214 protein-coding genes, 12 tRNA genes and 1 pseudogene (2 of these 227 cut by a window edge) are annotated in these 227768 nt (G+C 66.5%); 88 read left to right on the top strand and 139 right to left on the bottom strand.

The window, feature by feature from the left end; genetic code table 11:
- The 3 genes from QE389_RS02645 to QE389_RS02635 all read right to left on the bottom strand — a co-directional run.
- Window positions 1-120, bottom strand: the start of a protein-coding gene (locus QE389_RS02645) for a lipoprotein-releasing ABC transporter permease subunit (RefSeq protein WP_373458285.1). 1167 nt of this gene lie to the left of the window's left edge; the window shows 120 of its 1287 coding nt (coding positions 1-120); its start codon is at window positions 118-120; its stop codon lies beyond the left edge, outside the window.
- On the bottom strand, window positions 117-1433 hold the full coding sequence (proS, locus tag QE389_RS02640; protein ID WP_307364395.1) for a proline--tRNA ligase: 1317 nt from the start codon (window positions 1431-1433) through the stop codon (window positions 117-119). The genes QE389_RS02645 and proS overlap by 4 nt, the downstream gene beginning before the upstream one ends.
- 77 nt (window positions 1434-1510) lie before the next feature.
- Entirely contained in the window at window positions 1511-1777 is a 267-nt protein-coding gene (locus QE389_RS02635; protein WP_307364392.1) for a DUF1467 family protein, read from the bottom strand.
- Window positions 1778-1937: 160 nt separating this feature from the next.
- Here QE389_RS02635 and QE389_RS02630 point away from each other — a divergent pair, with 160 nt between their 5' ends.
- Window positions 1938-2207, top strand: a complete 270-nt coding sequence (locus tag QE389_RS02630) for an isomerase (protein ID WP_307364390.1) — start codon at window positions 1938-1940, stop codon at window positions 2205-2207.
- A 10-nt stretch (window positions 2208-2217) separates the two neighbouring features.
- On the opposite strand, the gene QE389_RS02625 is transcribed toward QE389_RS02630, so the two are convergent.
- The 22 genes and pseudogenes from QE389_RS02625 to QE389_RS02525 form a co-directional block, all read right to left on the bottom strand.
- Complete coding sequence (locus QE389_RS02625; protein WP_307364387.1) at window positions 2218-2556, bottom strand: DUF3088 family protein; 339 nt, start codon at window positions 2554-2556, stop codon at window positions 2218-2220.
- A gap of 9 nt (window positions 2557-2565) precedes the next feature.
- Window positions 2566-3519: a ribonuclease J gene (locus QE389_RS14615; RefSeq protein ID WP_373458330.1), complete on the bottom strand. Its 954-nt coding sequence runs from the start codon at window positions 3517-3519 to the stop codon at window positions 2566-2568.
- 322 nt (window positions 3520-3841) lie between these two features.
- Window positions 3842-4177: pseudogene (locus QE389_RS14610) on the bottom strand (MBL fold metallo-hydrolase); the annotation flags it as partial.
- 63 nt (window positions 4178-4240) lie between these two features.
- Window positions 4241-5020 (bottom strand): type III pantothenate kinase, encoded by a 780-nt coding sequence (locus QE389_RS02615; protein WP_307368872.1) that lies wholly within the window; start codon window positions 5018-5020, stop codon window positions 4241-4243.
- The gene (locus QE389_RS02610; RefSeq protein WP_307364385.1) at window positions 5017-5781 is read right to left on the bottom strand and encodes a biotin--[acetyl-CoA-carboxylase] ligase; all 765 of its coding nucleotides are present in this window, start codon (window positions 5779-5781) and stop codon (window positions 5017-5019) included. Before QE389_RS02610 ends, QE389_RS02615 begins: the two co-directional genes overlap by 4 nt.
- A 4-nt stretch (window positions 5782-5785) precedes the next feature.
- Window positions 5786-7228, bottom strand: a complete 1443-nt coding sequence (gene nuoN / locus QE389_RS02605) for an NADH-quinone oxidoreductase subunit NuoN (protein WP_307364384.1) — start codon at window positions 7226-7228, stop codon at window positions 5786-5788.
- 7 nt (window positions 7229-7235) lie between these two features.
- The gene (locus QE389_RS02600) at window positions 7236-8720 is read right to left on the bottom strand and encodes an NADH-quinone oxidoreductase subunit M (RefSeq protein WP_307364382.1); all 1485 of its coding nucleotides are present in this window, start codon (window positions 8718-8720) and stop codon (window positions 7236-7238) included.
- A 4-nt stretch (window positions 8721-8724) separates the two neighbouring features.
- Entirely contained in the window at window positions 8725-10830 is a 2106-nt protein-coding gene (gene nuoL, locus QE389_RS02595) for an NADH-quinone oxidoreductase subunit L (RefSeq protein WP_307364380.1), read from the bottom strand.
- A gap of 2 nt (window positions 10831-10832) precedes the next feature.
- Window positions 10833-11141 (bottom strand): NADH-quinone oxidoreductase subunit NuoK, encoded by a 309-nt coding sequence (nuoK, locus tag QE389_RS02590; protein ID WP_307364378.1) that lies wholly within the window; start codon window positions 11139-11141, stop codon window positions 10833-10835.
- The gene (locus tag QE389_RS02585; protein WP_307364376.1) at window positions 11141-11767 is read right to left on the bottom strand and encodes an NADH-quinone oxidoreductase subunit J; all 627 of its coding nucleotides are present in this window, start codon (window positions 11765-11767) and stop codon (window positions 11141-11143) included. Before QE389_RS02585 ends, nuoK begins: the two co-directional genes overlap by 1 nt.
- Window positions 11768-11838: 71 nt before the next feature.
- Window positions 11839-12330: an NADH-quinone oxidoreductase subunit NuoI gene (nuoI, locus tag QE389_RS02580; protein WP_307364374.1), complete on the bottom strand. Its 492-nt coding sequence runs from the start codon at window positions 12328-12330 to the stop codon at window positions 11839-11841.
- Window positions 12330-12533 carry a hypothetical protein gene (locus QE389_RS02575; RefSeq protein ID WP_307364372.1) on the bottom strand — a complete coding sequence of 68 codons (204 nt, stop codon included), beginning with the start codon at window positions 12531-12533 and terminating at the stop codon, window positions 12330-12332. The genes nuoI and QE389_RS02575 overlap by 1 nt, the downstream gene beginning before the upstream one ends.
- A complete protein-coding gene (gene nuoH / locus QE389_RS02570) occupies window positions 12533-13606 on the bottom strand; it encodes an NADH-quinone oxidoreductase subunit NuoH (RefSeq protein WP_307364370.1) in 1074 nt (357 codons plus the stop codon). Before nuoH ends, QE389_RS02575 begins: the two co-directional genes overlap by 1 nt.
- Window positions 13607-13609: 3 nt before the next feature.
- The gene (gene nuoG / locus QE389_RS02565; protein ID WP_307364368.1) at window positions 13610-15655 is read right to left on the bottom strand and encodes an NADH-quinone oxidoreductase subunit NuoG; all 2046 of its coding nucleotides are present in this window, start codon (window positions 15653-15655) and stop codon (window positions 13610-13612) included.
- Window positions 15655-16035 carry a hypothetical protein gene (locus tag QE389_RS02560; protein WP_307364366.1) on the bottom strand — a complete coding sequence of 127 codons (381 nt, stop codon included), beginning with the start codon at window positions 16033-16035 and terminating at the stop codon, window positions 15655-15657. Before QE389_RS02560 ends, nuoG begins: the two co-directional genes overlap by 1 nt.
- A 2-nt stretch (window positions 16036-16037) precedes the next feature.
- Window positions 16038-17351, bottom strand: a complete 1314-nt coding sequence (gene nuoF, locus QE389_RS02555; RefSeq protein ID WP_307364364.1) for an NADH-quinone oxidoreductase subunit NuoF — start codon at window positions 17349-17351, stop codon at window positions 16038-16040.
- A gap of 5 nt (window positions 17352-17356) precedes the next feature.
- Window positions 17357-17620 (bottom strand): hypothetical protein, encoded by a 264-nt coding sequence (locus QE389_RS02550; protein ID WP_307364362.1) that lies wholly within the window; start codon window positions 17618-17620, stop codon window positions 17357-17359.
- Window positions 17620-18297 (bottom strand): NADH-quinone oxidoreductase subunit NuoE, encoded by a 678-nt coding sequence (gene nuoE / locus QE389_RS02545; protein WP_307364360.1) that lies wholly within the window; start codon window positions 18295-18297, stop codon window positions 17620-17622. The genes QE389_RS02550 and nuoE overlap by 1 nt, the downstream gene beginning before the upstream one ends.
- A complete protein-coding gene (locus QE389_RS02540) occupies window positions 18294-19568 on the bottom strand; it encodes an NADH-quinone oxidoreductase subunit D (protein WP_307364358.1) in 1275 nt (424 codons plus the stop codon). The genes nuoE and QE389_RS02540 overlap by 4 nt, the downstream gene beginning before the upstream one ends.
- On the bottom strand, window positions 19568-20197 hold the full coding sequence (locus QE389_RS02535) for an NADH-quinone oxidoreductase subunit C (RefSeq protein WP_307364356.1): 630 nt from the start codon (window positions 20195-20197) through the stop codon (window positions 19568-19570). The genes QE389_RS02540 and QE389_RS02535 overlap by 1 nt, the downstream gene beginning before the upstream one ends.
- Window positions 20194-20817, bottom strand: a complete 624-nt coding sequence (locus QE389_RS02530) for an NADH-quinone oxidoreductase subunit B family protein (RefSeq protein WP_307364354.1) — start codon at window positions 20815-20817, stop codon at window positions 20194-20196. The genes QE389_RS02535 and QE389_RS02530 overlap by 4 nt, the downstream gene beginning before the upstream one ends.
- Window positions 20787-21164, bottom strand: a complete 378-nt coding sequence (locus QE389_RS02525; RefSeq protein WP_307364352.1) for an NADH-quinone oxidoreductase subunit A — start codon at window positions 21162-21164, stop codon at window positions 20787-20789. Before QE389_RS02525 ends, QE389_RS02530 begins: the two co-directional genes overlap by 31 nt.
- 204 nt (window positions 21165-21368) lie before the next feature.
- On the opposite strand from QE389_RS02525, the gene QE389_RS02520 reads away from it, so the two are divergent.
- From QE389_RS02520 to QE389_RS02510, 3 genes are all read left to right on the top strand, one after another.
- A complete protein-coding gene (locus QE389_RS02520) occupies window positions 21369-23000 on the top strand; it encodes an AbgT family transporter (RefSeq protein ID WP_307364350.1) in 1632 nt (543 codons plus the stop codon).
- Window positions 23001-23096: 96 nt separating this feature from the next.
- A tRNA-Asp gene (locus QE389_RS02515) sits at window positions 23097-23173 on the top strand.
- Between the two features lie 80 nt (window positions 23174-23253).
- Window positions 23254-23330: transfer RNA gene (locus QE389_RS02510), tRNA-Asp, on the top strand.
- Between the two features lie 64 nt (window positions 23331-23394).
- Here QE389_RS02510 and QE389_RS02505 read toward each other — a convergent pair.
- Window positions 23395-24645 (bottom strand): glycosyltransferase, encoded by a 1251-nt coding sequence (locus QE389_RS02505; protein ID WP_307364348.1) that lies wholly within the window; start codon window positions 24643-24645, stop codon window positions 23395-23397.
- Between the two features lie 321 nt (window positions 24646-24966).
- On the opposite strand from QE389_RS02505, the gene QE389_RS02500 reads away from it, so the two are divergent.
- Window positions 24967-28266 (top strand): autotransporter outer membrane beta-barrel domain-containing protein, encoded by a 3300-nt coding sequence (locus QE389_RS02500; RefSeq protein ID WP_307364347.1) that lies wholly within the window; start codon window positions 24967-24969, stop codon window positions 28264-28266.
- Between the two features lie 57 nt (window positions 28267-28323).
- On the opposite strand, the gene QE389_RS02495 is transcribed toward QE389_RS02500, so the two are convergent.
- The 4 genes from QE389_RS02495 to clpX form a co-directional block, all read right to left on the bottom strand.
- Window positions 28324-28399, bottom strand: a tRNA-Val gene (locus QE389_RS02495).
- Between the two features lie 31 nt (window positions 28400-28430).
- Window positions 28431-28706: an HU family DNA-binding protein gene (locus QE389_RS02490; RefSeq protein ID WP_307364345.1), complete on the bottom strand. Its 276-nt coding sequence runs from the start codon at window positions 28704-28706 to the stop codon at window positions 28431-28433.
- Window positions 28707-28807: 101 nt separating this feature from the next.
- The gene (gene lon / locus QE389_RS02485) at window positions 28808-31204 is read right to left on the bottom strand and encodes an endopeptidase La (protein ID WP_307364343.1); all 2397 of its coding nucleotides are present in this window, start codon (window positions 31202-31204) and stop codon (window positions 28808-28810) included.
- 252 nt (window positions 31205-31456) lie between these two features.
- On the bottom strand, window positions 31457-32725 hold the full coding sequence (clpX, locus tag QE389_RS02480) for an ATP-dependent Clp protease ATP-binding subunit ClpX (protein ID WP_307364341.1): 1269 nt from the start codon (window positions 32723-32725) through the stop codon (window positions 31457-31459).
- A gap of 203 nt (window positions 32726-32928) precedes the next feature.
- Between clpX and QE389_RS02475 the strand changes: the two genes are divergently transcribed.
- Complete coding sequence (locus QE389_RS02475) at window positions 32929-33567, top strand: HAD-IB family hydrolase (protein WP_307364340.1); 639 nt, start codon at window positions 32929-32931, stop codon at window positions 33565-33567.
- Between the two features lie 3 nt (window positions 33568-33570).
- Here the strand turns inward: QE389_RS02475 and QE389_RS02470 are convergent, their stop codons facing one another.
- The 4 genes from QE389_RS02470 to tig all read right to left on the bottom strand — a co-directional run bounded on the left by QE389_RS02470 (window position 33571) and on the right by tig (window position 37102).
- Window positions 33571-33891, bottom strand: coding sequence for a hypothetical protein (locus tag QE389_RS02470; protein ID WP_307364338.1), 321 nt, complete (start codon window positions 33889-33891; stop codon window positions 33571-33573).
- A 73-nt stretch (window positions 33892-33964) separates the two neighbouring features.
- Window positions 33965-34612, bottom strand: a complete 648-nt coding sequence (locus QE389_RS02465) for an ATP-dependent Clp protease proteolytic subunit (protein WP_307364336.1) — start codon at window positions 34610-34612, stop codon at window positions 33965-33967.
- 95 nt (window positions 34613-34707) lie between these two features.
- Window positions 34708-35646, bottom strand: a complete 939-nt coding sequence (locus tag QE389_RS02460) for a hypothetical protein (RefSeq protein ID WP_307364334.1) — start codon at window positions 35644-35646, stop codon at window positions 34708-34710.
- A 112-nt stretch (window positions 35647-35758) separates the two neighbouring features.
- Window positions 35759-37102 carry a trigger factor gene (tig, locus tag QE389_RS02455; protein ID WP_307364332.1) on the bottom strand — a complete coding sequence of 448 codons (1344 nt, stop codon included), beginning with the start codon at window positions 37100-37102 and terminating at the stop codon, window positions 35759-35761.
- A 178-nt stretch (window positions 37103-37280) separates the two neighbouring features.
- Between tig and QE389_RS02450 the strand changes: the two genes are divergently transcribed.
- The gene (locus tag QE389_RS02450; RefSeq protein ID WP_307368869.1) at window positions 37281-37982 is read left to right on the top strand and encodes an MBL fold metallo-hydrolase; all 702 of its coding nucleotides are present in this window, start codon (window positions 37281-37283) and stop codon (window positions 37980-37982) included.
- Between the two features lie 5 nt (window positions 37983-37987).
- Here QE389_RS02450 and QE389_RS02445 read toward each other — a convergent pair whose 3' ends face one another.
- Window positions 37988-38278, bottom strand: a complete 291-nt coding sequence (locus tag QE389_RS02445; RefSeq protein ID WP_307364330.1) for a hypothetical protein — start codon at window positions 38276-38278, stop codon at window positions 37988-37990.
- Window positions 38279-38389: 111 nt separating this feature from the next.
- Between QE389_RS02445 and QE389_RS02440 the strand changes: the two genes are divergently transcribed.
- Together QE389_RS02440 and QE389_RS02435 are read left to right on the top strand one after the other, a co-directional pair.
- Window positions 38390-38560 carry a hypothetical protein gene (locus QE389_RS02440; RefSeq protein WP_307364328.1) on the top strand — a complete coding sequence of 57 codons (171 nt, stop codon included), beginning with the start codon at window positions 38390-38392 and terminating at the stop codon, window positions 38558-38560.
- Window positions 38561-38679: 119 nt separating this feature from the next.
- The gene (locus QE389_RS02435) at window positions 38680-38904 is read left to right on the top strand and encodes a general stress protein (RefSeq protein ID WP_307364326.1); all 225 of its coding nucleotides are present in this window, start codon (window positions 38680-38682) and stop codon (window positions 38902-38904) included.
- A 99-nt stretch (window positions 38905-39003) separates the two neighbouring features.
- On the opposite strand, the gene egtB is transcribed toward QE389_RS02435, so the two are convergent.
- From egtB to QE389_RS02410, 5 genes are all read right to left on the bottom strand, one after another.
- Window positions 39004-41187, bottom strand: a complete 2184-nt coding sequence (gene egtB / locus QE389_RS02430; protein WP_307364323.1) for an ergothioneine biosynthesis protein EgtB — start codon at window positions 41185-41187, stop codon at window positions 39004-39006.
- 80 nt (window positions 41188-41267) lie between these two features.
- Window positions 41268-42479, bottom strand: a complete 1212-nt coding sequence (locus tag QE389_RS02425) for an acyl-CoA dehydrogenase family protein (RefSeq protein ID WP_307364321.1) — start codon at window positions 42477-42479, stop codon at window positions 41268-41270.
- 105 nt (window positions 42480-42584) lie between these two features.
- Entirely contained in the window at window positions 42585-42890 is a 306-nt protein-coding gene (locus tag QE389_RS02420; protein ID WP_307364319.1) for an SCP2 sterol-binding domain-containing protein, read from the bottom strand.
- A 261-nt stretch (window positions 42891-43151) separates the two neighbouring features.
- On the bottom strand, window positions 43152-43430 hold the full coding sequence (locus QE389_RS02415; protein WP_307364316.1) for a SemiSWEET family sugar transporter: 279 nt from the start codon (window positions 43428-43430) through the stop codon (window positions 43152-43154).
- A gap of 102 nt (window positions 43431-43532) precedes the next feature.
- A complete protein-coding gene (locus QE389_RS02410; protein ID WP_307364313.1) occupies window positions 43533-45785 on the bottom strand; it encodes a S9 family peptidase in 2253 nt (750 codons plus the stop codon).
- 106 nt (window positions 45786-45891) lie between these two features.
- Between QE389_RS02410 and QE389_RS02405 the strand changes: the two genes are divergently transcribed.
- Together QE389_RS02405 and QE389_RS02400 are read left to right on the top strand one after the other, a co-directional pair.
- Complete coding sequence (locus QE389_RS02405; RefSeq protein ID WP_307364311.1) at window positions 45892-46707, top strand: ferredoxin--NADP reductase; 816 nt, start codon at window positions 45892-45894, stop codon at window positions 46705-46707.
- 149 nt (window positions 46708-46856) lie between these two features.
- Complete coding sequence (locus QE389_RS02400) at window positions 46857-47201, top strand: chorismate mutase (protein WP_307364309.1); 345 nt, start codon at window positions 46857-46859, stop codon at window positions 47199-47201.
- 186 nt (window positions 47202-47387) lie between these two features.
- On the opposite strand, the gene QE389_RS02395 is transcribed toward QE389_RS02400, so the two are convergent.
- Both QE389_RS02395 and QE389_RS02390 read right to left on the bottom strand, forming a co-directional pair.
- Complete coding sequence (locus tag QE389_RS02395; protein WP_307364307.1) at window positions 47388-47741, bottom strand: Hpt domain-containing protein; 354 nt, start codon at window positions 47739-47741, stop codon at window positions 47388-47390.
- Window positions 47741-49153 (bottom strand): amino acid permease, encoded by a 1413-nt coding sequence (locus QE389_RS02390; protein ID WP_307364305.1) that lies wholly within the window; start codon window positions 49151-49153, stop codon window positions 47741-47743. The genes QE389_RS02395 and QE389_RS02390 overlap by 1 nt, the downstream gene beginning before the upstream one ends.
- A gap of 157 nt (window positions 49154-49310) precedes the next feature.
- Between QE389_RS02390 and QE389_RS02385 the strand changes: the two genes are divergently transcribed.
- The 7 genes from QE389_RS02385 (at window position 49311) to QE389_RS02355 (ending at window position 60926) form a co-directional block, all read left to right on the top strand.
- Window positions 49311-49386 (top strand) — tRNA-Lys (locus QE389_RS02385).
- 110 nt (window positions 49387-49496) lie between these two features.
- Window positions 49497-50726 (top strand): TetR/AcrR family transcriptional regulator, encoded by a 1230-nt coding sequence (locus QE389_RS02380; protein ID WP_307364303.1) that lies wholly within the window; start codon window positions 49497-49499, stop codon window positions 50724-50726.
- Between the two features lie 263 nt (window positions 50727-50989).
- Window positions 50990-53215, top strand: coding sequence for a TonB-dependent receptor (locus QE389_RS02375; protein WP_307364301.1), 2226 nt, complete (start codon window positions 50990-50992; stop codon window positions 53213-53215).
- Window positions 53216-53280: 65 nt separating this feature from the next.
- Window positions 53281-54573, top strand: a complete 1293-nt coding sequence (locus QE389_RS02370) for a serine/threonine protein phosphatase (protein WP_307364299.1) — start codon at window positions 53281-53283, stop codon at window positions 54571-54573.
- A 133-nt stretch (window positions 54574-54706) separates the two neighbouring features.
- Entirely contained in the window at window positions 54707-57226 is a 2520-nt protein-coding gene (locus QE389_RS02365) for a TonB-dependent receptor (RefSeq protein WP_307364297.1), read from the top strand.
- 10 nt (window positions 57227-57236) lie between these two features.
- Entirely contained in the window at window positions 57237-58925 is a 1689-nt protein-coding gene (locus tag QE389_RS02360) for an alkaline phosphatase (protein WP_307364293.1), read from the top strand.
- Between the two features lie 141 nt (window positions 58926-59066).
- Complete coding sequence (locus QE389_RS02355) at window positions 59067-60926, top strand: glycoside hydrolase family 9 protein (protein WP_307364291.1); 1860 nt, start codon at window positions 59067-59069, stop codon at window positions 60924-60926.
- Window positions 60927-60981: 55 nt separating this feature from the next.
- On the opposite strand, the gene QE389_RS02350 is transcribed toward QE389_RS02355, so the two are convergent.
- The 3 genes from QE389_RS02350 to QE389_RS02340 form a co-directional block, all read right to left on the bottom strand.
- Window positions 60982-62367: a cation:proton antiporter gene (locus QE389_RS02350; RefSeq protein ID WP_373458284.1), complete on the bottom strand. Its 1386-nt coding sequence runs from the start codon at window positions 62365-62367 to the stop codon at window positions 60982-60984.
- A 28-nt stretch (window positions 62368-62395) separates the two neighbouring features.
- On the bottom strand, window positions 62396-64924 hold the full coding sequence (locus tag QE389_RS02345) for an exo 1,3/1,4-beta-D-glucan glucohydrolase (protein WP_307364289.1): 2529 nt from the start codon (window positions 64922-64924) through the stop codon (window positions 62396-62398).
- A 103-nt stretch (window positions 64925-65027) separates the two neighbouring features.
- On the bottom strand, window positions 65028-66098 hold the full coding sequence (locus QE389_RS02340; protein WP_307364286.1) for a LacI family DNA-binding transcriptional regulator: 1071 nt from the start codon (window positions 66096-66098) through the stop codon (window positions 65028-65030).
- Between the two features lie 143 nt (window positions 66099-66241).
- On the opposite strand from QE389_RS02340, the gene QE389_RS02335 reads away from it, so the two are divergent.
- Entirely contained in the window at window positions 66242-67777 is a 1536-nt protein-coding gene (locus QE389_RS02335; RefSeq protein ID WP_307364283.1) for a tryptophan halogenase family protein, read from the top strand.
- Window positions 67774-69180: a tryptophan 7-halogenase gene (locus tag QE389_RS02330; protein WP_307364282.1), complete on the top strand. Its 1407-nt coding sequence runs from the start codon at window positions 67774-67776 to the stop codon at window positions 69178-69180. The genes QE389_RS02335 and QE389_RS02330 overlap by 4 nt, the downstream gene beginning before the upstream one ends.
- Before the next feature lie 64 nt (window positions 69181-69244).
- Here the strand turns inward: QE389_RS02330 and QE389_RS02325 are convergent, their stop codons facing one another.
- The 3 genes from QE389_RS02325 to QE389_RS02315 form a co-directional block, all read right to left on the bottom strand.
- Window positions 69245-72346, bottom strand: coding sequence for a TonB-dependent receptor (locus QE389_RS02325; protein WP_307364280.1), 3102 nt, complete (start codon window positions 72344-72346; stop codon window positions 69245-69247).
- 233 nt (window positions 72347-72579) lie between these two features.
- The gene (locus tag QE389_RS02320; RefSeq protein WP_307364277.1) at window positions 72580-74094 is read right to left on the bottom strand and encodes a tryptophan halogenase family protein; all 1515 of its coding nucleotides are present in this window, start codon (window positions 74092-74094) and stop codon (window positions 72580-72582) included.
- A 92-nt stretch (window positions 74095-74186) separates the two neighbouring features.
- Window positions 74187-77612 (bottom strand): polysaccharide deacetylase family protein, encoded by a 3426-nt coding sequence (locus QE389_RS02315; RefSeq protein ID WP_307364275.1) that lies wholly within the window; start codon window positions 77610-77612, stop codon window positions 74187-74189.
- A gap of 382 nt (window positions 77613-77994) precedes the next feature.
- Between QE389_RS02315 and QE389_RS02310 the strand changes: the two genes are divergently transcribed.
- A complete protein-coding gene (locus tag QE389_RS02310; RefSeq protein ID WP_307364273.1) occupies window positions 77995-78927 on the top strand; it encodes a hypothetical protein in 933 nt (310 codons plus the stop codon).
- A gap of 129 nt (window positions 78928-79056) precedes the next feature.
- Here QE389_RS02310 and hfaB (QE389_RS02305) read toward each other — a convergent pair whose 3' ends face one another.
- The 4 genes from hfaB (QE389_RS02305) to QE389_RS02290 all read right to left on the bottom strand — a co-directional run bounded on the left by hfaB (QE389_RS02305) (window position 79057) and on the right by QE389_RS02290 (window position 82184).
- Complete coding sequence (gene hfaB, locus QE389_RS02305; protein WP_307364271.1) at window positions 79057-80136, bottom strand: holdfast anchoring protein HfaB; 1080 nt, start codon at window positions 80134-80136, stop codon at window positions 79057-79059.
- On the bottom strand, window positions 80133-81035 hold the full coding sequence (hfaB, locus tag QE389_RS02300; RefSeq protein ID WP_307364269.1) for a holdfast anchoring protein HfaB: 903 nt from the start codon (window positions 81033-81035) through the stop codon (window positions 80133-80135). Before hfaB (QE389_RS02300) ends, hfaB (QE389_RS02305) begins: the two co-directional genes overlap by 4 nt.
- On the bottom strand, window positions 81032-81457 hold the full coding sequence (gene hfaA / locus QE389_RS02295) for a holdfast anchoring protein HfaA (protein WP_307364267.1): 426 nt from the start codon (window positions 81455-81457) through the stop codon (window positions 81032-81034). The genes hfaB (QE389_RS02300) and hfaA overlap by 4 nt, the downstream gene beginning before the upstream one ends.
- Window positions 81458-81563: 106 nt before the next feature.
- Entirely contained in the window at window positions 81564-82184 is a 621-nt protein-coding gene (locus tag QE389_RS02290; protein WP_307364264.1) for a hypothetical protein, read from the bottom strand.
- Between the two features lie 365 nt (window positions 82185-82549).
- On the opposite strand from QE389_RS02290, the gene QE389_RS02285 reads away from it, so the two are divergent.
- From QE389_RS02285 to QE389_RS02275, 3 genes are all read left to right on the top strand, one after another.
- The gene (locus tag QE389_RS02285; protein ID WP_307364261.1) at window positions 82550-84004 is read left to right on the top strand and encodes a deoxyribodipyrimidine photo-lyase; all 1455 of its coding nucleotides are present in this window, start codon (window positions 82550-82552) and stop codon (window positions 84002-84004) included.
- Between the two features lie 225 nt (window positions 84005-84229).
- Window positions 84230-85021, top strand: a complete 792-nt coding sequence (locus QE389_RS02280) for a transglutaminase family protein (RefSeq protein WP_307364259.1) — start codon at window positions 84230-84232, stop codon at window positions 85019-85021.
- 113 nt (window positions 85022-85134) lie between these two features.
- A complete protein-coding gene (locus tag QE389_RS02275) occupies window positions 85135-85860 on the top strand; it encodes a superoxide dismutase (protein WP_307364258.1) in 726 nt (241 codons plus the stop codon).
- Window positions 85861-86075: 215 nt separating this feature from the next.
- Here the strand turns inward: QE389_RS02275 and QE389_RS02270 are convergent.
- Window positions 86076-86167, bottom strand: a tRNA-Ser gene (locus QE389_RS02270).
- Window positions 86168-86310: 143 nt separating this feature from the next.
- On the opposite strand from QE389_RS02270, the gene QE389_RS02265 reads away from it, so the two are divergent.
- The 4 genes from QE389_RS02265 to QE389_RS02250 are packed head-to-tail and all read left to right on the top strand — an operon-like array spanning window position 86311 to window position 91131.
- Window positions 86311-87795: an exopolysaccharide biosynthesis polyprenyl glycosylphosphotransferase gene (locus tag QE389_RS02265; protein ID WP_307364256.1), complete on the top strand. Its 1485-nt coding sequence runs from the start codon at window positions 86311-86313 to the stop codon at window positions 87793-87795.
- A gap of 11 nt (window positions 87796-87806) precedes the next feature.
- Complete coding sequence (locus QE389_RS02260; RefSeq protein WP_373458329.1) at window positions 87807-89252, top strand: lipopolysaccharide biosynthesis protein; 1446 nt, start codon at window positions 87807-87809, stop codon at window positions 89250-89252.
- The gene (locus QE389_RS02255; protein ID WP_307364252.1) at window positions 89249-90181 is read left to right on the top strand and encodes a glycosyltransferase family 2 protein; all 933 of its coding nucleotides are present in this window, start codon (window positions 89249-89251) and stop codon (window positions 90179-90181) included. Before QE389_RS02260 ends, QE389_RS02255 begins: the two co-directional genes overlap by 4 nt.
- Before the next feature lie 2 nt (window positions 90182-90183).
- Entirely contained in the window at window positions 90184-91131 is a 948-nt protein-coding gene (locus tag QE389_RS02250) for a glycosyltransferase family 2 protein (RefSeq protein WP_307364250.1), read from the top strand.
- A gap of 48 nt (window positions 91132-91179) precedes the next feature.
- Here the strand turns inward: QE389_RS02250 and QE389_RS02245 are convergent, their stop codons facing one another.
- Window positions 91180-91881: a hfsB gene (locus tag QE389_RS02245; RefSeq protein WP_307364248.1), complete on the bottom strand. Its 702-nt coding sequence runs from the start codon at window positions 91879-91881 to the stop codon at window positions 91180-91182.
- 40 nt (window positions 91882-91921) lie between these two features.
- Window positions 91922-93361: a chain-length determining protein gene (locus QE389_RS02240; protein ID WP_307364247.1), complete on the bottom strand. Its 1440-nt coding sequence runs from the start codon at window positions 93359-93361 to the stop codon at window positions 91922-91924.
- A gap of 124 nt (window positions 93362-93485) precedes the next feature.
- Between QE389_RS02240 and QE389_RS02235 the strand changes: the two genes are divergently transcribed.
- A complete protein-coding gene (locus tag QE389_RS02235; protein ID WP_307364245.1) occupies window positions 93486-94253 on the top strand; it encodes a polysaccharide biosynthesis/export family protein in 768 nt (255 codons plus the stop codon).
- A 6-nt stretch (window positions 94254-94259) separates the two neighbouring features.
- On the opposite strand, the gene QE389_RS02230 is transcribed toward QE389_RS02235, so the two are convergent.
- Entirely contained in the window at window positions 94260-94559 is a 300-nt protein-coding gene (locus QE389_RS02230) for a sel1 repeat family protein (RefSeq protein WP_307364243.1), read from the bottom strand.
- A 316-nt stretch (window positions 94560-94875) separates the two neighbouring features.
- On the opposite strand from QE389_RS02230, the gene QE389_RS02225 reads away from it, so the two are divergent.
- Window positions 94876-95409: an RcnB family protein gene (locus QE389_RS02225; RefSeq protein WP_307364241.1), complete on the top strand. Its 534-nt coding sequence runs from the start codon at window positions 94876-94878 to the stop codon at window positions 95407-95409.
- A 145-nt stretch (window positions 95410-95554) separates the two neighbouring features.
- A complete protein-coding gene (locus QE389_RS02220; RefSeq protein WP_307364239.1) occupies window positions 95555-96532 on the top strand; it encodes an RcnB family protein in 978 nt (325 codons plus the stop codon).
- Window positions 96533-96664: 132 nt separating this feature from the next.
- On the opposite strand, the gene gatB is transcribed toward QE389_RS02220, so the two are convergent.
- Window positions 96665-98167 carry an Asp-tRNA(Asn)/Glu-tRNA(Gln) amidotransferase subunit GatB gene (gene gatB / locus QE389_RS02215; protein WP_307364237.1) on the bottom strand — a complete coding sequence of 501 codons (1503 nt, stop codon included), beginning with the start codon at window positions 98165-98167 and terminating at the stop codon, window positions 96665-96667.
- A 97-nt stretch (window positions 98168-98264) separates the two neighbouring features.
- On the opposite strand from gatB, the gene QE389_RS02210 reads away from it, so the two are divergent.
- Window positions 98265-98621, top strand: a complete 357-nt coding sequence (locus QE389_RS02210) for a hypothetical protein (protein ID WP_307364235.1) — start codon at window positions 98265-98267, stop codon at window positions 98619-98621.
- Window positions 98622-98680: 59 nt separating this feature from the next.
- Here QE389_RS02210 and adhP read toward each other — a convergent pair whose 3' ends face one another.
- The 5 genes from adhP to gatC form a co-directional block, all read right to left on the bottom strand.
- Complete coding sequence (gene adhP, locus QE389_RS02205) at window positions 98681-99712, bottom strand: alcohol dehydrogenase AdhP (protein ID WP_307364233.1); 1032 nt, start codon at window positions 99710-99712, stop codon at window positions 98681-98683.
- 150 nt (window positions 99713-99862) lie between these two features.
- Window positions 99863-101380, bottom strand: coding sequence for an aldehyde dehydrogenase family protein (locus QE389_RS02200; RefSeq protein WP_307364231.1), 1518 nt, complete (start codon window positions 101378-101380; stop codon window positions 99863-99865).
- Between the two features lie 136 nt (window positions 101381-101516).
- Window positions 101517-102500, bottom strand: a complete 984-nt coding sequence (locus QE389_RS02195; protein WP_307364228.1) for a GAF domain-containing protein — start codon at window positions 102498-102500, stop codon at window positions 101517-101519.
- 68 nt (window positions 102501-102568) lie between these two features.
- Entirely contained in the window at window positions 102569-104047 is a 1479-nt protein-coding gene (gene gatA, locus QE389_RS02190; RefSeq protein ID WP_307364225.1) for an Asp-tRNA(Asn)/Glu-tRNA(Gln) amidotransferase subunit GatA, read from the bottom strand.
- 2 nt (window positions 104048-104049) lie between these two features.
- Window positions 104050-104337 (bottom strand): Asp-tRNA(Asn)/Glu-tRNA(Gln) amidotransferase subunit GatC, encoded by a 288-nt coding sequence (gene gatC, locus QE389_RS02185; RefSeq protein ID WP_307364223.1) that lies wholly within the window; start codon window positions 104335-104337, stop codon window positions 104050-104052.
- Window positions 104338-104461: 124 nt separating this feature from the next.
- On the opposite strand from gatC, the gene ruvX reads away from it, so the two are divergent.
- The 4 genes from ruvX (at window position 104462) to pyrC (ending at window position 108234) form a co-directional block, all read left to right on the top strand.
- Complete coding sequence (ruvX, locus tag QE389_RS02180; protein WP_307364221.1) at window positions 104462-104935, top strand: Holliday junction resolvase RuvX; 474 nt, start codon at window positions 104462-104464, stop codon at window positions 104933-104935.
- A gap of 2 nt (window positions 104936-104937) precedes the next feature.
- Entirely contained in the window at window positions 104938-105861 is a 924-nt protein-coding gene (locus QE389_RS02175) for an AEC family transporter (protein ID WP_307364219.1), read from the top strand.
- A gap of 65 nt (window positions 105862-105926) precedes the next feature.
- The gene (locus QE389_RS02170; protein ID WP_307364217.1) at window positions 105927-106907 is read left to right on the top strand and encodes an aspartate carbamoyltransferase catalytic subunit; all 981 of its coding nucleotides are present in this window, start codon (window positions 105927-105929) and stop codon (window positions 106905-106907) included.
- Window positions 106908-106962: 55 nt separating this feature from the next.
- The gene (pyrC, locus tag QE389_RS02165; protein WP_307364215.1) at window positions 106963-108234 is read left to right on the top strand and encodes a dihydroorotase; all 1272 of its coding nucleotides are present in this window, start codon (window positions 106963-106965) and stop codon (window positions 108232-108234) included.
- Window positions 108235-108243: 9 nt separating this feature from the next.
- Here pyrC and ubiM read toward each other — a convergent pair whose 3' ends face one another.
- Entirely contained in the window at window positions 108244-109425 is a 1182-nt protein-coding gene (gene ubiM / locus QE389_RS02160; RefSeq protein WP_307364212.1) for a 5-demethoxyubiquinol-8 5-hydroxylase UbiM, read from the bottom strand.
- 49 nt (window positions 109426-109474) lie between these two features.
- Window positions 109475-110419, bottom strand: a complete 945-nt coding sequence (locus tag QE389_RS02155; RefSeq protein WP_307364210.1) for a glycerophosphodiester phosphodiesterase family protein — start codon at window positions 110417-110419, stop codon at window positions 109475-109477.
- Window positions 110420-110547: 128 nt separating this feature from the next.
- On the opposite strand from QE389_RS02155, the gene plsY reads away from it, so the two are divergent.
- On the top strand, window positions 110548-111186 hold the full coding sequence (plsY, locus tag QE389_RS02150) for a glycerol-3-phosphate 1-O-acyltransferase PlsY (RefSeq protein WP_307364208.1): 639 nt from the start codon (window positions 110548-110550) through the stop codon (window positions 111184-111186).
- A complete protein-coding gene (gene dprA / locus QE389_RS02145; protein ID WP_307364206.1) occupies window positions 111183-112259 on the top strand; it encodes a DNA-processing protein DprA in 1077 nt (358 codons plus the stop codon). Before plsY ends, dprA begins: the two co-directional genes overlap by 4 nt.
- Here dprA and QE389_RS02140 read toward each other — a convergent pair.
- Window positions 112256-112381, bottom strand: a complete 126-nt coding sequence (locus QE389_RS02140; protein ID WP_307364204.1) for a hypothetical protein — start codon at window positions 112379-112381, stop codon at window positions 112256-112258. The two genes, dprA and QE389_RS02140, sit on opposite strands and share 4 nt — an antisense overlap.
- 223 nt (window positions 112382-112604) lie before the next feature.
- Here QE389_RS02140 and topA point away from each other — a divergent pair, with 223 nt between their 5' ends.
- Entirely contained in the window at window positions 112605-115217 is a 2613-nt protein-coding gene (topA, locus tag QE389_RS02135) for a type I DNA topoisomerase (RefSeq protein ID WP_307364202.1), read from the top strand.
- 9 nt (window positions 115218-115226) lie between these two features.
- Here topA and QE389_RS02130 read toward each other — a convergent pair whose 3' ends face one another.
- Together QE389_RS02130 and QE389_RS02125 are read right to left on the bottom strand one after the other, a co-directional pair.
- Window positions 115227-116126: an enoyl-CoA hydratase-related protein gene (locus tag QE389_RS02130; protein WP_307364200.1), complete on the bottom strand. Its 900-nt coding sequence runs from the start codon at window positions 116124-116126 to the stop codon at window positions 115227-115229.
- Window positions 116127-116176: 50 nt separating this feature from the next.
- The gene (locus QE389_RS02125) at window positions 116177-117769 is read right to left on the bottom strand and encodes a carboxyl transferase domain-containing protein (protein WP_307364198.1); all 1593 of its coding nucleotides are present in this window, start codon (window positions 117767-117769) and stop codon (window positions 116177-116179) included.
- Window positions 117770-118103: 334 nt separating this feature from the next.
- On the opposite strand from QE389_RS02125, the gene mgtE (QE389_RS02120) reads away from it, so the two are divergent.
- The 9 genes from mgtE (QE389_RS02120) (at window position 118104) to alr (ending at window position 129719) form a co-directional block, all read left to right on the top strand.
- The gene (gene mgtE, locus QE389_RS02120; protein ID WP_307364195.1) at window positions 118104-119471 is read left to right on the top strand and encodes a magnesium transporter; all 1368 of its coding nucleotides are present in this window, start codon (window positions 118104-118106) and stop codon (window positions 119469-119471) included.
- 191 nt (window positions 119472-119662) lie between these two features.
- The gene (rpsF, locus tag QE389_RS02115) at window positions 119663-120049 is read left to right on the top strand and encodes a 30S ribosomal protein S6 (protein ID WP_307368861.1); all 387 of its coding nucleotides are present in this window, start codon (window positions 119663-119665) and stop codon (window positions 120047-120049) included.
- A gap of 12 nt (window positions 120050-120061) precedes the next feature.
- Window positions 120062-120340 (top strand): 30S ribosomal protein S18, encoded by a 279-nt coding sequence (gene rpsR / locus QE389_RS02110; protein ID WP_054766014.1) that lies wholly within the window; start codon window positions 120062-120064, stop codon window positions 120338-120340.
- Between the two features lies 1 nt (window position 120341).
- The gene (gene rplI / locus QE389_RS02105; protein WP_307364193.1) at window positions 120342-120926 is read left to right on the top strand and encodes a 50S ribosomal protein L9; all 585 of its coding nucleotides are present in this window, start codon (window positions 120342-120344) and stop codon (window positions 120924-120926) included.
- 392 nt (window positions 120927-121318) lie between these two features.
- Window positions 121319-123754 (top strand): TonB-dependent siderophore receptor, encoded by a 2436-nt coding sequence (locus tag QE389_RS02100; protein WP_307364191.1) that lies wholly within the window; start codon window positions 121319-121321, stop codon window positions 123752-123754.
- A gap of 307 nt (window positions 123755-124061) precedes the next feature.
- Window positions 124062-126518 carry a TonB-dependent siderophore receptor gene (locus QE389_RS02095; protein ID WP_307364189.1) on the top strand — a complete coding sequence of 819 codons (2457 nt, stop codon included), beginning with the start codon at window positions 124062-124064 and terminating at the stop codon, window positions 126516-126518.
- Window positions 126519-126672: 154 nt separating this feature from the next.
- The gene (locus QE389_RS02090; protein WP_307364188.1) at window positions 126673-127041 is read left to right on the top strand and encodes a hypothetical protein; all 369 of its coding nucleotides are present in this window, start codon (window positions 126673-126675) and stop codon (window positions 127039-127041) included.
- 108 nt (window positions 127042-127149) lie between these two features.
- Window positions 127150-128640 (top strand): replicative DNA helicase, encoded by a 1491-nt coding sequence (locus QE389_RS02085; RefSeq protein ID WP_307364186.1) that lies wholly within the window; start codon window positions 127150-127152, stop codon window positions 128638-128640.
- Between the two features lie 41 nt (window positions 128641-128681).
- Window positions 128682-129719, top strand: coding sequence for an alanine racemase (gene alr, locus QE389_RS02080; protein ID WP_307364184.1), 1038 nt, complete (start codon window positions 128682-128684; stop codon window positions 129717-129719).
- Here the strand turns inward: alr and QE389_RS02075 are convergent.
- Window positions 129713-130345, bottom strand: coding sequence for a Yip1 family protein (locus tag QE389_RS02075; RefSeq protein ID WP_307364182.1), 633 nt, complete (start codon window positions 130343-130345; stop codon window positions 129713-129715). The two genes, alr and QE389_RS02075, sit on opposite strands and share 7 nt — an antisense overlap.
- Window positions 130346-130555: 210 nt before the next feature.
- Here QE389_RS02075 and radA point away from each other — a divergent pair, with 210 nt between their 5' ends.
- The 6 genes from radA to QE389_RS02045 all read left to right on the top strand — a co-directional run bounded on the left by radA (window position 130556) and on the right by QE389_RS02045 (window position 136620).
- Complete coding sequence (gene radA, locus QE389_RS02070) at window positions 130556-131926, top strand: DNA repair protein RadA (RefSeq protein WP_307364180.1); 1371 nt, start codon at window positions 130556-130558, stop codon at window positions 131924-131926.
- A gap of 169 nt (window positions 131927-132095) precedes the next feature.
- The gene (locus QE389_RS02065; protein WP_307364178.1) at window positions 132096-132689 is read left to right on the top strand and encodes a CvpA family protein; all 594 of its coding nucleotides are present in this window, start codon (window positions 132096-132098) and stop codon (window positions 132687-132689) included.
- A gap of 26 nt (window positions 132690-132715) precedes the next feature.
- Window positions 132716-134221 carry an amidophosphoribosyltransferase gene (gene purF, locus QE389_RS02060; protein ID WP_307364176.1) on the top strand — a complete coding sequence of 502 codons (1506 nt, stop codon included), beginning with the start codon at window positions 132716-132718 and terminating at the stop codon, window positions 134219-134221.
- Window positions 134222-134281: 60 nt separating this feature from the next.
- Complete coding sequence (locus QE389_RS02055; protein ID WP_307364174.1) at window positions 134282-135034, top strand: SDR family NAD(P)-dependent oxidoreductase; 753 nt, start codon at window positions 134282-134284, stop codon at window positions 135032-135034.
- A 75-nt stretch (window positions 135035-135109) separates the two neighbouring features.
- Window positions 135110-135784, top strand: coding sequence for a hypothetical protein (locus tag QE389_RS02050; protein WP_307364172.1), 675 nt, complete (start codon window positions 135110-135112; stop codon window positions 135782-135784).
- On the top strand, window positions 135781-136620 hold the full coding sequence (locus tag QE389_RS02045) for a LytTR family DNA-binding domain-containing protein (RefSeq protein ID WP_307364170.1): 840 nt from the start codon (window positions 135781-135783) through the stop codon (window positions 136618-136620). Before QE389_RS02050 ends, QE389_RS02045 begins: the two co-directional genes overlap by 4 nt.
- 70 nt (window positions 136621-136690) lie before the next feature.
- Here QE389_RS02045 and QE389_RS02040 read toward each other — a convergent pair whose 3' ends face one another.
- From QE389_RS02040 to QE389_RS02010, 7 genes are all read right to left on the bottom strand, one after another.
- Window positions 136691-137170, bottom strand: coding sequence for an NUDIX hydrolase (locus QE389_RS02040; RefSeq protein ID WP_307364168.1), 480 nt, complete (start codon window positions 137168-137170; stop codon window positions 136691-136693).
- Between the two features lie 18 nt (window positions 137171-137188).
- A complete protein-coding gene (gene der, locus QE389_RS02035; RefSeq protein ID WP_307364166.1) occupies window positions 137189-138817 on the bottom strand; it encodes a ribosome biogenesis GTPase Der in 1629 nt (542 codons plus the stop codon).
- Window positions 138818-138848: 31 nt separating this feature from the next.
- Window positions 138849-140225 (bottom strand): PQQ-binding-like beta-propeller repeat protein, encoded by a 1377-nt coding sequence (locus tag QE389_RS02030; RefSeq protein WP_307364163.1) that lies wholly within the window; start codon window positions 140223-140225, stop codon window positions 138849-138851.
- Between the two features lie 23 nt (window positions 140226-140248).
- Window positions 140249-141004 carry a tetratricopeptide repeat protein gene (locus QE389_RS02025; RefSeq protein ID WP_307364161.1) on the bottom strand — a complete coding sequence of 252 codons (756 nt, stop codon included), beginning with the start codon at window positions 141002-141004 and terminating at the stop codon, window positions 140249-140251.
- A 202-nt stretch (window positions 141005-141206) separates the two neighbouring features.
- Window positions 141207-141608, bottom strand: coding sequence for a hypothetical protein (locus QE389_RS02020; protein WP_307364159.1), 402 nt, complete (start codon window positions 141606-141608; stop codon window positions 141207-141209).
- A complete protein-coding gene (locus QE389_RS02015; RefSeq protein WP_307364157.1) occupies window positions 141598-142152 on the bottom strand; it encodes an RNA polymerase sigma factor in 555 nt (184 codons plus the stop codon). Before QE389_RS02015 ends, QE389_RS02020 begins: the two co-directional genes overlap by 11 nt.
- A gap of 22 nt (window positions 142153-142174) precedes the next feature.
- Window positions 142175-142573, bottom strand: a complete 399-nt coding sequence (locus QE389_RS02010) for a DUF6249 domain-containing protein (RefSeq protein WP_292088563.1) — start codon at window positions 142571-142573, stop codon at window positions 142175-142177.
- A gap of 179 nt (window positions 142574-142752) precedes the next feature.
- Between QE389_RS02010 and QE389_RS02005 the strand changes: the two genes are divergently transcribed.
- Complete coding sequence (locus QE389_RS02005) at window positions 142753-142992, top strand: hypothetical protein (RefSeq protein ID WP_292088567.1); 240 nt, start codon at window positions 142753-142755, stop codon at window positions 142990-142992.
- Between the two features lie 10 nt (window positions 142993-143002).
- Complete coding sequence (locus tag QE389_RS02000) at window positions 143003-143812, top strand: endonuclease/exonuclease/phosphatase family protein (protein WP_307364154.1); 810 nt, start codon at window positions 143003-143005, stop codon at window positions 143810-143812.
- On the opposite strand, the gene QE389_RS01995 is transcribed toward QE389_RS02000, so the two are convergent.
- Together QE389_RS01995 and QE389_RS01990 are read right to left on the bottom strand one after the other, a co-directional pair.
- Window positions 143805-144152, bottom strand: coding sequence for an ArsC family reductase (locus tag QE389_RS01995; RefSeq protein WP_307368859.1), 348 nt, complete (start codon window positions 144150-144152; stop codon window positions 143805-143807). The genes QE389_RS02000 and QE389_RS01995 overlap by 8 nt on opposite strands.
- A gap of 14 nt (window positions 144153-144166) precedes the next feature.
- On the bottom strand, window positions 144167-146794 hold the full coding sequence (locus QE389_RS01990; RefSeq protein WP_307364152.1) for a TonB-dependent receptor domain-containing protein: 2628 nt from the start codon (window positions 146792-146794) through the stop codon (window positions 144167-144169).
- A gap of 181 nt (window positions 146795-146975) precedes the next feature.
- Here QE389_RS01990 and QE389_RS01985 point away from each other — a divergent pair, with 181 nt between their 5' ends.
- A complete protein-coding gene (locus tag QE389_RS01985) occupies window positions 146976-148064 on the top strand; it encodes an ABC transporter ATP-binding protein (RefSeq protein WP_307364150.1) in 1089 nt (362 codons plus the stop codon).
- Here QE389_RS01985 and QE389_RS01980 read toward each other — a convergent pair.
- The 12 genes from QE389_RS01980 to QE389_RS01925 all read right to left on the bottom strand — a co-directional run bounded on the left by QE389_RS01980 (window position 148061) and on the right by QE389_RS01925 (window position 156375).
- The gene (locus QE389_RS01980) at window positions 148061-148426 is read right to left on the bottom strand and encodes a TfoX/Sxy family protein (protein WP_307364148.1); all 366 of its coding nucleotides are present in this window, start codon (window positions 148424-148426) and stop codon (window positions 148061-148063) included. The two genes, QE389_RS01985 and QE389_RS01980, sit on opposite strands and share 4 nt — an antisense overlap.
- A gap of 1 nt (window position 148427) precedes the next feature.
- Complete coding sequence (locus QE389_RS01975) at window positions 148428-148817, bottom strand: iron-sulfur cluster assembly accessory protein (RefSeq protein WP_307364146.1); 390 nt, start codon at window positions 148815-148817, stop codon at window positions 148428-148430.
- A 16-nt stretch (window positions 148818-148833) separates the two neighbouring features.
- Window positions 148834-149223: an SUF system Fe-S cluster assembly protein gene (locus QE389_RS01970; RefSeq protein WP_307364144.1), complete on the bottom strand. Its 390-nt coding sequence runs from the start codon at window positions 149221-149223 to the stop codon at window positions 148834-148836.
- Between the two features lie 6 nt (window positions 149224-149229).
- A complete protein-coding gene (locus QE389_RS01965; protein ID WP_307364142.1) occupies window positions 149230-150468 on the bottom strand; it encodes an aminotransferase class V-fold PLP-dependent enzyme in 1239 nt (412 codons plus the stop codon).
- Complete coding sequence (gene sufD / locus QE389_RS01960; RefSeq protein ID WP_307364140.1) at window positions 150447-151469, bottom strand: Fe-S cluster assembly protein SufD; 1023 nt, start codon at window positions 151467-151469, stop codon at window positions 150447-150449. Before sufD ends, QE389_RS01965 begins: the two co-directional genes overlap by 22 nt.
- Entirely contained in the window at window positions 151466-152215 is a 750-nt protein-coding gene (gene sufC, locus QE389_RS01955) for a Fe-S cluster assembly ATPase SufC (RefSeq protein ID WP_307364138.1), read from the bottom strand. The genes sufD and sufC overlap by 4 nt, the downstream gene beginning before the upstream one ends.
- 6 nt (window positions 152216-152221) lie before the next feature.
- Window positions 152222-152524: a type II toxin-antitoxin system RelE/ParE family toxin gene (locus QE389_RS01950; protein ID WP_307364136.1), complete on the bottom strand. Its 303-nt coding sequence runs from the start codon at window positions 152522-152524 to the stop codon at window positions 152222-152224.
- The gene (locus QE389_RS01945; protein WP_307364134.1) at window positions 152521-152781 is read right to left on the bottom strand and encodes a hypothetical protein; all 261 of its coding nucleotides are present in this window, start codon (window positions 152779-152781) and stop codon (window positions 152521-152523) included. The genes QE389_RS01950 and QE389_RS01945 overlap by 4 nt, the downstream gene beginning before the upstream one ends.
- A 156-nt stretch (window positions 152782-152937) precedes the next feature.
- Entirely contained in the window at window positions 152938-153291 is a 354-nt protein-coding gene (locus QE389_RS01940; protein WP_307364133.1) for a hypothetical protein, read from the bottom strand.
- Window positions 153291-154757: a Fe-S cluster assembly protein SufB gene (sufB, locus tag QE389_RS01935; RefSeq protein ID WP_307364131.1), complete on the bottom strand. Its 1467-nt coding sequence runs from the start codon at window positions 154755-154757 to the stop codon at window positions 153291-153293. The genes QE389_RS01940 and sufB overlap by 1 nt, the downstream gene beginning before the upstream one ends.
- Window positions 154757-155896 carry a cysteine desulfurase family protein gene (locus QE389_RS01930; RefSeq protein ID WP_307364129.1) on the bottom strand — a complete coding sequence of 380 codons (1140 nt, stop codon included), beginning with the start codon at window positions 155894-155896 and terminating at the stop codon, window positions 154757-154759. The genes sufB and QE389_RS01930 overlap by 1 nt, the downstream gene beginning before the upstream one ends.
- Window positions 155893-156375 (bottom strand): Rrf2 family transcriptional regulator, encoded by a 483-nt coding sequence (locus QE389_RS01925; RefSeq protein WP_307364127.1) that lies wholly within the window; start codon window positions 156373-156375, stop codon window positions 155893-155895. The genes QE389_RS01930 and QE389_RS01925 overlap by 4 nt, the downstream gene beginning before the upstream one ends.
- A gap of 158 nt (window positions 156376-156533) precedes the next feature.
- Here QE389_RS01925 and QE389_RS01920 point away from each other — a divergent pair, with 158 nt between their 5' ends.
- Window positions 156534-157184 carry an alpha/beta hydrolase gene (locus QE389_RS01920; protein ID WP_307364125.1) on the top strand — a complete coding sequence of 217 codons (651 nt, stop codon included), beginning with the start codon at window positions 156534-156536 and terminating at the stop codon, window positions 157182-157184.
- Window positions 157185-157247: 63 nt separating this feature from the next.
- On the opposite strand, the gene QE389_RS01915 is transcribed toward QE389_RS01920, so the two are convergent.
- The 7 genes from QE389_RS01915 to QE389_RS01885 form a co-directional block, all read right to left on the bottom strand.
- Window positions 157248-158210 carry a DMT family transporter gene (locus QE389_RS01915; RefSeq protein WP_307364123.1) on the bottom strand — a complete coding sequence of 321 codons (963 nt, stop codon included), beginning with the start codon at window positions 158208-158210 and terminating at the stop codon, window positions 157248-157250.
- Between the two features lie 69 nt (window positions 158211-158279).
- Window positions 158280-159866, bottom strand: a complete 1587-nt coding sequence (ahpF, locus tag QE389_RS01910) for an alkyl hydroperoxide reductase subunit F (protein WP_307364121.1) — start codon at window positions 159864-159866, stop codon at window positions 158280-158282.
- 128 nt (window positions 159867-159994) lie between these two features.
- Entirely contained in the window at window positions 159995-160558 is a 564-nt protein-coding gene (gene ahpC / locus QE389_RS01905; RefSeq protein WP_307364119.1) for an alkyl hydroperoxide reductase subunit C, read from the bottom strand.
- Between the two features lie 115 nt (window positions 160559-160673).
- Window positions 160674-161015, bottom strand: a complete 342-nt coding sequence (locus QE389_RS01900) for a hypothetical protein (RefSeq protein ID WP_307364117.1) — start codon at window positions 161013-161015, stop codon at window positions 160674-160676.
- A gap of 28 nt (window positions 161016-161043) precedes the next feature.
- Window positions 161044-162246, bottom strand: a complete 1203-nt coding sequence (locus tag QE389_RS01895) for a DUF1343 domain-containing protein (RefSeq protein ID WP_307364115.1) — start codon at window positions 162244-162246, stop codon at window positions 161044-161046.
- Window positions 162243-162749 (bottom strand): DOMON-like domain-containing protein, encoded by a 507-nt coding sequence (locus tag QE389_RS01890; RefSeq protein WP_307364113.1) that lies wholly within the window; start codon window positions 162747-162749, stop codon window positions 162243-162245. The genes QE389_RS01895 and QE389_RS01890 overlap by 4 nt, the downstream gene beginning before the upstream one ends.
- A gap of 30 nt (window positions 162750-162779) precedes the next feature.
- A complete protein-coding gene (locus QE389_RS01885; protein WP_307364111.1) occupies window positions 162780-163442 on the bottom strand; it encodes a DUF2306 domain-containing protein in 663 nt (220 codons plus the stop codon).
- Here QE389_RS01885 and QE389_RS01880 point away from each other — a divergent pair.
- The 4 genes from QE389_RS01880 to QE389_RS01865 all read left to right on the top strand — a co-directional run bounded on the left by QE389_RS01880 (window position 163441) and on the right by QE389_RS01865 (window position 167133).
- Window positions 163441-164322, top strand: coding sequence for a LytTR family DNA-binding domain-containing protein (locus QE389_RS01880; protein ID WP_307364109.1), 882 nt, complete (start codon window positions 163441-163443; stop codon window positions 164320-164322). The genes QE389_RS01885 and QE389_RS01880 overlap by 2 nt on opposite strands.
- 312 nt (window positions 164323-164634) lie before the next feature.
- The gene (tyrS, locus tag QE389_RS01875) at window positions 164635-165888 is read left to right on the top strand and encodes a tyrosine--tRNA ligase (RefSeq protein ID WP_307364107.1); all 1254 of its coding nucleotides are present in this window, start codon (window positions 164635-164637) and stop codon (window positions 165886-165888) included.
- A gap of 128 nt (window positions 165889-166016) precedes the next feature.
- Window positions 166017-166481, top strand: a complete 465-nt coding sequence (locus QE389_RS01870; RefSeq protein WP_307364105.1) for a peroxiredoxin — start codon at window positions 166017-166019, stop codon at window positions 166479-166481.
- A gap of 112 nt (window positions 166482-166593) precedes the next feature.
- Window positions 166594-167133 (top strand): polymer-forming cytoskeletal protein, encoded by a 540-nt coding sequence (locus tag QE389_RS01865; RefSeq protein ID WP_307364103.1) that lies wholly within the window; start codon window positions 166594-166596, stop codon window positions 167131-167133.
- A 91-nt stretch (window positions 167134-167224) separates the two neighbouring features.
- Here QE389_RS01865 and prfB read toward each other — a convergent pair.
- Window positions 167225-168347, bottom strand: a protein-coding gene (gene prfB, locus QE389_RS01860; RefSeq protein ID WP_307364101.1) for a peptide chain release factor 2 whose coding sequence is annotated in 2 segments (ribosomal slippage) — window positions 167225-168277 and window positions 168279-168347 — 1122 coding nt in all. Because the reading frame shifts where the segments join, the coding sequence is not laid out codon by codon here.
- A 120-nt stretch (window positions 168348-168467) separates the two neighbouring features.
- Window positions 168468-170879 carry a penicillin-binding protein 1A gene (locus QE389_RS01855; RefSeq protein ID WP_373458283.1) on the bottom strand — a complete coding sequence of 804 codons (2412 nt, stop codon included), beginning with the start codon at window positions 170877-170879 and terminating at the stop codon, window positions 168468-168470.
- Window positions 170880-171016: 137 nt separating this feature from the next.
- Between QE389_RS01855 and QE389_RS01850 the strand changes: the two genes are divergently transcribed.
- Together QE389_RS01850 and cobS are read left to right on the top strand one after the other, a co-directional pair.
- The gene (locus QE389_RS01850) at window positions 171017-171445 is read left to right on the top strand and encodes an organic hydroperoxide resistance protein (RefSeq protein WP_307364099.1); all 429 of its coding nucleotides are present in this window, start codon (window positions 171017-171019) and stop codon (window positions 171443-171445) included.
- A 59-nt stretch (window positions 171446-171504) separates the two neighbouring features.
- The gene (gene cobS / locus QE389_RS01845) at window positions 171505-172509 is read left to right on the top strand and encodes a cobaltochelatase subunit CobS (RefSeq protein WP_307364097.1); all 1005 of its coding nucleotides are present in this window, start codon (window positions 171505-171507) and stop codon (window positions 172507-172509) included.
- Between the two features lie 2 nt (window positions 172510-172511).
- Here the strand turns inward: cobS and QE389_RS01840 are convergent, their stop codons facing one another.
- The 8 genes from QE389_RS01840 to QE389_RS01805 all read right to left on the bottom strand — a co-directional run bounded on the left by QE389_RS01840 (window position 172512) and on the right by QE389_RS01805 (window position 178957).
- On the bottom strand, window positions 172512-173003 hold the full coding sequence (locus QE389_RS01840; RefSeq protein WP_307364094.1) for a hypothetical protein: 492 nt from the start codon (window positions 173001-173003) through the stop codon (window positions 172512-172514).
- A gap of 30 nt (window positions 173004-173033) precedes the next feature.
- Window positions 173034-173612: a DUF2239 family protein gene (locus tag QE389_RS01835; RefSeq protein ID WP_307364092.1), complete on the bottom strand. Its 579-nt coding sequence runs from the start codon at window positions 173610-173612 to the stop codon at window positions 173034-173036.
- A gap of 59 nt (window positions 173613-173671) precedes the next feature.
- A complete protein-coding gene (locus QE389_RS01830; protein WP_307364090.1) occupies window positions 173672-174091 on the bottom strand; it encodes a molecular chaperone DnaJ in 420 nt (139 codons plus the stop codon).
- A gap of 14 nt (window positions 174092-174105) precedes the next feature.
- Window positions 174106-174942: a division plane positioning ATPase MipZ gene (locus QE389_RS01825; RefSeq protein ID WP_307364088.1), complete on the bottom strand. Its 837-nt coding sequence runs from the start codon at window positions 174940-174942 to the stop codon at window positions 174106-174108.
- Window positions 174943-175058: 116 nt separating this feature from the next.
- The gene (locus QE389_RS01820; protein ID WP_307364085.1) at window positions 175059-175706 is read right to left on the bottom strand and encodes an SPOR domain-containing protein; all 648 of its coding nucleotides are present in this window, start codon (window positions 175704-175706) and stop codon (window positions 175059-175061) included.
- Between the two features lie 146 nt (window positions 175707-175852).
- On the bottom strand, window positions 175853-176611 hold the full coding sequence (locus QE389_RS01815) for a chorismate mutase (protein WP_307364082.1): 759 nt from the start codon (window positions 176609-176611) through the stop codon (window positions 175853-175855).
- A 280-nt stretch (window positions 176612-176891) separates the two neighbouring features.
- Entirely contained in the window at window positions 176892-177467 is a 576-nt protein-coding gene (locus QE389_RS01810; RefSeq protein WP_307364081.1) for a prephenate dehydratase domain-containing protein, read from the bottom strand.
- Between the two features lie 119 nt (window positions 177468-177586).
- Window positions 177587-178957 carry a class II 3-deoxy-7-phosphoheptulonate synthase gene (locus tag QE389_RS01805; RefSeq protein ID WP_307364079.1) on the bottom strand — a complete coding sequence of 457 codons (1371 nt, stop codon included), beginning with the start codon at window positions 178955-178957 and terminating at the stop codon, window positions 177587-177589.
- A gap of 399 nt (window positions 178958-179356) precedes the next feature.
- Here QE389_RS01805 and QE389_RS01800 point away from each other — a divergent pair, with 399 nt between their 5' ends.
- On the top strand, window positions 179357-180574 hold the full coding sequence (locus QE389_RS01800; RefSeq protein ID WP_307364077.1) for an LL-diaminopimelate aminotransferase: 1218 nt from the start codon (window positions 179357-179359) through the stop codon (window positions 180572-180574).
- 5 nt (window positions 180575-180579) lie between these two features.
- On the opposite strand, the gene QE389_RS01795 is transcribed toward QE389_RS01800, so the two are convergent.
- The 4 genes from QE389_RS01795 to QE389_RS01780 all read right to left on the bottom strand — a co-directional run bounded on the left by QE389_RS01795 (window position 180580) and on the right by QE389_RS01780 (window position 183078).
- Window positions 180580-180804, bottom strand: coding sequence for a hypothetical protein (locus QE389_RS01795; RefSeq protein WP_307364075.1), 225 nt, complete (start codon window positions 180802-180804; stop codon window positions 180580-180582).
- A 36-nt stretch (window positions 180805-180840) separates the two neighbouring features.
- Window positions 180841-180915: transfer RNA gene (locus tag QE389_RS01790), tRNA-Val, on the bottom strand.
- 56 nt (window positions 180916-180971) lie between these two features.
- Entirely contained in the window at window positions 180972-182261 is a 1290-nt protein-coding gene (locus QE389_RS01785; protein ID WP_307364073.1) for a dicarboxylate/amino acid:cation symporter, read from the bottom strand.
- 97 nt (window positions 182262-182358) lie between these two features.
- A complete protein-coding gene (locus QE389_RS01780; protein WP_373458282.1) occupies window positions 182359-183078 on the bottom strand; it encodes an HAD-IA family hydrolase in 720 nt (239 codons plus the stop codon).
- Window positions 183079-183136: 58 nt separating this feature from the next.
- On the opposite strand from QE389_RS01780, the gene glmU reads away from it, so the two are divergent.
- The 3 genes from glmU (at window position 183137) to QE389_RS01765 (ending at window position 185404) form a co-directional block, all read left to right on the top strand.
- Window positions 183137-184516 carry a bifunctional UDP-N-acetylglucosamine diphosphorylase/glucosamine-1-phosphate N-acetyltransferase GlmU gene (gene glmU / locus QE389_RS01775; RefSeq protein WP_307364069.1) on the top strand — a complete coding sequence of 460 codons (1380 nt, stop codon included), beginning with the start codon at window positions 183137-183139 and terminating at the stop codon, window positions 184514-184516.
- The gene (gene rpiA / locus QE389_RS01770; protein WP_307364067.1) at window positions 184513-185196 is read left to right on the top strand and encodes a ribose-5-phosphate isomerase RpiA; all 684 of its coding nucleotides are present in this window, start codon (window positions 184513-184515) and stop codon (window positions 185194-185196) included. Before glmU ends, rpiA begins: the two co-directional genes overlap by 4 nt.
- A 64-nt stretch (window positions 185197-185260) precedes the next feature.
- Entirely contained in the window at window positions 185261-185404 is a 144-nt protein-coding gene (locus QE389_RS01765) for a hypothetical protein (protein WP_307364064.1), read from the top strand.
- On the opposite strand, the gene QE389_RS01760 is transcribed toward QE389_RS01765, so the two are convergent.
- On the bottom strand, window positions 185405-185863 hold the full coding sequence (locus tag QE389_RS01760) for a hypothetical protein (RefSeq protein ID WP_307364063.1): 459 nt from the start codon (window positions 185861-185863) through the stop codon (window positions 185405-185407).
- Between the two features lie 29 nt (window positions 185864-185892).
- Complete coding sequence (locus QE389_RS01755; protein WP_307364061.1) at window positions 185893-186855, bottom strand: M28 family peptidase; 963 nt, start codon at window positions 186853-186855, stop codon at window positions 185893-185895.
- 89 nt (window positions 186856-186944) lie between these two features.
- Between QE389_RS01755 and ligA the strand changes: the two genes are divergently transcribed.
- The gene (ligA, locus tag QE389_RS01750) at window positions 186945-189278 is read left to right on the top strand and encodes an NAD-dependent DNA ligase LigA (protein ID WP_307364060.1); all 2334 of its coding nucleotides are present in this window, start codon (window positions 186945-186947) and stop codon (window positions 189276-189278) included.
- Between the two features lie 146 nt (window positions 189279-189424).
- Window positions 189425-189847 (top strand): DUF2147 domain-containing protein, encoded by a 423-nt coding sequence (locus tag QE389_RS01745; RefSeq protein ID WP_307364058.1) that lies wholly within the window; start codon window positions 189425-189427, stop codon window positions 189845-189847.
- Window positions 189848-189924: 77 nt separating this feature from the next.
- On the opposite strand, the gene QE389_RS01740 is transcribed toward QE389_RS01745, so the two are convergent.
- The 14 genes from QE389_RS01740 to QE389_RS01675 form a co-directional block, all read right to left on the bottom strand.
- Window positions 189925-190908, bottom strand: a complete 984-nt coding sequence (locus tag QE389_RS01740; RefSeq protein WP_307364056.1) for an aldo/keto reductase — start codon at window positions 190906-190908, stop codon at window positions 189925-189927.
- Window positions 190909-191008: 100 nt separating this feature from the next.
- A tRNA-His gene (locus tag QE389_RS01735) sits at window positions 191009-191085 on the bottom strand.
- Window positions 191086-191222: 137 nt separating this feature from the next.
- A complete protein-coding gene (locus QE389_RS01730; RefSeq protein ID WP_307364055.1) occupies window positions 191223-191936 on the bottom strand; it encodes an energy transducer TonB in 714 nt (237 codons plus the stop codon).
- A 14-nt stretch (window positions 191937-191950) separates the two neighbouring features.
- Window positions 191951-192385, bottom strand: a complete 435-nt coding sequence (locus QE389_RS01725) for a biopolymer transporter ExbD (protein ID WP_307364053.1) — start codon at window positions 192383-192385, stop codon at window positions 191951-191953.
- Between the two features lie 5 nt (window positions 192386-192390).
- On the bottom strand, window positions 192391-193248 hold the full coding sequence (locus QE389_RS01720; RefSeq protein WP_307368854.1) for a MotA/TolQ/ExbB proton channel family protein: 858 nt from the start codon (window positions 193246-193248) through the stop codon (window positions 192391-192393).
- Between the two features lie 517 nt (window positions 193249-193765).
- Window positions 193766-193841, bottom strand: a tRNA-Phe gene (locus QE389_RS01715).
- 63 nt (window positions 193842-193904) lie between these two features.
- Window positions 193905-194069 carry a DNA gyrase inhibitor YacG gene (locus QE389_RS01710; RefSeq protein WP_307364051.1) on the bottom strand — a complete coding sequence of 55 codons (165 nt, stop codon included), beginning with the start codon at window positions 194067-194069 and terminating at the stop codon, window positions 193905-193907.
- Window positions 194070-194072: 3 nt separating this feature from the next.
- Window positions 194073-195104: a ribonuclease E/G gene (locus tag QE389_RS01705; protein WP_307364050.1), complete on the bottom strand. Its 1032-nt coding sequence runs from the start codon at window positions 195102-195104 to the stop codon at window positions 194073-194075.
- Window positions 195101-195676 carry a nucleoside triphosphate pyrophosphatase gene (locus tag QE389_RS01700; RefSeq protein WP_307364048.1) on the bottom strand — a complete coding sequence of 192 codons (576 nt, stop codon included), beginning with the start codon at window positions 195674-195676 and terminating at the stop codon, window positions 195101-195103. The genes QE389_RS01705 and QE389_RS01700 overlap by 4 nt, the downstream gene beginning before the upstream one ends.
- Window positions 195677-195688: 12 nt before the next feature.
- On the bottom strand, window positions 195689-195907 hold the full coding sequence (gene infA, locus QE389_RS01695) for a translation initiation factor IF-1 (RefSeq protein ID WP_008261544.1): 219 nt from the start codon (window positions 195905-195907) through the stop codon (window positions 195689-195691).
- A gap of 103 nt (window positions 195908-196010) precedes the next feature.
- Window positions 196011-196478, bottom strand: a complete 468-nt coding sequence (locus QE389_RS01690) for a UPF0262 family protein (protein WP_307364047.1) — start codon at window positions 196476-196478, stop codon at window positions 196011-196013.
- Window positions 196475-196960, bottom strand: coding sequence for a DUF2948 family protein (locus QE389_RS01685; RefSeq protein WP_307364045.1), 486 nt, complete (start codon window positions 196958-196960; stop codon window positions 196475-196477). The genes QE389_RS01690 and QE389_RS01685 overlap by 4 nt, the downstream gene beginning before the upstream one ends.
- Entirely contained in the window at window positions 196950-198239 is a 1290-nt protein-coding gene (murA, locus tag QE389_RS01680) for a UDP-N-acetylglucosamine 1-carboxyvinyltransferase (RefSeq protein WP_307364043.1), read from the bottom strand. Before murA ends, QE389_RS01685 begins: the two co-directional genes overlap by 11 nt.
- Before the next feature lie 102 nt (window positions 198240-198341).
- The gene (locus QE389_RS01675) at window positions 198342-198530 is read right to left on the bottom strand and encodes a hypothetical protein (protein ID WP_307364041.1); all 189 of its coding nucleotides are present in this window, start codon (window positions 198528-198530) and stop codon (window positions 198342-198344) included.
- A 110-nt stretch (window positions 198531-198640) separates the two neighbouring features.
- Here QE389_RS01675 and QE389_RS01670 point away from each other — a divergent pair.
- Window positions 198641-198715, top strand: a tRNA-Thr gene (locus QE389_RS01670).
- 66 nt (window positions 198716-198781) lie between these two features.
- Here QE389_RS01670 and QE389_RS01665 read toward each other — a convergent pair.
- From QE389_RS01665 to lipB, 5 genes are all read right to left on the bottom strand, one after another.
- Entirely contained in the window at window positions 198782-198934 is a 153-nt protein-coding gene (locus QE389_RS01665; protein WP_307364039.1) for a hypothetical protein, read from the bottom strand.
- Window positions 198935-199015: 81 nt separating this feature from the next.
- Window positions 199016-199522: a hypothetical protein gene (locus QE389_RS01660; protein ID WP_307364037.1), complete on the bottom strand. Its 507-nt coding sequence runs from the start codon at window positions 199520-199522 to the stop codon at window positions 199016-199018.
- Between the two features lie 61 nt (window positions 199523-199583).
- Window positions 199584-200072, bottom strand: a complete 489-nt coding sequence (gene msrB / locus QE389_RS01655; protein ID WP_307364035.1) for a peptide-methionine (R)-S-oxide reductase MsrB — start codon at window positions 200070-200072, stop codon at window positions 199584-199586.
- Window positions 200073-200173: 101 nt separating this feature from the next.
- Window positions 200174-201658 (bottom strand): hypothetical protein, encoded by a 1485-nt coding sequence (locus QE389_RS01650; protein ID WP_307364033.1) that lies wholly within the window; start codon window positions 201656-201658, stop codon window positions 200174-200176.
- Window positions 201659-201767: 109 nt separating this feature from the next.
- Complete coding sequence (lipB, locus tag QE389_RS01645) at window positions 201768-202484, bottom strand: lipoyl(octanoyl) transferase LipB (protein ID WP_307364031.1); 717 nt, start codon at window positions 202482-202484, stop codon at window positions 201768-201770.
- 63 nt (window positions 202485-202547) lie between these two features.
- On the opposite strand from lipB, the gene QE389_RS01640 reads away from it, so the two are divergent.
- The 6 genes from QE389_RS01640 to QE389_RS01615 all read left to right on the top strand — a co-directional run bounded on the left by QE389_RS01640 (window position 202548) and on the right by QE389_RS01615 (window position 207666).
- Window positions 202548-202799, top strand: a complete 252-nt coding sequence (locus QE389_RS01640) for a FliM/FliN family flagellar motor switch protein (RefSeq protein WP_307364029.1) — start codon at window positions 202548-202550, stop codon at window positions 202797-202799.
- 171 nt (window positions 202800-202970) lie between these two features.
- A tRNA-Leu gene (locus QE389_RS01635) sits at window positions 202971-203055 on the top strand.
- A gap of 65 nt (window positions 203056-203120) precedes the next feature.
- A complete protein-coding gene (mgtE, locus tag QE389_RS01630; protein ID WP_307364027.1) occupies window positions 203121-204539 on the top strand; it encodes a magnesium transporter in 1419 nt (472 codons plus the stop codon).
- A 79-nt stretch (window positions 204540-204618) separates the two neighbouring features.
- Window positions 204619-205581, top strand: a complete 963-nt coding sequence (locus QE389_RS01625; RefSeq protein WP_307364024.1) for a lysozyme — start codon at window positions 204619-204621, stop codon at window positions 205579-205581.
- A 43-nt stretch (window positions 205582-205624) separates the two neighbouring features.
- Complete coding sequence (locus QE389_RS01620) at window positions 205625-206788, top strand: isovaleryl-CoA dehydrogenase (protein ID WP_307364022.1); 1164 nt, start codon at window positions 205625-205627, stop codon at window positions 206786-206788.
- Between the two features lie 113 nt (window positions 206789-206901).
- Window positions 206902-207666, top strand: coding sequence for an exopolysaccharide biosynthesis protein (locus tag QE389_RS01615; protein ID WP_307364020.1), 765 nt, complete (start codon window positions 206902-206904; stop codon window positions 207664-207666).
- Window positions 207667-207704: 38 nt separating this feature from the next.
- Here the strand turns inward: QE389_RS01615 and flaF are convergent, their stop codons facing one another.
- Together flaF and flbT are read right to left on the bottom strand one after the other, a co-directional pair.
- Window positions 207705-208067, bottom strand: a complete 363-nt coding sequence (gene flaF / locus QE389_RS01610; protein WP_307364018.1) for a flagellar biosynthesis regulator FlaF — start codon at window positions 208065-208067, stop codon at window positions 207705-207707.
- Window positions 208027-208449: a flagellar biosynthesis repressor FlbT gene (gene flbT / locus QE389_RS01605; RefSeq protein WP_307364016.1), complete on the bottom strand. Its 423-nt coding sequence runs from the start codon at window positions 208447-208449 to the stop codon at window positions 208027-208029. Before flbT ends, flaF begins: the two co-directional genes overlap by 41 nt.
- 159 nt (window positions 208450-208608) lie before the next feature.
- On the opposite strand from flbT, the gene QE389_RS01600 reads away from it, so the two are divergent.
- From QE389_RS01600 to QE389_RS01570, 7 genes are all read left to right on the top strand, one after another.
- The gene (locus QE389_RS01600) at window positions 208609-209061 is read left to right on the top strand and encodes a hypothetical protein (protein ID WP_307364015.1); all 453 of its coding nucleotides are present in this window, start codon (window positions 208609-208611) and stop codon (window positions 209059-209061) included.
- A gap of 33 nt (window positions 209062-209094) precedes the next feature.
- On the top strand, window positions 209095-209286 hold the full coding sequence (locus QE389_RS01595) for a hypothetical protein (protein ID WP_307364013.1): 192 nt from the start codon (window positions 209095-209097) through the stop codon (window positions 209284-209286).
- 105 nt (window positions 209287-209391) lie between these two features.
- A complete protein-coding gene (locus QE389_RS01590) occupies window positions 209392-210252 on the top strand; it encodes a MoxR family ATPase (protein WP_307364011.1) in 861 nt (286 codons plus the stop codon).
- An 80-nt stretch (window positions 210253-210332) separates the two neighbouring features.
- Window positions 210333-211142, top strand: a complete 810-nt coding sequence (locus QE389_RS01585; RefSeq protein WP_307364009.1) for a methyltransferase type 11 — start codon at window positions 210333-210335, stop codon at window positions 211140-211142.
- Between the two features lie 427 nt (window positions 211143-211569).
- Window positions 211570-212163, top strand: a complete 594-nt coding sequence (locus tag QE389_RS01580; protein ID WP_307368851.1) for an HD family hydrolase — start codon at window positions 211570-211572, stop codon at window positions 212161-212163.
- A gap of 2 nt (window positions 212164-212165) precedes the next feature.
- Window positions 212166-213110, top strand: coding sequence for an NAD regulator (locus QE389_RS01575; RefSeq protein ID WP_307364007.1), 945 nt, complete (start codon window positions 212166-212168; stop codon window positions 213108-213110).
- A gap of 87 nt (window positions 213111-213197) precedes the next feature.
- Window positions 213198-213287: transfer RNA gene (locus tag QE389_RS01570), tRNA-Ser, on the top strand.
- 63 nt (window positions 213288-213350) lie between these two features.
- On the opposite strand, the gene QE389_RS01565 is transcribed toward QE389_RS01570, so the two are convergent.
- Complete coding sequence (locus QE389_RS01565; RefSeq protein ID WP_307364004.1) at window positions 213351-214661, bottom strand: sorbosone dehydrogenase family protein; 1311 nt, start codon at window positions 214659-214661, stop codon at window positions 213351-213353.
- Window positions 214658-215083, bottom strand: a complete 426-nt coding sequence (locus QE389_RS01560; RefSeq protein WP_307364001.1) for a DUF2231 domain-containing protein — start codon at window positions 215081-215083, stop codon at window positions 214658-214660. The genes QE389_RS01565 and QE389_RS01560 overlap by 4 nt, the downstream gene beginning before the upstream one ends.
- A 322-nt stretch (window positions 215084-215405) precedes the next feature.
- On the opposite strand from QE389_RS01560, the gene QE389_RS01555 reads away from it, so the two are divergent.
- Both QE389_RS01555 and QE389_RS01550 read left to right on the top strand, forming a co-directional pair.
- Window positions 215406-215978, top strand: a complete 573-nt coding sequence (locus QE389_RS01555) for a manganese efflux pump MntP family protein (RefSeq protein WP_307363999.1) — start codon at window positions 215406-215408, stop codon at window positions 215976-215978.
- An 85-nt stretch (window positions 215979-216063) separates the two neighbouring features.
- A tRNA-Thr gene (locus QE389_RS01550) sits at window positions 216064-216139 on the top strand.
- A gap of 73 nt (window positions 216140-216212) precedes the next feature.
- On the opposite strand, the gene QE389_RS01545 is transcribed toward QE389_RS01550, so the two are convergent.
- The 3 genes from QE389_RS01545 to QE389_RS01535 form a co-directional block, all read right to left on the bottom strand.
- On the bottom strand, window positions 216213-217364 hold the full coding sequence (locus QE389_RS01545; RefSeq protein ID WP_307363997.1) for a hypothetical protein: 1152 nt from the start codon (window positions 217362-217364) through the stop codon (window positions 216213-216215).
- Window positions 217365-217575: 211 nt separating this feature from the next.
- Window positions 217576-220611 carry a TonB-dependent siderophore receptor gene (locus tag QE389_RS01540; protein ID WP_307363995.1) on the bottom strand — a complete coding sequence of 1012 codons (3036 nt, stop codon included), beginning with the start codon at window positions 220609-220611 and terminating at the stop codon, window positions 217576-217578.
- 58 nt (window positions 220612-220669) lie between these two features.
- Window positions 220670-222028, bottom strand: coding sequence for a dicarboxylate/amino acid:cation symporter (locus QE389_RS01535; RefSeq protein WP_307363993.1), 1359 nt, complete (start codon window positions 222026-222028; stop codon window positions 220670-220672).
- 291 nt (window positions 222029-222319) lie between these two features.
- Here QE389_RS01535 and QE389_RS01530 point away from each other — a divergent pair, with 291 nt between their 5' ends.
- On the top strand, window positions 222320-224104 hold the full coding sequence (locus QE389_RS01530; RefSeq protein WP_307363991.1) for an ATP-binding protein: 1785 nt from the start codon (window positions 222320-222322) through the stop codon (window positions 224102-224104).
- On the top strand, window positions 224104-225456 hold the full coding sequence (locus QE389_RS01525) for a sigma-54 dependent transcriptional regulator (protein ID WP_307363989.1): 1353 nt from the start codon (window positions 224104-224106) through the stop codon (window positions 225454-225456). Before QE389_RS01530 ends, QE389_RS01525 begins: the two co-directional genes overlap by 1 nt.
- Window positions 225457-225968: 512 nt before the next feature.
- Here QE389_RS01525 and QE389_RS01520 read toward each other — a convergent pair.
- Window positions 225969-227768, bottom strand: the 3' portion of a protein-coding gene (locus tag QE389_RS01520; protein WP_307363988.1) for a hypothetical protein. The gene runs 105 nt beyond the window's last position; the window shows 1800 of its 1905 coding nt (coding positions 106-1905); its start codon lies beyond the right edge, outside the window; the stop codon is at window positions 225969-225971.

Raw genomic sequence — 227768 nt, 5'->3', positions numbered from 1 at the left:
GAAGCTGATGATGGCGATCAGGGCGACCCCGCCCTCCTTGCGCTTGGCGCGCAGATAGCGAAGGGCCAGGCCGATCTCCCAAGAGGAGAAGGCGCGGGAAGAACGGACAGGCAGGCTCAAGCCGTCAACCTTTCAATCGCTTCGGCCAAGGCGACGGAGACCTTCTCGCCGGTGTCTCGGCGCTTCAACTCGACCACGCCCTCGGCCAAACCCTTGGGACCGATGGTCAGTTGCCACGGTACGCCGATCAAATCGGCGGTGGCGAACTTGCCGCCCGGCCGTTCGTCGGTGTCGTCGTAGAGAACGTCCTTGCCGAGCGTCTCCAACTGGGCGACCGCGTCTTCGCAGGCGGCCGAGACAGCCTCGTCATTGGCGCGCAGATTGATCACGACCACGTCGAACGGCGCGACCGCGTCGGGCCAGATGATGCCGCCGTCGTCGTGGCTGGCCTCGATGATGGCGCCCAGAAGGCGCGACACCCCGACGCCATAGCTGCCCATATGGACCTCGGCGTCCTGACCGTCAGGTCCGGCGACCTTGGCCTTCATCGGGGCCGAGTATTTCGTGCCAAAGTAGAAGATGTGGCCGACCTCGATGCCGCGCGCCGACAGTCGGTCGCCCTCGGCGGTGTCGGCCTCGAACCGGGCCGGGTCGTGCATCTCTTCGGTGGCGGCGTAGAGGGCGGTGCGCTCGTCGAACACGGCCTGGACGGCTTCGGGGCTGAAATCGTCGCCGGGCGCGGGCATCTCGACCAGCTTGCGGTCGCAGAAAACCTCGCTCTCGCCCGTCTCGGCCAGGACGATGAACTCGTGGCTCAGGTCGCCGCCTATGGGGCCGGTGTCGGCGCGCATCGGCACGGCCTTCAGGCCCAGGCGCGCGAAGGTGTTCAGATAGGCGGTGAACATCCTATTGTAGGCGACACGCGCCGCCGCCTCGTCCACGTCGAACGAATAGGCGTCCTTCATCAGGAACTCGCGGCCCCGCATCACGCCGAAGCGCGGGCGGCGCTCGTCGCGGAACTTCCACTGGATGTGAAACAGGTTCAGCGGCAGCGATTTGTAGGACTTCACATAGGCCCGGAAGATGTCGGTGATCATCTCCTCGTTGGTGGGGCCGTACAGCAGTTCGCGCTCATGCCGGTCGGTGATTCGCAGCATTTCGGGACCATAGGCATCGTAACGTCCGCTCTCGCGCCACAGGTCGGCCAGTTGCAGTGTCGGCATCAGCAGTTCGACTGCCCCCGCCCTCGCCTGCTCCTCGCGCACGATCTGCTCGATCTTGCGCAGCACTTTCAGACCCAGCGGCAGCCAGGCGTAGATGCCGGCGGCCTCCTGCTTGATCATGCCGGCGCGCAGCATCAGCTGGTGCGAAACGATCTGGGCGTCCGAAGGGGCTTCCTTCAGCGTGGGCAGGAAAAAGCGCGACAGGCGCATGGTCGGAAATCCTAGGCGTCGAAACAGACCTAGGCTTTAGCCGGTGCAGCGGGGCGAAAGCTAGGCCGCCGTCGCGTTTAGACCGCCGGCGCGCTGGAGAAGTCCGGCAGCGGCAGCCAGCCGGTGAAGATCAGTACCATCACGAACACCCAGACGACGGCCGACACCCAGGTCGTGGTCAGGAACTTCTTCTTCAGATTGGGCGTGCGCGGCGCGCCCCATTGCGTGCCATCGGTCGGCGGGTCCTTCGTCTCGCCGGCCATGCCCAGCGGCAGGACGGCGAACAGCACCGTCCACCAGACGATGATGTAGATGCCGACCATGGTGAAGACGCCGACAAGCATAAGGAACCTCCTGACCGGACTTTGGCGTCCGGCTGAAACGGGTCTAGAGGATCGGCCTTCCCACGACGAGTCCCCGCCATGCCGCAGATCACCCTGGAATACACCCGTCACCTGGCCCCTCGACTGGACGCCGGTCGCCCTGGACATCCACGCCGCCGCCGTGGAGATCGCCGACGCGGCCCTGTCGGCCTGCAAGACGAGGCTGATCGCGCTGGACCATGTCGTCATCGCCGACGGCGCACCCGAGACCGCCATGCTAGCCTGCCGCATCGGCCTGATGTCGGGCCGAACGTCGGAGCAGAAGAGCGCCCTCAGCGAGCGGGTGCTGGAGATATTGCACTGTGCCCTGCCGTCCCTGAACGGCAAGGTGGAAGTCTCCGCGGAGGTGTTCGAACTGAACGAGACCTATCGAAAAGCCACGATCGGCTGACGCTGCGTCTTCACGGGTGGGGCCGCCCCACCCCGTAACGCGCCGCCAGATAGGGGGCGATGGCGTAATCCTGCAGGAAACGCCGTCCCGTCGTTTCGCTGACCTGGGCCTCGGGCCAGTCCAGCTCACCGTCCAGGATCAGGACGGGACAGCTCTGATGCGCCACCCCGACCTCGGCGATCACGGCTGGGCGCGGTCGGGGGTGATCCAGATAGACCACTTCCAGCGCATCCCGTAGCCGGGGATAAAAGGCCAACACGCCCTCCACATAGGCGCCTGCCGGACAGAACCAGGGCCCGCCCTGATCGTCGCGCCAGTCGGGCTTCAGCAGGAACAGACGTTCGGCCATCCCCGTCTTCTACAGTCTCAACACGATGGTCTCGACGATGGGACGCCGATCCCAGATCTGCTGGCTGGCCTTCTTCAGTACGCGGGCCACCGCCTGTTCGATGACCATCTCGTCGTCCAGCGCCTCGCCCTTCAGGCTCTTGACCACCTGTTCGACCCGCTCGGCCAGATCGTCCAGGGCATCGCCCAGCGGCGTCTTCAGATCGCCGGGCAGGCCGACGCTGCGGATGTCGATGTCGCTGACGATCCGCCCCCGCTTGTCTAGGCAGAAGCTGACGATCAGCACCCCGTTGGTCGAGGCGTGGCGGCGTTCCTTCAGGGCCTCGCCCTGTTCCGTCACCAGCATGCCGCCGTCGACATAGAGACGGCCGTTCGGAACCTCGTCCACGATAGCCGCCGGCCCAGGCGCCAGGCGCACCATGTCGCCGTTGCGCGGCGTCACCGTTTCCGGAACGCCCATCTCCTGGGCCAGGTTGGCGTGTTCCAGCAGGAAGCGGCGCACCCCATGGGTCGGCACGGCGATCTGCGGCCGCGCCCATTCGTACATCTGCTTCAGTTCTTCGCGGCACGGGTGCCCCGAGACGTGGATGCCCGGATGGTCCTTCTCGGTGTAGAGGCGTACGCCCCGATCCGCCAATCGATCCTGCAGCCGGCCAATGGCCAGTTCGTTGCCCGGAATCTGGCGCGAGGAGAAGATGCAGTGATCGCCCAGGCCCAGCTTGACCGTCGGGTGCGTGCCATCCGCGACGCGCGACAGGGCCGCCCTCGCCTCGCCCTGGCTGCCGGTGCACAGATAAAGAATCTGGTCGGCGGGCCAGACGCGGGCCTCCTCGTCCGACAGGAAGGGTTTCACCCCCTGCAGCATGCCGACATGTTTGGCCGCCGCCGTGATCCGGTGCATCGACCGCCCGGCCAGAGCCACGCGACGCCCGCAGGCCTCGGCCGCGCGGATCACGCTGTCCATCCGTGCGACGTTGGAGGCGAAACATCCGACCGCCACACGTCCATTCAGGGTCGAAATCAGGTCGCTCAGCGCCACTGCCACGTCGCCCTCCGACCCGGCGACGCCCGGCACGAAGACATTGGTGGAATCGCACACCATCGCCAGCACGCCCTTGTCGCCCAAGGCGCGGATGGCGGGGGCGTCGGTTTGGCTGCCGATCACCGGCTGGTCGTCGATCTTCCAGTCGCCCGTATGGAACACCAGGCCCAGGGGCGTATCGATGGCCAGGCCGTTCGGCTCGGCGATCGAGTGGGTCATGGTGACGAAGGTCACGCCGAACGGCCCCAACTGGACTGATCCGCCCAGCGGCACCTCGATCAGTTCGACCTGGTCCAGCAGATTGCGCTCGCGCAGCTTGTCGCGGAATCAGATAGGCGGTGAAGGGCGTCGCATAGACCGGCGCCTTCAACTGCGGCCACAACCAACCCAGGGCGCCGATATGGTCCTCGTGCGCGTGGGTCAGGACGATGCCGCGAATGGTCTCGCCTTGCAGGAAGGCGGGATCGGGCACGATCACATCCACGCCTGGCGTGGACAGATCGCCAAAGGTCACGCCCACATCGACGACCAGCCATTCGCGGTTCGTCTCGGGCCCATAGCCATAGGCGTTCAGATTCATACCGACCTCGTCCGAGCCGCCCAGCGGCAGGAAAACGAGTTCGTCTTGGGTTTGCTTTTTCATTCAGTCCGTCAGATGAGCGTTGCGACGCCAAATTTCGAGGAGTCCGCGGATCGTCAGATCCGAATCGAAGTGGTCGATGCTGTCGGTGGCGCCTTCGAACAGGCTGGCCACGCCGCCGGTGCCGATGACGGTCATGGGGCCGCCCCACTCCGTCTTGATGCGTCCGACCAGACCTTCGATCAGCGAGACATAGCCCCAGAAGACCCCGGATTGCATGGCCTCAACCGTGCCCTTGCCGATGACCTTGTCGGGCCTTTGGATGGCGATGCGCGGCAGCTTGGCCGCCGCCTCGTGCAGCGCCTGCAGCGACAGATTGATGCCCGGCGCGATCAGCCCGCCCTCGAAGGCGCCGTCCTCGGCGACAATGTCGAAGGTGGTGGCCGTGCCGCTGTCGATCACGATCAGGTCGCCGGGATAGACTAGTTTGGCCCCGATGGCGTTGACCAGACGGTCCGCCCCCGCCTCGCTGGGCTTGGCGATCCGCACGTCGATGCCCAGATCGACGTTCTCGCCGATCACCAAGGGCTCAAGGTTCAGATAACGCCGCGCCAGATTGCGCAGGTTGAAGATCGACTGCGGCACCACGCTGGAGATGATGCAGCCCGTCAACTGCTCGAACCTCAGCCCCTTCATGGCCAGAAGCTGGTTCAGCCAGACGGCGTATTCGTCGGCGGTGCGGCTGGCCTCGGTCGCGGCGCGCCACTGGGCGATCCATTCCGCGCCGTCGTGAACCGCGAACAGCGTGTTCGTATTGCCCTGTTCGATGGCCAGCAGCATCAGGCGGTCTCGCCCTGCGGCGTCGCGCCGAAGAAGACGTCGCCGGCGGAAATCAGCCGCGCCGAGCCGTCGGCCAGACGCACACGAAGCGCGCCGTGGGCTTCCACACCCTCGGCCACGCCTTCGAGCGTCTCATGATCCAGCCGCACCGTGCAGGGGCCGCCCAAGCCTGTCAGGCGGCTGGTCCAGGCGTCCAGCACCGGCTCGAACCCCAGGGTCTGCCAACGGCCCCACCAGACGGCGAAGGTCTCAGCCAGGATTTCTGCCGCGGCCTCCACCGGGGGCGCGAACGCCAGATCGGCGCGCAGGCGGTCGGCGATGGCGCCCGAGACGGACTCCGTTCCCTCCGGCGCATGGGTCAGATTGACCCCGATCCCGACGGCCAGCCACAGCCCCCCGCCCGGATGCGGCCCGCTCTCAACCAGGATGCCCGACGCCTTGCGTCCGTCCAGAAGCACGTCGTTGGGCCATTTGATGGAAACCAAGGCCGGGGACACGAACACGTCCATCAGGTCCGCGACAGCAAGGGCGGCGATGAAGGTCGTCTGGGCGGCTTCGCGCGCTGTGCCCTGAACCCGGATCAGCAGGGTCGCGGCCAGGTTTCCTGGCTTATCGATCCAGGCCCTGCCCCGTCGTCCGCGCCCCGCCGTCTGACGACGGGCCACGATCCACCTCGGGCCCGGTTCGCCGGCCTCGGCCAGACGCCGCGCCTCCGACAGGGTGGAGTCGATCTCGTCGAGAATGACCAGGGGGGCGGGCGTCAACGCCCTATCCGTTCCCGAAGCCGGCGCTCGCGGCCTTGGTCAGCGGTTCCAGCCAGGTCAGACCCACAAGCACCAGCGGGAAGGCGAAGGCCGCGCACGCCCAGCCGATCCATTGCGCCTCGACCGGCGCCTTATCGGTCGCCGTCTCGTCCACGGGCGCATCGAACCACATCAGCTTGATGATCCGCAGATAGTAGAAGGCGGCCACGACCGAGGCGACCAGACCGGCGGCGGCGACCGGCCACAACCCGGCGTTGGCGGCGGCGCCGAACACATAGTATTTGCCCCAGAAGCCCGAGAACGGCGGCATCCCCAGGACCGACAGCGACAGGACGGTCAGGGCCACCGCCGTCAGCGGCTTGTCCTTCTTCAGCCCCGCCAGATCCTGGATGCGACGGATCGGACGACCCGAGCGCGACAGCGACAGCAGAATGGCGAAGAAGCCCAACTGGTCGATGACATAAAGCGTCATGAACATCAGCATGGCCTGCAGTCCCGCCGACGTGCCCGCCGCGATGCCCAGCAGCGCATAGCCGATGTTGGCGATGGACGAATAGGCCAGCAGGCGCTGGATGTCCTTCTGCGCCAGACCGCCGAAGGCGCCGACTACGAAGCTGATCAGGGAGATGGCGATCAGAACCTGCGACCACTGCGCGTGGGCGTCGCCGAAACCGGTTTCCAGCGTCCGCGCGATCAGGACCATGGCCGCCACCTTCGGGGCCGTGGCGAACAGGGCCACGACCGGGGTCGGCGCGCCCTCATAGACGTCGGGTGTCCACATGTGGAACGGCGCGGCCGAGACCTTGAACGCCAGGCCGCAGATCAGGAAGACCAGGCCAAACAGCAGGCCGGTCGACGGATGGTCGACGGCGAAGGCGGCGATGTCCTCGAACCGCATCGAACCGGCGAAGCCATAGATCAGGCTGGCGCCGTACAGCAGCAGACCCGACGACAGGGCGCCCAGGACGAAATACTTCAGGCCCGCTTCCGACGCCTTGACGTTGTCACGGTGGAAGGCGGCCAGCACATAGAGGGCCAGCGAATGCAGCTCGATGCCGACATACATTGAGATCAGGTCGCCCGAGGACGCCATCATCCCCATGCCGACCGAGGCCAGAACGATCAGGACCGGATATTCGGACTTGGCGATGCGGGTCCGTTTCATCCAGCCGTCGCCCAGGATGATGGCGACCGCCGCCGACAGATAGATCAGGCTCTTGGCGTAGATGGCCAGCGGATCGGCCACATAGGCGCCGTTGAAGGCGACGCCCCACGGGCCTGCGACGGCGATGACCGACGCGGCGATCAGCAGCAGCACTGACAGGACGGACACCAGCCGGGAGCTCTTGTCGCCGATGAAGGCGCCGACCATCAGCAGGACCAGGGCGCCGACCGCGAGGGTGACTTCCGAAGCGGCGAGATGCAGGGCGGAGGACAGATCAGGCATTATGGTCTCACCCGCCGATCGCGGCGCGATAGGTGCTGGTCAGGGCCTCGACGGCAGGCCCGGTGTAATCGAGGACGGAAGCCGGATGGACCCCCAGCCAGATGGCGCCGACGATCAGGGGCACGAACAGCAGCAGTTCGCGCTTGTCGATGTCGGTGATGGTCTCAAGCTTCGGATTGGTGATCTCGCCGAACATGACCGCGCGATAAAGGGTCAGCGCATAGACCGCCGAGAAGATCACGCCCGAGGCCGCGACCAGCGCCGCCCAGGTCGAGGCGTGATAGGCGCCCGTCATGGTCAGCACTTCGCCGATGAAACCCGAGGTTCCCGGCAGGCCGACGTTGGCCATGGTGAACATCAGGAAGATGGCCGCATACCAGGGCATCTTGGACGTCAGGCCACCGTAAAGCGCGATCTCGCGGGTGTGCATCCGATCATAGACCACGCCCACGCACAGGAACAGCGCGCCCGAGATCAAGCCGTGGCTGATCATCTGGAAGACCGCGCCCTGCAGGCCGATGTCGTTGCCGGAGAAGATGCCCAGGGTGACGAATCCCATGTGAGCGATCGACGAGTAGGCGATCAGCTTCTTCATGTCCGTCTGACGCCAGGCGACCAGCGACGTATAGACGATGGCGATCACCGACAGGGTGAAGACCAGCGGCCGGAACATCTCCGACGCCATCGGGAACATCGGGACGTTGAACAGGACGAAGCCGTAGCCGCCCAGCTTCAGCAGGATGCCGGCCAGGATGACCGACCCGGCCGTCGGCGCCTGAACGTGGGCGTCCGGCAGCCAGGTGTGGACCGGCCACATCGGCATCTTGACCGCGAACGAGGCGAAGAAGGCCAGCCACAGGATCGGCTGGACAGCCGGATCGAAGGCGAACCGCTTCAGCTCGGGAATGCTGGTGGTGCCCGCCGTATGCGCCATCCACAGCATGGCCAGCAGCATCAGCACCGAGCCCAGCAGGGTGTAGAGGAAGAATTTATAGGCCGCGTAGATCCGGTTCTGACCGCCCCAGATGCCGATGATGAGGAACATAGGCACCAGGGTGCCTTCGAAGAAGATATAGAACAGGAACAGGTCCAGCGCCGTGAACACGCCGATGACCAGAGTTTCCAGGATCAGGAAAGCGATCATATATTCGACGACGCGCTTATCGACCGACTTCCAGCTGGCCACGATGCAGATCGGCATCAGGAAGGCCGTCAACAGGACGAACAGGATCGAAATCCCGTCGACGCCCAGGTGATAGCTGGCGCCGGCGAACCAGGGCGCGAACTCGACGAACTGATAGCCGGTGTCGGCCGGGTTGAAACCGGCGACCAGCACGACCGACACCGCCAGAACGACCAGCGTCGTCATCAGGGCGATCCAGCGCGCGGCGGGCGCGGCGGCGTCCTGCGACTTGGACGACAGCCGGGCGACGAAGATCGCCAGGGCCCCGACCAGGGGCAGGAATGTAACGAGGCTCAGGATGTAGGGCACGGGCTCAGGCTCCCCACGCGAGGATGGCGAAGGTGAGCAGACCGGCCACCCCGAGCAGCATCACGAAGGCATAGTGATAGACATAGCCGGACTGGATCTTGCCCAGCCGCGCGGCGGATTTCAGAGACGCCCAGGCGGCGCCGTTCGGCCCCAGCCCGTCGATGATCTTCACGTCACAGATCTTCCAGAAGAAGTTCCCGATGGCGCGGAACCCGCGCACGAAGACGAAGTCGTACAGCTCGTCGAAATACCACTTGTTGTAGAGGAAGCGGTATATGACGCCGTTCCGCTCGGCCATGCGACGGCCCATGCCTTCGCGGGCGACATAGATCCAATAGGCGAAGGCCGTGCCGATCAGCGTCAGGATCAGCGGCGACCACTTCACCCAGGTCGGGACCGCGTGGCTTTCGTGCAGGACGTGGTTGTGTTCGCCGGTGAAGATGGCGCCGCGCCAGAATTCGCCCTCGTGGTGGCCGATGAAGTGCGGCGCGAAGACGAAGCCGGCGGCGACGGCGCCGACCGACAGCAGGATCAGCGGGATCAGCATGACCGGCGGGCTTTCATGCGGCTGCAGCGGGCCATGGTGGTCGTGAGCATGGTCGTCATGCGCGTGAGCATGGGCGACGGCGTGGCCATGATCGTCGGGCAGCGGCTCGGAATGCGTCTCAAGCTGAGCGTCCGTGGCGTGATCGTCGGCGTGATGCGCCCCCTCTTCCTTCCAAACGGGCTTGTTGTGGAAGGTCATGAAGACCAGGCGCCACGAATAGTAGGCCGTCAGACCGGCGGCGATGATGCCGACGAAGAAGGCGAATAGACCGATGGCCGAGTGACCCGAGGCCGCCGAAGCATAGGCGCTCTCGATGATCGAATCCTTGGAGTAGAAGCCTGCGAAGCCGCCGACGCCGGGAATGCCCAGGCCGGTGATGGCGATGGTGCCGATGGTCATCACCGCATAGGTGACCGGCAGCAGCTTCCACAGCCCGCCCATCTTCCGCATGTCCTGTTCGTGGTGCATCCCGTGGATCACCGAACCGGCGCCCAGGAACAGCAGGGCCTTGAAGAAGGCGTGGGTGAACAGGTGGAACATGGCGGCCTGATAGGCCCCGACGCCCGCCGCGAAGAACATGTAGCCCAGCTGCGAACAAGTCGAATAGGCGATGACCCGCTTGATGTCGTTCTGGGTCAGGCCAACCGTCGCGGCGAACAGGGCCGTGATCGCGCCGATGATGGCGATGATCTGCGACGCGCCAGGCGCATACTCATAGATCGGGCTCAGCAGACAGACCATATAGACGCCCGCCGTCACCATGGTCGCGGCATGGATCAGGGCCGACACCGGCGTCGGACCTTCCATCGCGTCCGGCAGCCAGGTGTGCAGGAAGAACTGGGCCGACTTGCCCATGGCGCCGATGAACAGCAGGAAGCCGGCCAGATCCAGCGCGGACCAGTGAACGCCCAGGAACTCCCAGGTCGTGCCGGCCTTGGTGGCGATCAGCGGAAACAGTTCGGCGAAGTTGATGGTGCCGTACATCCAGAAGATCGTCATGATCCCCAGGACGAAGCCGAAGTCGCCGACGCGGTTGACGACGAAGGCCTTAATGGCGGCGGCGCTGGCCGTCGGCTTCTTGAACCAGAAGCCGATCAGCAGATAGGACGCCAGCCCCACCCCTTCCCAGCCGAAGAAGATCTGCATGAAGTCGGCGGCCGTCACCAGCGCCAGCATCATGAAGGTGAACAGCGACAGATAGGCGAAGAAGCGCGGCCGGCTGTCGTCCTCGGCCATGTAGCCCCAGGAATACAGGTGGACCAGCGACGACACGCTGGTCACGACGATCAGCATGGTCGCCGACAGGGCGTCGATGCGGATCGACCAGGCCGACTGGAATTCGCCCACGTTGATGAAGGGCGCCAGATGGATCGTGAAGGGTTCCAGATGGCCCCAGGTCCACTGACCGAACACCGTCCAGGCGACGGCGCACGAGAAGAACAGCAGACCGGTGGTGACGGCCTGCGACGGGATGTTGCCGATCCGGCGTCCGAAGAAGCCGGCGATGGCCGCGCCCAGCAGCGGGGCGAAAATCCCGAGAATGACGAGGGTATGGAAGGTCACGCTCAGCCCTTCATCACGGAAGCGTCGTCGACCGCGATGTCCCCGCGGTTACGGAAGAAGGTCACAAGGATCGCCAAGCCGACGGCGGCCTCGGCCGCGGCGACCGTCAGGACGAACATGGCCATGATCTGCCCGCTAATGTCCTGCAGATAGGCGGAGAAGGCCACGAAGTTGATGTTCACGGCCAGCAGGATCAGTTCGATCGACATCAGGATGATGATGACGTTCTTGCGGTTCACGAAGATGCCGAACACCCCGATGGTGAACAGGATGGCGGCGACCGTCAGATAGTGGGTTAGACCGATGGACATCAGAGAAGCTCCTCGGGCGAGACGCCCTGCCCGGTTGGGACCGACCTGACCTCCATCGCCTTGGCGGCCGAACGGTTGACCTGGTCGGCGATGTTCTGGCGCTTGATGTGCGGCTTGTGGCGCAGCGTCAGGGTAATGGCGCCGATCATGGCGATCAGCAGCACGATCCCGGCCGCCTGGAAGAAGTAGATGTAGTCGGTGTACAGCACCCGGCCGATGGCCTCGACATTGGTCATGCCGGCATTGGGCGCCGCCAGGTCGGCGCCTTCGGCCGCCACGCCGCCGCGCACCACGGCGATGGAGACCATGATCATCTCGGCCAGCAGAACGGCGGCGATGATCGCCCCGATCGGCAGGTAGCGCGCATAACCTTCGCGCAGCTTCAGGAAATCGACGTCCAGCATCATGACGACGAACAGGAACAGCACCGCCACCGCGCCCACATAGACGACGACCAGCAGCATCGCCAAGAATTCAGCCCCCAACAGGACGAACAGGCCCGCCGCCGAAAAGAAGGTCAGGATCAGGAAGAGAACGCTGTGCACGGGGTTGCGCGCGGTCACGACCAGAAGGCCGGAAACCGTGGCGACGCCCGCCAGCAGGAAGAAGGCTATGCTTTGCAGCATGTCGGGACGAAGCCCCTTTCGTCTCGGCCGCGATCCCGTTTGGGAATCGCCGACCCGTTAGCGTGAGCGCCTTAGCGGTAAGGCGCGTCGAGTTCCAGATTCTTGGCGATCTCGCGTTCCCAGCGATCCCCGTTGTCCAGCAGTCGGGCCTTGTCGAACAGCAACTCCTCGCGCGTTTCGACGGCGAACTCAGAGTTCGGCCCTTCCACGATGGCGTCCACCGGGCAGGCCTCCTGGCACAGGCCGCAGTAGATGCATTTGACCATGTCGATGTCGTAGCGGGTCGTGCGGCGGCTGCCGTCAGCGCGCGGTTCGGCCTCGATGGTGATGGCCTGCGCCGGGCAGATGGCCTCGCACAGCTTGCAGGCGATGCAGCGTTCCTCGCCGTTCGGATAACGGCGCAGGGCGTGCTCGCCCCGGAAGCGCGGCGACTGCGGGTTCCGCTCGAACGGATAGTTCACGGTCGCCTTAGGGCGCGCCATGTATTTCAGGGTCAGGCCAATGGCGCCGATGGCGTCGAGCATCATCGCGCCCTTCGCGGCCTGGGCGATACGGGTGAACATCAGGGCTTATCCTTCGCGGCAGGCGTCGGTGCGGGCGTTTGGGCGGCCTGAGACGCGACGGTCTGACTGGCGCGCCAGTCGGCTTCGATGCGCGCCTGGCGACGCTCCCATTGATAGCTGGATTCCGGGATGCGGGTGTCGGGCGCGCAGGCCATGACGACCGGTGCGGCGACGATCAGAAGGGCCAGCGCGCGAACGCCCATCACGACCCCACCGCAAACACGCGCCAGGCCGATGTCACGACCACGGCGACCAGAGAGGCCGGCAGGAAGACCTTCCAGCCCAAACGCATCAGCTGGTCGTAGCGGTAACGCGGCACGAACGCCTTTACCAAGGCGAACGCCAGGAACCAGATCACTGTCTTGGTGACGAAGGTCAGCAGATAGATCGCATAGGCGACCCACGTCGGCAGGCTGTCCAGGAAGGACTGCGACAGGAAGCCTGGATTCCATCCTCCGAAGAACAGGATGCTGATGAACGCCGACATAAAGACGATGTTGACGTACTCGCCCATCATGAACAGCAGATAGGTCGTGGAGCTGTATTCGACCTGATAACCGGCCACCAGTTCCGACTCGGCCTCGGGCAGGTCGAAGGGCGGTCGGTTGGTCTCGGCCAGGGCCGAGATGAAGAAGACGATCATCATCGGGAACATGACGACGACCAGCGGCCAGGTGTCCTTGCCTCCGCCGAAGACGTACCAGTTCCAGGCATAGCCGCTCTGGCTGGACACGATCCCGGACAGGTTCATCGTCCCGGCCAGCAGGATCACATTGATGATGATCAGGCCCAGGGAGACTTCATAGGATACCATCTGCGCGGCCGACCGCAGCGAACCCAGGAACGGATACTTCGAGTTCGAAGCCCAGCCGCCCATGATGATGCCGTACACGCCCAGCGACGACACCGCGAAGATGTAAAGGATGCCGACGTTCAGGTCGGACACGACCCAGCCCGGCGCGAACGGAATCACGGCCCAGGCCATGAAGGCCAGGATCACGGTGATGATCGGCGCCAGCAGGAACACCGCCTTGTCCGCGCCTGAGGGGATGACCACCTCCTTCAGCACGAACTTCAGCATGTCCGCGAACGACTGCAGCAGGCCGAAGGGGCCCACGACGTTCGGTCCCTTTCGCATCTGGACCGAGGCCCAGACCTTGCGGTCGGCCAGCAGCAGGAAGGCCACGCCGACCAGCACGCCCACAGTGATCAGCAGGATCTGGCCGACCGTGATCAGCGTCCAGCCCAGCGGCGAGAAGTTTGCAGCAGCGTCCATGACTTACTCCGCCGCCATCGCGACCGGGGCGACCCGCAGGGCGGACAGCTCGGCCATGGTCGCGCTGGCGCGCGCGATCGGATTGGAAAGATAGGGGTCGGCCACGGCCGAAACGAAGGTCCGGTCGCCCAGATCGCCCTTGGCGCCCAGGCTGGCCACGTCGAACGCCGCCGGCGCGGGCAGATAGTCGACGCGCCCGAACGTCGGGTGATCGGCCATCAGCTTGGCGCGCAGCTGGTCCAGGGTGTCATAGGGCAGCGTCTGGTCGACACGGGCCGACAGGGCGCGGATGATGGCCCAGTCTTCCTTGGCCTCGCCCTTCGGGAAGACCACGCGCTCGGCCATCTGCACCCGGCCCTCGGTGTTGACGTAGAGGCCCGACTTCTCGGTATAGGCCGCGCCCGGCAGGATCACGTCGGCGCCGTGCGCGCCCCGGTCGCCGTGACTGCCCAGATAGACGCGGAAGGCGTTCGAGCCGGTCGGATCGACCTCGTCGGCTCCCAGCAGGAACAGCACGTCCAGCGCATCCGGCTTCAGCATCTCGGCGACCGTCAGGCCGCCTTCACCGGGCACGAAGCCCATATCCAGACCGCCCACGCGCGCCGCGGCGTGGTGCAGGACGTTGAAGCCATTCCAGCCTTCGACGACCACGCCGACCTTCTTGGCCAGGGCGCCCAGGGCGTTCAGGACGGCCGAACCGCCCTCCCCCGTCAGCGCGCCCGCGCCGACGATGATCGCCGGACGCTCGGCCTTGGTCAGGAAATCCATCGCCGACTTGGGCAGCTTGGCCAGGGTCTTCGATCCGGCGCCCAGATAGGCGTAGTCGAACGTCAACTCGGCCTGTTCGCCGATCAGGCCGATCTCCATCCCGCCCTTCAGCCAGGCCTTGCGCAGGCGGGCGTTCAGCAGCGGCGCCTCGGTGCGCGGATTGGCGCCGACGATCAGGACGGCGTCAGCTTTTTCAATGCTTTCCAGGCCGGAATTGAACAACCATCCCTCACGCGGGCCATAACCCACAGCGGCGCCGTCCTGGCGGCAGTCGGTGTTGTTCGAGCCCAGGGCGCGGAACAGGTCCAGCGTCGCCTTCATCGACTCCGCGTCCTGCAGGTCGCCGGCGATCACGCCGATGCGGTCGGCCGGCGCAGCCTTCAGCTTGGCGGCGACGGCGTCCAGCGCCTCATTCCACGACGCGGCGCGCAGCTTGCCGTTCTCGCGGACCCAAGGCCGGTCCAGGCGACGCGCGGTCAGGCCGTCGACGACGTAGCGGCTCTTGTCCGACAGCCACTCCTCGTTGATGCCCTCGTTGACGCGCGGCAGCACCCGCATGACCTCGGACCCGCGATAGTCGGCGCGGATGTTCGAGCCGAGGGCGTCCATCACATCGATGGTCTCGGTCTTCTTCAGTTCCCACGGGCGATAGTGGTACTGCCAAGGGCGGTGCGTCAGGGCGCCGACCGGGCACAGGTCGTTGACGTTGCCAGACAGTTCCGAGGCGACCGACTTCTCCAGATAGGTCGTGATCTCGGCGTCCTCGCCGCGCGAGATCATGCCGATGTCCGGCACCCCGGCGACTTCGGTGACGAACCGGACGCAGCGCGTGCATTGGATGCAGCGCGTCATGAAGGTCTTGATCGTCGGCCCCATGTACTTTTCTTCGACCGCGCGCTTATTCTCGGCATAGCGAGAGCCGTCGCGGCCATAGCCCATGGCCTGGTCCTGCAGGTCGCATTCCCCGCCCTGGTCGCAGATCGGGCAGTCCAGCGGGTGGTTGATGAGCAGGAATTCCATCACCCCTTCGCGTGCCTTCTTCACCATCGGCGTGTCGGTGAAGATTTCTTGGCCGTCGGCGGCCGGCAGGGCGCACGAGGCCTGCGGCTTCGGCGGTCCGGGCTTCACCTCGACCAGGCACATGCGGCAGTTGCCCGCGATGGACAGGCGCTCGTGATAGCAGAAGCGCGGGATTTCCTGCCCCGCGAGTTCGGCGACCTGGAGCACGGTCATGCCGGGCTCGAATTCGGTTTCTACGCCGTTGACCTTGGCGACGGGCATCAGCGGGCCTCTTGTTCGGCGGCCGGGGCCGCCATCTGGACATCGACGGACATCTTGCGGCCGTCGCGGAACAGTCCCACGCGGTCGCCGTCGGTCCGGCATTCAAAACTCAGCACCCCGCCGTCCACCGGCGCAGGCCACGACACCTGGCCCTTGCCGTCACCGGCGGGCCTGTAGCTGACCTCGCCGCTCGACTGACCGAACAGGGTCTCGACCTCTTGGCGGCACGCGGCCTCCAGATCGGCCGGGGCGGCGGCGACGGGCGCAACCGGCGCGGCGGCGGCCTTCGGGGCTTCCTTCGCCTGGGGCGCAGCCTTGTCCGCCTCGCCGCAGGCGGCGAGGACGGGCAGGATCAGCATCAGGATGGGAAGACGGCGCATCTCTACTCCGCCGCGATCGCATGGCCGGCGAAGTTCGCGCGGCGGCTGCGATAGTTGGCGATCCGCTCTTCGATCTCGTGACGGAAGTGACGGATCAGGCCCTGAACCGGCCAGGCGGCGGCGTCGCCCAGGGCGCAGATGGTGTGGCCCTCGACCTGGCCGGCGACGTCCAGCAGCAGGTCGATTTCCGACGGATCGGCCTCTCCCACCGCCATCCGCTCCAGCACACGCCACATCCAGCCAGTGCCTTCGCGGCAGGGGGTGCACTGGCCGCAGCTCTCGTGCTTGAAGAAGTAGCTGATGCGGGCGATCGCCTTCACGACGTCGGTGGACTGATCCATCACCGTCACGCCGGCGGTGCCCAGCGAGGAGCGAACTTCGCGCATGGAATCGAAGTCCATCAAGACGGTTTCGGCCTGTTCGCGCGTGATGATCGGACAGGAGGCGCCGCCGGGGATAATGGCCTTCAGGTTTTCCCAGCCGCCGCGAACGCCGCCGCCGTGATCCTCGATCAACTGGCGCAGCGGGATCGACATGGCCTCTTCGACGACGCAGGGCGTGTTCACATGGCCCGACAGGGACATCAGCTTGGTGCCGGTGTTGTTCGGACGGCCGAAGCCGGCGAACCAGTCGGCCCCGCGACGCAGGATGGTGCCGACGACCGCGATCGATTCGACATTGTTCACCGTGGTCGGGCAGCCGTACAGGCCCGCGCCGGCCGGGAACGGCGGCTTCAAGCGCGGCTGGCCCTTCTTGCCTTCAAGCGATTCCAGCAGGGCCGTCTCTTCGCCGCAGATATAGGCGCCGCCGCCGTGGTGGATATAGACGTCGAAATCCCAGCCGTGGACATTGTCCTTGCCGATCAGCCTGGCCTCATAGGCCTGTTTGACCGCCGCCTCCATGCGCTCGCGTTCCAGCACATATTCGCCGCGCAGATAGATGTAGCAGGCGTGGGCCTGCATGGCGAAGCTGGCGATCAGGCAGCCTTCGATCAGCAGATGCGGATCATGGCGCATGATCTCGCGATCCTTGCAGGTCGCGGGTTCGGATTCGTCGGCGTTGACGACCAAATAGTGAGGGCGATCCTTCACTTCCTTGGGCATGAACGACCACTTCAAACCGGTAGAGAAGCCGGCGCCGCCCCGGCCGCGCAGACCCGAGGCCTTGACGTTGTTGATGATCCAGTCGCGGCCAAGGTCCAGCATGTCCTTGGTGGCGTTCCACGCCCCGCGCGTCTTCGCCCCGTCCAGCGTCCAGTCGTGGAAGCCGTACAGGTTGGTGAAGATTCGGTCCTTGTCTTCGAGGATTCCGACCATGGCCCTCAGAGTCCTTCCGCCATGCGGCGCTTGTGGTGACGGGTGCGCATCCAGATGGCCGCCAGAACCATCACCCAGCCGGCCGCCAGCATGAAGTAGGAGGCGTTGACCGCCCAGGCGCCCAGCGCGCCCTGGCGCGTCATCAGGATGACGACGGCCGCCCCCACGACCAGGGCCAGGCCGCCCGCCCGCAGCGGACGCCCCACGGCGCGCAGCTCCTTGCGATAGGCGGTGCGCCCTTCGTCGGTGTTCAGGTCCGGAGCGGGCATCAGGCCGGGGCCTTTTCGGCCGGGGCCGGATCGCTGTTCGGCAGCTTCTTGATCGGCTGGGCCGCCGAGCCGTCATACAACTTCGGGTCCAGCAGGGTCTTGGCCCCGCCGACCGGCGCCGCATTGGTGCGACCGATGTAGGAGCCGCGCTCCGGCGTCTTGCCGGCGGCGAAGTCGTCGATGATCTGGCCGATCGTCTCGGGCGTCAGGTCTTCGAAATAATAGTCGTTGATCTGGGCCATCGGGGCGTTCGAACAGGCGCCCAGGCATTCGACTTCCTGCCAGGTGAAGCGGCCGTCGGCGGACAGATGATCCTTGGGACCGATCTTCTCCTTGCAGACGCGCATCAGCTCATTGGCGCCGCGCAGCATGCAGGGCGTGGTGCCGCACACCTGGATCAGCGCCGTCTTGCCGACCGGCTCCAGCATGAACATGGTGTAGAAGGTCGCGACCTCCAGCACCCGTATGAACGGCATGCCCAACAGTTCGCCGACGGCGCGGATGGCAGGCTCGGACACCCAGCCTTCCTGCTTCTGCACCAGCCACAAGACCGGGATCACCGCCGACTGCCGACGGGTCTCAGGATATTTCTTCAGCCACCATTCGGCCTTGGCCAGGGTGTCCTTCGAGAAGGCGAAAGAGGCAGGCTGGTCCTTGGCGAGACGACGAACGCTCATCGGTCCACTTCTCCGAAAACGATGTCGAGCGACCCCAGGATAGCGGACACGTCGGCCAGCTGGTGGCCGCGGTTCATCCAGTCCATCGCCTGCAGGTGACGGAAGCCCGGCGCCGAGATCTTCACGCGATAGGGTTTGTTGGTGCCGTCGGACACCAGGTAGATGCCGAACTCGCCCTTGGGCGCCTCGACGGCTGCATAGACCTCGCCCTCGGGAGTCTTGAAGCCTTCGGTGTACAGTTTGAAGTGATGGATCAGGGATTCCATCGACCGCTTCATCTCGCCGCGACGGGGCGGCACGATCTTGTTGTCCTCGATCATGACGGGCTCGCCGGGACAGTTGCGCAGCTTGTGGATGCACTGCTCCATGATCCGAACCGACTGCTTCATCTCCTCGACGCGGCACAGGTAGCGGTCCCAGCAGTCGCCGTTCTTGCCGACCGGCACGTCGAACTCCAGTTCGGCGTAGCATTCATACGGCTGGGCCTTGCGCAGGTCCCAGGCGATGTCCGATCCGCGCAGCATCACGCCTGAGAAGGCCCAGGCCAGGGCCTGCTCCTTGGACACCACGCCGATGTCGACGTTGCGCTGCTTGAAGATGCGGTTTTCCGTGACCAGGCTTTCGATGTCGGCCAGGGCCTTGGGGAAGTCTTCGCACCAGCGACCGATATCGTCGATCAGGTCCATCGGCAGGTCCTGGTGAACGCCGCCGGGACGGAAATAGTTGGCGTGCAGACGGGCGCCGCAGGCGCGCTCGTAGAACACCATCAGCTTTTCGCGCTCCTCGTGGCCCCACAGCGGCGGAGTCAGGGCGCCCACGTCCATGGCCTGCATGGTCGCGTTCAGCAGATGGTTGCCGATCCGGCCGATCTCGGAATACAGCACCCGGATCAGTTGGGCGCGGTACGGAACCTCGATGCCCAGTAGCCGCTCGATGGCCAGGCAGAAGGCGTGCTCCTGGTTCATCGGCGCGACATAGTCCAGCCGATCCAGATAGGGCACGTTCTGCAGATAGGTGCGTGCTTCCATCAGCTTTTCGGTGCCGCGGTGCAGCAGGCCGATGTGCGGATCGACGCGCTCGACGATCTCGCCGTCCAGCTCCAGCACCAGGCGCAGCACGCCGTGCGCGGCCGGGTGCTGCGGGCCGAAGTTGATGGTGAACTTGCGGTCATCCATCGACTTGGCGTGGTCGGTGCGGTGATCGACCGGCATGTCCTCGAACGGATCGACGGCGCCGTTCACGGTCGCGGGGGTGTGCGCTCCGTCAGCCATCAGCCCTTCACTCCAGCCTTTTCGTCGCCCGGCAGGACCGGCGCCGGATATTCGGCTCCTTCCCACGGCGACAGGAAGTCGAACGTCCGGAATTCCTGGGTCAGCTTGACCGGCTCATAGACGACGCGCTTCTGTTCTTCGTCGTAACGGACCTCGACATAGCCCGTCATGGGGAAGTCCTTGCGCAGCGGATGCCCCTCGAACCCATAGTCGGTCAGCAGGCGGCGCATGTCCGGATGGCCGGCGAAGACGACGCCGTACATGTCGTAGGCTTCGCGCTCGAACCAGCCCGCGGACGGATAGACGCCCGTGACCGTATCCACGGGCTGGACCTCGTCGGTCGAGACCTTGACCCGCACCCGCGCGTTCCGCGTCAACGACAGCAGGTGATAGACCACCTCGAACCGCTCGGCACGATCCGGATAGTCGGCGCCGCAGACGTCCAGCAGTTGCTGGAAGCCGAACTGATCCCGCAGGGTGGTCATCACTTCGACGATCCGCTCGCGCTGCGCCACCAGCGTCAGCTCGCCATAGGCGACCTGGGCCTCGACGCCCAGCACCGCGACCATCTCGGTCCCCAGCGGCGTCAGCGCCGCCTCGTACTGGGCCTGAACAGCAAGAGAGCTCATCGGTCGATGGTCCCCGTCCGGCGAATCTTCTTCTGCAACTGCAGCAGGCCGTAAAGCAGGGCCTCCGCCGTCGGCGGGCACCCCGGCACATAGACATCCACCGGCACGACCCGGTCGCAGCCGCGAACGACGCTGTAACTATAATGGTAGTACCCGCCGCCGTTGGCGCAGCTGCCCATGGACACGACGTAGCGCGGGTCGGGCATCTGGTCATAGACCTTGCGGATCGCCGGGGCCATCTTGTTGGTCAGGGTGCCGGCGACGATCATCAGGTCCGAATGGCGCGGGCTGCCACGCGGAGCCATACCGAACCGCTCCACATCGAAACGCGGCATCGACATCTGGATCATCTCGACGGCGCAGCAGGCCAGACCGAAGGTCATCCACATCAAGGAGCCGGTGCGGGCCCAGGTGATGACGTCGTCCAGCGACGCGGTCAGGAAGCCGCGCTCGCCCAGTTCGGTGTTCACCGCCTCGAAGAACTTGTCGTGGATCTTGGGGTCATACCCCTCCACGGTCGAGCGAGCGGCCGATCCGGCGGGCACAAGCGCGCCGGCCGATCCGATGGGCAGCGGCGACGAAGGCGCGATCACTCCCATTCCAGGGCTCCCTTCTTCCATTCGTAGATGAAGCCGATGGTCAGGACGCCCAGGAAAACCATCATCGACCAGAAGGCGAAGACCATGCCGCCGTGCGACAGGTCGAACATCGACACGGCCCACGGGAACAGGAAGGCGACTTCCAAGTCGAAGATGATGAACAGGATCGACACCAGATAGAAGCGGACGTCGAACTTCATGCGCGCGTCATCGAAGGCGTTGAACCCGCATTCATAGGCCGACAGCTTCTCGGCGTCGGGGCTCTTCGGCGCCAGCACGAGCGGCAGCACGATGAAGAGAACGCCGATGACGGCGGCGACGCCGGCGAAGATCAGCACCGGCAGATATTGGAGCAGGAATGCGTTCATTCGTGGAACCTCGTCCGCCGGGGAGAGGCGGATTCGGCGCTTCTTAGACCCATCGACGCCGGGGTTCAAACCCCTGCGGCCATTGGATTTTTGTTGCGAACGGATCGCAACTTTGCGCGCCATATGTCGCAGGCCGGGCGCTTGCGCGCAGCCGACGCCGAACGCCCTATTGCAGCCTCTATGCCGTAACCGAAAGTCATCTGCATGAGCGTCGCCAGCCGCGCCCTGAACGCCGTGGAAAGAGTCGGCAACCGCCTGCCCGACCCCGTCTTTCTGTTCCTCTGGTTGATCGGAGGTCTGATCGTCCTCAGCCTGATCGGGGCGGGGTTGGGCTGGTCGGCGGTCAATCCGGTGACGGGCGACCGGCTGGAGGCCCAAAGCCTGCTGTCCGGCGAAAACCTGGAGCGGCTGATCATCGGCATGCCGCGAACCCTGGCGGACTTTCCGCCCCTCGGCATCGTCATCACCATCATCTATGGCGCGGCGGTCGCTGAACGGGCCGGTTTGTTCTCCACAGCCATTCGCGGCGCTCTTTTGAATGCGCCGCGCGCCATCCTGACGCCGGTCGTGGTCATCACCGGCATGGTGTCCCACCATGCGTCGGACGCTTCCTACGTCGTGGTCATTCCTTTGGCGGCCGTGATCTTCGCGGCGGCCGGGCGACACCCCCTGGCCGGTCTGGCCGCAGGATTCGCCGCCGTATCGGGCGGTTATGCGGGCAATCTGTTCCCCGGCGCCAGCGATGCCCTGATCCTGGGGATCACCGAGCCGGCTGCCCATCTGATCGACCCGTCCTATTCGGTGAACATCGCGGGCAACTGGTTCTTCATCGTCGGGGTGGTGATCGTCTTCACCCCCATCGTGTGGTTCCTGACTGACCGGGTGATCGAGCCCCGCCTGGGCCCCTGGACGCCGATCGCTGGCGCGGCGCCGCCCAAGGCTTCGGAAAAGGAACCCCTGACCGCCGATGAAAAACGCGGCCTGGCCTTCGCCGGCTTGTCGCTTCTGGCGATGATCGCGCTCTGGACCCTCGTCACCTTCCTGCCCGGCTCTCCCTTTGTCGATCCGACGGCGGAGCCTGAGCAGAGGTTCAATCCGTTGTATCGGTCGCTCGTGGCCTTCTTCGCCGTCACCTTTTTCGTGACCGGCGCGGCCTATGGGGTGGGATCGCGGTCCGTTCGCTCGCACCGCGACCTGGTCGTCATGATGCGCGACGGCATCGCCCAGTTGGCGCCCTATATCGTTCTGGCCTTCTTCGCCGCCCATTTCGTGGCCATGTTCAACTGGTCGGGCCTTGGCCCCATTCTGGCGGTGAACGCTGCGGCGACCTTGAAGACACTGGCCCTGCCGGCCCCTCTGCTTCTGATCTGCGTCGTCTTCGTTTCCTGCTTCTTCGACCTGTTCATCGGCTCGGCCTCGGCCAAATGGTCGGCCCTGGCGCCCATCGTGGTGCCCATGTTCATGCTGCTGGGCATTTCGCCCGAGATGACGACCGCCGCCTACCGCATGGGCGATTCGGTGACGAACATCGCCACCCCGCTGATGAGCTACTTTCCTCTGATCCTGACCTTCGCCCAGCGATGGGATCCGCGATTCGGTCTGGGATCGCTGATGGCGACCATGCTGCCCTACGCGGGGTCTTTCCTGATCGCCGGCCTGGCGATGGTGGCGGCCTGGGTGGCGCTGGACCTGCCGCTGGGACCGGGCGTGGGCGTGCACTATGATCCGCCGCCCCCCGCCGTGGCGGCGCAGGAGCCTGTGAGCGGCGGCGTGGCCGGGCCACACAGCCCGCCCCAGGCGGCCGTTGTCGCCCCGCCCACAGCCCCGTCGCGTTGACGGCGACGTTTCTCGGAAAAGGTCGCTTGACGCGCTGTGTAAGCCCGCCTAAACGACGCCCCTCGCCGGGGCGCACAGCCGCTTCGGCCGGGAAACGCGGGTGTAGCTCAGTTGGTTAGAGTGCCGGCCTGTCACGCCGGAGGTCGCGGGTTCGAGCCCCGTCACTCGCGCCACTCTCTCTAGAAATAGACGGAGTGGCGCAACCGCCCTTCCCAGAGCTTTCGAGACAGCTCTAAAGTTTCGACCCAGGTACGCGGGTGTAGCTCAGTTGGTTAGAGTGCCGGCCTGTCACGCCGGAGGTCGCGGGTTCGAGCCCCGTCACTCGCGCCACTTCTTTCAGGCATTGCAATAAAGAAGTGGCGCGCCGTCCCGCCGGGCCGTTCGACAGCTGACTTCAGTGAACCGCGAAGGTCGGATTGACCTGGCGGAACGCCATCTCACCTGACAGGTCGCCGTACAGCCGGCATAGGTCCGAGAACACGCGGTTCCAGGCGAACTGGCTGACCGCCTTCTCGCGCGCGGCGCGCCCGATGGCCTCGATGTCGCGCTGGAACAGAGCCTCCACCGCTTGGGCGTAATCGTCGGCCTCGGCGCGCGCGGCCAGTTGCCCCACGCTGTCATCGACCGTCTCGGCCACGCCGCCGGCGTTGACGCCCACGACGGGGCGACCGCAGGCCATGGCTTCCAGCACGATCAGGCCGAACGGCTCCTTGTCGTTGGCGTGAACGAAGGCGTCGCAGCTGGCGACGATCTTGGCCACCGCCCTGGGGTCCTTCTCATAGGGCATGGAGATCACGCGATCCTCGGTCGGCATCCCGGCTCCTGCCCCGACCAGCACCAGATGATAGGGCGCGCCCAGCTTTTGCACCGCCTCGATCAGGACATCGACGTTCTTTTCTTTCGCCGGGCGTCCGGCGAAGCACAGCAGACGCGCATCGTCTTCCAATCCCAGTTCGTTCAGCAGCCATTTCCGGTCCCGGCGATCCGGGCGGAAGGTGTCGATCTCCACCCCCAGCGGACGGATGACGATATTGTCCACACCCGCCTCTTCCAGACGACGCGCGATGAACCGGCTGGGCGACACCACGCGGTCGAACTGGGAGAACAGACGGGCCCAGCGCTTCTCCACCGGCTTCTTGGCCCATTCACCTAGATGCAGCGCCGCCAACCCGGCCGGGTCGGAATGACAGAAGCCGACGACCGGACATCCCACCCGCTGCCCCGCCTCCAGCGCCCCCTGCCCAGGCGTATAGGGATCGCCCGCCTCGATGATCGAAGGCTTCATCGCCGCGACCCAGGCGCTCCAACGCTTGACCGAGGTGGGCCAGCGATAGCCGTCGCCGAATGGAAGCTTGGTCGCCCGCAACTGAACGATGCCGTCAGGGCGTGCCGTATGCCGGGCGCCGGGCACGATCAGCGAATGGCTGACCTCCGGCCGGTTCTCTTCGATCCAGGCCTTTTTCGACAGCAGATACCGTTTCACTCCGCCAGAACGCGGCGCGTAAAGCATGGTGGTGTCCACCAGCCTGGGCCGTTCATCCAGCGATGCCGCCTTCAGCGCCCGGAGCGTCTCCGCCACCTCGATATCCAGGCCAGGAATCAGCCGAAGTTCGCTTTCCTGGACGTCGAGGTCGTTCATGCTCATGCGGAAGGTCTCGCCTGGTCGGGGCTGACGAACGCCGGATGACGTCGTTTGGATGCGTCGCGCGAACGCGCCTGACCGTGGCCCGCCCCTAAACCCGACGACGGCAAAGCTCAATAGCGTCGCGCGAAATCCCTCCGTGGACGGCGTGACCGGCTGGAGCGCTCCTGTTTCCATCGAACGACGATCCTGACATGGCGACTGCCTGGCGCCCCTATGGCCTTGCATTCGCCTCAAATTCGATAAACTTGGGGAACGCTGGCGCGGACCCTGCTATGGGACCGCCGTACTGTGATCGCGTGGCCACCCAGGGGTTTCTTCCGAATGCGTAATCTGCTTGCGACCGCCGTAGCGATCGCCCCCATGCTGGTCGCCACCGGAGCCCAGGCCGAGATCGTGATCTCGAACGCCCGCACCACGCCGATCCAGACCTCCAACGCCACCGGAAGCGGCCCGGACAACATCCGCTTGGCCAGCGGCGGCAGCGTCGCCGTCACGTCCGGAACGGCGGTGACGGTGGATTCCAGCCATTCCATCGACCTGGATTCCGGCAGCTCGATCACGATGGACAAGTCTGCCGACGGCTCAACCGGCATCCTGGTCAACGGCGGCAACACCGGCTCGGTCACGGTCGGCGGCTCCATCAGCGTCACCGACCTGCAAGAGACCGCCGACGTCAAGGACACGGACGGCGACGGCGATCTTGACGGTCCCTTCGCCACAGGGACGAACCGTTACGGCGTCCGCCTGGTCGGCGGCGCGCCCTTCACGGGAAATGTGCTGGTCGAATCCAGTGGCGCGATCGCGGTCGAGGGCAACAATTCCTACGGCCTGTCTGTGGAGTCGGCGCTGAACGGCAAGCTGCAAAGCCTCGGGAGCGTCCGCGTCACGGGCGACAACAGCGCCGCCATCCGCACGACGGGCCCGATCTCAGGCAATGTCGATCTGGCCGGCACGATCTCGGCCCTGGGCGCAAATGCTACCGGCGTGTCCATAGCGGGCGATGTCGGTGGCGGACTGAAAATTCATTCCAACGTCGTTGCTACGGGCTATCGTTATACGACCCCGCCGCCGGTTCGGCCCTCCACCGGCACATACGACAATGCGAAGACCCTGTTCCTCGACGAACTGGACGCTGACGACCTGCTTCAGGGCGGCCCAGCCGTGCATGTCGCCGCTAATGTCGCCCGCGGCGTCGTTCTGGACACCGGACCCACCTATTCGGCGGCGGGAATCGACGGCGACGACAACAACAACGGCGTCAAGAACGGCGACGAGGACGACGACGGCGACGGCATCAAGAACCGCGACGACCCGGATCGCGACGGGGACGGCATTCCCGACGCCAGCGAGACGACGGCCTCCCTCACCTCCTTGGGCGGCGCCCCCGCCCTGCTGATCGGCTCGACGACCAAGAGTGTGACACTGGGCGCGGTCGGAACGGGCGACGCGGCCTACGGCCTCATCAATCGCGGCACGATCACGGGCTCCGGCCTGTACACCGGCGTGGAGTCGCGGGCGTTGCAGATCGGCGTGGCGGGCGGCCAGACAGTCAACATCGTCGGCGGCGTGCGGAATGAGGGGGGCGTCGCCTCCACAGCCCTTAACGCCAATGCGACGGCGGTATGGATCGGCTCGGGCGTCACCGCCACGGCCGTCGTCAACACCGGCAACATTCAGGCTGTCGCATCGGGCAGCACGACACAGGCCGCCACGGGCATCCAGATCGGCGCGGGCTCCAATGTCCAAAGCCTGACCAACACCGGCAATGTCGTGGCCTCCTTCGGCGGCAACCACGGTTCGGCCACCGCCATCCGGGACCAGTCGGGGACATTGACCCAGCTATCGAACGCCGGTTCGATCATCGGCTCGCTGACGCCCAGCAGTTCGGATACGACCCCGGTGGACGGCAAGGCCACGGCCATTGACCTGTCGGCCAACACCACAGGCGTCACCCTGCGCCAATACGGCATTGTCGCCCCTTCGGGCAGCACCGAGAAGGACACGGACGGCGACGGCGTGCCTGACGCCAAGGAACCCTCCATCGTCGGCTCGGTCCTGCTCGGGTCGGGCGCGGACACCTTGAACATCGAAAACGGCGTGGTCCTGGGCGACATCGACTTCGGCGCGGGCGCCGACCGGCTGAACATCAGCGGCGGCGCCTCAGTCACGGGCGCCATCCGGAATAGCGACGGCCTGCTGGACATCAATGTCGGCAAAGGCACTTTGAACGCCGCACAGACGACCAAGACCAATATCTCGAACCTGAACGTCGGCGCCGACGGCACGTTGATCGTCACCGTCGATCCGACCGCCAATACGGCGGGCGGCTTCAATGTCAGCGGAACCGCCAATATCGCCACAGGCGCCGAACTGGGCGTGCGCTTCTCCTCGCTGCTGCAGTCGCCGCAGCGCTTCAACGTCATCACCGCCGGGACGCTGACCGCCGGTCAGATCGATCAAAGCCTTCTTTCCGGCAACTCGCCCTACCTCTACGTCCTCCAGGCTGGCGTCGATCAGACCGCCAACACGGTCTATGTCGACGCCCGCCGCCGTACCGCCGACGAGGCGGGGCTGATCAAGGTGGAGGCCCAAGCCTATGACGCGATCTACAACGCCCTGGGCGCCAACGAGACCGTCAGAAACCTGTTCTTGAACCAGACCGGCCGCGACGGCTTCCTCGACGCCTACCAGCAGATGCTGCCGGACCATTCGGGCGGGCCGCTGATGTCGCTTTCGGCAGGCGTCGACGCCGTGACGCGCGCCCTGACGGGCCGTAACGCCGCCGCCGCACCGGGCGAAACCAGCGCCTGGGTGCAGGAGATCAACTTCTACGCCGACAAGGACAAGACCGATTCCTACGGCTTCCGCTCCGAAGGTTTCGGCCTGGCCGGTGGGGTCGAAAAGGGCACGGGTCTGGGTGCTGTCGGCGTTTCGGCCGCCTTCACCTCGTCCGAAATCAAGGACCCGGAGGCCGAGGCCGAAGAGGTCCTGTCCGCCAACCTCCTGGAACTGGGCCTCTACTGGCGCGCTCAGGGGCAGTACTGGACGACCTGGGCGCGCGCCGCCGGCGGCTACGCCAGCTTCAGCGCCGATCGGTCGCTGGTGGCCAGCGGCGTCTATCTCAACAACAAGTCCGACTGGCACGGCTGGACCGCCGCCGCTGCCGGGGGCGCGTCGTATGAGCGCAACTTCGGCCGCCTGAACGTCCGGCCAGAAGTCTACGCCGAATACTTCCGTCTGTCGGAAGGCGCGCGTTCTGAAAAGGGCGGCGGAAACGGCTTCGACCTCGACATCGACTCGCGCGACAGCCATATCTTCTCGGCGGTGGCCGCGATGAACGTCGGCTACGGTTTCGGCCGCAACGGCTGGCTGCGGCCCGAGGTGCGCATCGGCTATCGCCAGAACATCTCGGTCGACGCCGGCGAGACCATCGCCCGCTTCGCCAGCGGCGGTCCGGACTTCATCCTGTCGCCGGACGCCGTCGAGGGCGGCGGTCCGATCCTCGGCTTCCGCCTGAATTTCGGCAACGAATTGGGCATGCTGTCGCTGACCGGCGACGCCGAACTGCTGGAAGACTACGTTCGCTATTCGCTGCTGCTGCGGGCCAGCTTCCGCTTCTGATCGGCCTGAGCGCGGAAACAGACAAGGCCGCCGGATCGCTCCGGCGGCCTTTTGTCTTGGTAGGCGGCGACGGGTTCGAACCGCCGACCCTCTCGGTGTAAACGAGATGCTCTTCCAGCTGAGCTAGCCGCCCCAAGGCGAGCCGCGCTTATGCCCGCGCGGCGTCAGGCGTTCAAGGCGCTTTTCAAGCCTTCGCCGGGTCGAAAGCGCGCAGTGCGAGATGCTTGGCGGGCCACGGCCTCTCCCGTCTGGGGGTTGCGGGCGACCCCGGCTTTGCGATCCACCACGACGAAACTGCCGAAACCGATCAGTTTCACGTCCCGCCCCTGCGCCAGGGCTTCGGCCACGCCGTCGGTGAAGGCGTCCAGCGCCGCCTTCGCCTGGTCGCGGCTGATGTCGGCCTGCCGGGCCATGTGGCCGATGAGTTCTGTCCTGGTCATGGCGTCTCTCCCGTCAAACCACTTAAGGGCGAAAACGCGACAACGTCAAAAAAGACGCCGCCGGCGCAGAGCCGACGGCGTTTCTCTATCTGTCGCCTGTGTCAGTGGCTGACGGTCGCCGTCGCGCCGTCGACTGGCGGAACAGGCGTCGGCAGTGGCTCGGCCGCCTCATCCCATTCCACCGGGGTCAGGGTGCCGGTGAGGGACCATTTCAACGCCTCGTCCGCCGTGGAAATCGGCACGATCTCCAGCGCCGACTTCACATTGTCCGGCACCTCGGCCAGATCCTTCTCGTTCTCCTGCGGGATCAGCACCGTCTTGACGCCGGAACGCAGGGCCGCCAGCAGCTTCTCCTTCAGCCCACCGATGGCCGTGACGCGGCCGCGCAGGGTGATCTCGCCCGTCATTGCGATGTCCTTCCTGATCGGAACGCCCGTCAGGACCGAGACCATGGCCACCGTCATGGCGACACCGGCGGACGGACCGTCCTTGGGCGTAGCCCCGTCCGGCACGTGGACGTGGATGTCGGTCTTCTCGAACACCGGCGGCTTGACGCCGAAGGCCAGAGACCGTGCGCGGACGTAGGACGCCGCAGCCGAGATCGACTCCTTCATCACGTCCTTCAGATTGCCGGTCACGGTCATGCGGCCGCGGCCCGGCATCTTGATCGCTTCGATGGTCAAGATGTCGCCGCCGAACTCGGTCCAGGCCAGGCCGGTGACGATGCCGACCTGATCCTCCTCGTCCGTCTCGCCATAGCGGAACTTCTTGACGCCCGCATAGTCGGCCAGCTTGGCCGCATCGACAGTGATCGACTTGGCGCCCGTCTTGGCCATTTCGCGCACGGCCTTTCGCGCCAGACCGCCGAGAGCGCGCTCCAGCGAGCGGACCCCGGCCTCGCGGGTGTAGTAGCGGATCAGATCGCGGATCGTGTCGTCGGGCACGGTCAGTTCGCCGTCCTTCAGCCCATGGTCCTGAAGCTGCTTGGGCAAGACGTGGCGCTTGGCGATCTCGACCTTCTCGTCCTCGGTGTAGCCCGACACCCGAATGATCTCCATCCGGTCCATCAGCGGCTGCGGCATGTTCAGGCTGTTCGCTGTCGTCACGAACATCACCTGAGACAGGTCGTAGTCCACTTCCAGATAGTGGTCGCCGAAGGTCGAGTTCTGGGCCGGATCCAGCACCTCCAGCAGGGCCGAGGACGGATCGCCGCGCCAGTCGGCGCCCAGCTTGTCGATCTCGTCCAGCAGGACGAAGGCGTTGGTGGTCTTGGCCTTCTTCATCGACTGGATGATCTTGCCGGGCATGGAGCCGATATAGGTCCGGCGGTGGCCTCGGATCTCGGATTCGTCGCGCACCCCCCCCAGCGACATGCGGACGTACTCACGCCCCGTCGCCTTGGCGATGGACTTGGCCAGAGAGGTCTTGCCGACGCCAGGAGGGCCGACAAGGCACAGGATCGGCCCCTTCAGGCTGCCGGTGCGGGCCTGGACGGCCAGATACTCGATGATCCGTTCCTTGACCTTCTCCAGACCGAAATGATCCTCTTCCAGGATGTCCTCGGCCTTCTGCAGGTCGATCGGCTTCTGCTTGGCCTTGCCCCAAGGCACGGACAGCAGCCAGTCGAGATAGTTGCGCACCACGGTCGATTCCGCCGACATGGGCGACATGTTGCGCAACTTCTTGACCTCGGCCTCGGCCTTGATGCGCGCTTCCTTCGACAGGCGCGTCTTGCGGATGCGCTTTTCCAGATCCATGATCTCGTCGCGCGCGTCGTCGGTCTCGCCCAGCTCGCGCTGGATCGCCTTCATCTGCTCGTTCAGATAATATTCGCGCTGGGTCTTCTCCATCTGGCGCTTCACGCGCGAGCGGATTTTCTTCTCGACCTGAAGGACCGAGATTTCCCCTTCCATCAGCCCATAGACCTTCTCCAGCCGCTTGGGCACGTCGAAGGTTTCCAGAAGGCCCTGTTTGTCGGCGATCTTGACCGACAGATGGGCCGCGACCGAATCCGCCAGTTTGGAGGCGTCGGTGATCTGTGGGATCGAACTAAGGGCCTCGGGCGGGACCTTCTTGTTCAGCTTCACATAGTTTTCGAACTGCTCGACTACGGCCCGAAGCATGGCTTCAGCCTGGGAGGGCTCGCCCGCCTCGTCCTCGATCTCCACCGCCTCGGCCTCGAAATAGTCTTGACGGTCGGTGAAGCGCGCCAGGCGCGCGCGCGACTTGCCTTCGACCAGCACCTTCACCGTGCCGTCCGGCAATTTCAGCAGTTGCAGCACACTGGCCAGCACGCCGATGGGATAGATGGCGTCAGGCGACGGGTCGTCGTCGACGCTGTTCTTCTGGGTCGCCAGAAGAATCTGCTTCTCACCCTTCATGATTTCGTCGAGCGCCTTCACCGACTTCTCTCGGCCGACGAACAGCGGCACCACCATGTGCGGGAAGACGACGATGTCGCGCAGCGGCAGGACGGGCAGGGTCTTGGATTCAGTCATGATGCACATACTCCCGGGCCATTGCGTATCTCCGGCCCGCCGTCACGGTCGCCGGACAACAGGCCCGGCCAGCGCGTGACGACCCGTCGATTCCGACGGCGTTCGGACGAGTATGTGGTTTGAAAGACCCACGGTTCAAGCGTGGCGGTCGAACGGCCCACATCTGCGTAATGCCGGGGCGGCGCGAAGCCGCAAAAAACGAAAGGGCCGGACGGTCTTCCGCCCGGCCCTCCCTCAACAAGATCACAGCGTTCAGGCCGCGCCGTCGGCCTTCTTCTTGGAAGCTTCCGAATAGATCAGCAAAGGCTGGGCCTTACCGTCGATGACCTCGGCGTTGACCACCACCTCTTCGACGCCTTCGAAAGTCGGTAGTTCGAACATGGTCTCCAGCAAAATGCCCTCCAGAATCGAGCGCAGGCCGCGCGCGCCGGTCTTGCGCGTGATGGCCTTCTTGGCCACGGCGGTCAGGGCGTCGTCGGTGAAGGTCAGTTCGACATTTTCCATCTCGAACAGGCGCTTGTACTGTTTGACCAGGGCGTTCTTGGGCTCGGTCAGAATGGTGACGAGCGCCGCCTCATCAAGGTCCTCCAGCGTCGCCAGCACAGGCAAACGGCCGATGAACTCAGGGATCAGGCCGAACCGCATCAGGTCGTCCGGCTCGACGCCCTTCAGGATGTCGCCCGTGCGCCGCTCGTCGATCTCCTTGACCTTGGCGCCGAAGCCGATCGAGGCCCCCGCGCCGCGCGCCGAGATCACCTTCTCCAGTCCGGCGAAGGCGCCGCCGACGATGAACAGGATGTTGGCGGTGTCGACCTGCAGGAACTCCTGCTGCGGATGCTTGCGCCCGCCCTGCGGCGGCACGGAGGCGACGGTGCCTTCCATGATCTTCAGCAGGGCCTGCTGCACCCCCTCGCCTGACACGTCGCGCGTGATCGAGGGGTTGTCCGACTTGCGGCTGATCTTGTCGATTTCGTCGATATAGACGATGCCGCGCTGGGCCCGCTCGACGTTGTAATCCGACGCCTGAAGCAGCTTCAAAATGATGTTCTCGACATCCTCGCCCACATAACCGGCTTCGGTCAGGGTGGTGGCGTCGGCCATGGTGAAGGGCACGTCGATGATGCGCGCCAGCGTCTGGGCCAGCAGCGTCTTGCCCGAGCCGGTCGGCCCGATCAGCATGATGTTCGACTTGGCCAGTTCGACGTCGTTGTTCTTCGTCGCGTGGTTCAGACGCTTGTAGTGATTATGGACGGCGACCGAGAGCACCTTCTTGGCATGGGCCTGACCGATGACGTAGTCGTCCAGAACGTCGCGGATTTCCTTGGGCGTCGGCACGCCGTCGGACGTCTTCTTGAAGCCGATCTTGTGCTCTTCACGGATGATGTCCATGCACAGTTCGACGCATTCGTCGCAGATGAACACGGTCGGGCCCGCGATGAGTTTGCGCACCTCATGCTGGCTCTTTCCGCAGAACGAGCAGTAGAGAGTGCTTTTGGCGTCTGAGCCGGCGGCTTTGGTCATGGACCCTTATCTCACTCCCGCGAGGCGAACCGAAATGGGCCGCAACGCGCTTCCTTCACATTGATTCCACCACCGTGGACGCAAAGGTCTTCAAAAAATGACAATCACCCATCGCACGTTCCACGACAACCCCGAAGGCGATAGGGCATTGTCGCGGCGCGTGGATGGTTCAGCATCCCTGGGGATCACGGCGAATGTCTGACATGGGAAGTCTGCACGATCGGCGCCAGTCCCACGCCGAGGGCGGACCCATCGTCGCCTTCGATTTCGACGGCACACTGACGATTCGTGACAGTTTCACGGAGTTTCTGCGCTGGCGGGCTGGACCGGGTGTCTGGGCGCTTGGCCTAGTCAAGCTGGCGCCTGCGGTGGCGGCCTACGCGCGGGACCGCGACCGGGGCCGGATCAAGGAAGCGTCTGTGCGCGAATTTCTTGCCAGCATCGACCGCAAGACGCTGGAGGCGGATGCGGCGCGCTTCGCCGATCATATCTGGCCTCGTTTCATGCGGCCAGACGCGCTGGCGGTCTGGAACGATTGGGGCGCCCGCGGCGCGCACCGAGTGATCGTGACCGCCTCCCCCACCGTCACCGTGGCGCCGTTCGCCCGCCGACTGGGCGCTGAAGCCTTGCTGGGCACCGAGATGGCGTTCGACGATCAGGACCGCGTGACCGGCGCCTTCATTGGCGACAATTGCCGAGGCGAGGAAAAGGTTCGTCGCCTGAAGGCCGCCTATGGCCCGGACATGGTCCTGACCGCCGCCTATGGCGACACTTCGGGCGACGCCGAAATGCTGGCCATGGCCCAGGAACCGGGCTTTCGCGTCTTCCGGCAGAAGCCGTAAGGGTCAGCGCCCGTCCGCGTCCACATCGAACACGACGGGCTTGCCCCGTGACGCCGCGTCCCAGCCCGCCGCGATGGCGGCCGTCACCGCGTTGCGGATCGCTTCGACATTGACCCGCTGCTTTTCCAGGTCGGGCCGGCCGTTCGGGCGCATCGGCATGGGAAACTGCACGATGGCCTCGCGCTTGAACGCGCGGTGCCGCAGGGACACGGCCATCCCCTCCCAGCTTCCCTTGCCCGTAGGGCGCGGCTGACGGCGCAGTTCCCAATCATAGGTTTCGCCATCGACCTCGACTTCGCCGCGCTGGTCTCTCGTGTGCTGCATGACCAGCCTGTTAGCACAAAAGAAAAGGGGCGCACCGTTCCCGATGCACCCCGCGTATTCAGATCAAGCCCGATCAGTTGCCGGGCGTCTTGACGCCGTCGGCGTCGGCCTGCTCGCGGCGGTCATAGACATGGTCGACAATGCCCCAGGCCTTGGCCTCTTCCGCGCTCATGAAGTGGTCGCGGTCCAGGGTCTTTTCGACCTCCTCATACGTCCGACCCGTGTGGTGGACGTAGATCTCGTTCAGACGACGCTTGGTGTAGCGGATGTCGGCGGCGTGCAGTTCGATGTCCGACGCCTGGCCCCGGAACCCGCCCGAGGGCTGGTGAACCATGACCCGCGCGTTCGGCAGGGCGATCCGCTGGCCCGCCTCGCCGGCCGTCAGGATCAGCGACCCCGCCGAAGCGGCCATGCCCATCACGACCGTCGACACCGGGCTCTTGATGTATTGCATCGTATCGTAGATCGCGAGCGCCGACGTCACCTGACCGCCGGGGCTGTTGATGTACATGCTGATTTCCTTTTTCGGGTTCTCCGATTCCAGAAACAGCAGCTGGGCGCAGATCAACGACGCCATGCCGTCCTCGAACGGCCCCGTCAGAAAGATGATCCGCTCGCGCAGCAGGCGCGAGAAAATATCAAAGGACCGCTCCCCCCGGCTGGATTGCTCCACCACCATGGGAACGAGGTTGTTGGAGATGAAGTCGATGGGATCGCGCATTAAGGCCTTCTCAGAATGCAGATGCGACGATTCAGGACGTCGCTCATTGGCTTCTGCATATCGCGTCCATAGGGCGTCTATGCAAGGCAGAGGCTTCAAGGATGCGGATCATGGGCCCGCAACCTGACACTGCGCTCCCCAACCATACCTCTGATAATATCTCTAGATTGCTGGTCGGGGCGAGCGCGATCCCGACGCGCGGCGTACAGGGATGCTAGGTAATCCCGATCCCACTGAGTAAGTCCAGTCGGCTTTTCACCGGGTCCGAATAGGTTCAAGACGCTATCATATTGGGTTGCATCTGACCCCAGTTCGATCTGCGCGAGCGCGACCATAGCGACATAGTCGCTGAGCGCCCCGAACCCCACCGACCCGATCTTACTGACATCCAAGATAATCATGACTCGCGCCAGATCATCCCGAACATTTGAACGCAGGCGCGATGCGTCCCGAACTGCAATGTTGGGGGCTTCCTCGCCGTCCAGCCGAACAGCGATGTCCCCGGTGTCCACACTTACGGGTAAACTGACATGCCACCACCGGACTGCGGCGTCACTGGATTTGAAACGCTCCAAAGCAGCGCTTCCCAAATCGGTATTACTGCGGGATGGACGAAAGCCGGATGGATTGTCGTCCACAAGTTTAGTCGCCAACTCCCTGCCGTTGGATGTGGCGATAATCATGATGTCCGGGCGGCAGCCTGGCGCGCCGATATCCAAACCGACGGCTGAGGCTGTTTGCGCGACGCGGTCGATCATGAACTGCGCATAACGGCCATCGAGATTGGTGACACCAACGCAGATCGATCGGTCCCAACGCGCCAGCCCTCTACCCTTGGCAGGCGCTGCGACGTCATTGATGAAGGACTGAACCTGGGTTTCCAACCGCCGCGCCGTCACTTCGACATCGCCAAGATTCGTGGGCGCCGCATCCTGCTGAGCTGGGGACGTTTGGTTGCTTGTCGGAGATTCCGTTTGAGCTTGGCCAAAGAGGCTCAAAAACGAGACAACAGCCACGGCCGACAAAAAGCTCATCTCGAACCGCCCCATCTTTCAATAGAATCAGAAAAGGGCCCACCAACTGCGAGCCCTTTTCCAGGATAGACTTAGCCACGACAAAACGGAAGTTACGCTTCCGTAACGCGCTTCACTCTTCGTCTTCGTCCTTCAGCAGCTCTTCCTTCGTGATCGGCTTGTCGGTCACGTCGGCGACGCCCACGATCAGGTCGACGACCTTTTCTTCGTAGATGGGCGCGCGCATCTGGGCGGCGGCGTTGGGGTTCTGGCGGTAGAAGTTCAGGACAGCCTGTTCCTGGCCCGGATAGTTGCGGGCTTCCTGCAGCAGGGCGGCGTTCAGCTCCTGATCCGTGACCTGGACGTTGTTGGCGCGGCCGATCTCGGCCAAGACCAGACCCAGGCGCACGCGGCGCTCTGCGATCTTCTTGTACTCGGCCTTCAGGTCTTCGTCGGACTTCTTGGCGTCCTCTTCGGGCAGGCGGCCGGCGGCCTTGTCGGCCTCCACCTGTTGCCAGATGCCTTCGAACTCGGCCTCCACCATCTTGGGCGGCAGCGGGAAGTCGTGGGCCTCGTCCAGTTGATCCAGCAGGGCGCGCTTCAACTTGAAGCGGGCGGCGCCGGCGTACTGCTGGTCCAGGTTCGACTTCAGCAGTTCCTTGAGCTTTTCCAGCGACTCCAGGCCGATGCGCTTGGCGAATTCGTCGTCAATCTTGGCTTCGGCTTCAGCCTTGATGGCCTTCACCTTGATGTCGAAGGTGGCCTTCTTGCCGGCCAGATGGGCGGCTTGATAGGTCTCGGGGAAGGTGACTTCGATGGTCTTCTCTTCGCCGACCTTGGCGCCCGTCAGTTGCTCTTCGAAGCCGGGGATGAAGCGGCCCGAGCCGATCACCAGGTCCGCGTCCTCGGCGGCGCCGCCCTCGAAGGGTTCGCCGTCCAGCTTGCCCAGGAAGTCGATCGTCAACTGGTCGCCCTCGGCGGCCTTCACGGTCTTGCCCGTCTTGTCCTCGTAGGTCTTGGCCTGACCGGCCAGTTCCGTCAGGGCCTCGTCCAGATCGGCGTCCGACGCTTCATAGGTCGGGCGTTCCAGCTTCAGGGTCTTGGGATCGACCGGCGTGAACTCCGGCATGACTTCCAGGGACATTTCGTAGGCAAGGTCTTCCTGACCGGCGATGACCTTGTCCATGTCAGAGGTCAGCTTCATCTCGGCCGGAGCCGCCGGGCGGACCTTCACCTCGTCCAGAGCCTTCTGGCTGGTTTCGTTCAGCTCGGCGTTGATGATCTCGCCCATGAAATCGCGGCCGAAGGTCTTCTTGACGTGGGCGGCCGGCACCTTGCCCGGACGGAAGCCCTTCAGCTTCATCTGCGGGGCGACTTCCTTGACGCGGGCGTCGAGCTTTTCGTTCAGCTCCGCGACGGGGATTGTGACCGCGATCACGCGGCTGAGGCCTTCGTTCGACTTTTCGACGACTTGCATGGTCGGGATATCTGACGCTCTGGGGCGCTGGGACCGAAGCTCGGTCGGCGCGGAATGGATAAAGCAAGAGAGCCGCCCCTTGCGGAGCGGCGCCTCGAAGCCCGCCCTTATGTCGAGAAGGGCTTCAAAGGTCAACGCGGCCGTGTCCATTCCCCCGTTTCGTCGCTATCTAGGCTCGATGAACCAGCCCGCCTCTCCCATCGGCGTCTTCGTCACGCCCGTCACGCCGCTTCAGCAGAACTGCACCACCGTCTGGTGCACGGCGACGAACAAGGCCGCCGTCATCGATCCCGGCGGTTCGGTCGACGCGATTCTGGGCGAAGTGGCGCGGCGCGGTCTGACCCTCGACCAGATATGGATCACGCACGGCCACCTCGATCACGCCGGCGGCGCGGCCGAAATGCAGGAAAAATCCGGTGTCCAGATCATCGGGCCGCAAAAGGCGGACCAGTTCTGGATCGACCGCATCGTCGAGAGCGAGCGGATGTACGGCCTGCCCGAGGCGCGGGTGTTCACGCCGGACCGCTGGCTAGAAGACCGCGACAGCCTGACGCTCGGCCGCACCGAATGGGAGGTGCGCCACTGTCCGGGACACACGCCCGGCCACGTCGTCTTCTTCAATCGGGCCGCGGGATTCGCCCAGGTCGGAGACGTGTTGTTCAAGGGGTCTGTCGGGCGTACCGACTTCCCCATGAGCGACCCGCCGGCCCTGATCCGATCGGTGGTAGAGAAGCTTTGGCCGCTGGGCGACGACGTCACCTTTGTGCCGGGTCACGGGCCGATCTCGAGCTTTGGCGAGGAGCGGCGCACCAACCCCTTCGTTTCGGACACGGCCTTGCAGCGCGCGCCCGTCCCCCGTCCGGCCAGCGGCCCTGCGTGAGCGCATTAGCGGCGCAGCAGCATTCCGATAAGGACGCCTAGGCCCAGAGCGTAAAGGGTTGCACGCATCGGCTCTTCGCGGATGCCGTCGCGCGCCTGTGCGACACTCTGGGCCATCACGTCGCGCACTTGGGCCGCGTCCTCCCGCACAGCCTGGCGCACCGAGGAAACGCGCTCGAACGCGCGATCTTCCTTGGCCAGCAGGGCGTCGGCCTCTCGGTCCAGACGCTGGGTCAGGCCGTCGTCTTCCAGGACGATATCGTCGGGCGACGGGGGAGCGATGGGCGACTGGGTCATGGCGGCGGTTCCTGACGAATGAAGAGTGTGCGCTTCAAACCGTCGGGCGACGCGGCGGTTCCTCTGAACGGCGGCCGAGGCGGCGCGTTGATCGGTGTGGAAGGAGCCCCCATGACCCATATCGACCCCCAGCCCGCCGATCCCCAGCCCACGCCGCAACCGCCCCCGACCGAGGTTCCGACACAGCCCGCGCCTGGCCCGGAGCTTGACCCGTCCGGCACGCCCGACGAGATGCCGCCTTGGTTTCCGGATGACGCGCCGCCCCCTGCAAATGACGGCTGATGCCGCCATGACAATCGGGCAGCGTTCGGAGGGTAAAAAGCAGCGGTTGGTTCGGAACCCTGCGGGATTCATCGTGTTGATCACGCAAGCGAAACGGCAAATCTGAAAGGACGAACCCCATGGCGGAAGGTCAGCCCACACGCGGTTCCGGCGTCTCCAAGAGAGGATTCGCCTCAATGGATCCCGAGCGTCAGCGCGAAATCGCCCGCAAAGGCGGCGCCAGCGTTCCCAGCGAAAAGAGAAGCTTCTCTCAGGATCGTGGTCTGGCCGCCCAGGCGGGGCGCAAGGGTGGCGAAGCTTCCCACGGGTCCCGCAAGGACGAACCGGGCAATCCGACGACCTGATCCGATCGTCGCCGGGAACGGATCAAGGGCGGCGAACTCCGGTTCGCCGCCCTTTTCATACCTACCGCTCGGCTCGCATCGCTCCCGCCTGGGGTCGCGTCAAGCCGACATCAGCACCAGAGCGAACGACGGCGCGGGCGAGGCGTCGAACCGCACGATCCGCCATCCCGCCGCCTGCGCCATGTCCGTGACAGACGTTTGCGTGAACTTGCGCGAACTCTCGGTATGGATGGTCTCGCCCTTGGCGAAATCGAACCGGCGACCGTCGATTTGGGCTGCCGTGGGACACACGGCTTCCAGATGCATCTCCATCCGCGACTGTTCGGCGTTCCAGATCGCGCGGTGGCGGAAGGCGTTAAGATCGAAGTCGGCGTCCAGTTCGGCGTTGGCGCGAACCAGCAGATTGCGGTTGAACGCCGCCGTCACGCTCTGCGCATCGTCATAGGCCGCCACCAGGACCTCCGGGGTCTTGACCAGGTCCACCCCCAGGATGAACAAGGCCCCCTCCCCCAGCAGCGTCCGCGCCGAGGCCAGGAACCGCACCGCTTCTTCCGGCTCCAGATTGCCGATGGTGGATCCTGGGAAGAAGCCGATTCTCCGGCCCTTCGGTAGGTCGTCGGGCAAGGGCGCCAAGGTCTCGAAGTCCCCCAAAATCGGCTCGACACGCAGCGTCGGATAGGCGGAACGCAGACGGCCTGCCGCCTCCGACAGGGCCGTCTCGCTGATATCCAGCGGCACATAAGCTCCCAGGTCCGGCGCGGCGTCCAGAAGCAGTCGCGTCTTCTCGCTGGCGCCCGAGCCGAACTCGACCAGCACGGCGTCCGGTCCGAACTCGGCCGTCAGGACCATCGCCTGTGCGCGCAAAAGCGCCGTCTCCTGACGGGTCGGATAGTATTCTTGCAGAGTCGTGATGTCCTCGAACAGGCGCGAGCCTTCGGCGTCATAGAGCCATTTGGGCGGCACGGCCTTCTGCGGGCGCGACAGGCCCTCGATCAAATCTTGCTGGAAGGCCGCGGTCTGATCGTCTTCCGATGCGGCGCGTCGATCATTTGGAGCGTCGGCGGCCAGCCTCACGCCGGCGAACGCCCAGCGCTGGCCCGGATAGAAGAAGTTGCGATAGGTCACGCGCGTGTGTCCTTCTGGCGTGGCGAACGAACCGCCGCGAAGAACCATCTGATTGGCCATGAATTTTCCATTGTACTCGGCGGCTGTGCCTGGCGTCGGTTGAAAGCCGGGATAGGGGGCATAGGCGCTGGACGTCCATTGCCAGACTTCGCCGGTCAGGTGGGAGAAGGCGTCAGGCCGCGTGCGCGCGGCCTGCTCCCATTCCGCCTCGGTCGGCAGCCGCTTGCCCGCCCAGCGGGCAAAGGCGTCCGCCTCGTAGAAACTGACGTGGCGCACCGGCGCGGCCGGATCGACCGGAATGCGGCCAGTCAGGCTCAGGGTCGTCCAACAGTCATCGCCGCGCCGCCAATAAAGCGGCGCCGTCCAGCCTTCGGCCTTCACCACGGCCCAGCCGTCGGACAGCCAGAGTTCGGGCCGGGCGTAGCCGTCATCCTCGATGAAGGCGATCCATTCCCCGTTGGTGGTCAGATCAGCCGCCAGGGCGAAGGGCTCCAGCCAGACCCTATGCGCGGGTCCCTCATTGTCGAAGGCGAAGTCCGGCCCGTCATGACCGATGCGCGTCAGACCGCCATCGAACGTCGCCATGCCGCCGCGCGGCCTCTGGCGCACTGCTCCGTGCGGCTCCCCGGCATAGGCGGCGGGGTCAAGGGGCGAACAGGCCATCAAGTTCAGCAGGTCCATCAGGAACAGCTCCTGATGCTGCTGGTCGTGATGCAGGCCCAGTTCGAACAGATAGCGCAGGCGCACGTCGCCCTTTCCCCGCGCCAGCCATTCGACCAGGCGACGGTCCACCTCCCGCCGATAGGCCATCACTTCGCTGAGCGACGGCCGGGTCATCAGGCCGCGCTGATGCCGGGCCACGCGGTCGCCCAACGCCTCATAGTAGGAGTTGAACAACCGCTGGAACCGAGGATCGACCGGCTGATAGCCCGGCTCGGCCGCCAGGATCATGGCCTCGAAGAACCAGCTGGTGTGCGCCAGATGCCATTTGCCGGGGCTGCAGTCGGGCATGGACTGGGCCGACAGGTCCTCGGGCGACAATCCTTGCGCCAACTGCGGCATGGCCGAGCGAATTTGCCGGAAGCGGTCGATGTCCAACCGATCTGAAGATTGCGCCCGCTCATGCGCGTGCGTGTCCGGCAATCCGTCCCGCGCCATTCGGTCGTTTCCTCGCTTCCCGTCGCCAAACGTTGCGACAGGCTCGAAGTTCCGCCAGAGTTTTATACGGATTCAGATGTTTAGCGACCGCCCGTCTCGCCCTGTCTGGCGTATTCCAGCCGTGCGATGGTGCGATTGTGGACCTCGTCCGGGCCGTCGGCGATCCGCAGGGTCCGCACGCCTGCGTATAGTTCGGCTAGAGGCGTATCGCCCGATACGCCGGCCCCGCCGAACGCCTGAATAGCGTCGTCGATGACCTTGAGAGCCATCTTCGGCGCCGCGACTTTGATCTGAGCGATCTCGGAGCGGGCGTTCTTGGCCCCGACCTCGTCCATCATCCAGGCGGCCTTCAGCACCAGGAGGCGACACATCTCGATATTGGTGCGGGCCTCCGCGACGCGCTGTTCCCACACCGAATGCTCGGACAACTGCTTGCGGAAGGCCGTGCGGCTCAGCAGGCGTTCGACCATCAGGTCCAGCGCCCGTTCGGCCGCGCCGATGGTGCGCATACAGTGGTGGATGCGTCCCGGCCCCAGGCGTCCTTGCGCGATCTCGAAGCCCCGCCCCTCGCCCGCGATCAGATTCGCGGCCGGCACTCGGACGTTCTCCAGCACCACCTCGGCATGGCCGATGGGCTTTTCGTCATAACCGAAGACCGACAGCATCCGCTCGACCCGGAAACCAGGCGTGTCGACGGGCACGATGATCTGGGACTGTTGGGCGTGGACGGCCGCCTCGGGGTCGGTCTTGCCCATCACGATGGTCACGGCGACGTTCGGATGACCCATGTTGGTCGACCACCACTTGCGGCCGTTAATGACATAGTGGTCGCCGTCGCGCTCGATCCGGGTCTGAATGTTCGTGGCGTCCGAAGAAGCGACCTCGGGTTCGGTCATCAGGAAGGCGGAGCGTATCTCGCCCGCCATAAGGGGCTTGAGCCAACGCGCCTGCTGCGCGGCGTCGCCGTACATGTGCAGGACTTCCATATTGCCGGTGTCGGGGGCGTTGCAGTTGAACACCTCGGCTGACCACAGGCGCCGCCCCATCAGTTCGGCCAGCGGCGCATATTCCAGATTGGTCAGCCCGGCCCCGTGGTCGCCGGGCAGGAACATGTTCCACAGCCCCGCCTCGCGCGCCTTGGCCTTCATCGCCTCCATGATCGGCGGCTGGCGTGTCGAATCCTCGCGCACCTGGTCGAAATACAGCGCCTCGTTCGACACGACCTCTGCGTCCAGAAAGCGGCGGACGCGATCCTGCCATTCAAGGGCTCGGTCGGAATGCTTGAAATCCATGGTGTTCCCTCTTCCCGTTCGCGCCTCTTGCCGGGCGCCCGATACGAAGACGGCGCGGACCCGTTCGGGCGCCGCGCCGTCTGTTCTGGTCACATCAGACCGGCATCAGCGCTTCAGCAGCGGCGCCAGCTTCTGGGCGATCATCATGTCGCCGGCGATCTTCAGCTTGCCCTGCATGAAGGCCATCATCGGGTCCAGCTTGCCTTCCGACAGAGCCAGGAAGTCGTCCCATTTGATCGAGACGGTGGCGTCGGCGGGCTTGTCTTCGTTGGTGACGGTGTTGGGCACCGAGGCTCCGTCGATGAAGATCTTGCCTTCGTCGCCCAAGTCCAGCTTGACGGTCTTGCCGAGACCGGAGTTGTCGCCGACGGCGCCGCGGATGTGTTCGGTAACTTGAGCCAGATCAGGCATAGGGGCGTCTCCCATAGGACGGTTGAACCCCAGCCCTACCCCGCCCTCGCCGAGGCGCCAAGATCACGTCGGGTAAAGGTGGCGTCACTTCTCGTCGGAAGAGCGGCTATAAAAGCTGGCGCCACCGATGGCGATCATGAAGAAGACGAAGGCCGCGACGATGGCGGCGATAAAGGGCACGGCGGCTTCTGGCATCGGAAATCTCCTTTTGCCGCCTTGTGCGCCCGGTCGATCTGATCTGCCTTGACAAGGATCAAATCGTCAATCGTCGGGATCGCCGTCGCGAAACCGCCACTTCATAGCCAGTACGCCCGACGCCATCACCAGGGCGCAGGCGTTGGCGACCGTCACCGGCCACGCCTTGGTCATCACCCCATAAACGACCCACAGAACGAAACAGGTCACGGTCAGGGAATAGGTCTTCAGACTGACCGAAGAGGCGTCCCGCTCCTTCCAGATCTTGATCGCCTGGGGCGCGAAACTGGTGATGGAACATAGGGCCGCCGCCGAACCGACAACATTGGCGATCAGTTCGCTCACCGCCGAAGCCCTGGCCCGGCAGCCGTCCGTCCCGACATTCACCCTCTCCCTGCGACAGACCTGATCAAGGCGCCAAGCAGGGAAAGGATGCATCGCGCGGGCCTACTTCGCCCGCTTGCCGATGGTGCGGTCCAGGAAGTCCAGATAGGTGCGCCATTGCTGCATCTGCCTCGGATCGCCGCGGACGCCGTGCCGCTGGCCGGGATAGAGCATCATCTCGAACGGAACGCTCTTGGCCTGCAGGGCGTCGATCACGCGGGTGGCGTTGCCGAAAATGACATTGTCGTCGGCCATGCCGTGCAGGATCAGCAACCGTCCCGTCAGATTGTCTAGGCGCGGCAGGATGTCGGTGGCGGCGTAGCCTTCAGGATTGTCCTGCGGTGTCGACATATAGCGTTCGGTGTAGTGGGTGTCGTACAGCCCCCACTGCGTCGGCGCCGCGCCGGCCAGGGCCGCCGCCAGGTTCGCGTCCTTGTCGGTCAGGGTCAGCAGGCTGAGGAAGCCGCCGAAACTCCAGCCCATCACCGCGATATGGTCGGCATCGACATAGGGCAGGGTCTTCAGCCATTGGGCGGCCTGGGCCTGATCCTCGACCGCCGGAAGGCCCAGGCGGCGATAGATGCTGGTCTCGAACGCCTGCGACCGATTCCCCTCGCCCCGGTTATCGAGGCGTAAGACGATATAGCCGGCCTCGGTCAGCAATTGGTTGGTCAGCGGCTGCCAGCTCTTCTGCACGCCCGCGCCGGTGCCAGGGCCGCCGTACACCTGCATCACCACCGGATATTTCTTCGACGGATCGAAGCCCGGCGGGGTGGTCATGCGCCACACCAGGGTCTGGCCGTGGCTCTGCATCGTGCCGAACTCGGGCGCGCGCAGACGCGAGGCGTAGGGCGCGAATGGGTGGCTGGCGTCCAGCCTGTTTTCCTCGATCCACCGCACGCGCGTGCCGTCGATCCGGTAAAGCGCCGATTGCGGCGGGGTCTGCGGATCGGAATAGTTGCCGACATAGGCCGTCGCCGGCCCGTTGACCGACACTGTCCACCAGCCGCCGCCCGGCGTCACCGCGACCGGCTCGACCGCGCGGTTCAGATTGGCGCGGAACATCTGCTGCTCGATCGGCAGTTCCTTGCCGTCGCGCATCGAGGCGGTGAAGTAGACGTCGCCGGTCTGTTCGTTGACGCCGTCCAGATGCTTGACCGGATAGTCGCCGCGCGTGATCGCCCGGATGCGCCGTCCGTCGCGGTCGTACAGATACAGATGCCGCCAGCCCGAATCCTCGTTGGACCAGATGAAGCGGCCATCCTTCAGTACGCGGAAGTCGTCGTTCAGATCGACCCAGGCCTGCGCCTTCTGGCTCAGGATCACACGCGAGGCGCCCGTGGTCGGATCGACGCTCAACAGGTCCAGGGTCTTCTGGTCCCGCGACTGGCGCTGGACATACAGGGTCTTGCCGTCGCCGGACCAGTTCACCCGCGCCAGATAGATATCGGTGTTGGCGCCCAGGTCTACCTTGACGCGCGCCCCGCTCTGCAGATCACGCACATACAGTTCGACCACCGCATTGGGGCGGCCGGCGCGGGGATAACGTTGCTCCACCATGGTGGCGCCGCCGCCGGCGATCTCGAAGCGCGGCACGATATCGACGGGGCTTTCATCTACGCGGGTCAGGGCGATGTAGCGTTCGTCCGGGCTCCACCAATAGCCCGTATCGCGGCCCATCTCTTCCTGGGCGATGAACTCGGCCGTGCCCCAGGAAATCAGGCCCGCGCCGTCGTCTGTGATCGGCGTCTCGCGACCGCTGGCCAGATCATAGACGATCAGGTTCTGGTCGCGGACATAGGAGACATAGCTGCCCTTGGGCGAGACCTTCGCATCGATTTCGTCGGCGGGGGTCTGGGTCAGCCGACGCACCTTGCCGTCGCCCCGGTTGGCCAGAAAGATGTCGCCTTCCAGCGGCGCCAGAATATATCGGCCCTGCTGGTCCCACGAATATTCCACCACGCCGCGCGCGCTGATCCGCATCCGTTCACGCCGGGCCTTTTCGGCCTCCGACAACTCGCCCGCGTCGGGAACCAGGGCCCGCGCATCGATCAGCTTATAGGGTTCGCCCGGCCCGGTCGGCGCCGCCCACAGATCCTGAACATCCACATTGTCGTCGCGCGAGCGCAGGAAGGCCACCAACTGCCCATCCGGCGAGAGGCTGACGCCCTTGGCGACCGGACCGTTCAAACTGGGGCTGGAGAACACCCGCTCGGGCGTCAGAATGTTGGAGGGCGTTTCCTGCGCCCATGCTCGGCCTATTTGGGCCGAGGTGGCGGACAGGAGGATGGTCGAAGCAAGGAGAAGGGTGCGCATGGCGCCGGACGCTAATCGGCCTTTATCGACCCGTCACGCGGAAAGTCGCACGCGGCGATGGTGCTTGTCCTTCCCTGCGAAGAGTTCTCACATTAGATAGCGCGCGATGACCGACGCCTCCCTCTCCCCCGCCCCCGTCAAGGCCAGTCCGTTCAACGCGCTGGAGGTTCTGTGGGTGCGCCATTGGACCGACAGTCTGTTTAGCTTCGGCGTGCGCCGGCCCGAGGATTTCCGCTTCCGCTCGGGCGAATTCGTGATGATCGGCCTGCCAGGCGAGGACGGGGGAAAGCCGATCCTGCGCGCCTATTCCATCGCCAGTCCCTGCTGGGCCGAGGAACTTGAGTTCTTCTCCATCAAGGTCGCAGACGGCCCCCTGACGTCGCGCCTGCAAAAGATTCAGCCCGGCGACACCGTCCTGATGGGCAAAAAGCCGACCGGGACCCTGGTTCTGGACGCCCTGACCGGGGGCGAACGGCTGTTCCTGATCGGCACGGGCACGGGTCTGGCGCCCTGGCTCAGCGTGGCGCGCGATCCCGAAACCTATTCCCGCTTCGGCCATGTCTATGTGATCCACACGGTCCGCAGCGTGGCCGACCTGGCCTACCGCGACTTCTTCACGGCCGAGATTCACGACGATCCGCTGATCGGCGACGAGGCCAAGGCCCAATTGACCTACTATCCCACCGTAACGCGCGAGGAATTCAGAACGCCGGGCAGGATCACCGACCGCATCCGGTCAGGCGACTTTTTCCGCGACCTGGGCCTGCCCGACGGTTTCGATCCGGCCAAGGATCGGGTCATGCTGTGTGGCTCCATGGCCATGATCAAGGAAGCCGGCGAACTGCTGGAGACCTATGGGCTGAAGGAAGGCTCCAACGCCGAACCCGCCGACTACGTTCTGGAACGGGCGTTCGTCGGTTGACACTTGAATAATCCACTCATCCCGGCGAAAGCCGGGACCGAGTTCTATGGGCGATCCGTTTTTCGCGACCATCTGCGCCCTTGATCCCAGACACCGGTGTAGCGAAAGCACCGGGTCCCGGCTTTCGCCGGGATGAGCGGAAAGTTTTGATGCAACACCCTGCCCCCGTCGCAGCAACCGTCGCTGTCGATCCCCGTGTCGCTCCGGCCGACTGCCAGTCGATGGCCGATGTCCGCCAAGGCGTCGATGCCCTGGACCGCGCCCTGGTCGCCCTGCTGGCCGAGCGCCAGCGCTATATGGACGCCGCCGCCCGCATCAAACCCGACCGGGACGCCGTCTTCGACCAGGCGCGGATCGACGACGTAGTCGAAAAGGTGCTGGTCGCGGCCCAGACCCACGGCCTGTCGCCCGACATCGCCGAGCCGGTGTGGCGCCTGCTGATCGACCGCTGCATCGCCCACGAATTCTCCACTTGGGATCGGACCCGAGTCTAGTCGGCGCGGTCTATGTCGCAAGAAATTCGTCGTCCAGTCGTTTGGAATCAAAGACTTGGATGACGTTCACGACAATCGACGTCGCATGCTCGGCCGGAGCCCTATAATGACGCTTGGCCCCAGCGTCGTTGGCCGCAGCATCGAAAAGTGCACTTTTGTGCACTAAAAAATTCCAACGCCTGACGGTCAGCCCTTGAGCCCCCGCAGCATCAGTTCGTGCCGATAGGCCGCCACGTCCGCCAGGGCCGCATCCATGGCGGTGCGGACGCGGTTCAGGGCGGCCGGGGCCAGGGCGGCGTCGCACCGTTCGGCCTCGGCGCAGAGTGCGGCCAGATCGGCCGCCCCAATGCCGGCGGCCGCGCCACGGATGGTGTGGACCCCGTCACGCCAGCCCTCGACCTTAGGGTCCAGCAAGGCGGACCAAAGACCAGCCTGGTTGACGAACAGGCCCAGGACCTCCTCGGTCACGGCGTCGTCGCCGCCGGTCATGTTTTCCAGTACGGCGAAATCGACCGAGCCGCTCAAGTCCCGCCGCGCCATCAGGCCGCCGTCTCCTCGCCCTTGGCCAGGCGCGAGTTCCGCGACGACCACAGCAGATAAATCGCCACTCCGACTACGTTCCAGACCAGAAAGCCGATCTGCGTCATCGGCTTCAGGCTCAGAAAGAAGACGACGCAGCCGATCACCGTGAACGCCCCGACCAGGGGCCACAGCGGCGCCTTGAACACCCGTTTGCGGCCCGGTTCGCGTATTCGCAGCACGATCAGGCTGACGCCCACCGAACAGAAGGCCGCGAGCGTCCCGGCGTTGGCCAGCGACGCCAGCTCGTCCAGCGGCAGCAGCCCTGCCAGGATCGCAACGACGATGGCGGTGAACACCGTCACCACCGCCGGCACGCCTCGGCTCGAAACCTTGGCCAGTCGGCGCGGCAGCAGGCCGTCGCGCGCCATGCCCAGGAAGATGCGGCTCTGCCCGAACAGAAAGGCCAAGAGCACAGTCGGCAGTGCGATCACGGCCGCCGCCGCGATCCACTGGGCCGCGGTCCCCTGCCCCATCTGGCGCAGAATCAGCGCCAGCGGTTCGGGACTGCTGGCGAAACTGGCCACCGGGCGCGCGCCGATCGCCGCCGCCGCCACGACGAGGTAAAGCGCCGTGCAGATCAGCATCGAGCCGACGATGCCGATGGCCAGGTCGCGCTCGGGCCGCTTGGTCTCTTCCGCCGCCGTCGAAATGGCGTCGAACCCATAGAAGGCGAAGAAAATGATCGCCGCCGCCGCCATCACCCCCGTCTGGACGAAGGGTGCGCCGAAACCGTTGGGCATGAAGGGGGTGAAATGCTCGGGCTTGAACGCCGGCAGGGCGATGCCGACGAAGACCGCCAGGGCCGCGATCTTGATCAGCACCAGCCCGGCGTTCAGCGTCGCGCTCTCCTTGGTGCCCAGCAGCAACAGGCCCGTCACCACCCCGATGATGGCTACGGCTGGCAGGTTGACGATCCCACCCGCATGCGGCCCGGCGGTCAGGGCCGCCGGCAGGTCGATCCCCAGCCCGCTCAGGAAGCCGACCGCATAGCCGGACCAGCCCACCGCCACGGCGCTGACGACCAGCGAATACTCCAGGATCAGGCTCCACCCCACGATCCAGGCGATCATCTCGCCCAGCACCGCATAGGAATAGGTATAGGCGCTGCCCGCCGTCGGCATCATGGTCGACAACTCGGCATAGGCCAGGGCGGCGCAGGCGCACACCAGCCCCGCCAGCGCAAAGCTGATCAGCACGGCCGGACCCGCCAGCCCCGCCCCGACCCCGATCAGCGTCAGGATGCCGGTGCCCACGATGGCCCCCACGCCCAGGGCCAGCAGGTGCGGCCAGCTCAACGTCGGCTTCAGTCGCGGCCCGTCATGCGGCGCCAGCATGGCGTCGATGGATCGACGCCGGTTCCAGAAGGCCATGATGCGAACTCCCCTCTCAACCGCCCCGCGGCTGATTCCGCAGGGACCATAGCCCGCGAAAGAAAGTTTGCGAAAGCGCTTGCCAACCTCGCCCTCGCTGGGTAGTAGGAGCGCCCTTCGGCAAGGCGACCGCCGCCGAGGACATGACGATCGGTGTGGGTGATTAGCTCAGTCGGTAGAGCAGCTGACTCTTAATCAGCGGGTCCACAGTTCGAACCTGTGATCACCCACCATCGTCCCTTCCCTTCCATGCCCCCTGTCGGAAGCCGCGCACGGCGGCGTGGAAGTCCAAGGCATCGGGTTCACGATGGGCACGATTCGAGAATCAGCATCTGAACGCCCGGTGGATGCAAATCACATCGTCCAGGTCGCTATCGACATGGTCGCCACCCATGGCTTCGACAAGCTGACGCTGCGGGATCTGGCGCAGGCGGTCGGCAAGAGCACGACCGTCATCGTCAATCTATTCGGCAGCAAATCCGGCCTGCTGCTGGCGCTCGGCGAGGCGGCTTTGGCGCAGGATGCGGCCTTCCATGCGGACTTCTTCGGCCAGACGAACGACCTCAGGGCCGACCGCGACCGCCTCCTGACCCTCCTGATGCGGTATCTGCGCCTGCGCGCGTCGCCGTCCGCCGGCTTCGCGCGGGTGTGGGAGGCGCTGCTGCTGGCGGCTGAACCGGACGATGCGCGCCGCGACCTGATGCGGCGCTGGGAAGCTCTGCGGGAATCCGCCTGGCGCGACTGTCTGACCGCGTCCGAACACCCCCAGGCCGCTCGGCTCGCCGCTCCGCTGACGCTGTGTCTGGCGATGGAGCAGTTCTATGCGGGCGCGCTGCTGGATCGCACAGACTACGAGCTGATCTGCGCCGAAGGCTTTGCGGCGATGGTCGATCGCGCCTTCGGCCTGGAGGAACGGCCGGCCACCGCGACCTTCTGGTACCGCAACCGCCTCGTCCTGCCTCGGGCCCCTGCCGAAACGCTTGACCCAGACTCGATCCAACGTCGCCTGCTGGATGTCGCGGCGGACCAGATCATGTCGGCAGGCCCCAGCCAAGTGACCAGCCGGTCGGTCAGCCTGGCGGCCGGCACATCGACCTCCACCATCGTGTATCACTGGCCCGACATGCGGCGTTTCCTGATCGACGCCGTCTGGCACGCGGTCTTCCGCGACATGCCGCGATATCTGGCGGGACGGAACCGGGCCGTGCAGCCTGGCGTCGCGACAACGGAAAGTTGGCTGGGGATCATGGCGCCAACCTTGTCCATCACCCCGGCGGCTGAAGGCTTCTATGTCCGTTATGCGCGACTGATCGCCAGCATCTGCGTTCAGGCGCGACTGGATCCCGGCCTGCAGGACCTGGCCATGTTGCTTCGCGGCCCAGAGGGCGGCGGCACCTTCTATAATCAGGAAGGCGTCTGGCCTTCGTCGTTCGACCTGACCCGTCTGGCGGCGACCCGCTTCGCCCTGTGGATCAAGGGGCGCAGCCTGGTGGCGGCGGCCACAGCCGCACCCGTGTCGGGCGATGAACTGACAACCACCGCCGACCTGCTGATTGCGCGCGTGGCAGCATAGAACGCGCGTTACCGAAAGCCTCCAGACGCGCCCGAAAAGCCTGACAGAAAGCCCTTAGATAACCGTCATAAAAGCATAACGGGGGCCTTCTATACACCAACCGTTGCCGAACGGTTGTTTTTCCGGCGCGACAAGACCCGCCCCGTCCTCCTCCCCGGGACGGCGTCGGTCGGTCGAGACGCCTTTCAGCCGTTCGGCGACGCATCATCATCGCGGCCGCGCAGGAGGGGGTCCTGGGTGCGCCGTCCCGACTGGATCGAGCCATGCATCGTCTGTTTCTCGGCGCCTCTAGCGCCGCCCTCGCCCTGGCCGCCGCCTTGCCGGCCACGGCGCAATCCACCGCTTCCGAGCCGTCCTCGGTTCAGGATGTCATCGTCACGGCGCAACGCCGCGAAGAATCCGCCCAGAAGGTAGGCTTAGCCCTGACCGTCATCTCGGGACAGGACCTGGAAGACCGCAACATCCGCACGGTCAACGACCTGGAAAACAGCGTCCCGAACCTGGAGGTCGACAGCCAGCTGGGCGGCGGTCAACCGCAGTTCCGTCTGCGCGGCGTGGGCCTGACGGATTACGCCGCCAACAACACCTCGACCGTCGGCATCTATGTCGATGAAGTGGCCTATCCCTACGGCGTCATGACCCAAGGACAACTGTTCGACATCGCCCGGGTCGAGGTGCTGCGCGGGCCGCAGGGCACCCTGTACGGCCGCAATACGACCGGGGGCGCTGTCAGCGTCATCACCAATGCGCCGACCAACCATGTGACGGCCGGACTGAACGCCAGCTACGGCAGCTACGACGCCGCCAAACTGGAAGGCTTCGTCTCGGGCCCGATCAGCGAGACGCTGAGTGCGCGCCTAGCCGTTTCGGGTGAATCGGGCGGCGCCTGGCAATACAATCGCGACACCGGCGAAGCCCTTGGCGACAAGGACACAAAGGCCCTGCGGTTTCGTGCCCGTTGGAGCCCTTCGGCTCAGACCGACATCGATCTGAACCTGCACTACAGCCGCGACAAGTCGGACGGTCGCGGCCTGCGGCTGGTCATTGCACCGTTCACCGCCAGCGGCGGCAGTGTCTATCCGGTCGACACCGATCCCCGCATCACAGGCTGGGGCATCACGCCGTACTTCGCCCAGCTGATCGGCGCCTCGCCGAACGCCAAGCCGTTCCGAAACAACACCGGCAAGGGCGTCAGCCTGCGCCTGAACCACGACCTAGGGTGGGCGGCGCTGACGGCCATCGCCAGCTATGAGACGTTCGATCGCAACGAATTCAACGACTGGGACGCCACCTCTTCCAATGAGGCCGGCACCTTCTTCTTCAATGACATCAAGACGACGTCGCAGGAAGTGCGTCTGGCGTCGCCGACGGGCGGCCGCGCCCAGTGGCTGGCCGGCGTCTATCACGCCAACGAAAGCGTGGACGGCGGCTTCTACTCGGACTTCTCCCAGGCCCGTAACCTCGGCTTCTGGATGAGCACGACCTATGGTCAGAAGGTGCAGACGACCGGCGTTTTCGGCAATGTCGACTATCATCTGACCGATCGGCTCACCCTGGTCGGCGGCCTGCGCTACGAGGACGAGACCCGCGACCTCAACGACTTCAAGACCCAGATCCTGGCCCCGACCCCCTCGGTTCGAGCCACGACATCGAAGTCGCAGCACATGGGCCAGTGGACTGGCAAGCTGGGCTTGGAATACAGCCTCGGCGACGACATTCTGACCTACGCCAACGTCTCTCGCGGCGTGAAGTCGGGCGGTTTCACCACCTACAACAGCGGCCTGCCGGACCAGCTGGAGCCGTTCAAGTTCGAAGAACTGATCGCCTATGAAACAGGCGTGAAATCCACCCTGTTCGACGGCCGCCTGCAACTGAACGCCGCCGCCTTCTACTACGACTACCGAGACCAGCAGCTTCAGGGGATACTGTACACCCAGACAGGGCGGGTCGGGCGGATGATCAATGTGCCCAAGTCGCACATCGAGGGCGGGGAGCTGGAACTGCGCTGGCGGCCGCTGGACGGTCTGACCGTGACACAGTCGGTCGGCTACAAGTACGGCACCTACGACGATTTCTTCTTCGTCAACTCGACGGCGACGGAGGCGGCGCGCGATCCGGTCACGGGCCAGTACAACACCATCGTCTACAGCGACCGCGCCGGAGAGCGCCTGCCCTTCCCGCGCTGGGACTACAAGGGGTCCGTGGCCTACGGGTGGAATCTGGGCGGATGGATGCTGGACGCGGAAACCAACTATAATTTCCGCAGCGACAAATACAGCACCTCCGCCAACTCGATCATCGAGGGGTTCTGGCTGGTCAACGCCAATCTGACGCTGAGCCCGTCCCACGGCGCCTATTCGGTCGGCCTGTACGTCAACAATCTGACGAACGACTACTCCGAGGAGTCGCGCAACCGCTTCATCTCGGCCTCGACCGGATCGCCCAATCCGCCGCGCACCTGGGGCGTGCGATTGAGCTACCGCTACTGATCGACTCCGAGGGGCCTCGGCGTCGCCGAGGCCCCGCTCTGTTTTCAAGACCGGATAACCCAACGATGATCCGCACCCTCGTCAAAGCCAGCGGCCTGGTCGCCGGCCTGCTGCTGGCCGCCTCGGCCGCCGCCGCCCAACCGGCCGGGCGTCAGTTCACCGTGGCGGTCATTCCCGACACCCAGAACTACGTCGACTATACGCACCAGCGCGCCGCCGGCTTCCCCTTCGACGCGCGCGATCTGATGACCCAGCAGTTCCGCTTCGTCGCCGATCACTCCGCGTCGCGCGGCGGAGATATCGTTTTCGCCACCGCCGTGGGCGACATCTGGCAGCATCCGACCATCGCCATCGACCCGGACCACGCGGCGCGCGGTTTCCGCCCCCGCAGCCAGCCGGGCGCCCCCGGGCCGGAACGCTGGGCCGAGGGCGTGCGGACGGTGGAGGTTCCGGCCGCCCTTGACGCCTTCCGACAGATCGACGGCGCCCTACCCTTCTCGGTCGTTGCGGGCAATCACGACTATGACGCCCAGTGGTGGGAGGCGTCCTGGCCCGGCGACCCGACCGCCCCCCAAGGCGATCTGCGCCGCCTGGGCATGATCCATGTCGGCGGCCTGACGGAATGGTCGCGAGCGTTCGGCGACCAGTCCCCGTTCTTCAGGGGCCGAGCCTGGTATGTCGCCTCTCATGACGGCGGCGCCGACAGCGCCCAGATGTTCGAGGCCGTCGGCTATCGGTTCCTGCACATCGGATTGCAGTTCGCCCCCTCGGACGCCAGTCTGAAATGGGCCGAAGCCGTGATCCACGCCCATCCGGGCCTGCCGACCCTGATCACTACCCACGACTTTCTGGACAAGACCGGGGAACGTCGCGCCCACCCCGTGGTGGACATCCATGCCCTGGATCCGTTCGACAACGACGCCCAGGGCGTCTGGGACAAGCTGATCGCGCGCAATCCACAGATCTTCATGGTGCTGAGCGGGCATCACAACGGCCAGTCGTTCCGCATGGATCGCAACCGTCGCGGCGACGCCGTCTATCAGATCCTGTCCGATTTCCAGGACCGCAAACAGGTCGCCCTGGATGCCGGCATGGCTCCGGACAAGGCCCAGGCCCTGGGCGACGGCTGGCTGAGGCTGATGACCTTCGACATGGACGGCGAGACGCCGACGGTGCGCGTGCGTACCTATTCGACCCACTATCGCCGATACGCCTCGGACACGCCGCACTATGCCGACTGGTACAAGCCCAACGAACAGCCCCAGCTAAGCGACGCCGACTTCCTGGCGCGGGACGAGTTCACCATCCGGTTGGAGGATTTCCGGAGCCGGTTCGGCGTGGGGTCGATGCCGCGCTGAGGGTCATCCGTCAACGGACAAGCTTGTCACCAAATCGCCGCCGACCCGTTGTCATACTTAAGCCCGGGCGTCGTCGTCGCGTCGCGCCCGCCCCCTAAGTTCTGTTTCACAACGCCTGACGGGGGATACGATCATGGCCCAAGACCGACTGAAACTTCTGGCCAGCGTCGCCGGCGCGACGCTGGCTCTGGTTACGACAGCCCAGGCCCCGACGGCGCAGGCGCAGCAGACCGCCCCCGTCACGGATGTGGACGAGATCGTCGTCACCGCCCAGTTGCGCGAGCAGAAGGTCATCGAGGTTCCCTTCGCCCTGACCGCCTATTCGGGCCAGTTCCTGAAAGATCTGGGCGTTCAAGAGTTCGACCAGCTGTCGGCCTTCGTGCCCGGCTTCCTGGTGCAGAACCAGTCGCCGAACAATCCGGGCTTCGTGATGCGCGGCATCACCTCCGATTCGGGCGCCGCAACCGCCGAACCCCGCGTCTCGGTGTTCCAGGACGGGGTGTCGATCTCCAAGTCGCGCGGCTCCTATGTCGAATTGTTCGACTTGGCGCGCGTCGAAGTCGCCAAGGGGCCGCAATCGACCCTGTATGGCCGCGGCGCCCTGATCGGCGCGGTCAATCTGGTCCAGAACCGCGCCAATCCCGGCGAGACGGAAGCCTACGCCAATATCGAGACGGGCAGTGAAGACTACCGCATGGTCGAAGGCGCACTGAATCTGCCGGTCGGCGACACGGCCGGCCTGCGTCTGGCGACCCGACTGAAAACCCGCGGCGGTTCGGTCGAGAACCTGCGCGGCGGCGACGACTTCAACGCCATCGAGACCAAGGCCGTGCGTCTGTCAGGCGCCTGGGCTCCGTCGGACGCCCTGCGTTTCGATGTGATCGCCAACTATCAGAACGACCACGCCTCGGGCACGTCGTTCAAGTCGATCGCCTATGCGCCGGCCGACCCGGACACAGGCGCCGTCCTGGGCGGCAAGGCGCCCTGGAAGGGCGCGGCCCTGACGCGCGGCGGCGCTTTCGACGGGGGCAAGGACCTGGGCCTGAATCGCGAAGTCTGGGGCGTGACGGGTCTGGCCCGGATCGACCTGAACCCCGCTTGGGCCCTGAACTCGACCACCGCCTATCGGCAGTTCGACAACTATGAAACCTTCGACGCCGACGGCGTCTCACTGCCGATCCTTACGGCGGCGGAACAGACCCACGGCGAACAATGGAGCCAGGACCTGCGCCTGGGCTTCGACAACGGCGGCCGCCTGACCGGCTTCGTCGGCGCCGGCTGGTTCCACGAGGACGGCTATCAGCGCACCCCTGCCCAGTTCGACGAACGCCTGGTTCTGGCCCAACTGGCCGGCCTTCTGGACGGTTCGCCGACGACGACGGGCGACCACACCCTGCCCCTTGCCGCCTATCCGACCGTGGCGAGAGGCGCCATGGCCGCCTTGTTGACGCCGCTGGGCGCCGGCGCCTTGGCCACGTCGATCGCCGCCAATCTGGACCCGGCCCATATCGAGACCTCGACCAATCGGTCGGAACTGACCTCCTATGACGTCTTCGGCGACGTCACCTACGCCTTCACCGATCGGTTCGAGATGTCGGCGGGCCTGCGCTACACCCGCGACGACAAGACCACCGGCTACGCCAGCTCGGTGGAGCGCCGTTCGGCCTTGGGCGCGCTTCTGGGCGTCCAGACCGGCGCGGTTCCCGCCGCCCAGGTTCCGAGCTTCCTTGCGGCCCTGGCCAATCCGAACTTCGCCGTCTTGCCCGCCAACCTGTTCCCGTTGTTCGGCCTGACGGCGCAACCGACGGCCAACAACGGCGACTCCTCTTCATTCGACTCGCAAGACGACGGCGTGACCTGGCGCGTCACGGCCCGCTACGAACTGACCGACGCCGCCAATGTGTACGCCAACTACGCCCGTGGCCGTCGCCCGGAAGTCGTCAGCGCCTCGGGTCCGTCCGCCCCCGGCGGCGCGCCGCGCTTCAGCCCTGTCGCCGCCGAAACCGTGGACAGCTACGAGGTCGGCGCCAAGTCGGCCTTGCTCCACGGCCGTCTGCGCATCGACGGCGCGATCTTCCTGTACAACTACGAAAACTTCCAGACGACGATCCAGCAAGGCACGCAGTTCATCACGACGAACGCTGGCGAGGCCAAGTCCTATGGCTTCGAGGGTCAGGCGAACTTCGCCGTGGCCTCCACACTCGATCTGTTCGCCACCTATGCCTACAACCACTCGCGCTTCGAGAACGGCCTCTACGACGGCAATCATTTCCGCCTGTCGCCCGACCACGCCGTCTCGGTCGGCGCCACCTGGCGCCTGCCGACCACGGGCGGGGAGATCGAGGTCCAGCCGACCTACACCTGGCAATCGAAGGTGTTCTTCGACGATGACAACGACATCCCGGCCCTACAAACCCGGAACTTCGTCGCGGACCTGATTCAGGACGAGTATCAGGACGCCTATGGCCTGCTGAACCTGCGCGTCCGCTACGCGCCGCAAGCCGGAAACTGGGGCATCGAAGCCTTCGGCGAGAACATCCTGGACAAGAAGTACATCAAGGACGCCGGCAACACCGGCGACGCCCTGGGCATGCCGACCTTCATCGCCGGCCGACCCGCCACCTACGGCGTCGGCTTCTCCCTGCGCTACTGAGGATACGGCCATGAACTTGGATCGTCGCGGGCTTCTGGGCCTGCTGGGCGTGGGCGCGACCAGCGCCTGCGCCACCGTTCCCGCGGCCGGCCCGCGCGCCGTCACCTTTCGCCACGGCGTCGCCAGCGGCGATCCGGATCGGACGTCCGTGGTCTTCTGGACGCGCGTGACGCCGCTGGACGCCGCGCCGGGGGACATTCCCGTAACGCTGGAGGTCGCCCACGACGCCGACTTTCGGAGGATGGTGCGCCGGGTGGCGGGCCTTGCCGCGCGCGCCGACCGGGATTTCACCGTCAAACACGACCTGGGCGAGCGCGGACTGGAGCCGGGGCGCGAATATTTCTACCGCTTCGTGTCTCAGGGCGTGACCTCGCCGGTTGGTCGGACCCGAACCCTGCCCGACGGGCCGACCGCCGATGTGGTTTTGGCCGTCGCCTCGTGCCAGTTGTATCCGGGCGGCCTGTTCAACGCCTACGAAGCCATGGCGCGGTCGGAGCGGCTGGACGCCGTGATCCACCTGGGCGACTACATCTACGAATACGGAGCCGAGCCCGACGCCTACGGGATGGCGACGGGGGTGCGACTGAACCGCCTGCCCGATCCACCGCACGAGATCGTCAGCCTGGCCGACTATCGGACGCGCCACGCCCAGTACAAGACCGACCCCGACCTGCAGGCCGCCCACGCCCGCGCCCCCTTCATCTGCGTCTGGGACGATCACGAGGTGGCCAACGACACCTGGCGCGGCGGAGCCGAGAACCATCAGCCGGCGACCGAAGGCGACTTCGCCGTCCGCAAGGCGGCGGCCCTGCGCGCCTATTACGAATGGATGCCGATCCGCGAGCCAAAAGTCGGCGGGCTGAAGGAGGCGGGCAACCGCGCCTTCCACTTCGGCGACCTGGTTTCCCTGATCATGGTCGAGACCCGGCTTCTGGCCCGCAGCAAGCAGCTGACCTATGGCGAAATGCCGATGACGGCGGACGGACGGCCGGACATCGCCGCCTTCCAGGCACGGCTGAACGACCCTTCGCGCGAGATGCTGGGCGACGAGCAAAGGCAATGGCTGAGGCGCGAGCTGGCGGCGTCAAAGGCGGCGGGCCGCCCCTGGCAGGTGCTGGGCAACCAGGTGATCACCGCCCGGGTGCGCGGACCGAACATCGACCAGATGATGCCGGCCGATCAGGTGGAGAGCCTTCTGGCGGGTTTGCCCGAAGACGTCCGCGCCCAGGTGAGGGCCTCCATTCAGTTGTTCAAACTGGGCCTGCCGTTCAGCCTGGACAGTTGGGACGGCTATCCCGCCGCGCGCGAACGACTGTACGCCACCTTCCGCGAGGCGGGGGTTGAGCCCATCGTTCTGTCAGGCGACAGCCACGCTTTCTGGATCAACGAACTGCATGACGCCGCCGGACAACGCCGCGCCGTCGAACTGGGCGTATCGGCCATCTCCAGCCCGTCGCCGGGCGACATGATCGGCGGCTTGCCGCTGGGCCTGGCTCTGACGGCCGCCAACGCCGGAGAGGTGCGCTTCTGCGACCAGACGGCCAAAGGCTTCATCCGCCTGACCCTGACGCCCAGGACCGCAAAGGCGGAATTGGTGGCGATGTCGACCATTCAGGCCAAGCCGTTCGACGTGCGCAACGTGGCCCAGGTCGTGGTCGACCGTCAGCCGACCGGGTTGGGACCTCTCCAGCTCTCCTGACATCCGCCTGACCCACCGCAAGCCCCGACCGGCCTTGTGACAACGCTGTCATATGCTAGTTTTGAGCCGCGCACGGCGTACACGTCCGGCTGAAGACCGGCGGCTGCTGCGCGATGTCATCGGAACACATGGGAGGTTGGGGTGAAGAAGAGTTGGACGGCAGGCGCGGCGTTTCTGGCCCTTCTAGGGGCTGCGGGCGGCGGGGCGCAGGCGGACCCGGCGGTCAGCCCCGTGCAGATGAGCCAGGTCGGATTCGAAACCCAGGGCCCGAAGACGGCCACCGTGCCCGACACCTCCCCCCGTCCCCTGCCCTGGCGCATCACGGACACGGCCGGAAAGGTGGTGGCTCAGGGACAGTCGAAAGTCTTCGGCCCCGACGCCGCCTCGGGTCACAGCGTCCACATCGTCGACTTCCAGTCGCTCCAGACCGACGGCCAGAACTATCGGCTGACGGTCGGGAATCATGAGAGCCGGCCGTTCTCGATCCTTCAGCGGCCGCACGCCGCGCTGAAGTACGACGCCTTGGCCTATTTCTATCAGAACCGGGCCGGCGTGCCGATCCTGGCATCCCATGTCTCGCGCCCGGATCTGACGCGCGCCGCGGGCCACCCGCACGAGGTCGCGGCCTGTTTCTCGGGCGCCGATACGGCCGGCGTGATCTGGCCGGGCTGCGACTACACGCTGGACGTCACGGGTGGCTGGTACGATGCGGGCGACCACGGAAAATATGTGGTGAACGGCGGCGTCTCGGTCTGGATGCTGCTGAACGCCTATGAGCGGGCGGCGGCCTTGAAGAGCCCCGGCGCAGCCGCCTTCGCCGACGGCAAGGTCAACATCCCCGAGGCCGGCAACGGCGTGAACGACCTGCTGGACGAGGCCCGATACGAGATCGAATTCCTGCTGAAGATGCAGGTCCCGGACGGGGTGAAGCTGACGCTTCCTGTCGGGACGCAGACGCCGGGTCAGCCGCTGAACCTGGTCGAGGTCGACGCCGGCGGCATGGTCCACCACAAGGTGCACGACGCCCAGTGGACCGCGATACCTATGGCCCCCGCCGACGATCCGCAGCCCCGGCTTCTGTATCCGCCCAGCACCGCCGCGACCCTGAACCTGGCGGCGGTCGGCGCCCAGTGCGCCCGCATATGGCGCGAGATCGATCCCGCCTTCGCCCGCCAGTGTCTGACCGCATCGCAGCGCGCCTTCCGCGCCGCCCTGCGCAACCGCGATGTCCGCGCGGGCGAGCATTTCGCCGGCGGCGGCGCCTATGGCGATCAGGACTTCTCCGACGAGTTCTATTGGGCGACGGCCGAACTTCTGGCCACGACCGGCAACCCGGCCTATCTGACGGCGCTGAAAACCTCGCCCTATTTTCTGGGGGGGCCGCTGTCCGGAAAGAGCGCGACGGGCGATCCTGCCTGGGCGCGCACGGCGGCCCTGGGATCGCTGACACTGGCGACCGTGCCGGGCGCCCTGTCGCCGGGAGACCTCGTCACGGTTCGGGCCAATATCGTCGCGGCCGCCCGCTCCTATGTGCAGGAAGGCTATGGTCAGGGCTACGGCCTGCCTTTCGCCGGGACCGATTATGACTGGGGCTCCAACGGCGCCCTGATGAACCGCGCGGTGATCCTGGCCAGCGCCTTCGACTATACGGGCGACTGGAATTATCGGAACGCGGTGATCTGGGTCTTGGACTATCTGCTGGGGCGCAACCCGCTGGATCGGTCCTATGTCACCGGCTACGGCGACCGGCCGGTCTTGAACCCGCACCATCGCTTCTGGGCGCATCAGGCCGATCCGGCCTATCCCCTGGCGCCGGCCGGCGCCCTGTCGGGCGGGCCGAACAATCGCGCCATGTCGGACGACGTCGCCAAGAACCTGTCGGGCCGTTGCGCGCCTCAGACCTGCTGGGCCGACGACATCAACGCCTATGCGTTGAACGAGGTGGCGATCAACTGGAATGCGCCGCTGGTCTGGGTCGCCGCCTTCATCGACGACCGCTGACACGCCAAGGCCCGCCGCCCAGCGACGGCGGGCCTTCTGCCTGACTTAAGGGATGTCAGGCGCGGCCGGGACGCCTGAAGGGGCGACGGCGATCAAGGCGCAAGAGCCGCCGAGCGGGAGCAGAGACGCCGACGCCGACCGACCCGGGGTGGGAACGCAGCGACGGGCCGTCCGCATCGTCGTCGTCACGCCCCTGCAATTCGCCCCGCGCCCGGGCCTTCTTGCCATAGACCCCTTCGAACAGGGGCGAAGCCATCAGGGTGGTGACGATGGCCATCAGCACCAGGATGGAGAACAGCGCCGGGCCGATCACCCCGCGCTGCAGGCCGATATTGATGATGATCAGTTCCATCAGACCCCGCGCGTTCATCAGGGCGCCGATGCCCAGGGCCGTGGCGTTGTCCTGCCCCGTCAGGCGCGCGGCCGCCCAGCAGGCCCCGCCCTTGGCGATGACCGACGCCGCCAGAATGACCAGGGCGACGGCCACAAGGCCCAGGTTGTTGACCATGCTCAGCTGGGTATGCAGCCCCGAGAAGGTGAAAAACATCGGCAGCAGCACCAGAACGGCGAACGGCTCCAACTGACGTTTCAACTCGCGACCAAGAAGGCCCCGCGGCATGGCGACGCCCAGGATGAAGCCGCCGAACACGGCGTGGATGCCGACCACATCCATGGCCCAGGCGCTGAGCATGAACAGGACCAACACGACGCCCAGCAGGCCGGGCGACAGCCGCCCTTCCCGCTCGGCGATGCGCCCCAGGGGCGCCAGGAGCCTCGGGCCGACCGTCAGCATCAGAACGGCGAAGGCCCCGCCGCCGACGATGGCCCGAACAGCCACGGCCGGCCCGTCCCCGAAACTGGCCAGGACAATGGCCAGCACGCACCAGGCGCCGGCGTCGTCGATGGCCCCGGCCGCGAGCGACAGGGACCCCAGCTTGGTTCCGCTCAGCCCGCGCTCATGGATGATCCGGGCCAACATGGGAAAGGCGGTGATGGCAATGGCCGCGCCCGTGAACAGGATGGCCTGCCATGTCTGCACCCCCTGTCCGAACAAGCCCTGCGACACCAACCAGGGCGCGATGACCACAGCCGCCAGAAAGGGGGCGGCCATGCCGGCGATGGAGACCGACGCCGCGCTCGGGGCGTTGGCGCGGAAGTGATCGCGGCGGAACCCCAGCCCGACCAGGAACATGTACAGGCCCACGCCCAACTGGGCGCCGACGAACAGAATGCTTTTCGATTCAGCGGGAAACAGAGTGGACTGAAGACCTGGCGCCAACAGGCCGAACAGCGACGGTCCCAGGATGACCCCGGCGATCATCTCGCCCACCACCTGGGGCTGGCCCAGGTAGCGGTTGGCGACCCAGCCCACGATGCGGCAGGCGGCGATGATGACCGCCATTTGTAGAAAGAAGGTCACGCTCAGTTCGGCGGCGTTCACGGTTCCTCTCCCCCGAATTTCAGCCCTGTCATTGTCCGGTGGGACAGACGGCGTCGCCTTCGTTGGCGGCCAGGCGGATGTTCTCCACCGTGACGCCGAAAGCCTTGTCGGACTTCAGGCCCCAAGGCTGTTCGACCCCGGACATATCGGCCCCGGCGTCGCGCAGGCACGACAGCCGCACCTTGATTGTGCGCCACTCGCCCCGAGGCGCCGCGCTGAACAAGGAGGTCAGGTTCACATGACCACCACCAAGGGTCAGGTCCACACGACCGGCGGGCCGGACGTCAATGCGATAGCGGAAGGCGATGGCCATTTCGCCGTTGGCCTGGCGGGTCAGATTGACGGGCTGGGCCATGATCAGCGCCTCGCCGCCGGTCGGAGCAAAGGTCAGGGCACGGGCCGATTCCTGACCGGCGCCGTCGGTGGAGCGCACCGACACGCCGCCGCGGGGGCTGGCGCCCGTCACCTCGGCGCCAAGGCGCGTATCGCCACCCGCATCGCGCAGCATCAGCGACCAGGGCGCAATGAAACGACCGTCGACGAAATAGCGATCCAGACTGGCCCCCGCGCTTTCGACGCCGCTGTCCTCGGATAGAAGGCCGACACGGCCCCCGCGCGCATAGGTCAGGCCATAGCCATAGGCGAACTGCGGATCATAGCCCGGTTGGCCAACGTTCAGCGGCTCACCCTTCGCGGTCTTGGGCCAGCTGAAGGACAGGGTTCCGCTAAAGTCGTTGCGCGGCTTGCCGGCGGCATCGCCGATCAGGACGTCGGCCACGCCCCCGCCCTCGGTGCCCGGAAGCCAGGCGGCGACGAAGGCGTCCGAGGCGTTGATCTCGGGGTTGGTCCACATCGGGCGGCCCGACAGGAAGACCGAAACGGTCGGAACGCCCGCCGCCTTCAACCGCTTCAGCGTCTCAAGCGGTTCGGTCGGCAGGAAATCCAGCGTGTCCACATCGCCCTGGAACTCGGCATAGGGCGTTTCGCCGAAGACGACGATGGCGACGTCCGGCTTCTGGGTGAAGGAACCATCGGCGCTGAGCGTCGCCTGGCCGCCGCCAGCCGCCACCGCCTCTTGGATGCCGCCCCAGATCGATTGGCCATTGGGGAAGTCGGCGTTGGTGTTGCCCGTACCCTGCCATGTCAGGGTCCAGCCGCCCGAGGCCTGGCCGATGTCGTCGGCGTGGCCGGCGACCAGCACCCGCGCGCCGGCGCGGATCGGCAGGACCGATCCCTCGTTCTTCAACAGGACCAGCGACTTGCGAACCGCCTCGCGCGCCAGGGCGCGATGGGCGGGCGAGCCCAGCTCGCTCAGACGCCCCTCGACCGGGCGACTGTCGTTGAACAGGCCGGTCTTGACCTTGACCCGCAGGATGCGGCGCACGGCCTCGTCCAGACGCGCCATCGGGATCTCGCCCGACTTCACCTGGGCCAGAGTGCTTTCATAAAGCGGCTTCCAGCTGTCGGGGGCCATGAACATGTCGATTCCGGCGTTGAAGGCCAGGGCGCAGCTTTCGTTCGAACAGCCCGGCAGTTGACCGTGGGCGTTCCAGTCAGACACCACGAAACCCTTAAAGCCCAGCGGCCCGCGCAGCACGTCGGTCAGGATGGTCTCGTTGCCCGAATGCTTGACCCCGTTCCAGCTGGAGAAGCTGGCCATGATCGACAGGACGCCCGCGTCGATCGCCTGAGGATATCCAGACAGGTGGGTCTGGATCAGCGCCTGCTCGGTTCCAGCGAAGTCGCCCTGGTCTTTGCCGCCCGTGGTGCCGCCGTCGGCCAGGAAGTGTTTGGCCGAGCCCGCGATATGGCCGGGCGTCAAGGCATGGTTGGCCGACAGCGTCCCCTGAAGGCCCAGGGTCATCGGGGCGGCGTAGCTCTGGGCCACCTCGGGGTCCTCGGCATAGCCTTCGTAGGTCCGGCCCCAGCGGTCGTCACGCGGCACGGCCAGGGTGGGGCCGAAGGTCCAATCGGCGCCGGTCACAGCCACCTCCATGGCCGTGGCCTGACCGATGCGTCGGATCAGGTCCGGATCGCGCGCGGCGCCCAGGCCGATGTTGTGCGGGAAGATGGTGGCGCCGACGATGTTGTTGTGACCATGCACGGCGTCGATGCCGTAGATCAGCGGGATCCTGGCGCCAGGCCGTTCGGCGGCGGCTCGGCGGAAGGCGCGGGCCAGTTCCACCCACTTGTCGGCCGTCGCGCGCTCGTCCCCGCCGGGCGAGGAGTTGCCGCCCGCCAGGATGGAGCCTAGCGGATAGGTCAGCAGGTCTTCGGGCTTGATGGAGCCGATGTCGGCCTGGATCGTCTGGCCGACCTTCTCTTCCAGGGTCATACGGCCCATCAGTTGAGTGACGAAGGACTCTGTCGCCGCATCGGTCATAGCCGCCGGCGAGGCGGCCTGGGGCCACAGGGACGGATGGGCGCGCGCGGCGTCGGTGACGATGGAGGCCTGAGGCGTCACGGCCTGAACCGGTGGGGCGACGCCGCCCGCTGTCGCGGCGCAGGCGCCGGTCGCAAACAGGGTAAGCACCATTACGGAGGCGGCGTAACGCATGGTCGAGGCCCGATCACTTGAGGCCGTCGCGCCGGCCAAGAGCCATCCCCAGAGGCGCGCATTCAGGCCGAAACTGATGCTCCGACACGGGGCCGGAACACGGTCAGATTGATCGGATCATGACAGCGTTGTCAAGACGCGGGCGCGCGGTGGAATGACGCGCGATCAGGTCGTGCGCTACGATCACACGATCCGAGGCCGCCTCGCCCAACAGACGGCGCAAGGGCGGGATCAGGCGCTGGGACGCGGCGGCCGCCATTTCCGCCACGGGCTGGCGGATGGTGGTCAGGTCGGGCGTGCTGAACCCTGCGCCCGGCGAATCGTCGAAGCCGGCGATGGACAGCTCGTCGGGGATGGCCACGCCCCGCCGGGTCGCCGCCTGCATAACCCCCAGGGCCGTGTCGTCGTTGCTAGCGAAGACGGCGGTGATCTCCGGGCTGTCGTCCAGCAGTCGGTTGGCCGCCGCAGCGCCGGACCCGAAGGTGAAGTCGCCCTGCACAATCCAGCCGCCCTGCACCGGCAACCCCGCCGCCGACATGGCGTCATGATAGCCGGCCAGACGACGCCGACTGGCGCCGTAAGCGATGGGGCCGGTGACGAAGGCGATACGGCGGTGGCCCAGGGCGATCAGATGCTCGGTCATCTCGGCCGAGGCCCGCCGCTCGTCCATTTCGATGCAGAAACCGCGTTCGAAGGCCGCCTCCGGGCCGATCCGGGCATAGGGCGTATTGGCGGCCTCCAGCACGTCCATCACCTTGCCGTTGTCGGAGTTGGGCGGCGTCAGGATCACCCCTTCCGGGCGGATGGAGTTCAGCAGGGCCATCAGGTCCCGCTCCAGCACGGGCGAATTGTGGTCCACCAGTTCGACCATCAGATGATAGTCGGCCTGGCGCGCCTCCATCAGGGCGCCGAACTCCAGCCGACCTAGATAGTCGCTGCCCCGTCCGCTCTTCCAGTGTTCGATGGTCAGGTCGGCGTCCACCAGCACCGCGATCAGGGACGAAGAGGCGCCGGCGAGGCTGCGGGCCGACAGGCTGCGGCGATAGCCCAGGTCGGACGCGGCCGCCTCGACCTTGGCGCGCAGCGCGGGGCTGACGTTCGGCTCGTTGTTCAGGACGCGCGACACGGACTTGATGGACACGCCCGCTTTCGCGGCCACGTCATAGATCGTCACCGTCGCCAAATCCATCTCCCCTGAACGTTGCTCGACACACTTCTAGCATCCCCGGTCGAAAAGGCGATGCGGCGACCGCATCATAGAGTCAGGCTTGTCTATCGCTGTCATGCCGAAAAGCCGTCTGCTAGACAGGCGGCATGATGACCAGCATCGATCAAGGCCCGATCAGACGGGTCGTCATCCTCGGCGGCGGGACCGCAGGCTGGATGACCGCCGCCGCCCTGTCCTATCGTCTGGGCCACCGCGTGGCCGGAAGCCAGATCAACGTGGAGTTGGTCGAGTCCGACGAGATCGGCATCGTCGGCGTGGGCGAGGCCACCCTGCCCCACATCCGCGCCTTCAATACGGCCATGGGCATCGACGAACAGACGCTGACCGACCAGACACAGGCGACCTTCAAGCTGGGCATCCAGTTCGTGGACTGGGGGCGGCCCGGCGACAGCTACATCCATCCGTTCGGCGCCTATGGCGAGCCGATCGAAGGGATCGACTTCCATCACGTCTGGGCCGCCCGCCGCGCGATGGGCGACGCCGCCGACATCAGCGACTACAGCTATCCGGTCAGGGCGGCCGAGGCGAACCGCTTCCAGCGGCCGGTCGCCGCCCCCGGCTCGATGCTGTCCACCTTCAGCTACGCCTTCCAGTTCGACGCCAGCCTCTACGCCGCCTTCCTGCGCCAGGTATCGTGCGGGCGCGGCGTGGTCCGCACCGAGGGCAAGGTGGTCGATCACGTCCTGAACGGCCAGACCGGCGATGTCGACGCCATCGTCCTGGCCGACGGACGCCGGATCGAGGGCGATCTGTTCATCGACTGCTCGGGTTTTCGCGGACGGCTGATCACCCAGGCGCTGGAGACGAAGTTCGAGGACTGGAGCCATTGGCTGCCCTGCGACAGCGCCTTCGCCGTGCCGTGTCAAACCATCGCGCCCGTCGGACCCTATACCCGTGCGACCGCCCGCACCGCCGGCTGGCAATGGCGCATCCCGTTGCAGCACCGCACCGGCAACGGCCACGTCTTCTCCTCCGCCCACATCTCGGACGAGGACGCCCTGACGACGCTGATGTCCAACCTGGAAGGTCCGGCCCTGGCCGAGCCGCGCCGGCTGGGTTTCAAGACCGGGCGACGCCAAAGGCTTTGGAGCCGGAACGTCGTCGCGATCGGCCTGTCCGGCGGCTTCCTGGAGCCGCTGGAATCGACCAGCATCTATCTGATCCAGTTGGGGATCACGACCCTGCTGGACCTGTTTCCGGACAAGGTCGGGATGGCGGCGGACGCGGAAGAATACAATCGGATCATGGCCCTGGAGTTCGACCGGATCCGCGACTTCCTGGTCCTGCACTATGTCGCCAACCAGCGTGACGAGCCGTTCTGGCGGGCGATGCGGACCATGGCCTGGCCCGAAAGCCTGTCGGCCAAGGTCGAGGCCTTCATGTCGCGCGGCCTGCTGCCGGACTACGACATCGGCGTCTTCCTGCCGCCTAGCTGGCTCGCCGTGCTGGTCGGGCAGAACATCGTCCCGCACGGATGGGATCCGCGTGTCGATCGGCTGGACCCGCAAACCCTGTCCGCCAGGCTTGCACGCCTGCGCGACGAGGTCCGCGCGACCGTCGATCGCACGCCCGATCATATGAGCTTCATCCGAGACGCGGCGCAGCAGGCGGAGACTGTCCGATGAGCGAGACCGCAAATGCCTGGATCATCCGAGGCGGCGGCCTGGCGGCCTGGGCGGCCGCCGCCCTGCTGGCCCGCAACCTGCCATCGGGCCATTCGGTGCGGGTCGAAGACGCAACCCCGCCGGCGCTTGGCGAAGAGCCGGAGGTCGCGATCGCCGATCCCGACGGCGTGCTGGTTCAGTTGTCGGACGGCGCAGACCTGTTGGCGCAGGGGCACGGCGGCTTCTTCCTCGGCTCGCTGCTGCGAAACTGGCGCGCGGGGCAAGACATCGCGGTCGTGGAGCAGGAGCCTCTGCCCGGAATCGATGGGGTCGCGCTGGCGGACGTCGTGCTGCGCGCCGCGCGCCAGTCGCCCGTCGCCCCCGACTACGCCGCGCTTCTGGCGCCGTTGCAGTTCCAGGCGCGCGTGATGGCGGCCGGTCGTTACGCCCATCCCAGCCCGGACCGGCAGTCGCCCCGCTCCCTTCTTCGTCCCCGACTGATGCTCGACGCGCGTGTCCTGACGACGAGATTGCGAGAGATCGCCCTGCGCGCCGGCGTGCGGGAAGGGTCAGGCGACGCCCGTGAGGCCGAGCCCTTCATGACCGTGGACACGCGAGCGACAGGCGTCTTCAGCGGCGACGGCGACTGGACCGCGCGCCTTGGCTACGACCGCTGCCTGAGCGTGCGCTACGCCGGCGGCGATCATGCGCCGCGCCTGGATATGACTGAGCTGAAGGAAGGGCTGGCCACCCGCAGCCCCCTGCCCGGCGGCGGCTTCGCCAGCCTGGCCTATGCGGCGGATCGCACCACCGCTGAAAAGGCGAAGGAAGCGCTGACGGTCTGGTTGGGAGACGTCGACATCGTCGCCGTATCGGACATCGCCTTGGCCCCCGGTCTGGATACGCACCCCTGGATCGGCCGGCGTCTCGCCTTCGGTCCGGCAGCGGTGCGGTTTGGCGACGCCTTGGGCCTGGACAGCGACGCGCTGGAGCGACAACTGACACAGCTGATCGCATCGTTGCCGGATAGCCCTGAGCAGATTCCGGCCTGCGCCGAGACCTATAACCAGGCCGTGGTTCGCGACGTGACCCACCGCGCGGACCGGCTCCATCTGACCCTGTTGTACGGGCCCCAAGGCCAGCGATCGGCTCCGGCCGGCGAGAACTTGGCGCGTCGCATCGCCCAGTTCACGTCTCGCAACGGCGGCGTCGCCTTGGACGGCGATCCCTACGACGCCCAGCATTGGACGCTGCTGATGGCCGGCCTGGGCCTGACGCCGCGCCGTCACGACATCCAGGCCGACCGCTTGGACATCAAGTCCGCCACGGCTTCGCTGGGGCGAATGGTCATGGCCTTCGACCAGACCTTGGCCGCCCTGCCCTTACACTCCCAGGTCGTCGAACGGCTGCGCGCAGGCGGCTGATCCGGAACGAAAAAAGGGGCGTCGATCGGATCGACGCCCCAGGTCTTCGCTCAGAAAAGAAGTCTTAGAAGGTGTAGCGCAGGCTGAACGTCACGCGACGGTCGCTGCGGAAGTAGGACCGCGGCGCCAGCGGGCCCGTCTGGTTCACGCCGTTGACGTTGTAGGACGTCTGCTGCTGCGTCACCGTGACCTCGTCCAGCAGGTTCGCGCCGTACAGACCGATCTTCCAGTGGTCGTTCAGAGTGTAGAAGATCGAACCGTCAAGCTGACCCGTCGAGTCGTTGAAGATCGGCGAATACGGATTCACGTCGTCGCGCGGCGTCAGCAGGAAGCCGTTGCGCCAGTTGTAGGCCAGACGCGCCGACAGACGATCCTTCTCGTAGAAGACCGAGAAATTGTAGGTGTGGCGCGACAGCTGTTGCAGCGGCAATTCCAGACCCATATAGCGCGGCTCGGTCACGGCATTGGGGAAGGTCGAGGGCTCGACGAAGGTATAGTTGGCCTCGACACCGAGGCCGCTCCAAAGACCCGGCAGGAAGCTGTAGGTCTGCTGGTAGCCGATCTCGAAGCCCTTGATCCAGCCCGTGCCGATGTTGACCTGCTGATTGACCTGAACGTCGGCGGATGCGCCCTGGGCGTTGCTGAACTGCTGGACGGTCGAGCCACTGGCCAGGATGTCCGACAGGTCCTTGTAGAAGGCGTTGAAGGTCACGGAGCTGCCGGGCTTGAAGTACCATTCCACGCCCAGATCGTAGTTCCAGGCGCGGACGCCCGTCAGTTGCGAACCCCCGGTCCAGGTAGTCAGCAGCGGAGCGGTGTTGACGTCGCCGCCGTTGTCCCGGACTTGGTTCATGTCCGTATAGAACAGGGTGGCGGCGAAGGCTGTCACGCCAAAGTCCGGACGGGTCATGGCGCGCGACACGGCCCCACGGATCACCCATTCTTTGTATTTCAGATTGACGTTCAGGCTGGGCAGCCAGTCGTCATAGCTGTTGCTGCGCTCGACCTCTTGGAAGCTTCCGTCGCTGAAGGCGACCAGCTGATTCAAACGGTCGTTGGAGAGCAGGCAGTAGCTGGGCGCGGACTGGCCTGGCTGGATCGTGGAGCAACGGTAGCGTGCGACATCCGCTGCATTCGCCTGCGTAACCGGAATGTTCTGTCCCGGGAAACGCGGATCGTTGCCGTTCGCGTCGCCGAAGTTCTGGGCGACGTTAGGGCTTGAAACGAAGCCGCGCGTCTGGAAGTCGGTCTTGGCGTAGCGAACGCCCAGATTGCCGGTAATTGCGGTGTCGGGGCCGAAGATATCGTCCCAGCCGAAGTCGAACCGGACATAGGCCGAGGTCGTCTGTTCCGCCGAGTTGTTGATGTCGCCCGGCAGGAAGGGCGTGCCGGCGATGGCGTCTGGACGCTGATCCAGCGGCCGCCAGGTGGCGCCCGAGCTGCTGGCCGCCGCCAGCGCGGCCTGAAGCGTACCGTCGCGGTAGGCCGAGATCAGGTCGATCGTCGGATAATAGGCGTTCATCGGGGCCGGGTTGTGACCACGCTGGAAGTTCGGGAAGTCGTAGGCTTCCACGGCCAGGGGTCCGCTGGTCTGGAACGGCGTCACGCCGCCGGCCCAGCTTTCCGAAATGGCGCCCCAGTTGTAGGTCGTGTAGCGGCGCGTCTGCTCGCGGTCCGAATAGCGGGCGCCCATGCGGATGGCGCGCAGCGGCGAGTTGTCGAAGTCGTATTTGACGTCGGCCTTAAACGCCTTCTGGTCGCCGTCGGACTGTTCGATGTGATCCATCGCGGCGCGGTAATAGAAGTTCGCCGGATCGTTCGTGCGCGCTGAGGGCTGGCCCGAGGAATCGACGAACTGGATGTCCGGCACGCCGTGGCGGCCTTCGCCGATCAGGGTGTAGAGCGGCGTGATGGCGCCATAGACGCTCATGTCCAGATCGTCGGCGGTGGCCTTGCTGTATTGCGCATCCAGCCAGATCGACAGGCGATCGGTCGGATGGAATTCGGCGGCCAGGGAGAAGTCTTCGGTCAGGGTCTGCAGATCGCGCTGACGCTTGGGCAGGACCTGCAGGTTCGGCGCATTGTTGACCAAGAGGCCGCTGGTGAAGACGCCGTTGGAATCATAGGTGAACGACTGGCCCGGCAAGGGCGTCGGATTGCCGCCGCTGCCCAGGTCCACTTCGACCACCCGTTCGCCCCAGGCCGAGGTCGAGTCGGCGCGGATGTATTCGCCCGTCAGCTTGGCGCGACCGTCGGTCGATTCCCACTGCAGCGAACCGTCCAGGGTCGAGCGCGAACGGTCGAACTGCTGGGTCCGCACCGCGCCGCCGCGCGGGACGTAGCGGCGATCATTGCCGTTCGACAGGTCGGACCGATAGGTGAAGTCCGTCAGGTGAGTGCCGTAAGCCTCGGAATAAAGGTCGGATTCGCCATAGCTCAGCAGGGCGCCGAACGAACCGTACTGGGTGTCCCAGACGTTGCTGACCAGGGCCGAATAGCCCAGACCCGCCTTTTCGCGCAGGTCGCCATAGGACCCTTCCGCCGTCGCGCCGAAGACGAACTTGCGGCTGTCGAAGGGCTTGCGCGTGCGCAGATCGACCACGCCGGCGATGCCGCCTTCGATCCGGTCGGCGGTCGCATTCTTGAACACCTGGACGCTGGACAGCAGCTCGGGCGACACGTCGTTGAAACCCAGGGCGCGGCCGGTGTTCACGCTGAAGGCGTCGCGGCCGTTGAACTCCGAGCGGACGTAGCTCAGGCCGCGGATGATGACGTTGGAGCCTTCGACCGAGAAGTGGTCGGGGTCCGTCGGGCCCTGGAAGCGGTTGATGTTCACGCCGGGGATGCGTTGAAGCACCTCGTTGACCGACTTGTCCGGCAGGGCGCCGATGTCGTCGGCCGTGACGGCGTCCACGAATGTGTCCGCGTTGCGCTTGATGTTCTGGGACGAGGCGATCCGGGCGCGGATGCCGGTGACGACGATGTCGTCCACCTGGGTCGCGCCGTCGGCGGCGGGCTCGGCCGTCTGGGGCGCTGGCGTCTGGGGCGCGGCGGTGGTTTGGGCGTGGGCGGCCCCCGCCCCCGCCACGGCGACCGTCAAGGCCAGGGCGGAAACGGAACGGCGCAGGCCACGACCCATCACGGGCGCATGCACGGTATGGAACATCTCTGACTTCACTTTAGGTCCCCCCGAGGACGACGGTGCGGGCCGTCGCAATGTTATCGGCAGTCTTGTCGACTGTCCGTGTCAGCGTATGGACAACCGATTGACAGCGATGTCAATCCATATTTCGATCGGGGACCGAGTGCAGCTGTCTGGGTTCCGTCCACCGCAGGTTCGCCTGGGACGGGCACAAACGACCACATCGGGCTTCAGCCGGTCCCGCCATACGGGCGGACCTAACCCCTGCGGACGCCCATGGCGGCCGTCAGGGCTTCTTCATGAGAGGGCAACGCATCGGCTGTGCGCCAGATGCTGTCGCGAATGGCCGCCAGCCGCCCCCTGTTCTCGTCCCGCCCCAGAACATCCGACACGGGGTGACGACCCGTGGGCTTCACCCCCTGCCCCACGGCGACCGCCAGCCAACTGCTCTCGGCGAAGATGTCGTGATCGCGCCGGACGATTCGCCCCGTCGCCTGGAACAGGGCGATCTTCTCGACCAGACGATCCGGCACGGTCATGGTTCTGACCTCATCCCAGAAGGTCGTGCCCGCCCGCTCCGTCACCTTGTAGTGCAGGATCAGGAAGTCTCGCACCGTTGTGAATTCCTCTTCCATCAGGGCGTTGAATGTCGCCCTCAGGCCATCGTCGTCGCGCTTGGCCGGGAACAGGTTGATCAGCTTGGTGATGGCGCTCTGGATCAGGTGGATGCTGGTCGATTCCAGCGGTTCAAGAAAGCCGCTGGACAGGCCCACGGCGACGCAGTTCCGCTTCCAGCATTCGCGCCGACGTCCGGTCTTGAACCGTAGCCGCCGCGGTTCCGCCAGGGCCGGCCCTTCCAGTCGCGCCATCAGCGCCGCCTCGGCCGCATCGTGGGAAATGTGATCCGACGCATAGACATAGCCGTTGCCGACCCGGTGCTGCAGCGGAATGCGCCATTGCCAGCCGGCCTCTCGCGCGGTCGCGCGCGTATAGGGCGACAGCGGCCCGGCCCGTTCGCACGGCACGGCGACAGCGCTGTCGCAAGGGAGCCAACGAGACCAGTCCTCATAGCCGGCCTCCAGCGTCCGTTCGATCAACAGGCCGATGAAGCCGGTGCAGTCGATGAAGAAGTCGCCCTCGATCGTTCGTCCGTCGTCCAGAGTCAGGCCGGACAGATCGCCGTCCTCGCCGCGCCGGACCTCGACCACCTTGCCCTCGTGGCGAACGACGCCCTGCCCTTCGGCGAAGCGGCGCAGGAAAGCGGCGTAAAGACCCGCATCGAAATGATAGGCGTAGCCCAGGCTGGACAGGGGCGACTGCGGCCCGCCCTGCGGATGGGCGAACCGGCCCCGGCGCGCCGCTTGCCAGGCCATGGAATAGGTCTCCAGAGGCTCGTCGCCACCCTCGGCGCGAGCCTTGAGCCAGAAGTGGTGGAAGGCGATGCCCTCCATGTCCAGGCCGAAGGCGCCGAAGGGGTGGAAGTACCGCTCCCCCTCGCGCCGCCAACCGTCGAACTCGATGCCTAGTTTGAAGGTGGCCTTGGTCTCACGGAGAAAATCGGCCTCGTCGATGCCGAGGCGGGCGTTGAACTTCAGGATTTCCGGAATCGTCGCCTCGCCCACCCCGATGATGCCGATGACTGCCGATTCCACCAGGGTGACGGTCTTGCCCGAGCCGTTGAAGGTGTGGGCCAGGGCGGCCGCAGCCATCCAGCCGGCCGTTCCGCCACCGACGATGACGATGCGGTCTATAGGCTTCGAGGGGGCGTCCACGGCGGCGATCTCCAATCCAGCGGACCGCCGAACAGCACAGTCCGACGCCCGCCCTAGCGGCTAAGCGTCGGGCTGTCGATGCGGCGCGGCGGTCAGGCCGGCGCCCGAACGTCGCCCGTGCGCTTGAGCTTGCCCCAGGTCTGACCAAGGCCCGACAGCGCCCGTTCCAGCGCCCGCCACACCACCACATACATGATCTGGCGATAGACGAACCGCTGGGTCGGCAGCAGCCACAGATCGCCGCGCTTCTCCTTGTCGAAGCCGAAGGCGATCCAGCCCGCGCCCAGCTCTAGCACCGTAAAGGCCACATAGACGGCCAGGGTGAACCACAGCGTCGGATTGGGCGTCGCTTCGATGTCCGAATGCTGCAACGTCGCCAACCATGACAGCAGCTGGATCACGATGGCGGCAGCCAGTTGCAGGTCGATCAGGGGCGCCAGCACCTGCCCCATGATCTGGAACAGCCACAGACTGGGCAGGGCCAGGCCGCCGAACCAGCCATGCCGGAAGGTCGAGCGCCGATGCTTCCACAGGCATTGCAGGGTGCCGAAGCTCCAGCGGAAACGTTGTTTCAGCAGGCCGCCCAACGATGACGGCGCCTCGGTGAAGGCCAGGGCCTTGGGTTCGTTGGCGATGACCCACCCCGCCTCCCGCACCCGCCACGTCAGGTCCATGTCTTCCGCCAAGGTGTCCGAGCGATAGCCGCCCAGCGTCTTCAGTGCTTCCGTGCGCCAGGCGCCGATGGCCCCCGGCACGACGGTGACGGCGTTCAACAGGGCCAGCGCCCGCCGGTCGATATTCTGGCTGGTGATGTATTCGATCGACTGCCAGCGCGTGACCAGGTTTCTGCGGTTGCCGACCTTCACATTGCCGGCGACGGCGCCGACCTTGGGATCGACGAACCAGGCGGCCAGCCGGGCCAGGGCGTCCCCAGACAGCTGGGTGTCGGCGTCCACGCCCACGACCAGGGGGGCTGTGGCGTCCTGCAGCGCCAGGTTCAGGGCCGAGGCCTTGCCGCCGTTCGGCTTGCGCTGCAGACGCACGCGGGAGTCGTCGCCGAACGCCGCCTCGACCACTTCATAGGTGCCGTCGGTTGAACCGTCATCGACCACCAGGACGCCGACCTCCACCCCGCGGCTGGCCAGCAGGCTGTCGATGGTCCGGACAATCACGGTCGCTTCATTATAGGCGGCGACCAGAACATCGACACGCGGCGCGGGCGTCGATGGATCGGCCTTGGGCGCATGACGCCGCCGACGGGACGCCAGCAGCATCATCAGGACGATCCGCGCCAACCCCAGGGCGATGGCCAGGTTGAATCCGACGAACAGCACCATCCCGACCATGTGCGAAAAGCCGAAGGCCGCCGAATCCGCAGCGATCAGCGACCGTTCGGCCGCCGGCAGCGCGGGCATCGTCTGATCGGGCGTGCGGCCGACCAGGCCGCCGATGGTCGTCAACCGATAGCCGCGTGCGCGCAGACCATCGATAATGGCCGGCAGCGCCTTCACCGTCGCCGAGCGATCGCCGCCAGCATCGTGCAGCAGGACGGCGTGGCCGGCGTCCGCCTGCGCCAGGACATTGGCCACGATCTCGTCCGGGCGCAGGCGATGCGTGCCGCCGCCGGGGCTGGGCCGGTCCAGGTTCCAGTCATTTGGGTCGATGGACTCGCCCGCCGTGGTGTAGCCCAGCTTGGACGCCACCGCGATCGGCAGGATTTCGCCATAGGTCTGGGGTTCGGAATCGGCGTTGTAGGGTGGGCGGAACAGGGTGACTTGGCGACCCAGGATGCTTTCCAAGGCGCGGTCCGCCGCCGTCAGCTCCAGACGCACCCGCTCCTCGTCCACATGGGCCATGTTGGGATGGGTGAAGGAGTGGTTGCCGATCTCGTGCCCCTCGTCCCGCACACGGCGAACCAGGGCGGGGTTGGACGCCGCCGCGCCGCCGATCATGAAGAAGGTCGCCTTGACGCCCTTGGCCTTCAGCACGTCCAGAATCTGCGGCGTCCATTCCGGGTCCGGCCCGTCGTCGAAGGTCAGGGCCAGGGTCTTGTCTGGCGCGCCCGTGCGCCGCACCGTCCAGGCCGAGGGCCAGCGCGTCCAGACCGCGTCCGTCACCAGGCCGCTGACCGGATCGACGGCGATGCGCCGTTCACCCGGGTGGGGGGAATCGATGACGTTCAGCAGTTCGCCTTGGCCAGTGAAGGCGATCTGCTGGGTCAGGACGACATGCTGCAAGGCCGCGATCTGCCGGATCGCCGGCTGGGCTTTACGGCCGAAGACCGTCCAACTGGTAGGATCCTCCTCGCCCAGCGCCCATAGGGAGGCGCCGCGCAAGCCTCGTCCCCGGCTCATGGTCATGGCGTTGGCGACCGAGGTGGCGTCCTGCAACCACACTTCGTGCGCCCGACCTTGGTCGTCGGTGTAGCTGAAGGTCGATTGAAGAGCGGTCGGATCGAAGTCCATCACCTTGGCCGGATCATCCTCGGGACGATAACCGCGCGCCGCCGTCAGGGCCGCCGTCGTCGTCAGCGAATCGGCCGGGCCGCCATCCTCGCGCCAGTCATAGGCATAGACGCCGATGCCCAGGATAAGCTTGTTCGCCGGAACCAGGCGGGTGAAACGCTCGATCGCCTTGTTCACGAACAGGGCCGAAGAGATCGGTCCCGGCCGGCTGTCCTCGCCATGCTCGTCATAGGCCATGATCGCGGCGTAATCGACCACGCCGGACAGGGCGCGGATGTCGGCGTCGCTCAGGCTGACTTCCAGCGCGACTGACAGCTCCTTGCCCTGCGCGTTGAGGCGCTGGCGCAGTTGGGCCATCCAAGGCGCGACCCGCGCGATCTGCTCGGGCGTCATCTGTTCGAAGTCGATCTGCAGACCGGCGAAGTTGTTGACGGTGACGAAGTCGATAAGTCGATCCATCACATGCTGGGCGTTTCCCGGCGCCAGCATCCGATCGATGCGGCCGGCGTCGAACCGGCCCTCGGTCGCATTGCCGACCACCGGAACGATCTTGACCCCATGCGCCCGTGCGGCGGCCACCATAGGCCGGGTCGTGGGGCTGCGGGTCGGATCCCAGTCGGTCGTCAGGATGTCGGCGCCGTCATCCCGCAGCTCGACCCAGGTCGGATAGACGTGGGTCAGGTCTCCGGCGTGCCGGGTGAAGGAATCCACCGCCCCGTCCTCCCAGGGCGCGAACCAAGCCCCCGCGATGATCGACTGGCCCGGCGTCGCCGGCGGATGCGGCGCGTGGCGGTTCTGGCGGTCGATGTAGCGCAACAGGGCGCGTTCGACGCCGTGGGTCCGGTGCGCGATGTTCGCCGCAGGATTGGGCGCCACCGACAGGCCGGACAACCGAGGCAAGACCATCAGACTGGCGATGAAGCCCGTCAGCACCACAGCGGCGATCATCGCCGCCACCAGCGCCGCCAACCGCAACCGCCGCGCCCGCCGCCCACTCGCATCCAGGAACACCGACCGGCCTTCGCCGTGATGCTTAAACCCGCCAGACGTCATTTTTACTCAGCCCCGTCGCGGCTCATCCCGCGTCAATCCGCCGCATATTGCGCAAGAACGGCGGGATGTGGGCGAAGGCCGACTGGCTGAAAGGATTGAATCCGCAGCCTGATGGGACAGCTGTAATCCGCATGGCTTTCATCTGTCTTACCTCCCTGCTTTTGTCCCAATCCGACGCACTTCCGCCAGCCTACCGTCACGTCCTGACGCAGTTGAGAAGGTCAGGGTTAAAGCCCCAACACCGTTCGGGCCCGATCTGCAACGATTAAAGCGACTTGGCAGGCTGACGCGGTTAATGGGCGCAATCGTCTCAAGCGGGGCCGTTCTTGCAGTCCAAACAGCGTCCGTCATTTTCGACGGTCGATTTTTGGGGCTTCTTGATATGAAGAACAAAATCAAGGCGGGTGGCCTTATGGCCGCCGCCGTTCTGGCGACGCTGGCGTCTGGCGCTCAGGCCCAGTCCACTGCGACGACGAACCAGAAGAACACGGCCAATGTCCGTGCTCAACTGAACGCCGTGGTCAACGACGTGAACGGCAACGTGTCGCAAACCGCGGCCGCGATCAGCAACTCGGCCTCCATCACCGGCGGTGGCCCGGCCACGGTCCGCAACGTTCAGGACAGCTGGGGCTCGACCAGCGCCAACCTGTCCAGCACGGTCGGAAATGTGAACGGCGATGTCGCCGCCACGGCCGCCGCCCTGGGCAACTCGGCCACCGTCACCCTGGACGGCAATGTCGTCTCCAATGTCACGAACGCCCAGTACACCCATCGCGGGCAGTTCCTGGCGCAAGCGGACCTGAAGGCGGCGAACATCGACGGGGCCGTCACGGGCACGGCGGCGGCCATCGCCAACTCCTTCACCACGAGCGGCGAAGGCGCGTTCAACGTGTCGAACAGCCAGTATTTCAACGGCGACTCTCGCGCCGTCCTGAATGCTACGGTGCGTGACGTGTCGGACAAGGTCAACCTGACCTCGGCGGCCCTGGCCAACTCGGCGACCATCGACCTGCAACACGCCGGCAAGGGCACGGTCTCCAACACGCAGATGTCCGGCTATGACCCTACGGCGACGCTGAACGCCACGGTGTCGAACGTCGATGACGCAGTGTCGGGAACGGCGGCGGCGATCTCCAACTCGCTGACCATCAACACCGGCGCGAACACCATGCTGGCGGCGAACTCGGTCCAGAACAACACGGCTCTGACCCAGGCAGTGGCCAATGTGACGGTTCGCAACGTCGATTCGGCGTCGCTGACGGCGGCCGCGATCGGCAACTCGGCCACCATCACGCGAGTGACGAGCGGTCTGTGACCGTGGAAGATGCGCGGGGCGTGACGACGTCCCGCGCGTTTCTCCAAATTGCAAAGCCCGCTACGATCAATCGCGGCGGGCTTTTTCAACGAAGGCGGAAGGGACTGGAAGGCGCAGAGAAAACCGCAGTCAACTGCCGCCGGTGGTTCCACGCACGTCGGCCGCGGGCGCGGGTCGCCAGTTCGACGGATCCAGAACCCAACGCGCGGGCGGACCAACGGGCGGTCGCGGCGAGGGCGACGCCGGCTGCCCCGGTCGAGCGGCGGCTTGCTGCGGCGACGGGACCGGCTGGGACGCCTGAACCAGTGCGGCGGCAGTACGGCGCGCCAGAAGACTTTCGCCATGGGCCGTCGCCTCGGCGTCCGGCAGGCAGCGATCGCGCGGCACGGCGTACAGATCGGCGACGAAATCGTAGAGGCCGCGTTCTATGGCGGTGCGGACGGCGAACTGGATCGGCTCCATGCCGGCGGTCCCGGCTGACAGGTCGAAGATGTTGCCGTTCAGGAAGTCGAACACGCCGACGCGAATCTCCCGCCCGACGAGTTGTTTCTGATACGAAGCCGTGGCGACCACCTCCTGCGACTGGGTGTCCACCAGGCGAAGATCGATGGCGATGTTCATCACATAGCCGCTGTTTGTCAGGCCGCCCTTGACGCCGCTGGCCTCCAGACCGCCGGCCGACACGTCTGCCCCGGACGAGCGGACGTTGTAGTTCAGCTCCGTCACGCCGCCGACGACATAGTAGCGAGAACCGGCGATCTGGCCGGCGTAGATGGGACGGAAGTTCTCGGGGCTCTGGCCCGCGGCCTGGGGCGAATCCGAGAGAAGATGCGCCTGGGCGTACTGGCGTTCGACCTCCGACACCCCGCGATCCTGGCGTTCCACGGTCGGCACCCCGGCCTTGGTCAGGGCGGTGACGGCGAACAGGGAGGCACCCTGACTGATCTTGCGGCCGGTCTCCAGATCGTTCCGGCCGGTCAGGTCGGCGATGTCGCCCACCGCCAGGCGCGGCGCGGCGCGACCGGCCGTGTGAGCCGCCGCCGCCAAGCACCGCAGAGGCGCCGAATAGGCGGTGTCGTTGCCAGTCGCCGGCGCACCGCCGATCGGCTTGGCGTACAGGCCGGTTTCGGGGTCGAAACGGGTGGTCGTGCAGCCGGCGAGACCGACGGCGGCGATCAAAGAGGCATGCAGGACCGGGCGCAACTTCAAGACGAGGCTCCTGACGCCATGGCGTAGGTCTGATCTGCAGGCGGCGTGTCTTCCACCGGCAGGCAACTGGCCTGGGCGCCGGGCGCCTGGATGCCGGCCAGAAGTTCGAACACGCCACGTTCGACCACGGTTCGCACCGCCGCCTGGATGGGCTCCATGGCGCCGTCGCCGGCCGTACCCACGCCGCCGACCGATCCCAGCGTCCCGGTCAGGCCGAGGCTGCGATCCACGCCGATCACCTGCTTCTGAAAGCTGACGCTGTTCACCACTTCCTGCGACCTTGTGTCGACCAGTCGAAGATCAACCGCCACATTCATCACATACCGCGACGCTTGCGCCAAGCCGCGAAGGCCGGTCACTTTGGCGGCTCCCGCCTGGGCGCTCACGCCCGACGAGGCGATATTGTAGTTCAGCTCGGTGATCCCCCCGACCAGATAGTAGCGCGAACCCGCCACCTGGCCGGCGTAGATGGGCCGGAAGTTCTCAGGGTCCCGCCCTGCCCGCTCCGGCGCATCGGACAGCAGATGCTGACGGGCGTAGTTCAGCTCGATCTCGGCGACGGTGTTGTCCAGACGTTCGACCACCGGCGCGCCGGCACGGCCCAGGGCGGTGATGGCGAATAGGGCCGCACCCTGCGACGCACGCGCTCCGGTCTGCAGATCGACCCGTCCCGTCATGTCGGAAATCCGGCCCACGGCGATCCGCGGGGCGGCCCCGCCGACCCAGGCGCCGCGATGCGCCAGGCAGGTCAGCGCCCCCGAATAGGGCGACGGATTGGCGGTGGCCGGCGCGCCGCGGATCGGCTGCACGTTCGCGCGCGCGCCGGTCTCGGCCGAAGCGACGCCGGCGACGCCGGCGACCGACGCCAGCGCCAGGACGAGGGGAAGGGCGCGTCTCACGAACCGGGCTTCCGAGAATTGGCGCTTATGTCGCCGTTGTTGATCTGGGTGCTGTTCAGCACGACGGTGTTGCCGTGGCCGATGATCGAGACATTGACCAGATTGCCGACGGCGGTAGCCGTATTGCTGTTGTTCAGAGCCGCGGCGCCGCTGTCGAAATAGGCGGCACCGGACAGACTGTTGGCGCCGGTGCTGGAATAGCTGAGCGGAACGTTGGGCTGCCCGTTCATGATGACGCCGTTGACCACCAGACGATTGCCGTTGGCGTCGCGCGTCACGGGGTTGAAGGTCTGGCTGGCCAGGGCTCCGGCCCGCCCGTAACCCGCCTCCATCGACGCCGCGCCGGCGGACTCCGAGGACGACTGCGCCTGGGAAGACCCGCAGGCGACGGAAAGGGCCAGAAGGGCGAGGGGGACTGACATCTTCATCATGGCGCTGACGAACTCGAGCAAGAGCAGGAAAGGGACGACCTGAACGCGGCCGCGTGAGACGAAGGGGCCGGCGAAGGAACGCCGCCCCCTCGCAGACTTAGAAGCCAGTGACAGTCAGGCTGTTGCCGATGGCGGCGGCCGTGGTGGTCACGGCGCCGGACACGTCGCGCACGGTCGCGTTGGCCAAGGCGGCGACGCCGGCGCTGTTGCTTTGCGACGAGTTCAGCGAACCGAAGCGCGTATCGAAAGTGGCCGAGTTGCTGATGGCCGCTGCAGTGGCGGAGACCGTGCCCGACACGTCCGCGACGGTGGCGTTCAGCGTCGCCGACGGGTCGTTATACGCGACTTGGTTGTTGTTGATCGCACCGCCCCAGTTGGAGGTCTTGATGGTGGCCGAGTTGGCGATGGCGGCCGAGGTCGCCGAGACGTCCTTCGACACGTCGCCGATGGTGGCGTTTAGTTGCGAGGACGCGCCGCCCCAAGCGTTCTGATTGTTGTTGATCGAGACCGCGGTGCCGCCGTCGATGGTCACGCTGTTCGAAATGGCGGCGGCGGTGGCCGAAACCGAGTTGTTCACATTGCTGACCGTCGCGTTCAGTTGCGAACGGACGGAGGCGCTGTTCGACTGGTTCGAGTTGGCGCTTTGCGCCTGTGCCGCGCCCGCCGCGGCGGCGGCGGCGACCAGCACGGCGGACAGGGTTAGGATTTTGGTGTTCACGAGACTTCTCCAGATAGCCCGGTCGTCGGGCCAGCCGGACAGTGCAAAATCTCAGCCGCCGAATACTCGACGTCGATAAACCAAAGCCGTTCAACCTTCGGCGGCCGGCCGCTGTCCCAAAAGCCCGATAAGTCCGCGCGCAATGACCGAAAAGCACGAATTCGGAGCCGCCCTTCTCTTCGGCGCCCCCCGACTTCGGCGGCTCAGGCGACCGATACCGTGTCGCGATTCCGGACCCCGACTGTCCCGATTTGGCGCAACGGTGGTCAAGGCCCCGGTCATCGGTGCGATGGACTTCGAAGTCATCTGAGCAAGGATCGCCGACGTAGAACGTGGCGTTACGCGCGCATGACCGGAGCCTGCACTTGACCGCCCCTGTGATCGTCTGGTTCCGGCGCGATCTGCGTCTTCAGGACAATCCGGCGCTGGACGCAGCCGCCGCGACCGGCAAGCCGATCCTGCCCTTGTTCATTCTGGACCGCCACGGGCCTGACGATCTGGGCGCCGCCGGGAGATGGTGGCTCGACAAGTCCCTGTACGCCCTGGATGGCTCGATACAGGTCTGCGGCGGTCGCCTGATCGTCCGCGAAGGCGCCGAGGAGGCCGAACTGCGCCGGGTGATTCAGGAGACCGGCGCACGGCAGGTGTTCATGAACCGGCGGTTCGAACCGACCGCCTTCGAACACGACGCCGACATCGCTCATGGACTGCACTCTGACCGCGTGGAATGCACAGGCTTCAACGGCGCCCTGTTCACCCGCCCGGGCTCGGTTTTGAACGGCCAAGGGCGACCGTATCGCGTCTTCACACCCTTCATGAAGGCGTTGCGCCCCCTGATAGGCCCGCCGACCGATGCGCCGCACGAGGCGACCCTGTTCGCGGACCACGATCTGTCCGCCCAGCCGATCGAGGCGCTGAGCCTGCATCCGAGATCACCCGACTGGTCGACAGGTTTCGACTGGGCCCCCGGGGAGGCGGGCGCCCACGCTGCGCTGCAACACTTCATTGCAAACGCCCTGCCCGGCTACGCCACCAACCGCGACCGACCGGATCGACAGGGCGTCTCCCGGCTGTCGCCCTATCTGCATTGGGGCGAAATCAGCGTGCGGCGCGTAGCTCAGCGCGTTCTGGCCGCGGCGGACTCGGATCCCGTCCTTCAGGACCAGGCCGAGAAGTTCGTCTCCGAGCTGGGCTGGCGCGAATTCTCGGCCCATCTGCTGTTCCAGTTTCCGACGATGAAGGCTGAGGCATTTCGGCCCGAGTACGACGCCATGCCGTGGCGCGACGACGCCGAAGGTTTCGCCGCCTGGAGCCAGGGGCGAACCGGATATCCTCTGATCGACGCGGGCATGCGACAGCTGTGGCGGACCGGCTGGATGCACAATCGTGTCCGCATGATCGTCGCCAGTTTCCTGGTGAAGGACCTGATGGTCGATTGGCGTCGCGGCGCGGCCTGGTTTCACGACAGCCTGGTGGACGCCGATACCGCCAGCAACATCCAGAATTGGCAGTGGGTCGCCGGTTCCGGCGCCGACGCCGCGCCCTATTTCCGCATTTTCAACCCAGTCTCTCAGGGCGAGACCCACGACCCCGACGGCCATTACGTTCGCCGTTGGGTTCCGGAACTCGCCCCCCTGCCCAACCGATTCATCCATGCCCCCTGGACCGCTCCGACAGAGATTCTTCGTCAGGCCGGCATATCGCTGGGCCATAACTATCCGATGCCTGTGGTCGATCACGCCAAGGCGCGGCGGCGCGCCCTTGAAGCCTTGAAGAGCCTGCACCCGCCCAGGATTGAACGGCGCATCGCTGGCCCGTAGCCAGTCTGAACGCCACAGCGGCCCGCCTCCCGAGGCGCCGACTGCCGGGATCGACGGTCTGGCGGCGCGCGGCTTGACCGCACGTCGATCTCTAAGAAGCGGCGAAATGATTACAAATTTTCACGGACCTTACGGCTGCTGGCGCGTTGCGATGGGCATCGAATAATCCCATAGGGCGGGCCTCGGCGCTTCGCCCATCCAACGTCGCCAGGAGCGCAAGACACCATGAGAATTCGCGTCCGCTCGGAACTCGTCTATCGCTTCGATCCGCCGACCGACGCCATCTACAAGGTGCAGACCGCTCACTGGCCGGGCCAGACCATTCTTACGGAACGGCTGTCCGTCAGTCCGCCCCAAACGCTGCACGAGGACGAGGATGTGGAGTTCGGCGCTCGCACCCTGCGGTCGCGTCTTTCGGGCGAGGTCGCCCTGACCTACGAAGCCCTGGTGGACAATGGCCAGCTTATGGGACTGCCGCCCGGCGTCACACAGCACGACTGGAACGATTTGCCTGCCGAGGTGCTGCCCTACCTGTGGGCCAGTCGCTATTGCCCTTCCGACAAGTTCGGACGCTTCGTCGAACGCACCTTCGGCGGCACCGAAGGCGGCGAGCGCGTTCTGGCGATCCTGGCCTGGATCCGCGAGAACATCGATTATGAGCGCGGCGTCTCGAACTCGGAGACCACGGCCGCCCAAACCTTCATCGACCGCGCTGGCGTCTGTCGCGATTTCACCCACCTGGGCATCACCTTGTGCCGGGCGTCCGGCGTGCCGGCGCGCGCCGTCAGCGCCTACGCCTATCGGCTACAGCCGCCCGACTTCCACGCGGTGTTCGAGGTCTGGCTCTCCAACGGCTGGTGGCTGATCGACCCCACAGACCTGGCGCCGGTCGAGGGCCTGGTTCGCATCGCCTGCGGCCGCGACGCCGCCGACATCGCCTTTCTCTCCACCCAGGGCGTCTGCGAACTGGTTCGTCAGACGATCACCGCCGTAGCCGAGGACGCCCCCGATCAGTGACAGGCGGTGAAGCCCCGTTGACTTCAACGAGATGTCACAGCCCTCTGTCACGATGCCGCAGCCTGCGTCTTCGGCTGATCTCGCGCATTACGCCTTCATCAAAAGGAGTCCCCATGATCCGACCCCTCGCCCTGCAGACGGCCCTCGCGCTCTCCGTATTCATCGCGGCCCCGGCCCTGGCCCAGAATGCGCCCGCCGCCTCGGCCCAGGCCGTCGCGTCCGCTCCCGCCGCCTTTACCCTGCCGGCGCTGCCCTATGCGCCCGAGGCGCTGGAGCCTGCCATCGACGCAGAAACGATGCGCATCCACCATGATCGTCATCACAAGGCCTATGTGGACAATCTGAACGCGGCCGTCGCCGCCGATCCGGCCCTGGCGGGCGTTTCGATTGAAGACCTGATGGCCCGCGCCTCGACCCTGCCGGCGGCTGTGCGCAACAACGGCGGCGGCCACTGGAACCACAGCCTGTTCTGGACCCTCATGGCGCCGGCGGGCCAAGGCGGCGCGCCGTCGCCGGAGTTGGCGGCCGCCATCACCCGCGACTTCGGCTCGATGGACGCCTTTAAGACCGCCTTCAACCGCGCTACCACCTCCCGCTTCGGCTCGGGCTGGGCCTGGTTGATCGTAAAGGACGGCAAGTTGGTCGTCACCTCTACGCCCAATCAGGACAATCCCCTGATGGACGTCGCCGAGACGCGCGGCGCGCCGATCTTGGGCGTGGATGTGTGGGAACACGCCTACTACCTGAAATATCAGAACAAACGCGCCGACTACCTGGCAGCCTGGTGGACCGTCGTGAACTGGAACACCGTCAACCAGCTCTACGCTGCGGCGAAATAGACGCTTCGCCTCGAAGCTTATTGGATTAATGCGTGGACGCCTGCCGGTCGCCCGGCAGGCGTTTGGCCGTCAGATGCCCCATCTTGGCCCTTCAGCGCCCTCGGACCCTACAGGCGGCGCTGACTGATGCGGTAAGACGATGCCTAAGCTCGCATTCAGCATAGACCCGAATCAGCACGCCCCGCACAATGTTGTTTTGGTTGATTTCCGGGAGGTGGCGGAGACGGAGGGATTCGAACCCTCGGTACCCCTTACAGGGTACGACGATTTAGCAAACCGTTGCCTTCAGCCACTCGGCCACGTCTCCAGCGAAGGCGTCGATAGCGGAGGTCGAGGGCGGGTGCAACGGGTTCGAGAGAAAGTGGCGTCGTTAACGCGGCATAGAGGCGAACCGTGCTCCAAAAGCGGCGACCGACGCCACGGATGTATATGCTCGATCCTGCACCCCCAATGGCCGCGACCGCCCCTGGCGAAGGTCGCAGTGCGCGCGACGGCGTGGCGCGCGGTCCGTTTCGCCCCGAGGTCTGGCTAAACACGCGCGAGCGGTCGGGCGTCCGGCTGGCGCCGCACTATTTCCGGACCATCGACGTGCTGTGCGTGCTGTGCGGCTCGATCCTGGCCCTTTCGGCCGGCGAGGCGGCGTCCCTGATGCATCTGACCGTGGCGGCGGTGCTGCCAGTCGTCGTCGGGACCACGGCGCTGCTGGGCCTGACCCGCGCGCTGGACCTGTATCGATTCGGCAAAGAGACAACGACGGCGCGGCAACTGGCTCTGATCCTGTGGGCCGGCCTGGCGGCGACGGGCGTGGCGGCGGCCCTGGACTGGCTGTGCGGCGGAGCAGGCGGCGGCTTGGAGCGCGCCGTGGCCTGGGGCGCCGCCTGCTCCGCCGCGCTGGCGATCCTGCATCTGGTCTGGACCGCCATCGTCGGCCATTGGCGACGCAAGGGCATGCTGTCGCCCAACATCGTCGTCGTAGGGGCGACCCGGAACGCAGAGGCTTTGATCGCCCGCGCGCTGGAACGCCGCGACCTGAACGTGCTGGGCGTATTCGACGACCGTCTGGCCCGATCGCCGAAGGCCGTAACGGGCGTGCCGGTCCTGGGAGACGCCGAATCCCTGCTGACGCATCGGATGACGCCCTTCATCGACCGGATCGTGCTGGCGATCGACGCCGCGCCCACGCCACGCATCCGCGAACTGACCCAGCGGCTGGAATCCCTGCCCAATCCGCTGACTGTGCTGGTCGACGCCGATGCGGGAGGCGACCGGATCCTGGATCGCCTGGCCGACATGCCTCTGGCGCCCCTGTCCAACGGCGTGAACGCGGACCGTCGCGCTTTCAACAAGCGGCTGCAGGATCTGTTCGTCGGCGTGATCGCCCTGATCGTCGCCGCCCCGATCATGGCCCTGATCGCCCTGGCGGTGCGACTGGACAGCCCGGGGCCCGTCTTCTTCCGTCAGCGCCGCCACGGCTTCAATCACGAGGTCATCGTGGTCTGGAAGTTCCGCTCCATGCGCCATGACCGCGCGGACGCCACCGCCAACCGACAGGTCTCGGCGGACGACGACCGGATCACCCGCGTCGGCCGTTTCATCCGCGCCGCCAGCCTGGACGAGCTGCCGCAGATCTTCAACGTTCTGGCGGGCGAGATGTCCCTGGTCGGCCCTCGCCCTCACGCCATCGGCATGAAGACGGGCGAAACGGAATCCGCCCGTCTGGTCGCCGAATACGCCCACCGCCACCGCATCAAGCCCGGCATGACCGGCTGGGCGGCGGTCAAGGGCTCTCGCGGGCCGATCGACACCGAGGCTCAGGTGCGCGAACGCATCCAGTGGGACATCGACTATATCGAACGCCAGTCCTTGTGGCTGGACCTGTGGATCATGCTGATCACCCTTCCCGTGCTTCTGGGCGACCGGACGGCCGTCCGGTGAGCGAGAAACACATGTTCTGGCGCGGCGTCTGGGGCTATCTGCCGGCTCAGATCGTTCAGGGCGTCGTCGGCTTCCTGACCATCGTCGTCTTCACACGCCTGCTCAGCCCCCAGGATTTCGGCCACTACGCCCTAGCCTTTTCGGTCACCACCCTGGCGCACACCGCGACCTTCAGCTGGCTGGAGGCGTCGATGGCGCGGTTCTGGGCTGCGGAGCGGACGCCGGAGGGCCTGGCCGCCCATTTCGCCAGCCTTTATCGGACGTCCTTCGCCATCATCGCGGTGTTCGTGCCGGTCGCGGCGCTGACGTTGTGGCTGCTGCCATTGACGCCGGCCTTTAAGCTGGCGGTCGGATGCGGGCTTGCGGGGGCGCCGATCCGCAACCTGGCCAAGCTGGCGCAGGAGCGTTATCGCGCGGCGGGCGAAGTGTCCAAGGCGGCCGGCGTGGATATGGCCGTCGCCGTTCTGGGCTTTCTGGTCGGGGCGGGTTTCGCCCTGGCCGGAGCCGGAGCCGCATCGCCCATGCTGGGTCTGATGATCGCGCCCCTGTTCGCCCTGCCCTTCATCCTGCCCGGCGAACTGCGCCGGTCGGCCGGGGGCGCCGTGGACCCGGCGCGACTGAAGGCCTACGCGGCCTATGGCTATCCCATCGCCGCCTCCCTGACACTGGCGCTGGTTCTGGCCTCGACCGACCGTTTCCTGCTGGCGGCCTTCATGGATGCGGCAGCGGTTGGCGCCTATCATGCCAGCTACAGCCTGGCGAACCGGACCCTGGACGTGATGTTCATCTGGCTGGGCGCGGCCGGGGCGCCGGCCATGGTGATGGCGCTTGAACGCGGCGGCCGCGAGGCCCTGCGTCAGACCGCGCTGGAGCAGGGCTCGACCCTGATCTTGATCGGCCTGCCGGCGGCGGTGGGCCTGGCCCTGGTGGCGCGCCCCATGGCTGAACTGATGATCGGCGAGCAACTGCGGGCCGCAGCCACCCTGGTGACGCCCTGGATCGCGGCCTCGGCCTTCCTGTCGGGCCTGATCGCCTACTATTTCGGCTTCGGTTTCACCCTGGGCAAGAAGACCGGCCTTCTGCTCGTGACCATGGCCGTACCGGCCGGCGCCAACGTCCTCTTGAATCTGATCCTGATCCCCCGGCTGGGCGTCACGGGCGCCGCCATGGCCACGGCGTTGAGCTTTGCGATCGGCCTGGTCGCTTGCCTGATGCTCAGCCGGCGCGCCATCTCCCTGCCCGTTCCTTGGGAAAACCTGAGCCGCTGCGGCGTCGCCTCGGCGATCATGGCAGGAGCGGTGGCTGTCCTGCCGCCCCTGGGCGGTCTGGTCGAGCTGGTGATGGACGCTGCGGTCGGCGGGCTGGTCTATGCGGCGGCGGCCCTGACGCTGAACGCCGCAGGGGTCCGAGACGTGCTGGTGCGCCTGATCCGCGCGCGGCGGGGCGCCGCAGCATGAGCGCCCGCGTGCACGACAATCCGGCCTGGGCCGAAGCGAGGCCCTTGCTGTCGGTCCTGATCCCCTTCCTTCGGGACGACCCGGAGCCTCTGGTTCGTCAGCTGGATCAGGAGCAGACGGCCCTGGCAGGACGGGTCGAACTGGTCCTGCTGGACGACGGCACAGGCGACGCCCCCCTGACTGACCGGCTGCAAGCCTTGCTGGACACCTTGATCCTGCCCACCCGCCTGATCACCCTGAACGCCAATGAGGGCCGGGCCAGAGGGCGTAATCGGCTGACCCAGGCCGCGCGGGCGCGCGCCTATCTGTTTCTCGACAGCGACATGAAGCCCGACACATCGGACTTCTTGGGGACCTGGGCCGATCTGGTGGCGAGCGAAGACCCGCCCGTGGTGTTTGGCGGCTTTTCCCTGGATCAGGCGTCGACCGAAGCTCGTTTCGCCGTCCACCGCGCCCTGTCCGGCGCCTCGGAATGTGTGGCGGCGGACACCCGCGCCAAGACGCCCGAGAAATACGTCTATACGTCAAACCTGCTGGTTCGACGCGATGTTTTCGACGCCGAGGCATTCGACCCCGCCTTCGCCGGCTGGGGCTGGGAGGATGTGGAATGGGCCATGCGGGTGTCCCGCCGTTTTCCGGTTCGGCATATCGACAACGCCGCAACCCATATGGGTCTGGACACGGTCGACGACCTGGCCCGCAAATTCGACCAGGGTGCGGGCAACTTCGCCCGCGTCGTGGCCTTGCATCCCGAGATCATACAGACCTATCCCAGCTACAAGATCGCGCGCGCGCTGAAACGCCTGCCCGCCCTGGCGCTGATCCGCCGTTCGATGAAACAAGCCGCCCGGACGCGGGTTCTGCCCGTCAAGGCGCGCGCATTCGCTCTGCGGCTCTATCGCGCCGCCGTCTATGCAGAGGCTATCTGACGATGCGCGATGTGGCCGTGATCATCCCCACCCTGCGTCGCCCCGAGAGCCTGGCGCGCGCGCTGCGATCCGTGTTCGCCCAGACCGGGGCGGCGCATCGGATCGCGGCCGTCGTCGTCGCCGACAACGACCCCCAGGGATCGGCCGCCGACCTGATCGCCCAACTGCGCGCCGAGACCGCCCTGCCCCTGATCTATGCGCACGCGCCGACGCCCGGCGTGGCGACGGCGCGCAATGTCGGTCTGGCCCACACCGACACACCCCTGATCGCCTTTCTGGACGACGACGAGGCCGCCTCGCCCCAGTGGCTGACGGCCCTGCTGGAGGCCCAGGCCGCCACAGGCGCCGATGTCGTCTTCGGCCCCATCCACGGACGGGTCCCGCCCGGCACAGGCTGGACGACCGACTATCTGGAGCGGTTCTTCGGCCGCGACGGGCCGCGTGAAACTGGCCTGACCGACATCATCCACGGCTGCGGCAACAGCCTGATGGTCCGCGCCACGGCCTTGCCCGGCGCCGACCCCTTCGACACCGCCATGGACGAGACGGGGGGAGAGGACGACCGCCTGTTCACCGGCCTGCGACAACGAGGCGGGCGCTTCGCCTGGGCCGCCGACGCCTGGGCGGACGAGTTCGCCCCGCCTCACCGCGCCACGTTGACCTACGCCCTGACCCGCGCCTTCGCCTACGGGCAGAGCCCGACACAGATGGCGGCCGCTCGGCGCGACTGGCCCGGCGTGGTCAAATGGATGTTGGTCGGCCTGGCGCAGGTCGGCGTCTGGGGAGCCCTGTCGGTGCTGTCGGCCCTTCTGCGCCGCCCGAATCGCGCCGAGATTTACGACCGATGCGTTCGCGGTCTGGGCAAGGTCTTCTGGACCAAAGGCTTCGAGCCCAAACTTTACGGCCAGGCGATGCTCAAGAGCGGCACAGGCGCCGCTGTGACGTTCTGACAGACTGCGGGCGCTGCGCCGGATCGCCTCGCCAGACAGCGAATAGCGTCAGCCCGTCAGCCGTTCCAGGAACCTTGGCGGCCTATAGGTTGACCGGTTCATGACCACGCCCGCGATGCGTCCGCCCACGGCCTCGATCTCGTCGCGCAAGATGACGGGCTCGTTCGCCGCCGTGCTTGCGGCCGCCACGACCAGCACCGTCATGTCGACGAAGGGCGCCAAGATGATCGCCATGTCGTTGCGATCCGCCGCCGGTGAATCGATCACGATGGTGTCGGCATGGGGCCTCAGGGCGTCCCAGTAGCGGGGATCGCCGATGGCCTCGACCCGATGGCCCGAGCGCAGGGCCTCCATGTGGAAATGGCTCACCCACAGGCGGCCGCCCAGGCAAGAACGCGCCGTCATCAGGCGGGCCGAGGGCATGGGCCTGCCGTCACGCCCTGTCACACGCGGCGTGACGGCGTAGAAGGCCGAACCGTCGGGAGATGCCTGGGCGGGCTTGCCCAGTTGGCCGAACCGATCGGGCTCGGCGGCAATGGTCTCCAACTGCCCCTGCTGAGCCAGATCGCCGTCGATCAGCCAGACGGGCTTTCGGGCGCGCACGGCGGCCAGGCGCGCGAACTCCCGCGCCACGGTCGAGACGCCCTCTCCGGTCGCGGCCGAGGCGAACTGGATCACGCGCGCCCGGTGGGCCGGCGCCGGGCCCAGCGCCGCCCACAGACCCGCCATTTCGGACGTCAGATCGACCATCGAATCGCTAAGCGCGCTCCCTCACGCCTCAGCCTACCACCTATCGCGCCTTGGCGGGCGCCACGGCCAACACCGGCAGGTCCAGGGTCCGACCGACCGAGGCGGGGGTCGCGAAACCCTTGCGCGTGAAGACCCGCAGCAGGCCGACGCACAGGGCGGTGAAGGCCGCGAACAGGAAGACCGCCGCCATCAGCGGAATCTTCAGACTCTTGCCCGTCACGGGTGGTTGGGCGCGCTCGATCACCGTCACATTGTCGGCCCCGGCCGCGACCAGGGCGTTGTCGGCGCGGCTCTGGGTCTCGCGCTGCTGGAACTCGCGGATCGAGGCGCTCAGCACCTCCCGATTGCCGGCCAGGGTGCTGTTCTCGGATTCCAGGGCGGTCAGACGGCTCTGACGCGCACGGATGTCGGCCAACTGACGATCAAGCACGGCTAGGCGTGCGGCCAGCGAATCCCGCTCGGCCCGGGTGTTGATGCGGGTCGTCTCCAGCTCGGTCCAGACGGGGTTAGGGCCGGTGCGAACCTCCTTGGGCCCCACGGCGGCGCCGGTCGAGACATAGGCCTGAAGCTGGGCGATGCGGGCGTCGATGTCCTTCACCGGCTGGGCGTCAGGCTGGTAGCGCGACAGAAGCTGCTCGCGCTCGGTGCGCAGTTGCAGCACCTGGTCCTGGGCCGAAATGTTCAAATCCTGCTGAAGCGCGACCTCTGGCGGGGTGGCGGCCTGTTGCGCTTCCAGAGTCTTCAGGCGCTGGCTGGTCTGGTTCAGCTGGCTCTGGGTCGACATCCGATCAGTGAAGACGGTCTGATAGGTCGCCGCCAGCGTCGTCTTGGCGGCGGTGAAGTCGCCGATGTTGTTCGACGTCAGAAAGGTCTCATAGGCCCGATCCGCCGCGCCCAACTCGTCCTCGAAGGCCACACGCTGGCTGGCGATGGCGGGCGTCTTGTCCTGAAACACCTCGCGGCGATAGGCCAGATACTGCTCGATCACGGCGTTCAGCACGCGCGCCGCCCGTTCCGGATCGTCGGCCTTGTAGGTCAGGTGGATCACCGCGCTGCCCGGCGCGGTCCCGACCCCCAGGCCGGAGCCGATGACCTTGCGCGCCGCCATCTTGGCCGCATCCGGCGATCCCTTGATCTGTTCGCCCAGAATGGCGGCCGGCCCCAGGGCCTCCACGACCCGCTGGGCTACGGCGGCCGAGCCCAGGATGGCGGCTTCGGAATTGGCGACCTCGTCGCCCTGGGGCGCCTGGCCCCGTTCGGCCGTGCCGACCCGGGGTTGGTAGACGTATTCCTGGCCCACGCCGGCGAAGACGGCGCCCGTGGCCGTATAGGTCTTTTTCAACGTCATGGCGGCGGCCACGCCCAGGACCAGAATAACCCCGAAGACCACGATCATCAGCAGCAGTTCGCGCAGCAGCAGGCCGACGACGTCCAGCACGCCATAGCGGGGTCGGGTCGATACATAGGCCGCTGAACGCATGGGGGTGGGCCGAATCCGCTGAAGGCTGTTCTGGTCCACCCTTCGCTCAGTCACGTTAACCGGTCGTTACCTATAAATAGCGAGGGTCGGTTTCAGCGATCCTTGTGCAGGCCGACCGATTCTCATGCATTCAGAACGACGCCTGTTTCTGCTGGCTCTCGGCTCGGTGTCCCTGGCCGCCTCGCTTGCAGCTTGCGGCGGTGGAAACGCCGCGCGGATGCCCCGTCCGGCAGGGGCCGTGCGCCGTGTCGAACAGCCGCGGCGCGAGGACTTTCCAACGATTCCCTTCGCCGCCTGGACGGACGAAGAACCCGAATATCTGCTCTATCCGGGCGACGAGATCGAGGTGGCGACCCCGACGGCGGCGGAACTGACGCGCACGCTCAAGGTCGGCCCGGACGGGCGGATCGCCATGCCCCTGATCGGCCCGGTCATGGCCGCCGACCGAACGCTGCCGGAGCTCGGCCAGGCCGTGTCGGCCGCCTACGCCTCGCAACTGGTGCGGCCGGTGGTGGAGGTGACGCTACGCCAGGCCGGACCGATCCGGGTCTGGGTCGACGGCGAGGTTCGCACGCCGGGCGTTTTCGAGATGACGGGCGATCTGGACGCCTATCAGGCGGTGATCCAGGCGGGCGGCTTCTCGCCGACCTCGCGGCCGGATCGCGTGGCGCTGATCCGGCGCGGTCCGGGCGGAACCCGGATGATGAGGGTGGTGGACCTTCGGCCGCGTCGCGGCGAGGTCGTGGCCCTGCGGCGCGGCGACATCCTTTTCGTGCCGCGCTCGACGCTGGGCGAGCTGGCCGCCTTCTTCACCCAGGTGCGAGCCGCCCTGCCGATCGGCTTCAGCTATTCGATCAACGGCGCACGCGGCAACGGCTTCGCCCAGTTCTAGGGGCGATCAGGCCACCAGCTTGACGACGCCTTGGTCGATATAGCGACGCGCAGCCTTTTGAGCCTCGGCGATCTCCTCGCGCTCCATCTCCCGGCTCATCTCACGGCGATAGACGCGCGCTTCGATCGACCCCTTCATGGCTGCAAGGTTGAAGATCATGTGGGCCGAAACCCGATCCATCGGGCATCCGCCCGAACCCGCCGAATACATCATGCCCAGTTTGAACAGGTCGTCGCCGGACATGTCCGGCGTCGGCAGGGGCAGGCCCTCGGCCTGCGATTCTTGCGCCAGTTCTTGCGCGTTCATCACCGTATCTCCCGATCGCGACCGTTCTGGTCCCGCCTCTGACACACATCAAATACCGCCGGTTTGAAGTTAATGTTAACGGCGGAGCGGCCCTGAGGGACTTTTCCGTAAGCAGAGAATGAACGTCGCCAATGGCGTTCAGAAGTCTGAAATCCTTTGCAAATCGTTCGTTTACAAATACGCCGCCGGATCTGGCCCGCCCCTCCCTTTCAACCTGACATAACCGTTCAGGAGGCGTTCAGCCCGCACGGCCGACCGTGGTCGCATCAACCGACCAAGCCGCCGAGTGGCGGCCGGTCCAGAATGGAGATCGAAGATGAACCGCCTGACCAAGGCCGCTGTCGTCGCCCTCGCCTTGTCGACCTCGGCGGTCCCCCTGCTCGCCGAAGCCCAGTCCCGCCCGCATGAGCGGGGCCATGAACGCCATGACCCTCGTTGGGATCCTCGCGGCCCCGACCATCGCGGTCCCGGCTGGGATCGGGATCGCGGCCCACGCCGTGATTACCGCCCCGACTACCGCCCAGTTCCGCCGCGTGATCGGTGGGATCGCCATGACCGCAACTGGTGGCGTGGACGTTCGGATTTCCGCGGCTATGCCGGACCCCGCCCCGGCTACTGGTACGCGCCCAGCTACGGCTATTATCGAGTCGAACCGCAGTACTATAGCTATCGCTGGCGCACCGGCGCCTATCTGCCGTCACAGTACCGCAGCTACTATGTGCGCGATCCGTACTTCTATGGTCTGAGAGAACCGCCGCGCGGATATCGCTATGTCCATGCGGGCAACGACATCCTTCTGGTCGCAGTGGCCACCGGCTTGATCGCCAGCGTTCTTTCGAACGTCTATTAATCGCGCGCAGAACCGATCGCCCCCGCGACACCCGCGGGGGTTTTTCTTGCCCATTTCGATCCCAAACGGTGTTCAGCCAGGGTTCATCGGGACGGCGCGATCCTTGCTTCAAGCCGTCGACTTCGGCGTGCAGGAACGAACGACCATGAAACGCCTATTGATGGCCTTCACCGCCATTGCCGCCGTCGCCGGTCCCCTGGCCACCGCATTGCCCGCCTTCGCCCAGGAAGAACCGGCGCCCCGCGAACGCCCGGCGCGGGAGCGCGGCGTCCGTCCCGAAATCCGCGATGCCGACGCCCCGACCATGACGGAACGCGCCCGCCCGCCGCGTCCCGAACGGGCGGACGCCGATGTCGCTCGCCGTGAGCGTCCGAACCGGCCTGATGGCTGGGGCCGGCCCGACCAGAACCGGCCCGACCAGTCCCGCCTGGAACGGCCCCGCCTGGAACGGCCCGATCGCCCCGAAGGCTGGAACAGACCCGATCAACCTCGTCCCGAGCGGCCCGAGCGGCCCGAGGACTGGACACGCCCCGACAGGCCACTTCAGGTTCAGCCTGGACCCAACGGCCCCGAGCGCCCCGGCGCCGCCGGCCCCGAACGGCCGGACCAGGACCTGAGCCGTCCCGGTCGTCCAGGCAGCGGCTGGAATCGTCCGGATCGTCCCGAGACCGGGTGGAATCGGCCCGACCGACCGGCGATCCGCCCCGGCCCGCCCGACCGCCACGGCGCGGATCGCCGACCAGATCGCGACCGTCGTCATGAAGAGTTCCGTCGTCGGTTCGACAGCGATCAGTGGCGGCGTGACTTCTATCGTGACCATCGGTCCGACTGGTGGCGCAACGATCACCGCTTCCGGGACTATAACGGCGTTCGATTCGGCTTCTACTTCGCGCCGGGCTGGGGCTATTATAGCGTCCCCCGCTCCTATTGGGGTCGGTCATGGTCGGTCGGCCAGTATTTGCCGGACGTCTTCTGGCGCTATCAGCTGAACGACTGGCGCACCTACGGCCTGGGCTATCCGCCCGTCGGCACGCGCTGGGTGTCTGTCGACAACACGATCTATCTGATCGACGACTTCGACGGCTACATCATCGACGTCATCCGCGACGCCTGGCGCTGGTAAGGCCGCAATGAAGAAGGCCCGGAGATCGCTCTCCGGGCCTTCTCTCGTCGAACGGGTCGCTCAAGCAGCGAACGACCGCGTCGCGGGCATTAGCGACCAGCCGGGGATTTGGGGGCCGCATCCCCCCCTGTATCAAAGCCCCAGCTTGGCCTTCAGGATGTCATTGACCGCCGCGGGATTGGCCTTGCCCCCCGTGGCCTTCATGACCTGACCGACGAACCAGCCGATGGCCTGGGGCTTCTCCGCCACCGCCCCCGCCTTGTCGGGATTGGCGGCGATGATCTCGTCCACGGCCTTTTCTATGGCGCCGGTGTCCGTGACCTGTTTCAGCCCGTGCTTCTCCACCACCTCAGCCGGCGAACCCTCGCCGTTCCAGACCAGGTCAAAAACTTGCTTGGCGATCTTGGACGAGATGACGTTGGTCTCGATCAGTTCGACCAACTGGGCGACATGGGCCGCCGGCAGCGGGTTCTCGCTGAAGTCCTTGCCCTCGGCCGCCAAGCGCGCCGACACCTCGTTCGTGACCCAGTTCGACACCAGCTTGGCGTCTCGACCTTTCGCCGCCGCCTCGAAATAGTCGGCCTTGGCCTGCTCCGAGATCAGCACGATGGCGTCGTACTGCGACAGGCCATACTCGCTCATCAATCGCTTGCGCTTGTCATCCGGCAGTTCGGGCAGCGACGCCTTGATCTCGGCGATCCAAGCCTCTTCCAAGTCTAGCGGCAGCAGGTCGGGGTCGGGGAAGTAGCGATAATCCTGCGCCTCCTCCTTGGACCGCATCGACCGCGTTTCGCCCTTTACGGGATCGAACAGACGGGTCTCCTGGATGATCGAACCGCCGTCCTCCAAAATCTCGATCTGGCGGCGCGCCTCATACTGGATCGCTTGAGAAATGAAGCGGAAGCTGTTGACGTTCTTGATTTCGCAGCGCGTGCCCAGGAAGCTGAAATCGCCCGTCGCCTTGAACTTGTCATAGCTGCCCGCGCGGCACACCGAGACGTTGACGTCGGCGCGCAGATTGCCCTTCTCCATGTCGCCGTCGCAGGTGCCCAGATAGATCAGGATGGTCCGGATCTTCTTCACATAGGCGACTGCCTCTTCCGGCGTGCGCAGATCGGGGCGCGAGACGATTTCCATTAGCGCCGTGCCGGCCCGGTTCAAGTCGACATAGCTCTCGGTCGGCGACAGGTCGTGGATCAGCTTGCCGGCGTCCTGCTCCAGGTGCAGCCGCTCGATGCCGACGTTGAAGAAGCTGCCGTCCTCGGCCTCCACCTCGACCACGCCTTCACCCACGATGGGGTAATAGAGTTGGCTGATCTGATAGCCGGTCGGCAGGTCGGGATAGAAGTAGTTCTTGCGGTCGAACTGGCTGCGCCTGTTGATCTGCGCCCGCAGGCCCAGGCCCGTTTTCACCGCCTGTTCGACGCAGTGCTTGTTCAGCGTCGGCAGCATCCCGGGAAAGCCCGCATCCACCAGCGACACCTGCTCGTTCGGTCCTGCGCCAAAGCCCACGGCCGCCCCGGAGAACAGCTTGGCCTTGGACGCCACCTGGGCGTGGATTTCCAGCCCCATGACGATTTCCCAATCGCCGGTGCGGCCCTTGATGGTTTTCGCGGTCGAAACAGTGTCGGTCATGCGCCCGTCCTAGCGCCCTCGTCGGCGACGAGAAAGGGGTGTCTTAATCCTGACGCCAATCGCGTTGCATCTTCGACTGTCAACTCGGAGATAATCGATGACCAAGACTCTGCTGGCCGCCGCTACGGCCTCGCTTCTCGTCACGGGCGCCGCCTCGGCCCAGACCGCGCCCCATGGCACGACCCAGAATACGACTCAGGCTCCGCCGGCGCCTCATGCTCATGCCGCTCATGCGGCGCGCCCGACCATCGACAGTTCCATCGAGGCCCTGGTCAACGACCCGGCGACCAAGGCGGTTCTGATCAAGCACCTGCCGGGCCTGGACCATCATCCCGCCTATGGCCAGTTCAAGGGCATGACCCTGCGCCAGGTCGCCCCCTATTCCCAGGGCAAGATCACCGATGCGGTCATCGCCGCCATCGACGCCGACCTGAAGGCCCTGCCCGCCGCCTGACACGCGAACGGGGCGGCCGATCAACCGCCACCCCGCTCCTTGCTCATGGGTCGATGGAGTCAGTTGATGCTCATCACGACCCGGCCTTCGATCTGACCCTTGTGCATCCGTTCGAAGATGCTGTTGATGTTCTCCAGCGGTTCGACCGAGACCGTCGCCTTGACCTTCTCGTCGGCGGCGAACTGAAGCGCCTCCTGCAGGTCCAGACGGGTGCCGACGATCGAGCCGCGCACCGTCGTCCCGTTCAGCACCATGTCGAAGATCGACAAGGGGAAGTCCCCGGGCGGCAGGCCGTTGAGGGCGATGGTCGCCCCGCGCGAGGTCATGTTGACCGCCTGTTCGAACGCCTTGGGCGAAACGGCCGTGACCAGCACGCCCTGCGCGCCGCCGTCGGTCTGGGCCTTGATGTCGGCGGCGGGGTCGTTGGAGGTCTTGGCGTTGACCGTCACGGTCGCCCCAAGCCGACGCGCCAGGTCCAGCTTGGCGTCGTCCACGTCCACGGCGGCGACGTTCATGCCCATGGCCTTGGCGTACTGGACCGCGACGTGACCCAGCCCGCCGATGCCCGAGATCACCACCCAGTCGCCCGGCTTGGTGTCCGTCATCTTCAGCCCCTTATAGACCGTCACCCCAGCGCACAGGATCGGGGCGATGTCGTTGAAACTGACGTTGGCGGGCAGATGGCCGACGTAGTTCGGATCGGCGATGGCATATTCGGCAAAGCCGCCATTGACCGAATAGCCGGTGTTCTGCTGCTCGTGGCACAGGGTCTCCCAACCGCCGAGACAGTGTTTGCAGTGACCGCAGGACGAATAGAGCCACGGAATGCCGACCCGGTCGCCTTCCTTGACCAGCTTGACCCCCGCGCCCACGGCCGAGACATAGCCTACGCCTTCATGGCCGGGGATGAAGGGCGGGTTGGGCTTGACGGGCCAGTCGCCCTCGGCGGCGTGCAGGTCGGTGTGGCACACGCCCGACGCCTCGATCTTGACCTGGATCTGCCCGGGACCGGGCTGCGGGATTTCGACCTCGTCGATGGTCAGCGGCTTGCCGAACTGGCGCACGACGGCGGCCTTCATGGTCTTGGCCATGGCGTATCCTCCTCGATTTCAAGGGAAGACGACGGACGGACCGAAAGCAGGACACCGGCCCGCCCGCCGGGAAGTCTCGCGCGCCGTATGAGTGGTTCGGCGCGCAGGGCGAAGGATGACCGATCCGGGACCGGCCATCCTTGATTCAGATCAGAAGAAGCCCAGCTTGTCCGGGCTGTAGCTGACCAGCAGGTTCTTGGTCTGCTGATAGTGGTCCAGCATCATCCGGTGGTTTTCACGCCCGATGCCCGACTTCTTGTAGCCCCCGAACGCCGCGTGGGCCGGATACTGGTGATAGCAGTTGGTCCACACCCGTCCGGCCTGAATGGCGCGGCCGGCGCGATAGGCGGTGTTCATGTCGCGCGACCACACCCCGGCGCCCAGGCCGTATTCGGTGTCGTTGGCGATGGCGATAGCCTCTTCCAGCGTCTTGAAGGTGGTCACGGCGAGAACGGGGCCGAAGATCTCTTCCTGGAAGATCCGCATGTTGTTCGTACCCTTGAACACGGTCGGTTCGACATAGAAGCCGCCCGACAGATCGTCCTTCAGCACCGCCTGATGGCCGCCGGTCAGAACCTCGGCGCCTTCGTCCGCGCCGATCTTCAGATAGCCCAGGATCTTCTTCAGCTGCTGGTCCGACGCCTGGGCGCCGACCTGGGTTGAGGGATCGAGCGGATCGCCCTGCTTGATCGCCTTCACCCGCGCGATCGCCTTCTCGATGAAGGCGTCATAGATGTCCTCGTGCACCAGGGCCCGGCTGGGGCAGGTGCAGACCTCGCCCTGGTTCAGGGCGAACATGGCGAAGCCTTCCAGCGCCTTGTCCAGGAAGGCGTCGTCGTGATCCATCACGTCCTTGAAGAAGATGTTGGGCGACTTGCCACCCAGCTCCAGCGTGACCGGAATGATATTCCTGGTCGCATATTCCATGATCTTCTGACCGACGGCGGTTGAGCCGGTGAAGGCGATCTTGGCGATGCGGGGATTGGTGGCCAGCGGCTCACCGACCTCGACGCCCGTGCCCGACACGATGTTTAGCACGCCGGCAGGCAGCAGATCCTGGATCAGCTCGACCACCAGAAGGATCGACGCCGGGGTCTGTTCGGCCGGTTTCAACACGATGCAGTTGCCCGCCGCCAGGGCCGGAGCGATCTTCCAGGCAGCCATCAGGATCGGGAAGTTCCAGGGGATGATCTGCCCGACCACGCCCAGCGGCTCGTGGAAATGATAGGCGACCGTGTCGTGGTCCAGCTCCGAAATCCCACCTTCCTGGGCACGGATGCAGCCGGCGAAATAGCGGAAGTGATCAACGGCCAAGGGGATGTCGGCGGCCAGGGTTTCGCGCACCGGCTTGCCGTTATCCCAGGTCTCGGCCTCGGCGACGGCTTGCAAATTGGCTTCGATCCGGTCGGCGATCCTGTTCAGGATGACGGCGCGCTGGGCCGGGCTGGTCTGGCCCCAGGCGTCCTTGGCGGCATGGGCGGCGTCCAACGCCAGTTCGACATCGGCCGCGTCCGAACGCGCGACCTCACACAGGACGCGGCCGTTCACCGGGGAGGTGTTCTCGAAATAGCGGCCGTTGACGGGCGGGACCCACTGTCCGCCGATGAAATTATCGTAGCGCGCCTTGAACTTGGGCGTCACGGCGCGGATGAATTCGGGCTTGGTCATGATGGCCTCCTGGATCTTCCTCTGGCGTCGGTTGTCGACGTCTTTGGGTTCAGAAGCTCATCCTCGGACGGTCGAGGCGCCAGTCCGGCGTTTCATGCTGCAGCGCAAACCTGTCTCAGTATTGCGACAGGTCGGCTCAATGAGCCGCGCCGTGCGGCTCGGCCAAACCCAGCCGGTGCAGTTTGCGATGCAGGGTCGCGCGACTGACGCCCAGAGCCCGCGCGGCGGCCGAGACATTGCCGTTGTTCAAGGCCAGGGCCCGTCTGACCGCCCCGCGCTCGGCCTCCAGCAGGTCGGCCTCGATGGAGCCGGGGCCCAGGATTTCAGACGCCGCCAGTTGGGCCGCGATGCGCTCGTCGGTAATGGAAAAGGCCAGACGCGCCGCCCGTGTCGCCCCGATCACCAGATCGTCCCGATCCACGGCCAAAAGGGCCGCCGCATTCCGCTCGGCCGCATCGCCCGCCAGCACGATCCGGGCGTCGGAAAAGGCCTGGCGGAAGGCCTGGGCCTCGATGGCGCGAGCGGCGTCGGCGACGGCGGCGCCGATCAGGCCCAGCATGGCCTCGGTCTGATCGGCCCGGCAGGATGACACGTCCAGCGCCCCGGCAAGACGGCCGCGATGGTCGTGGATCGGATGGCTGGAGCAACTCAGCCCCGTGTTGCGCGTGTGGAAATGCTGATCCCGATGGATCGTCACCGCGCGTCTCTCGGCCAGGGCGGTGCCGATGCCGTTGGTGCCCTCCACAGCCTCGGACCAAACGGCGCCGGGCCACAGGCCCCAGCGATGGAACGTCTCGTCGTCGCAGACCGCCCCGCGTCGTTCGACCGGTACGCCCTCGGCGTCGCACAGCAGGACACAGCAGCCCGCATCGCCTACGGCCAGAAACAGACGATCCAGCACGCCTTGAGCCGCGCGCGTGACCGGCTCCATCGCCTCACGCGCCTGACGCAACTGGGCTTCGGTCAGGGTGGCGACTTGGCCCCGGCTTTCGGGGTCCAGACCGTACAGCGTCATGGATCGCCGCCACGACGCCGCCAGCGCCGAGCGCGCCGGTCCTGCGCCGTCGTCCAGAACCTGTTTGATCAGGCTTCGATGGTCGTTTCCCGTCCGGTCGCCCATGGTTTGGTCCCAGGCTTTGTTCGGGAGCTATCAGACGCCCGTAAGGCGTGATCGTCAATGCGACCGATCTACCACCACGGGTCGGGGCGGGCCGAAAAACCCGCCGCCTTCTCCAGGGCCGCGCCGACCTGGAACACCGTCGCCTCGTCAAGCGCCTTGCCGATCACCTGAAGACCCAGCGGCAAGCCATTGGAATCCAGACCCGCCGGCACCGACAGGCCCGGCAGACCGGCCAGATTGGTCGTCACCGTAAAGACGTCGTTCAGATACATGGTCAGGGGGTCGATCTGCTTGTCGCCCAACGCAAAGGCGGCCGACGGGGTCGACGGCGTCAGGATGGCGTCCACCCGCCCCCAGACATTGTCGAAGTCTTCGGCGATGCGGCGACGCACCTTCAGCGCCTTGACATAATAGGCGTCGTAGAAACCGGCCGACAGCACATAGGCGCCGATGGTCAGGCGACGCTGAACCTCCTTGCCGAAGCCCTCGGCGCGAGACGTGGCGTACAGGTCGTCCAGCGACTTGAAGTCGTCCGCGCGGTGCCCGAACCGCATCCCGTCATAACGGGCCAGGTTCGACGAGGCCTCGGCCGGCGCCACTATATAATAGGTCGGCAGCGCGTATTTGGTGTGCGGCAAGCTGATCTCGACGATCTCGCAGCCCGCGTCCTTCAGCCAGGCCACGCCCTGATCCCACAGCGCCTGGATCTCGGCCGGCATCCCGTCCACGACATATTCGCGCGGCACGCCGATGCGCAGGCCCTTGACCGACTGGCCGACCGATTGCGTCCAGTCGGGCGTCGCGATGTCCAGGCTGGTCGAATCCCTGGCGTCGAACGAGCACATGGATTGCAGCAGCAGGGCCGCATCCTCGACCGTCTTGGTGATCGGCCCGGCCTGGTCCAGCGACGACGCAAAGGCCACCATGCCGAACCGGCTGGCGCGGCCATAGGTGGGCTTGATCCCGACCGTGCCGGTGAAGGCGGCGGGCTGGCGGATCGAACCGCCGGTGTCCGAAGCGGTCGCGGCCAGGCACAGGTCGGCCGCCACGGCCGACGCCGAACCGCCGGACGAACCGCCCGGCGTCAGATCGGCGTTGGAGCCGTTCGACTTCCACGGGTTCTTGACCGGACCAAAGGCCGACGTCTCGTTGGACGAGCCCATGGCGAACTCGTCCATGTTCAGCTTGCCCAGCATGACCGCCCCGTCGCGCCACAGATTGGCGGTGACGGTCGATTCATAGGGCGGGACGAAGCCGCGCAGCATGTTGGACCCAGCCGTCGTCTGCACGCCCTCGGTGCAGAACAGGTCCTTGATCCCCAGCGGCGCGCCTTCCAGCGCCCCGGCTTCGCCCGAGGCGATGCGGGCGTCGGACGCGCGGGCCATGTCCATGGCCTTGTCCGCCGTCACCTCGACATACGCGTTCAGGGTCGGATTGGCGGCCTCAATATTGGTCAGGAATGCCTGGGTGATTTCGGCCGAGGAGAAATCCTTGGCCTTCAGCCCGTCGACGGCGCCCTTCAGTGTCAGTTTGGTCAGGTCGCTCATGACTATTCGACCACCTTGGGCACGACGAAGAAGCCGTCCGCCGACTTCGGCGCATTCGACAGGACCGCATCGACCTTGGCGCCGTCGGTGACGATGTCTTCACGCAGACGCAGGGGCTGGGCGACGTTCGAGGTCATCGGCTCCACGCCTTCGACATCCACCTGATCCAACTGCTCGATCCAGGCCAGGATGCCGTTCAGCTCCTGCGCCAGAGGCTCCAGCCGATCCTCGGGGGTCTTGATGCGGGCGAGATGCGCAACCTTGCGCACCGTCGCAGCGTCGATGGCCATGCGGCCCTCCAATGCACGTCGATTATGTACCGATAGGGTTTGTATCGGCGGGATTAGCCTTCCGACCCCGGATTCACAAGGCGACGCCTTTGACTTCCTGCGCTTTGCGGCCTACCGCCCGGCCGTGCCCGTCCTCGACCTTCTCGAACTCCCCGCCGCCTGCCCGCCCGACACGCCGTGGATGGGGCTGGACCTGGGCGAGAAGACCATCGGTGTCGCCGTGTCGGACGCCACGCGCCTGATCGCCTCGCCGCTGGAGCTGATCCGCAAGTCCAGGTTCACGCATGAGGCTGAACAGCTTTTCAAGCTGATGGCGCATCGCAAGGTCTCGGCTCTGGTCATCGGCCTGCCCGCCAATATGGATGGCACGGAAGGACCGCGCGCCCAGTCGTGCCGCGCCTTCGCCCGCAATCTGGAGCGGCTGCGCCCCGTCAACGTCGCCTTCTGGGACGAGCGCCTGTCCACCAGCGCCGTCGAACGCTTCCTGATCGAGGATCTGGACCTGAACCGCAAACGCCGTGCCCAGGTCGTGGACCGAACGGCCGCCGCCTGGATCCTGCAAGGGGCGCTGGATAGGGTTCGGGATCAGGCGACCTGAGTTTGACGGCCCTGATCGCCGGCGTCCTGCCGGTCTTTCTGATGATCGCCCTGGGCTATGGCTTGCGAAAGTCCGGCTTTCTGCCCGACGAGGCCTGGCGGCCGATCGAGAAACTGTCGATCAACATCTTCTATCCCAGCTTCCTGATCCCCGCGATCTGGCACGCAGACCTCGCCGGGGGCGGCGCGACCGTGGCGGGGGCTGCGGCGGTGGGGGCGACCCTGATCGTGGCGGCGGCGACCCTGGCGGCCAAGCCCCTGATCACCCTGGACGGCCCGGCCTACACCAGCGTCTTTCAGGGCGTGATCCGCTGGAACAGTTTCGTCTTCGTGCCGGTGATCCAGTCGATCTACGGCTCCGAAGGCACGGCGCTCGCCGCCGTGGCCATCGCCTTCATCATTCCGGTGACGAACATCGCCTGCGTCGCCGTGCTGGCCAGATGGGGGGCGTTGCATCGCGAGCCTTCGGTCGTCGGCCTCATCAAGTCGATGCTGGCCAATCCGATCCTGCTGGCCTGCCTGATCGGCCTGGCGCTGAATTTCCTGCGTGTTCCGCTGATCCCCGGCCTGTCCGAGGTGATGGACCTTCTGGGCGCCGCCGCCCTGCCACTGGGCCTGATCGTCGCGGGGGCGGGCTTGTCCTTCGCCGAGGTCAAACGCCGTCGAAAGACCATCGCCGCCGTCACCCTGGTCAAGCTGGGCGTCATGCCGCCGATGATGTGGTTCATCGCCTGGGCGCTGGGTGGCGACAGCCTGGCCCAGGGGATCGCCCTGATCTGCGGCGCCGCGCCGGGTTCGGCGGCCTCCTATGTCCTGGCGCGCCAGATGGGCGGCGACGCGCCCCTGATCGCGGGCGTCATCGCCCTGACCACCGTGGGCAGCGCCGTGGTCATCCCCATCCTTCTGGCCCTGTTTCACTTCACCTGACTGGCGCTCACGTCAGGCGTTCCAGTCTGGCGTTTGGGGCGAGTCGCGCCTATAGCCGCGTCTCGATGACCCAGCCCTCCCTCGTCACCGACCAGACAATTCAGGAGCGGCTGGTCCCGTTCCCGAAATCCCACTTCCTCGCCGCGTCGGACCTCAATCCGTATGTGACGCCGCAGTTGCTGGACCTGGGCGACGCCTTCGTCGACTTCAATCGCCAGTCGTCCAAGGCGTTGGACGTGCTGCACGGCCGCACGGTCGTGAACCTGTTCTTCGAGAACTCGACCCGCACTTCCTCCTCGTTCGAGATCGCCGCCAAGCGTCTGGGCGCCGACGTCGTGACCATGCCGGTCGCCGCCTCCTCGGTGAAGAAGGGCGAGACGCTGATCGACACGGCGGTGACGCTGAACGCCATGAAGCCCGACATTCTGGTCGTTCGTCACTCGGCCTCGGGCGCGGCCGAACTGCTCAGCCAGAAGGTCGGATGCGCCGTGGTCAACGCCGGGGATGGTCGCCATGAGCACCCGACCCAGGCCCTGCTGGACCTGCTGTCCCTGCACCGCGCCTTCGGCGACGTGACCAGCCTGACCGTGGCCATCTGCGGCGACATCACCCACAGCCGCGTGGCCCGGTCCAACGTCGCCCTGTTGCAGATGATGGGCGCGCGCGTGCGCCTGATCGGCCCGCCGACCCTGGTGCCCGGCGACGCCGACCGCTGGGGCTGCGAGGTCTTTCACGACATGCGCGAAGGCTTGCAGGGCTGCGACGTGGTGATGATGCTGCGCCTTCAGCTTGAGCGGATGGCCGGCGCCCTGGTCCCCTCGACCCGCGAATATTTCCGCTTCTGGGGTCTGGACCGCGAGAAGCTGGCCTGGGCCAAGCCGGGCGCCAAGGTCATGCACCCCGGCCCGATGAACCGGGGCGTCGAGATCGATTCCGACGTCGCCGACGACCTGGATGTCTCCCTGATCCAGGACCAGGTCGAGATGGGCGTCGCCGCCCGCATGGCCGTCCTGGCCTCCCTCTCCGCCCGTTGGGGAGACAAGTGATGTCGCCGCGCAGGTCCTCCCCCGCTCCGCTTCGCTTCTCGGTGGAGGATTTCCAATGACCACCCTCGCCATCCTCAACGCCCGCGTTCTGGATCCCGCCACCGGCTATGACGGCCCTGGCGGCGTGCTGATCGAGAACGGCCGCATCGTCCGCGTCATGCACGGCGCGGCGGAAATCGACGCAGACCAGACCGTAGACGCCGACGGCCTGTGCCTCGCTCCGGGCCTGATCGACATTCGGGTCAAGACCGGCGAACCGGGCGCCGAGCCCAAGGAGACGCTGAAGTCCGCCAGCCTGGCCGCCGCCGCCGGGGGCGTCACCACCATCGTGGTCCAGCCCGACACCGACCCCGCCGTCGACGATCCGGCGATGATCGACTTCATCCAGCGTCGCGGCGCGGCCCTGAATCTGGTCAATGTCCGTGCCGCCGGCGCCGCCACAAAGGCCCTGGACGGCCAGCGCATGGCCGAGATCGGCCTGATGGACGAGGCCGGCGCCCTGTATTTCACCGACGGCGACAAGGTCATCGTCAACAGCCGCACCCTGCAACGGGTGATGAGCTACGCCGCCGCCTTCAACGCCTTGATCGCCTGCCGCCCATCCGACCCCTGGCTGACCGAAGGCGCCGTCGCCGCCTCCGGCGAACTGGCCACGCGCCTCGGTCTGTCGGGCAGCCCCGCCATCGCCGAACGCATCGGGCTTGAACGCGACCTGGCCCTGGTCGAACAGACCGGCGCCCGATTCCTGGTGGACCAGATTTCGACCGAAGGCGCGCTGGAAACCCTGGCTCGCGCCCGCGCCAAGGGGCTGGAGGTCGCCGTCAGCGTCTCGATCAACCACCTGTGCTTCAACGAGGTGGACATCGGCGATTACCGCACCTTCTACCGGCTGGACCCGCCGCTGCGATCCGAGGCCGACCGTCAGGCGTTGATCGAGGCCGTGCGCGGCGGCCTGATCGACGTCATCACCTCGGCCCACGCCCCCGCCCCCGCCGAAGACAAGCGCCGCCCGTTCGCCGAGGCCGCGCCCGGCGCCGTCGGCCTGGAAACCCTGCTTCCCGCCGCCCTGACGTTGCACCACGAGGACGGTCTGGACCTGCTGGACGTCCTTCGGCCCCTGACGCACGGCCCCGCCGCCCTGCTAGGTCTCGACGCCGGCGTTCTGGCCGAGGGCGCGCCCGCAGATCTGGTCCTGTTCGACCCCGGCGCGCCGATCATTGTCGATGCGGACGCCCTGCGCTCCAAGTCCAAGAACTCGCCCTTCGACGGCCGTCGCCTCCAGGGCAAGGTGGTCGGAACCTGGGTGGGTGGTCGCAAGGTTCACTGACGCCAGGCGTCACGCCGTCAGCATTCGCTTCACCACCGCCTTGAACGGCGCGGTCGCCTGACCGACGCGCAGCATGGCGCCGCGCGCCAGTCGGGCCGGCGGCGTTTCCTGGGTGAACAGCCGCACGAGCGCGTTCGTGCCTTGATACAGCGGCCAACTGGCCAGCCGATGCGCGTGTTGATAGCGCGCCAGCCGCCGCCCCGACCCAATGTCCGAGCCTCGCGCCCCGCGCACCACCCTGGCCAAGGTCTCCTGACCCCGCAGACCCAGATTGAAGCCATGGGCGGTGACGGGGTGCATCCCCACCGCCGCATCGCCGATCAGGGCGAAACCTTCGCCCGCGAACCGATGACTCCAGGTCGTGGCCAGCGGATAGGCGTGGCGCGTCCCGACCAGCTCCAGCCCGGTCAATCGTCCCTTCAACCGCCGCTCCATGACCGTCGCAAAGCCCTCGGGCGATTGGGCCATCAGGTCCGCGACGGCCAGCGTCGCCAGGGTCATCACGACCGAAGACACCCGCTCATCAGGGTCCGAAACGGGCAACAGGGCGATGGTCTGGCCGTGGTCGAACCATTCGGTCGCCACATGGCCGTGCGGCTGGTCGTGCCGCATCCGGCACACCATCATCGAACGCCCCAGCCGATTGATCTCGGCCCCCACGCCCAGCCGGTCGCGCATGAAGGAAAAGCGGGAATCCGCCGCCACGATCAGATCGGCCCGGATCGTCGTCCCGTCGTCCAGCGTCAAACGGCCGCGCGGCCTGTCAGGCGCAATCCGACAGTCGGCCACCCGTCGTCCGGTCATCAGGTCGACGCACGCCTGACCTTCGACGACTTCGAACAAGGCGCGACGGATCAGGTGATTGGGGATCAGCACCCCCAGCCGATCCGCATCCACCGCGCCAAAGGTCAGGGCGAAGGGCGAGCCGCCGTCCAGCACCCGCGCCCGGCGCAGGTCCGCGATGTGATCCGCCGGTATTTGGCCCCAGACGCCCATCGTCTTCAACAGGCGCATCGAATGATGCGTCAGGGCGATTTCTCGCCCGTCGAACGCCGGGTCGCGCAGGTCTGCCTCTGCCTGCCCCTCGATCAGGGCGACCGACAGGCCCGCCCCCTCCAGCGACCGCACGAAGGCCAGGCCCGCCGGCCCCGCGCCCACGACGGCGATGTCGAATGTCAAATCCTGGCTCATCGCCTGCTCCTGCCCGATCCCAAGGGCGTCGCCCTTGATGCAGCGCAAATCAGCGCGGGCGCGGACAGGTCCCGGCCTTGGCGATCTCGGTCCCCAGCACAGACTTGACCGCCATCGGGGTGTCGGTGGCGATGACCGTCACGCCCTGGCGCACCAGATCGCGATATTCCGACACGTCGCCGTCGGCCGCATAGCGGTCGTCGCGCCTTATGCCTTGCGCCCCCAGTGTGCCGAACTGAACCTCCACCCCCGCCTCGCGCAGCGCACGCCACAGCGCCGGCCGCTCCTCGCGCGTGCCGGTCCAGGCCAGGATTTGGGATGCGTTCAACCCGGCAAGATCGCTCACGCCGCCCAGCCCGGCCGAGATCATCATCTCGGGCGCCAGGGCCGCCACCGCCCGCGCATCCGCATCATTGTAGGTGATCAGGATCACCCGATCCTGCGCGCCCGACCGCCGCACCTGGGCGATCACCGCACGGGCCAGATCGACGGTCATGTCGCCCTCTGCGGGCTTCAGGTCGATGCTGGCGATGGCGCCCACCCGCCCTGCGGCGTCCAGCGCCTCGGCCAGGGTCGGGGGCGCCGCGCGCGTCAGGGCGCCGTTCGACGCCTTCAGCCGCGCCTGTCTCACCTGGGCCAGCGTCAGGTCCGCGACCCGGCCACGCCCCGTCGTCGTCCGCTCCATCGTGTCGTCGTGCATCAGCACCAGATGCCGGTCCTTGGTCAGGACGGCGTCCAGTTCCAGGATCGCATCGGGGATCGCCCGGCCGGTCGCCTCGATGGCGGCGATGGAGTTCTCCGGCTGATCCGACGCCGACACGGCCCGGTGCGCCGAGATCGCGGCCCCGCCGTCGCGCACGCAGTCGAAATAGGCCGCCAGCGCAGGCGGGCCCGAGGGCGCCGACACCGTCTGAGGCGCGGCGACACAGCCTGCCGAGACCGCCAGCGTCGACAGCGCGGACATCAGGACAACGGGACGGAAAGCGGCGCGCATGCAGGAACTCCCAATTCGGGCCGCGACATGAGGCGACCGCCGTTGGCGGGTCAAGAGGTCGGATCGCCCTTGCCCGGCGTCGCGCGCCGACGCATTTTGCCCGGACACGACGCGGGGAGCGAATCAAAGTGCAGGATCTTGTCGGCCCCGCGATCGGGACCTTGGCGCTGGTCGCGCTCGGCGGCTACCTGCTCGGCTCCATTCCATTCGGCGTCGTCATCACTCGCGCTGCAGGCGCCGGCGACGTGCGCAACATAGGCTCTGGCAACATCGGCGCGACCAATGTGCTGAGGATGGGCCGCAAGGACCTGGCCCTGGCCACCCTGCTGCTGGACGCGGGCAAGGGCGCTGCCGCCCTGCTGATGGCTCGGCATCTGTTCCACAGCGAACTGGCCGGCGCCATCGCCGGCGGCGCGGCCTTTCTCGGCCATCTGTTTCCGGTCTGGCTGGGCTTCAAGGGCGGCAAGGGGGTGGCCACCTTCTATGGGCTGCTGCTGGCGGCGGCCTGGCCGCTGGGTCTGATGGCCGGGGCGATCTGGCTGCTCTGCGCCTTCGCCTTCCGCTATTCGTCGCTGGCGGCGCTGATTTCGTCCGCGACCGCGCCGCTTCTGGCCTTGGCGCCGCTGGCCGCCGTCGGCCTTCCGGTGGAACCGCCGATTCTGTTCCTGACCGTCTTCGCCGCCCTCCTGATCTGGATACGGCATCATCAGAACATCACCCGTCTTCTGAAGGGCGAAGAACCGCGCATCGGGGCCAAGAAGGCGTGACCCTTGACCCGGCCGAACGGTTCGCGCGACTGCGGCTGGCTCGCACCGACCGCATCGGCCCCGTCGCCTTCACCCAGCTTCTGACACGCTACGGCTCGGCCGGACGCGCCCTGGCCGCCCTGCCCGGTCTGATCCGCAAATCGGGCGCAGCGTCGGTTCCGCCCCCTATGGAGGCGGTCGAGCGGGAGTTGGCGGCGGGAGAGAAGATCGACGCACGGCTGCTGGTTCTGGGCGAGGCTGACTATCCGGCCATGCTGGCGGCGCTGGACCCGCCGCCGCCGATCCTTTGGACCCGAGGGCGCATCGACCTGCTGAACCGCCCGGCCGTCGCCGTGGTCGGCGCCAGAATCGCCTCGGCCGGCGGACAGCGCATCGCGCGCGGTCTGGCTCAGCAGTTGGGACAGGCAGGGCATGTCGTCGTCTCGGGTCTGGCGCGCGGCATCGACGCCGCCGCGCACGAAGGCGCCATGACCACGGGCACCGTCGCCGTTCTGGGCGGCGGGGTTGACGATATCTATCCGGCCGAACACGCCGATCTCTACGCCCGCATCGCCGATCAGGGCTGTGTGGTGTCCGAAAGCCCGGTCGGCGCCCGCGCCCAGGCCCGGGACTTCCCTCGCCGAAACCGCATCATCTCGGGCCTGGCGCGCGGCGTGGTCGTGGTGGAGGCCGAAATCCGATCCGGCTCCCTGATCACGGCCCGGCTGGCGGGCGAACAGGGACGCGACGTCTTCGCCGTGCCAGGTTCGCCGCTCGACCCCCGCGCGCGCGGGCCGAACGAACTGCTGCGCCAGGGTGCCATCCTGTGCGAGGGAATCGAGGACATCGAGCGCGCCTTCGAAACCCTGCGGACCCTGCGCGCCCCTGCCCCGCCGCCGCTGGTGTTCGACGAGGACGCCGCCGACCCGGCCTTCCTGGACCGCGTCGCCGCCTTGCTGTCGCCCACGCCGACGCCACGCGACGAGATCGCCCGAGCGCTGAACGCGCCCGTCGGCCGTGTCGCCGCCGCCCTTCTGGAACTGAGTCTGACCAACCGGGCCGAACTGCTGCCGGGCGGCCTGGCCTCGTCCTAACCCTGCTGCTGGTTTTGGCTCAGACCTTGCGGCCCTGCGGCGATCTCGGCGGCCTGATCCAGTTGACGGGCCAGGCGTTCGTCGCCGTCGCCCCGCGCCATCCGCGCGAGTTCCAACGCCATGGCGCCAATGTACTCCCGCGTCAGAAACGCCCCCCGCTTTCTAGGCGGCGGCTGGCTGGCCTCTGACTTGGTCGATCGCACCATCTGAACTCTCCTTGGATAAAGACAATCTAGACGAGCAGGTCGGAATATTTCAACTACCTTTGCGTGTCCTTTTCAGCCGACGATTGACACACGGCCTCGCTCCAACCACGTTCGCGCCCCTTCCCGAGACCGGACCGATATGAACCTCGTCATCGTCGAGAGCCCCGCAAAGGCCAAGACCATCAACAAATATCTCGGCTCGGACTACGAGGTCCTGGCCTCCTACGGCCACGTCCGCGACCTGCCGTCCAAGGACGGCTCGGTCCTGCCCGACGACGACTTCTCCATGCACTGGGAGGCCGACGCCAAGGGCGCCAAACGGCTGTCCGAAATCGCCGAAGCGGCAAAGCGCGCCGACCGCGTCATCCTGGCGACCGACCCCGACCGCGAAGGCGAAGCGATCAGCTGGCACGTCCTGGAAGTGCTGAACAAGAAGAAGGCGCTGAAGGACACCGAGGTCCAGCGCGTCACCTTCAACGCCATCACCAAGTCCGCCGTGCTGGAGGCGATGGCCAATCCGCGCCAGCTGGATATGGAGCTGGTCGAGGCGTATCTGGCGCGGCGCGCGCTGGACTATCTGGTGGGCTTCACCCTGTCGCCGGTGCTGTGGCGCAAGCTGCCGGGCGCCCGCTCGGCCGGGCGGGTGCAGTCGGTCGCCCTTCGCATCGTCGTCGATCGCGAGATGGAGATCGAGAAGTTCAGGCCGCAGGAATACTGGTCCATCGAGGCCGACCTCACGGCCGACAGCCCGCCCTTCACCGCCCGCCTGGTCAAACACGCCGGCAAGCGCGTCCAGCGCCTGGACATCAAGGACGAGGCCACCGCCTCAGCCGCCCGCGCCGCCATCCAGGCCGGCGATTTCACAATCAACTCGGTCGAGAAAAAGCCCGTCCGCCGCAACCCGGCGCCGCCCTTCACCACCTCCACCCTGCAGCAGGAGGCGGCGCGCAAGCTGGGCTTCACCGCCCAACGCACCATGCAGGCGGCGCAGAAACTGTATGAAGGCGTGGATGAGACCGGCGGCCTGATCACCTATATGCGGACGGACGGCGTCTCGGTCAGCCCCGAGGGCCTGGCCCAGGCGCGTGAGGTCATCGGAAAGGAATACGGCCCAGCCTACGTCCCGGCCGAGCCTCGCTATTACAAGGTCAAGGCCAAGAACGCCCAAGAGGCGCACGAGGCGATCCGACCGACCAACATCGCGCGCCATCCCGATTCCGTCCGTTTGGAATCGGATTTGCAACGTCTGTACGATCTGATCTGGAAGCGGATGGTCGCCTCGCAGATGGAGGCCGCGCGGCTGGATCGCACCACGGTCGACATCGAGACCTCGGACGGCCAGACGGGTCTTCGCGCCACCGGCCAGGTCGTGACCTTCGACGGCTTCCTGGCCGTCTATGAGGAAGGCCGCGACGAGAAGCAGAAGGGCGCTGAAGGCGACGAGGGCGAGGACGACACCAGCCGCCTGCCCGCCTTGAAGGAGGGCGCCAAGGCCAAGGTCGACGCCATCCGCACTGACCAGCATTTCACCGAGCCGCCGCCGCGCTATTCGGAAGCCACCCTGGTCAAGAAGCTGGAAGAACTGGGCATCGGCCGTCCCTCGACCTACGCTTCGACCCTGTCGACCCTGCGCGACCGCGAATACGTCCGCGTCGACAAGAACCGTTTCTATCCCGAAGACAAGGGAAGGCTGGTCACGGCCTTCCTGGAGCAGTTCTTCAAGAAGTGGGTCGAATACGACTTCACCGCCGCGCTGGAGACCCAACTCGACGAGGTGTCGGCCGGTCAACTGGACTGGAAGGTGCTGCTGCGCCAGTTCTGGCAGGACTTCCATGCCGCGACCCAGGCTGCCGGGGAACTGCGGACCACCGCCATCCTCGACGCCCTGAACGAAAGCCTGGGCGCCCATATCTTCCCGGACAAGGGCGACGGCTCGGACCCGCGCGAATGCCCGCTGTGCCATCAGGGTCAGCTCAGCCTGAAGACCAGCCGCTTCGGCGCCTTCATCGGCTGCTCGCGCTATCCCGATTGCAAATACACCCGCCCCGTCGCCAGCCCGTCGGCCGAGGACGGCTCGGCGGAGAGCGGCGACCGCGAACTGGGGATCGATCCGGCGACGGGTCAGCCGGTCCAGCTCAAGATCGGCCGCTTCGGCCCCTATGTCGAAATCACCCCGCCGGATGGGGAGAAGCCCAAACGCTCGTCCCTGCCCAAAGGCTGGTCGCCGGCGTCGCTGGACCTGGACCGCGCGCTAAAGCTGCTGTCCCTGCCCCGTCAGGTGGGCGCCCACCCCGAGGACGGCAAGACGATCAGCGCCGGACTTGGGCGCTACGGCCCTTTCATCCTGCACGACGGAACCTACGCCAATGTGTCGGACATCGAAGAGGTGTTCGACATCGGCCTGAACCGCGCCGTGGCCCTATTGGCCGAAAAACGCGCCGGCGGAGCACGCGGACGGGGGGCGGCGGCCGCGCCGCTGAAGGATCTGGGCGCTCACCCGGAGACGGGCGAACCGATCCACGTCATGGCCGGCCGTTTCGGCCCCTATGTGAAGTCGGGCAAAATCAACGCAACCCTGCCTCGCGGCACGGCGCCGGAAGACCTGACGCTGGAGGCCGCCCTTCCCCTACTGGCGGCCAAGGCGGGCGCTGCGCCGAAGAAGAAAGCCCCGGCCAAGAAGGCGGCCGCAAAATCGACGGCCAAGAAGCCTGCGACGAAAAAGGCGGCCGCCAAGAAGACGACCGCCGAATAGGCCGAAGGCTCAGCCGACCCAGTTCGGCTTGCGCTTGTCCAGAAAGGCCCGCACGCCTTCCTGGCCCTCGGGCGAGACGCGGGCGCGGGCGATGCGGCGCGCCGTGTCATCCAGCAGGCCATTGTCGATCTTGTGCTGGGCGATGTCGTTGACCAGGCGCTTGGCGTCGCCCATGGCCCCCGGCGCATTCTCGGACAGGCTGTCGGTCAGCATGCCGATAAAGTCGTCCACCGATCCTTCGGGCAGGATCAGATCGATCAGGCCGATACGCGCCGCATAGTCGGCGTCGAAGACGTTGCCGGCGAGGAACAACTGACGCGCGCGCCGTGCGCCTATTGCCTCGATCACATAGGGAGCGATGGTCGCCGGGATCAGGCCCAGCTTGACCTCCGAAAAGGCGAAGCGCGCGCCCTCGACCGCCACGGCCATATCGCAGGCGGCGACGATGCCAACCCCGCCGCCCATGGCCGCCCCCTCGACCAAGGCGACCGTCAGGGCTGGAACGTCGTGCAACGCCTTGAGCATCCGGGCCAGACCCAGGGCGTCGTCGCGATTGTCGCTTTCGGACCAGTCGGCGGCGTCGCGCATCCAGCCCACGTCGGCCCCCGCGCTGAACATCCCCCCCGCGCCCCTAACGAAAACCGCCCGCACCTTGTCGGCGCCGTGCAGGGTCTCGAAGGCTTCGCGCAGAGCGGCGATGGTGGCCGCATCAAAGGCGTTCTTCTTCTCGGGCCGATTGACGGTGACGAAAACCACCCCATCCACGGTCGAATCGATCCGAACCAGGTCGTCGTTCGCATCTGGAGCCGGATCGGCGACCAGCGGATAGGCGATGCTGTTGATCTCGGCCGCCTCGGCGTCGGTCACGTCCAAGGCGTTGAGGTCGGCTTCGGTCGGTTGATCGGCCATGAGGGTCTCCAAACTGGGTGTCCGCTCACAACGAGGCGCGGACAAATAGGTTACATCCGGAACAGGCCGAAGGTCGTGTCCGGGATCGGGGCGTTCAAGCTGGTGCTGATGGCCAGGCCCAGCACCTCGCGCGTCTGGGCCGGGTCGATGACGCCGTCGTCCCACAGGCGGGCCGTGGCGTAATAGGGATTGCCCTCGTCCTCGTACTTCTGGCGGATCGGCGCCTTGAATGCCTCGGCGTCGTCGGCGCTCCAGGTTTCCGCGTCGCGGTGCACGGTGGCCAGAACGCTGGCGGCCTGTTCTCCACCCATCACCCCGATCCGGCTGTTGGGCCAGGTGAACAGGAAGCGCGGCGAATAGGCCCGACCGCACATGCCGTAATTGCCCGCGCCGAAACTACCCCCGATCAGAACGGTGAACTTGGGAACCTCGGCCGAGGCCACGGCCGTCACCAGTTTGGCCCCGTCCTTGGCGATGCCGCCCGCCTCGTACTTGCCGCCGACCATGAAGCCCGAGATATTCTGCAGGAACAGCAGCGGGATCTTGCGCTTGCAGGCTAGTTCGATGAAGTGCGCGCCCTTCTGGGCGCTCTCGGAAAAGATGACGCCGTTGTTGGCCAGGATGGCGACCGGATAGCCCCAGATGCGCGCGAACCCGCACACCAGGGTCGAGCCGTACAGGCTCTTGAACTCGTCAAACTCCGACCCGTCCACCAGCCGGGCGATGACCTCGCGCACATCATAGGGCGCGCGCACGTCGTCTGGGATCAGGCCGTACAGCTCCTCCGCGTCGAAGGCCGGCGCGCGCGGTTCGCGCACATCCATCTGGACGGCCTTGGTTGTGTTCAGATTGGCGACGATGGAGCGCACGATCTCCAGCGCGTGTTCGTCGTTCTCGGCCACATGATCGACCACGCCCGAACGTCGGCCGTGCGTCTCGGCCCCGCCCAGCTCCTCGGCCGAGATCACCTCCCCCGTCGCCGCCTTCACCAGCGGCGGCCCGGCCAGGAAGATGGCCCCCTGGTTCCTGACGATGATCGTCTCGTCCGACATGGCCGGCACATAGGCGCCGCCCGCGGTGGACAGGCCCATGACGCAGGCGATCTGCGCGATGCCCTTGGCGCTCATCCGGGCCTGGTTGAAGAAGATGCGGCCGAAATGGTCGCGGTCGGGAAACACCTCCGCCTGATGCGGCAGATTGGCCCCGCCGGAATCGACCAGATAGACGCACGGCAGGCGGTTCTGCTCTGCGATCTCCTGAGCCCGCAGGTGCTTCTTCACCGTCATCGGGAAATAGGCGCCGCCCTTCACCGTCGGATCGTTGACCACGATCATGACCTCGCGGCCGGAGACCCGGCCGATCCCGGCGATCACGCCCGCCGCCGGCGCCTCGCCGTCGTACATGTCGTGCGCGGCCAGTTGACCGATCTCCAGGAAGGGCGAACCCGGATCCAGCAGCCGTTCCACCCGATCGCGCGGCAATAGCTTGCCCCGCGCCGTATGCCGCTCGCGGGCCTTGTCGGAACCCCCGCGCGCGGCCCTGGCCACATGATCGCGCAGTTCGGCGACCAGCGCGCTGTTGTGCGCGTGCAGGGTCCTGTATTTTTGGCTCTGCGGATCGACCGCTGACGTCAGCTTCGGCATGGGCGAAGGTGTAAGCAGGTCTGGCCGCCGGGGAAAGCCCTTCGGCGTTCTCGCCCCTACCGACACTATCGCCGCAGCGCAAACGCGCACCCTGTCCGTATTTTGCGAACACCCGCCGAAACGCGCATTTTCGCGCCCGCGCCGACACGGCTTGACCCGTCCGTTCGACGGGTCCATTGCGGCTTCGCGTCGAATCGAGCGGCGCATCTACAGGACCCAACCCCATGCCAAGCGACAGTAGTCGATTGTCTTCGCCGTTTCGGCTGACGCTGGCCTGAACCCACGGGGTTTCTCGCCTGCGATCCGCCGCGACGGCGGTTCGAAAGGTGAGACCATGCAAAACATCCGCACCGCGCCCGGGGCGGTCGATCCGACGCTGTTCGTCAATCTGTTCGACGCGCACGCCGCCGACATTGTGACCCGGCTCAACGACCTGGAAGCCGAAACCGCAGCCGCCGTGCTGGCCCGTCTGCCGCTGGACCGCGCCGTCGATGCGTTCGACCGGCCGGAACTGGCCCGCGCCGGGCGCCTTCTGCAGGCCCTGCCGCAAGGTCGCGCCGGCGAAATCCTGACCGGAATGGCCGACGACCGGGCCGCCGACGTCCTGCGCCAACTGGACGATGCGGATCGTGCCGAACTGCTGCGTCGCGTCGATTTCGACAGCGCCTGGCCGTTGAAACGCCTTCTGGCCTATCGCAAGGGCTCTGCGGGCAGTCTGATGACGACCGAGTTCGTCAGCGTTCCCGAGACATTCACCGCAGCCGAAACCCTGCGCCACCTGCGCGAGGTGGAGCAGACCCGCGAGACCATCTACGCCATCCACGTCCTGGCCCCCGAGACCCGCGCCCTGCTTCAGGTCGTGACCCTGCGCCAGTTGATCGTCGGAGCGCCGGATCAGCCGATCCTGTCCCTGGCGCCGGAGCGGGCGCCGATCACCGTCCATGCCGACATGGACCAGGAAGAAGTCGCTCGCCTGATCTCGATCCACGACCTTCTGACCGTGCCGGTCGTCAACGACCGCGACCAAGTGCTGGGCATCGTCACGGTGGACGACGTGATCGACGCGATCCTGGCCGAAGGCAGCGAGGACGTTCAAAAGTTCGGCGGCGTCGAGGGCGCGGCCGAACCCTATCTGAAGACCAGCTTTCTGGGGATGTATCGCAAACGGGTCGGCTGGCTGGGCGCCCTGTTCATCGGCGAGATGCTGACCGCCAGCGCCATGCAGCACTATGAGGACGAACTGGCCAAGGCCGTGGTGCTGACCCTGTTCATTCCGCTGATCATGAGTTCGGGCGGAAACTCGGGATCACAGGCGACCTCGCTTCTGATCCGCGCCTTGGCCTTGGGTCAGATTCGCCTGCGCGACTGGTGGCGCGTGGCCTTCAAGGAGCTTCCCGTCGGCGTCGCCCTGGGCGCCAGCCTCGGCGTCATCGGCATGATCCGCATCGGAGCATGGCAGGGTCTGGGAATCTTCGACTACGGCGTCCATTGGCCGTTGATCGCCCTGACGGTGGCTCTGGGCCTTGTCGGCATCGTCACCTTCGGTTCGGTCGCCGGATCGATGCTGCCCTTCCTGCTGAAGCGGCTGGGTTTCGACCCCGCCAGCGCCTCGGCGCCTTTTGTAGCCACCTTGGTCGATGTCACCGGACTGGTGATCTATTTCAGCGTGGCCCTTCTGATTCTGCGCGGCACATTGCTTTAGGCTCGACGAAAAAGGGGCGCGGCTTGCCTCCTCGCCCCTTTTCCCCTATACGCGCCCGCTTTCCAGGGCTTCGGTCCTGCTGCGGAACACCAAAGGGTTGGACGTTCGGTCCGGCCGCCGCGCCAGGAGCCATCGTGGAGACCGACTTACCCGGTCGTTTCCGCGCCGACGCCCACAAGGGAGACTACCGCATGGCTCTTTACGAGCACACGGTCATGACGCGCCAGGACATCTCGGCGCAACAGGCCGAAGCGCTGAACGACACCATCAAGGATCTGATCGTCGCCGGTGGCGGTTCGGTCGCCAAGATCGAGTACTGGGGTCTGCGCAATCTGACGTACCGCGTGAAGAAGAACCGCAAGGCTCACTATTCGCTGCTGGCCGTCGACGCCCCTCCGGCCGCCATGGCCGAGGTCGAGCGTCAGCTGTCGATCAACGAAGACGTGCTGCGCTGGCTGACCGTCCGCGTCGAGGAACTCGACCTGGAACTGTCGCCCCTGCTGGCCCGCCGCGAGCGTGAACGCGAGCGTGAACGTGAACGTTCGCCGCGCGAAGACGCCGTCGCCGACGCCGAATAAGGAAACCGGAACATGACCGATACGACTGCCCCCACTCCGGGCGCCCCGGCCGGCTCCGGCTCCGCCGGCCGCCGCCCCTTCTATCGTCGCCGCAAGGTGTGCCCGTTCTCGGGCGCCAATGCGCCGAAGATCGACTACAAGGACGTGAAGCTGCTGCAGCGCTACGTTTCCGAACGCGGCAAGATCGTGCCTTCGCGCATCACCGCCGTCTCCCAGAAGAAGCAGCGCGAACTGGCCAAGGCCATCAAGCGCGCCCGCTATCTGGCCCTCCTGCCGTATGTGGTGAAGTAAGATGAAGGTCGTTCTGCTGGAACGCGTCGATAACCTCGGCGCCATCGGCGACGTCGTCACTGTCAAGGACGGCTTCGCCCGCAACTTCCTTCTGCCGCGCGACAAGGCCCGTCGGGCCACCGCCGCCAACCTTAAGGCCTTCGAACTCGACCGCGCCGCCATCGAGCAGCGCAACGAGAAGAACAAGGCCGACGCACAGAAGGTCGCCGACAAGATCGACGGCCAGACCTACGTCATGATCCGTCAGGCCGGCGAAACCGGCCAACTGTACGGTTCGGTCGCAGGCCGCGACGTCGCCGAAGCCATCCAGGCTGAAGGCGGCAAGGTCGAGCGTTCGCAAGTCGTCCTGAATACGGCGATCAAGACCTTGGGCGTTCACGAAGTGCCGGTTCGCCTGCACGCCGAAGTCCGCGCTGTGGTCAAGATCAACATCGCCCGTTCGGCCGATGAAGCTGAGCGTCAAGCCAAGGGCGAGGACGTGATCCGCAGCCAGTTCGACGACGAGCGCCAGGCCGCCGAGCAATCGGCCCAGGAGCTGATCGAAGGCGGCGCCGGCCAACAGGAAGGCTTCGGCGACGAAGCCTGATCCCTGCCCGGTCTTCGGACCGGACCGGCAAAGACATCAAGGGCGCGTTCCGCAGGGGACGCGCCCTTTTTGCTGTCCGTGAAGAGGCGGAAGATCGGCTGCGAACCAGCCGGTAGATAGATAATCTAACGCCTTGCATCAGGAAACATGGTCGCCGTCACTGATTGACCCGCCACGAGACGGCCCTGATATGGCCATGAAACCTGACGCCGTCGCCTGTCGATGGCAGGAGCCCGCCATGCCTCATGCACTAGACCCCGCAGTTTTTCTGCGCCGACACAGGCGATGTCGGCCTGCCGCCCTGTGCTGATCGAAGACCTCGAACACCCGATTACCCAAGACGGCGACCAAGCCGCACACGCGCCAAGACCAAGAAACAGGACTCTCTCCCCATGCGCCAATCCGCCTCCGCCCTGCTGATCACGGCTTCCGCCTTCGCTCTGATCGCCGCTACCCCCGCCCTCGCCCAACAACAGACCCAGGCCGACAGCGTCGATGACATCGTCGTCACCGGCACCCGCGTTCAAAACCGCTCGCGCCTCGACTCCGTCGCGCCTGTCGATGTCGTGACCGCCGAAACCCTGCAACAGCGCGGCTCGACCGAATTGGCCACGCAGTTGGCCGCCACGGTCCCCGCGCTGAACTTCCCCCGCCCCTCGGCGACCGACGGCACGGACTCCATCCGTCCCGCCACCCTGCGCGGCCAGGGGCCGGACCAGACCCTGGTTCTGGTCAATGGCGTGCGGCGTCACGCCACCGCCCTGGTCAATACCAACGGCTCGGTCGGGCGCGGATCGGCGGCCGTCGATCTGAACGCCATTCCCTCCACCGCCGTCGAACGGATCGAGGTCCTGCGCGACGGCGCGGCGGCCCAGTACGGTTCGGACGCCATCGCCGGCGTGTTGAACCTGCGTCTGCGCCAGGCGTCCAGCGGGGGCGGCGCCAGCGTCACCTATGGCGGCTACCGCACAGACTATACGGGCTACTACGGCGGCGGCCAGGATCTGAAGGACGGCGAGGCTCTGACGGTCGCCGGCTGGCAGGGCTTCAGCCTGGGCTCGGACGGCTTCCTGACGGCGTCGGTCGAATACCGCGACCGTGATCGCACGAACCGCAGCGACATCGACCCGCGCTTCAGCCCCGCGCAGGTTCGCGGCGGCCAGGGCGATCCCAAGTCCGAGGATCTCGCCGTCTATCTGAACGCCGGCAAGCCGCTGGCCAATGGATGGGACGCCTACGGCTGGGTCGGCTATCAGACCCGCGACGCCTCGGCGGCCGCCTTCTATCGCACGCCGACGGACAACGCCCAGAACCCCGCCTACACTTCGGGCCGCGTCTATCCGAACGGCTATCTGCCCTACATCCTGACCGACACCACCGACTGGACCGCGACCGGCGGCGTCAAGGGTCAGGCCGGCGGCTTCGACGTCGACATCAACCTCGGCTACGGCAGGAACAAGATCGATTTCAGCGTCGAGAACACCCTGAACCCGTCGCAGGGGCCGACCTCGCCGACCCAGTTCTACGCCGGCTCCCTGACCTACGATCAGCTAGTCTTTGGCATCGACGCCAGCCGCGGCTACGAGGTCGGCCTCTATGGCCCCTTGAACGTCGCCTTCGGCCTGGAGGCGCGCCGTGAGTCCTATCAGATAGGCGCCGGCGAGCCGGGCTCCTACCAACGCGGCACCTTTCTCAACATCGGCGGCACGGATCTGAACTGGGGATCGCGCGGCTTTACCGGTTTCACCCCGGCGAACGAGGTGGACAAGGATCGCAACAACGTCGGCGTCTATGTCGATCTGGAAGGCGAACTGGTCGAGAACTTCACCGCCTCGGCCGCTCTGCGCTACGAAAACTATTCCGACTTCGGCGACAATCTGTCGGGCAAGTTGGCGGCCCGCTACGACTTCACCCCGTCGTTCGCTGTGCGCGGCGCGATCTCGACCGGCTTCCGCGCGCCCAGCCTGCAGCAGCAGTACTTCACCCAGACGGCCATCCTCTACATCAACAACGTTCCATATGAGACCGGCACCTTCCCATCGGTCAGCCCGGTCGGCGTCGCCCTGGGCGGCACACCGCTGGAGGCCGAGACCTCGACCAACTATTCGCTGGGCCTGGTCTATCGGAAGGGTGCGTTCGAGCTGACGGCCGACGCCTATCGCATCGACATCAAGGACCGGATCATCCTGTCCGAGACCCTGACCGGCAGCGCCACTGCGGCGTCGGGCACCAACGCCCGCGCCATCTTCGACCTGCTGCAACCCTATGGCGCGACCGCCGCCCGCTTCTTCATCAATGGTGTCAATACGGAGACGACAGGGCTGGACGTGGTCGCCCGCTATCGTGTCCTGTCGGAGGTCGGATCGCTGGATTTCACCCTGGCGGCTAACGTCAACGACTTCGACGTGACCAAGACGCCCGAAACCCGCTCGGGCATCCTGCCCACGCCGGTCTCCTTGTTCGCGCGCCAGGCGACCCTGCGCTTCGAAGAAGGCACGCCCCCCTGGAAGACCGTGTTCCAGACCGACTTCACGCGCGACAAGCTGGGCGGCACCTTCCGCGTCACCGGCTATGGCGACGTCCTGGCGCCCGGTGCGACCGAGGCCACGGACCTGCAGTTGGGCGTCGGGGTCGTGGTGGACGTGGAAGCGCGTTATCAGCTTACTGATCGCCTGACCCTGGCCGTCGGCGCCGACAATGTGCTGGACGAATACCCGCGCCAGGTTCTGCGGGCCAACAACACTTCGGGGGCCTTCCCATTCTCCAACTTCTCTCCCTACGGCTTCAACGGCCGCTTCGTTTACGGCCGCATCGCCCTGAAGTGGTGAGCCTAGCCTAAGAGTAAGGACGACGAGGGGCGCACGCCGAAAGGTCGCGCCCCTTTTTCTTCGGCCAGCCGGGCTGCCCCTGTTATGACAAGTTTGCAACAAGAAAAGATCGTTGATCTCGGAGACGCGACCTGAACACGAAGTTTGCTTGACGACATGCCCCTAGGGGCCGCAGCCTTCGATGGCGGCCCGACATCCACGGATAGGCGCAATAATTTTGCGTCCCGTTTTCGGCCGAGGATGACGGCATGACGGCCTGTCGAGCATCCGATCACATGGCCGTCACGCATTCTACCGGGGATAATCAATGCAATTCGGACATGGCCGTGCGGTCCTCCTGGCCTTCGCCTCGACCACTGCTCTCTTCGCCGCCTCGTCGGCCTTCGCCCAGGCGACGCCTTCGTCTTCCGAGACCACTGAAGTGGGGGAGATCGTCGTCACCGGAACTCGCACCGTCGGCCGAAGCCGACTGGACACGATCGCACCTGTCGATGTCATCAGCGGGGAGACGCTGACCAAACAGGGCACGGGGACCGAACTGGCCGCTGCGCTTGCGGCAACGGCACCCTCGATCAACTTCCCGCGCCCGGCGATCTCGGATGGTTCGGACCATGTTCGCCCGGCGACGCTGCGCGGCTTGGCGCCCGACCAGACATTGGTGCTTCTCAACGGCCAGCGCGGCCACGTCGGCGCCCTGGTCAACGTCAACGGCAACATCGGCCGCGGTTCGACCGCCTTTGACCTGAACTCCATTCCCTCGATCAGCCTGGCGTCAGTGGAAGTGCTGCGCGACGGCGCATCGGCCCAGTACGGCGCCGACGCTATCGCAGGGGTTATCAACCTGCGTCTGCGGCAAGCTTCCAGCGGTGGCGGCGTCACCGCCAACTATGGCATCTATGACACCGATTTCGACACCGCGCGCGGCAGCCACAGCCGCCGGGACGGCGAACAGACCTCGGTGGCCGGCTGGGTCGGCCTGCCTCTGTTCGGCGACGGCTTCCTGACCTTGTCGGGCGAAGCGCAGAAGCGTCAGCCTACAAACCGATCCGACTACGCCGCACTTTCCGCCGTCAGCAACGGCAGTTCGAACACCGTCCTCGGCCGCTTCGGCGACCCCTATACCGAAGCCTATTCCGGCTATTTCAACGCCGGCAAGCCGCTGGCCGGCGAATGGGAAGCCTATGCCTTCGGCGGCTATCAGCACCGCAAGTCGGAATCGGCAGCGACGGCGCGCGCCTACAACAACTCCAACAACGTTACGGCCATCTATCCGAACGGCTTCCTGCCGATCATCGCCGCAGACATCGTCGACTATAATATCTACGGCGGTGCAAAGGGTCCGGCGCTGGGCTTCGACTGGGACGTTTCGGTTGGCTATGGCCGTAACGAACTGGACTATAATGTCCTCAACTCGCTGAACGCCTCATACGGCGCGGCGTCGCAGACCCAGTTCTACGCCGGGTCCTTGAGCTATGGCCAACTGACCGTCGACATCGACGCGCTCAAAAAGGTCGAGGTCAATCTCTATGAACCCCTGAACGTCGCCTTTGGCGTGGAATACCGCCGTGAAGACTTCAGCGTCGCGGAAGGCGAGCCGACGTCCTATAACAAGGGGCCAGTGGCGACCGGCGGGTCGGGTTCCCAGGGCTTCCCCGGCTTTGCACCGTCCAACGCCGTCGATGTCGATCGCCACAACGTCAGCGCTTATCTTGATCTGGAAGGTCGGTTCTCCGAGCAGTTCACCGTCGGGGTCGCCGGCCGCTACGAGGACTATTCCGACTTCGGCGACCAGTTCACCGGCAAGATGGCGATGCGCTACGATTTCACGCCCTCCTTCGCCCTGCGCGGCTCCATCTCGACAGGCTTCAAATCACCGGCCTTGCAGCAGCAGTATTTCAGCTATGTCGCCACCAATCTTGTGGCGACCCAGAGTGGTGTGGTGCTGCAACAGAACGGCACCTATCGGGTGAACGATCCGATCGCCATCGCCCTGGGCGCCAAGCCTTTGGAGCCTGAAACCTCGACCAACTATTCGGCCGGCGCGGTCTACCGCAACAGCGGGTTCGAGCTGACGCTCGACACCTATCGAATCGAGGTCGACAATCGGATCATCTATTCTGAAACCTTGGGCGTTTCGCGGCCCAGCCAACCCCCCGCATCGACGACGGCGATTCAGGCTCTTCTGGCGCCTTATGGCGTGACCGGCGCCCGCTTCTTCCTCAATGGCGTCAATACGGTCACGAGCGGGGTGGACGTCGTCGGGCGTTATCGAACGACTCAGAATTTCGGTCGTTTCGATTTCACTTTGGCCGGCAACTTCAACAAAACCGAGGTGACGCGAACGCCGCCTGTCCCCAGCAACCTGGCGATCGCCCCGGCCGGCGACTTCCTGTTTGATCGGTCTTCCAAATTGTCCTTCGAACAAGGAACGCCAGAGAAAAAGATCGTCGCCAGCGTCGACTGGTCTCTGGATGATTTCGGCGCGACCCTGCGGGGCACCAGCTATGACAGTGTGCTGGTCGCAAACAACAACGCGACACTGGACTACGAAACGGGGGACGCCGTACTGGTCGATATCGAGGGTCGCTACACCCTGCCCTTCGGCGTGTCTCTGGCCGTCGGCGTCAACAACCTGACCGACGAATATCCGAACGCCACCCCGACGAACGTCAATGGCGCCACCGGCTCGGTCGGTTTCCCCAGCTATTCGCCCTATGGCTTCAATGGCCGGTTCTTCTACGGACGTTTGAGCTACAGTTTCTGATCACAAGCGCAGCAGTCAACCTGCAAGGGGCGCTCTTCGGAGCGCCCCTTTTCCATTGGGAAATGGACCTATCCATAGGGACGGCGGATGACAGCGTTCATCAGCCATTCATACACCCAGCAACAAGCTGGGCCGTCCCAACAGAGATGTCCGCATGAAGACCAAAGTCGCTGTCCTCTCTGTCGTCGTCAGTCTCATGGCCTCCGCCGCCAGCGCCATGTCGGTACAGGAGTTCCTGACTACGACTGACCGTATTCCCCGCAACCCGACCGCTCTGTTGCGCTCCGATACCCGACGGCTGATGAACGAGATGAAGACGGCTTTCAAAACTGTCGGGGACGAACAGAAGGCCGCGCAGGTCGCGGGCCGCCGCCCCGCGACCTGCGTGCCTGCAGGAGCGCGCATCAGCTTATCCGCCGAGAACGTTCTGGCCCGTTTCAACGCCATCCCCCCGGCGCGGCGCAACACCAGCGTAACCCAGGCCGTCAGGGAATGGATGGCGCACGACTACCCCTGCGCCTGAACTGTCCATTGACGAATTTCCGTTCGCCCACAGGTCGGGCGAACTGTCCACGGCCCATGCGACGTCCCCGTCTGACGAAGGCGCGTGGGAGGGGTAAAGCGTTAATCGATGAACGCCTTCGCTCCCATGCCCTTCTCGTCCAGCCCGATGGATCCCGTCAGCGTCAACGCGATGCCGCACAATCTGGAGGCCGAACAGGCGCTCCTGGGCTCGCTGATGTTCGACAACGGCGTATTCGAGCGGTTGAGCGACCGGCTGCGCGGTTCGCATTTCTACGAGCCCTTCCACCAGCGCCTGTTCGACGCCATCGAGGATCATATCCGCCAGGGCATGCTGGCCGAGCCGACCATTCTGATGGAGCGGTTCAAGCAGGACCCGGCCTTCCAGGAGTTCGGCGGCCTGCGTTATCTGGCCGATCTGGTCGATCGCGCGCCGCCGGCGGCCAACGCCCCCGACTATGCGCGGGTCGTCTATGACCTGGCCCTGCGGCGCGACCTGATCCGCATCGGCGGCGAGATCATCAAGGAGGCGCCCAATCCGGAGACACCCGCCGACGAACAGATCGAACAGGCCGAACAGACCCTGTATTCCCTGGCCGAAACGGGCAAGCCGTCTTCGGGCTTCGTCAGCTTCTCCCACGCCCTGTCCGGCGCCGTGCAGATGGCGGCCGAAGCCTATCAACGCGAAGGCAAGCTGGCCGGCCTGGCCACCGGCCTGAACGATCTTGACCGAAAACTGGGCGGCCTGCACCCGTCCGACCTTCTGATCCTGGCCGGCCGTCCCTCGATGGGCAAGACGGCGCTGGCCACTAACATGGCCTTCAACGTGGCCCGCGCCTACCAGTGGGAGCCGACGCCCGAGGGACGCAAGACCGTCAACGGCGGGGTGGTCGCCTTCTACTCGCTGGAAATGAGCGCCGAGCAACTGGCGATGCGTATTCTGGCCGACGCCTCGGGCGTGTCGTCGGACAAGCTGCGCAAGGGCGAGATCGACGCCTCGGATTTCGGCAAGCTGCGCGACGCGGCGGTGGAGATCGGCGAGGCCCCCCTCTACATCGACGCCACCGGCGGTCTGTCCATCTCCAAGCTGGCCGCGCGGGCGCGACGGCTGAAACGGATGGAGCACGGGCTGGACCTGATCATCGTCGACTATCTGCAACTGGTGACGACCGGCGACGGGAACAGCCAGAAGAACCGCGTGCAGGAAGTCTCCGAGATCACCGGCGGCCTGAAGGCCCTGGCCAAGGAATTGAATCTCCCGATCATCGCCCTGTCGCAGTTGTCGCGTCAGGTCGAACAGCGCGACGACAAGCGGCCCCAACTGTCCGACCTGCGCGAATCCGGCTCGATCGAGCAGGATGCCGACTGCGTGATGTTCGTCTATCGCGAAAGCTACTATCTGGGCCGCGCCGAACCGCGCGAAGGCACAGAGGAACATCTGCAATGGCAGCAGGACATGGACCGTCTGCAGGGCCAGGCCGAGGTCGTCATCGGCAAGCAGCGCCACGGCCCCATCGGCATCGTCAAACTGGCCTTCGACGCCGACACCGTGCGCTTCGGCAACCTGGCCCACGGTTATGAAGAGGTCAGCTACGAATAGCGGCCTCTTCCATCATGTCAGACTTGGCGCATAAGGGGCGCATGCACAGCCCCGCCGTCCTCTCCGTCGATCTGAACGCCCTGGCCCGCAACTACCACACGCTGGGCAGGCAGATCGGCGCGCTTGTCCATCCGGTGGTCAAGGCCGACGGCTACGGTCTGGGAGCCGCCCCATGCGCCCAGCGTCTGATGGCCGAGGGGGCGCGAACCTTCTTCGTGGCGCGCGCGGCAGAGGGGGTGGCCCTGCGCACGGCTCTGGGGCCTGAGCCGATCATCTATGTGCTGGACGGATGCCACGGCGCGGTCGCGGCCGATTTCAAGGCCGCGGACGTGCGGCCGGTGCTGAACCAGCCCGCGCAGATGGCGGCCTGGGCGGGGGCGGGCGGCGGCGCCTGCGGCCTTCAGATCGACACCGGGATGAACCGCATCGGCTTCCGGCCAGAGGATGCGCCCGAGGCGTTCGAAGGGCTGGCCCTGGTCCTGACCCACTTGGCCTGCGCCGATGAACCGTCCAATCCGATGAACCGGCGACAGCGCGACCTGTTCGACGCCGTGACCCAGCGTTATCCTGGCGCCCTCAGGTCTTTCGCCAACTCCAGCGGTTGTTTCCTGGGCGCCGACTTCGCCTTCGATGCGGCCCGACCGGGCGTGGCCCTGTTCGGGGGCGGTCCCGAAGGCCGCCCGGACGAACGCATCGCCCCGGTCGCCGCCCTGCTGGCCGACGTGCTTCAAGTGCGCGAGGTTCCTGCGGGGGAGAGCGTAGGCTATTCGCGCGGCTTCGTCGCCGACCGGCCGGTGCGGGTCGCCACCGTGGCCACAGGCTACGCCGACGGCGTGCTGCGATCTTACAGCCCCCTCGGCGAAGCGTGGGTGGCGGGCGAAACCCGCCGCTTGCTGGGCCGGGTGTCCATGGACGTCTGCGCTGTGGATGTGACGGGACTGGACGTCGCGGTCGGGGACAAGGTCGAACTGTTCGGCCCCAACCGCCCCCTCGACGCGGCGGCGGCGGCGGCGGGGACCATCAGCTACGAGCTTTTGACCTCGATCACCCCCCGCGTGCCGCGCATCTATCGTCAGTAGCCGCTGGTAAACGCGGCGAGACCGGCGGTCGAAACCACGAAGGCCATGGCCACAGCGCTCACGATGGCCAGGGCGATGAAGCCCAGCACCAGGCCGGCGATCAGGACCACGATGTAATAGACGACCTTCTTGTCTTCCGTGACCTTCATCAGGATCGGCAGACCGAAGAACAGCAGCACCAGGCTGTAGATCGCGCCGACCAGGGCGATCACGCCGCCCAGCCCCGGAATCAGATTGGCGATTCCCGCCACCCAGACAGCGGTGTGGGAGTAGACGGCCAGCTTCTGCGCCTGAATCGGGTTGGGCGTGCCGCCGAAGCTGGAGGCCAGGGTGTTGATGACCAGCCCGAGGATGAACACGCCCGCCAGCGCCAGCCCATAGGACAGCACCGCCAGGACCAGGGCGCTGATGATCGAGGCATGCCCGAAGGCGACGCCGGCGACCAGGGTCGCGATCGGTCCGATTGCGGCCAGGATCATGGCGTAGCGGGTGTAAAGGCTGTTCGTCGTGGCGAACTCGCGGTCTATGTCCTGCCATTCGGCCTTGGGCTGCGTCAGTATGCCTTTGACGCGGGCGACAAGGGCCGGATCGACAGCGGGCTGGGACGAGGAAACAGGATCGGTCATCGGTGACGCCTTGTCTGACGGGTTTGATGCATCTTGACGAAGTACTGACTTCGCACCGCTGTCTGGCATGAACCCGGTGCGACATACGCTCAACGCCGTCGCTACGGCAAAGGTTGCCACCTCGACCTCGCCTGCGACCGAAATTGTCGTCCGCTGGTCCCATGCCGTGCAGGACGCCCGACCGAATCGGCGGGTCTGCTAAGGAAGCTCATGGCTCGCGATTCCGCCCTCTATGTCTGTCAGTCCTGCGGCACGGTGCATGGCAAATGGTCCGGCCAGTGCAGCGCCTGCGGCCAGTGGAACACCCTTAGCGAGGAAAGCCGTTCGGCCCCGCCCGGCGCGATCAAGCCGGCGACCGCCGCCTCGGCGCGCGGGCGCGGCATACAGTTCGAGACGCTGCAGTCCGACACGCCCGAGCCGCCGCGCATCGCCACGGGCGTGGCCGAGTTCGACCGCGTCTGCGGCGGCGGCGTGGTGCCCGGCTCGGCCATACTCCTCAGCGGCGATCCCGGCGTGGGCAAGTCCACGCTACTGCTCGAAGTGGCGGCCAAGGCGGCTCTGCGCGGCGCACGGGTGGCCTACATCTCGGGCGAAGAGGCGGTCGAACAGATTCGCGCACGCGCTAAACGGATGGGGCTGGCCGATGCGCCGGTGAACCTGGCCGCCGCCACCGCCCTGCGCGACATCCTGGGCACGCTGAAGCGCGAAAAGTTCGACATTGTCATCGTGGATTCGGTCCAGACCCTGTGGTCCGACGTGCATGACAGCGGTCCCGGCTCCATCACCCAGGTCCGCGCCTGCGCCGGCGAACTGGTCCGCCTGGCCAAGAACGACGGTCCGGCCATCGTCCTGGTGGGCCATGTCACCAAGGACGGGCAGGTCGCAGGCCCCCGGGTGGTCGAGCATTTGGTCGACGCGGTCATGACCTTCGAAGGCGAGCGGGGCTATCCGTTCCGCATCCTGCGCGCCGGCAAGAACCGTTTCGGCGCCACCGACGAGATCGGCGTGTTCGAAATGGGCGACAGCGGCCTGCGTGAAGTGGCCAACCCCTCCGCCCTCTTTCTAGGCGAAGGCAAGGAGCGGGCGCCGGGCGCCGCCGTCTTCGCCGGGATTGAAGGCTCCCGCCCTGTTCTGGTGGAAATGCAGGCCCTGGTCGCCCCGTCCGCCTATGGCACCCCGCGCCGGGCCGTCGTCGGCTGGGATTCCGGTCGACTGGCCATGCTGTTGGCGGTGCTGGAAGCGCGCTGCGGCCTGGGGTTCGGAGACAAGGATGTCTATCTGAACGTCGCGGGCGGCCTGCGCATCAACGAGCCGGCGGCCGATCTGGCGGCGGCGGCGGCCCTGATCAGCTCGGCCCTGGATATGCCCCTGCCCCAGGGCTGCGTCGTCTTCGGCGAGATCGGCCTGTCAGGCGAAGTCCGCAGCGTCGGCCGCACCGAAGCCCGACTGCGCGAGGCGCAGAAGCTGGGCTTCGACCAGGTGCTTGGCCCTGCCCTTCAAGCCAAGACAAAGGGCGTCAAGGTCACGTCGGCGACACGCCTGACGGATGTTGTCGAACGAATCTCCCAGAACCGCTATTAGGTGTCGACGGTCGCGCTTTCTTTCGCCTCGTCATCCTCGCCCCTGCGGCGAGAATCCATAAGCTCCGTCAAAGCCGATCATCGGCGGCGCCGAGCGTATGGATCCTGGGGACAGGTCCTAGGATGACGGGTTAGGATGGGCGGGGCGAATTATTAGAGTGAGCCCCACGATGACCGGCTACGACGTCTTTGTCATCATCGTCCTGCTCTTCTCGGCCGCCGCCGGATGGCTGCGGGGCGGCGTGCGCGAGATCGTGACCCTGCTCAGCGCCGTTCTGGCCGCCCTGGTCGCCCTGATCGCCCTGCCCTGGACCGCCATCGCGGGTCGCGCATTGGTCGATCCAGACTGGGCCGGAACCATCCTGGCGGCCGTCCTGACCTTCTTCATCGTCTATTTCGGCCTGCGTCTCGCCGGGTCGCTGATCTCCAAGTCGGCACAGGCCAGCCCGCTAGGGGTCGTGGATCGTATCCTGGGGCTTCTGGTCGGAGCAGGGCGGGCGCTGACCCTGATCGGAGCGGTCCATCTGGTCATCGTCGCCGCCCTGCCGGACCAGCGTGCGCCGCGCTGGCTGGCTGAGGCGCGCCTTTATACCGTCAGCGCCATGGGTGCGCGCGCCATCCAGATCATCCTGCCCGGCGTGGCCAAGGGGGCCGACGCCATCACCCCGGTGATCGATTCCTCCGTGCGCAGCGGGTTTTCGAACGACGAAGCCTTGCCCCCGACGCAATCCGGGCCTAACTCGCGCCGCGACGCCGCCCCTTGAAGTCCCCCGGTCATCGGAGCCCGACGATGCGCCATCATATCGCCGATCCCGTCGTTCACCGCCCCCACTGGCGCGAGCCCGAGGACGATCAGTTGCGTCTGGAATGCGGCGTCTGCGGCATCTGGGGCGCTGACGAAGACGAAGGTTCCACAGTCGTCGCCCTTGGCCTGCACGCCCTTCAGCATCGCGGTCAGGAAGCCTGCGGCATCGCCAGCGTCAAGGACGAGCGCTTCTACACCGAACGCCACCAAGGTCTGGTGGGCGAAGCCTTCGGCGGCGCCGACCTGTCGCAGCGGATGCCCGGCCGCGCAGCCGTGGGGCACACCCGTTACTCCACCGCAGGCGGCAGCTTCCTTCGCAACATCCAGCCGATGTTCGCGGACCTGGACCAGGGCGGCATCGCCATCGCCCACAACGGCAATCTGACCAACTTCAAATTTCTGCACGCCCAGCTGGTCAGCGAAGGCGCCATCTTCCAATCGACCTCGGATTCGGAAGTCATCCTCCACCTGATCGCCCGCAGCCGCAAAGCCAAGATCGTCGATCGTTTCATCGACGCCCTGGCGCGGATCGAGGGCGGTTACGCCTTGGTCGCCCAGACCCGCACCAAGATGATCGGCGCGCGCGACCCGCTGGGCATCCGCCCGCTGGTTCTGGGCCAGCTAGGCGACGGCTGGGTGCTGGCGTCCGAGACCTGCGCGCTCGACATGATGGGCGCGACCTATGTGCGCGACGTCGAACACGGTGAAATCGTCGTCATCGACGACAGCGGCCTGAGTTCGCTGAAGCCCTTCCCCGCCCGCGCGGCGCGGCCCTGTCTGTTCGAATACGTCTATTTCTCCCGCCCCGATTCGGTCGTGAACGGCCGCTCGGTCTATGAAGTCAGAAAAGAGATGGGCCGGGGCCTGGCCCGCGAATTGGGCGTGGACGCCGACATCGTCGTGCCCGTGCCTGATTCCGGGGTTCCGGCAGCCCTAGGCTACGCCCAGGAAAGCGGTATCCCCTACGAGATGGGCATCATCCGCAGCCACTATCTGGGCCGCACCTTCATCCAACCCAGCCAGGGCGCCCGGCAGAAGGGCGTGCGGATGAAGCACAGCCCAAACAAGGCCGCCCTGGCCGGCAAGCGCGTGGTTCTGATCGACGATTCCATCGTGCGCGGCACGACCTCGGTGAAACTGGTCCGCGCAGTCCGCGCCGCCGGCGCAAAGGAAGTTCACCTGCGTTCCGCCAGCCCGCAAATCCTCTATCCCGACTTCTACGGCATCGACATGCCGGAACGCGCCCAGTTGCTGGCCGCCAACAAGACGCTGGACGAGATGCGCGAGATGCTGGAGGTCGATTCGCTGGGCTTCCTGTCCATCGACGGCCTGTACCGCGCCATGGGCGAGCCCGGCCGCGACAACGCCAACCCGCAGTTCACCGACCACTACTTCACCGGCGACTATCCCACCCGCCTGCTGGATCGGGAGATCGAGGAAGGCGGCCGCGAGTTCGGTGCCAAACAGCTGTCCCTGCTGGTCAGCGCATAAAGCGAACCTGACGCGCGCGCGGCGCTTGGCCTTACGGTCAAGGCCGCGCTATCAGGCCCTATGTCCGATCTTCCCCTGAACGACCGTATCGCTCTTGTCGTCGGCGCATCGCGCGGCATCGGCTATGAAAGCGCGCTGGCGCTGGCCAAGGCGGGCGCACACGTCATCGCGACCGCTCGCACCCAGGGCGGCCTGGAGGAACTGGACGACGCCATCTTCGCCGCCACGGGCCGCCACGCCACCCTGATCCCGTTCGATCTGGTGGACGGCGGGGCCATCGACCGTCTGGGCGGCGCCATCTTCGAGCGGTTCAAGAAGCTGGACGTGTGGGTCCACGCCGCCGCGACCATGGGGCCGTCCGGTCTGACGCCGGTGTCCCACGCCGATCCGCGCGAGTTCGCCAAGGTCGAGAAGACCAACTTCACCGCCGTCTATCGCCTGATCCGTTCGCTGGAGCCGCTGCTGCGCGCCTCCGACGCCGGGCGGGCCATTCACCTGACCACCAGCATCGCCGCCAGCCCGCGCGCCTTCTGGGGCATGTACGCCGCGACCAAGGCGGGGGCCGAGGCCCTAGTGAAGGCCTGGGCCGATGAGATCGAGAGCACCCCGGTCCGCGCCTGCATCGTCGATCCGGGCCGGATGCGCACCGCCATGCGCGCCCAGGCCTATCCCGGGGAAGACCCGTCCGCCCTGCCCCATCCGTCAGCGATCGGCCCCCTGGTCGTCGATCTGGCCCGCCCGGACGCGACGCCGCCCTTGACCATCCGGTTCCGGGACTGGAAGTCCGGCCCATCGACCGAAGCCCTGATCTGAGACTTTCATCCCTGCTCGCCGCCGTTCGTCCCCGAAGGGTGGCGATGCGGGGCGGAGGTCGGCAAGGCGGGGTCCATGACCCTGTTCTCGTCCTTTCTGATCGTCCACGTCTCGACCGGGCTTTGCGCCGTTCTGGTCGGCGTCATGCCCATCGTCACGCGCAAAGGCGGACGCGCCCATCGGTTCTGGGGGCGGCTGTTCGTCGGTCTGATGGCCGTCCTTTTGATCTGCGCCTGGGCGATGACAGCGCTGCGGTTCAACACCTATTTCCTGGCCCTTTCGGCGACCGCCACCCTCAGCCTGTTCTCGGGCGTGCGGGTGTTGGGGCGAAAGCGGCCCGACCTGAACGCCGAGGACCGCGCCCGCCCCCTGGACTGGGCCGCGACCCTGGGCGTGATCGGCGTTGGCCTGTGGGTTCTCGTTCTGCTGGCGAGCGGCCGTTCCGACGGTCCCGCAACCGTCTCGGCCGCCCTGGCCGCCAGCGCCCTGACGATGGGCGTCTGGGATCTGTGGCGTTTCGCAGCCCCGACGTCCTGGCCCTTTTCGCCGAACCTGTGGACTTACGAGCATCTAACGAAGATGCTGGGCGCGTACTCTGCGGTACTGAGCGCCTTCTCGGGCAACTTCCTGACCGCCATGCCCGCGCCCTGGAGCCAGCTGTGGCCGACCGTCCTGTTGCAATGCCTGATCGTCGTCTGGATCGCGACCTTGCTGGTCCGCAAGCGCCTTCGCCCCTTATGCGTCGGTTGAGTCACGCGCCCGTCGCGGCGGCGGTCGGCCTGTTCGCGGCCTACAGCTATGTCGCCACCGTGTTCGCCGTCGCCTGGTATCTGCGGCGCGGGATGGCGGACCTGTCCGTGGGCGCCTCCCTGCTTTGGGCGGCCCTATCCTACATGCCGTGGCTGGGGGTCGCAGGGCTGACATGGAGCGTGATTCGCCGGGTCGGCGCGGGGTGGCGGGCGGCGGGCGTTCTGGCCGCCGTCATGCTGTTGGCAGTCCCCCTGATCGCCGCCCTGAACGCCCGCACCGACATGGATTTCCTGAAACACGCCAGCGAGGGCGAGGAATGGGCGGCGCGGACCATCGATCGGCTGCCGGTCGTCCTTCTTCTCTACACCGCCGTCGTCGCTGTCGGTCTGGCTGCCGCCTACTGGCGCAGCGCGCGTGATGCCCGCGACCGGATCGCCGTCCTGACCGCCGCCCTGTCCGAAGCCCGCACGCTGGAACCAGAGCCGACCAAGCGAGTCTTGGTATCCACGGGCCGGACGCGCGCCTCAGTCTCGGTCGGCGACATCGAATGGTTCGCTTCGGCCGGCAACTATGTCGTGGTCAACTGGGACGGCAAGGAAGGCCTGATCCGCGACACCTTGCAGTCTCTGGAGGCGCGCCTGGACCCGCGCCTCTTCACCCGCAGCCACCGATCCAGCCTGATCAACCTGGCCCGTGTCGCACAGGTCCAACCGCTGTCGGACGGCGCCTGGCGGTTGACGATGAACAGCGGCGCCGAACTGGTGGTCAGCCGCACCTATCGCGACGCAGTCCTGGAAAAACTGGGGCGTACAATCCTCAACTTAAGGCGTGCATGAAGGACAGCGGACAGGATGGGCATGACGCGGTTGAGCCTACATGAACCCTATTGGTCTTCTCATCGAAAAGTCACGTCTCAGTCAATGTGAGTGGTGCGATTAGTTCGACCAGATCATCAGGCCAGATGGTTTCATCGCTCGCGCGAATCTCCTGAACGGTCCACCAGCGATGCTCGGCCAACACCCTGTGTTCCTCCTCGGTCCAGCCCGAAGCCGACAGGCAGAACGCCTCTGTCCGCAGCAGGAAGAACCGCTGATCGACCCGCGCCATCCGCCCGTCCGGCAGGCGGAAACACACGATGCGCCGAGCCACCTCGGGTCCCGGATCATCGACGACCAGCCCTGTCTCTTCGAACAGTTCGCGGCGCGCAGCGTCCTCATAGGTTTCGCCCGGCTCACACCCGCCGCCGGGCGTGGCCCAGAAGGCGGTTCCGGCCAGCGGACCCTCGACATAGCGAAAGTGGAACAGCAGCACCCGGCCCTGCCCGTCCAGGATCAGCCAGCGAGACGTCGGCCGATCAGGCAAAACAGCGGGTTCGCCGTCGCTCATGCGGTCAGCGCCCCGACCTCAACGTTTGGCGCCGCCCTTCTGGCCGGTGCGGACGCGGCCCGAGCGCGAGACCTGGCGGGCCCCGCCGCGGGCGCCCTTGCCGACGAAGGCGTTGCTCCCCGACTTCTTGGACGCGCTGGCCTTCAACCCGCCCAGGGGTTTGACCTTGGGCTTGATGCCGGCCTTGGCCTTCTGCTCCAGCGCTTTGCCGGGCAGGTTCGACAGCCGTTCCTCGGCCTTTTCGGCCTTCTGCACCCGACGCGGGGCGGTCTTGGCCGCACCCTTGAACCGTTCCGGCCCCGACTTGGCGCCGCCATCGACATAAGGGTTTGTCCCGCTAGTCTTGACCACCAGACGGATCGGCGTGCCGGGCAGGTCGAAACTCTCGCGCAGGGAGTTGATCAGATACCGCTTGTAATGATCCGGCATCGCCTCGGCGCGGCTAGCCATCAGCACAAAGGTCGGCGGGCGGGCCTTGGTCTGGGCCATGTATTTCGGTTTGATCCGCTTACCGTCCACGGCGGGAGGCGGGTGCCGCTGGGTCGCCATCGACAGCCAGGTATTGAGGTCCTTGGTCTTCACCTTGACCGACCAGGTGTCATGGGCCTGAAGCACCGCCGGCATCAGACGCTCCACCCCCCGACCGCTGTGCGAGGACAGGGCGACGAAGGGCGTGCCCTTCAGTTGGGGCAGCTTGTCCTCGGCCATGGTCTTCAGCTTGGACAGGCGCGACTGGGGTTCTTCTTCCAGGTCCCATTTGGACGCCACATAGACCAGGGCGCGGCCTTCGCGCTCGACCAGGTCGGCCAGTTGCAAATCCTGAGTGTCGAAGGCGTCGTCCTTGTCCATTACCAGGACCACGACTTCGGCGAAGGTGATGGCGCGGATGGTGTCGGCGACCGACAGCTTCTCCAGCTTCTCCTGAACGCGAGCCTTGCGGCGCATGCCGGCGGTGTCCACCAGCCGGATGTTCTTGTCCTCATAGACCCAGTCGACCGAGATGGAGTCGCGCGTGATCCCCGCCTCCGGCCCGGTCAGCAGGCGGTCATCGCCGATCAGGCGGTTGATCAGGGTCGACTTGCCCGCGTTCGGCCGGCCGATGACGGCGATGCGGATCGGCTTGTCCGGCTCGTCGACTTCCTCGACGAAGATGTCCTGAGAGGCGGCGACCAGGGCGGCGTAAAGGTCCGCCATCCCTTCACCATGCTCGGCCGAGATGGCGACGGGTTCGCCGAAGCCCAGGGCGTGCGCCTCGCCCACGCCGCCGCCGCTTTCGCGGCTTTCGGACTTGTTGGCCAGCAGGATAACCGGCTTGTGCACCTTGCGCAGACGGTCGGCGAAGATACGGTCCAGCGACGTGACGCCTTCGCGGGCGTCCATCATGAACAGGATCAGCTCTGCGTCCTCGATGGCCGCCTCGGTCTGCTCGCGCATCCGGGCTTCCAGGCTTTCGTCTGTGACGTCCTCGTAGCCGGCGGTGTCGATCAGCGTCAGGTCCAGATCGCCGATATTGCCGTCCGCATAGCGGCGGTCCCGGGTCACGCCGGGCCGGTCGTCGACCAGCGCGAGACGCTTGCCGACGAGGCGGTTGAACAGTGTCGATTTGCCCACATTGGGGCGGCCGACGATGGCGACCTTCAGAGCCATGTCGGCCTTCTAACGCAGTTTGGCTGAAACGTCAGCGGATACAGATCAACTGACCAGTATCGGTCAGCACATAAAGCGCGCCATTGTAGGCGGCCGGGGCGATATAGGCAGGGGCGCCCAGCTTCAGCGTCGTCTGCTGTGCGCCGGTCTTCGGATCCAAGGCCACCGCCTCGCCAAAGGAATTGACCAGCACCAGACGGTTCGACGCCAGCAGCGGTCCCGACCATTGCGGCGTGATGGTGCGGCGACCAAAGGTCAGGAAGCCGCCTTCCTTGCGCGCACGCCCCTCGTTCAGCTCGCGGGTCCAATAGACCTGGCCCGTGTCGCGGTTGACGGTGATCAGTTGGCCCGACTTGGACACGGCATAGACCACGTCCCCGACCGGCAGGGGCGCGTTGACGCCCGTGACGGGCAGTTGCCACTTGGGCTGGCCCGAGCGCAGGTCAAGCGCGCCCAGCACCCCCGAATGACTGACGCCATAGACCATGCCCCGGCTGATGACGGGACGGCCGGCGACGTCGCGCACTTCCGACAGGGCGCTGGTGCGGCTAGTGCGCGACAGGGTTTCCTCCCACACCGCCTGGCCATTGACGGCCGACAGGGCGACCAACTGGCCTGAGGCGAAGGGCGCCACCACCGTATTGCCCGACACCGCCGGGCTGGCGGCCCGCATCACGCGCGCCGGTTCGGCGATGCCGCGATAGGCCCAGTCCTGGGCGCCGGTCGTGGTGTCGAAGGCGAATAGCTGGCTGTCCACATCGACCACGAAGACGCGATTGCCCGCCACGGTCGGGGCGCCGTGGATCGGCGAATCGACCGCCTGGGTCCAGACGACGGCGCCGGTGTTGGCGTCCAGCGCCGACATGGACCGATAGCCGGACGAGACGAAGACCTTGCCGCCGCCGACGGCCACGCCGCCGCCGAAGCCGCCGCTGCGGTCGCGCTCGGGGTTCTTGACGCTGGTCTTCCACAGGACTTCGCCGGTGTCGGCGGATACGGCCGACACGGTCGAATCGCCGTCCAGGACGAAGATCTTGCCGTTGTCTGCCACGACCGGCGCCATGACGTTGCCGACGCGGGCCGAACCGGCGCCGATGTCGCGCTTCCAGGCGATCTGGAAGTTCGGGGCGGCGATGACATGCTCGACCAGATTCTCGGTCGTGCCGCCCGGCTGGGTCCAGGCCGTCGCCGCCTGCGGTCCGGGCAGGAAGAAGTCACGGCCCGACAGAGCGGCGGACGGCGCCAACTGCTGTTCGAACTCCAGCACCGAGATCCGTTGGCCGGCCGAGGCGGTGGCCCCCGGCTGATCCTTCTTGCCGATGAACGGCAGGTTGCGGGTCAGGGTGCCGCATGAGGCCATGGTGGCCGCGACGCCGCAGATCAGCGCGACTTTCAGAACTCGATTCATCGGGGGCGTCCTGTTGGAGGTCGTCACTGTTGGGCGGCGGCGGGAGCAGAAGCCGAAGGCGTAGGCGCATTGCCGGCGCGGGCGGCGGGCGCAGGAGCGACGGCGGCGGCCTTGGCGATGCCCAACAGGGCGGCGGCCGTTCCGGCGTCGATCGACTCGATGGCGATCTGGGCGCGCTGGCGCACCGAATCCGGCACGTCCTGACCCAGTTGCAACAGAACGAAAGCTTCGCGCGCTTCCTTGATCTTGCCGTGCTGCAGGCGCGCCAGGGCCAGAGCCTCCTGAGCGAAGGCGTGCAGCGGGCGCTTGTCGTCGGCCAAGGGCTGCAGCCGCTTTTCGACCTCGGCCAGGGGCGCGGTGTCCATGATCAGGAAAGCGGCCTTCAGCGCAGCCGGATCGCCCAGGATCGGGTCGCCCGCAGCCTTCGCCGCTTCGTCGAACAGACGCACAGCGTCGGGAATCTTGTTGGCGGTCACAGCCAGGCCGGCCTGCTGCTGCAGAGCCAGAACCTTGTAGGCTCCGCCGGCCTTCACGGCCTCTTCGAAGGCGGCGCGGGCGTCCATCGGCTTTTCGGCGCGCAGGGCCTCCATGCCGCGGTCATAGGCCGCCGCCCCCTTGGCCGCCCGGTTGGAGCTGTAGGAATCCCAACCCCACCAGCCCAGGGCGCCGATCAGCGCAACCACCAGAACGACGCCCACGACAGGCAGCCAGGTGCGGGCCAGACGCTTGTAGCGTTCGGAGCGAAGCTCCTCCTCGACCTGCTCGAAGACATCAACCACTGAAACGTCGCCCCAAAATCGCTAAAAGCAAACCGGCGCGGACCCTAGAAGGTCGGCGCTTCGCCCGCAACGTGATCCGTCACGGCCTAGCCGGCTTTTTCGAGCAGTAGGTCCCGACTTCGGCAGGAAAACGGCGGCCGTCCTGCGCCGCCGCTTTTCCGGCACGGCCAATCGCCTGCCAGCGATTCGACCGCGCCCTGGTTCAGATGTCCTGCGACAGCTTCACCGCGCCGGCGGCCAGCAGGGCGACCAGGGCCCCGGCCACGGCCCAGAACATCACCATCCCGGACCCGCTCATCAGGTCCAGCGATCCCAGGCCCACTCCATCCAGTCCCGTCTGAACCACATCCTGTGCGGCCGAAGCCGCCGATGTCACGCCGCGAACCACGGGGGCCCCGCCCTCGTCGGAGAAGTTCACATGCACGCCCTCGCGCAGGGCCAGGCCACCGCCGATCACGCCCGCCGCCGTCAGGATCAGGCTGCGCCAGCGCGAACGCTTCTCCAGCCGCGCCTGAAACACCGCCAGGAACAGGGCCTGGTCGGCCAAAGGCGGCGTCCGGGCGAACATCCGCTCGATCATCGGGTCGAATTCGTCAGCCGACATGGCTCGCCCTTCCGTTCGTCGCCGCCGGCTGAAGCCGCGCGCGGAGCTTATCCAGACCACGTTTGACATGGGATTTCACCGTTCCGAGCGGCAGATTCATGGCCGCCGCGATCTCGGGGTGCGACATGCCCGCGCCGTGGCACAGGGACACGCACACCCGCTCGGTTTCGTTCAACGCCTTCATCGCCTCGTCTAGGTCCAGGGTTCCGGCGTGATCGACGGGCGTTCCGGCCTCCTCGACCTCGCTTTCGGCGACATAGCGGGCCTCGTGCGCCACGCGCTTGAGATACAGGCGCGCGGCGATCTTCTTGATCCAGCCGGCGAAGGTCCCCTGCCCCCTGAACTCGGCGCAGCGCTGGAAGCCTTGAAGGAAGGCGTCCTGCGCCACGTCGTCCGCCAGGGAGGGCGCGGCGCCCATCCGGCGCAGCAGGCCCCGCACCGCAGAGCCGTGTCGCCGCACCAGCTCGCCGTACTCGCGCCGCCCACCGGCCGCCGCCTGGACGGCCAGTTCGACATCGTGAAGTTCTCGAAGTGACTTGGTCATGACGGTTTCCCCCGGGACGCCGTCAGTCCTTGTGCGGATTGAAGAAGCTCAGAACGATATAGGCCAGGCCGATGGTGGCCGGGATGCAGGCCACGCCCAGCAGTCCGTTGCCGATATCGCCGTCCCAGTGACGGCCGCTGAACTGGCTGACCAGACCAAAGGCCGCCAGGCCGATGCCGGTCGCCAGCCAGATGATTCCGCGCCGGATGTCCTTGGTGCGCGACGGCAGCGACTTCTGCACATCCTTGGTCAGGGCGTCGATCAGTTCGGGCGGCAGGGCCTGGCCCTTGTCCACCGCATGCCGCACCGTCTCCTGGATGTCCCGCTTCTCGCGATACTTCAGGAAGGTGGGCCCGAAGACGATGGCCGTGATGGTGCCGAAGACGGCGAAGATGGCGAAAAGTGGAATGAAGTCTTCCATGACGTATGCCTTGTGATCCGTATCGGGCCGCCGTTGCAGCGCCCTTATGACCACAAGAGGCTGCGGCCCGCCCCTACGGATGCGCGCCCGGACGTGAAATCTTCGTAAGGTCCGCCGGACGTTTCCAACCCATCCACCCCGGTCTAGGGTGAGGACCCGACACAAGAAAGGAACACCCCGTGGCCCACGTCGTCTATCGTATCGTCGAACATGACGGAGGCTGGGCCTATAAGGCGGGCGAGACCTTCTCCGAAACCTTCTCCAGTCACGATGCGGCCAAGGCGGCGGCGGTGCGCGCCGCGCGCGAGCAGCGGGTGCCGGACCAGACGGCCGCCATCGAATACGAAACCGCCGACGGACGCTGGATCACCGAAAGCGCCGACGGTCACGACCGCCCCGAAACCGAGGTCGAGGGCTGAGGTCCGGCGCATGATCGCCAGACGCGCCCTACTATGCGCGGCGGCCGCCCTGCCGCTGGCTGCCTGCGCGACGACATCCGCGGCCCCACGGCCCGCGCGGCTAAAGCTGGTAACGTTCAACATCTGGCACAATCAGGGCGACTGGGCCGCGCGGCGTCCACTGCTGATCGCGGCGCTCAGGGACCAGGACGCCGACGTCATCGCCCTGCAAGAGGTGCTGGAAGACGCCAATGTCGGCCTGGAAAACCAGGCGCGGATGCTGGCGCGCGAACTGGGCGGCTATTCCGTCGCCTTCGTATCGACCGATCCGGAGGGTGCGCCGCGCCGCTACGGCAACGCCCTGCTGACGCGCCTGCCCGTGCTGGCCGAGGACAAGGTCAGGCTGGAACCGACGAACGACTTCCGCACCGCCCTGCGTGTGCGGGTGTCGGATGCCGGTCGCCCCGTCGATATCGTCGTCACCCATCTGGCCTGGCAAGAGGACGCCGGCCCGGTGCGGGCGCGTCAGATCCAGCATCTGCTGAGTTGGCTGCCGCAGGACGGCGCGCCGCTGGTCGTCATGGGGGACTTCAACGCGACCCAGGACGATTCCGGCCTGACAACCCTGACCGACGCCCGCTTCTTCAGCGCCCTGCCCCGAAACGCGGTCTTGACCACCCTGAACCCGGCCAAGGGTCATCCGAACCGCGTCATCGACCACATCTTCGCCGAGCGGGCGTTCTTCGCTCCAGTCGGGGCCCATATCTTCGGCGACACGCCGACCGGCGGCGAGTATCCGTCCCACCACTTCGGCGTGGCCGCGACGCTCGAACTCAGGTGAAGGCGGCGGCGTAGGCGTCCGGCTTGAAGCCGACCAGGCGCCGGTCTCCCAGGTCCAGCACCGGCCGCTTGATCATCGACGGCTGCGCGATCATCAGGGCGATGACCTTGTCCCTGTTCAGGTTCGCCTTGTCGATCTCGGGCAATTTCTTGAACGTCGTGCCGGCGCGATTCAGCACCGTCTCCCACCCGTGTTCTTCGATCCACAGCCCCAGCCGTCCCGCGTCTATCCCGGCCTTCTTGTAGTCGTGAAACTGATAGGCCACGCCGTGCTGGTCCAGCCAGACGCGCGCCTTCTTCACCGTGTCGCAGTTGGGAATGCCGTACATCGTGATCATGATCGCCTCCTAGCCGCTCAGAACCGCTTCGTCAGCCCCAGGCTGACCACCCGCCCGCGCGGATCGGCGACGACCGGGTCGTAGCCAAGGGCGAACTGGGCCAGGGGCGGCGCCTTGTCCATGACATTGACCACGCCCAGCGACAGGTCCACGTCGGCGCCGATCTGGCGGGTGTAGAGCAGGTCCAGCGTCGTCTGGCTGGCGATCTGAGGGTCAGTAATGCCGCTGCGGTCGTTGCGATAGCCGCTGGTGTAGTGGACCAGGGCGGTCACGCCCTGCGACCCGCTGCTCCAGCCCAGGGCGAATTCTCCGCGATCGCGCGGCAGGGACCGACCGATGTTGTTCAGATTGGTCGAGCCGACACCCGATACCGCAGCCGATCCGGCGTTCAGCCGGATGTCGTAACGGTCCACATAGGTCCAGGTCGCCGACGCCGTCGCCCGTCCGCCCCACAGATCGCGGCCATAGCGGGCCGACAGGTCGATCCCTTGCGTCTGGATAGACGAGGCATTGACGAAGGCCAATTGCACGAAGGTCAGGGCGCCGTTCTGCGCCCGCGTCACCTTGCGCTGGGCCTCCGTTCCGGTCAGACCCGCCGTCGTATCGGCCGTCGCCCTGTCGATGACGGCCTGGGCCGATTCCTTGATCACCAGATCGGCGTAGTCGAACCGCCAGGCGTCCAGGCTCAGGTTCAATTCCTTGATCGGCCGCCACTGGGCGCCGAAGGTCAGGCTCTCGGACTTTTCGGGCTTCAGACCCGGATCGCCGGAGGTCAGGGTGTTGACGAAGACGAAAGCGCCCCGGTCGAACACCGACGGCTGCGACGCCTGGGCGCCCGACAGGGCATAGACCGACGGCGCGCGGAACCCCTGCCCCCAGGAGGCGCGCAAAGCCAGGTCGTCGGTGACATCCCAGCGCACTGCGGTCTTGGGGCTGAATCGGCCCTGATCGCCGTCATAGGTTTCGTAACGCCCGGCCAGTTGCGCCTCGATGCGTTCGCCCAGATGCAACCGCGCCTCGCCGAAGGCCGCCAGCGCCTGTTGATCCCCGTTGAAATCGGGCGAATAGCCGGCCGTCAGCATCTCCCCCGCATTCACCAGGTCGCTCCAGTCGTGGCGGAAGGCGCTGCGGCGATACTGGGCGCCCAGGGCGACATCGACCGATCCGCCGGTCCAGGCCAGGGTCTGACCGCCTGTCGACGCCTCGACGGTGATCAGGCCGGCGGCGCCCCTCAGGCCGACATCGCCGGTCAGGCTTTCGATCAGGGCGGCGCTGTTCGCCGTTCCCGTGCCCAGATAGGCGCTGCCGAACGGATTGAAGTATCGGCACGGCCCCGCGCCCGGCGTCCCCGTGGCGGCGTCGCAACCGGCGCCGCCCAGGCCCCTCAGGGTGTTCTGAAGCGCGCTGCCGATCACGTCCGGCTTGTCATAGGCGACGTGCTGGCGGCTGGCGGTCGCCGCCAGAGTCCAAGTCCAACCGCCGTCGAACCGGCCGTCCAGACCCGCGGCCAGACGCCAGGTGCGATAATCGAACCGGGACCGCATCGCCCCCGCCTCCGCCCCCAGAAGGCGGCCGCGAAACAGCACGTCCTCTCCGAACGGATTGTCGGGATGGGTGGCCGGAACGGTCAGCGCCCGCGCCAGGATCGGCAGCGACGGCGTCAGCCGCGCTTCGGTCCAGGTCGAGGACTGGGCGCCCTGAAGCGACAGGGTCGTCTCCCTCCCCATCGGCCGCCGATAGTCGGCGAACACCTGCGTCCGCGTCTCCTGAGGAACCAGGTCGAAGAAGTCGGAATAGTCCAGCCGGCAGAAGCTGTCGGTCGGCGAATTGCGGTAGGCGTCGGCGAAGGCCGGGTTCCCGCAAGCCGGATCGGGCGAATAGGCGTTCCGACTGGACCGGAAATACGACCCCGGCTGGCCGTAGCTGGTCACGGCGGTCCAGGCCGCGCGGCCGTATCGCTGGGCCTGGGTGAAGTCGCGCTCGTCCGACCCCAAGGCCGAGCGGTGGAAATGCGACGCCGCCAGCGTCAGGTCGCCGCCCAGCAAGCCGAACCCGCCCAGGGCTTCCACCACTGTTTCCTCGGACCCGTCCGCCACGGCGTATTTGGCCCGCGCCTCCGGCGTCGTCACGCCGTGTCGGGTGATGAAATTCACCACCCCCGCCACCGCATCCGATCCATAGACGGCCGAGGCGCCGTCCTTGACCACTTCGATCCTCTGAAAAGCGATGGTCGGCGCCAAGGAGTTGATGTCGACGAAGGCCGACCCGTCGGTGGCGATCACGGCGCTGCTGGTCCAGCGCTGCCCGTCCACCAGCACCAGGGTCGAGCCGAGGCCCAGGTTCCGCAGATTGAACTGCGCCGTGCCCGAGCTTTGCGGCTGATTCAGTTGATCGACCTGATTCTCCGATCCCGAATTGGCCGTGACCAGCCGGGGTGCCTGCGACAAGTCCGACACGCCGGCGGCAGCCAGAGTGTCCGCGCCGATGACTTCGACCGGCGCGATGCGGTCGCCGCCCGCGATGCGCGACCCCGTCACCACCACATCGTCCACATGCGTGACCGGCCTTGCGCCCTCCTGCGCCTGGGCGACGACGGCCCCCGCCAGCCAGACCGTTGTGCCCATAAGGATTCTGCGTCGCGCCATAGAACGGCTCCCCTTCAAAACCGTGGGGCTTCTAACCAGCGTCGCCGTTTTGCGAAAGATGAATTTCGCAACTTTGCAAATCGATCTGACAGCGTCCGCCCAGTCTTCGATCGTCTTGATCCGCCCGATGTAACCGGTTACGGTGGCCCAAAAGATACAACGGGTTCAGGAAACGCAGAGCATGGCCAACCTCCGTCTTGTCGAGGTGAAGAAGGCGTTCGGCGCCGTCCCGGTGCTGAAGGGCGTCGATCTGGAGATCGCCGACGGCGAGTTCGTGGTCTTCGTCGGCCCCTCGGGCTGCGGCAAGTCCACCTTGCTGCGGACCATCGCCGGCCTGGAGGACGCCACCACGGGCCAAGTCTGGATCGGCGACCGGATGGTCAACGACCTGTCCCCGTCGGACCGGGGAATCGCCATGGTGTTCCAGTCTTATGCGCTCTATCCGCACATGACGGCCTATCAGAACATGGCCTTCGGTCTGAGTTTGGCCAAGACGGACAAGGCCGAGATCGACCGCCGCGTCCGCGGCGCCGCCGAAACCCTGGGCATAACCGACTATCTGGACCGCAAACCCAAGGCCATGTCGGGCGGCCAGCGCCAGCGCGTCGCCATCGGCCGCGCCATCGTGCGCGAGCCGCAGGTCTTTCTGTTCGACGAGCCCCTGTCGAACCTCGACGCCGCCCTGCGTGTGCGGATGCGCTACGAATTCGCGCGCCTGCATGCCGAGTTGAAGACCACCATGATCTACGTCACCCACGATCAGGTTGAGGCGATGACCCTGGCCGACCGCATCGTGGTGCTGAACGGCGGCCGAATCGAACAGGTCGGCGCACCGATGGCGCTTTACGACCACCCGGCCAACCTATTTGTCGCCGGCTTCATCGGCAGCCCCAAGATGAACCTGCTGGCCGTCACCCTCGTGGAGGCGTCGGCGACCGGCGCGGTCGTGCAGATCGAAGGAGGCCAGACCTTGCGCGTCGCCGTGGACGCCGCCTCGGCCCGCCCGGGCGACAAGGCGACCCTGGGCGTGCGGCCCGAACACCTGAGCTTGTCCGGCGACGGCGACGTGCTGACCGCCCAGGTCATGTTCGTGGAGACCCTGGGCGCCGCCGCCCTGGCCCACCTGAACCATCCCGCCGCCTCGGACACTTTGACGGTCCAGGCCCCGGCCGACCTGAAGGCCCAGCCCGGCGAGGCGCTGACCTTGCATGTGCCCGCCGCGCAGGCCTACCTGTTCGACGTCGAGGGTCAGGCTTTCCGCCGACTTTAACGGCTCCGGGATTTCCGGGGCTTCTTCTCGGCGGCCTTTCTCAGCGCCACGTCCAAAGAGCGGCGCGCCCAGTCCACAGCCAGGTCCGGATCATCGACCGCCGCCTCCGGCAGGCCCCAGAAGCCCAGGCTGACCGACGCGCCGGTCCTGGTCGGATAGGTGAAGGGCCGCGCGCCTTCGGCCTCCAGGGCGGCGGCCAGGGCCTCATCGGCTTTCAACCAGACCACGCCGTCGTCCAGCACGGCGAACATCACGCCGGATGCGTACACCCCCGCCCCGCCGAACATCCGCTTGATCTCCAGCCGCCCCAGGCCCGCCAGATGCTCGCGGACCCATTCGCCGAAGTCCGCCTCATAGGTCATGTCAGTCGGCGGCGGCCGGAACGATCGTCACGCTCTCGCCACAGCCGCAGGCGTCGGTCTGGTTGGGATTGTTGAACACGAATTTGGACGCCAGCCGCGTGGTCTCGTAGTCGATTTCGGTGCCGATCAGGAACAGCACCGCCTTGGGCTCGATCAGGACGGTCACGCCTTTGTCCTCGACCACTTCGTCCAGCGGCCCGATCGCGTCGGCATAGGCGAAGGTGTATTCCTGCCCCGCGCAGCCGCCGTTCTTGACCCCGATCCGCAGACCGACATAGGCGTTGTCGGCGTTCGCTAGGATTTCGCGCACGCGCTCGGCGGCCCGGTCGGTCAGGGTCACGATTTTGGGACGCGGGCGGCGCGGACGGGATGCGGTCTGAAGCTCGGTCATCGTCAGAACATGTCCATCAGAACATATTGAGGGCCAGCTTGGCCTCGTCACTCATCTTGGAGGCGTCCCACGGCGGATCGAACACCAGATTGGCCTTGGCGCTGCGCACGCCCTCGACCTTCTCCACCGCCGTCTCGACCCAGCCGGGCATTTCGCCGGCGACCGGACAGCCCGGCGCCGTCAGGGTCATGTCCACCACCACGTCGCGGTCGTCGTTGACGTCCACGCGATAGATCAGGCCCAGCTCGTAGATGTCGACCGGGATTTCCGGGTCATAGACGGTCTTCAGCGCCTCGATCAGGTCTTCAGTCAGCTTGTCCAACTCGGCCTGCGACAGGGCGCTCTTCTGGGGTTCGTCCCAGGCGGCCCGGAAGGCGTCGCTGTCCTGAACGGTTTCGTCGGTCATCGGTCGTCACACAAAGAAGTTCCGCGCCTTGATCAGCGCGTCCACGAAGGCGTCCGTATCCTCCACGGTGTTATATAGGGCGAAGGAGGCGCGGGTGCTCGACGTCACCCCCATTCTTTTCGCCAGCGGCTCGGCGCAATGCAGGCCCGCCCGCACGGCGACGCCATAACGGTCCATGATCTGGGCCACGTCATGGGCGTGGGCGCCCTCGACGGCGAAGGTCAGGATCGCGCCCTTGCCGTCCGCCTGACCCAGGATCCGCAGCCAGTTTTGGCCCGCCAGCCGATCCACGGCATGCTGATACAGCCCATGTTCGTGCGCCTGCACCGCCGCCGGGTCGTACTGCGCCAGCCACTCCAGCGCCGCGCCCAGGCCGATAGCCTCCAGGATCGGCGGCGTCCCCGCCTCGAAGCGATGCGGCGGCCGGGCGTAGGTCACGCGGTTCCGCTCGACCGTCTCGATCATCTCGCCCCCGCCCTGATAGGGCGGCAAAGCCTCCAGCGCCTCGGCCTTGCCGTACAGAGCGCCGATGCCGGTGGGGCCGAATAGTTTGTGGCCCGTCAGCACATAGAAGTCGCAGCCGATGGCCTGCACGTCCGGCGCGGCGTGCACCGCCCCCTGGCACCCGTCGATCAGCACCCGAGCGCCGACCGCATGGGCTTTGGCGGTGATTTCGGCCACCGGATTTATGGTGCCCAGCACGTTCGACATGTGGGTGACGGCGACCACCCGCGTCCTCGGCCCCAGCAGGTCGGCATAGGCCGCCATGTCCAGCGCCCCGTCGTCCCGCACCGGAATCCATCGGAGCACCGCCCCGCGCCGTTCCCGCAGCAGATGCCAGGGCACGATGTTGGAGTGATGCTCCATTTCCGAGACGATGATCTCGTCGCCGGGCTGGATGGACAGGCCGAGGCCGTTGGCCACCAGATTGATCGCCTCGGTCCCGCCCTTGGTCCAGACGATGTTTTCGGGCGACGGGGCGTTCAGGAAGCGGGCGACGACCTCGCGCGCTGCCTCATAGGCCTCCGTCGCCTCGTTCGACAGGGTGTGCAGGCCCCGATGGACGTTGGCGTAGCCGCCCTCCATCGTCGCCACCAGGGCGTCGATCACCGCACGCGGCTTCTGGGCAGATGCCGCATTGTCCAGATAGACCAGGGGCTTGCCATTCACCGACCGCGACAGGATCGGAAACTGCGCCCGCACAGCATAGGGGTCGAACAGGGTCACAGCCGCGCCGTCAGCCATTCCCGCGCCACCTCTCTCGCGCCTTCGTGCTCGATCCGGTCGATGACCTCGATCAGGAAGGCGTGGGTCAGCAGCGCACGCGCCTCGTCGGCCGGAATGCCGCGCTGCTGCATGTAGAACAGGGCGCTTTCGTCCAGCGTTCCCACCGTATTGCCGTGCGCGCACTGCACGTCGTCGGCATAGATGATCAGTTCCGGCTTGGCGTCGATCTCGGCCCGCTCGGAGGCGATCAGGGCATGGTGGCCCATCCGCGCATCGGTGCCGTCCGCCCCGCGCTCGACGACGATCTTGCCCTGGAAGACGCCCCGCGCCGTGTCGCGCGCCACGCCCTTGATGAGTTGCGAAGTCGCGCCGTCATGCTCGACGTGGCGCACCACGCTGGTCAGGTCCGCATGGCGCGAACCGTTCAGCAGATAGAGCCCGTCCGCCTGGACCTGCGCGCCCTGGGCATAATGGGTGATCCGCGTTTCGATCCGTTGCAGCCTGGCGCCGGTGGCGATGATCGTCTGGCGATAGACCCCGCCCGCCTCGACCTTCACATGGGCCTCGGACACGGAAATGGCGTCCTCCGGCTCCTCGACCAGGACGACACGCGTCACCTCGGCCCCGGCCGCCACGTCCAACTCCAGCGTATTGTGCGCGACATAGGCCGAGCCCGCGCCTTCGTGCGTCTCCAGCAGCAGCAGCCGGGCTCCCGCCCGCGCCGACACCCGGGCGCCGGCTGTGTGGCCCGTCCCGACCGCGTCGGAGACATAGCGCAGCCGCAGCGTCCGCTCTCCCGAGGCGATGAAGTCGGTCACGCCCACCGGCCGCCCGTTGGCGAAGACGATCGCCTCGCCGCCCAGGTCGTGGAACGCCCCCGGCGCCCCGACCTCGGCCGTCGGCGACGGTTCTGGCGCCTCACGAAGATGCCGCTTCAGATCGCTGTATTTCCACGCCTCGTCTCGCCGCGACGGAAAGGTCCCGGCGTCGTTCAGGTCGATGGCGAAGGCCGTGCTCAAGCCGCCGTCGGCAGGTACTTGTCGTACCCTTCCGCCTCCAGCTCCAGCGCCAGCTCCGGCCCGCCCGAGGCCACGATCCGGCCCCCGGCCAGCACATGCACCCGGTCCGGTTTGATATAGTCGAGCAGGCGCTGATAGTGGGTGATGACCAGCATGGCGCGGTCGGGAGAACGCAGGGCGTTCACCCCCTCCGACACGATCCGCAGGGCGTCGATGTCCAGGCCCGAATCCGTCTCGTCCAGGATCAGCAGCGACGGCTCCAGCAGGGCCATCTGCAGGATCTCCATCCGCTTCTTCTCACCGCCGGAGAAGCCGACGTTCAGCGGCCGCTTCAGCATGTCGAAGTCCATCTTCAGCGCCTTGGACGCCTCACGCACCAGCTTCAGGAAGGCCGGCGCCGCCACCTCCTCCTCGCCCCGCGCGCGTCGCTGCGCGTTCAGCGCCGTCCGCACGAAGGTCAGGGCCGGGACGCCGGGAATCTCGATCGGATACTGAAACGACAGAAACACGCCCTTTGCCGCCCGTTCGGCCGGGTCGAGGTCCAGCAGATCGACGCCGTTCCACGACGCCGCCCCTTCCGTCACCTCATAGCCGGGCCGTCCCGACAGGCTGTAACCCAGGGTCGATTTGCCCGCCCCGTTCGGCCCCATGACGGCGTGCACCTGCCCCGCCGGCACTTCAAGCGTCAGCCCCTTGAGGATCGGCTTTTCACCGACGGAGACGTGGAGGTTGGAAATGGAGAGCATGTTCAGTCAGTCGTTCGGATTGGGATGAACGGCGCTCAGATCTTGTCGAGCGTCGTAGAAGGCGATGATGCGAATACCGTCCGGGCGTTCGCGATAGACGATGATCTTCTTCCAGTCGGCGGCGCTCCACTCCAGAAGCCCAGGCCAGCGGGACAGACGACCTTGATGAGGATGCGCGGCCAGACGCCAGAGCGTAGCCTTGATCTCCGCTTCCGCCCGGTCTGCAGCCGCCAGGCTGTGTTCGTCCAGATGGTCGAGAAAATCAGAAAAAGCCGTCAGCGCAGGGTCGGACCATTCGAAATCCTTCACCGCGCACGACGCGCCGCAAGCCGGGCGTTTGCCTCCTCGTTCGAGACAATCCGCCCTTCGCGCTCCGCAGCCAATCCCGCCTCGATCTGCGCGATCTGATCCGCCGACAACGGCTCGCCACGATGAACCTCATTGTCCATGATGAACCCTTCGGCGGCCGAGGCGATGAATTCGCCGACCGGCATCCCGATTTCGGCAGCCGCGCGCTTCAAGCGATCGGCGGTGTCTTCACGGAAAGGAACGGCGATCGTTTCCATCAGATCATTCTCCACAACGGTGACCCCCTACCATGGATCGGTCGTTCGGCCCCATCGTGGCCGGGGGCCTCGCCGGCGGGCGCATCGAGCGTCAGCCCATTGAGGATCGGCCTGTCGCCGACGGAGACGTGGAGGTTGGAGATGGAGAGCAACTTACTATTTTCCGTATTCGACCATCAGCTCTGCCACTGCACGCTTTACGTCTTGCAGACTGCTGACATTGGGGGCTTTTCCACTCCATTTTGAGGAGTGGTAAGCGTGATGGACCACATACGAGCCGTCTGGCGCGAAACAGATCGGCGAAATGTAGGCAATCTTATTCTCAAGGCGGAAGCCTTGCTGTTCTTCTTGAAAGGTCCAGCCCGATTGAGCAAGGAAGGCCGTCTCAGCGGCTAGCCCCGCACCAAGTGCAGCAAGCTCTGAGCAGCGACTCTCAAACACAGATCGTTGAGCTGCCGCTTTCGAGTCCGCGCTTGCCTTGGCTTTGGTATACTCGTCTTGGATCGACATTAACCCACGCTCCCTTCCAGACTGATCGCCACCAGCTTCTGCGCCTCGACGGCGAACTCCATCGGCAGTTCCTGCAGCACGTCGCGGACGAAGCCGTTGACCAGCAGGGCCACCGCCTCCTCCTCCGACAGGCCGCGTTGCTGGGCGTAGAACAGCTGGTCGTCGGACAGGCGTGTCGTCGTCGCCTCGTGTTCCAACTGGGCCGAGCCGTTGCGGGCCTCGATATAGGGGATGGTGTGCGAGCCGCAGTCCTTGCCGATGAGCAAGGAGTCGCACTGGGTGAAGTTGCGCACGCCCGTCGCCTTCGGATGCACCGAGACCAGGCCGCGATAGGTCGAATCCGACCGCCCCGCCGACACCGCCTTGGCGATGATCCGCGACTTCGAGTTCCTGCCCAGGTGGATCATCTTGGTGCCGGTGTCGGCCTGCTGATGTCCGTTGGTGATGGCGATGGAATAGAACTCGCCCGAGCTTTCCTCACCCTTCAGGATGCAGGACGGATATTTCCAGGTGACGGCCGAACCCGTCTCCACCTGCGTCCACGACACCTTTGACCGATCGCCCCGGCAGTCGGCGCGTTTGGTGACGAAGTTGTAGATGCCGCCCTTGCCCTCGGCGTCGCCGGGGTACCAGTTCTGGACCGTCGAATACTTCACCTCGGCGTCGTCCAGCGCCACGATCTCGACCACCGCCGCGTGAAGCTGGTTCTCGTCGCGCATCGGCGCAGTGCAGCCTTCCAGATAGGAAACATAGCTGCCCTTGTCGGCGATGATCAGCGTCCGCTCGAACTGGCCCGTCTGGCTCGCATTGATGCGGAAATAGGTCGACAGCTCCATCGGGCAGCGCACGCCCTGCGGGATGTAGACGAACGACCCGTCCGAAAAGACCGCGCTGTTCAGCGCCGCGAAATAGTTGTCCGAAACCGGCACCACCGACCCCAGATATTGCCGCACCAGATCAGGATATTCGCGCAAGGCCTCGGAAATCGGCATGAAGATCACGCCGACCTTGGCCAGCTCCTCCTTGAAGGTCGTGACCACCGATACGCTGTCGAACACGGCGTCCACGGCCACGCGCGGTGCGCCCTGCACGCCCGCCAGCACCTCCTGCTCCTTCAGCGGAATGCCCAGCTTCTTGTAGACCTCCAGGATTTCGGGATCGACCTCGTCCAGAGACTTGGGTCCCTCCTTCTGCTTGGGAGCCGCATAGTAGAACAGGTCCTGATAATCGACCGGCTCGTACTTCACCGCCGCCCAGGTCGGCTCCTCCATCGCCAGCCAGCGCTCATAGGCGGCGAGGCGCCATTCCAGCATCCACTCCGGCTCGCCCTTCTTTTCGGAGATGAAACGCACGATGTCGGCGTTCAGCCCCCTGGGCGCGAACTCCTGTTCGATGTCCGAGGTGAAGCCGTGCGCGTATTTTTCCAGCGCGGCGACGGCGTCGATGGTTTCCTTGACGGCGGCCATCAGGCGACCTCTCTCACGCGCGCGGCGGCGCGTGCCTTGTGTTTGGTCCAGGCGTCCACCCAGGCGTCGGCGAACCGCGCCCAGTCGCCTTCGGTCGTGCCCCAGCCGCCGGACACGCGCACGCCGCCGGTCGCCAGAGCGATCAATCCCATGGCGCTGATGGTCTTGGACGGCTTGACCTTGCCCGACGAACAGGCCGAGCCCGCCGACACCATCACTCCCGTCAGATCCAGGGTGATCAACTGTTGCGGGCTGTCCCAGCCTTCGACCGCAATGAACAGGGTGTTGGGCAGACGCTCCACACCACCGCCAATGATCGTCGCGCCCGCCGCCTTGACCTTCACCTCGGCCGCATCGCGCCAGGCGACGTGCGATCTCATCGCCTCCAGATCGCGCGCGGCGCAGTCGGCGGCGACGCCGAATCCCGCGACGCCCGGCACGTTCTCCGTGCCCGCACGAAGACCCCGCTCCTGCCCCGCCCCGTGCAGGATGCGGACGCCCGACACGCCCTCCTTGAAGATCAGGGCGCCCACGCCCTGCGGTCCGCCCAGCTTGTGCGCCGACAGGGTCAATGTGTCCGCATCCAGCGCCCGGATGTCGACCGCGATCTTGCCCGCCGACTGAATGGCGTCGACGTGCAGCCAGGCGCCCGCCGCCCGCACCAGCTTCGCCGCCTCGACGATCGGCTGGACCACGCCGCTTTCATTGTTGGCGTGATGGATGGCGACCACCGCCCGGCCTGGGCGCTTCAGCGCCTGCGCCAACCAGGCCAGATCGACCACGCCGTCCGCGTCGACCGGCATAACCTCGACCGGCGCACCGCTGGCCACGGCGGTTTCCGCCACGCACGGATGCTCGGTCGCGGAGACGATCAGGCGCTGACAGCCCGCCGCCAGTGCGCTGGCGATCCCTTGGGCATTGGCCTCGGTGCCGCCGCTGTTGAACACCACCGCCGTCGGATCGGCCCCGACCAGGTCCGCGACCTGCGCCCGCGCCGTCTCGATCCGGGCCCGCGCGCGGCGGCCGGCCGCATGGACCGCCGACGGGTTGCCATTGTCGGCAAGGGCCTTGGCCATGACCTCAAGAACCTCGGGCCGCACCAGGCCGGAGGCGTTGTAATCCAGATAGATCGCGCTCATGCCGCCACACCCACCGTCGGCGCCGTCTCGGGCGCGCGTCGGCCCCGTCCCGTGCGGTTCATCACCACGTCCTCCAGCGAGACGCCGGCCAGATAGCGATGGATTTCGTCTCCCAGGTCTTCCCACAGATTGTGGGTGATGCAACGTTCGCCAGCCAGCATGCAGCCCTTGGGCGAGCCATGGGCGACGCATCGGGTCGCGCGGATGGGTTCGTCCACCGCCAGAACGATCTCGGCCACCACCGTCTCCTCGGCGCCCTTGGCCAGGCGATAGCCGCCGCCGGGGCCGCGCACGCTCTTGACCAGCCCGCTTTTCCTCAGACGAGCGAACAACTGTTCCAGATAACTCAGCGAAATCTCCTGCCGAGCGGCGATCTCTGCCAGGGACACGGCGCGAATCTCTCCGCCCTCGCCGCAGCCGTTCTTGGCCAGATCGGCCATCGCCATCACGGCGTATCGTCCCTTGGTCGACAGACGCATGCTCGCACCCTCAAAAATTGCGCGCTTTTCGGGGCTCTTGTGCTAGAACCCGCGCCTTCGCGAAGGCGGCGCGCGCCGGAGGGACCTAGAAAGTCCTACCGGGTTAGTCAAGTATTACGCAGCCGCGAAATGACAGTTGAACGGATTCCAGAGCCCCAATGCCTGAAGTCATCCTGCCCGGCGCCTCCGGCCGCATCGAAGGCCGCTATTCCTCCGGCAAGCGTCCGAACGCCCCCATCGCCCTGATCTTGCACCCGCATCCCAAGGCGGGCGGCCATATGAACAATCCGGTCGCCGTCACCCTGCACCAGTTGTTCGTTCAACGCGGCTTCGCCACCCTGCGCTACAATTCGCGCGGCGTCGGCAAGTCGCAGGGCGAGTTCGACAGCGGCATCGGCGAATTGGCGGACGCCGCCACCGCTCTGGACTGGCTGCAGGCCAATAATCCCGGCGCCAGCCAGACCTGGGTCGCCGGCTATCAGTTCGGCGCCTATATCGGGATGCAGTTGCTGATGCGCCGGCCCGAGACGGACGGTTTCATCTCGGTGTCGCCGCCGTCGAACATGTACGACTTCAGCTTCCTGGCCCCCTGTCCGGCGTCCGGCCTGTTCCTGCACGGGACGGCCGACACGGTCGTTCCTCCGGTCGAGGTGGAGCGGGTCGTCAACAAGCTGCGCACCCAAAAGGGCATCGTCATCGACTATGAGCTGGAAGAGGGCGCCAGCCACTTCTGGCAGGACCACATCGACGCCGTCGACCGCCGCGTCGGCGCCTATCTGGACAAGCGCCTGGAGGAAAAGCCGGCCTGACGCCGCCTTTTCCGTCTCCTTTCCCGACGCCGCTTCAGCCCCACTGAGGCGGCGTTCCTCGTTTTAGTGCGGCGTCTCCTCGACGGCGTGCGCTACGCGATGGGCCCGCACGCACCAGACGACGCTGACGATCATCAGGACGATGGCGACGATCTCGATCATCGCCGGGGCGCGTCGTTCCAGGATGTAGCCGTACAGGAAGGCGAACACCGTCTCGAACACGATCATCTGGCCGAGCATGGTCAGGGGCAGCCGTCGACTGGCCTGGTTCCACAAGGCGTTGCCGACAATGGAGGCCAGCAGCGCCACGCCCAGGCACACGCCCGTCAGTTTCACCCACGCCGGCCCGTCCAAAGGCGTGGAAGTCATCAGGGCGGGAATCGCCAACACAAGGGCCAACCCGCCCGTCACCACGCCGGTCAACAGGGACCAGTCGTGCGGCGACACCGCGGTCAGTCGCGCCATCCAGCGGCTGTTGCCCACGGCATAGGCCGTCCAGGACACCAAGGCGCCGAACGCGCAGGCCAGGCCGATCAGGGCCTGCGCACCCGTCTGACCGCTCGCCTCGCCCTGTCCTTGCGCCAGGGCGCGCCAACCGATCAGCCCCACCGCCAGGGCCGCCAGAAGGATGGGCGGCGCGGCCCGCGACACGGGCGGCCGGTTCCGGTCCCGCAACCCCCATAGGGCCACCACCACGGGCACCATGCCCACGATCAGGGCCGAGGCGGCCACGCCGGCCAGATGCACGGCAACGACCAGAAAGGCGAAATAGACCAGATTGCCCGCCAGGCTCAGCCATATCAGGGCCCGCCAAGCCCGCACATCGATCAAGGGCGCCAGCCGACGCCAGCGTGGTGCGATCAGCACGGCGGCGATCAGGCCATAGGCCAGGTAACGGCCAGCGGTCAGCAGCAGCGGCGACGCCTCCGGCGACAGCTTGGGCGCCAGAAAGACCAGCCCCCACATCGCGCCCGCGCCCAGTCCGGCCGCCACGCCCCACAGCCGCTCGCGGGATGTCGCCGCCATATCGTACTCCTTCGAACCGCGTCGCGCTTACACGGTTCGAAGGGCTGCGAACACCTTCCCTCCAGAAGCTCAGGCGGCCTCGACCGCCTCTTCGGCCGGAACGGTGCGGATCATATAGTCGAAGGCCGACAAACCTGCCTTGGAGCCCTCGCCCATGGCGATGACGATCTGCTTGTAGGGCACGGTCGTCACGTCGCCCGCGGCGAAGACGCCGGGCTGCGAGGTCTCGCCGCGGTGATCCACCTCGATCTCGCCGCGCGGAGTCAGGCCGACTGCGCCGTGCAGCCATTCGGTGTTCGGAACCAGACCGATCTGGACGAAGATTCCCTCCAGATCGACATCGTGCTGAGCGTCCGAATTGCGGTCCTTATAGACCAGACCCGTCACCTTCTCGCCGTCGCCGCGCACCTCGGTCGTCAGGGCCGAGGTGACGATCCGCACGTTCGGCAGGGTCGCCAGCTTCCTTTGCAGCACCGCATCGGCCCGCAATTCGCTGTCGTATTCGATCAGGGTCACATGGGCGACGATGCCCGCCAGGTCGATGGCCGCCTCGACACCCGAGTTGCCGCCGCCGATCACCGCCACCCGCTTGCCCTTGAACAGCGGCCCGTCGCAGTGCGGGCAATAGGCCACGCCCTTGTTCTTGTACTGGTCCTCGCCCGGCACGTTCATCTGACGCCAGCGCGCGCCGGTCGACAGGATCACCGTGCGCGACTTCAACGACGCGCCGTTCTCCAGAACCACCTCATGCAGGCCGCCGGAAACCTTGGCCGGGATCAGTTTCGCCGCCTTGTTCAGGTTCATGATGTCCACCTCGTATTCGCGGACATGCTGCTCCAGATGGGCGGCCAGTTTCGGCCCTTCGGTATGGGGTACCGAGATGAAGTTCTCGATGGCCATGGTGTCCAGCACCTGGCCGCCGAATCGCTCGGCCACCACCCCGGTGCGGATTCCCTTGCGGGCGGTGTAGATGGCCGCCGCCGCGCCGGCCGGGCCGCCGCCGACCACCAGCACGTCGAACGGCGCCTTGGCCTTGATCTTCTCGGCGGCCTTGGCCTCGGCGCCGGTGTCGATCTTGGCGACGATCTGCTCCAGCTCCATCCGGCCCTGACCGAACAGTTCGCCGTTCAGGAAGACCGTCGGCACGGCCATGATCTTGCGCTCATCCACCTCGTCCTTGAACAGGCCGCCCTCGATGGCGACGTGCTTGATGCGCGGATTGATCACGCTCATCAGGTTCAGAGCCTGCACCACGTCGGGGCAGTTCTGGCACGACAGCGAGAAATAGGTCTCGAACAGATAGTCGCCGTCCAGGTCCTTGACCTGCTGGATCACCTCCTGCGCCGCCTTAGACGGATGGCCGCCGACGTGCAGCAGGGCCAGCACCAGGGAGGTGAACTCGTGCCCCAGCGGAATGCCCGCGAACCGCACGCCGATGTCGGTGCCTTTGCGCCGGATCAGGAAGCTGGGCTGGCGGACGTCGTCGAAGTCGCGGCCCATTTCGACCTTGCCGTGCGAGACCGAAACGATGTCCTCCAGCAGGGCCTTCAGTTCCTGCGACTTCGGTCCGGCGCCCAGCGAGGCGACCAGTTCTACCGGATGGACGATATTCTTCAGATAGCCTTCGAGCTGCGATTTCAGATTGGCGTCCAGCATGGGGCAGTCCTCGAATTTCAGGGTGGCGCGCCGCCTTCCAGCCGATCCAGGCGAGGCTTGCGCGATGGCGTCCGGCCTTGCGGCCGGGGCGGGTCCGACCCGAAGGCCGGACCCGATAGGCTTCGGTCTTAGATCTTGCCGACGAGGTCGAGCGACGGGGCCAGGGTGGCTTCGCCCTCTTCCCACTTGGCCGGGCAGACTTCGCCAGGGTGGGCGGCGACATACTGGGCGGCCTTGACCTTGCGCAGCAGTTCGGTCGCGTTGCGGCCGACGCCTTCCGAAGTGATCTCCATGAACTGGATCACGCCTTCCGGATCGACCAGGAAGGTCGCACGGTCGGCCAGGCCGACGCCCGGACGCATGACGTCGAAGTTGTTGGTGATCAAGCCCGACTGATCGCCGACCATATAGTAGTTGATCTTGCCGATGGCGGGCGAGGAATCATGCCAAGCCTTGTGGCTGAAGTGAGTATCGGTGGACACCGAATAGACCTCGACGTTCAGGTCCTTCAGCGTGGGATAGATGCCGGCCAGGTCTTCCAGCTCGGTCGGGCACACGAAGGTGAAGTCGGCCGGATAGAAGAAGAAGATCGCCCACTTGCCCTTAACGTCGGCGTCGGAAATGTCGACGAACTTGCCTTCCTTGTAGGCCGTGGCCGTGAAGGGCTTGATGGTCGTGTTGATGAGGGCCATGCGCAAATCCATTCGCTGGGTGGGTGGGAGGCCCCTTCCCTACCGCATTGCGCAAAATAAGACTAATCACTTATTTGCAGATGCGTGATAGATTTTGTTTATGTGCAGAGCGGTGTCACGGCGTCATCCCCGGCACGGCGCCGGCCTGGATCGCTTCCTGGATGCAGGCGGTCCGCTCTTCGTCGAAACGGGCCGGCGCCTCTGTCCGGCGGCGAGAGACGGCGGCCTCGACCGCTTGGGTGCGTTCCGTCTTCAACTGCTCGTCCGTCAGCCTGTCGCTCCACCAGTCACGGATGAACCAGCTTGGCCCAGCGACCCGTCCCGCCTCCTTGTAGGCGTCCGCGATCAGCAGCATGACGTGGGCGCGGCACAGCTCGGCCTTCTGCATATCGGACGGGTACGGCGTGACCGGAAGTCCAGACAAGGCCACAAGCGGGGCCAGCAGCAGCGAAAGCATCGGCGTCACTCCTTCGCGGAACGCATCCTCAATACAGCAGGAACGGCCGCCGCGTCTCCTCCCACGCCGCTTCGTCCGGCTTGGTCGTCGCATCCAGGTCGGCGGGCTTAGCGGCGGGATCGTCCACCCATTCGCGCAAGCCCGGCCCCCCGTTGATCACGTCGATGGGCAGCTTGCCGAACGCATACTCATACGGAAAATCCCGCCACAGATCGTAATCGGGGTACAGTCGGCGGATCGCCTTGAACCCCAGGGCCTGCACCCGCCACGGCCTGAACGCCGCGTGATCGTAGGCCGGCAGGTCCACATGGATCTGCACGCCGTGGCACAGCTTGCCGACGTGCTTATGGAAGGTCGGCTCGAACCACATGTCCCGCAGGATGCAGCCTGTCAGCCAATCCGGCGCCAAGGCGCGCATCTCGGCGATCACCCCCCGGGCGTCGATGTCCGGCGCCCCGAACAACTCCAGCGGCCGCGTCGTGCCCCGCCCTTCCGACAGGGTCGCCCCCTCCAGCATCACCGTCCCGGCATAGGCCCGCGCCATCGACAGGTTCGGCGCATTCGGGCTGGGATTGACCCATGACCGTTCGCCCAGCGGCCAGCCGAAGCCCGGCCCCTGTTCCGGCGCCCAGCCCTGCATCTCGATCACCCTGTATTCGACGTCCAGCTTGAACTGATCGATGAACCACAGACCCAGTTCGCCCATCGTCATCCCGTGCCGCATCGGCATCGGCCCGGCCCCGACGAAGCTCTCGTATCCGGGCCGCAGCGTCAGCCCCTCGACCGGCCGTCCCGCCGGATTGGGCCGGTCCAGCACCCACACCGTCTTGCCGTGTTTCGCCGCCGCCTCCAGCACATAGAGCAGGGTCGTGACATAGGTGTAGATGCGACACCCCAGGTCCTGCAGGTCGATCAGGACGACGTCGAACGTCTCCATCCATTCGTCCCGGGGCCGCCGCACCTCGCCGTACAGGCTGAAGACCGGGATGCCATGCACCGGATCGCGATAGTCCGGGCTCTCCATCATATTGTCCTGCAGATCGCCCTTCATCCCGTGCTGCGGCCCAAAGGCGGCGCTCAACGCGATCTCGGGACAGGCGGCCAGCGCATCCACCGCATGGCTCAGATCCTTCGTCACCGAGGCCGGATGCGCCAGCAAGGCCACACGCCGCCCCTTCAACGGCGCCCTAAGCGCACCATCGGACAGCAGGCGGTCGAGACCGAAGTTCATGGCAGTTCCAGCGCGAAGGAGTCGGGATGATGAAAGTCCGGCTTATCCGAAGGATGCGCCAGCGCCCAATAGGCGATCGCCCCGTCCACACCCTGGATCACCGCCGCCAGCCCCGTGGCCGCGCCCGCATCCTCCGGCAAGATCACGTCCGCCGTCAGCACGAACCGACCGGCGGCCATCCGCGTCACGATGAAGGGCGCCGGCATCTCCAGCGCCCGCATCCCCTCGCGATAGCCGTCGAACCGATAGGCCGCCCACGCCCCCGACGGCGACAGATTGTATTCGACATAGCCGCCCGCCGTCCGCACGAACACCTCGAAACAGGTCGCCTGCCACAGGCCGTCTGTCCGCACCCGCTGCGCCGGCGGGGGTTGCATCACCCGCTCGACCGGCCCGGCCAGCACATATTCCAGGCTCAGCACGCCCCCCGCCCGCCGCGCCTCGACCTCCAGCGTCAGTCCGCCAGGCAGCGACGTCGGGTGCGGGATCAGGGGCAAACGCATCCCGCCTTCGTATCGCACCCCAGGGGCGCGTCAACGCTGGCGGTCGAGCACCGAGGGCGTTCCTGCAGCCTTGCGGCGTCTCAGCCATATCTCCGCCGCGATCAGGTTGGGAACCCAGCACAGGAACGCGATGGCGCGATACCAGGGCAGGAACGGCAGCCCGAACACCATGACCAGCGGCAGATAGAGCCTCAGGGTGAGGGCGGCCAGGGTCAGGGCCCACGACCGGATCATCCAACGCCTATGGTCGACGAACCGTCCCTGCACCGCGGCGCGCCAGCCCAAGCCTGTCGTCACGATCCAGAGGATCGCCAACCCGCCGAATCCGACGGAGGCGATCGGTCCCGCAAACGACCCCGGCGTCAGAACCAGACCGCCGGTCCCGCCCACCAGACAGCCCGCCACATAGACCCGTCCGATCCACCGATGCGGCGGCCCGGCGCCGCGACGCAGGGCGGGCAGGAACTGCAGCGACCCGACGACCAGCGCCGTCACCGCTCCGGCGATATGAACGACCAGCCACGGAACCCCCATCGGATTGCCCAACGCCTGGGCCGGCGTCTTCGGCGGGCTTACGAGATAGCGGGCGGAATAGGCGGCGACGCCCAAACAAAGCAGGGTCAGCAACAGCCAGCTGACACGGGCGGGCCATGCGATCCGGCGACCGGGCGGCGTTGCGTTGGACAGGGACATGAAGGTTCTCGTCGGCTGTTTCGCCGAACGCCATTGCCTCGGCAAACACGGCTCGCTAGGCCCTGCTTCGCGAACGGCGCCAGGGCTGCGTGAACGGGACGACATGGACGGCAAGGCCACCGCGCTGCTGGAAACGACGACCGCCCGCCGCTGGGCGACCGACATCGTGATCCTGGTCGCCATCGGCCTGCTGATGGGGTTCCTCGGACCGTTCTCGTCCGAGCACGTGCCCATCGTGTGTCGCTACATCTACTGGATGATCTGCATGGTCGGCGGCGGCCTGATCGGCATCGCGGCCGACGAGGGCCTCAGCCGCCGCATCCCGACCCCGTGGATACGGACGTTGGTCGTCTCGGTGCTGATGACCCCGCTCGTGACCCTGCACGTCTTCTGGACCGAGCGTTGGATGTTCAGCAGCACCTCCGGATGGCCAGCCTATCTGCGTCTTTCCTGGCAGGTCTTTCCCATCCTGCTGGCCGTCATGTGGGTCCGCGCCCTGGTCTGGCGGCGCCCCCACACACGAATCGAGACCCGCACCGTCATCGCCGCTCCCCTGCCCCAGGCCGAGGCCGCCTTTCGGCGTCGTTTATCGGCCAAACGACGCGGCGCACGTCTGATCGCGGTCGAGGCGCACGACCATTATCTGAAGGTCCACACCGACGCCGGCGCCGAACTGATCACCCTGCGCTTCGCCGACGCCCTGGCCGAACTGGCGCAGGCCCACGGCTGGCGCGTCCATCGCTCATGGTGGGTGGCGGCCGATGCGGTTCAGAGCGTGCGCTGGCGGCGCGGCGTGGGCGAATTGCACCTGCTCGGCGACGTGAAGGCGCCCGTCAGCCGAACCTATGCGGCGGTTCTGCGCGAAGCCGGCTGGTCCTAACCGCCCCGGCCATCGTATTTCCGTGCGACATATCCCGGCGAAACAAGGCATTGAGGCGAGGCAGCGGCGCCTAGCCTACCGCCCATCCGAACGGCCCTATAATGGTCGTCGCCATGCTCGAACGGACCGCCACCCAATTGCACTGTCTTGCACTTGCACCCGTTTTCGCGGTGCAGTGCAATTTCGCCGTGACCGACTTTGAGACGAATTAGACATTAGACGGTGTTTCGCCCGACCGTCTGAACCCCCCGCCCCACCTCGGACCAGCAAAGGGAAGACGCCCGTCGGCATCTTTGCTAACGGAGCTTCGCCATGACCGAACACGCCTTCAAATCCGATTTCCTCCGCACCCTGCAGGCGCGCGGCTATATCCATCAGATCACCCATCCCGTCGAACTGGACGAGGCGGCGGCGTCGGGCGTGGTTGCGGCCTATATCGGGTTCGACGCCACGGCGCCCTCGCTGCACGTCGGCAGCCTGATCCAGATCATGATGCTGCGCCGCCTTCAGCAGGCGGGCGGCAAGCCCATCGTCCTGATGGGCGGCGGCACCACCAAGGTCGGCGACCCGACCGGCAAAGACGCCTCTCGCCCCCAACTGACGCAGGACACGATCCAGGCCAACATCGACTCGATCCAGACGGTCTTCGCCAAATTCCTGACCTTCGGCGATGGGCCGACCGATGCGGTGATGGTCAATAACGACGACTGGCTGTCAGGCTATGGCTACATCCAGTTCCTGCGTGACTTCGGCACCCATTTCACCGTGAACCGGATGCTGAGCTTCGACTCGGTCAAGCTGCGTCTGGAGCGGGAGCAGCCGATGACCTTCCTCGAATTCAACTACATGCTGATGCAGTCGGTGGACTTCCTGGAGCTGAACCGCAGCCAGGGCGTGACGCTTCAGATGGGCGGATCGGACCAGTGGGGCAACATCACCTCGGGCGTCGATCTGGTGCGCCGGGTGGATCAAAAGGCCGCCTTCGGCCTGACCACCCCGCTGCTGACCACGGCTTCGGGCGGCAAGATGGGCAAGACCGCCCAGGGCGCCGTCTGGCTGAACGCCGAACAGTTGTCGCCCTATGACTACTGGCAGTTCTGGCGCAACGCCGAGGACGCGGACGTCGGCCGCTTCATGCGCCTGTTCACCGATCTGCCGCTGGAACAGATCGCCGAATACGAGGCCCTGGATGGCGCCGCCATCAACGACGCCAAGAAGGCTCTGGCCGACGCGGCGACCGCCCTGCTGCACGGCCCCGAAGAAGCCGCCAAGGCGCGCGCCGCCGCCGAAACCGCCTTCGAAAAGGGTCAGGTCTCGGCCGACCTCCCCACCGTCGAACTACCCGCGACCGAGGTTTACGGCGCCATGATCGCCGCCGTCGTGACCAAGGCCGGCCTGACCGCTTCCAACGGGGAGGCCCGTCGTCTGGCCCAGGGCGGGGGCCTGCGCCTGAACGACGTCGCCATATCCGACGGCGCCCAGTTGCTGACCGAGGCCGATCTGAAGGACGGCTTGATCAAACTGGCGGCGGGCAAGAAGAAGATCGTACTGGTTCGCCCCGCCTAACCCCGCTCCATCACCCTCGGACTTGATCCGAGCCGGGCTTTCCGCCGCTCATGCGGACAGGCGACGCAAAATCTGACCATCCTCAAATCTTCGGGTCGCGCCCGAGGACGACGATAGGAATAGCACCCATGCCCGCTGCCGAAGGCCGCACCGCCCCCGCCCTGGAGTTGCCGACCGACAGCGGCGGCCACGTCTCCCTGGCCGCCCTGAGGGGCCAGCCTGTCGTCGTCTATTTTTATCCGAAGGACGACACGACCGGCTGCACGCGCGAGGCCCAGGACTTCACGGCCCTGGCGGCCGACTTCGTCGCCCTGGGCGCCACGGTCGTCGGCGTGTCCAGGGACACGGTGAAGAAACACGACAGGTTCAAAGCCAAGTACGACCTAGCCGTCACCCTGGCCTCGGACGAGGACGGCGCCGCCTGCGAGGCCTGGGGCGTCTGGGTGGAGAAGACCCTGTATGGCCGCAAATACATGGGGATCGAACGCGCCACCTTTCTGATCGACGCGGAAGGTCGCGTGGCTCGCGTCTGGCGCAACGTGAAGGTCGCCGACCACGCCGCCGCCGTGCTGGAAGCCGTGAAGATTCTGTGATCATCGAGCGCGGTTCGCAAGCCGTGCTTGACCTGCGCCTCCAGCCCGAGCCTAGTGTCGTTCCGGGCAAATAGAGTTTGGCCGGCCTTGGCTGGCGGATGCGGAGCGCGCCATGTTCACCAAGAGCAGATCCCACGACACCGGCTCCCAGGGGCTGGGCATCCCGCCGGCGCCCGATCCGACACCGGCGCCCGGCTCGTCGCCGACGGATGCGGCGCGATCGATCGAACAGACGCGCCCGGCCGTCAGGTCCAGCAACCTGTCCACCCTGGCCGCCGGGGTGAAGTACGAGGGCAATATCTCGGGCGCAGGCGAGCTTCAGATCGACGGCTCGCTGAAGGGGGACGTCCGCGTCGCGCGCGTCGTCATCGGCGAAGGCGGAGCGGTCGAAGGCACGATCCATGCCGACGTGCTGGAGGTGCAGGGTCGCGTCACCGGCGCTATCGTCGCCAAACAGGTCAAGCTCTACGCCACCGCCCGCGTCGAGGGCGACATCACCCAGGAGCAGTTGGCCATCGAACAGGGCGCCTGGTTCCAGGGCCGCTGCAACCAGGCCAAGCGCGACACGCCGGGCGCCGCCGCCATGCTGAAAGCCCCCGCCCCCAAGCCCGAAAAGGCCGACAAGACCGAGGCGGCCAAGTCGCTGGCCTGAATCCTTGAAGCCCAAACAACGGGCTCAAGCAGGCCGAAGGCCGATAGCCAAACAAGAAAGAGGCGGTCCCGCCGGGGCCGCCTCCTTTTCGTCAGTCGACCGTCGAACCGCGCGTCTGGCCGACCCGCGCCGCCAGGGCCGCGCCCATGAACGGGTCCAGATCCCCGTCCAGCACCCCCTGGGTGTCCGAGGTCTCCACCTCGGTGCGCAAGTCCTTCACCATCTGATACGGCTGCAAGACGTAAGACCGGATCTGATGACCCCAGCCGATGTCGGTCTTGGCGTCGTTCAGCGCCTGGGCCGCGGCCTCCCGCTTCTGCAATTCCAGTTCGTACAGGCGCGCCCGCAGCATCTTCCAGGCCTGGTCGCGGTTCTGGTGCTGCGACCGTCCTGTCTGGCACGACACGACCGTATTGGTGGGGATGTGGGTCAGGCGCACCGCCGAGTCGGTCTTGTTGATGTGCTGACCGCCGGCGCCCGAGGCGCGGTAGGTGTCGGTGCGCACGTCCGAGGGGTTGATGTCGATCTCGATGGTGTCGTCCACCACCGGCGATACGCCGATGGAGGCGAAGCTGGTGTGGCGCTTGGCGGCCGCGTCATAGGGGCTGATGCGGACCAGACGGTGCACGCCCGATTCCGATTTCAGCCAGCCATAGGCGTTGGGTCCGCTGATCAGGACGGTGGCGGATTTGACCCCGGCCTGCTCGCCCTCTTCCTCGGCCTCGATCGTCACCTCATAGCCGTGCGCCTTGGCCCAGCGGGTGTACATCCGCAGCAGCATCCCGGCCCAGTCGTTCGACTCGGTGCCCCCGGCGCCGGAGTTGACTTCCAGATAGGCGTCGTTGGCGTCGGCCTCGCCGGACAGCAGGGCCTCCAGTTCGGCGCGGGCGGCCCGTTCCTTGATGGCGCGCAGGGATTCGCGCGCCTCTTCCAGGGCGGCCTCGTCGCCTTCCTCGTCCGCCATGTCGGCCAGCATGACCCCGTCTTCGAGGTCCCGCTCCATCTGTTTGACGGTGTTGATCTGGCCTTCCAGGCGCGAGCGATCGCGACTGACGGCCTGGGCCTCTTCGGGCCTGTCCCACAGGGTCGGATCCTCGACCCGGGCGTTCAGCTCATCGAGCTTTCGAATAGCGGCGTCCCAGTCAAAGACGCCTCCTGAGCAGAGCGACGCTCTGCTCGATGTCGGCCTTCATGGCCTCGACATCCGGTCTCATCGCAATCTCCAGCGACACAAAGCCCTCAAGCGGCGCGGCCCGCAGGTCGCGCGACAGGGCAAGGATAATGAAGAACGGCGCGCCACGAGGACGCGCCGTTCGATAGCCCTAACTAGAGCCTCAGTAGAGCCCGCTCAAGTCCTCGGCCGGCGCCTTCTTCGGCGGCGGCGGCGCGGCGGGGGCCGGACCGGCGGCCGGCGCGCCCGATGCGGCCTCCTGCTCGCGGCGGATCACGTCGTAGTAGTTCTGCGGTCCGACGGGACCGGCCGGCGCCTGAACGGGCGGCGGCGCCTGACGTTCGGTGCCGGGACGGAAAGCCTCCTCGATGCCGTTGACCATGCGGAAGACGGCGTTCTTGGGCCGCACGAAGGGCCGCGCGGGCCGTTCCTTCAGCGCCGACTGCATGAACTGGGTGAAGACCGGCACGGCGGCCGAGGCCCCCGCCTCCCCCGATCCCAGCGAGCGGTTGTCGTCGAAGCCAATGAAGACCCCCACGACGATGTCGGTCGTGAAGCCGACGAACCAGGCCGAACGGTATTCGTTGGTCGTGCCCGTCTTGCCCGCGACCCAGGGGCCCAGGCCGCGGGCGCTGGCGGCCGTGCCGCGCTGGATCACGCCTTCCAGCATGGAACTGATCTGATAGGCGGTGATGGGGTCGATGACCTGCGTGCCACGCGGTTGCAGCCGGGGCGATTCCTGACCCGAGAAGCCGCGCCCGCATTCCCGGCAACTGCGGTTGTCGGCGCGGAAGATGGTCTCTCCGTCCCGGTCCTGAACATAGTCGATCAGATAGGGGGTGACGCGACGGCCGCCGTTGGCGAAGGCGGCGTAGGCGGCGGTGATCTCCAGCGGCGTCACCTCGCCGGCGCCCAGCGACACCGACAGGTTCGGGGACAGGCCGGGAATGCCCATCTTGGCCGACAGATCGACGATCTTGGGCATGCCGACCGACGACGCTAGCCGCACGGTCATGACGTTGCGCGACAGTTCCAGCCCACGCCGCAGGGTTTGCGGCCCATAGTATTCCCGGCTGTAGTTTTCGGGCGTCCAGCGCTGGCCGTTCGGCCCGCCGGCGAAGCTGATGGGCGCATCCAACACGATCGAAGCCGGAGTGAAGTCGCCTTCCAGCGCCGTCGCATAGACGAAGGGCTTGAACGCCGAACCCGGTTGACGCCTGGCCTGGGTCGCGCGGTTGAAGCTGGACAGGGCGTAGGAATAGCCACCGACCATCGCCAGCACCCGCCCCGACTGCGGCTCCACCGCCACCAGGGCGCCGTTGACGCGCGGCACCTGCTTCAGGGCGTACTGCCCGCCGCGCGGCTCCACGAAGATCAGTTCGCCGCGCCGAAGCTGGCGGTTGGCGTTGGCCCAGGCGGCGTCGGCGGCCAGCAGGGCGCCGGTCTTGTCGTCCTTGGCGATGCGGACACGGACGGTGTTGCCGCTGACGCTCTCGATGGCGGCGGCTTCCCAGGTGCGGCGTTCGGGCGGCGCCTGTTCCTTCAGCGCCTGGGCCTGCCAGCCCTCGGCGAAGTCGGTCGTGCCCCAGCCCCCGCGCCAGCCGTGGCGACGATCATAGTTCTCCAGCCCCTGCATCAGGGCCTCGCGCGCCGCCGTTTGCAGCGTCGGGTCCAGGGTGGTGCGCATATAGAAGCCGCCGGCGCGCAACTGCTCGCCGATGTCCGGATTGGCCGCCGCCTGGCGACGCGCCTCCTCCACGAAGAAGTCGGCGTCCTTGTAGTCGGCGCGTTGCGGCGCGTCGCGCGTGACCAGCGGCCGGGCGCGCGCCTCGACCAGTTGTTCCGGCGTCAGCCAGCCGCTCTGCTCCATCTCGCCCAGCACCCAGTCGCGCCGGCCCTTGGCCGCGCCGGGGTGGCGTTTGGGATGATAGTTGTTCGGCCCCTTGGGCAGGGACGCCAGGAAGGCCGCCTCGTCCGGCGTCAGCTGAGCCAGCGACTTGCCGAAATAGTTGTAGGCCGCCGAGGCGATGCCGAACGAGCGATAGCCCAGGAAGATTTCATTCAGATACAGTTCCAGAATCTGCCGCTTGGACAGGGTCGCCTCCAGGCGATTGGCCAGGATGGCTTCCTTTAGCTTGCGGTTCAGGCTGGATTCGTTGGTCAGCAGGACGTTCTTGGCCACCTGCTGGGTGATGGTCGATCCGCCCTCCAGCCGCCGGCCGGCGGCGAAGTTGAAGACGTTCTTCAACGAGGCGCGCCCCAGGCCGCCCACGTCGATGCCGCCGTGCTGGAAGAAGTTGCGGTCTTCCGCCGCCAGGAAGGCGTGAATCACCGTCGTCGGAATCTGATCGTAGGAGACGTAGATGCGGCGCTCGTCGGAAAACTCGCCGATCAGGGTGCCGTCGCCCGCATACACCCGCGTGGCGGTCGGCGGGCGATAGTCGGCCAACTCGGACGCATCGGGCAGGTCGTGGAACAGCCACGCCGCATAGACGGCGACCACCAGCCCCGCCAGCGCGATACCGCCCAGCAGAACCATGCCCGCCCACACGAACCAGCGTTCGGCAATCTTCACTGCGTTCTCCGACGACACGCCCCGAACAGGTGCTTTAGACCGCGTCGCCGGTCGATGGCTAGAGCGGCGATGCAACGTCCCCTTGGCCTTCGCCGTTCAACGCCCATCTCTGATCTTCCAACCTCTAAGGAGCCATCATGGAAGTCCTGTACCGCGCCCAGTCCACCGCCTCGGGCGGAGGCCGCGAAGACGGCCGTTCCGCCACCGACGACGGAAAAATCGATGTAACACTGTCCACGCCCAAGGAGATGGGCGGCAAGGGCGGCGACGGCACCAACCCGGAACAGCTGTTCGCCACAGGGTATGCGGCCTGTTATCTGGGCGCCCTGCGTCTGGTCAGCGGCAAGGCCGGCACGCCGGTCAGCCCCGACACCAAGGTCACTGCCGGCGTCGGCTTCGGCAAGAACACCAAGGGCGAAGGCTTCAACCTGGACGTCGATCTGACCGTCACCGACCACGGCCTGGACCAGGCGGTGATCGACGACCTGATCGAAAAGGCCCACCAGGTCTGCCCCTACTCCAACGCCACACGCGGCAACGTGGATGTGCGTCTCAGCGCGAAATAAGGCGACCAAAGGCCCGCGCGCGTGTTGAGCCGCGCGCGCGGCCCCTCTAGAGGAAGGCCATGACCTCCCCGCTCGACGCCTCCCCCGACCCGCTGATAACCTTGGAACCCGCGCGGCGCGTGACCCTGCGCGAGGCGTTCGGCGTCGACAGCGACATGACCGTTCCGGCCTTCGCCGAGCGCGACAGCCATGTGCCCGAGATCGACGCGGCCTATCGTTTCGATCCGCAGACGACCCTCGCCATCTGCGCCGGGTTCGCCTTCGACCGCCGCGTCATGGTCCAGGGCTATCACGGCACCGGCAAGTCGACCCATATCGAACAGGTCGCCGCCCGCCTGAACTGGCCCCTGGTGCGCGTCAATCTGGACAGCCACGTCAGTCGCATCGACCTGATCGGCAAGGACGCCATCGTCCTGAAGGATGGCAAGCAGATCACCGAGTTCCGCGAGGGCATCCTGCCCTGGTCGCTGCAACGCCCCGTCGCCCTGGTGTTCGACGAATACGACGCCGGCCGCCCGGACGTGATGTTCGTCATCCAGCGCGTGCTGGAGGCGCAAGGGCGTCTGACCCTGCTGGACCAGAACCGCGTGATCCGCCCGAACCGCTGGTTCCGCCTGTTCGCCACCACCAACACCATCGGCCTGGGCGACACCACGGGCCTGTATCACGGCGCGCAACAGATCAATCAGGCCCAGCTGGACCGCTGGAACATCGTCACGACCCTCAACTATCTCGACCACGACGTGGAGGCCCAGATCGTCGCCGCCAAGGTCCCCGAATGGTCGGACGCCGAGGGCCGCCGCCGCATCGCCGCCATGGTTCGTGTCGCCGACATGACCAGGAACGCCTTCATGAACGGCGACATCTCCACCGTCATGTCGCCTCGCACCGTCATCACCTGGGCCCAGAACGCCATCATCTTCGGCGGCGACGTGGCGCTCAGCTTCCGCCTGACCTTCCTGAACAAGTGCGACGAACTGGAACGCCCCACCATCGCCGAGTTCTACCAACGCGCCTTCGGCGAGGACCTCCCCGAAGCGGCGACGCGGGTGAAGGTGGGGTAAGGTTAGAGGGCCGCCTCGGCCGCACGAAGTTCGGCCGTTACATCACGAACGCCCGGCCACGTCCAAACGACATCTCGCAAGAGCAGTCGCCAAGCGTTGACGTGGGCCACATAGCTGGCGTGAGACTGAACCAGTTCCACGGGAACCAGAGCGGCTCTTTGAACACAGAAGTGTTCGTCGAAAAGCACGCCTGCCAGAACGTCGAAAGGTCGATCTGGCAGGTTCCGGATAAAGCTGAGCTGACGCGACTTGTTCTGTGGCGTTAGACGACGGCACTTAACCTGATATCGAATGCCCTCCAAATCCACAGCGTCATGACCTGACGTCGATCCTCCTTCCAAACGCCAATCGAAAGCTTTCGAGAAGAGAAGTTCGGCGTAGTCGCCGGCAGGTCCATTCGCGCTCCGCACGACCTCGCGCCTGCGAAGTTCAGTAAGGATGGCGCCATGCAGTCGAAGCAACTCCGCCGTCGAAGCATCGATGAGATTGACCACGCCGCCCTCCCCCAGCCAAATGCGGATCGATCAACGCCCATGCGCGTTCCGCCCGCTGAGCTCGGCCATCCCCAAAGCAGTGTCGCGCACCCCTTCAGGCCAGTCCTTCACCGCAGCTTCGAACGCCGTCCGGTCGCCGGCGAACAGCATTCGTGTCGCCTCTTCATAATTCGGTAAGTCGCCCGCCATCGCCGTTATGAAGCGATAGGCCGCCTCGCGCGCATGGCGGATGCGGTCCGGCCCTTCGGCTTCGCGCAGGGCGGTCTCGACCATCTTGCGCAGCGTGGCAGAGGCGCCGCCGGGCTGGCTGGACAGCCAGTCCCAGTGCCGGGGCAGCAGCGTCACCTCCCGCGCCGTGACCCCCAGCTTCGGCCGACCCGGTCCCTTCTTCGCCTCAGGCAGGACTTGCGGCAAACGCCCCAACGCCGTCTCCAAGTCGCCGCGCAGGTCGAACTCCACCGTGCGGCCGGTCGCCAGATCGAAGGCCAGGACAGCCTCCCCCGCCTCGCTGGCCGCCTTCATCGCCGGCAGGACGGCGCGCGGCGCGCCCCGAGCGATCAGTCGGTCGCCGGCGAAGACGGCGCAGTCCATGTCAGGGTTCGGGATCATGCCGCCGACCTAACGCCCCGTCCTCCGCCCGTCAATATTACCCGGATTTTATGTGGAGTTCAGCGGCGGCCTAGCAATCGGTCGCGCGCGGCGTTGACGCGGATCGCCAGGCCTTCAGTCCCGCCCTGATCGGGATGGGCGCGGGCCATGGCGCGTTTCCAGGCGGCGCGGATTTCGGCCTCCGTGGCCGTTGAGCCGACGCCCAGGACGGCACGCGCCTCGGCCTCGGTGATCGGCTCCGTCTTGGGCAGGGTGCGCGTGCGCGAGGCCCAGGCCACATAGAGCCCCGCCCCGGTCAGGCCCACAGCGATCAGCCACGCCCCACGAAACGCCGCCAGGACGCCGCCGGCCAGCAGGACCGATCCCACCAGCGTCGCCGTGACCCGCCAATGACCGCGACCGCGACGCTCGGTCTGGCGTCCCAGCCGAACCAGGGCCCAGACGGCGATCGCCGCCAAGGCCAGGCCGATCAATCCCATCGATCAGTCGACCGTCAGGCCGCGACGTCCAAAGGGTTCAGCACCTGCTCCAGCCCCATGGCCAGCATCAGATTGCGCATTTCCTGGCGGGCGGCGACGTGGGCCAGGGACACCGCGACCGGCCGCACCTCGTTGGACAGGTCCGCGACCGTCAGGCCGAAGGGAAACAGCTCGCGATAGATGACCCGGTCGCGCAGGCCGGGCCCGACGCGGAAACCGACCCGCTTGGCCAGCTTGCTCATCCGCTCTTCCAGACGCTTGCGGTTGCGGGCCTCGGCCACGGCCAGGCGATTGGTCACGACCAGCCAGTCGATGGTCGCGTGGCGGCCTTGGGCGATGGCCCGCTGCTTGCGCGCCTCCCAGACGCTCTCGGAATAGATGGAGGGTTTCAACAGCTCCAGCGACACCGGATCCACCTCGCCCAGCAGGTCGAAGTCGACGAAGCTGTCATTCATCGGCGTCACTATCTGGTCGGCGCGGGCATGGGCGGCGTTGGACGCGGCCGTGTCGCCGCCGGGGGTGTCGATCAGGATGCAGTCCACCCCGGCCGCCACGGCCTCGTCGAAGGCGCGCGCGAAGGCGGCGACCTGCTCGGCGGCGTCCAGCTTGGCCAGGGCCTTGCCGTCGCCCATGTCGGGAATCATCGGCTGCGGAAGGGCGTGGGCGTTGGCCGCCAGCCAAGCCTGACGGTTCAGGAAGAAACGCTGCATCGACCGCTGGCGCAGGTCCAGGTCGATGATCGCCACGCTGCGGCCCGCGTGCAGCAGACCGGTGACGATGTGGATGGCAAGGGTGGACTTGCCCGCCCCGCCCTTTTCGTTGCCGAGGACGATCACATGCGGCTGCGTCATTGAGGCGACCTCTAAAGGCGGCCGACGCGACTCAGAACTGATGCGCGGCCTTCGAGCCCCAGAGTCGGGCGGATCGCGCCAAACGTCAACGCAGTGTTAACGGATGGCTGTGGACTTCATTGCGCGCGGCGGCACCACGAATCCGACACCTGGGCGGCGCGGCAAAGGTCGGCGGCCTGGTTCGCCGGGATCGGCCCGACTTTCAGCCGCGTCAGAGCCCGCCCCTCGACCCGCACGGTTTCATAGACGGGCGACACCTGGCCCAGATCGGCGCCGGCTTTCAGACGGCGCCAAGCCTCGCGGGCGCCGGCCTCGGTGGAATAGGCGCCCAGTTGGATGGTGCGGCCCTCGGCATGGAGGGCGGTCGGGCGCAGCGCGGGTCGAGGATGTTCGACGGATGCAGTCTCGACGACAGGGATCGGCTTTGGCTCCGGCGCGCTCTGCGGCCGCATCGCCGCCGCCATGGGCTTCAGAGCGTCGCGCAGACCCTGGGCCTGGGCGTCGCGGGCGTCCCACATCTCCAGCGGGCTCATCACCGAGACCCTCACAGGCGAGAACGCCGGGCGCAAGCCAGCCTCCTGCGCCTTGATGGATGGATCGGGGACCCGATCGCCCTGGCCCGGCGCCTGCAGCGGCACATCCAGGGCCGCGACCTGATCGCCCAGGGCGCGGAAACGATGCGGATCGGCGTCCACAGCGCCGCAACCAACCAGGCTGAGGGCGACGAGGATCAAGACAGGACGGGTCGCTTCTGCGGGCGTCATGGCCTTGTCCTTAAGGCGCAGACTTTGAAACCTGGTTCACCAACAGGCTTAAGCCACAGGGTTAATCTCTTAACACTCGGCCCTGAACGACCGAAAGGCCGCACCCGTTCCCGGATGCGGCCCGTCTGGTCGTAATGAACGGCCGATCAGCCGATGGCGCCGACGCAGCCCTCGGCCTCGCCCGGCGCCAGGTCGGCGTCGGTCAGGGCGATGGTCCAGCCGTGGTGGGTGTTCAGACCCCAGCGCCGCGCGCCGCCGCCGTCGCCCGCATCACCGCCGGCGGTGACGACCACGCGGCGACCCTTGGGCAGGGCCGGCGGATCGATCTTGCCCACGGCCAAAGACGTCGGCGTCTCGCCGCCGTAACCGTCGAAGACGCTCAACATCGACCACTCGCGGCGCAGACCCATCCACCAGGCGTCCTCGGTGTTGATCGCCAGGACGGCGACGCCGTGGCCTTCCGCCGCGAAGGCCAGGGCCTTCTGCGGATCGCGCACCATCTTGATGTCGGCGGCCGCGCCGAAGCGCAGGCGAGCGCCGTCATAGGCGCGGGTCGGCTCGATCGGCGCCCAGACCTGGACCTGAAGCCGGCCCTGGCGCGCCAGACCCCAGCCGACGATCTCGCGCCACAGATGCTCGACCGCCTCGGCGTTTTCGGGTTGGCATTTCGACAGCATGCGCGACAGCACGGTCTGTTCGCGGTCGGGACGCAGCTTGGTGTGGGGCCCGCTGGGGGCGTCCTTGGCACGGCCGACGGTCGCGGCGACGGCCAGACGTTGTTCGAACAGCTTCAGGATCTGATCGTCCAGGCTGTCGATCTCGGCGCGCAGAGCCGCCAGGGCCTGTTGCTCGGGGGTCGGCTCAGCCACGTCGGGCCACACTTGCTGCAGATTGGATTTGGACATGGGTTCGGTCTTTCGGCATGGAGAAATTTCGATGTGCGAATGCGGACAGCCGCCCTGTTCCAGGGCGGTCGCCGGCGAGACGGTCAGGGACGGAGTGCGCCCGACACCTCAGCCGGCGTATCGAAAGCCGTAAAAGCCGTAGCCGAAATAATAGCCGGCAACCGCGCGCGAACGGTCGAGGGAAACAGAAAGAACGCGCTGGCGGGACATGGGTCCTGGTCCGGTTATGCGGATCGTCGGCGATCCGTGGACCTCTTAAGGACGCAAAGACCTTGCGCCGTCAACCCTCGGCGGCCGTCAAAAGGACGAACCGTGTCTGGTTGTCGCCGGAATCCTGCAAATCGTTGCGCAGGATCGACAGACCATAGACCTCGGCCGCGCCGACCGGGGCGATGGCCGCCCGCGTCGGATCGCCCGCCTCGGCCACGTCGCGCGCTGCGCCGGCGGTGTCGAAATGTTCGACCACCTGAACGGCCAGACCGCTCAGATTGCGCCGGCACTGGGCCAGGGCGATGGGGTGGCTTTCGACCGTGCGGATGTCCGACAGGCGCGCCCCGACGACCCCCATCAGGGCATGGCGGATAGGCCGCCAGACCTCGGCGGCCGGCGTCAGTCCCATCTGCCGCACCAGGCTGGCGGCGGGCTCCACCACCCCGATGGTGGAGTTCTCGACCGGGATCAAGGCGCAGCCGCAGTCGCCGATCCGGATCGCCTCCAGCGCCTCGGCGAAGCTTTCGAAGGCCACAGGCACGTCCCAGGGCCGCAGGGCCAGGCAGGCCTCGTGACTGAACGATCCGGGCGCGCCCTGATAGGCCACCCGGCCGGGTTGTTCGTCGATGTGGGCCGCTGCCGTCATGATGCTCTCTCGAAGCCTCACCCGACTTGGCGAGGCGTCGATGGCTTCACCGTGGCGGGATTGGCCCCCATTTTAGGCGTCGGGACGGGATCGCGCCCGCCCCGTTCTTCAGACCCGAACTAGGCCGCTTCCGAGCGGCTGATCCGCCCGGCCTTCAGCCGCTCGGCGACCAGGAAGGCCAGCTCCAGCGCCTGGTCGGCGTTCAGGCGCGGGTCGCAGTGGGTATGATAACGGTTGGACAGGTCGTCCTCAGTCACGGCCTGGGCCCCGCCGATGCATTCGGTGACGTTCTGGCCGGTCATCTCCAGGTGGACGCCGCCGGGGTGAACCCCTTCCGCCTCCGCCACGTCGATGAAGGTGCGGACCTCGCTCAAGATCCGGTCGAACGGCCGGGTCTTGTAGCCGTTGCCGGCCTTCAGCGTATTGCCGTGCATCGGGTCGATCGACCAGACGACCTTGCGGCCCGACGCCTTCACCTCGCGCATCAGCTTGGGCAGGCGCTCGCCAACCTTGTCGTGACCGAAGCGACCGATCAGGGTCAAACGGCCCGAGACATTGTCCGGGTTCAACGCGTCGATCAGCGGCAGCAGATCGTCGGCCGTCATGGTCGGTCCGCACTTCACGCCGATGGGATTCTTGATTCCCTTCATGAATTCGACGTGGGCGCCGTCCAGCTGGCGGGTGCGCTCGCCGATCCACAACATATGGGCCGAGGTGTCGAACCAGTCGCCGGAACCGCCGTCCAGGCGCGTCAGGGCGCTTTCGACGTTCAGCAGCAGGGCCTCGTGGCTGGTGAAGACCTCGACGCGGCTCAGGTCCGGGTGGGTCTCGGGCGTGACGCCCACAGCCTCCATGAAGGCCAGGGCCTCGGTGATCTTGTCCGCCAGTTCGCGGTACTGGGCGCCGGCCGCATTGTCCCCCGCAAAGCCCAGGGTCCAGCGATGGATGTTGTACAGGTCCGCGTAGCCGCCGCCGGCGAAGGCCCGCAGCAGATTCAGGGTCGAGGCCGACTGGTTATAGGCGCGGATCAGCCGCTGCGGATCGGGCGTGCGCTCGTCCGGCGTGAATCCCATGCCGTTGATGATGTCGCCGCGATAGCTGGGCAGTTCGACGCCGTCGATCTCTTCCAGCGGGGACGAGCGCGGCTTGGCGAACTGGCCGGCGATGCGCCCCACCTTCACGACCGGCTTGCGGCCCGCAAAGGTCAGGACCACCGCCATTTGCAGGATCAGGCGGAAGGTGTCGCGGATGTTGTCGGTCGAAAACTCCTTGAAGCTCTCGGCGCAGTCGCCGCCCTGCAACAGGAAGGCCTCGCCCCGCTCCACCTGGGCCAGCTTCGAGGTCAGATGCCGCGCCTCTCCGGCGAAGACGAGCGGCGGCAGGGCGCGCAGTTCGTCCTCGACGGCGATCAGAGCCTGCGCGTCGGGGTAGTCCGCCGGCATGTGCAGGGCGGTCTTGGTTCTCCAGCTTTCGGGGGTCCAGCGTGTCATCTGGCAAGAATAGAGCGTCCAGGCCCGTCAAACAACGCAAGTCCGGCGAGATTTCGCCTCGACGCGCCGCTTCGTCGATGAACGGCGCCTTTCCTGCCGCAGGCGGCGACTACAGCAACCGCTCCTTGCGGGTCAGATATTTGGTCAGGCGGTGCAGGGCTATCAGGATGTTGGCGAATAGATGCATGGCCGTCAAACGCCCGTGCGACCGGGCGGTTCAGCGCGCGGACAACAGGTCGCGGCGCCCCCCCGGACCGGCGTTCCGAAAGCCAAAATCTTGCAGGCCCGACGGTATTCTGACCGGCGCCCACACGTTTCGGCCTTATCGCGCTTGATCCGCGTCCTGTTTTTGTATCGTAAGGTGGGTTTCCGCCTTCCCCCCATCGTTTGCAAAGCCCGATGTCCCAAGAATTCTACCGCATGAAGCGCCTGCCCCCGTATGTGATCGCGGAGGTCAACGCCATGCGCGCCGCAGCCCGTTCGGCCGGAGAGGACGTCATCGACCTGGGCATGGGCAATCCCGACCTGCCGCCGCCGCCGCACGTCATCGCCAAACTGGTGGAAGTGGCCCAGAAACCGGACGCCCACGGCTATTCCCAGTCCAAGGGCATTCCCGGCCTGCGCCGCGCCCAGGCCAACTATTACGGCCGCCGCTTCGGTGTCGACCTGGACCCCGAGACCGAGGTGATCGTCACCATGGGCTCCAAGGAGGGTCTGGCCAGCCTGGCCACCGCCATAACCGAACCCGGCGACGTGATCCTGGCGCCCAACCCATCCTATCCGATCCACACCTTCGGCTTCATCATCGCTGGCGCGGCCATCCGCAGCGTGCCGACCACTCCGGACGAGCGCTATTTCGAGGCGCTGGAGCGGGCCATGGCCTACACCGTGCCGCGGCCCAAGGCGCTGGTCATGAACTATCCGTCCAATCCGACGGCGGAGACGGTGGACCTGGCCTTCTATGAGCGCGTCGTCGCCTTCGCCAAGGCCAACGACCTGTGGATCATCAGCGACCTGGCCTATTCGGAGCTGTACTACGACGGCAAGCCGACGGTCTCGATCCTGCAGGTCCCCGGCGCCAAGGACGTGGCGGTGGAGTTCACCTCCCTCAGCAAGACCTACAGCATGGCCGGCTGGCGCATCGGTTTCGCCGTCGGCAACAAGACGCTGATCGCCGCCATGGCGCGGGTGAAGTCCTATCTGGACTACGGCGCCTTCACCCCCATCCAGGCGGCCGCCTGCGCGGCGCTGAACGGGCCGCAGGACATCGTGGACCAGAACCGCGAACTCTATCACCGCCGTCGCGACGTCCTGGTCGACAGCTTCGCCCGCGCGGGATGGGAGATTCCCAAGCCCGCCGCCTCCATGTTCGCCTGGGCGCCCCTGCCCCCGGCCCTGGCGCACCTGGGCAGCCTGGAGTTCTCCAAACAGCTTCTGACCCACGCCAAGGTCGCGGTCGCCGCCGGCGTCGGTTACGGCGAGAACGGCGAAGGCTTCGTCCGCATCGCCCTGGTCGAGAATGAGCAGCGCATCCGCCAGGCCGCCCGCAACATCAAGACCTATCTGAAATCCAGAGGCGTCAACGTCCCGCCGGGGCAAGACGACGCAGGGATCTGATCGCCTTACGGCCGGGTGCGGACTTCCCAGTCCAGGGTCCAGCGGTTCGCCCCGGCCCGCTTCAGCTCCGTGACCGAGGCCGGAACCTGCCGGTCCAGTCCATCCAGCAGCACGACGCCCTGAGCGACCGAGGCGATGGTCGCATTGGTCTGCCAGAACGGCCCGCCCCCGTCCCCTGACAGTCCCCTGAGCGAAAAACGGATGTGAACAGTGTCGTTGACTTGCGGCATTCGCTTCCCGTCGGTCTGATCTGAAGGGGGGAAGGATGGTGGATGCGACAGGGATTGAACCTGTGACCCCCTCGGTGTGAACGAGGTGCTCTCCCGCTGAGCTACGCATCCATGCCTTGCGGAGGCGGCGACATAGCCCGGTCGACCGCGCGGCGCAAGCGTCCGTTTCAGATTCCGGCGGCGCGGACCCCGTCGGTGGTTTGCGCCTCGGGATCGCCGGGCAGCCAGGCGACGTGACCGTCATAGACGTCCTGGTTCAGGATGCCCTCTTCCTTGGCGACCAGGACGGGCACGACCATCTGGCCGGTCACGTTCGTCGCCGTGCGCATCATGTCGATGATCCGGTCGATGGCGACGATATAGCCGATGCCTTCCAGCGGCAGGCCGGCCGTGGACAGGGTCAGGGTCAGCATGACGATGCTGGTGCCCGGCACCCCGGCCGTGCCTAGCGACCCAAGAACGGCGGTCAGGCCGATCAGCACATACTGCGTCAGGCTGAGGTCGATCTTGAAATACTGGGCGATGAAGATCGAGGCGATGGCCGGATAGATTGCGCCGCAGCCGTCCATCTTCACATTGGCCCCCAGAGGCACGGCGAAGGCGGCATAGGCCTGGGGCACGCCCAGACGCTCGACCGTCTGACGCAGGGTGATCGGCAGCGTCCCCAGCGACGAAGAGGTCGCGAAGGCCGTCTGCTGGGCCGCGAAGGCGCCGCGGAAGAAGCTGACGACCTTCAACCCGTGCAGCTTCAGCAGGCCCGAATAGACCACCAGAATGTGGAACAGGCAGGCCGCATAGATGGCCAGGATGAACTTCAGCAGCGGCAGCAGCGCCTCCCAGCCATAGCCGCCGACGACCGAGCCGATCAGGCCGAACACCCCGATGGGGGTCAGCTGGATCACCCAGCGGGTGATGCGGAAGACGACGGCCGCACCCTCGTCCACCATGCGCCGCACCCCCTGCGCCCGGTCGCCCAGGGCGACCAGCGCGGCGCCCACCAGGGCCGAGAAGAAGATGATCTGCAGAACCTTGCCCTCGGCCAGGGAGGCGAACGGATTGACCGGCACCACGCCGATCAGCACCTCCAAAGGCGTCGGGATGATCCGCTCCTTCACCTCGCCCAGCGGCAGGTTCGACAGACCGACGCCTGGATTGATCAGGTGTCCGAAGGCGAAGCCGACCAGCACGGCCAGCAGCGAGGTGATGGCGAACCAGACGATGGTGCGAACGCCCAGCCGCACCGCCCCCGCTCCCTCGCCCAGCTTGGCGATGGAGCTGGCGATGGTGAACAGCACCAGGGGCGCGACCACCATGCGGATCAGGTTCAGATAGACATCCCCGATCGGCTGCAGCCAGGTCTCGGCCCGCTCGCGCAGGATCAGACCAGCCAGGATGCCCAGGGCGAAGCCGGCGGCGGTGCGCTGCCAGAGCGGAATCTTGAAGAAGCGGACGAGCATGGGCGGACCTTCGGCTAGGGCCGCCTATCTGTCTAGCGCCCGACCGAACCGCAATCGCCTTGGCGACGGTTCGTGACGACTTTTTCTCGTCCGACCGTTAGAATTTCAGTGCGCGCGCAACGTAGTGATCGGCCAAGAGCCCATCGATCGCCTCTTCCACATCCTCGAAATGGTCGATCAGCACGTCGCCGTCCAGCGTCTCCACCGGCGTCGGCGTATAGCCGAAGGTGGTCAGGATACAGGGGATGCCCGCATCGCGCGCCGCCAGCGCATCCGGGGCCGCGTCGCCGACCATGATCGCCAGAGCGGGATCGCCGCCGGCCTTCGTCACCGCCTCCTTCAGATGCGCGCCCGAGGGTTTGCGCGCGCTGACTCTGTCGGGTCCGACCACGGCCTCGAATCGGTCGATCAGATCCAGCTTCCGCAGCAGCAGTTCCGACAGGTCCGACCGCTTGTTGGTCGCCACGACCAGACGCGCGCCGCGCGCCTTCAGCCGGTCCAGCGTCTCGGCCACGCCTTCGAACGGCCGCGTGCCGTCGGCGATATGGGCCGTGTAGTCGGCCAGGAACCGCTCGAACAGTTCGTCGGACTGCGCCCGCTCCACGTCCGCCCCCGCCGCCTCGAAGCCATGGACCAGCAAGGCCCGCGCGCCCGACCCGATCAGGGTGGAGGCCGCTTCGGGCGCCACCGTCGGCAATCCCTCCTCGATCAGCAGACGGTTCAGCGTGCTGACCAGGTCGGGCGCCGAATCCACCAGGGTGCCGTCCAGATCGAAGGCGATGGTCCAGCCTTCCAGGTCGCGATCCGTCATCCCCATCTCCCGTTGGCCCGCCGAATGGGCTAGATCGCGAGACGACTAGCCTCCGGGACGATTCATGACCAGCCAGACGCGCGCCCGCGCCGCCATCATTCTCGCCGCCGGTCAGGGCACGCGAATGAAGTCCCCCCTGCCCAAGGTGCTGCACCCTGTCGGCGGCCGGGCCATGCTGGACCACGCGATCGACGCGGCCCAGGCCCTGGGCTGCCAGCGGATCGTGGTGGTCGTGGGCGTTCACTCGCCCGAAGTCCGCGCCCATGTCGTCGCGCGTCTGGGCGAAGACGCCATCGCCGTCCAGGACCCGCCGCTGGGCACCGGCCACGCCGTGCGCGCCGCCGAACAGGCCCTGAACGGCTTCGACGGCGAGGTGGTCGTCACCTATGGCGACGTCCCTCTGCTGAAGGCTGCCGACATCGAACCTGTTTTCAACGCCGACGGCGTGACCGTGATCGGCTTTGAGGCCCGCGATCCCGGCGCCTACGGTCGTCTGATCCTGGAGGGGGACGCCCTTTTGGCCATCACCGAGGCCAAGGAAGCCTCGCCCGAGGTTCTGGCCGTCACCGCCTGCAACTCCGGCGTCATGGCCGCGCCCGCCGCCCTGCTGTTCTCGCTGTTGGGACAGGTCCGCAACGACAACGGCAAGGGCGAATACTATCTGACCGACGTGGTCGCCCTGGCCCGCCAGGCCGGTCATCCGACCCGCGCCGTCTTCGCGCCCGAGGATTCGGTCATGGGCGTGAACGCCCAGGGCGAGTTGGCGCAGGCCGAGGCTTTGTTCCAGAAGGTCCAGCGTGAAACCTTCCTGGCCGCCGGCGTGACCATGACGGCGCCCGAGACCGTCCACTTCGCATGGGACACCCAGGTCGGGGGCGGGACCGTCATCGAACCCTTCGTCGTCTTCGGCCCCGGCGCGGTGATCGAGGGCGCGGCCCGCATCCGCAGCTTCAGCCATATAGAGGGCGCCCGCGTCGGCTCGGGCGCAGAGGTCGGTCCCTACGCCCGCCTGCGCCCCGGCGCCGACCTGGCTGAAGGGGTCAAGATCGGCAACTTCGTCGAGGTGAAGAACGTCGCGCTGGCCAAGGGCGCCAAGGCCAATCACCTGGCCTATCTGGGCGACGGGACGGTCGGCGCGGGCGCCAACATCGGCGCCGGAACCATCTTCTGCAACTACGACGGCTTCAACAAGGCCCGCACCCAAGTCGGGGACGGCGCCTTCGTCGGCTCCAACTCCAGCCTGGTCGCCCCGGTCCGAATCGGCGCCGGCGCCCTGATCGCCTCGGGCTCCGTCATCACCGAGGACGTGCCGGCCGACGCCCTGGCCTTCGGTCGCGCCCGCCAGACCGTCAAACCCGAAGCCGCCGCCGCTTTTCGCGTGGAAGCCAGGGCCAGGAAGGAGGCGGCGAAGGCCGCCCAGACCCAAAACGAGACGTCGAAATGAGCGACCATCAGAAGAAGATCGCCGGCGAAGCCGCCGCCGCCCTGGTCGAGGCCGGCATGGTCGTCGGCCTGGGCACCGGCTCCACCGCCGCCTGGTTCGTCAAGGCGCTGGCCGCGCGCGGCCTGCCCGGCCTGCGCTGCGTCCCGACATCGGAGAAGACCGCCGATCTGGCGCGCGATCTGGGTCTGACGCTGTCCACGCTGGAGGATACGCCGCGCATCGACCTGACCGTCGACGGCGCCGACGAGGTCGGGCCGGGCCTGGCCCTGATCAAGGGCGGCGGCGCGGCCCTGCTGCGCGAGAAACTGGTGTGGGAGGCCTCGGCCCGCTGTGTCGTCATCGCCGACGCGGCCAAGGTTGTGCCGGTGCTGGGGGCCTTCCCCCTGCCCATCGAAGTCGTCGCCTTCGGCCACAAGACCACGGCCAACCGCATCGCCGACGTCCTGGTCGATCACGACATCGCCAACCCCGCCCGTGTGCGCCAGGCGGATCGCGGCCTGATCCGCACCGACGGCGGCAATCTGATCTATGATGCGGCCTGCAAGGCGATCCACGATCCCTCCCGTCTGGCCGACGATCTGAAGCTGATCACCGGCGTGGTCGAGCATGGTCTGTTCCTGGACCTGGCCGACCTGGCCCTGATCGGCGCCGATGACGGGGTCGAGGAGCGCCGCCCCTGATCCTGAAACGATCGGGCTCCAGCCGGTCTTGCCTTGAGACCGAATTGCTCTCTAAAGTTGCAACATGACCGGCCCCGACGATCCTCGATCCAGCGACGACCCCGGGCGCGGCCAGCGGCCCTCGACCGCCCTGCTGATCGGCCTGGGCGTGGTGCTATGGATCGCCGTCGCCCTGGCCGCCTACCTCCTGGCCCGCGCTGTCGTCTGATCAGTCGCCGCCCCATCGGGCCAGGCTGAAGGGGACGCCCTGCCCGGCCACGGACGCCGCGCCCGTGATCACCGGCGTCTGATCGCCCAGATTGCGCCGCGCCGTCGCCAGCGCTCCCTGATCCAGCCGCGCCTGCACCGTGACCTTGTCCCCGTTCGCGGCGCGCCCGCTGAACCGAAGGCTGTCATCCGTCACGACATAGGCGTCGGGCGTCACCCGCACCGTTCCATCCGGCCCCGTCAGCGTCAGTATCAAGGGCGCCGCCGACCGGCCGCCCGCTTCCCACGTCAGGAACGCCGACGCCTGGCCGACGAACAGCGACTCCACCCGCCAGGGGCCCGCGCCTTCGCCCACCGGCCGATATTCGCCCGACACGTCGCCGCTCAGTTCGTGACGAAAGGCCGAGGCCGGCGCCGTCTCCTGCGTTTCGCGCCGGTCGCAGCCGCTCAGGACCAGCATCCCAGCGACGACGGCAAGAAGCGCCCGCCTCAACGGTCCAACGCCCTGTCCAGGGCGCGGAATCCCGCCAGCGCTAGGTCCGACGCACTGGCGAACACCGTCGGGGTGATCCGCTCGAAGTCGTCGCTCGGCCGGTGATAGTCGGGGTGATAGTCGACGCCGAAATACAGGAAGGGCACCCCCGCCTCATGGAAGGCCGCGTGGTCCGAGGAATCGACCCAGTTGTCCTCTCCCTTGTCCTGGGGCGTGTCCTTGCCGAAGGCGAAGCGCACCGGCCCTGGCGCCGTGACTGTCTCCAGAATGGACCGCAGCGTCGGATGCTGATAGGCGCCTGTCACCCACAGATGATTGTCCGTCTCGGCCCGCGCGATCATGTCGAAGTTCAGGTTCAGCGCCATGGCGCTCAGCGGCACGGGCGGCGCCCGCACGAACTCGCGCGCACCCAACAGGCCCCGCTCCTCCCCGTCCAGGGCGACCAGCAGCACACTATGTTCGGGCGGGTCGGCCTTCAGCTTCGCCGCCAGGGCCAACAGCGTCGCCACGCCCGAGGCGTTGTCGTCCGCCCCGTTATAGACCTGGCCGTCATTGACCCCGACGTGGTCGTAATGGGCCGTCACGACGATGTAGCGGTCCGCCACCCGCCGGCCGGGAATCAGACCCACGATATTGTAACCCTCGAAGGTCTTGATCCCTTCGCGTGTCCGCCCCTGGCTCTCGAACCGCTGCAGCCGCCCGAACGGCGCGGGCGCCACGCCCATGGCCTCCAGCCGCGCGACGATATAGTCCCGCGCCTTCTGTCCCCCGGCCGAGCCTGTGTCGCGGCCCTGCATGTCGTCGGCCGACAGGAGGCGCACATCCTCCAGCAGCTGCGGATCGACCGCGACGGGGGACGCCGTCGGGGTCTCCGGCCGGGGCGCAGGCGTCGAACAGGCCGACAGGGCCAGGGCGGCGATGCAACCGCTCAGCGTCAGTCGAAAGGCGGGGCGGATCATGGGCGCTCGTGTCATCCGCACAGACTATCGCCCCGCCGCGCCCACGTCAGCCTGCGCGCGACCCTCGGCGGTGATAAACAGAAGCCGTCATGTCCAGCGCGATTCCCCCCTTCCCGCCCCTCGAAGCCCTGACCGCCGAGACGGCGGCCCAGGAACTGGCCTGGCTGGCCGCCGAAATGGCCCGTCACGACGCCCTCTACAATGAGGCGGCGCCCGAGATTTCCGACGCCGACTACGACGCCCTGCGCGCCCGGAACGCGGCGGTGGAGGCGGCCTTTCCCGATCTGATCCGCCCGGACTCCCCGTCCGACAAGGTCGGCGCCGCCGCCTCAAGCCAGTTCGCCGAGGTGCGCCACGGCGTGCCGATGCTGTCGCTGGACAACGCCTTCGACGAGGGCGAGGTGCGCGACTTCGTCGCCCGCATCGCGCGCTTCCTGAAACTGCCGGCCGACGCGCCCATCGCCTTCGTGGCAGAGCCCAAGATCGACGGCCTGTCCGCCAATCTGCTCTATGTGGACGGCGCCCTGACGATCGGCGCCACGCGCGGCGACGGCCGCACGGGCGAGGACGTGACCGCCAATCTGAAGGCCATCGACGATGTGAAACCGGCCCTGGCCGGCGACGACTGGCCCGACCGGATCGAGATCCGGGGCGAGGTCTATGCCCCGAACGACGCCTTCGCCGCCTTCAACGCGGCCGCCGAGGCCGAAGGGCGTCGCATCTACGCCAATCCCAGGAACTTCGCCGCCGGCTCACTGCGCCAGAAGGACGCGAGGATCACCGCCCAGCGACCGCTGAACTTCTTCGCCTACGCCTGGGGCGAGCATTCGTCCGACTTCGCCGAAACCCAGTGGGAGGCCCTGCAAAAGCTCAAGACCTGGGGCTTTCCCGTCAACGCCCGCTCGCGCCGGGTCGAGGGGGCGGACGGCCTGATCCAGGTCTATCGCGAGCTTGAGCACGACCGCGCGACCCTGGGCTACGACATCGACGGCGTAGTCTATAAGGTCGACCGCATCGACTGGCAGCGCCGCCTGGGCTTCGTCGCCCGAAGCCCCCGCTGGGCCATCGCCCACAAGTTTCCGGCCCAGCAGGCGACCACGGTGCTGAAGGGCATCGACATCCAGGTCGGCCGCACCGGCTCCCTGACCCCGGTGGCCCGCCTACACCCCGTCACCGTCGGCGGAGTCGTGGTCCGAAACGCTACCCTGCACAATGAAGACGAGATCGCGCGTCTGGACGTCCGCATCGGCGACACCGTCCGCCTGCAACGCGCCGGGGACGTCATCCCCCAGATCCTGGGCGTCGTGCCCGAACTGCGTCCCGCCGACGCCCGGCCCTATGTCTTCCCCGACCATTGCCCCGTCTGCGGTTCGGAAGCGGTGCGCGAAGGCGACGAGGTCAAACGCCGCTGTACCGGCGGCCTGATCTGCGACGCCCAGATCGTCGAACGGCTGAAACATTTCGTCGGCCGCCGCGCCTTCGACATCGAGGGTCTGGGCGAGAAACAGTTGATCGCCTTCCATGCCCGCGGCTGGCTCAAGGAGCCGGCCGACATCTTCCGCCTGGCGCGCCACGAGGCCCGCCTGGCCGAACTGGCGACCGAGGACGGCTATGGCGAAACCAGCATCCGCAACCTGGTCGCCGGCATCGACGCGCGCCGCGTCATTCCGCTGGATCGCTTCCTGTTCGGCCTGGGCGTGCGCGACATAGGCGAACAGACCTCCATCGTCCTGGCCCGCGCCTTCGAAAGCTGGTCGGCGCTGAAGGCCGCCTGCCTCCAGGCGGCTGCGGGGATTCCGTCCGAGGCATGGACCCGGCTGGCTGGCGCCGACGCCATATCGCCGCGCGTCCTGGCCCTGATGGCCGAGGCGTCGCCCCCTGCCGCCGATCCCTGGCCAGAAGCGACCCTGGACATGAAGATCGGCCAGGCCTTCCCCGGCATGGCCGCCCCGGCCCGCCGATCCCTGGCGACGATGGCGGACGACTGGTCCGGTCTGGTCGAACTGGCCCGTGTGGCGCGCGAGGAAGGCCCGTCCGAAATCCTGAACCAGATCGCGGGCGTCACCGGCGTGGGGCCCGTCGCCGCCGAGGCCCTGGCCCACTTCTTCCACGAGCCGCACAATCTGAGGGTCGTAGAGGCTCTGGAGGCCGAATTGACCGAAGTTCTCGACGCCGAGCGCCCCAAGTCCGACACCCCCGTGGCCGGCAAGACCGTCGTCTTCACCGGCGCCCTGGAACGCTTCACGCGCGACGAGGCCAAGGCCCGCGCCGAGAGCCTGGGCGCCAAGGTCTCGGGATCGGTGTCCAAGAAGACCGACTATCTGGTCGCCGGTCCCGGCGCGGGGTCGAAGCTGAAGGAGGCGGAAAAGCACGGCGTCCAGGTCTTGACCGAGGACGAATGGCTGGCCCTGATCGCAGGCTGACACACGCTGCGGCGAGGGGTCGAAAGCTTCCCTAAGGGCCGGTTTTCATTGCGATATGGTGATCGCGGCGGCCTTGTTTTCAACCGAAAGCCGGATCACCCTGCGATCAACGGACGCCCGGATGCGTTCGAGCAGAGGAAGCGACCATGAAGATCAAGATCATGCTGGCGGCGGCGGCCCTGGCGGCCGGCCTGGCCTCTCCCGCCCTGGCCGGCGACCCGACCGGCCTGTGGCAGACCCCGACCAACGGCGGCCAGGTCCGCATCAGCCGCTGCGGCCAGGCCCTGTGCGGCGTGCTGGTCACGTCGGACCACATCCGCCGCGATCCCAATGTGCGCGACGAGCGGAACCGCAACGCCGAACTGCGCGGCCGGACCCTTCGCAACCTGCCCATGCTGACCGGCTTCACCGGCGGACCGACCGAATGGCGCAACGGCTCGGTCTATAATCCGGCGGACGGCGGCACCTATCGCGGGACCATCACCATGACCAACGACAACAGCCTGCGTCTGCGCGGCTGCATCGTCGCCCCCCTGTGCAAGACCCAGACCTGGACCCGCATCCAGTAGGTCGTCTTCGGCGTCGAAACAGAAAGGCCCGGTCGGATCGCTCCGGCCGGGCCTTTTGTCATTCGGGCAGGGGATGATCAGCGGTTCAGCGAACTCATGCCGCCGGGCGCATAGCGCTCGCCCGACGTCGCCCCGCGCGGGAAGACCGCCTCGATCCGCGCCAGGTCTTCCGGCGTCAGAACGAGGTCCGCCGCCGCCACGTTCTGCTCCAGGGTCGCGATCCGGCGCGTGCCGGGGATGGGGACCAGATCGTCGCCCTGCGCCAGCACCCAGGCCAGGGCCAGCTGTGCGGCCGTCACGCCCTTGTCGGCGGCGATGACGCCCACGGCATCCACCAGGTCCAGGTTCTTCTGGAAGTTGTCGCCGGCGAAGCGCGGATTGGTGCGCCGGAAATCGTCGGGCGCCAGATCGTTGATCGACTTGATCTCGCCCGACAGGAAGCCCCGGCCCAGCGGACTATAGGGCACGAAGCCGATTCCCAGTTCGCGCACCACATCCAGCAGTTCGTCTTCCGGGTCGCGGCTCCACAGGGAGTATTCCGTCTGCAGGGCCGTGATCGGATGGGTCGCCTGGGCCCGGCGCAACGTCTCGGGCGCGGCCTCCGACAGGCCCAGGAAGCGCACCTTGCCTTCCTTGACCAGTTCGGCCATGGCCCCGACCGTCTCCTCGATCGGCGTATTGGGGTCGATGCGGTGCTGGTAATAGAGGTCGATATGATCGACGCCCAGACGGCTCAGGCTGCCTTCCACCGCGCGCCGCACATTGGCGGGTGAGCCGTCGGTGATGGCCGATCCGTCGGGTTGGCGGTTGATGCCGAACTTGGTGGCGATGAAGGCTTGGTCGCGCCGGTCGTTCAGCGCCTTGCCGACCAGCACCTCGTTTGTGTGCGGCCCGTACATCTCGGCCGTGTCGAACAGGGTGACGCCCAAGTCCAGGGCGCGGTGGATGACGGCGATGGACTGGGCCTCGTCGGCCGCGCCGTAGAAGGCGCTCATACCCATGCAGCCCAGGCCGATGGCCGAAACCTCAGGGCCGTCGCGGCCCAGTTTGCGCGTCTTCATGAGGCGCTCTCCCTGTCGATGTGGGGAATCGGCGATCCTGCCGACAGTCAGGAGATGGGCGCAGCGCCCGGACGCCGCAAGATCGCCGGCGTCATTACGATGGTACCGCCTCTCAGGCTTGAACTGAGGACCTCCGGTTCCACAAACCGGCGCTCTAACCAACTGAGCTAAGGCGGCCCGCGCATCGCGAGGCGCGTTCTCTACCCAGCCTGACGTATCCGATCAAGCGGGTTTGTCGCCTTTGCACCGCCCGGCCCAAAGAAAAACGCCCCGGAGATCGCTCTCCGGGGCGTCTGTCAGATTGAGGCGTCGGCCTACTGAAGGCGGAAGCGAACCGTAAAGCGCGCCTGGCCGCCCTGGGCCACACCATCGACCGTACCGGGCGAGAATCGCGCCGACCGCATGGCCGAAAGCGCTTCGCGTCCGAAACCGGCGCCCGACGGCGTCTCGGAGACCACGCTGCAGTTCGTCGCCGAACCGTTCGCCTGGACCGAGCACAGCAGAACGACCGTACCTTGCTCGATGCCCCGCTCCTGCGCACGCGCAGGAAACTCGGGTTGAGGTTGGCGAGCCCAGGCCACCGAGGTGGTGACGGCAGGCCGGGCCGGAGCCGGAGGCGCGGGCGGCGGCGGCGGTCCGGGGACGACGACGGGCGGACCCGTGTACTCGACCCGATCTTCCTTCTTCGTCGGCGTGATGTTCACCGGCGGAGGCGGAACGATGTTCGGAACCGGAGCCGGCACGCGCACCTGAAGCTTCGGCGGCGGAGGCTGGTCCGTCGGCGGCGGGGGCGGAGGCGGAGGCGGCGGAGGCGGCGGAACCGGCTCGACCAACTCCACATCGACCTTATCGTCGACGTAGTTGAATTCCTTCAACTTGAACTTCGACTGCTGCAGGAAAAACAGCAGCAGGGCGAACATGATGGTGACGATCAGCAAGCAGACCGTGAGCACAGGGTACGACACCCCCATGAACCCCTTGGCCTTGGGTACGTCGTAACGACTGCGATGATATTCGACGTCTGTCATACTATCTCCGCGTCCTATTGCGTCGCCTGGTCTTCACCGACCAGTGCAACGCTGTAGAAGCCGTTATCCTGCAGGGCGTTCATGACCTGCATGAAGTCGCCGTAGCGAGTGTTCTGGTCGGCCCGAATGAAAATCCGCTCGTCGGCAGGGTTCCGGGAGCCGATCTGTTTGGTCAGATCCTCTCCCAGGCTGCCGATGCTGGTCACGAAATCGCCCACATAGACGGAACCGTCGTTCTGGATCGAGATATAGACCGGCTTGGGCGGGTTCGGGGCCGCCTTGGCGACGGCGATTGGCAACTCCACGGGCACCGACACGGAGGCGAGCGGCGCCGCCACCATGAAGATGATGAGGAGGACGAGCATGATGTCCACGAACGGGGTGACGTTGATGTCACTGTTCGCTTCGACCACGTTGCCAGCGCCGCCTGTGTTGAGCTTGGCGGCCATCCGTCTTACGCCCCCTTGTCGAGCTGACGCGAGATGCCGTTCAGCAGTTCGGCGGCGAAGCCGTCGGCGCGGGTGCCGTAACCGGCGATGCGGGTGTTGAAGTAGTTGTAGAACACCACGGACGGGATAGCGGCGGCCAGACCGATGCCGGTGGCCAGCAGGGCTTCAGCGATACCCGGGGCGACGACGGCCAGGTTGGTCGTATTCGATTCCGCGATACCGATGAAGGAGTTCATGATGCCGTACACGGTGCCGAACAGACCGACGAACGGGCCGATCGAACCGACCGAAGCCAGGAACTGCTGGCCGCCCGACAGGCGCTTGGCCAGGCCGGACTGAACGGCGGAGACGGCGGCGGTGGCGCGGGCCATGGCGTTGTCCAGGTGGTCGCCCGTGACCGAAAGGCCGGCTTGACGCGACATTTCGATTTCTTCGGTGGCGGCGGCGGCCATGTCGGCCAGCGGATTGCCGTCGAACTCCTCCTGCGTCGCCACGGCGCGCATGTCGGCGATGGTGCGAGCGCCGCGGAAGTTTTCCAGGAAAGCGTCGGTCTTGCGGTTCAGAGAGCCGAACTCGAACAGCTTGATGAGCAGCAGGGTCCAGGAGAAGATCGAGGCGAGCAGCAAGCCGGCCATCACGACCTTAACGACCACGGTGGCTTCCATGAACATGGAGATCGGCGTGATGCCGCTGCTGTGGTGGCCGCCAACGGCTTCGTTGACGCTGGTGGGCGCCGCCGCCGCAGCCGGAGCCGTGGCCGGGGTGGGCTCGGCCGGGGCCTGCGCCAGAACCGGCGAGCTCGCCATCAGCACGGCGGCGCCGGCCATGGCGAGAAGGATGTTCGTCTTTTTGCTGTTCAGCATAGTTCGCCAGTTCCTGCTTGGTCTGACTCGTGGAACCAAAGGCGCGGCCGTGTCAAAGAGCCGCCCCCCAACCTGAAATGTTTCCTTCGACGCGCCGCGTCCACTCGGGATCACGCCACCGTCGAATTCTTGGTGGAGACGTATCCGGTCGCCCGAACCGCCTCCGATGACGGAATGGTCGAAGGGAAACCCCCTCGCCGCTCGCATTAACCCCCTCGGGAGAGGGCGTCCCAACCCCTTTGACGAACCCTTACCGGAGCGTCAAGGGCGTAAGGCCCGATTTCACCCAACCTGGAACGGTTAAAGGGAAGTCTTGCCGGACACAGGCATACGACCGGCGAAACGCGACATTTTCATGATGTTTATCCACCAATTAGCGCAAACTTGTTCGAAGGCTGATCGCTAGAGCAGATTCGTGCGCGGCAATCGCCGAACAGCGCAAAGCGATTGCCGAACGCACACGTCACAGGGTCGAAACGTCTGGGGGAGGTCGAACGCCGGCAAGATTGTCAGGGAATGGTGCCTGGAGGCGGATTCGAACCACCGACACGCGGATTTTCAATCCGCTGCTCTACCAACTGAGCTATCCAGGCGCCGACGCGGCGTCGCGAGAGGCGGGTCTATAGGCGAGCCGTTTCCGCCTGTCCAGCGCCGTTTCAGTCCTTTTCGCCCTCTTCTTCGGCCGCCTCGTCGAGGGCGGCGGGAATGGCGTAGGCGCCGGTGAACCAGCGCTGCAGATCGACATCCGAACAGCGGCGCGAGCAGAAGGGCTTATACCGGGGATCCGGCTCGGCCTTGCGGCAGATGGGGCACAGGCTCAACGGTCAGGGCTCCTGGATGCGGCCACGCCCGGCCGGGGCGGCGGGATCGACCTGGACTGCGGCGCGCGGCCCAAGGCGGGCGGCCAGAGGCGCGGCGACACGGGCCTCTTCGGGATGGCAATACGCCACCAGCCGGGGGGCGCGCGTGTCGGACAGCATCTGTCGCCGCAACGCCCGCACCAGGGCCAGGGCGCGGGTCTGGACCGTCGCCGCCCCGTCGGCGCCGCGCAACACCTCTTCTATGGGGGCCTCGCGCCACGGCAGCGACAACTGCATCAGACCGAACCGGCTGACCGGGCCGAACACCGCCTGCGGTTCATGGGCGAACGCCGCCCGCGCCGCCTTCATCTGCGCCTCGGCCTCCTGCCCGTCCCCGACAAGGTCGATCACCACCAGCCCGCCCCAGCGCTTCAGGCCGATCAGACGCGCGGCCTGACGCAGACCTTCGCGGTTCGCCGCCGCGCGCCCCTGTTTCGGATCGCGTCCGCCCGAGGCGGCGTAGTCGATGTCGACCGCCGCCAGGGCGCGGGTCCGCTCCAGCGCCAGATCGATTCCGTGCGACATAAAGACGTGGGTGGCGCTCAGGGCCTCCTCCTCCGCCTCGATCCCCGCGTCGATGGCCGCCAGGTCCGTGATTGATTCCACGTCAGGCGCGAGGACCCGCAACCGTTCCGCGACGTCGGGCGCGGCCTGAAGCAGGCGCGGCGGCCCCTCCCCCGACCCCAGGCGACGAAGGGTCGCGCCCTTGCCCCGGCGCGGCTCGGCGACGACCGCCACCTCCAGGCGTTCGCCCCGGATCGGGCGGTCCTGGCGCTTCAGGGGCAGAAAGCCCGGCGTGGCCCCGCCCAGATCGACGAAGGCGCCGCGCAGGCCCGGATTGATTTCCACCACCCGGCCGATCGACCGCGCCCCCAGCCGCGTCTCCGCCGGGTCGTCTTCGCGCTGGATCAGAAGATGGGTGCAGCGCCCGTCGCGCAGGACGACGCCGCGCGTCTCGCCCGGCGTCTCGTCGAGGAAGACCTCGACCGCGCTCATGTGCGCCAGCCGACGCCGCGCAGCAGTTGGACGGCTTCATAAAGCGGCAGGCCCATCACCGAGGAATGGCTGCCCACGATTCTCTGGATGAAGGCGCCCGCCGGACCCTGAATGCCGTATCCACCCGCCTTGCCTCGCCAGTCGCCCCCGGCGACATAGGCGGCGATCTCGGCCTGGGACAGCGGTTTGAAGGTCACGCGGGTCTCGTTGACGCGCGACGACACCTGCCCGTCCCGCACCACGGCCACGCCGGTGAAGACGCGGTGATTGCGCCCGGACAACAGTTTCAGGAACCGCGTCGCCTCGGCCTCGTCCGCGGCCTTTTCCAGAAAGCGTCGGCCCACGGCAACGACCGTGTCGGCGGCGACGACCACCGCCTCGGGCCGGCGCGCGGCGACGACCTGGGCCTTGGTGATCGCCAGCCGGGCGGCCAGACGCGGCGGCGTCTCACCCTTCAGCGGCGTCTCGTCGATATCGGCGGGGTCGATGTGGTCGGGCGTGATGCCGACCTGCGCCAGCAGTTCGATGCGGCGCGGGCTGGCCGAAGCCAGCACCAGGTCCGGAGAGGCCAAGCCGGCCGCTCCTTACTTGAAGCGATAGGTGATGCGGCCCTTGGTCAGGTCATAGGGCGTCATCTCGACCAGCACCTTGTCCCCAGCCAGGACGCGGATGCGGTTCTTGCGCATCTTGCCGGCGGTGTGGGCGATGATCTCGTGGTCGTTCTCGAGCGTCACGCGAAAAGTGGCGTTAGGCAGCAGTTCGCTGACAGTGCCGGGAAACTCGAGCAGTTCTTCCTTAGCCATGCGGCCTCTCACGCCCGTCTGAAATGCGTTCGGCTCCACGCCGGGCGGCTGCGTGGAGCGGAATGGACGGGCCTATTGCCCGAAAAAGCAGAGATAGTCGAGGTCAGCCGCGACGGTAGAGGGCGCACAGCAGGGTGAACAGCCGACGCGCCGTCTCGTGATCCACGACGATCTTGCCGTCCAGCCGGGCCGCCAGCTGTTCGGCGCCCTCGTTGTGCAGGCCGCGCCGGCCCATGTCGACCGACTCGATCTGGCTGGCCGACGATCCGCGCAGCGCCTCGTAATAGCTGTCGCAGATCAACAGATAATCCTTCACCACCCGCTTCAGCGGCGTCAGGCTGATAGCGTAGGTGCGCGCGAAGTCCGCCCCCGTCAGATCGAACACCAGCCGGTTGTCCTGCAGCGACAACTTCAGCTGATACGGCCCGCCCTCGGCGCCCACGGGTTGGAAACTGTTTTTTTCGATCAGGTCGAAGATGGCGACCCGCCGCTCATGTTCGATCTCGGCCGTCGCGGCGGGCAGGGTCGCGGCGTCCAACTCGACCGAGGCCAGCCTGTGAGGTCCGCTCATGCCGCGTCTCCAGCGTCGTTCAGCGCGTCGTCCAGATGGGTCGGGGCGACCCGCGCAGGCCACCGTTCGGAGATGTCCGCGACCACCGCGTCCAGGCATTCGACGTCGATCCGCAAATCCCCGCCGCCGGCGAACATCAGGATCACGCGGCCGCCCGGCGCCTCGGTCGGCATGAAGTCCAGCGCCAGCAGTTCCAGCGAGGCGTCCGGATTGCGCGGCAGCCGCCGGCTCTTGACCGCCAGAACGTCGCCGAACTGCATGGCGGACATCACCCGCGTTCCCCCGCATTCCCAGCAGAAGCGGCTGAAGGCGATGGTCAGCGTCCGGGCCTGCTTGGCCCAGACGACGTCGACCGGCCGCAGGATCGCGTCCTGCAGCGCGGCCGAAATGATCTGAAGATCGTCGGCGTCCTCGGCCAGAAGACGCAGCGGCTCGACCGGCGCCTTGGTTTCGGAAACGACTCCGTCGATCTCAGTGCTCATCACCTGTTCCCTTTATGCGGCGGATGGACGCTCCGCACGCGCCGAGCTTCTCCTCCAAACGCTCGAAACCGCGATCCAGATGATAGACGCGACCGACCGTGGTTTCCCCCTCCGCGACAAGGCCGGCGATGACCAGACACATGGAGGCGCGCAGATCGGTCGCCATCACCTGGGCGCCGTGCAGCACCGGCACGCCGGTCACATGGGCCTCCCCGGCGTGAACCGAGATATCGGCGCCCAGCCGCGCCAGTTCCGGCACATGCATGAAGCGGTTTTCGAAGATCGTCTCGCGCACCGTGCTGACGCCCTCGGCCGTGGTCATCAAAGCCATGAACTGCGCCTGCAGGTCGGTGGCGAAGCCCGGATAGATGGCCGTCTCCACGTCCACGGCCTTCAGCCGCTGCCTGGGATCGCGCCTGATCCGCACGCCGTCTTCGGTGGGCGTCACCTCGACGCCGGCCGCGATCATCCGGTCGGTCAGCGAATCGATCAGCTCGGCCCGCGCCTTGGTCAGCCGCACCTCGCCCCCCGCCATGGCGGCGGCGACGGCGTAGGAGCCCATTTCGATCCGGTCGGGAATCACCGACCAGGTCGTTCCGTTCAGGGACGACACGCCCGTGATCGTCAGGACATCGGTGTCGATCCCGTCGATCTTCGCCCCCATGGCGGTCAGACAGCGCGCCAGGTCGCCGATTTCCGGCTCGCGCGCGGCGCGGCGCAGCACCGTCGTCCCCTGCGCCAGCACGGCGGCCAGAAGCGCGTGCTCGGTCGCCCCGACGGAGACGAAAGGAAACTCGATCTCGGCGCCCCGCAGCCCCTTGGACGCGCGCGCGGTGACATAGCCCTCTTCCAGCTCGATCTCGGCCCCCAGCGCCGTCAGCGCCTGCAGATGCAGATCGACCGGCCGCGCCCCGATCGTGCAGCCGCCGGGCAGAGAGACCTTGGCCTCCCCCGTCCGCGTCAGCAGCGGCCCCAGCACGTTGAACGAGGCCCGCATCTGCCGCACCAGGTCATAGGGCGCGAAGGTCGATGTCAGGGTCTTGGCGTTGAACAGGCTTTCCTGGCCGTCCGCCCCGTCGCTTTCCGTCACCTCGATCCCGAACTGCCGCAACAGCTGGCCCAGGAAACGGGTGTCGGCCAGCCGCGGCATATTGGTCAGCCGCAGGGGCTGATCCGTCAGAATCGAGGCGGCCATCAGCTTGATGGCGGAATTCTTGGCGCCGCTGACGGGAATGTCCCCATGCAGCTGAGCGCCGCCCTGAATGGCGATACTATCCATAGACGTCCTTAAGCGCGCCCCAGGGCGACGCCGTGGGGGATCGTTCTCTAGCAAGCCGGCCGCCGCTTGCCAAAGGGCGCAGCGGCCGCACGGCGATGAACTTCAGTTGCTATCTTTCGGCGCGGCCGGCGTGCGCGCAGGCGTCTTGCGCCGTCGCAGATTGGCCCGAAGCGCCGAAGCCAGCCGCATCGCCTTCTCGGCCTTGGCCCGCGCGGCGTCGCTGGGCGCGGCCTCCGGCGGCGCGACGGCGGGAGCGGCGGATGGATCGGCGTCGTGGGGAGCGCGAGTCATGCCGGGATCATGGCGTGATCGGCGGCCATGTCCAAACTTTCTTTCGGTGGATCAAAATCGGGCTTCCCACGTCGGAAGGGTTTGGCTATACGGCCGCTTCCTCAGTCGGGGCCGCCGTAGCTCAGTGGTAGAGCGCATCCTTGGTAAGGCTGAGGTCGTGGGTTCGATTCCCCCCGGCGGCACCATCTGAGATCCCGAAATCGCAAAGACTCATTCCCCAACCGGGGACACCGCAGTCCGCGTCGGCCATGTCAGATCAGGTGCAGCAACATGGCTTCGACATGGGACCAGCTGTGGATCAGCTGAGCGCCCACGGCCACGCCCAGGCCGACCAGCGGCGACAGGATCAGGGCCCGGCGGAAGCGATGGGCCCAATAGACGGCTTCTCCGACGGCGACGGCCATCAACATCTTCTCGTCCCCAGACGATCATTACGACTTTATGACGTTAACGCAGTCTGGTCGCCTCAAGAGCGCTGCGAGAATTCAGTCGCGCGCGCCGTCCTTGCTCCAGTCGAAGCCGACCGACATCGACCGGCTCAACGAATCGGCGCCGCGATAGCCGCCGAAGCCGTAGCGCGGATAGGCGTAGCCGGGCGTCAGCCAATAGTCGTTCTTGCCTTCGCGATAGGCCAGGTTCAGCCGCCCGTTCTCGCCGATCGGCAGGGACAACGCCGCGCCATAGCTGCGATAGCCGCCGGTGCCGAGGCCCGCCTCGACCATGCCATGCATTTGGCGATCGTCGGCCGGGGCGGACGCGACCGCCTGCTCGAACGATTCGCCCGGCGTGCGCGAGGCGATCCAGGTCTGGATCTGCTGTTCGGTGGTCATGCCGTGCGGGGCGGCGTCCTGGGCGGTGGGCGCGGGCGCTTCGACCGCCGGCTGGGGCGCGGCCATGGCCGCCGCGACGCCCGACGAATTGGCCGGCGCCGTCGTCACCACGCCGTCGGGATCGACCAGGGCCATAACGCTTAAAAGCACGGCGATCGACATGAACAGTCTCCCTTCAGCCGCACCCTAGCACGGCGAATGCGGCCAAGGTCAGGCCAAATGGTCAGGCCAGACCGTCGCCCCGGCCCAGCGGGTCGGGCAGCGGCTGGCCCTTCGGCACGAAACTCAGGGCGATAGAGTTGATGCAGTAGCGGTCGCGGGTCGGCGGCGGCCCGTCGGGAAAGACGTGGCCCTGGTGGCTGCCGCAGCGGGCGCACAGGGTCTCGACTCGCACCATGCCATAGCTGGTGTCGCGCACCTTGCGCACATGGGCCTCGTCCACCGGCTGGGTGAAGCTAGGCCAGCCCGTGCCGCTCTCGAACTTGGCGGCGCTTCGGAAGAGGGGCAGGCCGCACTCGCGGCAGCAGAAGACGCCCTCGCGCTTTTCCCCCAGCAGCGTGCCGCAGAAAGGCGCCTCGGTGCCATGCGACAGCAGGACGCGCTTCTCCTCGGCGTCCAGGTCCGCCTCCAGCCGGGCGCGTTCGTTCGGATCGGGCTGCGTCAGGTCGAAACCGGACGAAGAGCGCAGCATGTCGGGAGCAAGGTCTGTCATGGACCTCAAATGGGAAGGGCCGGGCCGAGGTTCCACCCCCTGCCCGGCCCTGTTCAGGCGAAGACCGCCCGTGTTGCTGGAGCTGTCTTGCTGGATCCGTCTTACTGGAACAGGGTTCCGACCCAGGCGCGCACGGCCGTCTCGTTCGTCGGATCGCCCGTGTAGGCCAGGCCCTGCGACGGGACATAAGGGGCGTCGTTGCCGCGCGTCCGCGTCGTCCACGCCTTGTGACCATAGCTCAGCTCGGCATAGTTGGACGGCAGGCGCATGACCGTGGGCTCGATGAAGATCGAATCCTCGGCCGTGGTCGAACCGGCCAGGCGCACGTTCGGCAGGCGCGTCAGCAGGTCCAGCGTGTCCAGGCAGCCGCCGCTGCAGCCGCCGTCCACCAGGACCACCACCTGGCCCGCGACCGGATTGGCCGCGCCGGTGTCGGGAACCGACGGGCGACCCGGCATGGTGAAGGTCTGCTGACCGGCCGCGATGGCCGAATCGAAGGCGGCGATCAGGGCTTGGGTCTGTTCGATCACCGCGCCCGATTCCTGCACGAAGCGCGGATCGGCCTGCATCCGGCCCAGGGCCTCGGCGTACCATTGGCGATTGCCGGGCGTGGCGCGATAAGTGATGGACCCGGCCTCCGGCTGACGGCTGACCGTGAACTCGGGCGTCCAGATGCGGTTGGCCAGACCATAGCCGCGCGCCGTGGCGTTGATCGAGGCGCCGTGGGCCCCGCGCAGGTCGATGACCACGCCCTTGGCCCCGCGAATGGCCGCGACCTGGGCCTCGACGACGGCGTTGAAGGCGTCCCAGTCGGCGTTGTCGTCAAAGCTGTGGACGTGGACCCAAGGGCGGCCGTCCACCGTTTCGACCGACAGCGGACTGGCCGGCGGCATATAGACCGTGGCGCGATAGGCGGCTTCCAGGCTGGCGGCGTCGGCCGGCTGGGGCTGCATCTGGAACTCGCGGTCGCGGCGGCCGACCTTGAAGGTGCACAGCGAAGGCACCCCGCCGGCGAAGGGGTTGTTGCGGTTCCACAGCAGATAGGGGGCGGTCCGCACCTTGTCCGCCTCGGTCGTCAGGTCGCCTTCCCATCGGTCCAGACGGTCGGCGGCCAGATCGGCGGCGCTCTTGTCGCCGCAGCTGACCAGCGTCGCCCCCACGGGCGGCAGGTTGCGCACGCCGGGCTTCACATAGGACACCACATACTCGCCGTTGCGCCAGGCGGTCGTCACGCCCGGCCAGCCGATGGCGAAGTACGGCCCCAGACCTTCGTAGGTCGGGCGAATGGCGATGTTCGAATCGCGGAATCCGTTGGCGTAGTAGCCCATCAGATAGGCGTGGCTGTCGCCGCTGCTGACGCGGCCGATGCGGCCCTGCGCGTCCTGCAGGCCCGCGTCGATCCAGGCGCGGAAGGTCTCGCCGGCGGGGCCGGGGACGACGGCGGCCGGATGGTTCGCGGCCAGGGCGTCATGGGCGGCCTGAAGGTCCTGTTGCGCCAGGGCGCGGAAGTCCTGGGCTGCGGCGGCCCCGGCTGCGAGGGTCAGCGACAGGACGGCGGCCGATGCGGCGGCGAGCGTGCGGGTCATGGGGTGATGGTCTCCTGGGCCTGCGTTCAAGCGATCAGGGGTCGTTAAACCTTATGCATCCGCGCCTTGCCAAGGGCGCTGGGGCGATTTCACCCGATTGTCGCACGTCTCACAGCGGCGGCGACGCCTTCACGACCGCACCGAACAGCCGGTCGAAGCTGGCGCGCAGGGCGTCGTCCGCCTCGTCCATCGTCGCCAGCACGCCCAGATCGACCAGGCTGGTGACGCCGTGTTCCTGAATGCCGCAGGGCACGATGCCGCTGAAATGATCCAGGTCCGGCTCAACGTTCAGGCTGATTCCGTGGAAGCTGACCCATTTGCGGACCTTCACCCCGATGGCGGCGATCTTGTCCTCGCGCGACCAGCCGGCCCCCTTGCGTTCGACCCAGACGCCGACCCGGCCGGGCCGCACGTCGGCCTCCACCCCGAACCGATCCAGCGCCCCGATCACCCACAGCTCCAGCCCGCGCACGAAGCAGCGCACGTCGCGGCCCCGCCGGTTCAGGTCCAGCATGACGTAGGCCACGCGCTGGCCGGGCCCGTGATAGGTGAACTGCCCCCCGCGCCCGGTGCGATGGACGGGGAATCGCCCCGCATCCAGCAGGTCCTCGTCCCTGGCCGACACCCCGGCGGTGTAGAGCGCCGGATGCTCCAGCAACCAGACCATCTCGGCCGCCTCGCCCGCCGCGATGGCGGCGACCCGCGCATCCATGAAGGCTTCGGCGGCGGCGTAATCGACATATCCGGTCGATACGGCCCATTCGACCGGCCGACCGTCATCCAGACGCAATTTTTCCAGGGCGGGGCTTAACGGCTCAGCAAGCATGACGCTTCAATGTGCAACGCAGGTCGTTTCCGCAAGGGACGGCCCTTGGCGAAGAGAGTTTCCGTGCCGCAGATAAACGCCGTCGATGTCGAAATTTCCGTGGTTCTGGGCCGGTCGGTGCTGCCGATGTCGCAACTGCTGCGCATGGGGCGCGGCGCGGTGATCGCCCTGGACGCCGCAGAGGGCGAAGAAGTCTGGATTCTGGCCAACAACCATCCCGTCGCGCGCGGCGAGATCGAGATTCGCGACGACCGCATCGCCATCACCGTGACGCGCGCCGCCAACGTCTATGACTTCATGGCGGGTTCCGCCTGACCTGATCGGCGAACGGCGGGGGCGCTCCCTGGGTCTCGCCACGCTGATCGCCGCCCGAAAAGGCGTGTGGGCCGCTCGCCTTTTCCTCGCCGCGCGCCACTCGCCCCTCGCCGCTCACTTCCCGCTTTCCTTTTCCAGCGCACTCCGCTATTCGCCGCCGCTCCGATGCGAGCGGTCGTGGCGGAATTGGTAGACGCGCAGCGTTGAGGTCGCTGTGGGGCAACCCGTGGAAGTTCGAGTCTTCTCGACCGCACCATCTGGCTAAACAGGGCGATTCATCGGCTAACTACGGCTGGACATTCTACCAAGGGGGGCGACAACGTGACCAACACGGACCACGCCTTCGCGCCAGCCGAAGCGCCTGACATCGAAGATCACGCCGCCCTGGACGAGGACTATGTCCTCACCCCTCAATTCGTCGAAAAGGTCGTGGACGCCGCCGACGACGGCGACGGGATGCGGCTGCGCTCGCTGCTGGAAGACCTGCACCCGGCGGACGTCGCCGACCTGATGGGCTTCCTGACGGCCGAACACCGCGCCGTCGTCGTGCTGTGGCTGCCGCCCGAGCTTCTGGCCGAAACCCTGCCGGAGCTGGACGACAACATCCGCGAGGAGGTGCTGGAGCGCGTGCCGCACGGCACATTGGCCGAAGCGCTGCAGGAACTGGATTCCGACGACGCCGCCGCCGTCGTCGAGGACCTGGAGGACGATCAGCGCGAGCGCGTCCTGGCCGCCATGCCCGAGGTGGACCGCGCCGCCATCGAAAGCAGCCTGGGCTATGCAGAAGAGTCCGCCGGCCGTCTGATGCAGCGCGAGGTGATGGCCGCGCCCCAGTTCTGGAGCGTGGGCGACACCATCGACCACATCCGCAAACAGGGCGACGACCTGCCCGAGCTGTTCTTCGACATCTATGTGGTCGATCCGCTGAACCGTCCCGTCGGCGGCCTGTCGGTCAGCGCACTGCTGCGCGCGTCGCGCACCGCCGCCCTGTCCGATCTGATGGAGCCGGTCAATGAGATCGCCGTCGATCAGGACCAGGAAGAGGTCGCCTACATCTTCGAGAAATACCACCTGATCTCGGCGCCCGTGGTGGACGCGGCCGGCCGACTGGTGGGCCAGATCACCGTCGACGACATCGTCAACATCATTCAGGAAGAGAACCGCGAGGACATCCTGCGCCTGGCCGGCGTCTCCGACGAGGATCGGGGCTCGTCCGTGCCCGAGATCGTGCGTGGCCGGGTGCCGTGGCTGGCGATCAACCTGGCGACGGCGGCCCTGGGCGCCAGCGTCATCGGCCTGTTCGAGGCCACCATCCAGCAGATCGTCGCCCTGGCCGTCCTGATGCCCATCGTCTCCGCCATCGGCGGCAATGCGGGCACCCAGTCCCTGACCGTCACCGTGCGGGCGCTGGCGACGCGCGAACTGAACTCGGCCAACGCCACGCGCACCTTCTTGCGCGAACTGGTCGTGGGCCTGGCCAACGGCCTGATCCTTGCGCCCCTGATCGGCGTCGCCGCCGGCCTGTGGTTCCGGGACGAGGACTGGAAGATCGGCCTGGTCATCGGCGCGGCCATGATCCTGAACCTCTTGGTCGCGGCCTGTATCGGCGTGCTGACGCCTCTGACCCTGTCCAAGCTGAAGTTCGACCCCGCCGTGTCCTCGGCCGTCTTCGTCACGGCCACCACCGACTTCTTCGGCTTCCTGATCTTCCTCGGCCTGGCCACTGTGGTCTTGCTCTAGCCACACCGGCCGTCGATACGGCGCATCCCTTGCTCGGACTCGCGCAAGGGCGCCGCGCCTGTTTCGAATTGGGTCAAACGTGTCCGACGACGTGCATAAGCCTGCGAAGGTCTCCCGCGAGGGGGTCGTGCTGATCAAGAGCTTCGAGGGCTTTCGCCCCCGGGCCGTTCGGCGCGAAGACGGCGTCTGGGTCATTGGCTACGGCCACACCCTGTCCGCGCGCGAGGGCGCGACCGTTTCGGAAGCCGAGGCCGAGCTTCTGCTCCAATATGACCTGATCCCCGTCGTGAAGGCCGTCAGCGAAGCGGCGCGCGTCTCCCTGAACCCGCATCAGTTCGACGCCCTGGTCAGCTTCGCCTACTCCATCGGAATCGAGCCGTTCCGCGCCTCCGAGGTGGTGGCGCATCTGAACGCCGGCGACCCGGCCCGCGCCGTCGCCGCCATGGCCGAATGGGACGACGCGGGCGCCGCCCGCAAGCCGACGCGCCGCCGCTCGGCCGAGCACGCCCTGTTCAACGCCGCCCCCGGCGTCGCCGTCACCCTGGCAGACCTTCTGGCCGCCCCCCTGCCCTCGCCCTTCGTCGAGGCCGCGCCCGAAACGTCCACCGACGACACGGCCGTCTCGGCCCTGCTGGATCAGGACGTCGCCCCCTTCCCCGAAGCCACCGACGCCGCCACGGCCACGGTTGATGCGGCCGAGGTCCCGCTCACGGCCGCGAACGGCGCCGAACCGGCCCCGGAGGCCGAGGCCGCTGCGGATCCCGAACAGGCGCAGCTCCCCGCCGCGCCCCTGCCCGCCCGTCGCAAGGCCCCCGTCCGCAGGGCCAAGGGCTCCTGGGTCGATCTGGCCACCATCCTGGTGCTGGGGGCCCTGGGGATGCTGGCGGTCGGCGCGGCCATGGCCGCCTTCGTCCGGGCCTCGGTCGCCCCCGGCGGCGATTCCACCCTGATCGGCTGGGTCCTGATCGTCCTGGCGGCTGCCTGCATCGGCGTCTCGGGCTACAACCTCTATCAGCGTTGGGGCCGGCCCGACCGCCCTTAGCCACGCTTTGCGAAACGCCGTGCGCGATGCTACGCCATCGCGCATGAGCATTCCCTTCGCGCCCCAATCCATGGAATTCGGTCTCGGCGAGACCGCAGACGCCATACGCGACACGACCGCCCGCTGGGCCGCCGAACGCCTGGCTCCGCGCGCCGCCGAAATCGACGCCAGGAACGAATTCGCCCGCGACCTCTGGCCCGAGATGGGCGAGTTGGGCCTGCATGGAATCACCGTGGAGGAAGAGTTCGGCGGCCTGGGCCTGGGCTATCTGGAACATGTCGTGGCGATGGAGGAGGTCTCCAGAGCCTCCGCCTCGATCGGCCTGTCCTACGGCGCCCACTCCAACCTGTGCGTCAACCAGATCCGACGCTGGGGCACGCCCGAGCAGAAGACGAAATACCTGCCCCGGCTGATCTCGGGCGAACATGTCGGCTCCCTGGCCATGTCGGAGGCCGGCTCCGGCTCCGACGTCATGTCCATGCGCACCCGCGCCGAGAAGAAGGGCGACCGCTACGTCCTGAACGGGACCAAGTTCTGGATCACCAACGCCCCCCACGCCGAAACCCTGGTGGTTTACGCCCGCACGGGAGAGGGCAACGGCGGCGTCACCGCCTTCCTGATCGAAAAGGGCATGAAGGGCTTCAGCGTCTCCAAGAAGCTGGACAAGATGGGCATGCGCGGCTCCGACACGGCCGAACTGGTGTTCGAGGACTGCGAGGTCCCGCAAGAGAACGTCATGGGCGGCGAAGGGCGCGGCGCAGCGGTCCTCATGAGCGGGCTGGACTACGAACGCGCGGTCCTGTCGGCCGGTCCCCTGGGCATCATGCAGGCCGCTCTGGACGTGGTCCTGCCCTACGTCCGCGACCGCAAGCAGTTCGGCAAGGCCATCGGCTCGTTCCAGCTGATGCAGGGCAAGGTGGCCGATATGTACGTCGCCCTGAACTCGGCCCGCGCCTATGTGTATGCGGTCGCGCGCGCCTGCGATCAGGGCCTGACCACGCGCTATGACGCCGCCGGTGCCATCCTGCTCGCGTCGGAGAACGCCGTGAAGGTCACGCTGGAGGCCGTTCAGGCCCTGGGCGGCGCCGGCTACACCAAGGAATGGCCGGTCGAACGCCTGGTGCGCGACGCCAAACTCTACGACATCGGCGCCGGCACCAACGAGATCCGCCGCTTCCTGATCGGCCGCGAACTGCTGGGAAGCTGAGGCGGCGCGGCGTTCCGCGTCGAATTATCTGAATCTGTTGCCGATCTGTAAGTGGCGGCGCGGGCGGCGACCGACTAGATGGACCCGATATCCCCGCCGAGCGCCCCCGCCTGATGACCGCCCTCTCTGCTCCGAACGATGACCTGAGGCGGTTTTCCGACGTCCTGGAGGACCTTGGCGACGCCCCCGGCGACAAGCTGAGCATGGAGGAACTGGTCGCCGCCTTCGGAGAGCGCGGCTTCGGCGCCATGCTCCTGATCCTGTCGCTCCTGGCGCTGCTGCCCTGGCCGCCGGGCGGCAAGGCGGTGTTCGCCGTTCCGATCATACTGATGGCGCTGGAGCTGGCCTTTCAGCGCACCAGCGTCTGGCTGCCCCGCTGGATGCTGAACACGGCCGTGTCGCGCCAGGCTTACAAGGCCCTGATCCTGTCGCCCATCGCCGCCCCGAACTGGCTGCGACGATGGGTCCAGGGCGCCCGTGTCCGCCTGGCCGGCCGCACCTACGGCTTCACCAATGCGGTGCGGCGCGCCGTGCGGCGGCGGCGGCGGGGAACCAGCGTCCTTAGCATGGTGCGCGCCATCGAGCGGCTCAGCCGCCCGCGTCTCCCCTATCTGACCGGCGAGGCCGCCGACACCGTGACCGGCCTGGTCTGCGTCTTCCTGGCCCTGACCATGGCCCTGCCCATCCCCTTCGGCGACGCCCTGCCGGGGATCGCGCTTTTGCTGTTTTCGCTGGGCATGATGCAGCGCGACGGCGTGGCCATCCTGCTGGGCGTGGTCGCCACCGCCGCGTGCGTGCTCTATCTCTTGCTGGTCTGGGCCACGGTGGTCGAAGCGGCACACCACGTCGCGGTCTGGTTCGGTCGACTGTTCGGATAGGTTCAATCAGTAGGCTGAATGTCGATTGAACCTTGACCTCAGGCCGCCGTCTGCGCCCCCGCCAGGCCCTGCATGATCATCCGGTTGATGTCGATCAGGTCCTGAAAGCTTTCCTCGCCGCGCATCACCGCCGAGGAATGGCGATTGACGAACAGGCTCAGCGAGATGATCTGCGCGCGCATGGGCGCCGCCAGCGCATTGGACGGGTCCGAACAGGCTCCGGCCAGGGTCGACCACAGCCGCCGGTTCCAGTCCAGCGCGTCGATGCGCGCGGCCAGGTCGTTCCCGGGGGTTTCGGAGGCCTGAACCAACGCGCGCGTGACCTGGCCGAACAGTCGGTACTCCAGGTCGCGCGGGGTTTCAGCCCGCGCTGTCGCTGCCTTGTACGCCTGAAGCGGCATTCAGAACTCTCTCTTCGTATTCGACGATCTTACGCGCCGACATCAGCGCCTTGTAGTATTCGCGGGCCAGCACATGGCGCGACGCCGCGACGCACTCCGACAGGATTTCGGGGTTCTTGATCGCCGCCATGAACTCCGACAGTCGCAGCGCCAGTTCGTCGTAGAATTTCGAGGCGCTGCTCTCGTCCAGATACATCATCATGATCGGGAAATAGATGCGCCGTGCGGGCGTAGTCACTTCCTCGGCCTGCATGATGTCCTTTTCGCGCAGGACGCTGGCGCGGTTCTGCAGGATCAGCACCCCGCGCCGGTCGCCGTTCTGGACCACCGCCCCGTTCAGGACGAACTTCTCGCCGGGCTTGAGGGACAGCTTCAGGGCCATGGACGACCGTTCTCCAAGCGGGGCGGGCGGCGCCTTGCCGACCTGTCGCCGATAAGGCCCATCCTAAGGCGTCAGGGGTTAACCATCCCTTGTCTGCCGTTCTCCCTGTGCGGAACGCCGCCGGGCAGGCGGCGTTCTCATCGACAACAGGAGACGCCCATGCCGGACAACGATTATCAGGACGACCAGGCCCAGTCGGAAACCTTCGACGAAACCCACATCGACGACGAAGGCGACGGCGACCTGCTACTGGACGAAGCCGATCAGGTTCTGGACGTGACCCAGGCCGACGGCGACGCCGAAGAGGACGCCTTCGACGAAGACGACATCGACCTGGACGACCGGATGGCTCTGGACGGCATCGAGCGCGAGGCCGACGCCATACTGGGCGCCGACGCCGCCCGCGTCAGCCAGTCGGACGCCGACGGCGCGCCCCAGGAAGCCCCCGACGAGGTGGAGCTGGTCTATACCGGCCTGATGCGAAACGTCCGGGGCGCCCAGGCCAGCGCCGCCCACTGGGAGGCCAAGCGCCTGTCCGACGACGACATCGCCGACCTGGGCTACGGCCCGGACGCCGACGCCGACGACGATGCCGACCGTCCCTCCAATTGATCCTTGCCCACCGCCCTTGAAGGAGCGAACGCCATGACCGAAGACCGCCGCCGCGATCAGACCCCCGACGATCCCCACGCCGTCCGTTGCCCGCCCGAGGACGGCAAGCCCGACCAACTGCACAAACGCGACGAAAGCGAGAACCGCCAGGAAGCCCTGGTGGACGAGGGGTTGGAAGAAACCTTCCCCGCCAGCGACCCCGTCTCGCCCAAACGCATCACCTGATCGAGGTCCAGGCCGCTGTTCAGGCTCGGCTGTTCAGGCCCGGCTGTTCAGGCCCGTTTCAATCCGCTACGCGCTGATCGACACAGTGATGCGGGAGCGGATGCCATGAGCCGGTTCGAGGGCACGGAAAACTACATCGCCGCCAGCGACCTGAAGGTGGCGGTCAACGCCGCGGTCGCTCTTGAAAGGCCGCTGCTCATCAAGGGCGAGCCGGGCACAGGCAAGACCGTCCTGGCCTATGAGATCGCCAGGGCCTTCGACGCGCCCCTGATCACCTGGCATGTCAAATCGACGACCAAGGCTCACAATGGCCTTTACGAGTACGACGCCGTCAGCCGACTGCGCGACAGCCAGCTGGGCGAGGCGCGCGTCCACGACGTCCGCAACTACCTGAAGAAGGGCAAGCTGTGGGAGGCTTTCACCGCCCCCGTGCGCCCCGTCCTGCTGATCGACGAGATCGACAAGGCCGACATCGAGTTCCCCAACGACCTGCTGCAGGAACTCGATCGGATGGAGTTCTACGTCCAGGAGACGGACGAGACGATCCGCGCCGAGGTGCGCCCTATCGTCATCATCACCTCCAACAACGAAAAGGAGCTGCCGGACGCCTTCCTGCGCCGCTGCTTCTTCCACTACATCCGCTTCCCCGACGCCGACACCCTGGCCGCCATCGTCGCGGTCCACTTCCCCAGCATCAAGCCGCGCCTGGTGTCCGAAGCCCTGAAGACCTTCTATGAAATCCGCGACACGCCGGGCCTGAAGAAGAAGCCCTCCACCTCCGAACTTCTGGACTGGTTGAAGCTGCTGCTGGTCGAGGACATCGACGCCGAGACCCTGCGCGAGAAGACGCCCAACAAGGTGATCCCGGCCCTGCACGGCGCCCTGCTGAAGAACGAGCAGGATGTGCATCTGTTCGAACGCCTGGCCTTCCTGAACCGGCGCGAGGGGTCGCGGCCCGGCGGCTGAACCGCGGCCGGCGCCTTAACGCGATTTCACTGGAACCCTGCGGTTTAGGGCGCATCATGGCGATAACGAAAGGTCAGATCATGCGTCCGTTTCTGCTGCCGCTGCTGCTCGTCGCGGGCCTTGGCGCTTGCGACGGCGAAAAGTCGTTCCGCATCACTACCTCCACCTCGGACGACGGGGCGGGCAAGGGGGTGCTGCGGGTCATCGACGCGCTGCAATGCCCCGACGCCGTCGGGGTGCTGACACGCAAGGGTCTGGCCGCCAATGGCGGCGCCAGCTGCGTCTATGGCGGGCCGAAAGGGGCGGAGGTGATCCTGCACCTGGTCAAGCTGGACGGCCGCGCACCCGACGCCGTGCTCAAGGATTTCGAGGCGCAGATGGCCGCCAACCTGCCCCAGGCCGACGCCCGGCTGAAGCCCCCTCATCCCCCGTCTCCTCCGTCTCCTCCGTCGGACGCCTCCGCAGGCGGGGACCAGGCCGTAGTCCAGGGGCCGGGCGTGGACATTCGCACCAAGGGCGACGACGCTTCCGTGCGCCTGCCCGGCCTCCGAATAGAAACCCAGGGCGACAACGCCAATGTCCGCATCGGCGGCATCAACATCCAGGCCAAGGACGGTCAGGGCGTCCGCACCGAGACCAGCAGCGTCAGCGTGGACAACAACGGCCCCTCCACCCGCGTGCGCGCCCGCGCGCCGGGCGCGGCCACCCGCATGACCTATTTCATCGCCGACGATCAGCCCTCCGCCGCCGGCTGGCGTCGCGTGGGCTTCGAGGCGCGCGGCCCCGAAGGCGGCCCCCTGGTCGTCGCCACCATCCGGTCCAAGGACCGCAACGAAGACAGCGTCTTCGAATCCGCCAAGGCGCTGGTGTCCGTGAACGTCGGCGACTGACGCCGGGGCGCGTATCGCGCCGTTTTGTTCCAAAGGCTTGGCCTGCCATTACGCCATTGTGCGCCCACCCCTGAAAAGGCGTGTATCCTTGCAGCCTGATCCGTTGAGGAGCGATCGCTAGGCGATTCCGCCTGAAACGATCCGGCTCGGCGGCCTGGTCTTTCTCATCGCCAAGCTCCCGCCCGGGCCGCTCAAAGGACCGCGCGGCTTTCTCTGGCGGATTGTTCGGACTGTTCGGACTGTTCGGACTGTTTGGACTGTTTGGACTGTTTGGACTGTTTGGACTCCACTTTCCGATCCCTCTCCGGCCCGCGTCGCTTGATCCCGGCGCGTCTTTGCGCCACCTGACCAGCCCGTAAGCGATCAGGATACGAACGCCTTGGCCGAGCGCCCCAAGAATAAAACCGAAGTCCGCGCCTGGCAGCGCATGTTGTCCGGCCGCCGTCTAGACCTGCTCGACCCCTCCCCCTTCGACATCGAGATCGAGGACATCGCCCACGGCCTGGCCCGCGTGGCCCGCTGGAACGGCCAGACCATCGGCGAACACGCCTTCTCCGTCGCCCAGCACAGCGTCGTGGTCGAGGAGATCGCCGCCCACATCAGGCCGGGCCTCGATCCCAAATGGCGCCTCGCCGCCTTGCTGCACGACGCCTCGGAATATGTCATCGGCGACATGATCTCGCCGTTCAAGGCCGCCTTGGGTTCGGGCTACAAGGATTTCGAGGCCAGGCTGGAGGCCGCCATCCACGTCCGCTACGGCCTGCCGCCCAAGACGCCGCAGACGATCAAGACCCTGATCAAGAAGGCGGACAAGGCCAGCGCCTTCTTCGAGGCCACCCAACTGGCCGGTTTCACCGAAAAGGAGTCCCTGGGCTTCTTCGGCGCCCCGCCCCAGGGCTACAGCCTGACGATAGAGCCCCAGCCCGCCTCGATCGCCCAGGCCCGCTATCTGGAGCGCTATCAGGTGTTGGCCCAGGCGGTCGGCCTCCTGCCCTCCGACGACGCCTGGCACACCGAATAGCCATGGCTCAGCCGGGCGATCAGGGTGTTCGCATCGGCCTGTCGGTCGTCGTCATGGCGTTGAAGGACCGCCAGGCGGTCGTCCTGACCACCCGAGCCGAGAACGGCGACACCCTGCTGCCCTTCGGCCCGTTCGACCCCTTGCGCGACCGCACCTTCGAGCGGGCTCTTCGGGACTTCGTCACGGCCCAGACGGGCTTTCGCCTGGGCTTCGTCGAACAGCTCTACACCTTCGGCGACGCGGGCCGCGCCGTGCCGCGCGCCGCGCCCGAGGGCGACCGCCCCCGCGACGTCTCCATCGGCTATCTGGCCCTGACCCCCGATTCGGCCGAGGGCCAGACCCACGACGCCCGCTGGCGCGCCGTCTTCGACGTCTTTCCCTGGGAGGATCGCCGCGGCGAGAACGCAGCGCTGGTCGCCCTGCTGGCCGACGGCCTGAACGCCTGGGCCGGCGACGACGACCGCCGCCTAGCCCGCGCCCGCGCCCTGTTCGCCCTGACGCCCGAGCATCGCTGGAACGAGGAACGTGTGCTGGAGCGCTACGAGCTGCTCTACGAGGCTCGCCTGGTGGCCGAGGCGTGGCGCGACGCCGGCCTGCTCCCGCCGCCCCTGCTGGCCCCCGGCCTGGTGATGGGCGCCGACCACCGCCGCATCCTGGCCACGGGCCTGGGCCGTCTGCGCAGCAAGCTCAAGTACCGCCCGGTCCTGTTCGACCTGATGCCCGGCCTCTTCACCCTCTCGACCCTTCAGGCCGCCGCCGAGGCCGTCTCGGGCCTGACCCTTCACAAGCAGAACTTCCGCCGGGGGGTGGAGCGCACCGGCCTGGTCGAACCCACCGGCCAAACCGCCTCGGCCACCGGCGGCCGCCCCGCAGAGTTGTTCCGCTTCAAGGGCATGGACCCCCAGACCGGCGCCGCCCCCGGCCTGTCCCTGCCCGCGCAACGCTAGCGTCAGATTTCTTTCACTGACCGCTTGCGATGCGTCCCGGCTCCGATTAGAGAAGCCGCTCGATCGACCAAGCGATATCGGCGCCGCGGAGAGGTGGCAGAGTGGTCGAATGTACCGCACTCGAAATGCGGCGTGCCTGGAAGGGTACCGTGGGTTCGAATCCCACCCTCTCCGCCATCCGCCTTCTTGGCGAAATAGGCTGATAGTTCAGCAATCTAAACCGCCCTCTTGATCTGACGCCTAACGCGCCGGGGCGATGCGCCAGACGGCGTTCGACAGGTCGTCGGCGACGAACAGCACGCGCCGGCCCGGATCGAAGGCCACGCCGACCGGCCGGCCGCGCGCCTTGCCGTCCTTCAGGAAGCCGGTGGCGAAGTCGACCGGCTGGCCCGCCGGGCGGCCCCCGTCGAACGGAACCCATACGACCTTGTAGCCCGACGGATCCTGACGGTTCCAGCTGCCGTGCATGCCGATGAAGGCCCCGTTGGAGAAGGCGCCGCCAAAGCCGCCGTCGCGCACGAAGTCCAGGCCCAGGGCCGCGACGTGGGAGCCCAGGGCGTAGTCGGGCTTCAGGGCGCGGGCGACCAGATCGGGCTTCTGCGGCATGACGCGGGGGTCCAGGTTCTGGCCCCAGTAGCTGTAGGGCCAACCGTAGAAGCCGCCGTCACGCACCTGGGTCAGATAGTCGGGGACTAGTTGCGGCCCCAGCTCGTCGCGCTCGTTGACCACCGACCACAACAGGCGGGTGCTGGGCTCTATGGCCAAGGCCGTCGGGTTGCGGATGCCCGTGGCGATGGTGCGCCGCGCGCCCGTGGCCCGGTCGATCTCCCACACCACGGCCCGCTCTTCCTCAACCGCCAGGCCGCGCTCGCCGACGTTGGAGTTGGAGCCGATGCCGACATACAGTTTGGTCCCATCGGCGCTGGCCGTCAGGGCCTTGGTCCAGTGGTGGTTGATCCGCGACGGCAGGGCCGTCACTCGCTGCGCCGGGACCGAAACCCCGGTCTGACCCGGCTGGAACGGGAAGCGGACCAGTGCGTCCTGCTCGGCCACATAAAGATAGCCGTCGACCCAGGCCAGCCCGTAGGGAGCGTTCAGCTTGTCGATCAAAACGGTCCGCAGCTCGGGCACGCCGTCGTTGTCGGCGTCGCGCAGCAGGGTGATGCGGTCGCCGCCCTTGATCTTGGTGTTGCCCTGCTTCTTGATGACCCCGGCGATCACGTCCTTGGGCCGCAAGGCGGGGGCGCCGCCGCCGCGCCCTTCGGCGACCAGCACGTCCCCGTTGGGCAGGACCAGCATCTGGCGGGGTATCTTCAGGTCGGTTGCAAAGGCCGAGATCGTGAACCCCTGCGGGACCGTCGGCCGTTCGCCGTTCCAGCCGGCGGGCGGGCTGATCTTCATCGCCGGGACCAGGCTCTCGTTCACCTGGGGCAGGTCCGGCGAAGCCCCTGTCTGGTTCAGTTTGGCATCGCTGCGCCCGCTGCACGAGGCGACGATCAGGGAGACGGCCAAGGTGGCGACGCTGGCGCCGATTAGGCTACTGTGGGTCATCGGACGTTCTCCCGCGACATATAGGCGGTCCAGCCCGCGACAAGGATCAGGATGGCGCACAGGACCGACAGCATCAGGCCAAAGACCCCGACCGAGCTCCAGGCGTCCTGACTGTGCTTAAAGGCGTTGATCAGCCCCAGAACCCAGGCGGCCGTCAGCGTCACCAGGTGTAGGGTCGCCCACCGCGCCTGCCCACGCCGCACCGCCATCACCAGGCCGGCGATGGAGAACAGGCCGGCCAGGCCCGCAAAGACAAGCGCGCCGGCGATCATCCAGGCCGAGAAGTTGGACCACTGCATCTCGGCCGTCCGCAGATAGGCGATGTCCGCGACCAAGGCGGCCGGAAACAGGGCCACGGGAAAGGCCAGCAGCAGCCTGTGCAGGGGTGTGATCGCCACGTCCGTCAGATTTCGACCCGCCATTCCGGTCCCATTCTTTGAAGGTTCGGGACGCTAACCGCCGATCGCCGCAATTGGTTCAAATGGCGGCCCCGTCACCCTGATCGTCAACCTGATCATCCCCCCTTCGCGCCCGCCCTTGCCAAGCTGGGGCGTGGGCGTGTAAGTCGCCCGCTTCCTGTTGGGGAGTAGCTTCCGGCGCGTATCAGCCGGGGTCGGGTCAACACACTCGCGCTTTCGGGCGCGTGGTCCGGCCAGCGGATGTCCGCCTAGCGAGACCAGCGCGTTCCACTGTCGCACCGGCAGGCATGGAATGCGTTGCGCGCCCGCCCGGTGGAGTATCGTCATGACCCCAGGAGCCATCGCCGTCCTGTCTCTCAGCATGTCCACCGACGCCTTCGCGGCGGCCGTGGGGCGCGGCGCGGCGCACAGGCCCAGCGTCTCGGGCGCCATCAAGGCCGGTCTGGTGTTCGGGGTGATCGAGGCCATCACCCCTCTGATCGGCTGGGGTCTGGGCTTTGTAGCCGCCGGCCTGGTGTCGCAGATCGACCACTGGATCGCCTTCGCCCTGCTGACCGTCGTTGGCGGCAAGATGATCTGGGAAGCCTGCAAGCCTGTCGAAGAGGGCCAGGACGCCGCACCGAGTCGCGCCGGCCCTTGGGCCCTGATCGCCACCGCCCTCGGCACCAGCATCGACGCCGCCGCCGTGGGCGTGGGGCTGGCTTTCATCGGCGCCAACATCTGGATCATCGCCGCCTCGATCGGCTTCACCACCTTCGTCCTGACGACCGTCGGCATGCTGATCGGCAAGTCGGTGGGCCGTCGCTTCGGCAAGAAGGCCGAGTTCGTGGGCGGCCTGGCCCTGATCGGCGTGGGCGTCGGCATCCTGCTGGAGCATCTGGGCGTCTTCGCCGGCTGACACGGCGGATACCGAGCGAACCCGCATCGCCGTCTTGCATCGTCGGCGGCGGATGGTCATAACGGCCGCCTTCCGCCCCGCCTGGGCCGGCTTAGCTCAGTTGGTAGAGCGCCAGTTTTGTAAACTGGATGTCGCGGGTTCGATCCCTGCAGCCGGCACCATCGCCCCAGCACGCCCGATCGGAAGGCCGTCATCGACGGGGGTGAGGACGACGGGCTGGGTGTTGAACAAACCCTAGGGCTTGAAATCGACGTCGAAGGCGCACGCCTGACCATAGCGAGCCTTAGCGGTTTCGCAGAGAGCGGCGACAGAGGCGGCCGTGGGCTTGCGTCCCTCGTCCAGCCAGGCCGACATCGCCTGGAACAAGGCGACATATTCAGGCGCGTGAAGGGCGCTGTGGCTGCGCTCGTCGGTGAAGGTCTGAACCAGGAGCTCCGACCGGCCGGCGGCGGCGACCTGGTCGCGATAAACGGCCTCGTTGCCGACAAAGGCGGTGGGGTCCGCCTTGCCGTGGATCGTCAGGGTCGGGGCGACGATCAGGCCGGACAAGTCGGCGTCATAGGCCAGGCGCGCCACGCCCATAGGATCGGCGGCGAACCGCTGAACTCCGGCGTTCAGGGCCGCATCGTCGTGCGATCCGGCATAGACCCGGTCGATGTTGGAGAAGGGGTTCAACCCGTCCAGACGGCGTTGAACCATGTCGCGGAACAGGAAGGTGCCCCAGGCCAGGTGGGCGACAAGTTCGTCCTCCTCCACACCCGTCACGGCCAGGATGTCGGCCAAGTTCCGCTTCTGCACGGGCGTGCGCTGCGCCTCGGGCAGGCCGACGCCGGTGCAGGTCCTGACCCGTTCGGCCAGATCGGCGCGGGTCATGCGCGACCCCTCCGGCAAGCCCTGCCACAGAGGATACTGCGGCTCGTCCGGAGCGGGATGGTTGTGGCAGACATACTGATAGACGGCCCGCAGATCGGCGCGGAATCCATAAGCCCTGGTCCCGCCGGCCAGCACGCCGCTGGTCAGGACGACCCCGTCCCAGACCACCTTGCCCTCGGCGTCGCGGGCGTAGAGCTCGGCCGCCTTGGCCGCGACGTTTCCGCCCCACGATTGACCGTGCAAAAGGGTGCGGCGCGGCCGGCCGAAGCTGTCCCAGAACAGCTGGCGAAGGGTATCGGTGTCTTCGGCCGCCATCCGCACGCCATAGCCTCCACGCCGATAGGTAGAGCCCGCCCAGGCGTAGCCCTCCCTCACCGTCATGGCGAAACGATTCAGGTCGTCCAACGGGTCGTCGGGCTGGGGGGCGCCGGTGCGCGGGCCGCCATGGGCGTGAACCACCAAGGTCCCGTTCCACCGATCCGGCACGGCGATCCAGTAATAGTCGCCGCGCACGCCACGTCCCGACCAGCAACGTGTCTTCTGCGGCAGAAAGTCGGGACAGGCGGCGGGTGTCGGAGACGACGAAGGCGACGGGGCCGGCGATGCGGCGGACGCCACCCCCCCATCCTGAGCAAAGACCGCGACGGGCGCCAAAAAACAGGCCGCGGCCGATACAAACCAGACCTTCAAGTGATGGTGCGTTTTCATCGCCGTCCCCTCCCCGTCAGAACGTCTTGGAGACGTTGATGTACCAATACCGTCCCCACGGGCTGTATACCGCGCCACGATAGCCGCCGTCGGCCAGTGGCGGCCCCCGATCGGTCAGGTCGCGGCCGCCGACGCGCACCCGGGTCTCGTCGGGGAATTCGTAATCGACATAGGCGTTGATGGTGCTGCGGCTGTCCACCTCCCAGGGGGTGTTGGCGCTGCTCAGCAGACTGGGTTGGTCGAAGGCGCTGATGTACTGGCTGGACGCCCCGGCGCGCCAGGGCCCCTTTCGCCAGGTCAGGCTGGCGTTCACCCGCCATTCCGGCCGGCCGTTCTGCCCGATCAGTTGCGAAGAATCCGGCAGGCTGGTCCCGGCGTTGATCGTCCCGACCGCGCGGGCGGCGTACAACTGATTGACGACATCGCCTGGATCGCGCGTGAATTTCTCCAGTTTGGAGCCGTTCACATTGACGATGAAGGTGCCGTAGCGCGTGCGGCGCAGTGACCAGTTCATCGACACGTCCAGCCCCGCGACGGTCTGGGGCTGCAGATTGATGAAGCGATCGTTGATCGACACCACCTCCCCCACCGGCGTCAGGCCCGTGCCCTGGAACAGCAGAATGTCCTCGGGCGTCGGCGCTCGCCGGTTGACCAGAGGATTGGCGCCGCCGCCGACCCCCTCCAGATAGTCCAGCGCCAGGGCTGTCTGGGCGCCCAGCAGGCCCACGATCTTCTCCTGTTCGATCCGCCAGCGGTCGATGGTGAAGGTGAAGTCGCCGAACCGTTCCGGAATGAACGACGGTTGCAGCACCAGACCATACGAACTGTTGGTGCTTTCCTCGGGCTTCAGGTCCGGGTTTCCGGCCACCAGCAACTGAGCGCTCGAAAGGTTCTGGGCGCAGGCGGCGAAGGTCGTGATCCGCCCGGTCCTCAGGTCCGCCTCGCAGCGGATGTAGTCGACGCCACTGGCCAGACGGCCATATTGGGTGGCGTTGGTCTGCTCCAGGTTCGGCGCGCGGAAGCCTTCCGAATAGGAGCCGCGCACGCGAACGCCAGGCACGACGTCCCAAGCGACTGCGATCTTGGGCTTGGCCACGGAACCGAAGTCCGAATAGTGCTCGTACCGGCCCGCCAGCTGCACATCCACGCTCTGAACCAGCGGGATGTTCATCTCCGGCGACACCAGCGGCACGGCGAACTCGACATAGGTCGAAAAGACCTCGCGGCTGCCGGAGGTGTCGGGGTTCGGGCTAACGGCGGAGACGTTGGAGAGGTTGGTTTCGCCCGTCACCAGGTCGGTGAAGGTGAAGGTCCCGTCCACATTGGCGTCGCGGTCGTCCTTCTGGGTCTCGCGGCGCGCCTCCAGGCCAAAGGCCATGCCGACCGGCCCACCCGGCAGTTGGAACAGGTCTCCCCGAGACAGTTTGAAGTCGGCCAGCGTCAGGGTGGTCTTGGAAACCCGGCGCAAGTCGAGGCGAACGGCGTCGGCGGCGATCTGAGAGCTGGGCAGGCAGTCCCCATAAGACGGTGTGGCCGCGCAGCCGCCGCCGAACGGGTTGTAGGCGTCGGGCGTGGACAAGGCCAGCTGACGCTGGAGCGCCGTCATATTGACGTTGGGCGAGATGTCCTTGGCCTCGGCCTCGGAATACAGCAGGGCTGTCTCCCAGTTGAAGCCGCGCCATTCGCCGCGCAGCCCGCCCAGCGCGCGGGCTTGATAGTTGTCGACCTTGACCACCTGGAAACCGACATCGACGAAGCGATAGTTGGTCATCAGGATCGGCAGTCCCCCGGTCGGCACATTCGTCAGGCCCGGCAGGCGGTTCGGGTTCAGCGACCCGTCCGCGAAGCGCACCGGCCCAAAGGGGTTGTAATAGTTGCTGGCCGGAATCCAGATCTGATTCAGGTTCACCGCCGGCGGCTGAACCGCGCGGCTGTGAGCGGTGTAATAGCCCAGTTCCCCGAACGCTTCGATGTCCGGCGTCAGGTTGTAGCGTCCGGTCAGGAACAGATTCCCGCGCTGCACCGAGGGACGCACGGTGGTCTCATAGCGCGTGTCGTAACGCATCTCGCGGTTCGCGCCGTTGAAGTTCAGATTGCCGCTGGCCAGGCAGACGTCGTTTCCGACGCTCACCGGACACCCATAGCTGGACGGCTGATAGTGGAAGGCGCCGGTGCTGTTGGTCAGGCTGACGCCGTTCGCGCGTATCACGGCGCGCGACCCGACCGACAGGCGCGCCCACGGCGTGTGCGAGGACCGGCCATCCAGAGACTGGACGTTGGCGAAATCGGGAAAGTCCGCGAACAGGGGCCGCAAATCGTCGGAGCGGGTGTAGTCCTGATCCGACGCCCAGAGGGCCGTGCGCTCGGCATAGTTGGCGAACAGCGAGACATTGCCCCGCTCGAACGTCTTGCCGGCGAACAGATTAAGCTCGGTGTCGCGCATCCGGGTTGCCTCGGCGCCGCCATAGCGGGCGCTGAAGGACAGGCCGTCGATGTCGTCGCGCAAAACGGTGTTGACCACGCCCGCCACCGCGTCCGCCCCATAGATGGCGGCTGCCCCGTCCAGCAGAACCTCCAGGCGTTCCAGCCCCGCCACGGGAATGGCGTTGGAGTTGTAGCTCAGCACCGGCACGGTGCCGGTGTCCGAGGTGCCCTGGCTGGTCGGGTGCTGGACCAGGCGTCGGCCGTTCAGCAACACAAGCGTGTTGCCGACGCCCAGAGAGCGCAGGTTCACCGAATTGACGTCTCCGCGCGCCGAGTTCGAGGTCTGCGGATTATTGGCGGAATCGAACAGCACGTCGCCCATCTGGGGAATGGTGCGCAACAGTTCGTCGCCGGTGGTGGCCCCCGTCGCCTCGATCTGGTCGCGGTCGGCGACGACCACCGGCAAGGCGGCGGTTGTGCGCGCGCCCTTGATGTTGGTGCCGACGACGACGATCTCGTCCACCTGCGCCGGTTCCGCCGGCAAGGCCTCCTGCGCCATGGCGGCGCCCGTGAACAGAACGGCCGTAGCCGTGGTCGCCATCAGGGCGATCTTCGAAGAATAGGTCATGGTTTCCTCCCGTCGCCGCCGTTTTTGGCGGTCGTTTCGTTGATGGTGTGAAAGGCCGTCAGTCGTCGGCCAAAACCAGATCGTCGCCGGGTCCTGCGGCCGGGTCGGGCGCGGCGGCCAACGGAGCGGACCCGCCGTCCAGCGCGGCCTTCAAGGCGTCGCGATCCAGTTCGCCCTCCCATCGGGCCACGACGATGGTGGCCACCGCATTGCCGATGAAGTTGGTCAGGGCCCGGCACTCGCTCATGAAGCGGTCAATGCCCAGAATCAGGGCCATGCCCGCCACCGGCACGCTGGGCACCACCGACAGCGTCGCCGCCAGGGTGATGAAGCCCGCCCCGGTGATGCCCGCCGCCCCCTTGGACGACAGCATGGCCACCAGCAGCAGCAGGATCTGATCCTGCAGGCTGAGGTCGATGTTCAACGCCTGGGCGATGAACAGGGCCGCCATGGTCATATAGATGTTGGTGCCATCCAGATTGAACGAATAGCCGGTCGGCACGACCAGGCCGACGACCGACTTGGCCGCCCCGGCGCGCTCCATCTTGGAGATCAGGCTGGGCAGGGCCGCCTCGGAACTGGACGTGCCCAGCACCAGCAGCAGTTCCTCCTTCAGATAGCGGATCAGCTTCAGGATGTTGAAGCCGTTGGCGATGGCGACCAGCCCCAGCACCCCCACGACGAAGATGACGGATGTCAGATAGAAGGTGGCGATCAGGGCGAACAGATTGGCCACCGAGGCGATGCCATAGGCGCCGATCGTGAAGGCGAAGGCCCCGAAGGCGCCGATGGGCGCGGCCTTCATCAGGATGGCGACCAGTTTGAAGAAGGCGGCGCTGGCGGATTCCAGGAAGGTCAGGACCGGCTTGCCAAGGTCGCCGACCATGGCCAGGGCGATGCCGAACAGGATCGAGACGAACAGCACCTGAAGAATGTTGCCGGTCGAAAAGGCGCTGACGACCGTGTCAGGGATAATGCCGGTCAGGAAGCTAATGATCGTGCTTTCGTGCGCGGCCTGAGCGTACTGGGCCACCGCGCCCGTATCCAGGCTGGCCGGGTCGATGTTTAGCCCATGACCGGGCCTGACCAGGTTGGCGATGATCAGGCCGACAATCAGCGCCAAGGTCGAGAAGACCAGAAAATAGGCGAAGGCCTTGGCCGCCACGCGCCCGACCCGGCCGATGTCGCGCATGCCCGCTATGCCGGTCACGATGGTCAGGAAGATCACCGGGGCGATGACCATCTTCACCAGCTTGATGAAGCCGTCGCCCAGCGGTTTCAGGCTTTCACCGAAGGTGGGCCAGAAATGCCCGATGAAGGCGCCCAGGGCGATGGCGATCAGCACCTGGAAATACAGGTGCCGATAGAAGGGACGGCGCACGGTCGTCGCCGGCGCAGCGGACGCGGCAGGAATCATTTCGATGCTCCAGAGAGCGAGCCAAGCTCGCAGCTTCCTCCGCGCGATCTGCGTCACGCTTAATCCTGAGTGTCACGCCCTCGCCGTCGAGCGCCAAGCCGGACCGAAACAGAGATCAACCAATTGAATTGTAAGTATATTTATGGATACACAGCCCATTGAAGAAAATAGGTGTGCGTCAATCCGCGCAAATTCGTGGCCGCTTCGTGCGGATTGTCGCACAGTGCGCGGATGACCGCTGCGCCCCCTGCATTTCGAATCCCCGCCTTCTGGCGCAGCGGGTCAGGCCGAATGTGGGGCGCCTTGGTTCTGTGCTGGCTTCTTGCCGTGCTGATCGCGGCCTTGGTCGCCGGTGAAGTCGCCCGCCGAGACGCCTCGGCAGTCCTAGCGCGCCAGGCGGAAACGGCGGCCGCCCTCCATGCGGCCGTCCTGCGCAGCGAGCTGGAAAAGCACCGCTCACTGCCTTTGGCCCTGGCGACCGATCCGGACATCGCCGAACTGCTGAAGCGCGCGCCCCACGGCTCCGCCCAGGCGATCAACCTCAAGCTGGAGGCCCTGGCCGCCCAGACACGCGCGGCGGCCATCTATGTCATCGACGCGGGCGGGGTGACGCGGGCGGCCAGCAACTGGCGTCTGTCGACCAGTTTCGTCGGCGCCGACTACGGCTTTCGTCCTTATTTCATCGGCGCGATGCGGAACGGCGCGGCCGAATTCTTCGCCCTGGGCACTGTCAGCGGTCGCCCCGGCCTCTATCTGGCCCGTCGGATAGACGACGCCGCAGGCGGACCCGGGGGCGTGGTGGTGGTGAAGGTGGAATTCGACACCCTGGAAGCCGAGTGGCGCGCCTCTGGAGAGCCCGCCTACGTCGCCGATCCGGCCGGGGTCGTGCTGATCACCAGCGTGCCGGACTGGCGGTTCCGCACCTTGCGGCCGCTGGACGCCGCCAGCCGTCGCCTGACCTTGACGGACCAGACCCTGGGTCACGGGGCGCTGACGCCCCTGCCCTTCGCCACGCCGGACAGCGAGAGGCCCCGACTGATCAAGGCGTCGGTGGACGGGGTTCGGCGCGACTGGATGTACAGTCGGGCGGACACGGCGACGCCCGGCTGGGTGCTGCATCTTTTGACGCCGACGCGCGGCGCCATCGGCGCGGCGGTCGCCAGCGCCCGCGCCTTGACCGCCCTGATCCTGACGCTGATCTTCGGCGTCGCGGGCGTCCTGTTGCGCCGCCGACAACAGGCCGCGGCGCGCGAGCGCGCCGCCCAGGCTGCGCGCGTCGAACTGGAACGCCGCATCGCCGAACGGACCCAGGACCTCAGCGCGGCCAACGCCGCCCTGAACCGCCAGATCGAGGAACGCCAGGCGGCCGAGGCCGCGCGCGAGGTTCTGCGTGACGAACTGGTCCAGGCGGGCAAGCTGGCGGCCCTGGGCCAAATCGCGGCGGGCGTCGCGCACGAGATCAACCAGCCTGTCGCCGCCATCCGCACCCAGGCCGAAACGGTCGCTGCCTATCTTGAACGCGGTCAGCCGGCCAAGGCGGCCCGCCCACTGCAGAAGATCGGCGAAATGACCGCCCGTATCGGCGCCATTACCCAGGAATTGCGCGCCTTCTCCCGGAAGGCCGAGGCGGCGCAGCAGTCGGTGAATCTGCACCAGGCCGTCGATGGCGCCCTTCTGCTTCTGGGCGGTCGGTTGAAACAGGCCGGGGTTCGCCTGGTGCGCGACAAGCCGACGGTCGAGGCGACGGTCCTGGGCGAACGGTTCCGGCTAGAACAGGTCCTCGTCAATCTGATGCAGAACGCCCTGGAAGCGCTGGAAGGGACGGCCGGGCCGGTCATCACCCTCAGCATCACGCCGCGCGGGACAGAGATCGACCTGATCGTCGCGGACAACGGCCCGGGCGTCTCGGACGAGGTTCGGAACCAGTTGTTCACCCCCTTCGTCACCAGCAAGGCGACCGGCTTGGGTCTGGGCCTGGTCATCTGCCGCGACATCGTCGCGGGCTTCGGCGGCGAACTGACCCTGCGCCCTTCGCCCCGCGGCGCCGTCTTCGTCGTCACCCTGAGGGTCGCCTGATGGAGTTCACCCGTCTCAACACCGTCGCCCTGGTCGAAGACGACGCCGATTTCCGGGCTGCACTCAATGAACGCCTGTCGCTGGAGGGGTTCGAGGTTCGCCCCTTCCCCACCGCCCAGGCGGCTATGAAGGCCCTGACTGCGGACTTCCCGGGCGTCGTCGTCACCGACTTGCGGATGCCGGGCATAGATGGCCGCCAGTTGCTCAGCCGCCTTCTGGCGTTGGACCCCGGCCTGCCCGTCCTGATGATGACTGGCCATGGCGATATCGCCGAAGCGGTCGCGGCCATGCGCGACGGCGCCTACGATTTCGTGGCCAAGCCCTTCGACTTCGCCCGCCTGCACGACAGCCTGAAGCGGGCGATGGAGAAACGAGCCCTGGTGCTGGACAACCGCCGCCTTGCGGCCCTGACTTCGGAAGCCGGGACCGAACTGCCGCTGCTGGGCGACAGCCGTACGATTCGCGCTCTTCGCGCCACCATCGCCCAGATCGCAGACGCCCGCATGGACGTGCTGATCGAGGGCGACACCGGCGTCGGCAAGGAGGCCGTGGCCCGCGCCCTGCACAATGGCGGGCGGCGCCGCCTGCATCCCTTCGTCGCCGTCAACTGCGGCGCCCTGCCCGAAGGGTTGGTCGAGAGCGAACTGTTCGGTCACGAACTCGGCGCCTTCGCCGGCGCCCTGCGGCGCCGCATCGGCCATGTAGAACGGGCCCACAACGGCTCCCTGTTCCTGGATGAGGTCGAAAGCATGCCGCTGGACGCCCAGGTCAAGATGCTGCGGGTTCTGGAGGAACGTGAGATTCATCCCATCGGTGCCAATGAGCCGCGCGTCCTGGACCTGCGCATCCTGGCCTCGACCAAGAGCGACCCGGCCCGTGCGGTCGTCGACGGCCGCCTGCGCGAAGACCTCTTCTATCGCCTGAACGTGGTCCGTCTGCGGGTGCCGCCGCTGAAGGAACGGCGCGAGGACATCCCCCTGCTGTTCGCCCAACTCCTGGCCCGTGCGCCGGTCGGCCCCTCGGGCGCCCACCCGCCCCTGACCGACTCCGTCCGCGCACGACTGCTGGAGGCCGACTGGCCCGGCAACATCCGCGAACTGGCCCATTTCGCCCAGCGTTTCGCACTGGGTCTGGAATTCGAAGGAGGCGCCGCCGACGACGCCTTGGCCGACCTCAGCTTGACCCAGCGCGTCGCCCGTTTCGAATCCCAGGTCCTGCAGGACGCCCTGGCCGACACGGGCGGAGACGTGGCCGAGGTCCAGCGCCGACTGAAAATCCCGCGCAAGACCCTATACGACAAGCTGGCCCGCCACAGCCTGCGCCCCGCCGCCTTCCGCCGTTCCGCTTCATAGAACGCCGACAAGGCAAACAACGCACCGACGCAGGCAAAAGACCCCGCCGGTCGGGTCGGCGGGGGTCTCGAGAAAATTCACTTTTTTGTCAACTGCTTACGAGGATATTCGAAAGTGATTTCGAAAAGCTTCGAAAGGCCCGAATTATTCCCACTCGATTACTTGTAAGAGCGGTAGGTCACTGAGATTGCTCGCATTTTTGAGCGCCAAAAATCGCTGATACCCGCGAAATGCCCGGGAAAATACAGTACCGTTGAAAATAAAGGGAAAATCTCGACTATCAAAAAGACGTGATGACTGTATCTTTCGGCACCTTTTGGGGCAGGTCGGCCGAAATGGCGATTTCAAATGGCTGAATTTGATTCGCCCATCATCCTAACATCTCCAGTGTTGAGCATCGAGCGGATGCATATCAGCAGGCATCCAAGCGACCTCGATAGCCATCGTCCCTACTCCAGAGTCATGGCGAAGGTCGGAGAGGCCGGGACTTGGCCCGGCCCCTCCTGGGCTCACTAGGCCCAGACCTTGTTCAAGACAGACGCCGCAAGCGCGGCCTTATCCTGCGGCAGGAACCGACCGTAGTGGGCCTGCACAGTGGCCGGCGTGTCTTGGATCGCGTAACTCGCCTGCTCGTAGGATCCTGTCGTCTTGAGCACGTGCGTCGCGAGCACGTCTCGCACGCTGTGAGGCCCATGTGGCAGGAGGCCCGGAATCGCGCCGCGACCGGTGTAGGGATTGTAGATGCCATAGCGCTGAATGATCAGACGCCAGGCCTCGTAGAAGGTGGTTTGGTTGTAGGCCGCGTCCGTGGACGTGCGCTTCCGAGTTTTCACGAACACCGTGCCGGGATCATTCGCCCCGGCCAGCAGAACCCGCCGGTGGGTCGTCACGTAGGCGTCGATCCACTCGTACAGACCATCCAGATTGGGCAGCAGCAATCGGAAGGGCCGCTTCGCGAAATAGGCCGACCCTGCGTTCTTGAAGGCGGCGCAGGGCACGAGCACTTCCCACGCGGCGTCTCTATCGCTCCAGCGAAGTTCGCCGCACTTCAGGCGCTCCAGTTCCCGCTCCGTCGTGGGTGATCGATCCTTTGGGCAGAGAAGCATCTGCCGCAGATTCTTTTGCCGGAGCCCAAGATGGAGCCCCAGGCGGAGCATCAATAGGGATCGAACACTCTCGGCCGCGCTCCGAGGGTAGCGGCGCGCATCCGGCATGCGTTTCAGGATCTCGGCGGTGATCTTCCTATACTCGCCGACGGGGCTGGCGGACTCCAGGATGGGCAGCAGCGGCTCAAACGGGTCCCGATGAATGCGTGCCACTCGAGTGATCTCTTTGGCGCGCTGGAGGGCATGTGCGTGAACACGAGCGCATGCGGCATCCCAATCTGCGCGCGCTTCCGCTGCCTGGTCCGCGGTGACTAACCCACGGATCGGCACAAGTCGGTCCGCCAGCCACGGACTCTGGCGCAACCACCCGGTCTTCTCACGGGTCAGTGCAGCCGCGAGCAGCAGCATTTCTGCTTCCCAGCCGGTGAAGAACCCCCGCCGACGCTCACGCCATTGAACGTACCAGTCCCATACTCCCGGACAGACGAGGTGGGCGAAGGAGAGGTCGTCAGCGGAGGCTCCGAAGCCCTTGGCCGGTCCGCTGGATGGCGCCGCCAGCGAGCCGAAAAGCAGCGCCAGGTGCTCACCGCGCTGGGCAGCAGTCTCTTCACCCCAGACGCCTGACCGCTGATATCCTATGTCGGTCAACGTCGCCGATTTAAACCGGATCAACGTGGCCATCTCTTCCTGGAGCTGCGGCGGCGCGACAAGTTCAACGCACCCTTTGCGCCCCCTGCCCCGCCGCTGCGGGATGACGTCCTCCTTGAACCGCAGCGAGAAGCGGTGCTTCGAGACCTCGGCGTGATAGCGGCTGTAAGCGGTTCCTCCGCTCAACACGTTCGTCCGGACCCACGCCAGGATCTCATTTCTCTCACGGATCGACCTAGCCCGGAAATCGTCAGGCAGATGCCACGCCAGCCGCCGCGACTCCGACGGCTCGACGCCATCCGGCGCCAGACCGGCGATCGCGCGGTTCCGGTTCAGTCGCGAGCGGAGATAGCGCTCGGGGAGCCGGTAGCGGCGCTCGATCAACTCGACCACCTTGAGACTGGCCGGTGTTTGAGGTGTCTTGATGCCGCGTCGCCAGTCCGAAATTGTCTTTCGATCCGTGAGGCCGCCGGCAGCCTTGACCGCGCGATGAAGACGGTGGGCCGGCTCACCGTGGCGGCGCATCTGCATGTCGAGAGCGCCGTGGAAATCGATAGG

Source organism: Brevundimonas sp. SORGH_AS_0993, from assembly GCF_030818545.1.
Lineage (GTDB): Bacteria > Pseudomonadota > Alphaproteobacteria > Caulobacterales > Caulobacteraceae > Brevundimonas.
Note: the sequence above shows the minus strand (reverse complement) of the source record. Positions and strands in the feature narration are given on the sequence as shown.

Bases quoted from the DNA above. Each gene is read 5' to 3' on its own strand.
- QE389_RS01555 (WP_307363999.1), top strand. From the start codon at position 215,406: ATGACCCCAGGAGCCATCGCCGTCCTGTCTCTCAGCATGTCCACCGAC.
- QE389_RS01880 (WP_307364109.1), top strand. From the start codon at position 163,441: ATGAAGGTTCTCGTCGGCTGTTTCGCCGAACGCCATTGCCTCGGCAAA.
- proS (WP_307364395.1), bottom strand. From the start codon at position 1,433: ATGCGCCTGTCGCGCTTTTTCCTGCCCACGCTGAAGGAAGCCCCTTCG.
- QE389_RS02130 (WP_307364200.1), bottom strand. From the start codon at position 116,126: ATGGCCGATCAACCGACCGAAGCCGACCTCAACGCCTTGGACGTGACC.
- QE389_RS02450 (WP_307368869.1), top strand. From the start codon at position 37,281: ATGAACCAGCCCGCCTCTCCCATCGGCGTCTTCGTCACGCCCGTCACG.
- QE389_RS02275 (WP_307364258.1), top strand. From the start codon at position 85,135: ATGATCCGACCCCTCGCCCTGCAGACGGCCCTCGCGCTCTCCGTATTC.
- QE389_RS01925 (WP_307364127.1), bottom strand. From the start codon at position 156,375: ATGCGTCTGTCGACCAAGGGACGATACGCCGTGATGGCGATGGCCGAT.
- QE389_RS02575 (WP_307364372.1), bottom strand. From the start codon at position 12,533: ATGGGCGTTCGCGCGCTGGCCCTTCTGATCGTCGCCGCACCGGTCGTC.
- QE389_RS02635 (WP_307364392.1), bottom strand. From the start codon at position 1,777: ATGCTTGTCGGCGTCTTCACCATGGTCGGCATCTACATCATCGTCTGG.
- QE389_RS02125 (WP_307364198.1), bottom strand. From the start codon at position 117,769: ATGCCGAAGCTGACGTCAGCGGTCGATCCGCAGAGCCAAAAATACAGG.
- lon (WP_307364343.1), bottom strand. From the start codon at position 31,204: ATGACTGAATCCAAGACCCTGCCCGTCCTGCCGCTGCGCGACATCGTC.
- QE389_RS01615 (WP_307364020.1), top strand. From the start codon at position 206,902: ATGACCGCCCTCTCTGCTCCGAACGATGACCTGAGGCGGTTTTCCGAC.
- QE389_RS02360 (WP_307364293.1), top strand. From the start codon at position 57,237: ATGAACTTGGATCGTCGCGGGCTTCTGGGCCTGCTGGGCGTGGGCGCG.
- QE389_RS02315 (WP_307364275.1), bottom strand. From the start codon at position 77,612: ATGACGTCTGGCGGGTTTAAGCATCACGGCGAAGGCCGGTCGGTGTTC.
- QE389_RS01970 (WP_307364144.1), bottom strand. From the start codon at position 149,223: ATGACCGACGAAACCGTTCAGGACAGCGACGCCTTCCGGGCCGCCTGG.
- rpsR (WP_054766014.1), top strand. From the start codon at position 120,062: ATGACCGATACGACTGCCCCCACTCCGGGCGCCCCGGCCGGCTCCGGC.
- QE389_RS01705 (WP_307364050.1), bottom strand. From the start codon at position 195,104: ATGAGCGCGGTCGAGGTCTTCCTCGACGAGACGCCGGGCGAGACGCGC.
- QE389_RS02585 (WP_307364376.1), bottom strand. From the start codon at position 11,767: ATGCTGCAAAGCATAGCCTTCTTCCTGCTGGCGGGCGTCGCCACGGTT.
- nuoI (WP_307364374.1), bottom strand. From the start codon at position 12,330: ATGTTCACCCGTATCGCCCAGGCCGCGAAGGGCGCGATGATGCTCGAC.
- QE389_RS01805 (WP_307364079.1), bottom strand. From the start codon at position 178,957: ATGACACGCTGGACCCCCGAAAGCTGGAGAACCAAGACCGCCCTGCAC.
- sufC (WP_307364138.1), bottom strand. From the start codon at position 152,215: ATGCTCTCCATTTCCAACCTCCACGTCTCCGTCGGTGAAAAGCCGATC.
- QE389_RS01940 (WP_307364133.1), bottom strand. From the start codon at position 153,291: ATGTCGATCCAAGACGAGTATACCAAAGCCAAGGCAAGCGCGGACTCG.
- QE389_RS02365 (WP_307364297.1), top strand. From the start codon at position 54,707: ATGGCCCAAGACCGACTGAAACTTCTGGCCAGCGTCGCCGGCGCGACG.
- QE389_RS02405 (WP_307364311.1), top strand. From the start codon at position 45,892: ATGACCGACGCCTCCCTCTCCCCCGCCCCCGTCAAGGCCAGTCCGTTC.
- QE389_RS01675 (WP_307364041.1), bottom strand. From the start codon at position 198,530: ATGACTCGCGCTCCCCACGACGCCGATCCATCCGCCGCTCCCGCCGTC.
- QE389_RS02440 (WP_307364328.1), top strand. From the start codon at position 38,390: ATGACCCATATCGACCCCCAGCCCGCCGATCCCCAGCCCACGCCGCAA.
- topA (WP_307364202.1), top strand. From the start codon at position 112,605: ATGAACCTCGTCATCGTCGAGAGCCCCGCAAAGGCCAAGACCATCAAC.
- QE389_RS01650 (WP_307364033.1), bottom strand. From the start codon at position 201,658: ATGACCCGCACGCTCGCCGCCGCATCGGCCGCCGTCCTGTCGCTGACC.
- QE389_RS02010 (WP_292088563.1), bottom strand. From the start codon at position 142,573: ATGGAAGACTTCATTCCACTTTTCGCCATCTTCGCCGTCTTCGGCACC.
- QE389_RS02200 (WP_307364231.1), bottom strand. From the start codon at position 101,380: ATGACCAAGCCCGAATTCATCCGCGCCGTGACGCCCAAGTTCAAGGCG.
- QE389_RS02625 (WP_307364387.1), bottom strand. From the start codon at position 2,556: ATGGCCGAACGTCTGTTCCTGCTGAAGCCCGACTGGCGCGACGATCAG.
- QE389_RS02260 (WP_373458329.1), top strand. From the start codon at position 87,807: ATGTTCTGGCGCGGCGTCTGGGGCTATCTGCCGGCTCAGATCGTTCAG.
- flaF (WP_307364018.1), bottom strand. From the start codon at position 208,067: ATGCCGCTTCAGGCGTACAAGGCAGCGACAGCGCGGGCTGAAACCCCG.
- QE389_RS01980 (WP_307364148.1), bottom strand. From the start codon at position 148,426: ATGACCTATGAGGCGGACTTCGGCGAATGGGTCCGCGAGCATCTGGCG.
- egtB (WP_307364323.1), bottom strand. From the start codon at position 41,187: ATGGCGCGGGACGGATTGCCGGACACGCACGCGCATGAGCGGGCGCAA.
- QE389_RS02050 (WP_307364172.1), top strand. From the start codon at position 135,110: ATGACCCTGTTCTCGTCCTTTCTGATCGTCCACGTCTCGACCGGGCTT.
- QE389_RS02265 (WP_307364256.1), top strand. From the start codon at position 86,311: ATGGCCGCGACCGCCCCTGGCGAAGGTCGCAGTGCGCGCGACGGCGTG.
- QE389_RS01820 (WP_307364085.1), bottom strand. From the start codon at position 175,706: ATGACGCCCGCAGAAGCGACCCGTCCTGTCTTGATCCTCGTCGCCCTC.
- QE389_RS01560 (WP_307364001.1), bottom strand. From the start codon at position 215,083: ATGGCGGGTCGAAATCTGACGGACGTGGCGATCACACCCCTGCACAGG.
- QE389_RS02245 (WP_307364248.1), bottom strand. From the start codon at position 91,881: ATGGTCGATCTGACGTCCGAAATGGCGGGTCTGTGGGCGGCGCTGGGC.
- QE389_RS02540 (WP_307364358.1), bottom strand. From the start codon at position 19,568: ATGGCTGACGGAGCGCACACCCCCGCGACCGTGAACGGCGCCGTCGAT.
- QE389_RS01795 (WP_307364075.1), bottom strand. From the start codon at position 180,804: ATGCCGCAAGTCAACGACACTGTTCACATCCGTTTTTCGCTCAGGGGA.
- QE389_RS01590 (WP_307364011.1), top strand. From the start codon at position 209,392: ATGAGCCGGTTCGAGGGCACGGAAAACTACATCGCCGCCAGCGACCTG.
- QE389_RS02535 (WP_307364356.1), bottom strand. From the start codon at position 20,197: ATGAGCTCTCTTGCTGTTCAGGCCCAGTACGAGGCGGCGCTGACGCCG.
- QE389_RS01595 (WP_307364013.1), top strand. From the start codon at position 209,095: ATGACCGAAGACCGCCGCCGCGATCAGACCCCCGACGATCCCCACGCC.
- QE389_RS02220 (WP_307364239.1), top strand. From the start codon at position 95,555: ATGAAACGCCTATTGATGGCCTTCACCGCCATTGCCGCCGTCGCCGGT.
- QE389_RS01945 (WP_307364134.1), bottom strand. From the start codon at position 152,781: ATGGAAACGATCGCCGTTCCTTTCCGTGAAGACACCGCCGATCGCTTG.
- gatA (WP_307364225.1), bottom strand. From the start codon at position 104,047: ATGAGCGACCTGACCAAACTGACACTGAAGGGCGCCGTCGACGGGCTG.
- murA (WP_307364043.1), bottom strand. From the start codon at position 198,239: ATGGATAGTATCGCCATTCAGGGCGGCGCTCAGCTGCATGGGGACATT.
- rpsF (WP_307368861.1), top strand. From the start codon at position 119,663: ATGGCTCTTTACGAGCACACGGTCATGACGCGCCAGGACATCTCGGCG.
- QE389_RS02065 (WP_307364178.1), top strand. From the start codon at position 132,096: ATGACCGGCTACGACGTCTTTGTCATCATCGTCCTGCTCTTCTCGGCC.
- QE389_RS02230 (WP_307364243.1), bottom strand. From the start codon at position 94,559: ATGAACGCGCAAGAACTGGCGCAAGAATCGCAGGCCGAGGGCCTGCCC.
- QE389_RS02470 (WP_307364338.1), bottom strand. From the start codon at position 33,891: ATGCAGCACACGAGAGACCAGCGCGGCGAAGTCGAGGTCGATGGCGAA.
- QE389_RS01865 (WP_307364103.1), top strand. From the start codon at position 166,594: ATGTTCACCAAGAGCAGATCCCACGACACCGGCTCCCAGGGGCTGGGC.
- QE389_RS02330 (WP_307364282.1), top strand. From the start codon at position 67,774: ATGAGCGAGACCGCAAATGCCTGGATCATCCGAGGCGGCGGCCTGGCG.
- QE389_RS02525 (WP_307364352.1), bottom strand. From the start codon at position 21,164: ATGAACGCATTCCTGCTCCAATATCTGCCGGTGCTGATCTTCGCCGGC.
- QE389_RS01760 (WP_307364063.1), bottom strand. From the start codon at position 185,863: ATGCTGGTCCTGAGCGGCTGCGACCGGCGCGAAACGCAGGAGACGGCG.
- QE389_RS01825 (WP_307364088.1), bottom strand. From the start codon at position 174,942: ATGACGCAGCCGCATGTGATCGTCCTCGGCAACGAAAAGGGCGGGGCG.
- QE389_RS01690 (WP_307364047.1), bottom strand. From the start codon at position 196,478: ATGAGCGGACCTCACAGGCTGGCCTCGGTCGAGTTGGACGCCGCGACC.
- QE389_RS02015 (WP_307364157.1), bottom strand. From the start codon at position 142,152: ATGACCAAGTCACTTCGAGAACTTCACGATGTCGAACTGGCCGTCCAG.
- clpX (WP_307364341.1), bottom strand. From the start codon at position 32,725: ATGACCAAAGCCGCCGGCTCAGACGCCAAAAGCACTCTCTACTGCTCG.
- ubiM (WP_307364212.1), bottom strand. From the start codon at position 109,425: ATGAGCCAGGATTTGACATTCGACATCGCCGTCGTGGGCGCGGGGCCG.
- QE389_RS01815 (WP_307364082.1), bottom strand. From the start codon at position 176,611: ATGTCCAAATCCAATCTGCAGCAAGTGTGGCCCGACGTGGCTGAGCCG.
- QE389_RS01585 (WP_307364009.1), top strand. From the start codon at position 210,333: ATGCGTCCGTTTCTGCTGCCGCTGCTGCTCGTCGCGGGCCTTGGCGCT.
- QE389_RS01685 (WP_307364045.1), bottom strand. From the start codon at position 196,960: ATGAGCACTGAGATCGACGGAGTCGTTTCCGAAACCAAGGCGCCGGTC.
- msrB (WP_307364035.1), bottom strand. From the start codon at position 200,072: ATGACAGACCTTGCTCCCGACATGCTGCGCTCTTCGTCCGGTTTCGAC.
- QE389_RS01810 (WP_307364081.1), bottom strand. From the start codon at position 177,467: ATGACGGCAGCGGCCCACATCGACGAACAACCCGGCCGGGTGGCCTAT.
- QE389_RS01725 (WP_307364053.1), bottom strand. From the start codon at position 192,385: ATGGCCGCCAAGCTCAACACAGGCGGCGCTGGCAACGTGGTCGAAGCG.
- nuoE (WP_307364360.1), bottom strand. From the start codon at position 18,297: ATGAGCGTTCGTCGTCTCGCCAAGGACCAGCCTGCCTCTTTCGCCTTC.
- QE389_RS02020 (WP_307364159.1), bottom strand. From the start codon at position 141,608: ATGTCGGCTGACGAATTCGACCCGATGATCGAGCGGATGTTCGCCCGG.
- infA (WP_008261544.1), bottom strand. From the start codon at position 195,907: ATGGCTAAGGAAGAACTGCTCGAGTTTCCCGGCACTGTCAGCGAACTG.
- QE389_RS01830 (WP_307364090.1), bottom strand. From the start codon at position 174,091: ATGGGATTGATCGGCCTGGCCTTGGCGGCGATCGCCGTCTGGGCCCTG.
- QE389_RS02475 (WP_307364340.1), top strand. From the start codon at position 32,929: ATGGGAAGTCTGCACGATCGGCGCCAGTCCCACGCCGAGGGCGGACCC.
- QE389_RS02155 (WP_307364210.1), bottom strand. From the start codon at position 110,419: ATGCGCGCCGCTTTCCGTCCCGTTGTCCTGATGTCCGCGCTGTCGACG.
- QE389_RS02530 (WP_307364354.1), bottom strand. From the start codon at position 20,817: ATGGAAGAAGGGAGCCCTGGAATGGGAGTGATCGCGCCTTCGTCGCCG.
- QE389_RS02225 (WP_307364241.1), top strand. From the start codon at position 94,876: ATGAACCGCCTGACCAAGGCCGCTGTCGTCGCCCTCGCCTTGTCGACC.
- QE389_RS01885 (WP_307364111.1), bottom strand. From the start codon at position 163,442: ATGTCCCTGTCCAACGCAACGCCGCCCGGTCGCCGGATCGCATGGCCC.
- QE389_RS01900 (WP_307364117.1), bottom strand. From the start codon at position 161,015: ATGCTTTCGCTGCTGCTGGCCCCGCTTGTGGCCTTGTCTGGACTTCCG.
- ahpF (WP_307364121.1), bottom strand. From the start codon at position 159,866: ATGCTGGACGCCAATCTGAAATCGCAGCTCGAAGGCTATCTGAAGAAT.
- QE389_RS02075 (WP_307364182.1), bottom strand. From the start codon at position 130,345: ATGACCGATCCTGTTTCCTCGTCCCAGCCCGCTGTCGATCCGGCCCTT.
- QE389_RS01785 (WP_307364073.1), bottom strand. From the start codon at position 182,261: ATGCTCGTCCGCTTCTTCAAGATTCCGCTCTGGCAGCGCACCGCCGCC.
- QE389_RS01620 (WP_307364022.1), top strand. From the start codon at position 205,625: ATGAGCATTCCCTTCGCGCCCCAATCCATGGAATTCGGTCTCGGCGAG.
- QE389_RS01800 (WP_307364077.1), top strand. From the start codon at position 179,357: ATGTCCCAAGAATTCTACCGCATGAAGCGCCTGCCCCCGTATGTGATC.
- QE389_RS02375 (WP_307364301.1), top strand. From the start codon at position 50,990: ATGCATCGTCTGTTTCTCGGCGCCTCTAGCGCCGCCCTCGCCCTGGCC.
- QE389_RS01660 (WP_307364037.1), bottom strand. From the start codon at position 199,522: ATGTCGATCGCCGTGCTTTTAAGCGTTATGGCCCTGGTCGATCCCGAC.
- nuoH (WP_307364370.1), bottom strand. From the start codon at position 13,606: ATGGACGCTGCTGCAAACTTCTCGCCGCTGGGCTGGACGCTGATCACG.
- QE389_RS01740 (WP_307364056.1), bottom strand. From the start codon at position 190,908: ATGAAGACGCGCAAACTGGGCCGCGACGGCCCTGAGGTTTCGGCCATC.
- QE389_RS02345 (WP_307364289.1), bottom strand. From the start codon at position 64,924: ATGCGTTACGCCGCCTCCGTAATGGTGCTTACCCTGTTTGCGACCGGC.
- glmU (WP_307364069.1), top strand. From the start codon at position 183,137: ATGACCAGCCAGACGCGCGCCCGCGCCGCCATCATTCTCGCCGCCGGT.
- QE389_RS01745 (WP_307364058.1), top strand. From the start codon at position 189,425: ATGAAGATCAAGATCATGCTGGCGGCGGCGGCCCTGGCGGCCGGCCTG.
- alr (WP_307364184.1), top strand. From the start codon at position 128,682: ATGCACAGCCCCGCCGTCCTCTCCGTCGATCTGAACGCCCTGGCCCGC.
- QE389_RS02090 (WP_307364188.1), top strand. From the start codon at position 126,673: ATGAAGACCAAAGTCGCTGTCCTCTCTGTCGTCGTCAGTCTCATGGCC.
- QE389_RS02255 (WP_307364252.1), top strand. From the start codon at position 89,249: ATGAGCGCCCGCGTGCACGACAATCCGGCCTGGGCCGAAGCGAGGCCC.
- QE389_RS01895 (WP_307364115.1), bottom strand. From the start codon at position 162,246: ATGAACTTCGGTCTCGACCGCCTGCTGTCCGATGGTGCGCTTAGGGCG.
- QE389_RS01870 (WP_307364105.1), top strand. From the start codon at position 166,017: ATGCCCGCTGCCGAAGGCCGCACCGCCCCCGCCCTGGAGTTGCCGACC.
- QE389_RS14615 (WP_373458330.1), bottom strand. From the start codon at position 3,519: ATGGACAGCGTGATCCGCGCGGCCGAGGCCTGCGGGCGTCGCGTGGCT.
- nuoG (WP_307364368.1), bottom strand. From the start codon at position 15,655: ATGCCCGTCGCCAAGGTCAACGGCGTAGAAACCGAATTCGAGCCCGGC.
- QE389_RS01575 (WP_307364007.1), top strand. From the start codon at position 212,166: ATGGCTCAGCCGGGCGATCAGGGTGTTCGCATCGGCCTGTCGGTCGTC.
- QE389_RS01530 (WP_307363991.1), top strand. From the start codon at position 222,320: ATGTGGGGCGCCTTGGTTCTGTGCTGGCTTCTTGCCGTGCTGATCGCG.
- QE389_RS02400 (WP_307364309.1), top strand. From the start codon at position 46,857: ATGCAACACCCTGCCCCCGTCGCAGCAACCGTCGCTGTCGATCCCCGT.
- QE389_RS02435 (WP_307364326.1), top strand. From the start codon at position 38,680: ATGGCGGAAGGTCAGCCCACACGCGGTTCCGGCGTCTCCAAGAGAGGA.
- QE389_RS01780 (WP_373458282.1), bottom strand. From the start codon at position 183,078: ATGGGGATGACGGATCGCGACCTGGAAGGCTGGACCATCGCCTTCGAT.
- QE389_RS02235 (WP_307364245.1), top strand. From the start codon at position 93,486: ATGCATTCAGAACGACGCCTGTTTCTGCTGGCTCTCGGCTCGGTGTCC.
- QE389_RS02465 (WP_307364336.1), bottom strand. From the start codon at position 34,612: ATGCGCGATCCCATCGACTTCATCTCCAACAACCTCGTTCCCATGGTG.
- rplI (WP_307364193.1), top strand. From the start codon at position 120,342: ATGAAGGTCGTTCTGCTGGAACGCGTCGATAACCTCGGCGCCATCGGC.
- QE389_RS02095 (WP_307364189.1), top strand. From the start codon at position 124,062: ATGCAATTCGGACATGGCCGTGCGGTCCTCCTGGCCTTCGCCTCGACC.
- QE389_RS02395 (WP_307364307.1), bottom strand. From the start codon at position 47,741: ATGGCGCGGCGGGACTTGAGCGGCTCGGTCGATTTCGCCGTACTGGAA.
- QE389_RS02085 (WP_307364186.1), top strand. From the start codon at position 127,150: ATGAACGCCTTCGCTCCCATGCCCTTCTCGTCCAGCCCGATGGATCCC.
- QE389_RS01720 (WP_307368854.1), bottom strand. From the start codon at position 193,248: ATGCTGAACAGCAAAAAGACGAACATCCTTCTCGCCATGGCCGGCGCC.
- QE389_RS02410 (WP_307364313.1), bottom strand. From the start codon at position 45,785: ATGCGCACCCTTCTCCTTGCTTCGACCATCCTCCTGTCCGCCACCTCG.
- QE389_RS02445 (WP_307364330.1), bottom strand. From the start codon at position 38,278: ATGACCCAGTCGCCCATCGCTCCCCCGTCGCCCGACGATATCGTCCTG.
- QE389_RS01965 (WP_307364142.1), bottom strand. From the start codon at position 150,468: ATGGCTGACGGCGCGGCTGTGACCCTGTTCGACCCCTATGCTGTGCGG.
- nuoK (WP_307364378.1), bottom strand. From the start codon at position 11,141: ATGTCCATCGGTCTAACCCACTATCTGACGGTCGCCGCCATCCTGTTC.
- nuoF (WP_307364364.1), bottom strand. From the start codon at position 17,351: ATGGTCGGAATCCTCGAAGACAAGGACCGAATCTTCACCAACCTGTAC.
- QE389_RS01765 (WP_307364064.1), top strand. From the start codon at position 185,261: ATGACCGGCCCCGACGATCCTCGATCCAGCGACGACCCCGGGCGCGGC.
- QE389_RS02030 (WP_307364163.1), bottom strand. From the start codon at position 140,225: ATGAATCGAGTTCTGAAAGTCGCGCTGATCTGCGGCGTCGCGGCCACC.
- QE389_RS02370 (WP_307364299.1), top strand. From the start codon at position 53,281: ATGATCCGCACCCTCGTCAAAGCCAGCGGCCTGGTCGCCGGCCTGCTG.
- QE389_RS01915 (WP_307364123.1), bottom strand. From the start codon at position 158,210: ATGGCGGCGACATCCCGCGAGCGGCTGTGGGGCGTGGCGGCCGGACTG.
- purF (WP_307364176.1), top strand. From the start codon at position 132,716: ATGCGCCATCATATCGCCGATCCCGTCGTTCACCGCCCCCACTGGCGC.
- QE389_RS01730 (WP_307364055.1), bottom strand. From the start codon at position 191,936: ATGACAGACGTCGAATATCATCGCAGTCGTTACGACGTACCCAAGGCC.
- QE389_RS02500 (WP_307364347.1), top strand. From the start codon at position 24,967: ATGCGTAATCTGCTTGCGACCGCCGTAGCGATCGCCCCCATGCTGGTC.
- QE389_RS02040 (WP_307364168.1), bottom strand. From the start codon at position 137,170: ATGAGCGACGGCGAACCCGCTGTTTTGCCTGATCGGCCGACGTCTCGC.
- QE389_RS02170 (WP_307364217.1), top strand. From the start codon at position 105,927: ATGACCCAGCCCTCCCTCGTCACCGACCAGACAATTCAGGAGCGGCTG.
- nuoN (WP_307364384.1), bottom strand. From the start codon at position 7,228: ATGCCTGATCTGTCCTCCGCCCTGCATCTCGCCGCTTCGGAAGTCACC.
- QE389_RS01835 (WP_307364092.1), bottom strand. From the start codon at position 173,612: ATGATCCCGAACCCTGACATGGACTGCGCCGTCTTCGCCGGCGACCGA.
- QE389_RS02210 (WP_307364235.1), top strand. From the start codon at position 98,265: ATGACCAAGACTCTGCTGGCCGCCGCTACGGCCTCGCTTCTCGTCACG.
- gatB (WP_307364237.1), bottom strand. From the start codon at position 98,167: ATGACCGACACTGTTTCGACCGCGAAAACCATCAAGGGCCGCACCGGC.
- QE389_RS01755 (WP_307364061.1), bottom strand. From the start codon at position 186,855: ATGATCCGCCCCGCCTTTCGACTGACGCTGAGCGGTTGCATCGCCGCC.
- QE389_RS02280 (WP_307364259.1), top strand. From the start codon at position 84,230: ATGAGAATTCGCGTCCGCTCGGAACTCGTCTATCGCTTCGATCCGCCG.
- QE389_RS02505 (WP_307364348.1), bottom strand. From the start codon at position 24,645: ATGAGCATGAACGACCTCGACGTCCAGGAAAGCGAACTTCGGCTGATT.
- QE389_RS01930 (WP_307364129.1), bottom strand. From the start codon at position 155,896: ATGAGCGCGATCTATCTGGATTACAACGCCTCCGGCCTGGTGCGGCCC.
- QE389_RS02140 (WP_307364204.1), bottom strand. From the start codon at position 112,381: ATGGCGTTGGAACTCGCGCGGATGGCGCGGGGCGACGGCGACGAACGC.
- QE389_RS01985 (WP_307364150.1), top strand. From the start codon at position 146,976: ATGGCCAACCTCCGTCTTGTCGAGGTGAAGAAGGCGTTCGGCGCCGTC.
- QE389_RS02100 (WP_307364191.1), top strand. From the start codon at position 121,319: ATGCGCCAATCCGCCTCCGCCCTGCTGATCACGGCTTCCGCCTTCGCT.
- QE389_RS01975 (WP_307364146.1), bottom strand. From the start codon at position 148,817: ATGACCGAGCTTCAGACCGCATCCCGTCCGCGCCGCCCGCGTCCCAAA.
- tig (WP_307364332.1), bottom strand. From the start codon at position 37,102: ATGCAAGTCGTCGAAAAGTCGAACGAAGGCCTCAGCCGCGTGATCGCG.
- QE389_RS02560 (WP_307364366.1), bottom strand. From the start codon at position 16,035: ATGCGCCGTCTTCCCATCCTGATGCTGATCCTGCCCGTCCTCGCCGCC.
- QE389_RS02325 (WP_307364280.1), bottom strand. From the start codon at position 72,346: ATGTTCCATACCGTGCATGCGCCCGTGATGGGTCGTGGCCTGCGCCGT.
- QE389_RS02055 (WP_307364174.1), top strand. From the start codon at position 134,282: ATGTCCGATCTTCCCCTGAACGACCGTATCGCTCTTGTCGTCGGCGCA.
- QE389_RS02000 (WP_307364154.1), top strand. From the start codon at position 143,003: ATGATCGCCAGACGCGCCCTACTATGCGCGGCGGCCGCCCTGCCGCTG.
- sufB (WP_307364131.1), bottom strand. From the start codon at position 154,757: ATGGCCGCCGTCAAGGAAACCATCGACGCCGTCGCCGCGCTGGAAAAA.
- der (WP_307364166.1), bottom strand. From the start codon at position 138,817: ATGGCTCTGAAGGTCGCCATCGTCGGCCGCCCCAATGTGGGCAAATCG.
- QE389_RS01850 (WP_307364099.1), top strand. From the start codon at position 171,017: ATGGAAGTCCTGTACCGCGCCCAGTCCACCGCCTCGGGCGGAGGCCGC.
- QE389_RS01580 (WP_307368851.1), top strand. From the start codon at position 211,570: ATGTTGTCCGGCCGCCGTCTAGACCTGCTCGACCCCTCCCCCTTCGAC.
- mgtE (WP_307364195.1), top strand. From the start codon at position 118,104: ATGCAAAACATCCGCACCGCGCCCGGGGCGGTCGATCCGACGCTGTTC.
- flbT (WP_307364016.1), bottom strand. From the start codon at position 208,449: ATGGCCCTGAAGCTGTCCCTCAAGCCCGGCGAGAAGTTCGTCCTGAAC.
- rpiA (WP_307364067.1), top strand. From the start codon at position 184,513: ATGAGCGACCATCAGAAGAAGATCGCCGGCGAAGCCGCCGCCGCCCTG.
- QE389_RS02460 (WP_307364334.1), bottom strand. From the start codon at position 35,646: ATGAGCTTTTTGTCGGCCGTGGCTGTTGTCTCGTTTTTGAGCCTCTTT.
- QE389_RS01665 (WP_307364039.1), bottom strand. From the start codon at position 198,934: ATGGCCGTCGCCGTCGGAGAAGCCGTCTATTGGGCCCATCGCTTCCGC.
- QE389_RS01600 (WP_307364015.1), top strand. From the start codon at position 208,609: ATGCCGGACAACGATTATCAGGACGACCAGGCCCAGTCGGAAACCTTC.
- tyrS (WP_307364107.1), top strand. From the start codon at position 164,635: ATGACCGAACACGCCTTCAAATCCGATTTCCTCCGCACCCTGCAGGCG.
- ahpC (WP_307364119.1), bottom strand. From the start codon at position 160,558: ATGGCCCTCATCAACACGACCATCAAGCCCTTCACGGCCACGGCCTAC.
- ligA (WP_307364060.1), top strand. From the start codon at position 186,945: ATGTCCAGCGCGATTCCCCCCTTCCCGCCCCTCGAAGCCCTGACCGCC.
- QE389_RS02390 (WP_307364305.1), bottom strand. From the start codon at position 49,153: ATGGCCTTCTGGAACCGGCGTCGATCCATCGACGCCATGCTGGCGCCG.
- QE389_RS02240 (WP_307364247.1), bottom strand. From the start codon at position 93,361: ATGCGTTCAGCGGCCTATGTATCGACCCGACCCCGCTATGGCGTGCTG.
- QE389_RS01540 (WP_307363995.1), bottom strand. From the start codon at position 220,611: ATGACCTATTCTTCGAAGATCGCCCTGATGGCGACCACGGCTACGGCC.
- QE389_RS02250 (WP_307364250.1), top strand. From the start codon at position 90,184: ATGCGCGATGTGGCCGTGATCATCCCCACCCTGCGTCGCCCCGAGAGC.
- hfaA (WP_307364267.1), bottom strand. From the start codon at position 81,457: ATGTCAGTCCCCCTCGCCCTTCTGGCCCTTTCCGTCGCCTGCGGGTCT.
- gatC (WP_307364223.1), bottom strand. From the start codon at position 104,337: ATGGCCATCGACGCTGCGACGGTGCGCAAGGTTGCGCATCTCGCCCGC.
- QE389_RS02425 (WP_307364321.1), bottom strand. From the start codon at position 42,479: ATGGATTTCAAGCATTCCGACCGAGCCCTTGAATGGCAGGATCGCGTC.
- QE389_RS02310 (WP_307364273.1), top strand. From the start codon at position 77,995: ATGAAGAACAAAATCAAGGCGGGTGGCCTTATGGCCGCCGCCGTTCTG.
- QE389_RS01890 (WP_307364113.1), bottom strand. From the start codon at position 162,749: ATGCGTTTGCCCCTGATCCCGCACCCGACGTCGCTGCCTGGCGGACTG.
- QE389_RS02490 (WP_307364345.1), bottom strand. From the start codon at position 28,706: ATGACCAGGACAGAACTCATCGGCCACATGGCCCGGCAGGCCGACATC.
- QE389_RS01990 (WP_307364152.1), bottom strand. From the start codon at position 146,794: ATGGCGCGACGCAGAATCCTTATGGGCACAACGGTCTGGCTGGCGGGG.
- QE389_RS02335 (WP_307364283.1), top strand. From the start codon at position 66,242: ATGACCAGCATCGATCAAGGCCCGATCAGACGGGTCGTCATCCTCGGC.
- radA (WP_307364180.1), top strand. From the start codon at position 130,556: ATGGCTCGCGATTCCGCCCTCTATGTCTGTCAGTCCTGCGGCACGGTG.
- QE389_RS01535 (WP_307363993.1), bottom strand. From the start codon at position 222,028: ATGATTCCTGCCGCGTCCGCTGCGCCGGCGACGACCGTGCGCCGTCCC.
- QE389_RS02420 (WP_307364319.1), bottom strand. From the start codon at position 42,890: ATGCCTGATCTGGCTCAAGTTACCGAACACATCCGCGGCGCCGTCGGC.
- QE389_RS01525 (WP_307363989.1), top strand. From the start codon at position 224,104: ATGGAGTTCACCCGTCTCAACACCGTCGCCCTGGTCGAAGACGACGCC.
- QE389_RS01920 (WP_307364125.1), top strand. From the start codon at position 156,534: ATGCCTGAAGTCATCCTGCCCGGCGCCTCCGGCCGCATCGAAGGCCGC.
- QE389_RS02520 (WP_307364350.1), top strand. From the start codon at position 21,369: ATGAGCGTCGCCAGCCGCGCCCTGAACGCCGTGGAAAGAGTCGGCAAC.
- QE389_RS02195 (WP_307364228.1), bottom strand. From the start codon at position 102,500: ATGGGCGACCGGACGGGAAACGACCATCGAAGCCTGATCAAACAGGTT.
- QE389_RS02550 (WP_307364362.1), bottom strand. From the start codon at position 17,620: ATGCCCGCTCCGGACCTGAACACCGACGAAGGGCGCACCGCCTATCGC.
- adhP (WP_307364233.1), bottom strand. From the start codon at position 99,712: ATGGCCAAGACCATGAAGGCCGCCGTCGTGCGCCAGTTCGGCAAGCCG.
- lipB (WP_307364031.1), bottom strand. From the start codon at position 202,484: ATGCTTGCTGAGCCGTTAAGCCCCGCCCTGGAAAAATTGCGTCTGGAT.
- QE389_RS01565 (WP_307364004.1), bottom strand. From the start codon at position 214,661: ATGACCCACAGTAGCCTAATCGGCGCCAGCGTCGCCACCTTGGCCGTC.
- pyrC (WP_307364215.1), top strand. From the start codon at position 106,963: ATGACCACCCTCGCCATCCTCAACGCCCGCGTTCTGGATCCCGCCACC.
- cobS (WP_307364097.1), top strand. From the start codon at position 171,505: ATGACCTCCCCGCTCGACGCCTCCCCCGACCCGCTGATAACCTTGGAA.